The sequence below is a fragment of the Streptomyces sp. NPDC045678 genome (assembly GCF_056432085.1).
In genome coordinates this window covers 191,894-421,300 of sequence record NZ_JBWKJS010000009.1, presented here as the reverse complement: position 1 = coordinate 421,300, position 229,407 = coordinate 191,894, and the positions used below count along the sequence as shown (strand labels likewise).

At 71.8% G+C, this 229,407-nt stretch carries 191 protein-coding genes, 1 tRNA gene and 4 pseudogenes (2 of these 196 only partly in view); 90 read left to right on the top strand and 106 right to left on the bottom strand.

All coding sequences use genetic code 11. The features are described 5' to 3' along the window. The 5 genes from AC07DO_RS30790 to AC07DO_RS30770 all read right to left on the bottom strand — a co-directional run. Positions 1–1,111, bottom strand: partial view of an ABC-F family ATP-binding cassette domain-containing protein gene (locus AC07DO_RS30790; protein ID WP_479064060.1) — the 5' portion only. Its footprint begins 542 nt before the window's first position; 1,111 of the gene's 1,653 nt are visible here — the first part of the coding sequence; the start codon lies at positions 1,109–1,111; its stop codon lies off the left edge, out of view. Continuing rightward, positions 1,111–2,145, bottom strand: a complete 1,035-nt coding sequence (locus AC07DO_RS30785) for an oxidoreductase (protein ID WP_479064059.1) — start codon at positions 2,143–2,145, stop codon at positions 1,111–1,113. Before AC07DO_RS30785 ends, AC07DO_RS30790 begins: the two co-directional genes overlap by 1 nt. Before the next feature lie 241 nt (positions 2,146–2,386). Further along, the gene (locus AC07DO_RS30780) at positions 2,387–4,066 is read right to left on the bottom strand and encodes a BCCT family transporter (protein WP_479064058.1); all 1,680 of its coding nucleotides are present in this window, start codon (positions 4,064–4,066) and stop codon (positions 2,387–2,389) included. A gap of 136 nt (positions 4,067–4,202) precedes the next feature. Then, positions 4,203–5,483 carry a M14 family metallopeptidase gene (locus tag AC07DO_RS30775; protein ID WP_479064056.1) on the bottom strand — a complete coding sequence of 427 codons (1,281 nt, stop codon included), beginning with the start codon at positions 5,481–5,483 and terminating at the stop codon, positions 4,203–4,205. Continuing rightward, positions 5,480–7,450 (bottom strand): Xaa-Pro dipeptidyl-peptidase, encoded by a 1,971-nt coding sequence (locus tag AC07DO_RS30770; protein WP_479064054.1) that lies wholly within the window; start codon positions 7,448–7,450, stop codon positions 5,480–5,482. Before AC07DO_RS30770 ends, AC07DO_RS30775 begins: the two co-directional genes overlap by 4 nt. A 202-nt stretch (positions 7,451–7,652) precedes the next feature. On the opposite strand from AC07DO_RS30770, the gene AC07DO_RS30765 reads away from it, so the two are divergent. Continuing rightward, complete coding sequence (locus tag AC07DO_RS30765; protein WP_479064052.1) at positions 7,653–9,155, top strand: M1 family metallopeptidase; 1,503 nt, start codon at positions 7,653–7,655, stop codon at positions 9,153–9,155. Here AC07DO_RS30765 and AC07DO_RS30760 read toward each other — a convergent pair. The 6 genes from AC07DO_RS30760 to AC07DO_RS30735 all read right to left on the bottom strand — a co-directional run bounded on the left by AC07DO_RS30760 (position 9,149) and on the right by AC07DO_RS30735 (position 15,475). Continuing rightward, the gene (locus AC07DO_RS30760) at positions 9,149–10,093 is read right to left on the bottom strand and encodes an oxygenase MpaB family protein (RefSeq protein WP_479064050.1); all 945 of its coding nucleotides are present in this window, start codon (positions 10,091–10,093) and stop codon (positions 9,149–9,151) included. The genes AC07DO_RS30765 and AC07DO_RS30760 overlap by 7 nt on opposite strands. A 67-nt stretch (positions 10,094–10,160) precedes the next feature. Then, complete coding sequence (locus AC07DO_RS30755; protein WP_479064048.1) at positions 10,161–10,955, bottom strand: alpha/beta fold hydrolase; 795 nt, start codon at positions 10,953–10,955, stop codon at positions 10,161–10,163. A 71-nt stretch (positions 10,956–11,026) separates the two neighbouring features. Then, positions 11,027–11,431 carry a hypothetical protein gene (locus AC07DO_RS30750; protein WP_479064046.1) on the bottom strand — a complete coding sequence of 135 codons (405 nt, stop codon included), beginning with the start codon at positions 11,429–11,431 and terminating at the stop codon, positions 11,027–11,029. Between the two features lie 82 nt (positions 11,432–11,513). Beyond that, complete coding sequence (locus AC07DO_RS30745; protein ID WP_479064044.1) at positions 11,514–11,993, bottom strand: macro domain-containing protein; 480 nt, start codon at positions 11,991–11,993, stop codon at positions 11,514–11,516. Positions 11,994–12,033: 40 nt separating this feature from the next. Beyond that, a complete protein-coding gene (locus AC07DO_RS30740) occupies positions 12,034–13,503 on the bottom strand; it encodes an amino acid permease (protein WP_479064042.1) in 1,470 nt (489 codons plus the stop codon). A gap of 160 nt (positions 13,504–13,663) precedes the next feature. Continuing rightward, positions 13,664–15,475 carry an AMP-dependent synthetase/ligase gene (locus tag AC07DO_RS30735; RefSeq protein ID WP_479064040.1) on the bottom strand — a complete coding sequence of 604 codons (1,812 nt, stop codon included), beginning with the start codon at positions 15,473–15,475 and terminating at the stop codon, positions 13,664–13,666. A gap of 178 nt (positions 15,476–15,653) precedes the next feature. Between AC07DO_RS30735 and AC07DO_RS30730 the strand changes: the two genes are divergently transcribed. Beyond that, positions 15,654–16,412 (top strand): MerR family transcriptional regulator, encoded by a 759-nt coding sequence (locus tag AC07DO_RS30730; RefSeq protein WP_479064038.1) that lies wholly within the window; start codon positions 15,654–15,656, stop codon positions 16,410–16,412. A gap of 43 nt (positions 16,413–16,455) precedes the next feature. Here the strand turns inward: AC07DO_RS30730 and AC07DO_RS30725 are convergent, their stop codons facing one another. The 6 genes from AC07DO_RS30725 to AC07DO_RS30700 all read right to left on the bottom strand — a co-directional run bounded on the left by AC07DO_RS30725 (position 16,456) and on the right by AC07DO_RS30700 (position 24,425). Beyond that, positions 16,456–17,175: a hypothetical protein gene (locus AC07DO_RS30725; protein ID WP_479064036.1), complete on the bottom strand. Its 720-nt coding sequence runs from the start codon at positions 17,173–17,175 to the stop codon at positions 16,456–16,458. A 112-nt stretch (positions 17,176–17,287) separates the two neighbouring features. After that, positions 17,288–19,471, bottom strand: a complete 2,184-nt coding sequence (locus AC07DO_RS30720; protein ID WP_479064034.1) for a 3-hydroxyacyl-CoA dehydrogenase NAD-binding domain-containing protein — start codon at positions 19,469–19,471, stop codon at positions 17,288–17,290. Between the two features lie 254 nt (positions 19,472–19,725). After that, the gene (locus tag AC07DO_RS30715; RefSeq protein WP_479064032.1) at positions 19,726–20,940 is read right to left on the bottom strand and encodes an acetyl-CoA C-acetyltransferase; all 1,215 of its coding nucleotides are present in this window, start codon (positions 20,938–20,940) and stop codon (positions 19,726–19,728) included. Between the two features lie 85 nt (positions 20,941–21,025). Beyond that, entirely contained in the window at positions 21,026–22,168 is a 1,143-nt protein-coding gene (locus AC07DO_RS30710) for an acyl-CoA dehydrogenase family protein (RefSeq protein WP_479064030.1), read from the bottom strand. Between the two features lie 44 nt (positions 22,169–22,212). Continuing rightward, positions 22,213–23,238 (bottom strand): LLM class F420-dependent oxidoreductase, encoded by a 1,026-nt coding sequence (locus AC07DO_RS30705; RefSeq protein WP_479064029.1) that lies wholly within the window; start codon positions 23,236–23,238, stop codon positions 22,213–22,215. Beyond that, entirely contained in the window at positions 23,238–24,425 is a 1,188-nt protein-coding gene (locus tag AC07DO_RS30700; RefSeq protein ID WP_479064219.1) for a CaiB/BaiF CoA transferase family protein, read from the bottom strand. Before AC07DO_RS30700 ends, AC07DO_RS30705 begins: the two co-directional genes overlap by 1 nt. Before the next feature lie 179 nt (positions 24,426–24,604). On the opposite strand from AC07DO_RS30700, the gene AC07DO_RS30695 reads away from it, so the two are divergent. Further along, positions 24,605–25,825, top strand: coding sequence for a saccharopine dehydrogenase family protein (locus AC07DO_RS30695; protein ID WP_479064027.1), 1,221 nt, complete (start codon positions 24,605–24,607; stop codon positions 25,823–25,825). Positions 25,826–25,904: 79 nt separating this feature from the next. On the opposite strand, the gene AC07DO_RS30690 is transcribed toward AC07DO_RS30695, so the two are convergent. Both AC07DO_RS30690 and AC07DO_RS30685 read right to left on the bottom strand, forming a co-directional pair. Next, positions 25,905–27,350: a glyceraldehyde-3-phosphate dehydrogenase gene (locus tag AC07DO_RS30690; protein ID WP_479064025.1), complete on the bottom strand. Its 1,446-nt coding sequence runs from the start codon at positions 27,348–27,350 to the stop codon at positions 25,905–25,907. Positions 27,351–27,408: 58 nt separating this feature from the next. After that, a complete protein-coding gene (locus tag AC07DO_RS30685) occupies positions 27,409–28,098 on the bottom strand; it encodes an endonuclease V (protein WP_479064023.1) in 690 nt (229 codons plus the stop codon). A gap of 178 nt (positions 28,099–28,276) precedes the next feature. Between AC07DO_RS30685 and AC07DO_RS30680 the strand changes: the two genes are divergently transcribed. From AC07DO_RS30680 to AC07DO_RS30670, 3 genes are all read left to right on the top strand, one after another. Further along, entirely contained in the window at positions 28,277–28,792 is a 516-nt protein-coding gene (locus tag AC07DO_RS30680; RefSeq protein WP_479064021.1) for a hypothetical protein, read from the top strand. A gap of 124 nt (positions 28,793–28,916) precedes the next feature. Continuing rightward, complete coding sequence (locus AC07DO_RS30675; protein ID WP_479064019.1) at positions 28,917–30,362, top strand: flotillin family protein; 1,446 nt, start codon at positions 28,917–28,919, stop codon at positions 30,360–30,362. A gap of 92 nt (positions 30,363–30,454) precedes the next feature. After that, positions 30,455–30,754 (top strand): YciI family protein, encoded by a 300-nt coding sequence (locus AC07DO_RS30670; protein WP_479064018.1) that lies wholly within the window; start codon positions 30,455–30,457, stop codon positions 30,752–30,754. A gap of 20 nt (positions 30,755–30,774) precedes the next feature. Here AC07DO_RS30670 and AC07DO_RS30665 read toward each other — a convergent pair whose 3' ends face one another. Next, a complete protein-coding gene (locus AC07DO_RS30665) occupies positions 30,775–31,878 on the bottom strand; it encodes a WD40/YVTN/BNR-like repeat-containing protein (RefSeq protein WP_479064016.1) in 1,104 nt (367 codons plus the stop codon). A 222-nt stretch (positions 31,879–32,100) separates the two neighbouring features. On the opposite strand from AC07DO_RS30665, the gene ssgD reads away from it, so the two are divergent. Further along, positions 32,101–32,517: a spore wall synthesis regulator SsgD gene (ssgD, locus tag AC07DO_RS30660; RefSeq protein ID WP_479064014.1), complete on the top strand. Its 417-nt coding sequence runs from the start codon at positions 32,101–32,103 to the stop codon at positions 32,515–32,517. An 88-nt stretch (positions 32,518–32,605) separates the two neighbouring features. On the opposite strand, the gene AC07DO_RS30655 is transcribed toward ssgD, so the two are convergent. Beyond that, positions 32,606–33,316: a GOLPH3/VPS74 family protein gene (locus tag AC07DO_RS30655; RefSeq protein ID WP_479064012.1), complete on the bottom strand. Its 711-nt coding sequence runs from the start codon at positions 33,314–33,316 to the stop codon at positions 32,606–32,608. Positions 33,317–33,604: 288 nt separating this feature from the next. Here AC07DO_RS30655 and AC07DO_RS30650 point away from each other — a divergent pair, with 288 nt between their 5' ends. The 4 genes from AC07DO_RS30650 to AC07DO_RS30635 all read left to right on the top strand — a co-directional run bounded on the left by AC07DO_RS30650 (position 33,605) and on the right by AC07DO_RS30635 (position 39,536). Beyond that, positions 33,605–35,248, top strand: a complete 1,644-nt coding sequence (locus AC07DO_RS30650) for an ABC-F family ATP-binding cassette domain-containing protein (RefSeq protein ID WP_479064009.1) — start codon at positions 33,605–33,607, stop codon at positions 35,246–35,248. Between the two features lie 10 nt (positions 35,249–35,258). Then, positions 35,259–37,574, top strand: coding sequence for an ATP-binding cassette domain-containing protein (locus AC07DO_RS30645; RefSeq protein ID WP_479064007.1), 2,316 nt, complete (start codon positions 35,259–35,261; stop codon positions 37,572–37,574). Between the two features lie 40 nt (positions 37,575–37,614). Continuing rightward, positions 37,615–38,391: a dimethylargininase gene (gene ddaH, locus AC07DO_RS30640; protein ID WP_479064005.1), complete on the top strand. Its 777-nt coding sequence runs from the start codon at positions 37,615–37,617 to the stop codon at positions 38,389–38,391. Positions 38,392–38,564: 173 nt separating this feature from the next. Then, entirely contained in the window at positions 38,565–39,536 is a 972-nt protein-coding gene (locus AC07DO_RS30635; protein WP_479064004.1) for an acyl-ACP desaturase, read from the top strand. Between the two features lie 2 nt (positions 39,537–39,538). On the opposite strand, the gene AC07DO_RS30630 is transcribed toward AC07DO_RS30635, so the two are convergent. After that, complete coding sequence (locus AC07DO_RS30630) at positions 39,539–42,568, bottom strand: AAA family ATPase (protein ID WP_479064002.1); 3,030 nt, start codon at positions 42,566–42,568, stop codon at positions 39,539–39,541. A 114-nt stretch (positions 42,569–42,682) separates the two neighbouring features. Between AC07DO_RS30630 and AC07DO_RS30625 the strand changes: the two genes are divergently transcribed. From AC07DO_RS30625 to AC07DO_RS30615, 3 genes are all read left to right on the top strand, one after another. Continuing rightward, on the top strand, positions 42,683–43,597 hold the full coding sequence (locus tag AC07DO_RS30625) for an MBL fold metallo-hydrolase (protein ID WP_479064000.1): 915 nt from the start codon (positions 42,683–42,685) through the stop codon (positions 43,595–43,597). 84 nt (positions 43,598–43,681) lie between these two features. Next, positions 43,682–45,169, top strand: coding sequence for a carboxylesterase/lipase family protein (locus AC07DO_RS30620; RefSeq protein WP_479063998.1), 1,488 nt, complete (start codon positions 43,682–43,684; stop codon positions 45,167–45,169). 112 nt (positions 45,170–45,281) lie between these two features. Continuing rightward, a complete protein-coding gene (locus AC07DO_RS30615; protein WP_479063996.1) occupies positions 45,282–47,762 on the top strand; it encodes a prenyltransferase/squalene oxidase repeat-containing protein in 2,481 nt (826 codons plus the stop codon). A gap of 82 nt (positions 47,763–47,844) precedes the next feature. On the opposite strand, the gene AC07DO_RS30610 is transcribed toward AC07DO_RS30615, so the two are convergent. Both AC07DO_RS30610 and AC07DO_RS30605 read right to left on the bottom strand, forming a co-directional pair. Next, a complete protein-coding gene (locus tag AC07DO_RS30610; RefSeq protein ID WP_479063995.1) occupies positions 47,845–48,093 on the bottom strand; it encodes a WhiB family transcriptional regulator in 249 nt (82 codons plus the stop codon). Positions 48,094–48,293: 200 nt separating this feature from the next. Next, on the bottom strand, positions 48,294–49,088 hold the full coding sequence (locus AC07DO_RS30605) for a VOC family protein (protein WP_479063993.1): 795 nt from the start codon (positions 49,086–49,088) through the stop codon (positions 48,294–48,296). A gap of 212 nt (positions 49,089–49,300) precedes the next feature. Between AC07DO_RS30605 and AC07DO_RS30600 the strand changes: the two genes are divergently transcribed. Next, positions 49,301–50,539 (top strand): glycoside hydrolase family 64 protein, encoded by a 1,239-nt coding sequence (locus AC07DO_RS30600; RefSeq protein WP_479063991.1) that lies wholly within the window; start codon positions 49,301–49,303, stop codon positions 50,537–50,539. Between the two features lie 42 nt (positions 50,540–50,581). On the opposite strand, the gene AC07DO_RS30595 is transcribed toward AC07DO_RS30600, so the two are convergent. Then, positions 50,582–51,646 carry a LacI family DNA-binding transcriptional regulator gene (locus AC07DO_RS30595; protein ID WP_479063989.1) on the bottom strand — a complete coding sequence of 355 codons (1,065 nt, stop codon included), beginning with the start codon at positions 51,644–51,646 and terminating at the stop codon, positions 50,582–50,584. Positions 51,647–51,803: 157 nt separating this feature from the next. Between AC07DO_RS30595 and AC07DO_RS30590 the strand changes: the two genes are divergently transcribed. Both AC07DO_RS30590 and AC07DO_RS30585 read left to right on the top strand, forming a co-directional pair. Continuing rightward, the gene (locus AC07DO_RS30590; protein ID WP_479063987.1) at positions 51,804–52,652 is read left to right on the top strand and encodes a polysaccharide deacetylase family protein; all 849 of its coding nucleotides are present in this window, start codon (positions 51,804–51,806) and stop codon (positions 52,650–52,652) included. Between the two features lie 19 nt (positions 52,653–52,671). After that, positions 52,672–54,153 carry a HEAT repeat domain-containing protein gene (locus AC07DO_RS30585; protein ID WP_479063985.1) on the top strand — a complete coding sequence of 494 codons (1,482 nt, stop codon included), beginning with the start codon at positions 52,672–52,674 and terminating at the stop codon, positions 54,151–54,153. Here the strand turns inward: AC07DO_RS30585 and AC07DO_RS30580 are convergent. Continuing rightward, positions 54,150–55,196 carry a multicopper oxidase domain-containing protein gene (locus tag AC07DO_RS30580; RefSeq protein WP_479064217.1) on the bottom strand — a complete coding sequence of 349 codons (1,047 nt, stop codon included), beginning with the start codon at positions 55,194–55,196 and terminating at the stop codon, positions 54,150–54,152. The genes AC07DO_RS30585 and AC07DO_RS30580 overlap by 4 nt on opposite strands. A 223-nt stretch (positions 55,197–55,419) precedes the next feature. On the opposite strand from AC07DO_RS30580, the gene AC07DO_RS30575 reads away from it, so the two are divergent. Together AC07DO_RS30575 and AC07DO_RS30570 are read left to right on the top strand one after the other, a co-directional pair. Then, entirely contained in the window at positions 55,420–57,945 is a 2,526-nt protein-coding gene (locus AC07DO_RS30575; RefSeq protein ID WP_479063983.1) for a ThuA domain-containing protein, read from the top strand. Then, a complete protein-coding gene (locus AC07DO_RS30570; RefSeq protein ID WP_479064215.1) occupies positions 57,945–60,173 on the top strand; it encodes an OmpL47-type beta-barrel domain-containing protein in 2,229 nt (742 codons plus the stop codon). The genes AC07DO_RS30575 and AC07DO_RS30570 overlap by 1 nt, the downstream gene beginning before the upstream one ends. Positions 60,174–60,245: 72 nt before the next feature. Here the strand turns inward: AC07DO_RS30570 and ligD are convergent, their stop codons facing one another. Continuing rightward, entirely contained in the window at positions 60,246–61,277 is a 1,032-nt protein-coding gene (ligD, locus tag AC07DO_RS30565) for a non-homologous end-joining DNA ligase (protein ID WP_479063981.1), read from the bottom strand. A 136-nt stretch (positions 61,278–61,413) separates the two neighbouring features. Here ligD and AC07DO_RS30560 point away from each other — a divergent pair, with 136 nt between their 5' ends. The 4 genes from AC07DO_RS30560 to AC07DO_RS30545 all read left to right on the top strand — a co-directional run bounded on the left by AC07DO_RS30560 (position 61,414) and on the right by AC07DO_RS30545 (position 66,077). Further along, entirely contained in the window at positions 61,414–61,947 is a 534-nt protein-coding gene (locus AC07DO_RS30560) for a GNAT family N-acetyltransferase (protein WP_479063979.1), read from the top strand. Positions 61,948–62,035: 88 nt separating this feature from the next. Continuing rightward, on the top strand, positions 62,036–63,106 hold the full coding sequence (locus AC07DO_RS30555; protein WP_479063977.1) for an ATP-dependent DNA ligase: 1,071 nt from the start codon (positions 62,036–62,038) through the stop codon (positions 63,104–63,106). Positions 63,107–63,268: 162 nt separating this feature from the next. Beyond that, complete coding sequence (locus AC07DO_RS30550) at positions 63,269–65,095, top strand: hydroxysqualene dehydroxylase (protein ID WP_479063975.1); 1,827 nt, start codon at positions 63,269–63,271, stop codon at positions 65,093–65,095. A 40-nt stretch (positions 65,096–65,135) separates the two neighbouring features. Then, positions 65,136–66,077 carry a DUF3048 domain-containing protein gene (locus AC07DO_RS30545; protein WP_479063973.1) on the top strand — a complete coding sequence of 314 codons (942 nt, stop codon included), beginning with the start codon at positions 65,136–65,138 and terminating at the stop codon, positions 66,075–66,077. A 4-nt stretch (positions 66,078–66,081) separates the two neighbouring features. Here AC07DO_RS30545 and AC07DO_RS30540 read toward each other — a convergent pair whose 3' ends face one another. Then, positions 66,082–66,525 carry a MarR family winged helix-turn-helix transcriptional regulator gene (locus AC07DO_RS30540; RefSeq protein WP_479063971.1) on the bottom strand — a complete coding sequence of 148 codons (444 nt, stop codon included), beginning with the start codon at positions 66,523–66,525 and terminating at the stop codon, positions 66,082–66,084. 109 nt (positions 66,526–66,634) lie between these two features. Between AC07DO_RS30540 and AC07DO_RS30535 the strand changes: the two genes are divergently transcribed. From AC07DO_RS30535 to pcaD, 6 genes and pseudogenes are all read left to right on the top strand, one after another. Next, positions 66,635–67,390, top strand: a complete 756-nt coding sequence (locus AC07DO_RS30535) for a CoA transferase subunit A (protein ID WP_479063969.1) — start codon at positions 66,635–66,637, stop codon at positions 67,388–67,390. After that, positions 67,390–68,073 (top strand): CoA transferase subunit B, encoded by a 684-nt coding sequence (locus tag AC07DO_RS30530; RefSeq protein WP_479063968.1) that lies wholly within the window; start codon positions 67,390–67,392, stop codon positions 68,071–68,073. Before AC07DO_RS30535 ends, AC07DO_RS30530 begins: the two co-directional genes overlap by 1 nt. Then, positions 68,070–68,783 carry a protocatechuate 3,4-dioxygenase subunit beta gene (gene pcaH / locus AC07DO_RS30525; RefSeq protein WP_479063966.1) on the top strand — a complete coding sequence of 238 codons (714 nt, stop codon included), beginning with the start codon at positions 68,070–68,072 and terminating at the stop codon, positions 68,781–68,783. The genes AC07DO_RS30530 and pcaH overlap by 4 nt, the downstream gene beginning before the upstream one ends. Continuing rightward, entirely contained in the window at positions 68,783–69,349 is a 567-nt protein-coding gene (gene pcaG / locus AC07DO_RS30520) for a protocatechuate 3,4-dioxygenase subunit alpha (protein WP_479063965.1), read from the top strand. Before pcaH ends, pcaG begins: the two co-directional genes overlap by 1 nt. Next, positions 69,346–70,668: a 3-carboxy-cis,cis-muconate cycloisomerase gene (gene pcaB, locus AC07DO_RS30515; RefSeq protein ID WP_479063963.1), complete on the top strand. Its 1,323-nt coding sequence runs from the start codon at positions 69,346–69,348 to the stop codon at positions 70,666–70,668. The genes pcaG and pcaB overlap by 4 nt, the downstream gene beginning before the upstream one ends. A gap of 208 nt (positions 70,669–70,876) precedes the next feature. After that, a pseudogene (gene pcaD, locus AC07DO_RS30510) lies at positions 70,877–71,656 on the top strand (3-oxoadipate enol-lactonase); the annotation flags it as partial. A 14-nt stretch (positions 71,657–71,670) separates the two neighbouring features. On the opposite strand, the gene AC07DO_RS30505 reads toward pcaD, so the two are convergent. The 3 genes from AC07DO_RS30505 to AC07DO_RS30495 form a co-directional block, all read right to left on the bottom strand. After that, positions 71,671–72,423, bottom strand: a complete 753-nt coding sequence (locus tag AC07DO_RS30505) for a type 1 glutamine amidotransferase (RefSeq protein WP_479063960.1) — start codon at positions 72,421–72,423, stop codon at positions 71,671–71,673. A gap of 479 nt (positions 72,424–72,902) precedes the next feature. After that, on the bottom strand, positions 72,903–73,853 hold the full coding sequence (locus AC07DO_RS30500; protein WP_479063955.1) for an SDR family oxidoreductase: 951 nt from the start codon (positions 73,851–73,853) through the stop codon (positions 72,903–72,905). 43 nt (positions 73,854–73,896) lie between these two features. Continuing rightward, a complete protein-coding gene (locus AC07DO_RS30495; protein ID WP_479063953.1) occupies positions 73,897–74,661 on the bottom strand; it encodes an SDR family oxidoreductase in 765 nt (254 codons plus the stop codon). A gap of 68 nt (positions 74,662–74,729) precedes the next feature. Here AC07DO_RS30495 and AC07DO_RS30490 point away from each other — a divergent pair, with 68 nt between their 5' ends. Genes AC07DO_RS30490 through AC07DO_RS30475 form a run of 4 tightly spaced genes read left to right on the top strand, consistent with a single transcriptional unit; the run spans position 74,730 to position 78,305 of the window. Beyond that, entirely contained in the window at positions 74,730–75,500 is a 771-nt protein-coding gene (locus tag AC07DO_RS30490) for an enoyl-CoA hydratase family protein (RefSeq protein WP_479063951.1), read from the top strand. Between the two features lie 11 nt (positions 75,501–75,511). Further along, entirely contained in the window at positions 75,512–76,366 is an 855-nt protein-coding gene (locus AC07DO_RS30485) for a CoA transferase subunit A (protein ID WP_479064213.1), read from the top strand. Next, positions 76,363–77,136: a CoA-transferase subunit beta gene (locus AC07DO_RS30480; RefSeq protein WP_479063949.1), complete on the top strand. Its 774-nt coding sequence runs from the start codon at positions 76,363–76,365 to the stop codon at positions 77,134–77,136. The genes AC07DO_RS30485 and AC07DO_RS30480 overlap by 4 nt, the downstream gene beginning before the upstream one ends. Positions 77,137–77,144: 8 nt before the next feature. Continuing rightward, positions 77,145–78,305, top strand: coding sequence for an NAD(P)H-dependent flavin oxidoreductase (locus AC07DO_RS30475; RefSeq protein WP_479064211.1), 1,161 nt, complete (start codon positions 77,145–77,147; stop codon positions 78,303–78,305). Positions 78,306–78,380: 75 nt separating this feature from the next. Here the strand turns inward: AC07DO_RS30475 and AC07DO_RS30470 are convergent, their stop codons facing one another. The 4 genes from AC07DO_RS30470 to AC07DO_RS30455 form a co-directional block, all read right to left on the bottom strand. Then, a complete protein-coding gene (locus AC07DO_RS30470; protein ID WP_479063947.1) occupies positions 78,381–81,029 on the bottom strand; it encodes an ATP-binding protein in 2,649 nt (882 codons plus the stop codon). A gap of 149 nt (positions 81,030–81,178) precedes the next feature. Next, entirely contained in the window at positions 81,179–82,336 is a 1,158-nt protein-coding gene (locus AC07DO_RS30465) for an acetyl-CoA C-acetyltransferase (RefSeq protein WP_479063945.1), read from the bottom strand. 49 nt (positions 82,337–82,385) lie between these two features. Next, a complete protein-coding gene (locus tag AC07DO_RS30460; RefSeq protein ID WP_479063943.1) occupies positions 82,386–83,030 on the bottom strand; it encodes a TetR/AcrR family transcriptional regulator in 645 nt (214 codons plus the stop codon). A 15-nt stretch (positions 83,031–83,045) separates the two neighbouring features. Continuing rightward, positions 83,046–83,840, bottom strand: coding sequence for an SDR family oxidoreductase (locus AC07DO_RS30455; protein WP_479063941.1), 795 nt, complete (start codon positions 83,838–83,840; stop codon positions 83,046–83,048). Between the two features lie 98 nt (positions 83,841–83,938). Between AC07DO_RS30455 and AC07DO_RS30450 the strand changes: the two genes are divergently transcribed. The 4 genes from AC07DO_RS30450 (at position 83,939) to AC07DO_RS30435 (ending at position 88,940) form a co-directional block, all read left to right on the top strand. Next, on the top strand, positions 83,939–85,201 hold the full coding sequence (locus AC07DO_RS30450) for an acyl-CoA dehydrogenase family protein (protein ID WP_479063939.1): 1,263 nt from the start codon (positions 83,939–83,941) through the stop codon (positions 85,199–85,201). Then, positions 85,201–86,187 (top strand): acyl-CoA dehydrogenase family protein, encoded by a 987-nt coding sequence (locus AC07DO_RS30445; protein ID WP_479063937.1) that lies wholly within the window; start codon positions 85,201–85,203, stop codon positions 86,185–86,187. The genes AC07DO_RS30450 and AC07DO_RS30445 overlap by 1 nt, the downstream gene beginning before the upstream one ends. Before the next feature lie 490 nt (positions 86,188–86,677). Further along, positions 86,678–87,862, top strand: a complete 1,185-nt coding sequence (locus AC07DO_RS30440) for an anhydro-N-acetylmuramic acid kinase (protein WP_479063936.1) — start codon at positions 86,678–86,680, stop codon at positions 87,860–87,862. 76 nt (positions 87,863–87,938) lie between these two features. After that, complete coding sequence (locus tag AC07DO_RS30435) at positions 87,939–88,940, top strand: DUF2510 domain-containing protein (RefSeq protein ID WP_479063935.1); 1,002 nt, start codon at positions 87,939–87,941, stop codon at positions 88,938–88,940. A 150-nt stretch (positions 88,941–89,090) separates the two neighbouring features. On the opposite strand, the gene AC07DO_RS30430 is transcribed toward AC07DO_RS30435, so the two are convergent. Continuing rightward, complete coding sequence (locus tag AC07DO_RS30430; protein WP_479063934.1) at positions 89,091–89,675, bottom strand: TetR/AcrR family transcriptional regulator; 585 nt, start codon at positions 89,673–89,675, stop codon at positions 89,091–89,093. A 160-nt stretch (positions 89,676–89,835) separates the two neighbouring features. On the opposite strand from AC07DO_RS30430, the gene AC07DO_RS30425 reads away from it, so the two are divergent. After that, positions 89,836–90,633 (top strand): phosphatase PAP2 family protein, encoded by a 798-nt coding sequence (locus AC07DO_RS30425; RefSeq protein ID WP_479063932.1) that lies wholly within the window; start codon positions 89,836–89,838, stop codon positions 90,631–90,633. Beyond that, entirely contained in the window at positions 90,630–91,541 is a 912-nt protein-coding gene (locus AC07DO_RS30420) for a DMT family transporter (protein ID WP_479063930.1), read from the top strand. Before AC07DO_RS30425 ends, AC07DO_RS30420 begins: the two co-directional genes overlap by 4 nt. Before the next feature lie 184 nt (positions 91,542–91,725). Here AC07DO_RS30420 and AC07DO_RS30415 read toward each other — a convergent pair whose 3' ends face one another. From AC07DO_RS30415 to AC07DO_RS30405, 3 genes are all read right to left on the bottom strand, one after another. Beyond that, positions 91,726–92,658: an LURP-one-related family protein gene (locus AC07DO_RS30415; RefSeq protein ID WP_479063928.1), complete on the bottom strand. Its 933-nt coding sequence runs from the start codon at positions 92,656–92,658 to the stop codon at positions 91,726–91,728. 86 nt (positions 92,659–92,744) lie between these two features. Next, entirely contained in the window at positions 92,745–95,294 is a 2,550-nt protein-coding gene (gene valS, locus AC07DO_RS30410; RefSeq protein ID WP_479063926.1) for a valine--tRNA ligase, read from the bottom strand. Between the two features lie 77 nt (positions 95,295–95,371). After that, positions 95,372–97,429: a phosphocholine-specific phospholipase C gene (locus tag AC07DO_RS30405; RefSeq protein WP_479063924.1), complete on the bottom strand. Its 2,058-nt coding sequence runs from the start codon at positions 97,427–97,429 to the stop codon at positions 95,372–95,374. Positions 97,430–97,995: 566 nt separating this feature from the next. On the opposite strand from AC07DO_RS30405, the gene mgtA reads away from it, so the two are divergent. The 3 genes from mgtA to AC07DO_RS30390 all read left to right on the top strand — a co-directional run bounded on the left by mgtA (position 97,996) and on the right by AC07DO_RS30390 (position 102,569). Next, a complete protein-coding gene (gene mgtA / locus AC07DO_RS30400; protein WP_479063922.1) occupies positions 97,996–100,725 on the top strand; it encodes a magnesium-translocating P-type ATPase in 2,730 nt (909 codons plus the stop codon). Between the two features lie 61 nt (positions 100,726–100,786). Beyond that, positions 100,787–102,013, top strand: coding sequence for a serine hydrolase domain-containing protein (locus AC07DO_RS30395; protein ID WP_479063919.1), 1,227 nt, complete (start codon positions 100,787–100,789; stop codon positions 102,011–102,013). A gap of 7 nt (positions 102,014–102,020) precedes the next feature. Continuing rightward, positions 102,021–102,569: a DinB family protein gene (locus tag AC07DO_RS30390; RefSeq protein ID WP_479063917.1), complete on the top strand. Its 549-nt coding sequence runs from the start codon at positions 102,021–102,023 to the stop codon at positions 102,567–102,569. A 25-nt stretch (positions 102,570–102,594) separates the two neighbouring features. Here the strand turns inward: AC07DO_RS30390 and ppk2 are convergent, their stop codons facing one another. Beyond that, a complete protein-coding gene (ppk2, locus tag AC07DO_RS30385; RefSeq protein ID WP_479064209.1) occupies positions 102,595–103,554 on the bottom strand; it encodes a polyphosphate kinase 2 in 960 nt (319 codons plus the stop codon). A gap of 177 nt (positions 103,555–103,731) precedes the next feature. On the opposite strand from ppk2, the gene AC07DO_RS30380 reads away from it, so the two are divergent. From AC07DO_RS30380 to AC07DO_RS30370, 3 genes are read left to right on the top strand one after another with little or no spacing between them, the layout of a single operon-like run. Then, complete coding sequence (locus AC07DO_RS30380) at positions 103,732–104,655, top strand: NADP-dependent oxidoreductase (RefSeq protein ID WP_479063916.1); 924 nt, start codon at positions 103,732–103,734, stop codon at positions 104,653–104,655. After that, positions 104,652–105,440, top strand: a complete 789-nt coding sequence (locus tag AC07DO_RS30375; RefSeq protein ID WP_479063915.1) for a GNAT family N-acetyltransferase — start codon at positions 104,652–104,654, stop codon at positions 105,438–105,440. The genes AC07DO_RS30380 and AC07DO_RS30375 overlap by 4 nt, the downstream gene beginning before the upstream one ends. Positions 105,441–105,477: 37 nt before the next feature. Beyond that, complete coding sequence (locus tag AC07DO_RS30370; protein ID WP_479063914.1) at positions 105,478–105,978, top strand: FBP domain-containing protein; 501 nt, start codon at positions 105,478–105,480, stop codon at positions 105,976–105,978. A gap of 20 nt (positions 105,979–105,998) precedes the next feature. Here AC07DO_RS30370 and AC07DO_RS30365 read toward each other — a convergent pair whose 3' ends face one another. Continuing rightward, entirely contained in the window at positions 105,999–106,388 is a 390-nt protein-coding gene (locus tag AC07DO_RS30365; RefSeq protein WP_479063913.1) for a (2Fe-2S) ferredoxin domain-containing protein, read from the bottom strand. A 49-nt stretch (positions 106,389–106,437) separates the two neighbouring features. Further along, positions 106,438–107,778: a 6-phospho-beta-glucosidase gene (locus AC07DO_RS30360; RefSeq protein WP_479063912.1), complete on the bottom strand. Its 1,341-nt coding sequence runs from the start codon at positions 107,776–107,778 to the stop codon at positions 106,438–106,440. A 118-nt stretch (positions 107,779–107,896) separates the two neighbouring features. Between AC07DO_RS30360 and AC07DO_RS30355 the strand changes: the two genes are divergently transcribed. Together AC07DO_RS30355 and AC07DO_RS30350 are read left to right on the top strand one after the other, a co-directional pair. Then, positions 107,897–108,757, top strand: coding sequence for a hypothetical protein (locus AC07DO_RS30355; protein ID WP_479063911.1), 861 nt, complete (start codon positions 107,897–107,899; stop codon positions 108,755–108,757). A gap of 91 nt (positions 108,758–108,848) precedes the next feature. Continuing rightward, positions 108,849–110,144 carry an MFS transporter gene (locus AC07DO_RS30350; protein ID WP_479063910.1) on the top strand — a complete coding sequence of 432 codons (1,296 nt, stop codon included), beginning with the start codon at positions 108,849–108,851 and terminating at the stop codon, positions 110,142–110,144. A 50-nt stretch (positions 110,145–110,194) separates the two neighbouring features. On the opposite strand, the gene AC07DO_RS30345 is transcribed toward AC07DO_RS30350, so the two are convergent. The 4 genes from AC07DO_RS30345 to AC07DO_RS30330 are packed head-to-tail and all read right to left on the bottom strand — an operon-like array spanning position 110,195 to position 113,503. Next, on the bottom strand, positions 110,195–110,686 hold the full coding sequence (locus tag AC07DO_RS30345; protein WP_479063909.1) for a thioesterase family protein: 492 nt from the start codon (positions 110,684–110,686) through the stop codon (positions 110,195–110,197). Next, positions 110,683–111,642, bottom strand: a complete 960-nt coding sequence (locus tag AC07DO_RS30340; RefSeq protein WP_479063908.1) for a 3-hydroxyacyl-CoA dehydrogenase NAD-binding domain-containing protein — start codon at positions 111,640–111,642, stop codon at positions 110,683–110,685. Before AC07DO_RS30340 ends, AC07DO_RS30345 begins: the two co-directional genes overlap by 4 nt. Before the next feature lie 46 nt (positions 111,643–111,688). Beyond that, positions 111,689–112,585 (bottom strand): beta-keto acid cleavage family enzyme, encoded by an 897-nt coding sequence (locus AC07DO_RS30335; RefSeq protein WP_479063907.1) that lies wholly within the window; start codon positions 112,583–112,585, stop codon positions 111,689–111,691. Positions 112,586–112,642: 57 nt separating this feature from the next. After that, complete coding sequence (locus AC07DO_RS30330; protein ID WP_479063906.1) at positions 112,643–113,503, bottom strand: TetR/AcrR family transcriptional regulator; 861 nt, start codon at positions 113,501–113,503, stop codon at positions 112,643–112,645. A gap of 307 nt (positions 113,504–113,810) precedes the next feature. Between AC07DO_RS30330 and AC07DO_RS30325 the strand changes: the two genes are divergently transcribed. Further along, positions 113,811–115,709 (top strand): potassium channel family protein, encoded by a 1,899-nt coding sequence (locus AC07DO_RS30325; RefSeq protein WP_479064207.1) that lies wholly within the window; start codon positions 113,811–113,813, stop codon positions 115,707–115,709. Between the two features lie 17 nt (positions 115,710–115,726). On the opposite strand, the gene AC07DO_RS30320 is transcribed toward AC07DO_RS30325, so the two are convergent. The 4 genes from AC07DO_RS30320 to AC07DO_RS30305 form a co-directional block, all read right to left on the bottom strand. Further along, on the bottom strand, positions 115,727–116,581 hold the full coding sequence (locus tag AC07DO_RS30320) for a metallophosphoesterase family protein (protein WP_479064205.1): 855 nt from the start codon (positions 116,579–116,581) through the stop codon (positions 115,727–115,729). Between the two features lie 48 nt (positions 116,582–116,629). Continuing rightward, entirely contained in the window at positions 116,630–118,276 is a 1,647-nt protein-coding gene (qcrB, locus tag AC07DO_RS30315; RefSeq protein ID WP_479063905.1) for a cytochrome bc1 complex cytochrome b subunit, read from the bottom strand. Positions 118,277–118,347: 71 nt separating this feature from the next. Next, positions 118,348–120,252, bottom strand: a complete 1,905-nt coding sequence (locus AC07DO_RS30310; RefSeq protein ID WP_479063904.1) for a helix-turn-helix domain-containing protein — start codon at positions 120,250–120,252, stop codon at positions 118,348–118,350. 87 nt (positions 120,253–120,339) lie between these two features. Beyond that, on the bottom strand, positions 120,340–121,734 hold the full coding sequence (locus AC07DO_RS30305; RefSeq protein WP_479063903.1) for an MFS transporter: 1,395 nt from the start codon (positions 121,732–121,734) through the stop codon (positions 120,340–120,342). Positions 121,735–121,962: 228 nt separating this feature from the next. Here AC07DO_RS30305 and AC07DO_RS30300 point away from each other — a divergent pair, with 228 nt between their 5' ends. Beyond that, a complete protein-coding gene (locus AC07DO_RS30300) occupies positions 121,963–123,612 on the top strand; it encodes a GMC oxidoreductase (protein WP_479063902.1) in 1,650 nt (549 codons plus the stop codon). Between the two features lie 45 nt (positions 123,613–123,657). On the opposite strand, the gene AC07DO_RS30295 is transcribed toward AC07DO_RS30300, so the two are convergent. Together AC07DO_RS30295 and AC07DO_RS30290 are read right to left on the bottom strand one after the other, a co-directional pair. Beyond that, positions 123,658–124,149, bottom strand: a complete 492-nt coding sequence (locus AC07DO_RS30295) for a carboxymuconolactone decarboxylase family protein (protein ID WP_479063901.1) — start codon at positions 124,147–124,149, stop codon at positions 123,658–123,660. Positions 124,150–124,152: 3 nt separating this feature from the next. Beyond that, positions 124,153–125,229 carry an NAD(P)H-dependent amine dehydrogenase family protein gene (locus AC07DO_RS30290; protein ID WP_479063900.1) on the bottom strand — a complete coding sequence of 359 codons (1,077 nt, stop codon included), beginning with the start codon at positions 125,227–125,229 and terminating at the stop codon, positions 124,153–124,155. A gap of 112 nt (positions 125,230–125,341) precedes the next feature. On the opposite strand from AC07DO_RS30290, the gene AC07DO_RS30285 reads away from it, so the two are divergent. After that, entirely contained in the window at positions 125,342–128,164 is a 2,823-nt protein-coding gene (locus tag AC07DO_RS30285) for a helix-turn-helix transcriptional regulator (protein ID WP_479063899.1), read from the top strand. A 183-nt stretch (positions 128,165–128,347) separates the two neighbouring features. Then, positions 128,348–130,057, top strand: coding sequence for an insecticidal delta-endotoxin Cry8Ea1 family protein (locus tag AC07DO_RS30280; protein ID WP_479063898.1), 1,710 nt, complete (start codon positions 128,348–128,350; stop codon positions 130,055–130,057). Between the two features lie 22 nt (positions 130,058–130,079). On the opposite strand, the gene AC07DO_RS30275 is transcribed toward AC07DO_RS30280, so the two are convergent. Then, entirely contained in the window at positions 130,080–131,081 is a 1,002-nt protein-coding gene (locus tag AC07DO_RS30275; RefSeq protein WP_479063897.1) for an ornithine carbamoyltransferase, read from the bottom strand. A 741-nt stretch (positions 131,082–131,822) separates the two neighbouring features. Then, positions 131,823–132,575 (bottom strand): 3-hydroxybutyrate dehydrogenase, encoded by a 753-nt coding sequence (locus tag AC07DO_RS30270; RefSeq protein ID WP_479063896.1) that lies wholly within the window; start codon positions 132,573–132,575, stop codon positions 131,823–131,825. A gap of 307 nt (positions 132,576–132,882) precedes the next feature. Between AC07DO_RS30270 and AC07DO_RS30265 the strand changes: the two genes are divergently transcribed. The 7 genes and pseudogenes from AC07DO_RS30265 to AC07DO_RS30235 all read left to right on the top strand — a co-directional run bounded on the left by AC07DO_RS30265 (position 132,883) and on the right by AC07DO_RS30235 (position 140,394). Then, positions 132,883–133,236: a hypothetical protein gene (locus AC07DO_RS30265; protein WP_479063895.1), complete on the top strand. Its 354-nt coding sequence runs from the start codon at positions 132,883–132,885 to the stop codon at positions 133,234–133,236. 134 nt (positions 133,237–133,370) lie between these two features. After that, a pseudogene (locus tag AC07DO_RS30260) lies at positions 133,371–133,478 on the top strand (Clp protease N-terminal domain-containing protein); the annotation flags it as partial. A 325-nt stretch (positions 133,479–133,803) separates the two neighbouring features. Then, positions 133,804–135,009 carry a radical SAM protein gene (locus AC07DO_RS30255; protein WP_479063894.1) on the top strand — a complete coding sequence of 402 codons (1,206 nt, stop codon included), beginning with the start codon at positions 133,804–133,806 and terminating at the stop codon, positions 135,007–135,009. 7 nt (positions 135,010–135,016) lie between these two features. Continuing rightward, positions 135,017–137,170, top strand: coding sequence for a DegT/DnrJ/EryC1/StrS family aminotransferase (locus AC07DO_RS30250; RefSeq protein WP_479063893.1), 2,154 nt, complete (start codon positions 135,017–135,019; stop codon positions 137,168–137,170). Further along, positions 137,167–138,357: a hypothetical protein gene (locus AC07DO_RS30245; RefSeq protein WP_479063892.1), complete on the top strand. Its 1,191-nt coding sequence runs from the start codon at positions 137,167–137,169 to the stop codon at positions 138,355–138,357. Before AC07DO_RS30250 ends, AC07DO_RS30245 begins: the two co-directional genes overlap by 4 nt. Positions 138,358–138,365: 8 nt before the next feature. Continuing rightward, positions 138,366–139,484 carry a hypothetical protein gene (locus AC07DO_RS30240; protein ID WP_479063891.1) on the top strand — a complete coding sequence of 373 codons (1,119 nt, stop codon included), beginning with the start codon at positions 138,366–138,368 and terminating at the stop codon, positions 139,482–139,484. Between the two features lie 49 nt (positions 139,485–139,533). Beyond that, the gene (locus AC07DO_RS30235; RefSeq protein WP_479063890.1) at positions 139,534–140,394 is read left to right on the top strand and encodes a phytanoyl-CoA dioxygenase family protein; all 861 of its coding nucleotides are present in this window, start codon (positions 139,534–139,536) and stop codon (positions 140,392–140,394) included. 21 nt (positions 140,395–140,415) lie between these two features. Here AC07DO_RS30235 and AC07DO_RS30230 read toward each other — a convergent pair whose 3' ends face one another. Next, positions 140,416–141,366: a Gfo/Idh/MocA family protein gene (locus tag AC07DO_RS30230; protein ID WP_479063889.1), complete on the bottom strand. Its 951-nt coding sequence runs from the start codon at positions 141,364–141,366 to the stop codon at positions 140,416–140,418. Between the two features lie 15 nt (positions 141,367–141,381). Beyond that, the gene (locus AC07DO_RS30225) at positions 141,382–142,383 is read right to left on the bottom strand and encodes a zinc-dependent alcohol dehydrogenase (protein WP_479063888.1); all 1,002 of its coding nucleotides are present in this window, start codon (positions 142,381–142,383) and stop codon (positions 141,382–141,384) included. 247 nt (positions 142,384–142,630) lie between these two features. Here AC07DO_RS30225 and AC07DO_RS30220 point away from each other — a divergent pair, with 247 nt between their 5' ends. Continuing rightward, positions 142,631–144,175, top strand: a complete 1,545-nt coding sequence (locus AC07DO_RS30220) for a glycoside hydrolase family 3 protein (RefSeq protein WP_479063887.1) — start codon at positions 142,631–142,633, stop codon at positions 144,173–144,175. Here AC07DO_RS30220 and AC07DO_RS30215 read toward each other — a convergent pair. Both AC07DO_RS30215 and AC07DO_RS30210 read right to left on the bottom strand, forming a co-directional pair. After that, positions 144,147–146,474 (bottom strand): collagenase, encoded by a 2,328-nt coding sequence (locus tag AC07DO_RS30215; RefSeq protein WP_479064204.1) that lies wholly within the window; start codon positions 146,472–146,474, stop codon positions 144,147–144,149. The two genes, AC07DO_RS30220 and AC07DO_RS30215, sit on opposite strands and share 29 nt — an antisense overlap. Before the next feature lie 198 nt (positions 146,475–146,672). Further along, the gene (locus tag AC07DO_RS30210; protein ID WP_479064202.1) at positions 146,673–147,824 is read right to left on the bottom strand and encodes an MFS transporter; all 1,152 of its coding nucleotides are present in this window, start codon (positions 147,822–147,824) and stop codon (positions 146,673–146,675) included. Positions 147,825–147,944: 120 nt separating this feature from the next. Between AC07DO_RS30210 and AC07DO_RS30205 the strand changes: the two genes are divergently transcribed. The 7 genes from AC07DO_RS30205 to AC07DO_RS30175 all read left to right on the top strand — a co-directional run bounded on the left by AC07DO_RS30205 (position 147,945) and on the right by AC07DO_RS30175 (position 154,900). Then, the gene (locus AC07DO_RS30205) at positions 147,945–148,691 is read left to right on the top strand and encodes an AraC family transcriptional regulator (protein ID WP_479063886.1); all 747 of its coding nucleotides are present in this window, start codon (positions 147,945–147,947) and stop codon (positions 148,689–148,691) included. 76 nt (positions 148,692–148,767) lie between these two features. Beyond that, positions 148,768–149,976 (top strand): NAD(P)/FAD-dependent oxidoreductase, encoded by a 1,209-nt coding sequence (locus tag AC07DO_RS30200; protein WP_479063885.1) that lies wholly within the window; start codon positions 148,768–148,770, stop codon positions 149,974–149,976. Then, positions 149,973–150,290, top strand: coding sequence for a (2Fe-2S)-binding protein (locus AC07DO_RS30195; RefSeq protein WP_479063884.1), 318 nt, complete (start codon positions 149,973–149,975; stop codon positions 150,288–150,290). Before AC07DO_RS30200 ends, AC07DO_RS30195 begins: the two co-directional genes overlap by 4 nt. A gap of 160 nt (positions 150,291–150,450) precedes the next feature. After that, the gene (locus tag AC07DO_RS30190; RefSeq protein WP_479063883.1) at positions 150,451–152,061 is read left to right on the top strand and encodes an FAD/NAD(P)-dependent oxidoreductase; all 1,611 of its coding nucleotides are present in this window, start codon (positions 150,451–150,453) and stop codon (positions 152,059–152,061) included. Continuing rightward, a complete protein-coding gene (locus tag AC07DO_RS30185) occupies positions 152,058–152,966 on the top strand; it encodes a dihydrodipicolinate synthase family protein (protein WP_479063882.1) in 909 nt (302 codons plus the stop codon). Before AC07DO_RS30190 ends, AC07DO_RS30185 begins: the two co-directional genes overlap by 4 nt. 150 nt (positions 152,967–153,116) lie before the next feature. After that, a complete protein-coding gene (locus AC07DO_RS30180) occupies positions 153,117–154,121 on the top strand; it encodes a proline racemase family protein (RefSeq protein WP_479063881.1) in 1,005 nt (334 codons plus the stop codon). A gap of 116 nt (positions 154,122–154,237) precedes the next feature. Further along, positions 154,238–154,900, top strand: a complete 663-nt coding sequence (locus AC07DO_RS30175; protein WP_479063880.1) for a GntR family transcriptional regulator — start codon at positions 154,238–154,240, stop codon at positions 154,898–154,900. Positions 154,901–155,243: 343 nt separating this feature from the next. Here the strand turns inward: AC07DO_RS30175 and AC07DO_RS30170 are convergent, their stop codons facing one another. Genes AC07DO_RS30170 through AC07DO_RS30160 form a run of 3 tightly spaced genes read right to left on the bottom strand, consistent with a single transcriptional unit; the run spans position 155,244 to position 156,848 of the window. Continuing rightward, positions 155,244–156,092: a helix-turn-helix domain-containing protein gene (locus tag AC07DO_RS30170; protein ID WP_479063879.1), complete on the bottom strand. Its 849-nt coding sequence runs from the start codon at positions 156,090–156,092 to the stop codon at positions 155,244–155,246. Between the two features lie 14 nt (positions 156,093–156,106). After that, positions 156,107–156,622, bottom strand: a complete 516-nt coding sequence (locus AC07DO_RS30165; protein ID WP_479063878.1) for a DUF6879 family protein — start codon at positions 156,620–156,622, stop codon at positions 156,107–156,109. Further along, the gene (locus tag AC07DO_RS30160; RefSeq protein ID WP_479063877.1) at positions 156,594–156,848 is read right to left on the bottom strand and encodes a hypothetical protein; all 255 of its coding nucleotides are present in this window, start codon (positions 156,846–156,848) and stop codon (positions 156,594–156,596) included. Before AC07DO_RS30160 ends, AC07DO_RS30165 begins: the two co-directional genes overlap by 29 nt. Positions 156,849–157,352: 504 nt before the next feature. Between AC07DO_RS30160 and AC07DO_RS30155 the strand changes: the two genes are divergently transcribed. From AC07DO_RS30155 to AC07DO_RS30145, 3 genes are all read left to right on the top strand, one after another. Then, positions 157,353–157,589 (top strand): DUF397 domain-containing protein, encoded by a 237-nt coding sequence (locus AC07DO_RS30155; protein ID WP_447041411.1) that lies wholly within the window; start codon positions 157,353–157,355, stop codon positions 157,587–157,589. 92 nt (positions 157,590–157,681) lie between these two features. Continuing rightward, a complete protein-coding gene (locus AC07DO_RS30150) occupies positions 157,682–158,155 on the top strand; it encodes a hypothetical protein (protein WP_479063876.1) in 474 nt (157 codons plus the stop codon). A gap of 18 nt (positions 158,156–158,173) precedes the next feature. Then, positions 158,174–158,311: a DUF7848 domain-containing protein gene (locus AC07DO_RS30145; RefSeq protein WP_479063875.1), complete on the top strand. Its 138-nt coding sequence runs from the start codon at positions 158,174–158,176 to the stop codon at positions 158,309–158,311. Positions 158,312–158,732: 421 nt separating this feature from the next. Here the strand turns inward: AC07DO_RS30145 and AC07DO_RS30140 are convergent. Further along, positions 158,733–158,820: transfer RNA gene (locus AC07DO_RS30140), tRNA-Leu, on the bottom strand. A gap of 142 nt (positions 158,821–158,962) precedes the next feature. Between AC07DO_RS30140 and AC07DO_RS30135 the strand changes: the two genes are divergently transcribed. Further along, on the top strand, positions 158,963–160,306 hold the full coding sequence (locus AC07DO_RS30135; RefSeq protein ID WP_479063874.1) for a DUF2254 domain-containing protein: 1,344 nt from the start codon (positions 158,963–158,965) through the stop codon (positions 160,304–160,306). A gap of 106 nt (positions 160,307–160,412) precedes the next feature. Next, positions 160,413–160,718: a hypothetical protein gene (locus tag AC07DO_RS30130; protein ID WP_479063873.1), complete on the top strand. Its 306-nt coding sequence runs from the start codon at positions 160,413–160,415 to the stop codon at positions 160,716–160,718. A gap of 86 nt (positions 160,719–160,804) precedes the next feature. Here AC07DO_RS30130 and AC07DO_RS30125 read toward each other — a convergent pair whose 3' ends face one another. The 19 genes from AC07DO_RS30125 to AC07DO_RS30035 all read right to left on the bottom strand — a co-directional run bounded on the left by AC07DO_RS30125 (position 160,805) and on the right by AC07DO_RS30035 (position 184,125). Beyond that, complete coding sequence (locus AC07DO_RS30125) at positions 160,805–161,863, bottom strand: sugar phosphate isomerase/epimerase family protein (protein WP_479063872.1); 1,059 nt, start codon at positions 161,861–161,863, stop codon at positions 160,805–160,807. Positions 161,864–162,011: 148 nt separating this feature from the next. After that, on the bottom strand, positions 162,012–163,388 hold the full coding sequence (locus tag AC07DO_RS30120; protein ID WP_479063871.1) for an alkaline phosphatase family protein: 1,377 nt from the start codon (positions 163,386–163,388) through the stop codon (positions 162,012–162,014). Then, positions 163,385–164,554 (bottom strand): metabolite traffic protein EboE, encoded by a 1,170-nt coding sequence (eboE, locus tag AC07DO_RS30115; RefSeq protein ID WP_479063870.1) that lies wholly within the window; start codon positions 164,552–164,554, stop codon positions 163,385–163,387. Before eboE ends, AC07DO_RS30120 begins: the two co-directional genes overlap by 4 nt. A gap of 3 nt (positions 164,555–164,557) precedes the next feature. Continuing rightward, positions 164,558–165,409 (bottom strand): TatD family hydrolase, encoded by an 852-nt coding sequence (locus tag AC07DO_RS30110; RefSeq protein ID WP_479063869.1) that lies wholly within the window; start codon positions 165,407–165,409, stop codon positions 164,558–164,560. Next, entirely contained in the window at positions 165,409–166,083 is a 675-nt protein-coding gene (locus AC07DO_RS30105) for an EboA domain-containing protein (RefSeq protein WP_479063868.1), read from the bottom strand. Before AC07DO_RS30105 ends, AC07DO_RS30110 begins: the two co-directional genes overlap by 1 nt. Beyond that, a complete protein-coding gene (locus tag AC07DO_RS30100; protein ID WP_479064200.1) occupies positions 166,080–167,006 on the bottom strand; it encodes a sugar phosphate isomerase/epimerase family protein in 927 nt (308 codons plus the stop codon). Before AC07DO_RS30100 ends, AC07DO_RS30105 begins: the two co-directional genes overlap by 4 nt. A 503-nt stretch (positions 167,007–167,509) precedes the next feature. Further along, on the bottom strand, positions 167,510–168,508 hold the full coding sequence (locus AC07DO_RS30095; protein WP_479063867.1) for an SCO3242 family prenyltransferase: 999 nt from the start codon (positions 168,506–168,508) through the stop codon (positions 167,510–167,512). Beyond that, positions 168,505–169,908, bottom strand: coding sequence for an inositol-3-phosphate synthase (locus tag AC07DO_RS30090; RefSeq protein WP_479063866.1), 1,404 nt, complete (start codon positions 169,906–169,908; stop codon positions 168,505–168,507). The genes AC07DO_RS30095 and AC07DO_RS30090 overlap by 4 nt, the downstream gene beginning before the upstream one ends. A gap of 109 nt (positions 169,909–170,017) precedes the next feature. Beyond that, positions 170,018–171,529 (bottom strand): ThuA domain-containing protein, encoded by a 1,512-nt coding sequence (locus AC07DO_RS30085; RefSeq protein ID WP_479063865.1) that lies wholly within the window; start codon positions 171,527–171,529, stop codon positions 170,018–170,020. A 13-nt stretch (positions 171,530–171,542) separates the two neighbouring features. After that, positions 171,543–174,014 carry a PQQ-dependent sugar dehydrogenase gene (locus tag AC07DO_RS30080; protein WP_479063864.1) on the bottom strand — a complete coding sequence of 824 codons (2,472 nt, stop codon included), beginning with the start codon at positions 174,012–174,014 and terminating at the stop codon, positions 171,543–171,545. A 206-nt stretch (positions 174,015–174,220) separates the two neighbouring features. Continuing rightward, a complete protein-coding gene (locus tag AC07DO_RS30075; RefSeq protein ID WP_479063863.1) occupies positions 174,221–175,234 on the bottom strand; it encodes a sugar phosphate isomerase/epimerase family protein in 1,014 nt (337 codons plus the stop codon). A 59-nt stretch (positions 175,235–175,293) separates the two neighbouring features. Further along, positions 175,294–176,511: a Gfo/Idh/MocA family protein gene (locus AC07DO_RS30070; RefSeq protein ID WP_479063862.1), complete on the bottom strand. Its 1,218-nt coding sequence runs from the start codon at positions 176,509–176,511 to the stop codon at positions 175,294–175,296. A 48-nt stretch (positions 176,512–176,559) separates the two neighbouring features. Further along, the gene (locus AC07DO_RS30065) at positions 176,560–177,600 is read right to left on the bottom strand and encodes a substrate-binding domain-containing protein (protein ID WP_479063861.1); all 1,041 of its coding nucleotides are present in this window, start codon (positions 177,598–177,600) and stop codon (positions 176,560–176,562) included. Between the two features lie 16 nt (positions 177,601–177,616). Next, a complete protein-coding gene (locus AC07DO_RS30060) occupies positions 177,617–178,636 on the bottom strand; it encodes an ABC transporter permease (RefSeq protein ID WP_479063860.1) in 1,020 nt (339 codons plus the stop codon). Continuing rightward, positions 178,633–180,150 (bottom strand): sugar ABC transporter ATP-binding protein, encoded by a 1,518-nt coding sequence (locus AC07DO_RS30055; protein ID WP_479063859.1) that lies wholly within the window; start codon positions 180,148–180,150, stop codon positions 178,633–178,635. Before AC07DO_RS30055 ends, AC07DO_RS30060 begins: the two co-directional genes overlap by 4 nt. A gap of 183 nt (positions 180,151–180,333) precedes the next feature. Next, a complete protein-coding gene (locus AC07DO_RS30050) occupies positions 180,334–181,515 on the bottom strand; it encodes an ROK family transcriptional regulator (RefSeq protein ID WP_479063858.1) in 1,182 nt (393 codons plus the stop codon). A gap of 164 nt (positions 181,516–181,679) precedes the next feature. Continuing rightward, positions 181,680–182,285 carry a GNAT family N-acetyltransferase gene (locus tag AC07DO_RS30045; protein ID WP_479063857.1) on the bottom strand — a complete coding sequence of 202 codons (606 nt, stop codon included), beginning with the start codon at positions 182,283–182,285 and terminating at the stop codon, positions 181,680–181,682. Between the two features lie 177 nt (positions 182,286–182,462). Further along, positions 182,463–183,149 carry a GntR family transcriptional regulator gene (locus tag AC07DO_RS30040; RefSeq protein ID WP_479063856.1) on the bottom strand — a complete coding sequence of 229 codons (687 nt, stop codon included), beginning with the start codon at positions 183,147–183,149 and terminating at the stop codon, positions 182,463–182,465. A gap of 28 nt (positions 183,150–183,177) precedes the next feature. Next, complete coding sequence (locus AC07DO_RS30035; protein WP_479063855.1) at positions 183,178–184,125, bottom strand: beta-ketoacyl-ACP synthase III; 948 nt, start codon at positions 184,123–184,125, stop codon at positions 183,178–183,180. 327 nt (positions 184,126–184,452) lie between these two features. On the opposite strand from AC07DO_RS30035, the gene fdhD reads away from it, so the two are divergent. Continuing rightward, positions 184,453–185,301: a formate dehydrogenase accessory sulfurtransferase FdhD gene (fdhD, locus tag AC07DO_RS30030; protein ID WP_479063854.1), complete on the top strand. Its 849-nt coding sequence runs from the start codon at positions 184,453–184,455 to the stop codon at positions 185,299–185,301. A 45-nt stretch (positions 185,302–185,346) separates the two neighbouring features. On the opposite strand, the gene AC07DO_RS30025 is transcribed toward fdhD, so the two are convergent. Continuing rightward, on the bottom strand, positions 185,347–185,850 hold the full coding sequence (locus tag AC07DO_RS30025; protein ID WP_479063853.1) for a MarR family winged helix-turn-helix transcriptional regulator: 504 nt from the start codon (positions 185,848–185,850) through the stop codon (positions 185,347–185,349). Between the two features lie 105 nt (positions 185,851–185,955). Here AC07DO_RS30025 and AC07DO_RS30020 point away from each other — a divergent pair, with 105 nt between their 5' ends. The 3 genes from AC07DO_RS30020 (at position 185,956) to AC07DO_RS30010 (ending at position 190,265) form a co-directional block, all read left to right on the top strand. Continuing rightward, on the top strand, positions 185,956–186,879 hold the full coding sequence (locus AC07DO_RS30020; protein ID WP_479063852.1) for a quinone oxidoreductase family protein: 924 nt from the start codon (positions 185,956–185,958) through the stop codon (positions 186,877–186,879). Between the two features lie 214 nt (positions 186,880–187,093). Continuing rightward, on the top strand, positions 187,094–188,989 hold the full coding sequence (locus AC07DO_RS30015) for an exo-alpha-sialidase (RefSeq protein WP_479063851.1): 1,896 nt from the start codon (positions 187,094–187,096) through the stop codon (positions 188,987–188,989). Between the two features lie 10 nt (positions 188,990–188,999). Next, positions 189,000–190,265, top strand: coding sequence for a hypothetical protein (locus tag AC07DO_RS30010; RefSeq protein ID WP_479063850.1), 1,266 nt, complete (start codon positions 189,000–189,002; stop codon positions 190,263–190,265). On the opposite strand, the gene AC07DO_RS30005 is transcribed toward AC07DO_RS30010, so the two are convergent. Next, the gene (locus AC07DO_RS30005; RefSeq protein WP_479064198.1) at positions 190,201–191,214 is read right to left on the bottom strand and encodes a bile acid:sodium symporter family protein; all 1,014 of its coding nucleotides are present in this window, start codon (positions 191,212–191,214) and stop codon (positions 190,201–190,203) included. The genes AC07DO_RS30010 and AC07DO_RS30005 overlap by 65 nt on opposite strands. A 195-nt stretch (positions 191,215–191,409) precedes the next feature. Between AC07DO_RS30005 and AC07DO_RS30000 the strand changes: the two genes are divergently transcribed. Next, positions 191,410–192,279: a LysR substrate-binding domain-containing protein gene (locus AC07DO_RS30000; RefSeq protein ID WP_479063849.1), complete on the top strand. Its 870-nt coding sequence runs from the start codon at positions 191,410–191,412 to the stop codon at positions 192,277–192,279. A 9-nt stretch (positions 192,280–192,288) separates the two neighbouring features. Here AC07DO_RS30000 and AC07DO_RS29995 read toward each other — a convergent pair whose 3' ends face one another. The 11 genes from AC07DO_RS29995 to AC07DO_RS29945 form a co-directional block, all read right to left on the bottom strand. Further along, positions 192,289–192,966, bottom strand: a complete 678-nt coding sequence (locus AC07DO_RS29995; RefSeq protein WP_479063848.1) for a class I SAM-dependent DNA methyltransferase — start codon at positions 192,964–192,966, stop codon at positions 192,289–192,291. A 1-nt stretch (position 192,967) separates the two neighbouring features. Next, positions 192,968–194,302 carry a hypothetical protein gene (locus AC07DO_RS29990; protein ID WP_479063847.1) on the bottom strand — a complete coding sequence of 445 codons (1,335 nt, stop codon included), beginning with the start codon at positions 194,300–194,302 and terminating at the stop codon, positions 192,968–192,970. A 29-nt stretch (positions 194,303–194,331) separates the two neighbouring features. Further along, complete coding sequence (locus AC07DO_RS29985) at positions 194,332–194,802, bottom strand: hypothetical protein (protein WP_479063846.1); 471 nt, start codon at positions 194,800–194,802, stop codon at positions 194,332–194,334. After that, entirely contained in the window at positions 194,799–195,413 is a 615-nt protein-coding gene (locus AC07DO_RS29980; protein ID WP_479063845.1) for a hypothetical protein, read from the bottom strand. Before AC07DO_RS29980 ends, AC07DO_RS29985 begins: the two co-directional genes overlap by 4 nt. Positions 195,414–195,426: 13 nt before the next feature. Continuing rightward, complete coding sequence (locus tag AC07DO_RS29975) at positions 195,427–196,110, bottom strand: hypothetical protein (RefSeq protein ID WP_479063844.1); 684 nt, start codon at positions 196,108–196,110, stop codon at positions 195,427–195,429. A 13-nt stretch (positions 196,111–196,123) separates the two neighbouring features. Then, on the bottom strand, positions 196,124–196,699 hold the full coding sequence (locus AC07DO_RS29970) for a hypothetical protein (protein ID WP_479063843.1): 576 nt from the start codon (positions 196,697–196,699) through the stop codon (positions 196,124–196,126). 29 nt (positions 196,700–196,728) lie between these two features. After that, a complete protein-coding gene (locus AC07DO_RS29965) occupies positions 196,729–197,793 on the bottom strand; it encodes a transglutaminase domain-containing protein (protein ID WP_479063842.1) in 1,065 nt (354 codons plus the stop codon). Continuing rightward, positions 197,790–198,122 carry a hypothetical protein gene (locus AC07DO_RS29960; protein WP_479063841.1) on the bottom strand — a complete coding sequence of 111 codons (333 nt, stop codon included), beginning with the start codon at positions 198,120–198,122 and terminating at the stop codon, positions 197,790–197,792. The genes AC07DO_RS29965 and AC07DO_RS29960 overlap by 4 nt, the downstream gene beginning before the upstream one ends. 129 nt (positions 198,123–198,251) lie before the next feature. Continuing rightward, the gene (locus tag AC07DO_RS29955) at positions 198,252–198,887 is read right to left on the bottom strand and encodes a response regulator transcription factor (protein WP_479063840.1); all 636 of its coding nucleotides are present in this window, start codon (positions 198,885–198,887) and stop codon (positions 198,252–198,254) included. A 144-nt stretch (positions 198,888–199,031) separates the two neighbouring features. Further along, the gene (locus AC07DO_RS29950; protein WP_479063839.1) at positions 199,032–199,631 is read right to left on the bottom strand and encodes a response regulator transcription factor; all 600 of its coding nucleotides are present in this window, start codon (positions 199,629–199,631) and stop codon (positions 199,032–199,034) included. Positions 199,632–199,718: 87 nt separating this feature from the next. Then, positions 199,719–200,723, bottom strand: a complete 1,005-nt coding sequence (locus AC07DO_RS29945; RefSeq protein ID WP_479063838.1) for an Lrp/AsnC family transcriptional regulator — start codon at positions 200,721–200,723, stop codon at positions 199,719–199,721. Positions 200,724–200,847: 124 nt separating this feature from the next. Here AC07DO_RS29945 and AC07DO_RS29940 point away from each other — a divergent pair, with 124 nt between their 5' ends. The 7 genes from AC07DO_RS29940 to AC07DO_RS29910 all read left to right on the top strand — a co-directional run bounded on the left by AC07DO_RS29940 (position 200,848) and on the right by AC07DO_RS29910 (position 209,441). Next, positions 200,848–202,395, top strand: a complete 1,548-nt coding sequence (locus AC07DO_RS29940) for an MFS transporter (protein ID WP_479063837.1) — start codon at positions 200,848–200,850, stop codon at positions 202,393–202,395. Between the two features lie 221 nt (positions 202,396–202,616). Continuing rightward, a complete protein-coding gene (locus AC07DO_RS29935) occupies positions 202,617–203,384 on the top strand; it encodes a GntR family transcriptional regulator (RefSeq protein WP_479063836.1) in 768 nt (255 codons plus the stop codon). Positions 203,385–203,446: 62 nt separating this feature from the next. Then, a complete protein-coding gene (locus tag AC07DO_RS29930; RefSeq protein WP_055563275.1) occupies positions 203,447–203,674 on the top strand; it encodes a 4Fe-4S dicluster domain-containing protein in 228 nt (75 codons plus the stop codon). A gap of 14 nt (positions 203,675–203,688) precedes the next feature. After that, positions 203,689–205,035, top strand: coding sequence for an ABC transporter substrate-binding protein (locus AC07DO_RS29925; protein ID WP_479063835.1), 1,347 nt, complete (start codon positions 203,689–203,691; stop codon positions 205,033–205,035). After that, a complete protein-coding gene (locus AC07DO_RS29920; RefSeq protein WP_479063834.1) occupies positions 205,032–205,901 on the top strand; it encodes an ABC transporter permease in 870 nt (289 codons plus the stop codon). The genes AC07DO_RS29925 and AC07DO_RS29920 overlap by 4 nt, the downstream gene beginning before the upstream one ends. Then, entirely contained in the window at positions 205,898–206,653 is a 756-nt protein-coding gene (locus AC07DO_RS29915; protein WP_479063833.1) for an ABC transporter ATP-binding protein, read from the top strand. Before AC07DO_RS29920 ends, AC07DO_RS29915 begins: the two co-directional genes overlap by 4 nt. A gap of 46 nt (positions 206,654–206,699) precedes the next feature. Continuing rightward, entirely contained in the window at positions 206,700–209,441 is a 2,742-nt protein-coding gene (locus AC07DO_RS29910) for a fumarate reductase/succinate dehydrogenase flavoprotein subunit (protein WP_479063832.1), read from the top strand. 360 nt (positions 209,442–209,801) lie between these two features. Here the strand turns inward: AC07DO_RS29910 and AC07DO_RS29905 are convergent, their stop codons facing one another. Beyond that, the gene (locus AC07DO_RS29905; protein ID WP_479063831.1) at positions 209,802–210,491 is read right to left on the bottom strand and encodes an alpha/beta hydrolase; all 690 of its coding nucleotides are present in this window, start codon (positions 210,489–210,491) and stop codon (positions 209,802–209,804) included. Positions 210,492–210,980: 489 nt separating this feature from the next. On the opposite strand from AC07DO_RS29905, the gene AC07DO_RS29900 reads away from it, so the two are divergent. The 4 genes from AC07DO_RS29900 to AC07DO_RS29885 all read left to right on the top strand — a co-directional run bounded on the left by AC07DO_RS29900 (position 210,981) and on the right by AC07DO_RS29885 (position 217,700). Beyond that, positions 210,981–212,780, top strand: a complete 1,800-nt coding sequence (locus AC07DO_RS29900; RefSeq protein WP_479064197.1) for an AMP-dependent synthetase/ligase — start codon at positions 210,981–210,983, stop codon at positions 212,778–212,780. A gap of 112 nt (positions 212,781–212,892) precedes the next feature. Then, complete coding sequence (locus AC07DO_RS29895) at positions 212,893–214,152, top strand: ABC transporter substrate-binding protein (protein ID WP_479063830.1); 1,260 nt, start codon at positions 212,893–212,895, stop codon at positions 214,150–214,152. 12 nt (positions 214,153–214,164) lie between these two features. Further along, entirely contained in the window at positions 214,165–216,909 is a 2,745-nt protein-coding gene (locus AC07DO_RS29890; protein ID WP_479063829.1) for an ABC transporter permease subunit, read from the top strand. Continuing rightward, the gene (locus tag AC07DO_RS29885; RefSeq protein ID WP_479063828.1) at positions 216,906–217,700 is read left to right on the top strand and encodes an ABC transporter ATP-binding protein; all 795 of its coding nucleotides are present in this window, start codon (positions 216,906–216,908) and stop codon (positions 217,698–217,700) included. The genes AC07DO_RS29890 and AC07DO_RS29885 overlap by 4 nt, the downstream gene beginning before the upstream one ends. A 14-nt stretch (positions 217,701–217,714) precedes the next feature. Here AC07DO_RS29885 and AC07DO_RS29880 read toward each other — a convergent pair whose 3' ends face one another. The 6 genes and pseudogenes from AC07DO_RS29880 to pqqA form a co-directional block, all read right to left on the bottom strand. Further along, entirely contained in the window at positions 217,715–218,761 is a 1,047-nt protein-coding gene (locus AC07DO_RS29880) for a chitinase (protein WP_479063827.1), read from the bottom strand. A 146-nt stretch (positions 218,762–218,907) separates the two neighbouring features. Beyond that, positions 218,908–220,062, bottom strand: a complete 1,155-nt coding sequence (gene pqqE, locus AC07DO_RS29875; RefSeq protein WP_479063826.1) for a pyrroloquinoline quinone biosynthesis protein PqqE — start codon at positions 220,060–220,062, stop codon at positions 218,908–218,910. A 32-nt stretch (positions 220,063–220,094) separates the two neighbouring features. Then, a pseudogene (pqqD, locus tag AC07DO_RS29870) lies at positions 220,095–220,325 on the bottom strand (pyrroloquinoline quinone biosynthesis peptide chaperone PqqD); the annotation flags it as partial. A gap of 32 nt (positions 220,326–220,357) precedes the next feature. Continuing rightward, entirely contained in the window at positions 220,358–221,086 is a 729-nt protein-coding gene (gene pqqC, locus AC07DO_RS29865) for a pyrroloquinoline-quinone synthase PqqC (protein WP_479063825.1), read from the bottom strand. After that, complete coding sequence (pqqB, locus tag AC07DO_RS29860) at positions 221,083–221,997, bottom strand: pyrroloquinoline quinone biosynthesis protein PqqB (RefSeq protein ID WP_479063824.1); 915 nt, start codon at positions 221,995–221,997, stop codon at positions 221,083–221,085. Before pqqB ends, pqqC begins: the two co-directional genes overlap by 4 nt. Before the next feature lie 10 nt (positions 221,998–222,007). Then, a pseudogene (gene pqqA / locus AC07DO_RS29855) lies at positions 222,008–222,085 on the bottom strand (pyrroloquinoline quinone precursor peptide PqqA); the annotation flags it as partial. Positions 222,086–222,517: 432 nt separating this feature from the next. Here pqqA and AC07DO_RS29850 point away from each other — a divergent pair. Further along, positions 222,518–223,309: an aldo/keto reductase gene (locus AC07DO_RS29850; RefSeq protein WP_479064195.1), complete on the top strand. Its 792-nt coding sequence runs from the start codon at positions 222,518–222,520 to the stop codon at positions 223,307–223,309. A 75-nt stretch (positions 223,310–223,384) separates the two neighbouring features. On the opposite strand, the gene AC07DO_RS29845 is transcribed toward AC07DO_RS29850, so the two are convergent. The 4 genes from AC07DO_RS29845 to AC07DO_RS29830 form a co-directional block, all read right to left on the bottom strand. Beyond that, positions 223,385–223,726 (bottom strand): CU044_2847 family protein, encoded by a 342-nt coding sequence (locus AC07DO_RS29845; RefSeq protein ID WP_479063823.1) that lies wholly within the window; start codon positions 223,724–223,726, stop codon positions 223,385–223,387. Positions 223,727–223,847: 121 nt separating this feature from the next. Beyond that, positions 223,848–224,777: a class I SAM-dependent methyltransferase gene (locus tag AC07DO_RS29840; protein ID WP_479063822.1), complete on the bottom strand. Its 930-nt coding sequence runs from the start codon at positions 224,775–224,777 to the stop codon at positions 223,848–223,850. A gap of 87 nt (positions 224,778–224,864) precedes the next feature. Then, entirely contained in the window at positions 224,865–225,617 is a 753-nt protein-coding gene (locus tag AC07DO_RS29835) for a class I SAM-dependent methyltransferase (protein ID WP_479063821.1), read from the bottom strand. A gap of 6 nt (positions 225,618–225,623) precedes the next feature. After that, entirely contained in the window at positions 225,624–225,935 is a 312-nt protein-coding gene (locus AC07DO_RS29830) for a 4a-hydroxytetrahydrobiopterin dehydratase (protein WP_479063820.1), read from the bottom strand. Positions 225,936–226,006: 71 nt separating this feature from the next. On the opposite strand from AC07DO_RS29830, the gene AC07DO_RS29825 reads away from it, so the two are divergent. After that, on the top strand, positions 226,007–226,867 hold the full coding sequence (locus AC07DO_RS29825) for a helix-turn-helix domain-containing protein (protein WP_479063819.1): 861 nt from the start codon (positions 226,007–226,009) through the stop codon (positions 226,865–226,867). Positions 226,868–226,885: 18 nt separating this feature from the next. Here the strand turns inward: AC07DO_RS29825 and AC07DO_RS29820 are convergent, their stop codons facing one another. After that, a complete protein-coding gene (locus AC07DO_RS29820; protein WP_479063818.1) occupies positions 226,886–227,314 on the bottom strand; it encodes a hypothetical protein in 429 nt (142 codons plus the stop codon). 281 nt (positions 227,315–227,595) lie between these two features. Here AC07DO_RS29820 and AC07DO_RS29815 point away from each other — a divergent pair, with 281 nt between their 5' ends. Then, positions 227,596–229,407, top strand: the start of a protein-coding gene (locus AC07DO_RS29815; protein ID WP_479063817.1) for a nitrate reductase subunit alpha. 1,917 nt of this gene lie beyond the right edge of the window; the window shows 1,812 of its 3,729 coding nt (coding positions 1–1,812); its start codon is at positions 227,596–227,598; its stop codon lies off the right edge, out of view.

Here is a 229,407-nt window from a genome sequence, read left to right as displayed (position 1 = left end):
CCGGGCCGAGCGTGAAGGCGTCCCGGTGGACCTCCGCGTCGCGCAGGCTCGCGACGACCGCGCCCGAGCGGGGTGCGGCGGCGATCTCCATCCGGAGCTCCCACTCCTTGCGGGGCTCCTCGACGACGTCCAGGCGCTCGATCATGCGCTGCGTCTGGCGGGCCTTCGCCGCCTGCTTCTCGCTGGCGTCGGCGCGGAAGTTCCGGCCGAGCTTGTCGTTGTCGCCGCCCGCCTTGGCCTTGCGGCGGGCGTTCTTGACGCCCTTGTCGGCCCAGGAGCGCTGCATCTGGGCGCGGCTCTGCAGCGCGGCCTTCTTGTCGGCGTACTCCTCGAACTCCTCGCGGGCGTGCCTGCGGGAGGTGTCGCGCTCTTCCAGGTACGCGTCGTAGCCGCCGCCGTAGAGGTTGATCTGCTGCTGGGCCAGGTCGAGTTCGAGGACCTTGGTGACGGTGCGGGTCAGGAACTCGCGATCGTGGCTGACGACGACCGTGCCGGCGCGCAGGCCCCGCACGAAGGCCTCCAGGCGCTCCAGGCCCGCGAGGTCGAGGTCGTTGGTCGGCTCGTCCAGGAGGAACACGTCGTAGCGGGAGAGGAGCAGGGAGGCGAGTCCGGCGCGGGCCGCCTGGCCTCCCGAGAGCGAGGTCATCGGCTGGTCCAGGCTCACGGCGAGCCCGAGCGAGTCGGCGGTGTCCTCGGCGCGCTCGTCGAGGTCCGCTCCGCCGAGCGCGAGCCAGCGCTCCAGGCTGGCCGCGTACGCGTCGTCCGCGCCCGGGGCGCCGTCGACGAGGGCCTGGGTGTCCCGGTCCATGGCCCGCTGCGCCTCGGCCACGCCGGTGCGGCGGGCCAGGAAGGCGCGGATGGTCTCGCCCGGGCGGCGGTCCGGCTCCTGTGGAAGGTGCCCCACCGAGGCGGAGGCCGGCGAGAGCCTCAGCTCACCTTCTTCGGGGGCGTCGAGACCCGCGAGCAGCCTCAGCAAGGTGGACTTGCCCGCTCCGTTGGCCCCGACGAGCCCGATGACGTCCCCGGGGGCGACGACGAGGTCGAGCCCGGCGAACAGGGTGCGGTCGCCGTGGCCGGCGGCGAGATCTTTGGCGACGAGGGTTGCGGTCATCAGGGGGCAATTGTAGGGGTGACCAGGACATGCGTTGAGGTTCGGGCCACCACGTACGACGTGCCCTTCGTGGTTCTGGGGGCCAGGGGGACTCTGTGGTGGCCCGGCTCCAGGACGTCGTCGAAGACTTCGTGGACGTGGGTGCGGGACAGCCGGTCCATGCGGTACGCCGTGAGTTGGACCCGGCACGTCGAGGTGACTTCGAGCTCCGCCGAGCGGGGCCCCGCGGCGAGGCGGGTGAGGCGGCGCTGTTCCTGGGGGCTGCGGTCCAGCGCGTCCTCGATCTGGGCGACCAGGAGCGGGACGATCGGGGCGAGGCCGTCCACGTAGGCGACCGGGACGTCCGCGGCGTCGAAGGCGGAGCGGACGGACTGCCGGGTGGCCTCGGGCACCGTGGGACCGAAGGCCACGGCGCCGTACGTGCGGAGTTCGTCGGCCGGCACCCCGGCCGCGTCCGCCGCGATCTCCGTGCCGACCCCGATCGTCCGCAGCGCGGCGGCGAGCTTCGCGAGGGTCGCCACCCGCGCGCCGATGAGGAGGACCCGGCGCCGGTTCTGCGCGTCGCCCTCGGCGAGCAACTGCCCGAGTGCCGCCCGGTATTCGTCGCCGCGGAAGCGGAACGGCCCTATGCCGTGGTACCCGTTGAGCTCGAGGTCGGCTCGTTCCGTCGTCTGCCAGGCGAAGTCGCGCCAGACGAAGTCGTCGCTGCCGTCGGCGCACTTCTCGATCACCGCCGTGACCGCGCCGCACTCCAGGCCCTCGCACTCGGGGCAGCCGTATATGACGTAGCGCCCCTCCTCCAGCGGCGCCTGTGCCTCAAGGAGCAGTCGGCGTACGTGCGTGGTGAAGATGGCCGGCGGGATGTCGGAGGCGAGCGGCGACACCGCGTCGAGGTCGGAGAGCCGGAAGAGGAGGGGGCGGCCGTCGACGATGAAGTCGACGAAATCGCGGTGCACTTGGTAGTCACCGTTGGCGAGAACCCCACCGGCGCGGATGGCCGGTGCCAGACCGAAGGTCGCGTACTCGGCAGACATGCTGTGAGTATCCCCACCCGAGGTGTGATGTGAGCACGGCATCGCACATTCCGATGGGTGGTGGGCCACCGGGCCGCCGGGCGTATCACCGCCGTGCACGTGGGTCTCGCGGCGCGGGCGTACTCGTCGGCGTACGCATGGTCGAGGGCGTACATGCCGAGACTTGTCTGGACGGCAGCGTCGCGCGGTGTGACCTCAGGAGGCGGCGCGCTCTGGGGGCGCCGCCTCCTGAGGCCGCCGGTCAGCGGGGAGCCACCGGGTCGTTGTCGCGTTCCGGACCGTCGCCGTTGTCGTCGGTGGCGGGGCCGATCTGGAGCTCGAAGTCACCGTCGTGGTGCTCGTGGCCGGCGATGACGGCCTTCTCCAGGACCTCCGTGCCGTGCTCGCCGCGCACGATCAGCGGGTCGTGGCGCAGGTCCCGCATGAGGGCCACGCACATGCCGATCATCACGATGGTGAAGGGCGCGGCGACCAGGATCGTGAGGTTGCGCAGACCCGTGAGCGCGTCGTCGTTGCCGTCGCCGATGAGCAGCATGACCGCGCCGACGGCACCGGTCACGATGCCCCAGAAGATCACGACGAAGCGGCCCGGTTCGAGGGCGCCCTTCTGGGAGAGCGTGCCCATGACGATGGACGCGGCGTCGGCTCCCGAGACGAAGAAGATGCCGACGAGGATCATGACCAGCAGGCTGGTCACGGTGGCGATCGGGTACTCGTTCAGGAGGCCGAAGAGCTGGGCCTCCTGGGTCGTGTCGCCCTTGAGCCCGCCGCGGTCGGCGACCGTCATGGCGCTGCCGCCGAAGACCGCGAACCAGATGAGGCTGACGGTGCTGGGCACGAGGATGACGCCGCCGACGAACTGACGGATCGTACGGCCGCGGCTGATGCGCGCGATGAACATGCCGACGAAGGGCGTCCAGGAGATCCACCAGGCCCAGTAGAAGACCGTCCAGCTGCTCAGCCAGTCGGCGACGCCCTCGCCGCTGGACGCCTCGGTGCGGCCGATGAGCTGGGGCAGGTCGTCGAGGTACGCGCCGATGGAGGTGGGCACCATGTCGAGGATGATGACGGTCGGGCCCGCGATGAAGACGAAGACGACCAGGAGCCCCGCAAGCACCATGTTGATGTTGGAGAGCCACTGCACGCCCTTCTCCACACCGGAGATGGCGGACGCCACGAAGGCCAGCGTCAGGACGGCGATGATCGCGACGAGCAGACCGGTGCCCGCCTTGTCCATCCAGTCGACCTCCTCCATGCCGCTGCCGATCTGCAGGGCGCCGAGGCCCAGCGAGGCGGCCGAGCCGAAGAGCGTGGCGAAGATGGCGAGGATGTCGATGACGCGGCCCCAGGCGCCGCGGGCGTGCTTCTCCCCGATGAGGGGCTCGAAGACGGCGCTGATGGTCTGCCGGCGGTTGCGGCGGAAGGTGCTGTACGCGATGGCGAGGCCCACGACCGCGTAGATCGCCCACGGGTGGAGCGTCCAGTGGAAGAGGGTGGTGGCCATCGCGGTCTCCATGGCCGCGGGCGCGTCCGACGGGTCGGTGCCCGGCGGATGGTCCTTGAAGTGCGCGAGGGGCTCGCTCACTCCGTAGAACATCAGGCCGATGCCCATACCGGCGCTGAACATCATGGCGACCCAGGAGACGGTGCGGAACTCCGGGTCCTCGCCCTCCTTGCCGAGGGTGATCTTTCCGTACCGGCTCACGGCCAGCCACAGCGCGAAGACGACGAACCCCGTGGCGGTCAGCATGAAGAACCAACCGCCGTTGTGCATCAGACCGTTGAGCATGTCCGTGGAGACATTCTCGAGCGAGTCCGTCGACACCGCGCCCCAGACCACGAACGCGAGGGTGAGCACGGCGGTGACGCCGAACACCACCCGGTCCGTCTGCGGGGATCGGCCGCCGTGGGCGGGCGCCATGATCTCTGACGCCCCTCCCCCGTCGTCCGCTTTATGCTGATCCTGCGTCACAAGTGACACCTTTCAGGGGGTCGGTATTGAGTCGAGAGTTTGTTCTTCGTTACCCCCTACCACATGTGACGTACCTCTCACCTTTTCAACAGGCCATGTCGGGCCGACCTGTGACCATGTGATACGGCGCACGCTCGTCGAGCAGGAGCGGCACGAGGGCCCGGGCGGACTGCCGCAGGGGAACATATGCGCCAGTTCTCGTCCGCTTCACGGTGACTCCGTGCAGGGCCAGTTCGTCCTTGATGTCGCCGTACTGTGCCGCGTCGAGGCGGTAACCGCAGGGCGGGTCCTGGATGATCTCGGCCGACTCGGCCGGGTCGTTGTCGGCGCCGCCCACGTAGACCGGGCCGCGGTCGAGGAAGCCCTTCGCGCGGGCCGCGCCGGTGGCCGCCTCCAGCTTTCCGCGGCGTTCGTCGGTGAAGTCGAGCAGGCCGCCGAGCGCGGAGCGCTGGGAGGCGACGCGGCGCCGGTTGTTGAGCGCCTCGTCCTTCTTCTCGGCTTCCGTGAGGGGGTCGACGCGGCTCTCTATCAGCAGACCTGCGGCGTGCTTGATGCCGGACATGTTGCGCAGGATGCGCTCCTGCCCGTCGCCCGCGGTCTGCTTGACGGGGTCGCCGGTGACGGGGTCGGTCCAGATGCCGTAGGTGCCCGTGGTGTACCCGTCGTGCTGAGCGGCCGGCCGCACGTACGCCTTGGACAGCGTCTGCGCCTCCGCGTGCACGGCGTCGTCGGTGTTGAGGTTGCGCGGCCAGAGGTCGAACAGGTCCTTGTCGTAGTACTTGGGTGTGGCGCCGTACTCGTGCAGGTCGTAGATGACGTCGGGACTGCGGTCCCGGATCACCGTGGCCATGGCGCGGGCCTCGGCGGTCTTGAGGGAGAGGTGGTCGCGGTTGATGTCGACGCCGTCGGAGTTGCCGCGGGTGTCGGCGGCGCGTCCGTCGGGGTTGGCGGTCGGCACGACGAGGAGCGTGGTGCGGCTGAGGAACCGTTTGGTCTTCTTGTCCTTCGCGTACGCCAGGTCACGGATCGTGGACAGACAGGCCTCGCGGCCCGAGGGTTCGTCACCGTGCTGGCTGCAGATCAGCAGCACGGTGTTCTTGGTGGGGCGTTCGCCGATGCGGACCAGTTGCACCGGGCGGTCCTGCTCGGTGGTACCGATGCGGTCGACCGAGACCCTCTTGGTGGCCCTGTCCACGGTGGCGAGGAGCTCCTGTTCCTCGGGCCGGCTCGTCCAGCGCGCTCCGTTCGTCTCCTCGAATCCGGTACGGGGCGGGGTCGACGTCGCCTGTGCGGGCACCGTCAGGAGCGGCGCGGCGAGCGCGGCGGTGGCGCAGACGAGCGCGAGGGAGCGGATGCGCGGTGTCATGAAGTGCTGCCTCCCGGGACGGGGTTGATGCGGCGCGGCGGGGCCACGCCGTCGAGTCGGGCTTCACGGGGAGTGAGGGATGCGGTGGTGGCGAACGCTCCGGCGCCGCCCACCAGGGGCAGATTCGCCGAGGTGCGGGTCAGGTCGAGGGTCAGCGTCGGGGTGTCGGCGGGAGGTTCGATCAGGTTGCGGTCGGTGCCCGCCACGATCAGTGCGAGCCGGTGGCCCTTGGGTACGACGTGGTCGGTGGCGGCGAGGTCGAGGGTGATGGTGTGCGGCTTGCCCGGGGCGAGGGGGCGGCCGTGGCGGGCGTCGGCCCAGTTGCCGAGGTCGGCCCAGCCCCGGCTGAAGATCGTGTAGTCGACGTCGGCGGACTTCGCGCGCGTCTCCTTGAAGCAGGAGCCGTCACCCGTGGTGCTCGCTCCCCAGCACGTGCGTTCCGGAAGCGTGGTGATGCCCTCGCCGGCGGCGGCGTAGTCGCGGATGGTGTCAGGGCCGAGGTCGACGAGGACCGCGGAGAGGTGTGCGGTGCGGGTCGTCGGGGTGGCGGTGACGGTGACCTTGGAGGAGCCGGAGAGCCGCAGGTCACGGGTGAGCGGCTTGCTGGTGAAGCCCGCCTTGTCCGGTGTCGACATGTCGATCCGCTCGGCCCAGGCCGTCTCGCTCAGGCGCGGGTCGTCGGTGAACGTCTCGGTGCCCTTGCCGCGCCGGGTACCGAGGGTGCCGACGCCGGGCTCCGTGCCCTTGGCGGGGTGGAGCTCGACGGCGCGGGTGCCGCGCGGGGGCCAGACGCGGTCGGTGGTCCAGCGGTTCGGTGCGCGTTCGATGTCGGCCATCGGCTCGCGGTCGACTCCGTTGTCGTAGCCGAGGAGTTCGTGGTCGAACCAGCGGTGCAGGGTGCGGACCCAGTCGGCGCGGCGGAAGTCGAACGGGTCGACGTGTCCGGTCTGGCTGAGCCAGATCTTGCGGTCCACGCCGTTCTCGGCGAGCGCGTCCCACCACTGGCCGAAGTGCTTGGTGCGGACGTTGAGGTCCTGCATGCCGTGGACGACGAAGACGCTGGCGCGCACCCGGTCGGCGTCCGGGACGTGGTCGCGCTCGCTCCACAGGCGGGTCCAGTCGCCGGTGCGCGGCGCCCCCTCGACGAGGCGCTGCTTCACGGCGCCGCAGCGGGCGCGGGCCTCGGGGCTCTCGACGGCGCCCGCGAGACGGTCGGGGCCGCTGCCGTACAGCGGGGCGCCCTTGGCGAAGTAGTAGTCGTACCAGGAGGAGATCGCGCCGATCGGCACGACGGTCTTGAGGCCCGGGACTCCGGTGGCGGCGACGCCCTGCGCGACGGTCCCGTCGTAGCTCTTGCCGATCATTCCGGTGGCGCCGTTGGTCCAGGTCGCCTTCGTCCGCTCGGTACCCGTGCGGCTGGTGTAGCCGCGGGCGCGGCCGTTCAGCCAGTCGACGACGGCCTTCGCGGACTGGACGTCGGAGCGGCCGCCGACGTCGACGCAGCCGTCGGAGCGGTTGGTGCCCGCGAGGTCCACGGCGACGTAGCCGTAGCCGCGGGGCACGAAGTAGTTGTCGTAGTACAGCGGCAGCTGGACGGGGTTCCCGTTCGCGTCGTACGTCTTCTTCTGGCTCTCGTTGCCGCGTCCGCAGCAGGAGTAGTACGGGCTCGCGTCCATGATCACGGGTATGCGGCGGCCCCGGCGGTCGAGTTCACGGGGTCGGACTATGTCGACGGCGACGCGGTCGGTCTTCCCGTCCGCGTCGCCGTCGATCCTGGTGTCGACCCATACGGATTCGCGTATCGCGTCCTCGTACGAGTACACGGGTCTGCTCTCGCGCGGCGTGCGCGAGGCCTCGGCGGCGCCCTGCGCCGCGCCCGGGGACATGAGGCCGGCGATCAGGGCGGCAAGGGCCGCCGTCAGGAGCGTTCTCCACAGGATGCGGGTGCGTCGCGCACGTATCGGCATGGCGCGGAAGGTACACCGGTGAACTCCCGTGCGACAGAGGGCCGCACACAGCGGCGACAGGTGCATGGGACATTGAGGCACATGTCGGCCGAATGGCAATCGTGTGACAGGTGGGGCCATGGACATGACGTGTACGCACGGGGCTGAATAGGCTCGACGACATAGACGAACACTTGTTGTGCCCCTACGACTTGGAGCTCTTGTGCACCGCAGACTCATCGCCCCGGGCGCTCTGGCGGCCTCCCTCCTGCTGGCGATCCCGGCATCGGCCGCCGACTTCTCTCCCGGGGCCCCGGGCATCGGCGATCCCTATTACCCGGCGAGCGGCAACGGCGGATACGACGTCTCGCACTACGACCTGCGGCTGAAGTACCAGCCCAAGACGGACCTGCTCGAAGGCACGGCGACGCTCAACGCCCGCACCACGCAGGACCTCTCGCGCTTCAACCTCGACTTCGGGCTTCAGGTCTCCGAGGTGCGGGTCAACGGCAAGAAGGCGAAGTTCAAGAAGACCGGCGACCAGGAGCTGGAGATCACGCCGTCGGCCGGGCTGCCCAAGGGCACGGCGGTCACGGTCGTCGTGCGGTACGCGGGCAAGCCGTCCGAGCTGAAGATCAACGGGTACACGGCGTGGCACCGGACGCCGGACGGCGGTGTCGCGGCGCAGGAGCCCGAGGCAGCCGTGTGGTGGTTCCCGTCCAACGACCACCCGCTCGACAAGGCGACGTACGACGTGTCCGTCTCGGTGCCCGACGGCACCCAGGCGATCTCCAACGGCGTGCTGCAGGCGCAGAGTTCCAAGCTCGGCTGGACCCGCTACAGCTGGCGCTCGAACAAGCCGCAGGCCAGCTACCTCGCGACGCTCGCGGTCGGCAAGTTCGACATCACGACCGACAAGACGGAGGGCGGCCTGCCCGTCCTCAACGCGTACAGCAAGGACCTGGGCGACAACGCGGGCGCGGCGCGGGCCAGCATCGAGCGGACCACCGAGGTCGCCGAATGGCTGGAGACGCTCTACGGCAAGTACCCCTTCAACGCGCTCGGCGGCTACGTCCCGAACGTGAAGAGCAGCTACGCCCTGGAGACCCAGACCCGGCCCTTCTACAGCCCCTCCGCGTTCGCGAACGGCTCCAACGCCTCCATCGTCGTGCACGAGCTGGCCCACCAGTGGTACGGCGACAGCGTCTCCGTGGACGGCTGGAAGGACATCTGGGTCAACGAGGGCTTCGCCCGCTACAGCCAGTGGCTGTGGTCGGAGAAGGAGGGCGAGGGCACGGCGCAGGAGCTGGCGGACTACGTGTACGCCCAGCACCCCGCCGACGACCCGTTCTGGAAGGTCAAGCCGGGCGACCCGGGCCCGGACAACCAGTTCCACGGCGCGGTGTACGACCGGGGCGCGCTCGCCCTTCAGGCCCTGCGCAACGAGGTCGGGGACGACACCTTCTTCGAGATCCTGAAGGGCTGGCCGCAGAAGCACGCGTACGGCAACGCCAAGGTGAGCGACTTCGTGAAGTACGCGGAGAAGGTCTCCGGCAAGCCGCTCGCCGAGCTCTTCGACACGTGGCTCTACCAGCCGTCGCGGCCCGAGGCGCCCGCGGTGCGCGAGGCCGGCATCGCCCGCACGGCGGCCGCCCCGGCCAAGCCGAAGTCGTGGAAGCAGATCGCGGCGACGAACGGCGTGCACGACCACGGGCACGATCACTGACGATCCGGTGCGCGCCGCGCCGCCGGGAGCCGGTTCCCGGCGGCGCGGTGGCGTGCGCGGGCCCTGCGGGCCGCCGGGAGGTAGCGCAGACGCTCGGGCAGGAGCGGGACGACCGTGCGGACCGCGCGGCCGAGGCGGCGCAGCCTGCGCTCCTGTGCCCCGGTCCAGGGCAGGCCGATGGCCTCGCGGGCGTCCGGGGGCATCAGGCCGATCGTGACGAAGCGGCGGAAGCGGGCCAGCGGAGGCAGCAGTACGGGCCACAAGGCCCCTATCAGCAGCCGTACGGGGGCCGGACCGCGGTCCGGCGGCGGGACGGTCTTGTCGGTGGCGGTCAGTTCGGCGGCGACCGCGGTGAGTTCGATCTCCTCGGCGAGGACCTTGCGGTAGTGCGGCCAGAACTCTTCCAGGGTCTGCGGCATGTCCCGGTCGTGGATGCCGAGGATGCGGCCGACCCGGAGCCACTCGGCGTACAGCTGCCGCTCCTGCGCCTCGGTGAAGGGGCGGCCCAGGTACTTCTGCGCGTGCCGGTAGACGGGGAAGCCGGTGGTGTGCACCCAGGCGTAGTTCGCGGGCGTCAGCGCGTGGTAGCGGCGGCCGCGGGTGTCCGTGCCCTGGATGGTGCGGTGCAGCTGGCGCAGCCTGCGGCCCTCGGCGGCGGCCTCGTCCCCGCCGTACACCCACAGCAGGACCGATCGGATCGAGCGCTCGCCCCTCCCCCAGGGGTCGGTGCGGAACACGGAGTGCTCGTCGACGCCCGCGCCGACCGCAGGGTGCGCCACCTGCAGGGTGAGCGCGGGCGGCAGCATCAGGAGCATGCGGATGTCCCCGGCGATGTTCCAGAGGATGCCGCCGGGGGGAGGCGGGGGCGGGGACGTGTCGGCGGAGTCGCTCTTGTCGTGGGCCGCGCGCTTCTCGCGTGCGTCGGCCGGGTGGTTCATTCGACGTGCTCCTCGGACGTGCCCGGTTGGTGCACGTCCAAGTATGCGACCGCGAACGCACCTCTCTTCAGCGTGCCTCGGCGTACGCCTCCAGGATGACGTCGAGGACCGCGTCCGGTTCCCGCACCGTCGGGAAGTGGTCGCTGTGCGCGAGCCGCACCACGCGACAGCCCGGAATGCGCCGCGCCATGGTCTCGTTCAGCTGGACCACCTCGGGCTGGTCGTGCTCACCGATGGCCAGGGTGCAGGGGACGTCGAGCTCGCCGAGCCGGTCGAAGGCGGGCGGGTCCGGCACGTGGTGCGGATGCACGGCGAACCACGCAGGGACGACGGCCTTGAGCAGCGCTGTCACTTCGAGGTCGGCGCCGGTGCCCGCCGCGGCGGAGACGCGCCGCATCATCGTCACGATGCCGTCGATGTCGCCCGCCTGGGCGCGTCGGCCGACCTCGGCCATGAACTCGGGCGGGAGGAGGTCGTCGGCGCCGGTGATGCCGGGGACGATCAGGGCGAGGCTCGCCACGCGCGCGGGGTCGCGGAGCGCCAGGCTGATCGCTGTCGCGCCGCCCATGCTGGACGCCGCCAGGACGGCCCGGCCCACGCCGTAGTGGTCCAGGACCGCGATCAAGTCCTCGACCAGCGAGAACGGGGCGGTCGGTGCGGGTGACCTGCCGTACCCGCGCGCGTCGTAGCGGATCACCCGGTGCCGCTCCGTGAGGCGCGGCAGGATGCCGTCCCAGACGCGGGAGTCGCCCACACCCGGGTGCAGGAGGACCAGGGGGAGGCTTCCGCCGCCCGTGCCGCTCGGTTCACCCGAGTCGTGCGACCACAGTTCGCCGTCCTTGACCGAGACCATGACGTCCATGCCTGCGAGTCTCGGGGCGCGGCCCCGGGGCCGCCAGTGGTGGCGGGGGACGAGGGCGTGAATCCGTACGCCTAGCGGCCAAAACCCGATGGATCGGTGCCGGGCTCCGCGGACCGATCGGTTCCGGGCGTCGTCCCCGGCCCCGTCGGAGGTCCGGCGGGCGGGTCGGCCACGGCACGTCCCGCCACCTCGGAGGCCCACTCGGAGATCTGGCGGCGCAGTTCGGCCTCGGCCTCGGCGCGCTCCGCCTCCCCGCGGGCCTGACCGGTGGCCGGAAGGCCTTCGCCCTCGCGCAGCGCGTCGGCGTGCGCCTCCGAGAACAGCAGCGGCACCGTTCGTCGCCGACCGCCGGGCGGAGCCGACTCCTCTGCGAGGGCGGGGCCGGTGACGGCGACCGGCACGACGGCGGGGGCGGGCATGAGGACGCGCTCCACACGGAGCAGGAGACGTGCGACGAGGACACGGATGAACTGCATGACGGGGCTCTACCCGCTCATCCGTGCACAACAACGCACACATGCAGGGCAGTTGCGGGCAGACAGCCCGGCGCGGTCCGCGTCAGTCCCCGAAGTCGTACACCGTCACCGCGATCCCCCGCGCCCCCAGGCGCCCGGCTATGAGCGGCTCGACGCGGGACCACTTGCCGCCCGCGAGTCCGCAGCCGACGCGCGGCATGTGCACGGAGGCGCCGAGCTCCTCGGCCTTGTCGGCGAGGGCGGCCAGGGCGGTGTCGATCGCTTCGTACCGAACCGGGGCGCCCTTGCTGCCCGTGCGCATCCCCCGCTGGCCCACCATGTTGGCGACCCACAGGCCGCGGCCGACCTCGACGAACTGGACGGCGCCGAGGCCGAAGTCGTTCTTGGCACGCTGCCGGTGCCAGGCGCGATACGCCTTCTCCGGCTCGGGCCAGCGGCGCGACAGCGCGAGCACGAAGCCCTTGCCCCAGCCCCCGAGGTCGTTGCAGACATGGGCGATCAGCTTGGGGCCCTTGCCGAACGGCGCGGTGGCGTCACCTCGGACATACGTGATCTCCGACATGACGCCACCGTACGGGCTGCCACTGACAGTGGCGGCAGGGCTACCGGTCCTGCGGTCCGGTGAGGCTCTCGGGCTGACGGCCCGCCCGGCGCCGTACGCCGAACCAGCCCGCGACCAGGGCGAGGCCCACGACCGGGATGAGGAAGAGCGTCTTGCGGCCGACCTCGGCGTCCTTCCACATCAGGCAGAGGACGGCGAGCAGGAACGCGATGGTCACGTACTCGGTGACACCGCTGAACGGGAGCTGGAACTTCGGCCGGGTGATCTCGCCGCGCTTCGCGCTGCGCACGAAGGCGAGGTGGCAGACCATGATCGTGATCCAGGTGCCGATGATGCCGAGCGAGGCCACGTTCAGGACGATCTCGAAGGCCTTGCCCGGGACCACCCGGTTGAGGCCGACGCCGACGACGCCGAGGGACGCGGTGAGCAGGATGCCGCCGTAGGGCACCTGGTTGCGGTTCATCTTGGCGGTGAACTTGGGGGCGGAGCCCGACATCGCCATGGAGCGCAGGATGCGGCCGGTGGAGTACAGGCCGGAGTTGAGCGAGGACATGGCGGCGGTGAGGACCACGAAGTTCATGACGTCGCCCGCGGCCGGCACGCCGATCTTGGAGAGGACCGTGACGAACGGGCTCTGGTCGGCCGAGTACATGGTGCCGGGCAGCAGCAGCGCGAGCAGCACCACGGAGCCGACGTAGAAGAGGCCTACGCGCCACATGATCGAGTTCACCGCGCGCGGGACGATCTTCTGCGGGTCCTTGGTCTCGCCCGCCGCGACGCCGACCAGCTCCAGCGAGGCGTACGCGAAGACGACGCCCTGCATCACGATCACGACCGGCATCAGACCGTTCGGCATGAGGCCGCCGTGGTCGGTGATCATGTTGAGGCCGGGCGTCTCGCCGCCCACCTTGTGCTGACTGGCCAGCAGCCAGATACCGATGATCATGAAGGCGCTCAGTGCGGCCACCTTGATGATCGAGAACCAGAACTCCATCTCGCCGAAGTACTTCACCGAGACGAGGTTCACCGCGAGCACGACCGCGAGGGCGATCAGCGCCAGCACCCACTGGGGTATGTCGGTGAAGAAGCTCCAGTAGTGCGTGTAGAGCGCGATCGCCGTGATGTCGGCGATACAGGTGGTCGACCAGTTGAGGAAGTACATCCAACCGGCGAAGAACGCGCCCTTCTCGCCGAGGAACTCACGCGCGTACGAGACGAACGAACCCGACGACGGCCGGTAGAGGACCATCTCGCCGAGCGCCCTGACGACGAAGAACGCGAAGATGCCGCACACGAGGTAGGCAAGGGCGAGCGCGGGGCCCGCCGAGTGGAGACGGCCGCCCGCCCCCAGGAAGAGGCCGGTGCCGATCGCGCCACCGATCGCGATCATGTTGACGTGACGGGCCTTGAGGTCCTTGCTGTATCCGGCGTCGCCCGCGTCCGCGGGGGCCTGGGTCGCATCCGTGCGGGGTGCGTCCAGGATGGCCGAATCTACGGCTTCCTTGCTCACGTGGTGGATCTACTCTCTGGTGCCCGGAAGAGAACTCCGGGGTCCGGATGTGCCCCGGCCCGCGCACCCCTGACGCGCGCGAACCGACGGGACACCTTCCCCCAGAGATCGCCCTCCACGCGGTGGCGCACGTCACATAGCGGAACTTCTCACATGCTGGTCATGGGGTGTACATATCGTCGATGACCTGCATGTACTTGTCACGGATAACCCGTCGGCGCAGCTTCAGGGACGGCGTCAGTTCGCCCGTCTCGGGTCCCCATTCCTCGGTGAGGAGCCGGTAGCGCTTGATCTGCTCGGTGCGGTTCAGGCGCGCGTTGGCGGCCTCGACCGCGCGCGCCACCTCCGCCCGCACGGCCTCGTGCGTGGCCGGATCCCCCTCTATGGCGAGCCCCCGCGCGGCGGCCCAGGCGGGCGTCATCTCCCGGTCCAGGACGAGCAGCGCCACGAGGTAGGAACGGCCGTCCCCGTGGACGAGGGCCTGCCCTACAAGAGGGTGCTCCTTGAGCGTGTTCTCGACGAGGGCGGGCGAGACGTTCTTGCCCGTCGACGTCACGATCATTTCCTTCTTGCGGTCGGTGAGCCAAAGGTAGCCGTCCTCGTCGAGCCGCCCGATGTCGCCGGTGGCGAACCAGCCGTCCGCGTCCCGTGCGTCGTCGAGGCCCCCGTCGGGCCGCAGATACCCGTCGAAGACGGTGGCGCCGCGCACGAGGATCTCGCCGTCCTCCGCGATGCGTACGTCGAGCCCCTCCAGGGGGCGGCCCACCGAGCCGAGGCGGAAGCCGTCGGGGGCATTCGTGGTGACCACGCCGGAGGTCTCGGTGAGTCCCCACGCGTCCATGATCACAAGTCCGAACCCGGCCCAGAAGCGGGAGACGTCCAGCGGCATCGGCGCGGAGGCGCTCGCCGTCCACACGAGCCGGTCGAACCCGGCCGACGCTAACAGCGGGTCGAGGACGTCCCGCTTGGCCTGCTCGTACGCGGACCGCAGCGCTTCGGAGGGCTCCTCGCCCCGCTCCCGGCAGGCCACGTGCGCGCGTGCCGTCTCGTTGGCGGCCTCGATGGCGCGGCGCCGCTCCTCGGGCAGCCCGGCGAGCGCCGCCCGTACGGAGGCGGCGAGCTTCTCCCACACGCGCGGGACGCCGAAGAACTGGAAGGGGTGCAGTTCGCGCGCGGTGGCGGCCACGTGGGCGGGGTCGGCACAGAGGTAGACGTGGGCGGCGCGCAGCACCGGCAGATAGATGCCGAGCAGGCGCTCCGCGATGTGCGCGAAGGGGAGGTAGCAGATGTGGCCCACGTGGTCGGGGAACTCGACGACGCCGTCTAGGGCGATGCCGCCGACGAGGACGTTGCGGTGGGTGAGGCGGACGCCTTTGGGGTCGCCCGTGGTGCCGGAGGTGTAGACGACGGTGAGGGCGTCGGCGGGGCGGTTCTCGCGCCACCCCTTCTCGAAGGCGTCGGGGTTGAAGAGGCGGCTGCCGGTGAGGTGCAGGGAGCCGTACGTGCGGTGCTCACCCGCTTCGGCGGCCTCCACGACGACCAGGCGCTCCAGCGGGGCGGTGTCGTCCGCCAGGAGGGGTTCCCAGCGCGGCAGTTCGCGGGCGCCCTCGACGACGGCGAAGCGAGCCCCGCTGTGCCGGACGATGTGTGCGACCTGTTCGGGCGCCGCGGTGGCGTACACGGTGACGGGGACGGCGCCGAGGTGCACGAGGGCGAGGTCGCTCAGCCAGTGCTCGGGGCGGTTGCCCATCATCATCAGGACGTGTTCGCCGCGCTCCACGCCGAGCGCGGCGTAACCGGCGGCCAGGACGGCGACCTTGCGCCGCGCCTCGCGCCAGGTGAGCGTCGACCACTCCTCCCCGACGCGCCAGGAGAGCGCTGGAAGATCTCCGTGGTCCTCGGCATTGCGGAGCAGCAGGGCGGGGAGCGTGATGTCGGCAGGATCTCCGGGGAGTCGCAGGATCGTGGTCATGACCGCCTCCTGGTGCCATCGATTGGGCCGGAGGGTTTCACAACACTGGTGTGCCAGCAATACTGTTGCACCGGATTGACGCACGAAGCACTGACGCACGAAGCACTGCCACATGAAGCGGGGACGCACCAAGCGGGGAGACGTCCCTCCGAGCCGACCGGGGAGGGATGGCGCCGCCATGACGACCGACACCGAGGGCGTCGCGACCGAGGCCGATGAGCCGACGCTCACGGTCGACGAACTCGCCGCGCGCGCGGGGGTCACGGTCCGCACGATCCGCTTCTACAGCACCAAGGGCCTGCTGCCGCCGCCGGTGATCGGCCCGCGCCGCGTCGGCCACTACGGCCAGAAGCACCTGTCCAGGCTCGCGCTCATCGAGGAGTTGCAGCACCAGGGCATGACGCTCGCCGCGATCGAACGCTATCTGGAGCAGCTGCCGGCCGACCTGAGCGCGCACGATCTGGCCATTCACCGCGCCCTGGTGGCCTCTTGGGCGCCCGACTCGGCGGAGGACGTCCCGCGCGCCGAGCTGGAGCGCAGGGCGGGCCGCGCGCTCGACGACGAGGACCTGGACCGGCTCGCGGCGATGGGCGTGGTCGCCGGGACCCGGACCCCGGGGACGTACCGCGTGGATCTGGGCCTGCTGCGCCTGGGCGTGCAGCTCCTGGACGTGCCCATCGCGCACGAGACGATCCTGGCCGCGCGCACGGTCCTGCTGGAGCACACGCGCTCGGCGGCCGGCGAGCTGTCCCGGCTCTTCCGCGACGAGGTGTGGGGGCCCTACCGCGAGCGTGAGTCGGACGCCGAGGACGCCGAGCAGGTGGCGGCGATGCGCTCGCTGTCGGCGCACATGCAGCCGATGGTGGTGCAGGCGCTGGTGACGGCGTTCCAGCGCTCCCTCAAGGAGGAGCTGAGGGAGTGGCTCAAGGAGGGCTGAGCCGCGGGGCCGAGCACTCGGCCACTCCCCCATCGCCCCTCGCTCAGACCGTGACGTGGGCGGCCGTCGCGCTCGGCGTCTCGTTCCGCGTGGCCTGCGAGATCCGTTCGGCGTAGACCTCGGACAGAGTTGCCAGGTCCTGCCGTCCGGCCGCGCGGCCGGAGGTGTCCCGCAGGTCGAGCGTGCCGATGTACTCGTTCTGGCGGATCACCATCGTCACGGTGTTCTTCTTCGCGGGCGACTTGTACGCGTAGATGGTGCTCTCGTCGCCCTGCGGGGCACCGTCGAGGACCGTGATCCCGCGCCGGTTGTTGTGCACGTAGGTTTCCCAGGCCGCGAAGGCACGCTCGGCGGCACGCGTGTTCCGGTACTCGATCAGCTCGTAGTTCGCGCCCTCGGCCTTGTCGCCGGTGAGGTACCCCACCCGGCCGTTGGCGACGGCTCCCTTGCACGTGCCTCCGGGGTCCTTGCACACGGCGGGGGCCTTCGCGCGGCTGCGCAGTTCCGTGCCGACGTGGCGCAGGGCGGCCGGCATCGTCTCGAGGGGCGGCAGGATCGCCTCGGTCCGGCGCGCGGCGCCGAGCGATCCGCTGCCGGTGCCCTTGCCGCCCGTGCCGCCGCCCACAGTGCGGCCGTGCGAGGTGGAGGAGCCCCGCTTGTGCTTCTTCTTGTCCTTCTTGCCTCCGCAGCCGGTCAGGGCCAGCGAGAGGACCAGCACTCCGACGCCGAGCGCCCGCGTCGTTCCCCCGGTCGTGAACCGCACAGCGGCCACCCTTCAGTTGTCGTGATCATGCTCTTCGGCAGGATACGACGTGGGGGCGGCGGCTCCGGTTCCCGCCCCTGACCAGGCGGGAACCGGAGCCACCGAGGGGGCGTCAGCTGTCGCTGAACTTCCCGCCGTTCTCCGCCTTCTCGACCAGCAGTGCGGGCGGCGCGAACCGCTCCCCGTAGGTCTCGGCGAGTTCACGCGCGCGTGCTACGAAGCCGGGCAGACCGCCTTCGTAGCCGTTGATGTACTGCAGGACGCCGCCCGTCCAGCCCGGGAAGCCGATGCCGAGGATGGAGCCGATGTTGGCGTCGGCGACGGAGGTCAGGACGCCCTCCTCCAGCAGGCGTACGGTGTCGAGCGCTTCGGAGAAGAGCATCCGCTCCTGCATGTCCTTGAACGGGATCTCGTGCCCCGGCTTGGTGAAGTGCTCGCGCAGGCCCGGCCAGAGACGGTCGCGCTTGCCGTCCACGTACTCGTAGAAGCCCGCTCCCCCGCTCCTGCCGGGGCGCCCGAACTCGTCCACCATGCGGTCGATGACGCTGTCGGAGGGGTGGCCCGCCCAGGTGCCGCCCGCCTCCTCGACGGCCCGCCTGGTCTCGTTGCGGATCTTGCGAGGCAGTGTGAGGGTCAGCTCGTCCATGAGGGAGAGGACCTTCGCCGGGTAGCCGGCCTGGGCCGCGGCCTGCTCGACGGAGGCGGGCTCGATGCCCTCGCCGACCATCGCGACGCCCTCGTTGATGAAGTGCCCGATGACGCGCGAGGTGAAGAAGCCGCGCGAGTCGTTCACGACGATCGGCGTCTTGTTGATCTGGCGCACCAGGTCGAAGGCGCGGGCCAGCGCCTCGTCACCGGTGCGCTCGCCCTTGATGATCTCGACGAGCGGCATCTTGTCGACGGGCGAGAAGAAGTGCAGGCCGATGAAGTCGACGGGACGCGAGACGCCCTCGGCCAGCGTGGTGATCGGCAGGGTGGAGGTGTTGGAGCAGAGCAGCGCGTCCGGCTCGACGACGTCCTGGATCTCCTGGAACACCTTGTGCTTCAGCGAGGTGTCCTCGAACACCGCCTCGATCACCGCGTCGCAGCCTGCGAGGGCCCGCGGGTCCGCGGTCGGCGTGATGCGGGCGAGCAGCGCGTCCGCCTTCTCCTGGGTCGTACGGCCCCGCTGGACGGCCTTGGCGCACAGCTTCTCGGAGTACCCCTTGCCCTTCTGCGCGGCCTCCGCGGAGACGTCCTTGAGGACGACCTCGATGCCCGCGCGGGCGCACGAGTACGCGATCCCGGCGCCCATCATGCCCGCGCCGAGCACGGCGACCTTGCGGACCTGGCGCGGCTCGATGTCCTTGGGACGGTTGGCGCCGGAGTTGACGGCCTGGAGGTCGAAGAAGAACGCCTGGATCATGTTCTTCGCGACCTGGCCGGTGACCAGCTCGGTGAAGTACCGGGCCTCGATGGTCAGCGCGGTCTCGAAGTCTACCTGCGAGCCCTCGACGGCCGCGGCGAGGATGTTGCGCGGTGCCGGGTAGTTGGCGCCCGCCGTCTGCTTCTTCAGGTTGGCGGGGAAGGCGGGCAGGTTCGCCGCGAACTTCGGATTGGCCGGGGTGCCGCCCGGGATGCGGTAGCCGGGCTTGTCCCAGGGCTGCTGCGACTCGGGGTTGGCGTCGATGAAGGCGTGCGCCTTCTCCAGCATCTCCTCGCGCGTGGCGGCCAGTTCGTGGACGAGGCCGTTCTCCAGAGCGCGCTGCGGGTTGTACTGGGTGCCCTGGAGCAGCACCTTCAGGAGGGCGTCGGCGATGCCCATGAGGCGCACGGTGCGGGTGACGCCGCCCCCCGCGGGGAGCAGGCCGAGGGTGACCTCGGGCAGGCCGATCTTGGAGCCGGACACGTCGAGGGCGACGCGGTGGTGCGAGGCGAGGGCGATCTCGTAACCGCCGCCGAGGGCGGCGCCGTTGATCGCGGCGACGACGGGCTTGCCAAGGGTCTCGATGCGGCGCAGCGAGTTCTTGATGGCGGTGCCCGCGTCGAACGCCTCCTGGGCGTTCTCCGGACCGACCTTGATCATGTCCTTGAGGTCGCCGCCCGCGAAGAACGTCTTCTTGGCGGAGGTGTAGATGAACCCGCGAATGGCGTCCTTGTCGGCCTGGACGGCGGCCTCGGCGCGGTCGGCGATCGCCGCGATGGACTCCTTGAACGCCTGGTTCATGGTGTTCGCGGACTGGTTGGGGTCGTCGAGGACGAGGGTGACGACACCGGTGTCGTCCTGTTCCCAGCGGATGGTGGTGCTTACGGTCATGTCTTTTTCTCCGTGAAGTCTGTGGCGGGCGGATTCTGGGGAGGGCGGCTGGGGTTCGTGTCCGGCCGACCGCCGGTCGGGCTGGTCGCACAGTTCCCCCGCGCCCCTGACAGGCGCACTCCGTGCGCCGTCTCAAGGGCCGCCGTCGGGGAAGGCGCGGCGGAGCCGCATGCCTTCAGGGGCGCGGGGAACTGCGAGCAACCGCCGCGCACCCGTGGTGGGCAGCGCGCCCCGAGCGCCTGCGGCGCGCAGCCCTACAGCCGTTCCACGATCGTGGCGATGCCCATGCCTCCGCCCACGCACAACGTGGCCAACCCGTACCGGAGGTCCCTCCGCTCCAGCTCGTCCACGAGCGTCCCGAGGATCATCGCCCCGGTCGCCCCGAGCGGGTGACCGAGCGCGATCGCACCTCCGTTGACGTTCACCTTGTCCAGGGACAGCCCCATGTCCTTGACGAAGCGCAGCACGACCGCGGCGAACGCCTCGTTGATCTCGACGAGGTCGATGTCGTCGATGGTGAGCCCCGCCTTGGCGAGCGCCTTGCGCGTCGCGGGCGCGGGCCCGGTGAGCATGATGAGCGGGTCGGAACCCGAGACGGCCGCGGAGACGATCCGCGCGCGCGGGGTGAGGCCGTAGCGCTCGCCGACCTCCTTCGTGCCGACGGCGACCAGCGAAGCGCCGTCGACGATGCCGGAGGAGTTGCCCGCGTGGTGGACGTGGTCGATCTGCTCGATCCAGTGGTACTTCTGCAGCGCGACCGCGTCGAAGCCGCCCAGGTCGCCGATGTCCTTGAAGGACGGCTTCAGCTTGGCGAGGGAGTCGGCGGTGGTGCCGGGGCGCAGGTGCTCGTCGTGGTCGAGGACGACGAGGCCGTTGCGGTCCCTGACGGGCACGACGGACCGGGCGAAGCGGCCGTCCTTCCAGGCCGCGGCGGCCCGCTCCTGGGAGAGCGCCGCGTACTCGTCGACGTCGCGCCGCGTGAAGCCCTCGACCGTGGCGATGAGGTCCGCGCCGATGCCCTGCGGGGCGAAGTCGGTCTCGAAGTTGGTCATGGGGTCGGCGAACCAGGCACCGCCGTCGGAGGCCATGGGGACGCGCGACATCGACTCGACGCCGCCCGCGAGCACCAGGTCCTCCCAGCCCGAGCGGACCTTCATCGCGGCGAGGTTGACCGCTTCGAGGCCGGAGGCACAGAAGCGGTTCTCCTGGACGCCGGCGACCGTGTCGGGCAGGCCCGCGGCGATGGCCGCGATGCGCGCGATGTCGGAGCCCTGGTCGCCGACGGGGCCCACCACGCCGAGGACGATGTCGTCGATGGCGGCCGGGTCGAGGTCGGGGAAGCGGGCCTGGATCTCGTGGATCAGGCCGACGACGAGGTCGATGGGCTTGGTCCCGTGCAGGGCGCCGTTGGCCTTGCCGCGTCCGCGCGGGGTGCGGATCGCGTCGTATACGTACGCTTCGGTGGTCACGCGTGTGCCTTTCGAGGGTGTCCGGGAGAGGGTGGCCGGAGCTGTCCGGGAGACGGGTGGCCGGAGCTGTCCGGGAGGGTGCGGGTCAGCCGAGGAGGGAACGGCCGATGATCTCCTTCATGATCTCTGTCGTGCCGCCGTAGATGGTCTGGATGCGTCCGTCGGTGAAGGCCTTGGCGACGCGGTACTCCGCCATGTAGCCATAGCCGCCGTGCAGTTGCAGACACCGGTCGGCGACGCGTTTCTGCAGCTCGGTGGCCCACCATTTCGCCATCGACGCGTGCACGGCGTCGAGTTCCCCGTTCGAGTGATCGACGATGCACCGGTCGAGGAACGTGCGGGTGACGGCGCACTCGGTCGCCATCTCCGCGATCTCGAAGCGGATGTGCTGCAACTTGGCGAGCGGGCGCCCGAACGCCTCGCGCTCCTTCACGTACGTCGTGGTGATGTCCAGGAGGTGCTCGGCGGCGGCGATCCCCGCGACGGCGATGCCCATGCGTTCCTGCGCGAGGTTCGTCATCAGGTGGACGAAGGCGCCGTTCAGCTCACCGAGGAGGTTCTCCTTGGGGACGCGTACGTCGTTGAAGAACAGCTCGGCGGTGTCCTGGGACTTCTGGCCGATCTTGTCGAGGTTGCGGCCCCGCTCGAAGCCTTCCGCGCCGCGCTCGACGACGAGGAGGGACAGGCCGTGGGCGCCCCCTTCGGGGGACGTCTTGGCGACGACGATGACGAGGTCGGCGAGGATGCCGTTCGAGATGAACGTCTTGGAGCCGTTGAGCACCCAGTGGTCGCCGCGGTCCTCGGCGCCGGTGCGGATGCCCTGGAGGTCCGAGCCCGCGCCGGGCTCGGTCATCGCGATGGCCGTGATGGTCTCGCCGCTGCAGAAGCCGGGGAGCCAGCGACGCTTCTGCTCGTCGGTGGCGAGGGAGGTGAGGTAGGGGCCGATGATGTCGTTGTGCAGGCCGATGGCGAGCCCCGCGGCGCCCGCGCGGGTGAACTCCTCGGCGAGGACCGCGGAGTAGCGGAAGTCGTCGTTGCCGCCGCCTCCGTACTCCTCGGGGACGGCGAGACCGAGCAGCCCCTGCTTGCCTGCGGCGAGCCAGGCCTCGCGGGAGACGATGCCGTCCTGCTCCCACTGTTCGTAGTGGGGCAGCACTTCCTTGGCTAGGAAGGTGCGGACGGTCTCGCGGAACGCGTCGTGCTCGGCGGAGAAGATCTGCCGCTTCATGTGTACGTGGCCTCCTGGAGCCCTGTGTGAGCCGGCGGGCCCTGTCAGAGCCAGCCCTTGACGGTTTCGATCAACTTGGCCGGCTCGGGGCCGACGGGAATGACGTTGAGCATGGTGACGCCGGCCGCGCGGAAGGCCTCGACGCGTTCGCGTACGTAGCCCGCGGGCCCGCACAGCGACATGAGCTCGCAGAACTCGTCCGGGACGGCGGCTTCGGCTTCCTTCTTCCTGCCCGCCAGGTAGAGCTCCTGAATACGTGCGGCCTCTTTCCCGTAGCCGTACGCGACCGCGAGGTCGTTGTAGAAGTTCTTCCCCTTGGCGCCCATGCCGCCTACGTAGAGGGCGATTTGCGGGCGCGCGAGGTCCCGTACGGCCGCCGCGTCGTCCCCGATGGCGAGCAGTCCCCCGGCGACGGTCTCCAGCGGTCCGAGGGCCGGATCGCGCTTCTCCTTGCCCTCGGCGAGCGGGGCGCCCCACACCTGGTGGGCCTTCTCCGGCAGGAAGAGGGTGGGCAGCCAGCCGTCGGCGATCTCGGCGGTCATGCGGACGTTGGCGGGCCCCAAGGAGGCGACGTACAGCGGGACGTCGGGCCGTACCGGTCTGGTGAGGATCTTCAGGGGCTTGCCGAGCCTGCCGCCCTTCTCCGGAGGCAGCGGCATGTCCGTGATGCCGTGGTGGTCGATGACCTCGCGGCGCAGGATGCGGCGGGTCAGCTCGACGGCCTCACGGGTGCGGCCGAGCGGTTTGTCGTACGTCTTGCCGTGCCAGCCCTCGACGACCTGCGGGCCCGAGGCGCCGAGCCCGATGATCGCGCGGCCCCCGGAGATCGCGTCGAGTCCCGCCGCGGTCTGGGCGATGAGGGCCGGGGTGCGGGAGTAGACGTTGAGGATGGCGGCGCCGATCTTCATGCGCTCCGTGCGCGCCGCGAGGTAGCCCATGATCGTGGGCGAGTCGAAGCCGTATGCCTCCGCGACCCACACGGCGTCCAGGCCCGCGGACTCCAGGGCGGCGGCGCTGTCGGCGGCCTCGCGCGGGTCGCCCGCGTAGGCGAGCGGTGCGGAGATCTGCATCAGTGGTCTTCCTCGGGGGTGGTGGGGTGCGCGCGTCCGCTCGTGGGGTGCGCGCGTTCACTCGTGGGGTGCGCGAGGGCGGGTACGTCCCAGTCGCGGGCCACGTCGGCGGTGTCGGCGCCGGGCTGTGCGGGGCCGCTGCGGACCCGTGCCGGGGTCGCGGAGAAGCGGGGCGCGGGGGCGGGCTGGGTGATGCCGCCGTGGTCGGTGAAGGTGCCGCGGGCCGCGAGGTGCGGGTGGGCGGGCGCCTCACGCAGGGAGAGCACGGGCGCCACGCACGCGTCGGAGTCCTGGAAGACGGCCGTCCACTCGTCGCGCGTACGTTCCTTGAAGCGGGCGGCGACGGCTTCGCGCAGCTCGGCCCAGCGGGCCAGGTCCTTGCGGGCGGGCGCGGTGTCGGCGAGGCCGAGCAGGGCGGTGAACTCGTCGTAGAACGGCTGCTCCAGGGCGCCCACGGCCATGTAGCCGCCGTCCGCGGTCTCGTACGTGCCGTAGAACGGGCAGCCGCCGTCGAGGAGGTTGGCGCCGCGCCGGTCCTGCCAGCCGCCGGCCGCGAGCATGCCGTGGATCATCGAGGAGAGGTGGGCCGCGCCGTCGACGATGGCGGCGTCCACCACCTGTCCGGCGCCGTGTTCGCGCGCGTGGTGCAGCGCGGCGAGGATGCCGACGACGAGATAGAGCGAGCCGCCCGCGTAGTCGCCCACGAGGTTCGCGGGGACGGCGGGCGGCTCGTCGGGGTTGCCGATCATGCCGAGGGTGCCGGTGATGGCGATGTACGCGATGTCGTGGCCCGCGCGCGGGGCGAGCGGTCCTTCCTGGCCCCAGCCGGTCATCCGGCCGTAGACCAGCCTCGGGTTGCGGGCGTGACAGGCGTCGGGTCCGACGCCGAGGCGCTCGGCGACGCCGGGCCGGTAGCCCTCGATGAGGACGTCGGCGCGTTCGACCAGGTCGAGGACGCGGGCCGGTCCTTCGTCGGCCTTGAGGTCGACGATGACGGAGCGTTTGTTGCGGTTGGTCACGTCGTACTCGGGGTTGATCGCGAGGCCGCCGCCGCCCGGCCGGTCGACGCGCACGACGTCGGCGCCGAGATCGGCGAGCAGCATGGCAGCGAACGGGCCGGGCCCGATGCCTGCCAGCTCCACCACACGCACTCCGGCGAGCGGTCCGTGAACGCCCTTGCCCGGCATCGTCATTGAGCCCCCAGCACTGTGACACAACTGATGTAACACCAGTGATGCTAAGAACGTGTTCCACCGCGCACAAGCCCCTGGCGAGCAAGCGCTTAGACAATTCTGGCCGCGCCGCCGTGCCGCGCGCTAGCCTCGGCCACCGACAACTGCGCGGGGGCCCACGGCGGAGAGGTGCCATGACCAGTCGTAACAGCGACAACAGCAACGTCAGCGAGCGCGCGTACGACATCGTGCTCTTCGGAGCGACGGGTTTCGTGGGGATGCTCACCGCGGAGCATCTCGCCGCCCACGCCCCCGAAGAGGTGCGGTGGGCCATCGCCGGGCGCGACACCGGCAAGCTCGAAGGGCTGCGGGAGCGGCTCTCCGCGATCAACCCGAAATGCGCGGAACTCCCCCTGGTCCGCGCCGACGTGGCGGATCCCGCGTCGCTGCGGGAGATGGCCTCCCACGCGCGCGTGGTCGCCTCCACCGTCGGGCCGTACCTGACGTACGGGCAGGACCTGGTCGGGGCGTGCGCGGAGGCGGGTACGGACTATGTGGACCTGACCGGTGAGCCGGAGTTCGTCGACCTCATGTACGTGAAGCACGACGCCCGCGCGCGGGAGACCGGTGCGCGGCTCGTGCACTGCTGCGGCTTCGACTCGGTCCCGCACGACCTGGGGGCGTACTTCACGGTGCGGCGGCTGCCCGAGGACGTGCCGTTGCGCGTGGACGGGTTCGTCCGGGTGGGCGCGCGGTTCTCCGGCGGCACCTTCGCCTCCGCGCTCAACCAGTTCGGCCGGGGCCCCCAGATGCTCGCCGCGGCGAAGGACCGCCGTCGGCATGAACCGCGGGCGGTGGGACGCAAGGCGTACGCCCCGCCCGGCGCGCCCCGGTACGCGAGCGAGGTCGGCGCGTGGGCGCTTCCGCTGCCGACGATCGACCCGCAGGTGGTGCAGCGTTCGGCGCGCGCCCTGGAGCGGTACGGGCCGGACTTCCGCTACCGGCACTACGCCGCCGTGAAGTCGCTGCCGGTCGCTCTGGGCGCTCCCGTGGCCCTCGGCGGGCTCCTCGCGGTCGCGCAGCTGCCGCCCGCGCGCCGGTGGCTGTCCGCGCGCCTGAAGCCCGGGGACGGCCCTGACGAGGCACGCCGTGCGTCGTCGTGGTTCTCGGTCCGGTTCGTCGGCGAGGGCGGCGGGAAGCGGGTGTTCACCGAGGTCTCGGGCGGCGACCCCGGTTACGGCGAGACGGCGCGGATGCTGGGCGAGTCGGCGCTGTGCCTGGCCCTGGACTCCTTGCCGCCGACGGCCGGGCAGGTCACGACGGCCGTGGCGATGGGCGACACGCTGATCGAGCGGCTGCGGGCGGTGGGGCTCTCGTTCCGGGTCGTCGCGGAGCGCGAGGTAGCGCACGTCTAGGGAGACGGTCCGGATCCACAGAAATGCCCCGCACGCGCGCGTGCGGGGCATTTTCTACGTGGTCCTGCGATCCGGTGGATCAGGCGACCGGCGCCGGGTAGGTCGGGTACTCGACCCCGGAGACGTACTGGACGACCCGGATGACCTGGCACGAGTAGCCGAACTCGTTGTCGTACCAGAGGTAGAGGATCGCGTTGTCGCCGTCGACCTTGGTGGCGCCGGCGTCGACGATCGACGCGTGGCGCGAACCGACGAAGTCCATCGACACCGCGTCGGGCGCCGTCGTGAAGTCGATCTGCCGCTTCAGCGGCGAGTGCAGCGACACGTCGCGCAGGTGGTCGAGGACCTCGTCGCGCGTGGTCTCGCGGCCCAGGCGCAGGCTGAGGATGGCGATCGAGACGTCCGGCACGGGCACGCGGATCGAGCTGCCGGTGATCGGCGCCTTGAGGTCGGGCAGCGCCTTCGCGACGGCGGAGGCGGCGCCGGTCTCGGTGATGACCATGTTGAGCGGCGCGGAGCGGCCCCGGCGGTCGGCCTTGTGGTAGTTGTCCAGCAGGTTCTGGTCGTTGGTGAACGAGTGGACGGTCTCCACGTGGCCGCGCAGCACGCCGTACTCGTCCGCCATCGCCTTCAGCGGCGGGACGATCGCGTTGGTGGTGCAGGAGGCGCAGGACAGGATCTGCTCGTCCGGCTTGATCGTGTCGTGGTTGACGCCGTGCACGATGTTCGGGACGTCGCCCTTGCCGGGGGCGGTCAGGACGACCTTGTCGATGCCCGGGCGCAGGTGCTGGGAGAGGCCCTCGCGGTCGCGCCACTTGCCGGTGTTGTCGACGAGGATCGCGTCCTTGATGCCGTACGCCGTGTAGTCGACCTCGGACGGGTCGTTGGCGTAGATCACCTTGATCTCGTTGCCGTTGGCGACGATCGTGCTGTTCGCCTCGTCGACGGTGATCGTGCCCTGGAACTGGCCGTGGATGGAGTCGCGGCGCAGCAACGAGGCGCGCTTCACGAGGTCCTGGTCGCCGCCTCCGCGCACGACGATGGCGCGGAGCCGCAGGCCGTTGCCCGAGCCGGACTTCTCGATGAGGAGACGGGCGACGAGGCGGCCGATGCGACCGAAGCCGTACAGGACGACGTCGCGGCCCTCGCTGCGCTCGGCCTTGTTGGCGCCGATGGCACCTGCGACCGCTCCGGCGGTGAACTGCTCGACGGTCAGTCCGCGGTCGTCGGCCTTGTAGGCCTCCGCGAGCAGGGCCAGGTCGATCTGCGAGGGGCCGAGGTCGAGCGTGGTGAGAGCCTGCAGGAACGGCAGCGTCTCGGTGACCGAGAGCTCCTGACCGGCTATCTGCCGGGCGAATCGGTGCGTCTTCAGGATGCTGACCACCGACTTGTTCACCAAGGAGCGGCTGTGCAGCAGGACCGTCACGTCCCGCTCGCGGTGCAGCTTCCCGATGATCGGGATCATCGACTCCGCGATCTCCTCGCGGTGCTTCCAATTGGTGAACGAGTCGTCATTGACAGTCACAGGAGTATCTTTCGAGCTAGGCGGCGCTCATATGCTAACCCGCTCGTGTTTCCGACTCTCAACCGGCCACTTCTCGCAGTGCGGAGCGGCACAGCGCGTCCGCGCGGCGGGTGGATTCGGGCAGCCGGTAGCGGGGCGTGAGGCACAGGGTGTGCGCGCAGGCCCGGTCCAGGGAGACCCGGTGTCCGGCCGACACGAAGACCGGCTTCACGCCCTCGCGGGTGCGTAGCGCACGGCCGACCTCTTCGACCCCGTCCAGCAGCGGCGACGCGCTTCCCCGCCCGGCGGCCGGGTCCTCGTGGGCGAAGGTGAAGGGGTTCTTGGCGACGCCGATGGTCGGCAGCCCCGTCAGGACACCGAGGTGGCTCGCCAGGCCGAAGCGGCGCGGGTGGGCCACTCCGTAGCCGTCGCAGACGACAAGACCGGGGTCCGACCGCAGCTCACCCAGCGCGGCCAGGACCGTGGGGATCTCGCGGAACGCGAGCAGACCGGGCACGTAGGGGAACGCGACCTTTCCGACGGCTGTCGCCTCCTCGACCACGTCGAGCGTCGCGGCGTCGAGGACGACGACGGCCGCGGCCACGATGTCCCGCTCGTCGTCGTAGGCGACGTCCACGCCGGTCACACGGCCCGTGCCGGGCGGCGGGCCCGTCTCGTCGAGGACGACGCGGGTGCGCAGTTCGTCCTGGACGGCGCGTGCCGTCCGCTCGTCGGTGGGCCAGTCGGAGGGCATCGCGTAGCTGCTCATAGTGCCGGGAAGCCTAGTTGGCGCGAAAAGGCGCTTCCCGCGACCGCGGCGCATGGGCGAACATGTCCGGCATTAAAGAAGCGTAAAGATTGCCGGGTTCAGGCAATGAACGGCACCGGTCCGCTATGTCACCATTCCCCCGTACCGAGGTGAACGGCGCGACGGGGGAAGTGATCCGATGACGGTGTTTCTTGGTCTCGGCATCGCGGGGATCGTGCTGCTGGTGCTCTCGCTCCTCCTCGACGGGGTCCTGGAAGGGCTCTTCGGAGGAGCGGGGGCGCTGGACGGGCTCTTCGACGGGCTCCTGTCCCTGCCGGTCATCGCCGGATTCGTCTCCATGCTCGGCTTCGGCGGAGCACTCGTGCTCGGCACGACCGGCCTCGGTGCCGGTCCCGCCACCGTCGCGGGAGCCTGCGCCGGAACCGGGGCGGGCTGGGTGACGTGGAAGCTCACCCGCGCCCTGATGCGCGACCAGACCGCCCCCACGCCGCGCGGCGACGACCTCGTGGGTACCGCGGGGTCCGTCGTCACCGCGATTCCGGCCGACGGCTACGGCGAGGTGCTGCTGCACCTCGCGGGCCAGCGCGTGAAGTACGCGGCCCGCAGCTCCGCCGCGGTGGCACGGGGCACCGAGGTCTGGGTCGACGCGGCGCTGTCGCCGACGTCGGTGGCGGTCCGTCCCGTCGAACGCTGAGCGCGCCACCGCCCACCGATTCACCGAACCACCGATCCGCCGGCTCACCACTTCAGCACTTCAACACTTCACCAGCCTTCGCAACCGATCTGCCGTCCCCGGGTGGCAAGGGGAGGAATGCACCATGAGTCCAGTCCTGATCTCGGTCGTCGGAGTCGTCGTACTCCTCGTCCTGCTGGCGCTCGTCGTCATCACGCGCTACAAGGTCGCCGGGCCCAGCGAGGCCTTCATCGTGACCGGCCGGCGCGGCAAGAAGTCCACGGATCCGGACACCGGCCGCGTCATGACCGACAACAGCGGCCAGAAGGTCGTCGTCGGCGGTGGCGTCTTCGTCGTGCCGTTCGTGCAGCAGAAGTTCACCCTCGACCTGTCCTCGCGGCACATCCCGATCGCCGTCCGCGGCGCGGTCACGCTGCGCGGCGTCAAGGCGAACCTCGAGGGCGTCGCCATCGTGAAGGTCGGCGGCACCGAGGACTCGATACGAGCCGCCGCCCAGCGCTTCCTCGTGCAGCAGGACGGCATCGTCGGCTTCACCCAGGAAGTGCTCTCAGGCGCGTTGCGCTCCATCGTGGGACGCATGTCGGTCGAGGACATCATCCGGGACCGTGCCGCGTTCGCCGGGCAGGTCGCCGAGGAGGCCGAGGCCAGCCTGTCCGGGCAGGGCCTGGTCCTCGACGCCTTCCAGATCCAGGACATCACCACCGAGGGCTCCTACCTGGAGGACCTCGGCCGTCCGGAGGCCGCCCGCGCCAAGCAGGAGGCGGACATCGCCGAGGCCGTGGCGCGCCGCGCCGCCGAGCAGGCACGGCTGAAGGCGGAGGAGGAGATCGCCGTCGCGCAGCGGACCTTCTACCTCAAGCAGGCCGAGATCAAGGCCGAGACGGACGAGGCGGCGGCGCGCGCGAGCGCCGCGGGGCCGCTCGCGGAGGCCGCCAGGCAGCAGGACGTGCTCACCGAGCAGGAGAAGGTCGCCAAGCGCCAGGCGGCGCTCACCGACAGCGAGTTGGACACCCAGGTCCGCAAGCCCGCGGACGCGGCGCGCTACCAGGCCGAGCAGGAGGCGGAGGCCCGCAGGATCGGCCTGGTCAAGCAGGCCGAGGCCGACGCGGAGCGGGCCCGTCTGACCGGTGAGGGCGAGAAGGCCCACCGTGCCGCGCTGGCCGACGCCGTACGCCTGGAGGGTGAGGCCGACGCCGCCTCGATCGGCGCGCGGGGCGCCGCGGAGGCGGAGGCGATGCGCAAGAAGGCCGACGCGTTCGCGCAGTACGGTGACGCGGCCGTCCTGCAGATGCTCGTCGAGGTCCTGCCGAGCGTGGTCGCCAAGGCGTCCGAGCCGCTCGCCGCGGTGGACAAGATGACGGTGATCTCGACGGACGGGGCCGGGCAGCTGTCCCGTACGGTCGCCGACAACGTCGCCCAGGGCGTCGAGCTCCTCAGCTCCACCACCGGGGTCGACCTCGCCGAGCTCCTGAAGAACATCACGGGCGGCAGGTCCACGAGCCCCACCGCCCCGGTCTCCTCTGCCCCCTCGGCCCCCTCGGCCAACGGAAAGATCGAAGTCACCGACTAGGCACGGCAGTACGAGCGGCACGGGGTTCGCGGTCGAGGCCGGGGACCCCGTCGCCGTCTTCGCGGTCCGGGCCGCCCGGTAGCCTCGCGATCATGTTCATTCTCGAATTGACCTACACCGCGCCGGTCTCCGCCGTCGACGAGCAGCTGGAGGCCCACGTCGCGTGGCTCGACCAGCAGTACGAGGCCGGCGTCTTCATCGCGTCGGGCCGCAAGAACCCGCGCGACGGCGGCGTGATCATCGCCGTCGCGCGGGACCGCGCGGAGATCGAGAAGACCGTCGCCGAGGACCCGTTCACCGTGGCCGAGGTGTGCACGTACCGGATCACCGAGTTCTACGCGACGAAGACGGCCCCGCCCCTCGCCGCGTACCGCGAGCAGCTCCCCGCCTGAGGCCTGCGTCGGAAGCCCGCCTACCGCCGTCCTTCCAGCCGGGCGATCCGCCCCTTCTCCCCCGCGGCCCAGCAGCCCCCGTCGGGCGTGCAGTCCACGGTGTCGTACGACCCGGAGTCGACCGTCCGCCAGCTCCGGCCGCCGTCCGTCGTGACGTCCGTGCCCGTCGGGCCGACCGCGAGCGCCGTGGAGCGGCTGTGCGGGAGCCACGCCACGCCCGAGCGGTAGGCGGGCAGCGGCTTTCCCGCCGGCTCCCAGCGGCGGCCGCCGTCCCGGGTGACCGCGGCCGCCCGCGGGGAGGGCTGGTCGGCGCGGTAGTCGCCGCCCACGGCGATGCCGTGCGCACGGTCGCGGAAGGCGAGCCCGAAGACACCGCGGGCCGGATCACCGGCGGGGATCGGCGCGTCGGTGGCCTTCCAGGTCAGTCCGCGGTCGGCGGAGTGCAGGACACGCGCGCGTGCCGCGCCGCCCGTGGCCAGCCACACGTCCCGGGGCCCGCCGCTCACCAGGCACTGGCCGCTCGCCGCGAAGCCCGCCTCGCCCTCCTGCGCCGCGGGCATGCCGGTGTGCGGCAGGACCTTCCAGGACCGGCCCCCGTCGGCGGTGGACAGGATGCGGAACTTCCCGTCGACGGGATCGCTCATCGCCAGGCCGTGGCGCCGGTCGAGGAACGTCATGCAGTCGTAGAACGCCTTGGCGTCGGTGTTGCGGAACGACTCCGTCCAGGTGGCCCCGCCGTCCTCGGTGCGCAGCACCCGCGACGCCTCGCCCTCGCCGATGGCGAGGACCACCGCGCGGCGGCCGTCGAAGGCCTCGATGTCGCGGAACTCCAGACCGGCGGCGCCGGGCGGGGAGACTTCGCGCCACGTCCTGCCGCCGTCCGCGGTGCGCAGCACGGTCCCCTTCGTACCGGCCGCCCACGCCGTGTCACGGCTGACCGCGGCGAGACCGCGGAAGCGGGCGTCGGTGCCGCTGTCCTTGAGCTGCCAGCGCGGTTTCCGGTCCGGGTGGTGCGCGTCGCCGTCCGCCCGCGCGGCGCCCGGCGCCGCGAGGACGGTTCCGGCGAGCATCGCGCCGCACAGTCCCGTCAGTACCGTCCGTCTCGTCGACTTCGTCTTCCCCATGCCCCTCATGGCGGGCGAAGCTAGCCGACGCGCGGGACCTCGTCCAGATGGCCTGAAGGCGTCCCCCATGAGGTGGTCGCCGGGAACCGCGGGCCCTGCCAGGGTGTCGCGGTGACAGAGGTCACTCGCTCCGAACCGCTCTCCGTGTGCACGGATCCGGTCTTTCCGTCGTCTATTCAAGTGCCGACCCCAGTCGTCCAGCAGTCAGTGAGGGAGCAGGCGTTGTCCACCGTCATCGAGCAAGCCGTAGAGGCCCGCCTGGTCGCCGCCGAGCCGCGGATGCCGACCATTCCCGCAACGCTCCACTACGACCGGCGGGATCCGTTCGCCGTGCGCATGAGCTTCCCCGCTCCCGCGACCCTGGAAGGCATCGAGGTCTACTGGACCTTCGCCCGTGAGCTCCTCGTCCACGGCGTGGAGCGTGCGGTGGGCGACGGCGACGTGCGCGTGCGTCCGTACGGGTTCGACCGGACCGTCGTGGAGTTCCACGCCCCCGAGGGCACCGCGATCGTCCACATCCGCACCGGCGACCTTCGCGGCTTCCTGCACCGCACGATGGTGCTGGTGCCGACCGGCCAGGAGAGCCGGCACGTGGATCTGGACCAGGACCTGGCCGAGCTGATGCGGGACGCGTGCTGAGCGACGGAGCCGGCTTTCCGTAGACGTCGGCAGGGGCCGGCAGGGGTCGGCTCCGAGCCTGCGCCTGCCGCGAAGACCGCGCCCGCGCTCAGCCCCCGCCTCCCCCGCTCGACGAGCGCGCCGTCTCCGCGGCCTCGATCGCCGAGGCCAGCGCCTTGCGCAGGGCGCGCATCTGCTGGGTGACCTCGAGCGACGCGCCGCCGCCGCGGTCCGTGAGCTCCGTGAGGCGGTCCTTGTACCGCCTGCGGTCCTTGCCGGTGACGAACGGACGCACCTTGCCGGTGGCCGCGCACATCACGAGGGCCGCCTCGCTCTCGGACACCTCCGTGATCGACCGGGGACCGCGCAGCACCATGCCCGCCTCGGCCTGCAGCGCCTCCGCGTATCCGGCGCGCTCCAGCTCCCAGTGCCGGACGGGGAAGACGCCGAGGACGCGCCGGCGTCCCAGGCGCAGATAGCCGTGGGCGGTGAGCTGGTCGCGCACTTCGTCCAGGGTGCCGCGGGAGCGGTGTGTCATCCACCCGCGCCACTTGCGTGGCCGGGACTCCTCGATGAGCTCGGTGAGTGCGTCGAGCACCGTGTCGCCCGTGCGCGCGCCGGTCACCGGGGTGACGATGCCGCCCCGCTCGACGATCACACCGCGCTGGGCGAGCTCGGCCAGCGCGCCGGCGCGGATGACGAGGTGCAGGTCGGGGCCGCCGGTGAACTTTCCCCTCTCCCCGTTCCATGACAGGAGCAGGAGCCTGGCTGGCAGGGACAGCGTGCCGTAGTGCACGGCGCCTCCTCGGTCGGCGTCCACGGAGCCGGGTGTGGGCTCACGATAAAACGTTGACACACCCAGAAGTGCGTCCTACGGTGTACAGCGGTTCTGTTGCCGTCGATAGGAGAAGGACGTTGCTCGTCTGAGGTCATGAGACACCGCGTCACGCAGCCTTCGCTGCCGTGCACGCCGTGTGCGACCTCGGCATCACGAGCCGTCCCGTCCCCCGGCACAGGCCTTTTCTCGTTCTCCGGCCTTTTCTCCGCCGCGGTGTCTCGAACGCGTTGCCCCTGACCGCGCTTCACACCACGCAACCGCGAGGCCTGTATGTCTACCCACCCCACCTCCATCAGCTGTACGTCGCTCTCCTTCGGCTGGCCCGACGGCACCGGCGTCTTCGACGGCCTCCAGGCCTCCTTCGGGCCCGGCAGGACCGGGCTCATCGGCGTCAACGGGTCAGGAAAGTCAACCCTGTTGAAGCTCGTCGCGGGCGAGCTGACGCCCACCGACGGCGCGGTGCGCGTCGCCGGGGACGTCGGGTACCTGCCGCAGAACGTCACCCTCGACACCGGCCTGCGCGTCGACGAGGTGCTCGGCATCGCCGCGACCCGCGCCGCGCTGCACGCCATCGAGGCGGGTGACGTGCGCGAGGAGCACTTCACCGCGGTCGGCGACGACTGGGACGTCGAGGAGCGCGCCGTCGCCACCCTCGACCAGCTCGGGCTCGGCCACATCGGCCTGGACCGCACCACGGGCGAGGTGTCGGGCGGCGAGTCGGTGCTGCTGCGCCTGGCGGCGCTGCTGCTGCGCCGTCCCGACGTACTCCTCCTCGACGAACCGACCAACAACCTGGATCTGTACGCCCGTCGGCGGCTGTACGCGGCCGTCGAGGCATGGTCCGGCGTCCTGGTCGTCGTCAGCCACGACCGCGAACTCCTGGATCTGGTCGACCAGATCGCCGATCTCCGGGACGGGGAGGTGAGTTGGTACGGGGGCAACTTCAGCGCGTACGAGGAGGCCCTCGCCGTGGAGCAGGAGGCGGCCGAGCGCATGGTGCGCGTCGCCGAGACCGACCTGCGCAAGCAGAAGCGCGATCTGGCCGACGCCCAGGTCAAGCTGGCCCGCCGCAAGCGGTACGGCCAGAAGATCCAGGACAGCAGGAGCCAGCCGAAGATCCTGATGGGCGCCCGCAAACGCGCCGCACAGGAGTCGGCGGGCAAGCACCGCATCATGCACGAGGAGAAGCTCGCCGAGGCGAAGGAGCGTCTTGACGACGCCGTCGAGGCGGTACGGGAGGACGACGAGATCCGCGTCGACCTGCCGCACACCCTGGTCCACCCGGGGCGCACCGTGCTCACCCTGAGTGACCTCGAGCTGTGCTACGGCGCCCGCGTGCAGGGCGAGTTCGAGCTGCGCGGGCCCGAGCGGATCGCGCTCATCGGCCGCAACGGCGCGGGCAAGACCACGCTCCTGCGTACCATCGCCAAGCAGCTGGAGCCGGTCTCCGGCGAGGCACTGGCCCATGTGCCGATGCGCTTCCTGCCGCAGCGCCTCGACGTGCTCGACGGCGAGCTGACCGTCGCCGAGAACGTGGCGGCGTACGCTCCCGACGCGACCAACAACCGCATCAGGGCGCGTCTGGCCCGCTTCCTGTTCAAGGGGGCCAAGGCCGACCAGCGGGCGGCGACCCTGTCGGGCGGCGAGCGGTTCCGCGCGGCGCTGGCGGCGCTGCTGCTCGCGGAGCCCGCGCCGCAGCTGCTGATGCTCGACGAGCCGACGAACAATCTCGACATGGCGAGCGTGAAGCAGCTGTCGACGGCCCTGGAGTCGTACGAGGGCGCGCTGATCGTGGCCAGCCACGACCTGCCGTTCCTGGAGTCCATCGGCATCACGCGGTGGCTGCTCCTCGACGGAGAACTCAAGGAGATCACTCAGGAAAAGAAGACAGAAGCTGTCGGGTATTCCGCCTAGCTTCGGGTGCATGGACCAGAAGCACCGGGACACGCACCAGTACATCGCCATCGACGGAGCCCGTGAGAACAATCTGAAGGAGGTGAGCCTGCGCATCCCCAAGGGCAGGCTCACCGTTTTCACGGGCGTGTCGGGGTCCGGGAAGTCGTCGGTCGTCTTCGACACGATCGCGGTGGAGTCGCAGCGCCAGCTGAACGAGACGTTCACCTGGTTCGTCCGCAACCGGCTGCCGAAGTACGAGCGGCCGCACGCGGACGCCATCGAGGAGCTCTCCCCCGCGATCGTCGTCGACCAGAAACCGGTCGGCGGCCACTCCCGCTCCACCGTGGGCACGATGACGGACATCTACTCCGTGATCCGCGTGCTGTTCTCCCGGCACGGCACGCCGAGCGCGGGCCCGGCGACGGCGTACTCGTTCAACGACCCGTCGGGCATGTGCACGGAGTGTGACGGCCTCGGCCGCACGGTACGGGCCGACTACGACCGCATCATCGACCCCGCCACCTCCCTGGCGGACGGCGCGATCCTCTTCCCGCCGTTCGCCGCGGGCACCTGGCAGGGCCAGACGTACACGAACACACCCGACCTGGACACGCACAAGCCGGTCGGCGAATTCACCGCCGAGGAACGGCGGTTCCTGCTGCGCGGCGGCGGGCGCACGGGGAAGAAAGTGAACGTCAACAACACGGGCGGCGCGCGGGACATCGACTACGAAGGTCTCGCCGACCGCTTCGAGCGGCTGTACCTCAACCGCGACCTGTCCGCGCTCTCCCAGAAGACCCGCGACATGGTGCAGGGCTTCCTGAACGAGGGCCCCTGCCCGGCCTGTCACGGGGCCCGCCTCAACGCGGCGGCGCTCGCCAGCCGCATCAACGGCCTGGGCATCGCCGACTGCACCCGGATGGAGGTCACCGACCTGATCGGTGAGTTGGGACGCGTCGACGACCCGGTGGCCGGTCCGATCGCGGCGGCCGCCGTGGCGGCGCTCGAACGGATCGAGGCGATCGGCCTCGGCTATCTCAGCCTGGACCGCGAGACGTCCACGCTCTCCGGAGGAGAGGGCCAGCGCCTCAAGATGGTGCGTCACCTGGGGTCGAGCCTCACCGGGATGACGTACATCTTCGACGAGCCGAGCGTCGGGCTGCACCCGCGCGACGTGGGGCGGCTGGGCGACCTTCTGCTCCGGCTGCGCGACAAGGGCAACACCGTCCTGGTCGTCGAGCACGACCCCGACGTGATCGCGATCGCCGACCAGGTCGTCGACATGGGCCCGGCGGCCGGCACCGACGGCGGCCTGGTCGTCTTCGAGGGCACTCCGGAGGAGCTGCGCCGGGCCGACACCCTCACCGGCCGCCACCTGCGGCGGGCCACTGGCATCAAGGAGCACCCGCGCGTGGCCGCCGGTGGCCACTGGGTCAGGGGCGCCGATCTGCACAACCTCAAGAACGTGAGCGTGCGGGTGCCCACCGGGGTCCTCACGGCGGTCACCGGCGTCGCAGGTTCCGGCAAGAGCACCCTGGTCTCGAAGGCGTACACCGACGCGTACCCGGACGCCGTCGTCGTGGACCAGTCGTCCATCGGCATCTCGGGCCGCTCCACCCCGGCGACGTACCTCGGGATCATGGACACGGTACGCAAACTGTTCGCGCGCGAGACCGGCGCGAAGGCGAGCCTGTTCAGCTTCAACTCGCACGGTGCGTGCGAGCGTTGCCAGGGGCGCGGGGTCATCTACAGCGATCTGGCGTTCATGGACCCGGTGACCACGACGTGCGAGGCCTGCGAGGGGCGCCGCTTCAAGGAGGAGGTGCTGCGGCTCACCGTCGGCGGCCGGTCCGTCGTGGACGTACTGGAGATGACCGCCGAGCAGGCCCTGGACTTCTTCGCGCGCCTCGACGACACGTCGGTGCGCCGCCGGCTGCGGGCCCTGCGGGACGTGGGCCTCACCTACCTCACGCTCGGGCAGCCGCTGAGCACTCTGTCCGGCGGCGAGCGCCAACGCATCAAGCTGGCGACCCAGTTGCACCGCACGGGCACGACGTACGTCCTCGACGAGCCGACCACCGGGCTGCACATGGCGGACGTCGACGGCCTGCTCGCCCTGCTCGACCGGCTCGTCGACGCCGGCAACACGGTGATCGTCGTCGAGCACAACCTCGACGTCGTCAAACACGCGGACTGGGTGATCGACCTCGGTCCCGACGGCGGCAAGCACGGCGGGCGGATCGTCTTCGAGGGGACACCGGCGCAGCTCCTGCGGGCCGAGGGCTCGTTCACGGCGGATCACCTGCGAGGCACTCTGGGCGGGGGCGGGCGACGCGCTGCATGATGTTGCGGCACCCGCCCCGTCCGCGTGAGGAGAGCCGTCCGTGCCCAGCAAGAAGGCCCTGATACGCCGCCCGAGCCCGCGCCTCGCGGAGGGCCTGGTCACCCACCTGGAACGCGCCCCCGTCGACGTGCGCCTCGCGATGCGGCAGTGGGAGGCGTACGTGGAGGCGCTGAACGCCCACGGCTGGGAGACCTTCGAGGTGGAGCCGGCGGACGCCTGCCCCGACTCGGTCTTCGTGGAGGACGCGGTCGTCGTCTTCCGGAACGTGGCCCTGATCGCCCGGTCCGGCGCTCGCTCGCGGCAGGGCGAGACGACCGGCGTCGAGGAGGCGGTGGGCAGGCTCGGGTGCTCGGTCAACTGGGTGTGGGAGCCGGGCGCGCTGGAGGGCGGCGACGTGCTCAAGATCGGCGACACCCTCTACGTCGGGCGGGGCGGCAGGACGAACGCCGAGGGGGTGCGGCAGCTGCGGGCCGTCTTCGAGCCTCTCGGAGCGCGGGTCGTCTCCGTGCCCGTGGCCAAGGCCCTGCATCTGAAGTCCGCCGTGACGGCGCTGCCCGACGGGACCGTCGTCGGGTACGGGCCGCTCGTGGACAGCCCCTCGCTCTTCCCCCGCTTCCTTCCCGTACCGGAGGAGGCGGGCGCGCACGTGGTGCTGCTCGGCGGCTCGAAACTGCTCATGGCGGCGAGCGCGCCCCGCAGCGCGGAGCTCTTCGCCGATCTCGGATTCGACCCCGTTCCGGTGGATATCAGCGAGTTCGAGAAGCTCGAAGGATGTGTGACGTGCCTCTCAGTCCGGCTCCGTGAACTGTACGCCTGACCAGTAGTGGGGCCGCTGGGGCACCAGATACGGGTGCGGGCCGGGCTCACAGCCTCTTTACGGAGGGTTTAACCTACGGCAACGTAACCTACGACACCGTAGGTAGTGCTTGGGTGGTGCACCGCTCGCACTGCTCATGGAAATCTCTGTACTCCCGTCCCCCTGGAGCCCCCGTGACGATCACCTCTCCCCACCTCGGCAGCGCGGACAGCTGGACCGACGCCCGTCTGCTCTACGCGCTGGAGGAAGTGGTCGAGCAGGAACTCAATCGCCACCTCAAGGTGGCCAAGGACTGGATGCCCCACGAGTACGTCCCGTTCTCGGACGCCCGGAACTTCCCCGGCTTCTTCGAGGACGGCGAGGCGTGGGAGAAGGGCCAGTCCCCGGTCACCGACATCGGCCGCATCGCCCTGGTGGTCAACCTGCTCACCGAGGACAACCTGCCCAGCTACCACCACGAGATCGCCTCCCTCTTCGGCCGCGACGGCGCCTGGGGCACCTGGGTGCACCGCTGGACCGCCGAAGAGGGCAGGCACGGCATCGTGATGCGCGACTACCTCCTCGCCTCGCGCGCCGTCGACCCGGACCAGCTCGAGCAGTTCCGGATGGCGCACATGAGCGAGGGCTTCGAGTCGGACAACCGCCACTCGATGCTGCACTCGGTCGCGTACGTCGCCTTCCAGGAGCTCGCGACCCGCATCTCGCACCGCAACACCGGCCACCAGTCGGGCGACCCGGTCTGCGACCGCATGCTGGCGCGCATCGCCACCGACGAGAACCTCCACATGGTCTTCTACCGCAACCTCCTGAAGGCCGCCTTCGAACTCGCGCCGGACCTGACCATGCAGGCCGTGCGGGACGTCGTGGTCAACTTCCGCATGCCGGGCCACGGCCTGCCGGGCTTCGAGCGCGCCGCCGCGCAGATGGCCATCGGCGAGGTCTACAACCTGCGGATCCACCACGACGACGTGCTGCAGCCCGTGCTGCGCCACCTGAAGGTCCTGGAGATCGACGGCCTCGGCCCCGAGGGCCTCAAGGCGCAGGAGGAGCTGGGCTTCTTCATGGGCGGGCTGGACTCGGAGGCGTCGAAGTTCGACGAGAGGCTCGCCGCCCGCAAGGCGCGGATGGCGGCGCGGGGCGCCTGACCCTACCCACCCTCACCAGTGCGTTCGGCAGCTGCTTCGACCGTGCCCCCGACGAGGTCGCGGAGCTGGGCGCGTGCCGTGATCCCCAGTTTGGGAAAGCTGCGGTAGAGGTGGGAGCCCACCGTGCGCGGGGAGAGAAAGAGCCTCTCCCCGATCGCCCGGTTGGTCAGCCCCCGCGCCGCGAGCCCGACGATCTGCCGCTGCTGCGGGGAGAGTCCGGCGAGCGCGTCGGGGGCCACCACGTCGGGGACCGTGTGCGGGACACCGAGGCCCGCGGCGCGCGCTTCGTTGCGGGCGCGCTCGGTCCACGGGCGCGCCCCGAGCCGCCGGAACGTCTCCAGGGCTTCGGTGAGCAGCGGTCGCGCCTCGGCGATGCGCCGACGGCGGCGCAGCCACTCGGCGAAGTCCAGCTGGGCCTGGGCATGTTCGAAGGGCCAGTACGTACGGTCCGGGCCCGCCAGGGCCGCCCGGAAGTGCGGCTCGGCATCTTCGGTGGCCGCCAGCAGGCCCCGCGCCCGGCTCATCAGCGCCCGCAGGCGGGGTGAGGCGTTCTCCCCCAGCGCCCGCGCGGCGCGCTCGACGATCGCCGCGGCCTCCTCGCGCCGACCGCTGCGCACGGCGACGGCGGCGAGATCCGCGAGAGCCGGATGGGAGGCGTGGTAATGGACGGGCGTGCCGTCCTCGGTGAAGACGGCACGCAGCTGGTCGTAGGCGGCCTCGTACGCGCCGTCCGCGGCAGCCGCGGCACCGAGCGCCCGCCGGGCGTACACGGCGACGGAACGGCTCTCCAGCGGATCGATCAGGTCGAGGGCGTCCCGGGCGCGCGCACGGGCCGCCGCGGTGTCCCCCTGGAAGGCCAGCACTGCGGCATCCACCGCCGCCGCGCAGGCCACGGCGTGGTCGAGCCCCGCCGCCGACCCGACCGCGGCGATCCGGGCGACGGCCTCACGCGCCCGCCCCCACCGGCCGCGCTCCACATACGCCCAGGCGATGGCGCCGCCGAGCCCCTCCGGCAGCGACCCCTGCGCCGCCCAGCGGTCGAGGGCCTCGTCGAAGACGCGGACGGCCCGCGGTGTCTCGTCGAGGAGCCACGACATGATCCCGAGAGCGACGAGCCGTTCCGGGTGTCCGTGCGTCCCGGACTCCAACGTGGCCAGTACGTCGATGAGTTCGTCCCGGTCCTCGAGGGGGTCCGTGACCGTCCGTACCCAGACACGGGACCAGATGTCGACGTCGCGGGCAGGGAGGCGGCGCAGGAGCTGCTGGACGCGGACGCGGTGGGCGTCCTCTCCCGAGTAGAAACGGACGACGGCCGCACTGCCGAGCAGGTCGAGCGCGGCCCCGGGGTGACGTCCCGTCAACTCGGCTGCGGTGTCCGACAGTCGGGGCAGGACCACGGAGTGGCGTGCGGTCAGGACCGCGAGGCGCCCGGCGCTCACGGCCGCGGAGGACAGCAGCGCCTCGTCGTCCGTCCGTGCGCGGACCCCGGCGGTCAGCTCCTCGATCCAGGGGAGGTCACCGGTGAGCACGGCCGTGGCGGCGGCCTCGACCAGCAACCGGGCGCCGTCCTCGCGGTCCGGTGCCAGCTGCGCGGCGCGCTCGAGGGCGGTCGCCGCCGCCGCATGGCCGCCCCGTCGGCGCGCCCGGTCGGCGGTCAGTTCGAGCTCCGCCGACACGACGGCGTCCGGACCCGTGCAGGCGGCGGCCAGGTGCCAGCTCCTTCGGTCGGGTTCGTGCCGCAGCGCGTCGGCCAGCGTGCGGTGTGCGGCTCGCCGGGCGTCGGAGGTGGCGGCGTGGTACACGCCGGACCGGGCCGTCGGGTGACGGAACCGGACCCGTGGGCCCGCCCGCAGGACAAGACCGGCCTGCTCGGCGGGCAGCCAGATGTCGTCCTCGGCGTCCGGCAGTGCGCCGGGGGCGGTGATCGGGGCGTCGACGCCGTCCATGGCGGCCAGGAGGAGCAGCGCCCGTCCGGTGGCGGCGGGAAGCCCGTGCAGCCGGGCCGCGAAGACCTGCTCCAGGCGATCGCCGGGCGGGAGGGGAAGGGGGCCTGCGGGCGGGACGGTGCCGGTGGCGTCGCGCACGGTGGTGACGGATCGTGTCAGTTCGGCCAGCGCCAGCGGGTTGCCGGCGGCCTCTTCGAGGATGCGCGCCCTGGTCCGGCCGGTGGGCGGCATCGGCTGCAGTTCCAGGAGCCGGTGGGCGGAGGTGGCGTCGAGCGGGGCCAGGGTGAGGGTGGGGGTGTGGCGGCCGAAGCCCGGGAGACGGGCGCCGTCGCCGCGGGCGCTGTCGCCGCGGGTGTCTGAGGTGCCGGGGCCGCTCGAAGTGCCGGGGCCGTTCGAAGTGCCAGGGCCGTTCGAAGTGCCGGGGCCGCTCAAAGTGCCGGGGCCGCTCGAAGTGCCAGGGCCGCTCAAAGTGGCGGGGCCGCTCGAAGCGCCGGGGCCGCTCAAAGTGCCAGGGTCGTTCGAAGTGCCGAGGCCGCTCAAAGTGCCGGGGCCGTTCGAGGTGCCGGGGCCGTTCGAGGTGCCGAGCAGCATCGTCACCGGTTCGCCCGCCAGCCGTGCGGCGGCAAAGGCGAGCGCGTCGAGCGACGAGCGATCGAACCAGTGGGCGTCGTCGAGGATCACGACGACGGGGTTCCGTTCGCCCAGCGTCGACAGCAGGGTCAGGACGGCGAGCCCGACCAGCATGAGGTCGGGCGGTCCCTCTCCCGCCCCCGCGCCGAACGCTTCCCGCAGGGCCGCGCGCTGCCGCTCCGGGAGCTCCTCCGCCTCCGCCGACACCGGCCGCAGCAGCCGGTGCAGGGCGGCGAACGCCAGACGCGCCTCCGATGCGCTTCCCTCGGCGCGCAGGACCCGTGCGCCGTCGGCCGCGGCCCGGCGCGCCAGCCGGTCGAGGAGCGCACTCTTCCCCAGGCCCGCCTCGCCCACCAGCAGCAGAGCGCGGTCGGCCGACTCCGGGTCGACCGCACGGAGGAGGCGCGCCCACTCCTCGTCCCTGCCGACGAGGAGGTCGTCTGCGTGCTGGTCCACGGATGCTCCAGGAGTCGTACGGCGTGTGCGCGGGTGCAGTCACATGACGGATACCGGGGCCGCCGCGGCCGACCGTACGGTCTCGGAAAAGCCGCCGCGATCAAGGACAGCCCCGTGGAACAGATACAACTCGGCGATGTCACCGTCACCCGGATCCGGGAATACTACGGATCCGTCGAGATGACCCCGGAGACCTTCTTTCCGGAAAGCCCGAAGGAGGTGTGGGAGGACGCCGCTTCCTGGCTGAGCCCGCATTTCCTGAACTCCGGGACCAATACCGTGCATTCCGCCATCCAGACCTGGCTGGTGCGGAGCGAGGGCCGGAACATACTGGTCGACACCGGTGTCGGCAATCACAAGGAGCGCCCGTACGCCCCGGTCTGGCGGCATCTGGAAACCGACTTCCTCGCCGAACTCGCCAGGGTCGGTGTCGCGCCGGAGGACGTGGACGTCGTCATCAATACGCATCTCCACGTCGATCACGTCGGCTGGAACACGTATCTGGACGGGCGGGACTGGGTGCCCACGTTCCCCAACGCCACATATCTGATGCCGAAGGCCGACTTCGACTTCTGGAATCCCGCGTCCGGTCACACGCCGCGGCTCGGCCGGGGCAACCAGAACGTCTTCGAGGACAGCGTGGCCCCGGTGCACGAGGCGGGCCTCACGGAGCTGTGGGAGACCGGCCACCGCATCGACGCCAACCTCCGCCTGGAGTCGGCCCCCGGGCACACGCCCGGTTCCAGCGTGCTGACCCTGGCCTCGGGGACGGATCGCGCGGTGTTCGTCGGCGACATGCTGCACAGCCCCGTGCAGATCCTCGAACCGGACACCAACAGCTGTTTCTGCGAGGACCCCGCGGGCGCCCGCGCCACCCGGCGCAAGATCCTCGGCCGGGCGGCCGACACCAACGCGCTCGTGATCCCCGCGCACCTGGGCGGCCACGGCGCCGCGGAAGTCGTGCGCGACGGCACGAAGTTCGCCATCAAGGGCTGGGCGCCCTTCACCCCGTACTCCGAGCAGGACTGAGAGCACCGGCACTTCAAGCAGGACCGGGAGCACCGGCACTCCGAGCACCACCAAGAGCACCGGCCGAAAGGCAGAGGCACCACCATGAACCACCACCCCGTCGTGATCACCGCGCAGGGCGCCGTCCGCGGCCTGCGCCGCAACGGCGTCGCCACGTTCCTCGGCATCCCGTACGCCGCCCCTCCGAGCGGAGCCGGACGGTTCGGCGCACCCGAGCCGCACGCGCCCTGGGGAGGCGTGCGGGACGCCACCGCGCCGGGCCCCACCGCGCCCCAGCCCGAACGCAGGCTCGGCGGCATCGACATGTCCCCGTACTTCGGCACCGGTTGGAGCCACGGCGCCGACTACCTCACCGTCGACGTCCGGGCACCCGCAGCCGCCGGCAGCGGCGGTCTGCCCGTCATGGTCTTCGTCCACGGCGGCGGATTCGTCGCCGGATCGACCCGGTCCGCGCTGTACGACGGATCCGCCTTCGCCCGCGACGGCGTCGTCCTCGTCTCCCTCAACTACCGGCTCGGCATCGCCGGTTTCCTCGACCTTCCCGGAGCGCCCGCCAACCGCGGCCTGCTCGACGTCGTCGCCGCGCTGCGCTGGGTGCGCGAGAACATCGCGGCCTTCGGCGGTGATCCGCGGAACGTCACCCTCTTCGGCCAGTCCGCCGGGGCGACCATCGTCGGCGGTGTCCTCGCCGAGCCCCGGGCGGCGGGCCTCGTCCGCAGGGCGATCGTGCAGAGCGGCAGCGGTCTGGGGGCGTTCACCCCCGAGCAGGCCGTTCGGGTCACGGCCGCGGCGGCCGCCGCGCTGGGCGTCGAACCCCGTGCCGAGGCCTTCGCCGACCTCCCCGACGACCGTCTCGTCGCGGCCTCCTCCCGACTCGCGGGCATCGACCTGCGGACGGCGACGCACCACGACCCGCTGCTCGGGCTCAGCCCTTTCGGTCTGGTCCTCGGCACCCAGCCGGCCGCGTCCGTCGCCGAGGGTCTCGGCTCGGACGTCGACCTGGTCGTCGGAACCAACACCGAGGAGGGGAACCTCTATCTGGTTCCCCTGGACCGGTACTCCACCTCGACCCTCGATGACGTACGCGCCGCGGCGGCGAGCGCGCATCCGGACCCGGCGCGGCTGATCGAGACGTACCGCAGGACGCGGCCCGAGGCGTCCTTCGGGGAGCTGCGGTCCGCCGTCATGGGTGATGCGCTGTTCGGCGCGGGCAGCCGGGCCCTCGCGGACGCGCATGCGGCGCACTCCGCGTCCTCGACCCACCGGTACGAGTTCGCGTGGCGCTCGCACGCGCTGGGGGGCGAGCTCGGCGCCGCCCACGCGATGGAGCTGCCCTTCGTCTTCGACCTCGCGCACCTTCCCCGACTGCACGGCCCGGAGGCCCTGCTCGGCCCCGATGCGCCACCCGCGGATCTCGCCGCCCGTATGCACGCGGCCTGGGTGCGTTTCGCCGCGACCGGCGACCCCGGCTGGGCTCCCTACGACGTCACGCGGCGGACCACGATGCGTGTCGGCGCCGAGTGGACGCAGGTCGACGACCCGCGTGGCGAGGAGCTGGGGGCCTGGGCCTGACTCGCGCCCGACTCGTTCCGCACGGTCGGGTCATGGATACCGGCCGCGCGGCCCTGTCGCATCGATTTACGACCGCCCTCCGCGGTGCGACTGTGGGCGAGGGGGTGAACCCATGGCGCAGATGGCGCAGACCCACGAGTGGATGTTCTACGAGGTCATGTGGCGCAGCTGGGCGGGCCGGGCGCACGTGCCCTATCCCGTGCCGTGGTGGGCGCAGCAGGCCTTCCGGCGCTGGAGCGACGACTTCGACTCGGGAACGTACGAGTCGAAGGAAGCCGCCCTGGCCTCCAATGCCCTGTACCGCTACTGGCACATGGTGGGCGTGAAGGACCACCGTCAGGAGTCACTGATCGGGCAGGCCGGTGAGATCGAGCCGGTCTACGACAAGTACTGCTTGTTCTTCTTCCTCCACGATCCGGCGACGGGTGCCCTGCACCTGCCGCAGCTGCCCGGCGACGGCACGGTGTCGCAGCGCATGGAGGCGCCGCACCTGCCGGTCGTCCTCACGGACTTCCGCGGCCCGGACGGCGTCGAGTTCGTGCAGCGCACCTTCGCCACGACCGTCGGCGCACGGCAGCGCGATCTCGTGGTGACCCGGGTGACGGTGGGCACCGCGACCGGTCAGCCGCGCGAGGGCCTGCTGTGCGCGGCGGTGATGCCCGCGGGCCCGAGCGGCTTCCAGCGGCACGACCGCAACGGCCGGCAGATCACCGACCGGAGGCTGACGTTCCTGCGGCACCTGCCGGCGGAGAACCGGGTGGAGACGAACAGCGGCTGGGGGCCGGTGTTCGACACCGTGCCCGAGCAGTACGGCGTGTACGGCAACCCGGACTTCAGTCACGACCCGGCCTCCTATCTGGCGCACAGTCCGTTCCACGACCTCGTCAACGGCGGCAAGCTGAACGGCGCCGGGCAGGCGCAGGACCAGGTCGCGGGGTTGTGCAGCGCGGCGTTCGCGTGGCCGTTCCGGGTCACCGACGACGAGGTGTTCGAGCTGGACGTGCGGCTGCCCGTCGATCTGTACAGCGGGGCCGGTGACCTCGCGGAGATCAGGTCCGTACCGGCCGGCGAGCTGGAGGAGGCCAACCGGGCGTTCTGGACGTCGAAGCTCCTCGGGCAGGGGATGCAGCCCGAACTTCCGCGGCCCGTGGCGCACTTGACGGACCTGTTCCGCGAGTCGCGGTCGCAGCTGCTGATCCTCTCCGACCACGGAGAGATCCACCCCGGCCCGACGGTGTACGACTCGTTCTGGATCCGCGACTCGTCGGTCGAGGCCACGGCCTGCTCGTTGGTGGGCGACGACGCGCTCGCCGAGCACCAGCTGGGCACGCACTATCCGTTGAAGTTCAACCGCGGCACGGGACGGATCGGCCCCTGTGCCGAGTACGGCTTCTACGGAGGCCCGCACGAGCGGGACGACCGTGAGTGGGACAGCAACGGGCAGGCGCTCTGGGCGATCGGCCGCTTCGACCGCACGAAGGGCCGCGCCGCCGCGTTCGGCGCGAAGTTGTACACGCCGTACGTGATCGACGGGGCCCGCTGGCTGCGGGACAACCGTGACCAGTACGGGCTGCTGCACAGCGGCTGGAGCGCCGAGCATCTGGGCGAGCGCGACAAACCGCACTACTGGGACGACCTGTGGGCGCTCGCCGGTCTGTACGAGGCGGCGCGGCTCGCGGAGCGCATCGGTGCGCCGGACGTGCCCGAACTGTGGGCGGCTTTCGACGACGTGAAGCGTGCCACGGCGGCCTCGGTGCGCTGGGTCCTCGCGGAGCAGCGCGGGCGCGGCGCCTGGGAGACGTACATCCCGACCGGCCCCGGCGATGTCGGCCGGCTCGACTCGACGATGATCGGCACCGCGGCGTTCTTCCACCCGCTGCGGCTGCACATGGGCAGCAAGCTCGGCACCGACATCGACACGGCGGCACGCTGCACGCTCGACACCATGTACGCCCACTTCGTGCGGGGCGGCTACCGGCACGAGGCGGCCTGGAACGCCTACGGCCCGTACCTGACCACGCAGTTGGCGCACGCGTATCTGCTGGCGGGCGACCCGGCGCGGGCGGACGCGTTGCTCGGCTGGATCGTCGGGGCCGCCTTCCCGCGGACCGAGGAGCGGGCGGTGGCGCTCGGCGCCTGGAACGAGCAGCACGCCTTCACCATCGCCTCGGACTTCCACGAAGTACCGTCCAGGCACTGGTACATGGGAGACATTCCGCACGGCTGGGCCGCCGCGGAGTATCTGCTCCTGATCCGCGACATCCTGCTGTTCGAGGCGGACGAGGACCGCGATCCGCATGTCTACATCGCGCCGGGCGTACGTCCGCACTGGGTGCCGGACGGGGAGACGGTGGCCGTCGAATCCGCGCCGACGCTGTTCGGCAGGCCCTTCGGCTACCGGCTCACGCACGACGCGGGCGACCGGACGGTGACGGTGGAGGTGACCGAGGCTCCGGAGCGGGTGCGGTACGTCTATCCGTGCCGGTTCGGGCGGGTGCGGTCGGTGTCGGCGGACGGGCGGCAGCTGCCTGTCTCCGGTGACGACGTACAGGTCCCCGCGGGGACGCGGCGGTTCGTGGTGACGTACGCCTGACACCGCCGAGAACCCGCGGGCCCCATGATCAGCAGGGGCCCGCGGGTTCGAGTCAGTCGGGGTGGTCGGCGATATCGGCGGTTCAGGCGCGGGGTTCGCGTCTGAGGGCGTACCGCTCCTTCTCGGAGAGTCCGCCCCAGACGCCGAACCGCTCGTCGTTGTTCAGTGCGTACTCCAGGCAGGCCGTGCGCATCTCGCACATCTGGCAGATGTCCTTCGCCTCACGCACCGAGCTACCGGGCTCGGGGAAGAAGAATTCGGCTCCGGTCTGGGCGCACAGAGCCTGCTCCTGCCAGGCGAGTTCGGGCTCGGCTGTCATCTCGATCTGCATGGAACCGATGCTGTCCCACCGCGCGAAACAACCGATCAACGAACGATCAACGACCGTTTGGCCGAGCTCCGGGCGGCTGTGCCCGGAGGCCGCCCCGCTGAGGGCTGCCCAACCGCGGCCCCCGCGAAACAGCGCTTCGGCACCCGGTCCAGGACTGCGAGCCCGGGCACCGAAGGCTACGCCCCCGAACTCCGGCCGGCCTACTGGCCCTGCTCACCGGACGGCGACGGCTGCAGCACCGCGAACTTCGCCCCCGCCGGGTCCGCGAGCTTCGCGAAGCGCCCCACGCCCTCCATCGAGACGGGCTCCATGCGCACGGTGCCGCCGCTCCGCCGTGCCGTGGCGGCCGTGGCGTCGCAGTCGTCCACCTGGAAGTACGGCAGCCAATACGCCGCGTCCTCGGCGGGGTCGCTCGCCAGTGGCACGATGCCGCCGAACATGTCGTCCGCACTGCCGTCCGCCGGGTGCACCATCGTGTACGACCCGCCGGGGAAGGCCGCCTCGGTCGTCTGCCAGCCGAACACGGTGCCGTAGAACGCGGTGGCCGCTGAGACGTCCGGGGTGTAGAGCTCGGTCCAGACCAGGCCGCCCGGTTCGTTCAGGACATCGAGGCCTTTGAGCCCACCCTGCTGCCACACGGAGAACGGGACGCCCGCGTCGTCGACGAGGCCGGCCATGCGGCCGAGGTCGAGGATGTCCACGGCCTCGAAGAGGGTGCTGCCACCTGCCTGTTCGACCGCTTTCACCGTGGCGTCCACCTCCGGCGTGCGGAGATAGAGCGTCCAGGCCGGTGCGGCCTCGTCACCCGAGATGGCCATCGCGCCGGCGGCGGTGCGGCCCGCGAGCTGGTACTGGCTGTAGCCGCCGACGTCCGCGGCGCCCCGCTGGAGCTCCCAGCCGAACAGCTCGCGGTAGAACCCGCTGACGTCGGCGAGGTCAGGAGCGCACATGTCCACCCAGACGGGTGCACCTGTCACGAAACGGTTATTGAGCATGATCGACTCCTTTGTCGGATCTCTCTTCCGCACTTAGGAGTCTGGCACCCCCCACTGACAATCGGCCCGCCCGGCCCTCACCACGTCATTTGATGAAGGGAAAACATTTCTGAGAGCGCTCTCAGTCACAACTCTTGACGCCGCGATCACCCGTCGAGACAGTGGTGCCCCCCACACGACAACCCCCCACGCAACCGCGCAGGAGACCTTCCGTGATATCGCGTCGAACGTTCCTGACCACCGCAGCCGGCGCCGCGGGCGCCCTCACCTACCCCGTCTGGGGCAGCGCTCTGAGCCCCGGCGCCCAGGCGGGCGGCAGGGCCGCGCCCGCCACGTGCGAGCTGGCCCTCGCGAACAAGTCGCTCCCCGGCCAGGTGCGCGCCTACGTCACGGGCCACGAGCAGGGCACCGGCCGCTGGGTGCTGCTCAAGCCGGACGGCGGCGTGTACCGACCCGAGTCGCCGTCGGCCCCGCAGACCCCACTGCCGGTCGACTGCGCCATCCCGCTCGGCGCCGCGGGCTCCGCCCCCAAGGTCCTGACCCTGCCTCAGATGTACGGCGCGCGCGTCTACTTCGTGCGCGACGACAAGCTGGACTTCTTCCTCAACCCCGGCCCCGCCCTCGTCGAGCCCGCCTTCGCGACCCGCGCGGACCCCAACTACGGCCGCACGTGGTCGTTCTGCGAGTTCACCTTCAACCCCCAGCAGCTGTACGCCAACATCAGCTACGTCGACCTGGTGACCGCGCTGCCCATCGGCCTGACCCTGGAGGGTGACGGCAGGCACACCGTCGCCCCGCTGCCCGACGGCGCCGTGGGCAGGATCGCGGCGGATCTGACGGCCCAGGCGGGGAAGGACGGACAGCCCTGGGACAAGCTGGTCATCCGCGGTGACGACGGCGGCGTACTGCGCGTCATCTCGCCGCAGAACCTCATGGCGCCGTACTTCGACCGACCGGACCAGATGCCGTTCCGGGACGTCTGGAACAGCTACATCGACAAGGTGTGGGACAAATACCGCGGCACGGACCTCAAGATCGATCTGCAGGGCGGCCGCGGCGTGTTCACCGGACGGGTCAACGGCGACGTCCTGACCTTCAACGGCGGCCACTCCTTCCGCAAGCCGACCTCGAAGGACATCTTCACCTGCAACCACGGCCCGTTCGCCAACAACCCGAACGACCCCGACGACAAGAAGGGCCTCCTTGCCCGGCTCGCGGCGGGCTTCAACCGCAGCATCATGCTCACCCACCCCGCGCAGCCGAACGGCACGAGCACGGCGGACTACTACCGCGACCCGGTGACCAACCACTGGTCGCGCGTCGTGCACGCCAACTCCCCCATCGGGTACGCCTTCCCGTACGACGACGTACGTCCCGACGGGCAGCCGGACGTGTCGGGCGCGGCGCACGACGGCAATCCGCGGCGGTTCACGGTGAGCGTGGGTTCGTAGCCCGGACGGCGACCGGCGAGGCCGGGGTCACGACACAGGCTCTTACGCGGAGGCGCGGCGCACGAGGGCTGTCGGCAGGACCACACCGGCAGACCCGGCGCCACCCTCCGCCTCCCCCTCCGCACCGGCCGACCCGCGCTCCGCTCCTCCCCGTCCGCGGAGCAGCATCCCGGCCATCAACCGCCCCATTCCCTCGATGTCCTGACGGACCGTCGTGAGCGGCGGGTCGGTCTGCTCGGCGACCGCGAGCATGTCGTCGAAGCCGACCACCGCCACGTCGTCCGGCACCCTGCGGCCCCGCTCGCGCAGCACCCGCAGGGCGCCGGACGCGGTCAGGTCGTTGGCCGCGAAGACGGCATCCAACTCAGGTTCGCGGTCGAGGAGTTCCCGCATCGCGCGCTCCCCGCCGGCCGGGGTGAAGTCGCCCTCCGCGATCAGTGCGGGGTCGACGTCGGACAGCGCGTCGCGGTACCCGTCGAGCCGGTCGACCGCGGACGTCTGGTCGAGGGCGCCGGTGATGTGCGCGATACGGCGTCGCCCGAGACCGACCAGATGCGCCACCGCTTCCCGCGCGCCGCCCCGGTTGTCGCAGTCGACATAGGGCGCGTCCGGCCCGCCGCCCTCCGCCTGGGGCCAGCCGGGGCGCCCGCCGAATACGGTGGGGACGGCGGCGCGGCGGATGATGCCGGGCAGCGGGTCGTCCAGGTGCAGCGAGAAGACGAGCGCGCCGTCGACGTGCCCGCCCGCGAGGTACCGCCCGACCCGCTCGTGATCGTCCCGTCCCTCGGTGAGGAGCAGCACGAGCTGAATGTCGTGCGCTGTCAACTCCTTGCTGATGCCGCGCAGTTGCAGCGCGAAGAACGGGTCGGCGAAGACCCGGGTCTCCGGTTCCGCGATGACCACGGCGACCGCGTCGTGGCGCCGTGTGACGAGGCTGCGGGCGGCACGGTTGGGCACGTATCCGAGCTCGTCGACGGCCCGCCGCACCTTTTCGGCCAGCACCTCCCGCACCCCCGGGTCCCCGTTGACGACGCGCGAGACGGTGGCCCTGGAAACCCCGGCACGCGCGGCCACGGCCTCCAGAGTGGGACGCGGTTCCTCGGTCACCTTCGGTCACTCCTCCCTGACGGTGTCAGGAGGCATCTTTCCGCATGGGTGGCGGGAGGTATGCGTGAAGGGTTCGGGGAGGATTCGAGGTCGAGGCGCTCCTCGGCCGTCGCGGCGCCTCCTCAAGGCGGGTGATCGGCCGGCCGATCACCAGGGCATGAAAACTTCTGCCGCCGTCACCACGAACCGTGCCGTCTCCCGCCGCGCACTCGGCGTCGCCGCCGGACTGCTCGCCGTCGGATGGCCGGCCTCGGGGCTCACGACCGCATCGGCCCATGCCGTCGCGCCCCGGCCGGTGACACCCGTGGACGAGAGGGGGCTGCGGGCCCTGTTCGGATCGGAGAACCGGGTCATGGCCACGCGCGAACGGGTGGTCGCGGTGACGTTCAACGCCGCCTGGAACGAGGCGGGCCTTGATCAGATCCTCGCCGGACTCGGCCAGCGGCGCGCGCCCGCCACCTTCTTCCTGACCGGCGACTTCGCCCACCGGCACCCCAAGGTGGTGAAGAGGATCGCGGCCGCGGGACACGGCCTGGGCAACCACTCCTACAGCCACCCCTACTTCAAGGACCTGACCGCCGCCGGGCGGCGGCGCGAGGTGCGGGCCGCGGACCGTGCCCTGCGCACGGCCGGTGCGGGGGCCGCCCTGACCCCGTTCTTCCGTTTCCCCTACAGCGAGACCGCCCCCGCCCACATCAGGGAGGTCAACGGGCTGGGCTTCGCGGACATCGAGTTCACCGCCGACACCAACGGGTGGAAGGGAACCGAGGGCGGTATGACGGTGGACCGTGCGGTGCGCAGGGCCGTGGACGCCCTGCGCCCCGGGGCGATCCTGCAGATGCACGTGGGTGCCTCCGAGGGGCGTACGGACGTGCTGGACGCCCGGGCCCTGCCGCGCGTTCTCGATGCGGTCACCGAGCGCGGGTACCGCGTCGTCGACCTGCGCGCTCTCCTCACGTCTCCCGCGCCGCGGCGGCCGCGGACCGTGCTGCCGGAGGGTGCCTGACCTGCGTACCCTGCCCCCTATGTTCAAGAAGCGGAGAGAGCGCAAGCTGGCCGAGCTGCACCAGGAGCTGGGGGTCGCTCTGCGGGATCCGGACGCGGCGGTTCGCGCCAAAGCCGCGGTCGGTGCCGCCGAGGGCGCCGACCTGGAGTGGGCGCTTCGGGAACTGGCCGAGGCCGTGGCGCGCGAGCCGTGGACGGACGACTTCCACGAGACCGTGGTCGACGGCTTCAGTGCCGCGCTGCGTCGCGACGCCGGGGTGCGGCAGCGTGTGGAGGGGATCGTCGCAGGGCACCTGGACGACCCTGAAGGCTTCCTGCGGGCGTGGGCCCGTTTCGTCGAGGAGCTCGGCGGGCCCCCGGCCCTGCGGGAGGCCGGCGAGGACATCCAGGACGACATGCGGGAACGCCTCACGTACCTGCGCGGGCAGGGCTGGACCCCGCAGGGGCTCGACGGGGTCGGACGGCCCGGTGACTTCCAGCGTGACCTGGCCTTCGACTTCGCCGTCATCCTGACGTCGCTCGTGGTGCGCAGGAACGAGCCACTGAGCGAGGAGGACGCGGAACGGCTGCGGGGGCGAGCACGGGCCCGGCTCGCGGAGGCGCTGCCCCTCGCGCCGGGTTCCAAGGAGCGCACCGACCTCCTGGTCGACCTCGCGCAGGCCGCCGACGACGACTCCTGGACGGAACGCGCCCAGGTCGGACTTCTGATCGACGAGGCACTCGGCCTCTGCGCCGACGAGGACCCGGACCGTGGCACCCTCGGCGTCGAGTTGCTCTCGGACCTGCTGCTGTTCAACGACACACTGCGGTACGGCCCCGTCCGCCGGACCCTGGACCGGCTGGCCGCGGCGGACCCCGGTCCCCGCGTGCTGGCCGAGGTGCTGCGCTGCTACGACGAGCTCCAGACGCACAGGCCCCTGGACGAGCCGCCGTACTCGCTGTTCCTCGAGGCCCTGCGGCACCCCGACGCCGACGTGCGCCAGGCCGCCGCCAACGGCCTCGACCCGTTGGCCGAGGGCTCCCCCGTGGAGCGCGAGGCCGTGGAGGGGCTCGTCGCGCTCCTCGACCACGACGGGGAGACCGCCGTCCGCGTCGCCGCCGCGAGGACACTGGCGAGCCTGGACTGCGCCGATGAACGCAACGACGGAGCCGCCACCGACGCGTTGCAGCACCACGCCGACTCGCCGGTCCCCGCCCTGCGCGCGGTCAGCTTCGGCGACGCACTCGCACGGAACATTCCGGACACGTACGACCGGCTGCTGCACGAGCTCGAATCCCCAGACGTCCACTGGGGTTTCGTGGTGGCCTGCCTGTCCGCCGCGTCGGACGACGGGTTCCGGCTGCCCGACGACATCCGCCCCCGGGTCCTCGAACGCCTGGAGCGCCTGCGGGCCTCAGGCTGGACCGACCGCTGCGCCGAACCGGACGGCTACCCGGACCCGGACGACCTCGCCGAGATGATCGCCACTTTGACGGAACGGCTGCGCGCCGGCGCGAACTAGCCGTGGTGGTGCCCTCCGGAGGCCTCGGCCGAAGCCTCCGGAGAGGACTTCGCGGGCGGGGACCCGGGCGACGACTTCAACGCCCCCGCATGATGCGGCTCATAGTCCGGAATCGTCCCGTCCGCCTTCTTCACCAGGAACAGCCCCGCCATCCCCATGTCCGAGTGGCTCTGGACGTGACAGTGGTACATCCACGCCCCGGCCCCCACCCCCTCACCCGCGACGACCTGGAAGCCGAAGGAGTCGCCGGGGCCGGTGATCTTGTCGTCGATGATCCGGCTCGGGTCGTCGGGGCCGGTCAGCAGGCCCGTGCGGTTGTCCGCCCAGTGATGACCGTGCACGTGGAACGTGTGGTAGTACTCGCCGTGGGTGATCGAGACGAACTCGACGCGGTCGCCCACGGTCGCCTCGAACGCGGGGGCGTCGTGACCCGCCTTGTTGTTGATCGTCATGTCGTTGAAGACGACGGTGAACGTCTTGTCGGGCAGCAGGTCGCCCTTGCGCCGCACGATCAGACCGCCGTAGAGCCCCTTGCGCACGCCCGTGGTGCCGTGATCCGTGCCGACCACGTGGTCGTGGTAGTGCCAGTAGCCCGCCGTGCCGGGGCGCCACGTGCCGTCCTTGCGGCGGCCCGGCGCGTGCGTGCGCCACGTGTACGTGCGCCTGCCGCCCGGCTCCACATGGCTCCTGGTGTGTCGCGTGCCGTCGCTCGAGATCTCGTAGTCCATGCCGTGCACATGCAGGCTCGCGTCGACGTCCATCGTGTTCTCGAACTCGATGTGCAGCGTGTCGCCCTCGGTCAGCTCGATGAGCGGGCCGGGTACGGACGCCTTGCCCTTCTCCAGGCCGTACCCCATCTGCCCGTCGGGGAGCTTCTCCGCGTACATCTTGATGCGCTTCACCTCGCCGCCCGCGGGCGCCGTCCTCGGCGGCGCCTCCGCCGTCCTCGCATCGGGCGCACCCGCCACCGACAACGATGTCACCCCCGCCGCCGCTGCCGCGCCGCCGACGAGCATCCGGCGGTTGAAGCTGCGCCTGTCCAGATCCCGTCGGTCCGATCGGTCCATGACGAACTCCCCACTGCGCTAAGGAGACTGGCGGGACACAGGAGGCCCCGGAGACGGCCACACGGTATCGGCCACATCTTTGTTTATCCACACGCAGGACAAAGTTGGCGCTATCGCGGTGATACCTATTGGCGAGTCGCGAAAAGAGGTCTAGCTTCGTCGGCGCTGTTGCTGTGACCGACGAGGGGTGGGTGTACTCATGCGGCGCACACCGCATCAAGGGCCGTTGCACGTACGAGGGTTGAGCAGAAATCGACGCAGACCGATCCGCGGGCGCCGGGCCTGGGCGGCCGCGCTGCTGTCCGGCGCGATGGTCACCGGGGCGCTCTCCGCGCAGGCCGCGTCCGCGCGGCCGTACCCGGAACCGTCGTTGACAACGATGTCCCTTCCCTCGCCGCCCGGCGGGGCCGACGTCAAGGTCCTGGTCTTCCACGGCTCGGCCGCGGGCGGCGACGAGTCGCCCGTCGTCAACGCCGGGATCGAGGCCATCGAGAAGATCGGGCAGACGGGCCCCGCGGCCCAGCGGTTCAAGATCGTGGCGACGGACGACGCGTCCGTCTTCACCGACGAGAGGAAGCTCGGAAAGTTCAACGCCGTCGCCTTCCTCACCGGCGGCGGCGACGTCCTCGACGCCGAGCAGGAGGCGGGCCTCGAGGCCTACATGGAGGCCGGAGGCGGCTTCCTCGGCATCCACGACGCGGCCCGCGCCGAGCCCTACTCGACCTGGTTCACGGGCCTGATCGGCGCCCGCCCCGCCGACGCGAGCCCGGCCGGCGTCCAGCGCGCCACCGTCGAGGTCGGCGACCGCGAGCACCCGGCGACCAAGGACCTGCCGCTCCAGTGGAAGCGCCCCGACCGATGGCTGAACTGGGCGAAGAACCCCTCCGGCGACGTCCACACGGTCGCCCGCGTCCGCGAGTCGACCTACCAGCCCGGCGCGGGCAAGAACGGCTGGGACCACCCGGTGTCCTGGTGCCGCGACTACGACGGCGGACGCTCCTTCTACACGGGCATGGGCGGCACGGCGGCCTCGTACGACGAAGTGGACTTCCGCGGCCATCTGCGGGGCGCCCTGCTGTGGACCACCCGCATCGCGCGCGCCGACTGCCGGGCGACGATCAACGCCAACTACAAGGCGGAGCGCCTCACCCAGGCCAACCAGCCGGGCAAGAACGACCAGATCGGCGAGCCGCACGGCCTGGTCACCGCGCCCGACGGCAAGGTGTTCCACATCGGCCGCGGCGGCGCCGACTCCTCGCAGCCCGTCGTCACCGACTGGAACGACCCGGACATCGGCAAGGGCACGGGCGAGATCCACGTCTACGACCCGAAGACCAAGAAGTCGACGCTCGCGGGCGCGCTGACCGTCTTCGGCAACAAGGGCGGCGGCGACGAGCTGGTCAAGGTCGAGGAGGGCCTCCTCGGCATCGAGCTCGACCCGAAGTTCGAGCGGAACGGGTGGGTGTACCTGCACTACACGCCCCACTCCAGGATCAACCGCGAGACGCACATGGGAGAGCGGTACGTCTCCCGGTTCACCTACGACCAGGGCACGGGCAAGCTCGACATGGGCAGCGAGAAGGTGCTGCTGAAGTGGCCGGTGCAGATCCACAGCTGCTGCCACGCGGGCGGCGGGATGGCCTGGGACTCCAAGAACAACCTCTACATCGCGACGGGTGACAACAACTCGTCCGGCTTCTCCGACGGCTACTCGGGCAACAATCCGCAGCCGAACTTCAAGGGCGTCTCGTTCGCCGACGCGCGCCGCACGGCCGGCAACACCAACAACCTCAACGGCAAGATCCTGCGCATCCACCCGGAGGCCGACGGGACGTACACGCTCCCGGAGGGCAACCTCTTCACCGGCAAGGAGCCGGACGAGGGCGGCGGCAAGACGCGCGGCGAGATCTACGTGATGGGCGTCAGGAACCCGGCGCGCATCAGCATCGACAAGAAGACGGACACGCTGTACGCGGGCTGGGTCGGCCCGGACGCGGGCGCGCCGTCGACGACGTGGGGGCCCGCCAAGTACGACACGTTCGCGGCGATCACCCACGCCTCCAACCGCGGCTGGCCGTACTGCATGGGCAACAACCAGCCCTACCGCGACCGCAATCTGCCGGACCCGACGAAGCCACTGGGCTGGTACGACTGCAAGAACCTCAAGAACGAGTCGCCGAACAACGACGGCCTGGTGAACATCCCGCCGGCCGAGCCGAACAACATCTGGTACTCGCCGCAGGGCGGCGGCGTCGACTATCCGCGGGACGCGAAGGGCGTGCCGAGCTACAAGACGGAGGAGCAGAAGATTCTCCTGCCGTGGCTCAAGGGCGGCGGCCAGGCCACGATGAACGGCCCCGTCTACCGCCTCGACGCGGCGAACGCGAGCGCCGACAAATGGCCCGCCTACTGGGACGGCAAGTGGTTCGTCGGTGACTTCTACGACTCCGACCAGCCACGGCACGCGGTGGTGACGGACCCGAAGACGGTCGGCAAGGGCGGCCTGCCCGTCCACGCCGAATCACTGAAGAAGATCATTCCGATCGGCAACGACGGCATCAAGAACCTCATGGACTGGAAGTTCGCGCCGGACGGCTCGCTGTACGTCCTCGACTACGGACGCGGCTTCTTCACCTCGGACTCCAAGTCGGCGCTGTGGCGCGTGACGTACAAGGGCGGGGCGCCGACGCCGGCCGCCGGTGACCTGGCCAGGAAGGCGGGATGATGCGATCTCCGACGCCGCAGGCCGCACGGTCCGCACAGCGGCGAAGGCTGTACACAGCGCTGTTCGCCGCGCTCCTGATGGTGCTCGGCCTGACGTCGACGGCGGCGGTGGCACGCCCCGACAACGGGGGCCTGTCCGCGCGGGCGCAGACGCTCACCTGGACCGCCGACAACGACATCGCCAAGTACAAGTCGGCGCCGACCACGGCGGTGGCGGGCCCGACGACGATCGTGTTCGAGAACAGCGAGGCGACCGGCAACACGACCGGCATGCCGCACACGCTGACGTTCGACACCTCCGACCCGGAGTACAACACCGACGTCACGCTCAACCTCCTCGCCAACCCCAACGACGACATGGGCGGCAGGCACACCGCCGAGGTGACGCTCACTCCGGGCCGCTACCGCTACCACTGCACCATCCCCGGCCACGGTTCGATGCAGGGCGTCCTGGTCGTGACCGACGGCGGCGGCGAGGACACCACGGCGCCGGAGGCCACGGCGAAGGTCGAGGGGACCACCAACGCCGACGGCGCGTACGTGGGTTCGGCGACGGTGGCCGTGACGGCGACGGACGAGGGTTCGGGCGTCGACAAGGTCGAGTACGCGGTGGGGGCGGACGGCGCCTGGCAGCCGTACACCGCGCCCGTGGTCGTCGACCGGGTCGGCACCCACACGATCCGCTACCGGGCCACCGACAAGGCGGGCAACGTGTCCGCGGAGAAGGCGGCCGAGTTCAAGGTCGTCGCGCCGCCGACGGACGACAAGACGCCTCCGGAGACGTCGGCCACGGTGGGCGGCGAGAAGAACGACCAGGGGCAGTACGTCGGGATGGCGACGGTCACGGTGACCGCGTCCGACACCGGCTCCGGCGTCAACAAGATCGAGTACGCGATCGGTGACGGCGCCTGGACCGCGTACACCGCGCCGGTCATGGTGCACGAGGCGGGCGCCCACAAGGTCCGCTACCGCGCCTTTGACAAGGCGGGCAACCAGGCGGCGGAGAAGGCCGTCGAGTTCACCGTCGTCGCGCCGCCGGTGGAGGACAGGACGCCGCCGGAGACGTCGGCGAAGGTCGAGGGCAGCAAGGACTCGGACGGCGCCTACCTCGGGAGGGCGAAGGTGACGGTCACCGCCACGGACGCCGGCTCGGGGGTCGACAGGGTCGAGTACTCCCTGGACGGCGGTCCCTACCTCGCGTACGGGGCACCGGTCGTCGTCGACCGCGTGGGGCGCCACACCGTGGCGTACCGGGCGAACGACAAGGCGGGCAACGCGTCGGAGGCGAAGACCGCCTCCTTCACGGTGGCCGAGGGCGGTGGCGTGCCGGCTCCCGACTGCCCGGAGTACGACGAGCGGTTGACGGTGTTCGTGGGCACGGTCGACACGGGCATCCCGAACCGGGTCACGAACAACCGCTGCCGCGTGGGCGAGCTGATCGAGGACGAGAAGGAGTGGACGTCGCACGCGCTCTTCCTGAAGCACGTCAAGAGCGTGACGGACAAGCTCCTGAAGGCGGGTGAGATCGACCAGCGCGAGTACAGCAAGATCAATCGCGCCGCCAAGCAGTCCGGCATCGGCAAGCCCGGTCAGACGGAGGGCTACCGCAAGCTCTTCGACGGCACGCAGAAGTCCCTGGACCGGTGGGAGCAGGTGGGCGGCGGCAGGTTCGGCCTGAACGGCGACGGCTCGATCACCAGCTCCACGTCGGTGGAGGGCATGGGGATGCTGTGGTTCCCGGAGCGGAAGTACGGCGACTTCTCGCTGAAGCTCCAGTGGCGGGACGACGTAGCGGGCAACGGGAACACCAACGCCGGTGTCTTCGTGCGCTTCCCGCAGGTCCACGACCACCCGGAGGAGTCGCGTCCGGAGTGGGTCGCCATCAAGTACGGGCACGAGGTGCAGATCCACGACCGCCCGGACGGCGACATGTACAAGACCGGGTCGATCTACGGCTTCGACCGGGTGGGCCTGGCCGGTGCCGGTGTCACCCCGAAGGGCACGTGGAACGACTACGAGATCCGGGTGGTGGACCAGCACTATTCGATCTACCGCAACGGTGTCCTTATCAACGAGTTCGACAACACCGGCGGCCAGGAGTTCACGCCGCCGCGCGGTGACGACCCGGGCACCGACGGCCGCAGGTACGCGTCCGGCCATGTCGGGCTCCAGGTCCACGGTGTGACGGACGTGGTGTCGTACCGCGACATCCGGATCAAGGAGCTGTAGACGGCGCTCCCGCCGTGCCGCTCCTCGGTGCCCCTGCCCCCGTCCGGGGCGGGGGCACCGCTGTCGTGCGGGCTACTCCTCGTGCCGGGCCCTGCTCGGCTGCACCCGCTTCGGCTCGCCCGGCATCTTCGGGTACTCGGGCGGATACGGCAGGTCGCCGAGGCCGTGGTCGCGCTCGTCCTGGTCGGCGAGGGCGAGGAGCGCCTCCAGCGAGTGCCGGTGCTCGTCCATGCCCGCGTGGACGTCGCCGACGTCGGCGAAGCGTCCCGGCATGGTGGCGAGGTCGAAGTCCTCGGGACGGGCGTCCTCGACCTCGTCCCACCGCAGCGGCGCGGACACGGGGGCGTGCGGGCGGGCGCGGAGCGAGTAGGCGGAGGCGATCGTGCGGTCCCTCGCCGTCTGGTTGTAGTCCACGAAGATCCGCTCCCCGCGCTCCTCCTTCCACCACGCCGTCGTGACGGCGGCCGGCATCCGCCGTTCCAGCTCCCGCCCGACGGCGATGGCCGCCCTGCGCACCTGCGTGAAGGTCCAGCGCGGCTCGATGGGCACGAAGACGTGCAGCCCGCGCCCGCCGGACGTCTTTGGCCAGCCTTCGAGTCCGCCGAACTCGTCCAGCAGCGAGCGGAGTTCGTGGGCGGCGCGGACCGCGTCCGCGTAGTCGGTGCCGGGCTGCGGGTCCAGGTCGATGCGGAGTTCGTCGGGGTGGTCGAGGTCGTCGCCGCGCACGGGCCAGGGGTGGAAGGTGAGGGTGTTGTACTGGGCCGCCCAGATGACGGCGGCCACCTCCGTGGGGCACATCTCGTCGGCGGTGCGGCCGCTGGGGAAGGCGATGGTGGCCGTGGGGATCCAGTCGGGATGGTTCTTCGGGGCGCGCTTCTGGTAGAAGAACTCGCCGGCCGCCCCTTCCGGGTAGCGCTGGAGGGTGGTGGGGCGGTCGCGGAGGGCGCGGAGGATGCCGGGGCCGACGGCCACGAAGTACTGGGCGACGTCGAGCTTGGTGAAGCCGCGCTCGGGGAAGACCACCCGGTCCGGACTGGAGAGACGTACCGTCCGCTCCCCCGTGTCGATGTCCACGGCCGCGCTCTTGCCCTTGGCTGCACCCATGCGAGCCACGCTAAGCGTCTCGGACATTCGCCGCACATCGGACGATAAGCCCCGTTCTGGCGCCGCGGCCGCGCGGTTGCCCGCCCGGGTGGGGGCCGATTTCGCCGGTGGTCCCGCCTTCGGCAGGATGGGGGTCATGACCGAGATCCGCACCCCCCGCCTCATCCTGCGTCGCTGGCACGACGACGACCTCGCACCCATGGCGGACATCAATGCGGACCCGCGGGTCATGCGCTGGGTCGAGGGCGGCCCCGTGCACGACCTGGACAGGACCGCGGAGGACATCGAGCGCTGGGAGGAGGAGTGGGACGACGAGGGCTTCGGGCTCTTCGCCGTCGAGCTCCTCGCCTCCGGCGAGCTCGCCGGCTTCACGGGCCTCTCCGTCCCCGAGTTCCTGCCCGAGGTCCTGCCCGCCGTCGCGATCAGCTGGCGGCTCGGCTCCCAGTTCTGGGGCCAGGGCTACGCCTCCGAAGCCGCACAGGCCACCCTGGAGTTCGCCCTCCAGGACCGCGGCCTCGACCGCGTGATCAGCATCGACCGGATCGGCAACGAGGCCTCCGCCAACGTCGTCCGGAAGCTCGGCATGGCCCTGGACCGCGAGACCACCCACCCGGTGACCGGCGACCCGCTGCACGTCCACTCCATCGACCTCACCGAGTACGAGGGCTGACGGGGAGCACGCGAGCGGCTGGACCTCCTCCCCCCGTTCCAGCCCCGCTGAACAGGCGGTCAGCGGGGGTGCCGCCTAGATTTGAATCATGGATCTGCCGGTCATGCCGCCCGTGAAGCCCATGCTCGCCAAGCCCGTGAAGAAGATCCCGCCGGGCATGCAGTACGAGGCCAAGTGGGACGGGTTCCGCGCGATCGTCTTCCGTGACGGGGACGAGCTCGAGCTCGGCAGCCGCACCGGCAAGCCCCTGACGCGCTACTTCCCCGAGCTGGTGGCCGCGCTGCGCGAGCGGCTGCCGGGGCGGTGCGTGCTGGACGGCGAGATCGTGATCGCCAAGGAGGGACGCCTCGACTTCGACGCGCTCACGGAGCGCATCCACCCCGCCGCGTCCCGCGTGGCCACGCTGGCCGAGCGCACCCCCGCCTCCTTCGTGGCGTTCGACCTCCTCGCCCTGGCGGACGAGGCACTGCTCGACGTACCCCTGTCCGACCGGCGCGCCCTGCTGGTGAAGGCCCTGTCCGGCGTCACGGCGCCCGTGCACGTGGCACCGGCGACCACGGACCCCGACGTGGCACAGGTCTGGTTCGAGCGGTTCGAGGGCGCGGGGCTCGACGGCGTCATCGCCAAGCCCCTGGACCTGCGCTACCGCCAGAACGAACGCCTCATGTTCAAGATCAAGCACGAGCGCACGGCGGACTGCGTGGTCGCGGGCTACCGGTTCCACAAGAGCGGGCCCGTCGTCGGCTCGCTGCTGCTCGGGCTGTACGACGACGGGGGCGCCCTGCAGCACGTCGGCGTGTGCGCGGCGTTCTCGATGAAGCGCCGTGCCGAACTCATCGAGGAGCTGGAGCCGCTGCGCATGACGTCCGCGGCCGGCCACCCGTGGTCGTCCTGGACGGACGAGACGGCCCACGAGACGGCCCGCATGCCCGGCGCCCCGAGCCGCTGGACGGGCAAGAAGGACCTGTCCTGGGTGCCGCTGCGGCCGGAGCGGGTCTGCGAGGTGGCGTACGACCACATGGAGAACGGGCAGCGCTTCCGCCACACGGCCGCCTTCCGCAGATGGCGCCCGGACCGCACCCCGGAGAGCTGCACGTACGCCCAGCTGGAGCAGCCGGTGCGGCACGCTCTCGACGACGTGCTGGGCGCGGCGGACTGAGTGCGGGGCGCACGCCCGGCACCGTGCACCCGTCCCGATCACGCCAACGACTCCGATCACGCCAATGTTCTGTTCAGCTCCCCCGCATCTTCCGCCCCTTCGGCCGTGACCGTAGGCTCCTGCGCCTGACACGTCAGTTACCGACGGTAAGGGGGGCGGGGCATGGGGCACAGTCGTGCCGAGGCGAGCGCGGTGGGGACCACGGCGGGGAGCACGCGGCGGGGGTTCGTCGCGGGGGCCGCGGCGGTCGGCGGGACGGCCGCGCTGGGAGTCGGAGCGGGGGCGCTGCCCGCGGCGGCGGCCGCGCCGGGCGCCGCGGACGCGCCGCGGGTGAAGCAGACCGTGGCGGTCCTCGGCGGCGGCGTCGCCGGACTCACCGCGGCCCACGAACTGGCGGAGCGCGGCTTCGCGGTCACCGTCTACGAGCGCAGGGCGCTCGGCGGGAAGGCCCGCAGCATGGACGTACCGGACAGCGCGAAGGGCAACCGCAAGCCGCTGCCCGGCGAGCACGGCTTCCGCTTCATCCCCGGCATCTACCACAACCTGCCGGACACGATGCGCCGCATCCCGTTCCCCGGGAACGCGAACGGCGTGTGGGACAACCTGGTCGCGCCCCGCGAGATGTCGTTCGCGCGCACCGGCCGCGAGGACATCAGGATGCCGATCCCCTGGCCGGGTCACGAGCCGGAGAAGCTCACCCTGGACGACATCCGGCGGGCGCTGACCGCGCTGCTCGACACCGCGTTCAACCTGCCGGCCCACGAGGCCGCGTACTTCGTGAACCGCGCCCTCGTCTTCTTCACCAGCTGCGACGAACGCCGGGACGACGACTGGGAGTCGACGCCCTGGTGGGAGTTCACCTGCGCCGAACGGATGTCCAAGGACTACCAGCGCATCCTCGTGATCGGCGTGACCCGCAACATCGTGGCGACCAAGGCCGAGGAGGCCAGCACCCGCACCGTCGGCACGCTCGGCGAGGCGTTCGTCCTCAACGCGCTCGGGCAGGGTGCGGACGGCCCGCCCGACCGCATCCTGAACGCGCCGACCAACGAGGCGTGGATCGACCCGTGGGTGGCCCACCTCACCTCGCTCGGCGTGGAGTTCCGCATCGGCTGGACCGTGCGCGAGCTGGGCTTCGGCGACGGCCGCATCACGAAGACCGTCGTCGAGGACCCCGACGGCGTACGACGCGACATCACCGCCGACCACTACGTCCAGGCCATGCCGGTCGAGCACGCGCGCCGCACGTGGAGCGCCGCGCTCAAGGCGGCCGACCCGCAGCTGGCGCGCTGCGACAAGCTGGAGACGGACTGGATGACGGGCATCCAGTTCTACCTGACGGAGCGTCCGCCCGTAGTGAAGGGCCACTTCAACCTCATCGACTCCCCGTGGTCCCTGACCGGCATCGCCCAGGCGGGGCACTGGCCCGAGCGGGACTTCCCCGCCGACTACGGCGACGGCGTCGCGGTCGAGTGCCTGTCGGTCGACATCTCCGAGTGGGACAGGCCGGGGATCCTGTACGGCAAGACGGCCAAGCAGTGCACCCGCGAGCAGGTCGCGAAGGAGGTGTGGGCGCAGCTCAAGGCCGCCCTCAACGACACCGGCAGGACGGTCCTCAGCGACAGCAAGCTGCACTCGTGGTTCCTCGACCCGGGCGTGGACAGCCTCGGCACGCCGAACCCCACCAACGAGGACCAGCTCCTGATCCACCCCGTGGGCACGTTCCACAACCGCCCGTCGGCCGCCACGAAGATCCCGAACCTCTTCCTCTCGGGTGACTACGTCTCCGTGGACATCGACCTCGCGACGATGGAGGGCGCCAACGCGTCGGCCCGCCAGGCCGTCAACGCCCTGCTGGAGCAGGTGGGTTCGGAGCACGAGCCGTGCACGGTGGCGCCGCTGTACCGCGTCCCGGCGATCGAGGCCCTCAAGCGCGTCGACCGCACCCGCTACCGGCTCGGGCTGCGCAACGCCCTCGATCTGGGCTGAGGGGCTGCGATTCCGGGCGCGTTCGGGGTAGGACTTCCGCATGAGACGGCGGACGCGCACAAGGGCCGGGACCGGAGCCGGGGCGGCGGTGGCGCTCGTCCTCGCCACCCTGGTCTCCGGCTGCACCATCGAGCCCGCCGACGGAAAGCATCCATCGGCGGGGAAGGGCGGCGACGTACTCGCCGTGAAGATCGACAACGTCACCCCGGCGCGCCCGCAGACCGGCCTGGACGCCGCGGACGTCGTCTACGTGGAACAGGTGGAGGCGGGACTCAGCCGCCTCATGGCGGTCTACGCCACCCATCTGCCGCCCGTCGTCGGCCCCGTGCGCAGCGCGCGCGAGACGGACCTCGAACTCCTGCGGCAGTACGACCGGCCCGCGCTCGCGTTCTCCGGGGCGCAGTCCAAACTTCTGCCCCTGATCGCCGGCGCGCCCGTACGCGCCCTGCCGCCGGGCAAGGCACCCGGCAAGGCGTACTACCGGGGCGGCGGAAAGCCCGCGCCGCACAATCTCTTCGTACGCCCGGACGCCCTCGAGGTGGACCCGCGGGAGGGCGCTCTGGCCGACGCGGGGTTCCGGTTCGGGCCGCGCCCGAAGGGCGGCACACCGCAGACGCGGCGGACGGTCCGTTTCCCCGCGGCGCGCTTCACCTTCGACTGGGTGGAGTACGAGGGGCGCTGGCGCGTCGCGATGGACGGCGCACGGGCGCGGACGTCCGGCGGCAAGGAGCTCGGCCCGTCGACGGTCGTGGTGCAGTACGTGAAGGTGCGGTCGTCGCGCTTCCACGACCGTGCGGGCAGCGTCTCCCCGTTCACCGAGACGGTAGGCGAGGGCTCGGCGAGCGTGCTGCGGGACGGGCGCGCCTACGAGGCGCGGTGGAAGCGTCCGACGGCCGAGTCCGGTACGGAGTTCACGACGGCCGACGGGCGGCAACTGCCGTTCGCGAAGGGGCAGGTGTGGGTCGTGTACGCGAAGGCCTGACCGCTCAGGCGGGGTTGCGCAGGTCCTCCGCCGCGTCCGCGACCCGCTGGATCAGGTCGAGGAAGACGGACTGCTCCTCGCTGGTGAGCGGGGCGAGGAGGACCTGGTTCATCCGGGCGGTCCGCACGGTCAGCGCGCGGTGCGTGCGCCGGCCCTCCTCGGTGACGCGCAGCAGGCAGCGCCGGCCGTCCCGCGGATCGCGCTCCTTGACGAGCAGCTCCCGGCGGATCAGCCGGGCGACGACCTCGGCGATGGTCGACCGGTCGAGGCCCACCCGCTCCCCCACCGTGCGCTGATCGAGGCCGGGTTCGGCGACGAGCGCGTTGAGGACGGCGTACTGCGGCGAAGTGATCTCCTCGGACACCATCGTGTTCCACATGAGGTGGTGCGCCTGTTGCAGCCGCCGGGCCAGGTGCCCGGGGTGGGTGGCGAGGTCCACGGCCTCCACTCCGGCTCCCTCCGCTTCAACTGGCGACCTCTTGCACGGTAGTTCGGCCCACCCTATCCTCGCCGAGATAGTCAGTGCCCTGAGCATTCTGGAGACGGAGGCCGTGCGGGTGGACAAAGTAGTGGCCACGGCCGCCGAGGCGGTGGCCGACGTGCGCGACGGCGTCTCGGTCGCGGTCGGCGGTTTCGGGCTGAGCGGTGTGCCGAACGAGCTGATCCGCGCGCTGCACGCCTCCGGCGTCTCCGGTCTGCACGTCGTGTCCAACAACTGCGGCGCGCTGGACTCGGGCCTCTCCGTGCTGCTCGCGGCGGGCCGGATCGCTCGCGTGACCGGCTCCTACATCGGCGCCAACAAGGAGTTCGCGCGGCAGTACCTCGGCGGCGAGCTGGAGGTCGAGCTGATTCCGCAGGGCACGCTCGCCGAGCGGCTGCGTGCGGGCGGCGCGGGCATCCCCGCATTCTACACGCCGGCCGGGGTGGGCACCCAGGTCGCCGAGGGCGGCCTCCCGCTGCGTCACGACGGGCACGGCGGGGTCGCGCTCGCGTCCCCGGCGAAGGAGGTCCGGGAGTTCGACGGCACGCCGTACGTCCTGGAGCGCGCGATCCGCACCGACTTCGCGCTGGTCCGCGCGGCGCGGGGCGACCGGCACGGCAACCTCGTCTTCAGCAGGTCCGCCCGTAACTTCAACCCCCTGGCCGCGATGGCGGGACGCGTGACGGTCGCGGAGGTCGAGGAGCTGGTGGAGCCGGGCGGCATCGACCCGGACGCGGTGCACCTGCCCGGGATCTTCGTGCGCCGGGTGGTGCCACTCGCCCCCGAGCAAGCTGCCGACAAACGGATCGAGAAGCGGACGGTGCGGGGCTGATGGCGTGGACCCGCGAGGAGATGGCCGCACGCGCCGCGCGCGAACTCCGCGACGGCCAGTACGTGAACCTCGGCATCGGCCTGCCCACGCTGATCCCCGGCCATCTGCCGCCGGGCGTGGAAGTCGTCCTGGAGTCGGAGAACGGCATCCTCGGCGTGGGCCCCTACCCCACCGAGGCGGAGGTCGACCCCGATCTGATCAACGCGGGCAAGGAGACCGTGACCGTGCTGCCCGGCGCCTCCTTCTTCGACTCGGCGCTCTCCTTCGGGATGATCCGCGGCGGGCACATCGACGTCGCCGTCCTGGGCGCGATGCAGGTCTCCGCGCGCGGGGACCTCGCCAACTGGGCGGTGCCCGGCAAGCTGGTCACCGGGATCGGCGGGGCGATGGACCTCGTGCACGGCGCCCGCACGGTCATCGCCCTCATGACGCACACGGCCAAGGACGGCTCACCGAAGATCCTCGGGGAGTGCACGCTGCCGCTCACCGGCAAGGCCTGCGTCGACCGGATCGTCACCGACCTCGGCGTCCTCGAGGTGACGGAGCGCGGCCTCGAGCTGGTCGAGACGGCACCCGGAGTCACCGCCGGGGAGATCGCGTCGAAGACCGGGGCGGAGGTCCACGCAGCGCTGCGCCGACCCGTCGGAGAACGTCACTTCGTCGTACGGAGCCACAAGAAATGACCACCCTCACCACCACCGGGGCGGAGTCCGGACACCACCCGCCCCGCGACTACCCGCCGTACCGCAGCAGCCGACTCCGCCACCCGAAGCGGCCGTTGATCCCGGTGCGCGACCCGGAGGCCGTGGAGCTGAGCGGTCCGGCCTTCGGAGTCACCGACGTCGCCGCCCTCGACAGCGACCTGACGCGGCAGCATCCGGGCGAGCCGCTGGGCGAGCGCATCACCGTGAGCGGCCGGGTCCTCGACCGCCGAGGGCGCCCCGTGCGCGGCCAGCTCGTCGAACTGTGGCAGGCCAACGCCTCGGGCCGGTACGCGCACCAACTGGACCGGCATCCGGCGCCCCTCGACCCGAACTTCACGGGTTTCGGCCGCTGTCTGACCGATGACGACGGCACGTACTCCTTCACGACCGTCAAGCCGGGCGCCTACCCCTGGCGCAACCACGCCAACGCGTGGCGTCCGGCCCACATCCACTTCTCGCTCTTCGGCACGGCGTTCGCTCAGCGCCTGGTGACGCAGATGTACTTCCCCGGCGACCCGCTCTTCCCCTACGACCCGATCCTGCGCTCGGTGGGCGACGAGTCGGCGCGGCAGCGCCTCGTCTGCGCGTACGACCACGATCTGTCCGTCCCCGAGTGGTCGCTCGGCCACCGTTGGGACATCGTCCTGGACGGACCGTCCGCGACGTTCTTCGAGGAGGGCGACGACTAGTGGCCCCCTACCCCACGCCCTCCCAGACCGTCGGCCCCTTCTACGGCTACGCGCTGCCTTTCCCGCGTGGTGGCGACGTGGCGCCCGACGGGGACCCCGAGACGATCACGCTGCACGGATACGTGCTCGACGGCGAGGGGCAGCCCGTGCCCGACGCCCTGATCGAGACCTGGCAGCCGGGCCCCGACGGCTCACGCGCGGGCGCCCCCGGTTCGCTGCGGCACGACCCCGTGACGGGGCGGTCCGTCGGGCGGGACGGGGTCGCGTTCACCGGGTTCGGCCGGGTACCGACCGACGCGGACGGACACTGGGCCGTGCGGACGCTGCCGCCGGGCGGCGTCTCGTACATCTCGCTCGCCGTCTTCGCGCGCGGTCTGCTGCACCACCTCTATACGCGGGCGTACGTGGTGGACGAGCCCGGCGACGCGCTGCTCGGCTCGCTCCCGCCGGAGCGGCGGGCCACCCTGGTCGCCCGGAGCGAGGCGCCCCGGACGTACCGGTTCGACATCCGTCTCCAGGGAGAGGACGAGACGGTGTTCCTGGAGTTCCCGCCCGGGCCCGCATGAGCGGCCTGTTCTCTCCGGGCTCCGTCGGTTCACCCGTGGTCGACGCCACATCCGACCGGGCCTTCCTCGCAGCGCTGCTGGCCGCCGAGTCCGCGTTGGTGCGCGCGCGGGCCGCGGTGGGTCTCGCGCCGCCGGGCGTGGCGGCGGCCGTGACGGACGTGGCGGCGGACGTCGGCCTGTTCGACGTGGAAGACATCGCCTCACGCGCGCGGGAGGGCGGAAATCCGGTGATTCCGCTGGTGGCGGCGTTGCGGGCGGCGGTGCCCGCCGACGCCGCCGCCCACGTGCACCGGGGGGCGACCAGCCAGGACATCCTGGACTCGGCGTTGATGGTGCTGTCCGCACGGGCGCTGGACCTGATCCTGACGGATCTCGCCCGCACGGAGCGTGCGCTGGCCCGCCTCGCCTCCGACCACCGGGACACGGTCATGCCGGGCCGCACGCTCACGCAGCACGCCGTCCCGACGACGTTCGGCCTCAAGGCGGCCGGCTGGCGCTCGCTGCTCCTGGACGCACGGGACCGCCTGATCGACGTGCGCGCGAGCCTGCCGGCCCAGTTGGGCGGCGCGGCGGGCACGTTGGCGTCGTTCCGAACGGAGGGGGAGGTCGGGCGCGGAGGGGAAGCGCTCGTCTCCGCCTTCGCGAGTGAACTGGCGCTGTGCGCACCGGTGCTCCCGTGGCACGCACTCCGCACCCCCGTCGCCGATCTCGCCTCCGCGCTTGCGCTCACCGCGGGAGCGCACGGCAAGCCGGCGGCCGACGTGCTCACCCTCTCCCGCACGGAGATCGCCGAACTCTCCGAGGGCGAGGGCGGAGGCTCCTCCGCGATGCCGCACAAGGCGAATCCCGTGCGCGCCACGCTCATCGCGGCCGCCGCGCGCCGCGCTCCCGGCCTCGCGGCCACGCTCCACGCCTCGCTCGTCGCCGAGGACGAACGCGCCCCGGGCGCCTGGCACGCCGAGTGGGAACCGCTGCGGGACCTGCTGCGACTGACGGGCGGCGCGGCGAGGAACGGCGCGGAGCTGGCCGAGGGGCTGCGCGTGCACACGGACGCGATGCGCGAGAACCTGGCCCTCACGGGCGGGTTGATCACCTCGGAGCGGGTGGCGGCGCACCTCACGCCTGTACTCGGCAGCGCCGCCGCGAAGGAACTGCTGACCACCTCCGCGAGCCGGGCCCACGCCGAGGGCCGCACCCTGGCGTCCGTCCTCGCCGAGGAGCCCGCCCTCCGGGACTTCGACCTCACCGCGCTCACGGACCCGGCGCACTACACCGGCTACGCGGGCGAACTCACGGACCGGGCGCTGGAGCGGCGTTGACGGCGCCGAGCGGCCGTCCGCCGATGAGGGCGGCGGGGCGCACGCATGCGAACGCCCGCACCGAGGAACCCAGCCCGCGGAACCCGCTCGCGGAACCCGGCTTGCGGAACCCCACCCTCCTCGCCCACGCCCGCCGACGTCCACGCCGAGGGCCCGCCTTGCAAGACATCCAGTTCACCGCACGCACCGACCCAGCTCCGGAGCACCGTTGACCACCGAACCCAGCAGCAAACTGCCGCACCACACCGTCGAGGGCGTCGACACCGCCACCCCGCTCGTCCTCGGCCCCGCCCTCGGGACCTCCACCGCCCTGTGGGACGCCGTCGCCCCCGGGCTCGCCACGGCCCACCGGGTCGTGCGATGGGACCTGCCCGGCCACGGCCGGTCGCCCGGGCGTCTGATCGGACCCGGCGCGACGGTCGGCGACCTCGCCGGCCTCGTCCTCGCGCTCGCCGACTCGCTCGGCGTCGACCGCTTCGCGTACGCCGGTGTCTCGCTCGGCGGCGCCGTCGGACTGCACCTCGCGGCACGGCACCCCGAACGGGTGGCGCGGCTCGCCGTGGTCTGTTCCTCGGCGCACTTCGGCGGGGAGGCTCCGTGGCGGGAACGGGCCGCGCTGGCACGCCGCGAGGGGCTGGCCGGGCTTGCGGACTCCGCGCCCGGCCGCTGGTTCACGCCCGGGTTCACCGCGCCCCGCCTCGTGGCGGACCTCCGGTCGGCCGACCCCGCCGCCTACGCCGCGTGCTGCGAGGCCCTGGCGGGGTACGACATGCGGGGGTCGCTGGCGGCCGTCCGCGCGCCGACGCTGGTCGTCGCCGGGCACGAGGATCCGGCGACGCCGCCCGCCCACGCGCGGGAGATCGCCGAAGGCGTGCCGAACGCCACCCTGGTGGAGCTCGCGGACGCCTCGCACCTGGCACCCGCGGAGCGACCGGAAGCGGTCACGGAAGCGCTGCTCGCGCACTTCACGGGTGGCCCCGGTACGGGGGCGCCTGAGGCTGCCTAGAGCCCGGCGCGGGCCAGGAAGAGGCTCCTGAGGTGGGCCAGGCTCCGGTCCGCCGAGGGGCGCAGGGCCGGGGCGGCGGCGCGGGCGTCGGAGCGCAGCCGCTCCACCGCGTCGGGGCCGAGTGCCTCCGTCGCCTCGGTGACGAAGGACGGCTCGGCGAGCCAGTCGTCGAGGAGGTCGGGCGTGACCTCCAGGTGGAACTGGAGCCCCCAGGCCGCGGGGCCGGCCCGGAACGCCTGGCACTCGGTGGTGTCGGTGCGGGCGAGCACCTGCGCCCCGGGGCCGGGCACGATGCGGTCGCCGTGCCAGTGGAGTACGGCGGGCGCGTCGGCCAGCGGGCCGATGACGGGGTCGTCGCGGTCGACGTCGCGCAGCGGGGACCAGCCGATCTCGCTGCCGTGCCCGAGCTCGGCGCCGGTCCTGACGACCAGGCCCAGGGCGCGGGCGAGGAGCTGGGCCCCCAAGCACACGCCCAGCGTCGGAACCCCGGCCCGTACCGCGTCGACCAGCAGGTCCCGCTCCAGTTTCAGCGCCGGGTGGCCCGCCAGATCGTCGGCGTTCATCGGGCCGCCCATGACGACGAGGCCCGCCAGATCGTCGACGTCCGGCAGATCGCCCGCCGAAGCCCCGGGGACGTCCAACAGCATGCGTACGTCGACGTCGAGACCGCTGCCGTCCAGCGCGTCCAGGATGAGGCCGGGCTTCTCCACCTCGATGTGCTGGAGGATGAGGACGGTGCGGGCGGGCATGGGGCGGTCTCCTGAGGCGGGCGCGTACACGTAGGGGGGACGGCCTCGCGATCAGCTCGCTGGAAGCCCATGACAGCCTAACGCGCCTGGTCAGCCACCCTGCAAAGTGTTCCGCACGACCCCGTCAGCCCCTTCGGTCCCCGCGACGTGATGACGCCGTCGTCGCCCGCCGCGAGGATCTCGTCCTACCGAGGGCACGCAACGGGGCCGTTCGCAGGCGTTGTTCGCGGGCCTGTCGTCCACCCGGGAACCCGTCGGGGCACGCGGGACGCAGGCTCGTCCGGGCCGCCCGGCTCGTGGAGGGGCCGGCGGTCCCCGGACGGAGCGTGCGCTTCAGCGAGACGCTTCTGACCGTCGGGCACCGCCGCGAAGAACGGCGAGGCGAGCCCGGACAGGGCGTCGATCAGCTGTGCCGCCTCGTTCACCGCAGCTCCTGTCCGCGTCATCGTCAGCGGGCGAGCCCCGGCTCCCGCACCCCCTTAACGCGCCCCGTACACCGCCCCCGGTGCCTCCGCCTCAGCGAGGAGTTTCAGCGTCGCGTCGCCCGCCTGTGCCGGGGTCCAGCGGGCCCCCTTGTCCGCGGTCGGGCCCGGGCGCCAGCCCTCCATGACCGTGATGCGGCCCGCCTCGGCCTCGAAGACGCGGCCGGTGACTCCCGCGGAGGCGGTGGAGCCGAGCCAGACGACGAGGGGGGACACGTTCTCCGGAGCCATCGCGTCGAAAGCGCCGTCCTCCTCCGGGGCGGCCATCGTGGCGGCGAAGGTCTGCTCCGTCATGCGGGTGCGGGCGGCGGGCGCGATGGCGTTGACGCGCACTCCGTAGGCACCGAGTTCGGCGGCGGCCACCAGGGTCAGGCCCAGGATTCCGGCCTTCGCCGCGCTGTAGTTGCCCTGCCCGACGCTGCCCAGAAGGCCCGCTCCGGAGCTGGTGTTGACCACGCACGCGTGCGGGGTGCGTCCCGCCTTCGCCTCGGCGCGCCAGTGTGCCCCCGCGTGCTTGAGGGGCAGGAAGTGCCCCTTGAGGTGGACGCGCATCACCGCGTCCCAGGCGTCCTCGTCGAGGTTGACCAGCATCCGGTCACGGAGGAAGCCCGCGTTGTTGACGAGGGTGTCGAGGCGGCCGTATGTGTCGAGTGCGGTCCGTATCAGTGAGGCGGCGCCTTCGGAGGTCGCGATGTCGCCGCCGTGCGCGACGGCGTCGCCGCCCGCCGCCCGTATCTCCTCGACGACCTCGTGGGCGGGGCCGTCCGCGTCCCCGGCTGCTGCCGCCGACCCGTCCGCCGCCACGCCGAGGTCGTTGACGACGACCCGGGCGCCCTCGGCCGCGTACGCGCGCGCGTGCGCCCGGCCCAGCCCGCGTCCGGCGCCCGTGACGATGACGACGCGGCCTTCGCAGAGCCCGGATCGGCCGACCGATGTGGCTGCTGTCATGACATGACTCCCTGGAGTGCGTGGATACGGGTGACTCGGGCGCTCAGTGGTTGACCGACGCCGCCGCCAGGAACGCGGGACGTTCGCCGCCGCCGTGCAGGCGGAGCGCCGCACCGCTGATGTACCGGGCGCGGTCGGAGGCGAGGAAGACGCAGGCGTCGCCGACGTCGGAGGGGTCGGCGAGGCGGCCCAGCGGGACGGTGCGGGCGACCTCGGCGATGCCCTTTTCGTCGCCGTAATGGAGCGCCGCGCTCTCCGTGCGGGCGAGGCCGAGGACCACCGTGTTGACGCGCACGGCCGGCCCCCATTCGACCGCCATGGTCCCCGCGAGGTTCTCCAGTCCCGCCTTGGCCGCGCCGTAGGCGGCGCTGCCGGGCGAGGGGCGCGTCCCGCTGACGCTGCCGATCATGGTGATGCTGCCCCCGGTCTCCTGATGGCGCATCACTTCGTAGGCTGACAGCGAGGCGTGGAGCGGAGCGAGCAGGTTCAGTTCGATGATCTTCGCCTGGCGAGCCGGGGAGCATGCGGCGAGCAGGCCGTACGGCGTGCCGCCCGCGTTGTTCACCAGGCCGTCCACCCTCCCGTACGCCGCCGCCACTTCGGCGAAGAAGACGCCGGCCGCCGCCGCGTCACGCAGGTCGAGCGGCCTGAACTCGGCGGTCTCGCCCGCCTCTTCGACGGGTGTGTCCGGCGGCCTGCGGGCGCAGATCACGACGCGCGCCCCGGCGGCGAGGAAGCTCCGGGCGATTCCGGCACCGACGCCGCGGGTGCCGCCGGTCACGACGACCACCTGTCGTGTGTCAGTCATCGCTGCTACCTTTCCAACTAACAAATGTTTGGTTGAAGGCGTGCGATTGAAAGGTAGCGGATCGTCCGATGTCTGTCTCCACCTCCGCCCCGGACAAGGGCACCGCCGTCGTCACTGTCGACTATCCGCCCGTGAACGCCCTGCCGGTGCGGGGTTGGTACGACCTGGCGGACGCGGTCCGCGCCGCGGGCCGCGACCCCCGGACCCGCTGCGTCGTGCTCACCGCCGAGGGCCGGGGATTCAACGCGGGCGTGGACATCAAGGAGATACAGCGCGACACCGGACACACCGCGCTGATCGGCGCCAACCGGGGGTGCTACGAAGCGTTTTCGGCGGTGTACGAGTGCGAGGTGCCCGTCGTGGCGGCGGTGCACGGCTTCTGCCTGGGCGGCGGGATAGGCCTCGTGGGGAACGCGGACGCGATCGTGGCGAGCGAGGACGCCATCTTCGGCCTGCCCGAGCTGGACCGGGGCGCGCTCGGCGCGGCCACGCACCTGGCCCGCCTCGTCCCGCAGCACCTGATGCGTGCCCTGTACTACACCTCGCGGACCGCGACCGCCGCCGACTTGCACGCACACGGCTCCGTGTGGCGGGTCGTCCCCCGCGCCGAACTGCGGGACGCCGCGCTGGAACTGGCGCGCGAGATCGCCCGCAAGGACGGCACGCTGCTGCGCTTCGCGAAGGCCGCGATCAACGGCATCGACCCCGTCGACGTGCACCGCAGCTACCGCTTCGAGCAGGGCTTCACCTTCGAGGCGAACCTCAGCGGCCTCGCCGACCGCATCCGCGACGACTTCGGGCAGCAGGATTCCGGGCAGCAGAGGGAGGGCAGGGCGTGACCGACAAGACAATGACTCCCGACGACATCGTGGGGCGCCTGGACAGCGGCATGACACTCGGCATCGGAGGCTGGGGCTCGCGCCGCAAACCGATGGCGCTGGTGCGCGCGCTGCTGCGGTCCGACGTCACGGACCTGACCGTCGTCTCGTACGGCGGCCCGGACATCGGCCTGCTCGCCGCGGTCGGCCGGATCCGCACCCTGGTCACCGCCTTCACGACCCTCGACTCGATCCCCCTGGAGCCGCATTTCCGGGCGGCACGCGAGCGTGGCGCCTTCGAACTCGTCGAGCTCGACGAGGCGATGTTCATGCAGGGCCTCACCGCGGGCGTCCAGCGGCTGCCGTTCCTGCCGATCCGCGCGGGACTCGGCTCCGACGTCCCGCGCGTCAACCGGCACCTGCGCACCGTCACTTCGCCGTACGAGGACGGGGAGGAGCTCGTCGCCGTGCCCGCCCTGCGCATGGACGCGGCCCTGGTCCACCTGAACCGCGCGGACCGCTTCGGCAACGGACAGTACCTGGGCCCCGACCCCTACTTCGACGACCTGTTCTGCGAGGCCGCCGACACCGCGTACGTCTCCTGCGAGCGCATCGTCGACTCCACCGAGCTCACCGCCCACGCGGCACCCCAGACGATGCTGGTGTCCCGGCACGCGGTGACGGGTGTGACCGAGACGCCGGGCGGCGCGCACTTCACGTCCTGCGTGCCGGACTACGGCCGCGACGAGCCGTTCCAGAAGGCCTACGCGACGGCGGCGGCCGACCCGGACGCCTGGGACGCCTTCCGAGCCCGCTTCCTCCCCCGGACCGGAACCGAACGGGACTACCGACTGGCCGTCCGGGCCTGGCACAAGGAGCAGCGATGACACGGCCCGCCCCCGATCCCGTCACCCGTGCCGAGTACTGCGTGATCGCCTGCGCCGAGGCCTGGCGTGGCGACGGCGAGATCCTCGCCTCCCCCATGGGCACGGTCCCGTCGGTCGCGGCCCGACTCGCCAAGCTGACCTTCTCCCCGGACCTGCTGCTCACGGACGGCGAGGCCCTGCTCATCGGCGACGTCCCCGCGGTCGGCGGGGCGTCGGCGGTGACCGAGGGATGGCTGCCGTACCGCAAGCACCTGACGATGGTCATGGGCGGCAAGCGGCACGTGATGATGGGCGCGAGCCAGATCGACCGCTTCGGCAACCAGAACATCTCGTGCATCGGCGACTGGTCCCGGCCCAGGCGCCAGCTGCTCGGCGTGCGCGGCGCCCCGGTCAACACGCTCAACAATCCCGTGAGTTACTGGGTCCCCAGGCACTCCACGCGCGTGTTCGTCGAGAAGGTCGACATGATCAGCGGCGTCGGATACGACAGCGCGGCCGCCGCCGGGCCCTCCGCGACCCGCTTCCACGACCTTCGCCGTGTCGTCTCCGACCTCGGCGTCTTCGACTTCGGGGCGCCCGGCCACGCGATGCGCCTGGTGTCCCTGCACCCGGGCGTGACCCTCGACCAGGTGCGCGAGGCCACCGGGTTCGCCCTGTCCGTGCCGGACGCCGGCGTCCCGGCCACCCGTGAGCCGACCGCCGAGGAGCTGCGGCTGATCCGTGACGTCGTGGACCCGCGGGGTCTGCGCGACCGCGAGGTGCTCGCGTGACACCCACCCTGAGGACCGCGCTGACGGACCTGGTCGGCGTACGGCACCCGATCGTCCAGACCGGCATGGGCTGGGTGGCGGGCCCCCGTCTGGTCTCCGCGACCGCGAACGCCGGGGCGCTCGGCATCCTGGCCTCCGCGACCATGACGGTCGACCAGCTGCGGGCGGCCGTCCGCGAGGTCAAGTCCCGCACCCAAGCGCCCTTCGGGGTCAATCTGCGGGCCGACGCGGGCGACGCGCGGGACCGTGTCCGGGTCATCGTCGACGAGGGGGTCCGGGTCGCGTCGTTCGCCCTCGCACCCTCCAGGGAGCTCATCGCCGAGCTCAAGGACGCGGGCGTGGTGGTCGTCCCGTCGATCGGCGCGCGACGGCACGCCGAGAAGGTCGCCGCGTGGGGCGCGGACGCGGTCGTCGTGCAGGGCGGCGAGGGCGGCGGTCACACGGGCGAGGTCGCCACCACGGTGCTGCTTCCGCAGGTCGTCGACGCGGTGGACATCCCGGTGATCGCGGCGGGTGGTTTCTACGACGGACGCGGTCTGGTCGCCGCCCTCGCCTACGGAGCGGCGGGCGTGGCCATGGGCACGCGTTTCCTGCTCACGTCGGACTCGACGGTGCCGGACACCGTCAAGGCCCGCTACCTCGCGGCCTCCGTCAAGGACGTCACCGTCACGACGCGCGTGGACGGCCTCCCTCACCGGATGCTGCGCACGGAGCTGGTGGCGGGCCTGGAGAAGTCGGGCAGGGTCGCGTCGCTGACGCGTGCGGTGCGGCACGCGGCGGCGTTCCGGAGGATGTCCGGCATGAGCTGGCGCCGGATGGCGCGCGACGGCCTCGCGATGCGGCACGGCAAGGACCTGACGTGGAGCCAGGTGCTCCTGGCGGCGAACACGCCCATGATGCTCAGGTCGGCGATGGTGGACGGACGCCCCGAGGCGGGCGTGATGGCCTCCGGCCAGGTAACGGGCTTGATAGACGACCTGCCGTCGTGCGCGGAGCTGGTGGACCGGGTCATGCGGGAGGCGGACGACGTCCTTGCCCGCCTGCCGAGTCCGTCCCGGAACCGTCGGGGGACAGGCCTCGGCCCGCCCGACGATCGAGGACCGGAACCCGAATTCAGACCGCCCGACGATCGAGGACCGCAGCCCGAGTTCAGCCTGTCCGGCGATTGAGGACCGGGGTCCGGGGCAGCGCCCCGAGGCGGCGCCCCCGGCCCCCCGCACAGGATGAACCGCTCAGCACCACGCTCACCTCCGCACCAGCCCCAAATGATCCAGCGCCCGGTCCACGAGACCATCCGCCCCGCACGTCCGTGCGAGAGTCAGGCCGCGCTCCAGCTCCTGCACGGAATCCGCCGCGATGCCGTACTCGACACGGGCGACCGCATGTTCGTACGCGCAGGGTGAGGCTTCCAGGTACGAGGCCGCCTGGCGGTACAGGGCGACCGAGCGCGGTCCCGTCTCCAGAGCCGCCGCGCACCGCAGCGCCTCCCCGATCGCGGTGTCCGTGCCGAACCGCTCGGCCTGCCTGCGCGCGTCCGCGACGAGGTGCGCCGCGCGCTCGGGGTCCTCGTGGGCCAGCGCACGGGCGAGGTCGTACGCCCACGGAGCGAGGACGGTGTTGTACTGGCCGCGCGCGGTCAACGCCTTTGCCGTGGCCTCGAGTTCGTCGAGGCCGTCCTTCGTGCGCCCGAGGGCGAGCAGGAGGCGGCCGCGCACGGACGGCGCGTCGGGCACGTAGATCGTGGAGGCGGAGGGCGGCGCGAAGCCGTACTGGTCGGCGACGGCGCCCGCCTCCGTGACGTGGCCGCGCGCCAGCAGCGTGTCGATGAGCATGCTGGCGGCCTCCCAGTGCATGGGCAGGCCCTGGCCGACGCGGTCGGCCAGGCGCAGGCTCTCGCGCAGCGACCGTTCGGCGTCCGTCAGACGGCCGCGCCTGCGGTACACGTAGCCGAGGAAGGCGTGCGACAGGGCGAGGTGTCCGCCGCTCCACCCGGCGGTCTCGTAGGCCCTGACGGCCTCGGTGAAGAGGCTCTCCGCGCGGTCGAGGCGGTCCGAGAAGGCGTACGACCCGCCGAGCATCAGGCGGAGCTCGAAGCTCCACTCCGGGTCGGTCCAGCCGAGGCCGGGCGCGAGGCGGCCGTTGACGAGGGCACGGTCGCAGAGCTCGACGACCAGTTCGGCGCTCTCACCGCGGGTCATGGCGTCGAAGGCGCGCAGGATCAGCAGGGCGCGTTCGGCGTTGTCGCGGCCCGCGAGAGGACCTGCGAGCCTGGCGAGCCGCTTGGAGCGTGCGGGCGAGTCCTCCTCGCCCGCGTGGATGCCCTCCCACATGTAGTGCACCGCTTGCAGGCGCAGCCGCGCGGGACCCTGTTCGAGCCGGCTCGCCTCGTCGGCGATGGCGCGCAGGCCCTCTTCCAGCTGGTCGTTGTGGACGAACGCCTGGGACAGGCGGCAGACGGCGTCGACGCGCAGGTCCTGGTCGAGGCCGGGCATGGTGAGGGCCTCGCGCAGGTGCCTGATGGTGGTGGCGGGCGAGGTCAGCATGGTGGCGCAGCCGAGTTCGTAGAGCACGCGCGCGTGGATGTCGGGCAGCGGCGGCTCGCGCAGGGCCCGTTCCAGGCAGCGGCGTGCCGCGTCGGGTGCGCCGACGGCGAGGTGTTCGGCGGCGGCCTCGCGCAGCTGCTCGACGAGGTCGGGGTCGTCGTCCGGGTGGACTTCGAGGAGGTGCGGGGAGGCGGCCGCGGCGCCCCTGCCGTCGTGGGTGATGACCGCGGCGGCCACGCCGTGCATCGCGGTGCGGGTGGCTGCCGGGATGGAGCGGTAGACGGTGCCGGCGATCAGCGGGTGGACGAACTCCAGGCCTTCGTCGCCGCTGACCAGGATGCGTGCCGTGCAGAGGCGCTCGGCGCAGCGTTCGGCGCTGTCGTGCGTCATGCCGGCGAGTGAGGCGGCCAGGTCGAGGGAGATGGCGCTGCCGAGGATGGCGGCGGCCCAGGCGAAGCGGGTGGCGTCGGTGCCGAGCCCTTCGAGGCGGGCGACGAGGCCGCGGCCGCGGGCCGTACGGTTGAGGGCGCGCAGTTCGTCGGCGGAGCCCTCGACGGGTTCGAGTTCGCTGTCCTGCACCTTGGCGAGGAGCTCGACGGATTCGTACGGGTTGCCGCCGGTGACGGCCCAGACCTCGCGGCAGAAGGGTGCGTCGGCATGCTCGCCGAGCGTGGCGCGGGTCAGGCCCGCGGCGGCCTCCGGGGTGAGGGCGCGCAGCGTGGTGAAGGAGCGGGCCTCGGTGGCGACCGTCGCGAGGTGGCGTGCGCTGTCGCCCTCGGCCTCGCCGGGCCTGCGGGCGACCACGACGAGCACGGGCAGTTCGTCCAGGCGCTGGGCGAACGTGGCCAGCCAGTGCAGGGTTTCCTGGTCGGCCCAGTGGGCGTCGTCGATGAGGAGGACGAGGGGCCAGTGGAGCCGCGAGAGCCGGGAGACCGCTTCGACGAGGCCGTCGCAGACGCCCTGCGGGTCGGCCTGGCGCCCGCCGGGCTCGGCTATGCCGAGTGCGGGGCCCGCGATGTCGTAGCAGTCGCCGAAGTACTCGCGTGCCTCGTCGGGGCCGAGTTGGACGAGTGCGGGCTGCAGCAGTTGCCGTACGACGTTGAAGGGGACGGAGGTGACCGTCTCGCCGCCGCGCGCCGACCAGACCGTGGCACGGTCCCCGACCATGCGGCGCACTTCGGCGAGGAGCGCCGTCTTGCCGATGCCGGCTTCGCCGCAGAAGGCGAGCAGGCCGCCCGCGGCCGTGGATTCCGCACAGAGATCGTCGACGGCCCGGGCCACGGCGGCGAGTTCGACGTCGCGCTCCCACAGCGGGGCCCAGGCGGCTCCTCCGGGCCGTCCCTGCGTCATCGCGCTACCTCCCGGGGTCGCTCAATCGACGTACAGAAGTCGAGACTAGCCGGGTCGGGGCCGTGTTGGAGAGCGGTCCGGGCAGGTACTCCCGCAAGGAGTGAGGAAGAAGCCGCTCCGGGGACGGCCCGTGGGCGCCTTCGGGGTCTTCACAGGCGTTCGACGATGGTCACGTTGGCCTGCCCGCCGCCTTCGCACATGGTCTGGAGGCCGAACCGCCCTCCGGTGCGCTCCAGTTCGTGCAGGAGGGTCGTCATCAATTTGACGCCGGTGGCACCGAGGGGGTGGCCGAGGGCGATCGCGCCGCCGTTGACGTTGACCTTCTGCGGGTCGGCGCCGGTCTCCCGGAGCCAGGCGAGGGCGACGGGCGCGAACGCCTCGTTGATCTCCACGAGGTCGATGTCGGCGATGGTCATGCCGGTCTTCTTCAGGGCGTGCGCGGTGGCGGGGATGGGCGCGGAGAGCATGCGGATGGGGTCCTCGCCGCGCACGGAGAGGTGGTGGACGCGGGCGCGGGGCGTCAATCCGTGTTCCCTCACGCCCCGTTCGCTCGCGATGAGCATCGCCGCGGCGCCGTCGGAGACCTGCGAGGAGCAGGCAGCGGTGATCGTGCCGCCGTCGAGGACGGGCTCGAGACCCGCCATCTTCTCCAGGCTCGTGTCGCGCCGCGGGCCCTCGTCGGTGGTGACGGTTCCGTAGGGGACGATTTCGCGGTCGAAGCGGCCCTCGTCGATGGCGCGGACGGCGCGCCGGTGCGAGCGGAGCGCGAACTCCTCCATGTCGCGGCGGGATATCCCCCATTTCTCGGCGATCAGCTGGGCGCCGTGGAACTGGTTCACGGGCCGGTCGCCGTAGCGGGCGCGCCAGCCCTCACTGCCCGCGAAGGGCCCTTGGGTCAGGCCGAGGGGCTCGGCGGCCTGCCGGGAGGCGAAGGCGATCGGGATCATCGACATGTTCTGGGTGCCGCCCGCGACGACGAGGTCCTGGGTACCGGACAGGACGCCCTGCGCGGCGAAGTGCACGGCCTGCTGGGACGATCCGCACTGCCGGTCGACAGTGACGCCGGGCACCTCTTCGGGGAGTCCGGCCGCCAGCCAGCTGGTGCGGGCGATGTCTCCGGCCTGCGGTCCTACCGTGTCGAGGCAGCCGAAGACGACGTCCTCGACGGCGGCGGGGTCGACGCCGGTGCGCTCGACGACCGCGCGCAGGACGTGGGCTCCGAGGTCGGCGGGGTGGACCTCGGAAAGCCCGCCCTTGCGCCTGCCGACGGGCGTGCGGACCGCTTCGACGATGTAGGCCTCGGCCATGACTGCGTACTCCTCGGTCGTGGGCGCCGTGCGAGCGACGACTCGTTTGCTACGTACGTACGGAGATGCCGTCCAGGACCATCGACAGGTACTGGCGGGCGATCTCCTCGGGGCTGTGACCTCCGCCGGGGCGGTACCAGGACGCGGCGACCCAGACGGTGTCGCGCACGAACCGGTAGGCGAGGCGGACGTCCAGGTCGTCGCGGAAGACGCCTTCCGCGACCCCGCGCTCCAGCGTCGTCAGCCAGGCCTTCTCGAAGCGCTGCTGCGAGTCCGACAGGTACTGGAAGCGCTGCTGGGCGACGAGGTGCCTGGACTCCTTCTGGTAGATCGCGACGGCGGCGCGGTGCCGGTCGATCTCGCGGAAGGACTCGGTGACGAGGGCTTCGAGCGTGGCGCGGGGGTCGAGCTGGGCCTGGAGCACGGTGTCGTACCCGTCCCACAGCTCGGTGAGGAAGGTGCGGAGGATCTCCTCGAGCATCGACTCCTTGGAGTCGAAGTGGTAGTAGAGGCTGCCGGCGAGCATGCCGGCGGCGTCCGCGATCTTGCGGACCGTGGTCGCGTTGTAGCCCTGCTCGGCGAAGACGTCGGCGGCGATGGCGAGCAGTTCGCGGCGCCGCTCGGGCGAGGGGCTCACCTGGGGCTTCTTCTTGGTCGCGGGTTTTTCACCGGCGCTGTTCTTCGGATTCGGCACACGCTCATTCTCCGCCTAGGCGTGCTGGCTGCTGACCGAGACCGTCTCCCCCGTCATGTACGAGGAGTAGCCACTGGCCAAAAAGACGATGACGTTGGCTATCTCCCAGGGCTCGGCGTACCGCCCGAACGCCTCCCGCGCGGTGAGCTCTTCCAGGAGTTCGGGCGAGGTGACCTTCGCGAGGTGGGGGTGCATGGCGAGGCTCGGCGAGACCGCGTTGACCCGGATGCCGTGGGGGGCCGCTTCGAGGGCGGCGCACCGGGTGAGGGCCATGACGCCGGCCTTCGCCGCGGCGTAGTGCGCCTGGCCCGCCTGGGCGCGCCAGCCGAGCACCGACGCGTTGTTCACGATGACACCACCCCGCTCACCTCCCCGCGCGGTGCCTCTCATACGGCGCAAGGCCTCGCGGGTGGAGCGGAAGGTGCCGTTCAGCGTGACGTCGACGACCTTGTCCCACTGCTCGTCGGTCATCTCGGTGAGCTCGGCGGTTCCGCCGAGCCCCGCGTTGTTCACCACGATGTCCAGGGGCCCGTGGCGCCGCTCGGCGAGGTCGAACAGGGCCTCGATCCGGGCCGCGTCGGTGACGTCGCACGGGATGCCGTCGATCCGGTCGGCGCCGAACTCCTCGGCGAGCGCCGCCACCGACTGCTTCGTCCGGACCGCGTGGGCGTCGCCGATGACGACGCGCGCGCCCTCCTCCAGGAAGCGGCGCGCGGTGGCGCCGCCGATGCCCGCCCCGGCGGCTGCCGTGATCACGGCGGTGCGGTCCGCGAGGAGGTCGTGCGCGGGAACGTACGCGGGCGCGTCCATGGGCTCTCCGATTCCGGCTCTCGACTCCTCGACACCCTTCAAGGTAATCTACCAAACACTTGTTAGGGAAGACCGAGGAGCCGAAGGGGTGGCCGCCGATGGACCTGGACTTCACCGCCGGGGAGAGGGAGTTCAGGCAGCGGGCGCGCGCGTGGCTCGCCGCGCACGTGCCCGCCGCGCCACTGCCCTCGCTGGAGACAAGGGAAGGTTTCGCGGCCCACCGGGAGTGGGAGCGCACGCTCGCGGCCGACCGCTGGTCGGTGGTGTCGTGGCCGGAGGAGTACGGCGGGCAGGGCGTCGACATCGTCAAGTGGCTGGTGTTCGAGGAGGAGTACTACGCGGCGGGCGCGCCAGGACGGGTCTCCCAGAACGGCATCAACCTCCTCGCGCCCACCCTCTTCGACTTCGGCACCGAGGAGCAGCGCGCCCGGGTGCTGCCCGCCATGGCGACGGGTGAGGTGATCTGGGCGCAGGCGTGGTCGGAGCCGGAATCGGGCTCCGACCTCGCGTCCCTGCGCTCCACGGCCCGGAGCACGGACGGTGGTTGGCTGATCAGCGGCCAGAAGACGTGGTCGTCGCGGGCCGCGTTCGCCGACCGCGCGTTCGGCCTGTTCCGCAGCGAACCGTCCGAGGCCGGCCGGGACACGGCGCACCAGGACACGGCGCACCAGGACACGGGATCCCAGGACTCGGCACGCCGGGACACGTCACCCCAGGACTCGGCACGCCGGGGCAAGCCGCACCGGGGCCTGACCTACCTGATGTTCCCGCTCGACGCGGACGGCGTGACGGTCCGCCCCGTCGGCCGCCTGGACGGCAAGCCCGCGTTCGCCGAGCTCTTCCTGGACGACGTCTTCGTGCCGGACGAGGACGTGATCGGCGAGCCGGGGCAGGGCTGGCGGATCGCCATGTCGGCCACGGGCAACGAACGGGGCCTGACGCTGCGCTCCCCCGGCCGCTTCCTCGCCGCCGCGGACCGGCTGGCCCGGCAGTGGCGGACGCGGGCCGACCCGGCCGACACGGCGCTGCGCGACCGGGTCGCCGACGCCGTCATAGGGGCGCGTGCCTACGAGTTGTTCACCTGGGCGAACACCTCACGGTTCGCGGCGGGCGAGACGATCGGCGCCGAGTCCAGCCTCAACAAGGTCTTCTGGTCGGAGTACGACATCGCGCTGCACGAGACGGCGCTCGATCTGCACGGGCCCGACGGCGAGTTGCTGGACGGCTCACCCGCGGAGGGCGCCGACTGGGCGGAGGGGTACGTGTTCTCGCTCGCCGGCCCCATCTACGCGGGCACGAACGAGATCCAGCGGGACATCATCGCCGAGCGGCTGCTCGGCCTGCCGAAGGGACGCCGCTGATGAGGTTCCTCCTCGACGACGAGCAGCGGGAGTTCGCGCGCTCCCTGGCCGCGATGCTGACGGCGGCCGACACGGTGGCGGCCACGCGCGCGTGGGGTGTCGGCGAGCACGCGCCGGGGCGGGCCGTGTGGGGGCGGCTCGCGGAAGCGGGCGTCTTCGCGCTGCCCGTTCCCCGGGAGTACGAAGGACTGGGTCCGCTCTCCGTGGAGACGGCCGTCGCCTTCCTGGAGGTGGGGCGGCACGCCGTGCCGGGGCCGGTCGTCGAGACGGTGACGGCGGCCGCGCTCCTCGCCCGTCTCGCCGATGAGGGCGAACGGGAACCGGCCAAGCGCCTCCTGCCCGCCCTGGCCTCGGGCGCGTCGACCGCGACGCTGACGCTGCCGCAGGGCGGGCCACTCGCTCTGGACGCGGACGCGGCCGACCTGATCCTGACCGCGGCCGACGGGGAGCTGCGGCTCGCCCCCGGGCACGCGCGCGTGCGCCGCTCCCTGGACCCCGCCCGGCGCCTCGCCGCGCCGTTGCCGGGCGGCGAACTGCTCGCCTCGGGTCCCGCCGTCACCGCGGCGGCGCGGCACGCGACGGCCTGGGCGGCGCTCGCCACGGCCGCCCAGTCGCTGGGCGTCGGCCTCGCCCTGCTCGAGCGGACCGTCGCGTACGCCAAGCAGCGGGCCCAGTTCGGGTCCCCGATAGGGGCGTTCCAGGCCGTCAAGCACCGGCTCGCGGATGTGCTGGTGCGCCTGGAGTTCGCGCGTCCGCTGGTGTTCGGCGCCGCGACGACGATGGCGCCGTGCGACGTCGCCGCGGCCAAGGTGACGGCGGCGGAGTCCGCGTACGGAGCGGCACGCGCCGCGCTCCAGCTGCACGGCGCGATCGGGTACACGGCGGAGTTCGACCTCTCCCTGTGGCTCACGAAAGCGCGGGCGCTCCGGGGCGCCTGGGGGGACCCGGGGGTGTGGAGGGGGCGGGTGCTCGCGGCGCGCGAGTGACACATCCCCGCGGAAGGGGCGCCCGAAGGGGATCCGGAGGTGCGGAAGGGGCAGGCGCCCACCGCCCGCGAGCGACGCACCCCCGCGGAAGGGGCGCCCGAAAGGGATCCGAAGGTGCGGAAGGAACAGGTGCCCACCGCCCGCGAGCGACGCACCCCCGCGGAAGGGGCGCCCGAAAGGGATCCGAAGGTGCGGAAGGGGCAGGCGCCCACCGCCCGCGAGCGACGCACCCCCGCGGAAGGGGCGCCCGAAAGGGATCCGGAGGTACGGAAGGGGCAGGCGCCCACCGCCCGCGAGCGACGCACCCCCGCAGGAGGCGCGCCCGAAAGGGATCCGGAGGTACGGAAGGGGCAGGCGCCCACCGCGCGCCTGGAACGTGTTGCCGCGCACCCCCGCAGCTGTGCCTCGTTTCCGGGAACACGAGTCGCCCGCGGCCCGCGGGATGCGATGATCAAGCGCATTGGTGAGCCGACCGAGAAGGAGGCCCCACGTGCGCGTGATCGGGCTCATGTCAGGGACCTCGTACGACGCGATCGACGCGGCAGCCGCCGATCTGACGCTCGACGGCGACCGTCTGGTGCTGACCCCCCTCGGGCTGATCACCCGGGGCTACGACGAAGGGCTGCGCGCCGCGCTCGGCGCCGCGCTGCCGCCCGCCGCGACCACCCTCGCCGATGTCTGCCGCCTGGACACGGACATCGGGCGGGCGTTCGCCGCCGCCGCGGTCGAGGCGGACCGCGAACTGTGCGACGGACGGGCCGAGCTGGTCGCCTCGCACGGGCAGACCGTCTTCCACTGGGTGGAGGGCGGTCAGGTGCACGGCACGCTGCAGATCGGTCAGCCCGCGTGGATCGCCGAGGCGACCGGCCTGCCGGTGGTCTCCGACTTCCGCCCCCGCGACATCGCGGCGGGCGGTCAGGGAGCACCCCTGGTCAGCCTGGTGGACCGGATGTGGCTGCGCGGCAGGCCCGGCACCCCCGCCGCGCTGAACCTCGGCGGCATCGCTAACATCACCGCCGCCGACGGCACCGCCTTCGACACCGGCCCCGCCAACGCCCTGGTGGACGCGGCCGTGCACGAGGCGACGGGCGGCCGCCTCGCCTACGACCTGGACGGCGAGCTCGCCGCGCAGGGCACGGTCGACGAGGGCCTCCTCGTCCGGCTCCTGGACGAGCCCTACTACACGCTGCCCGCACCGAAGACGACGGGCAAGGAACTCTTCCACCTGCCGTACCTGCGTTCGGCGTTGAAGGGGTACGAGGCGCTGCCCACCGAGGACGTCGTCGCCACGCTCACCCGCCTCACCGCCCGCACGGTCGCCGACGCCGTCCGCTCGGTGGGGGCGTCCGAAGTCATCGCCTCCGGGGGCGGGACCCTGAACCCGGTGCTGATGAAGTTCCTGCGGGCGGAGTTGGGCGAGGGGCTGCCGCTGCGCACGTCCGGCGAGCTCGGGCTGCCGTCCGCCGCGAAGGAGGCGTACGCCTTCGCCGTACTCGGCTTCCTGACCCTGCACGGCCTGCCGGGCACCGTCCCGGCGAGCACGGGCGCCCGGCACGCGAGCGTGCTCGGTTCGATCACTCCGGGGCGGCGCGGGACGCGGTGGCCGCGGGTGGCGGAGGGGGCTCAGGGGCCGGTGCGGCTCGTCGTCAACGGGCATGAGGACGCGGGCCGGTAGCGAACAACGGCAGAGCGGGCCGAATTGTGCGGCCCCTCTCATCCGCCTTTCACGCGGGGCTCATACGCTGACCGGCATGACCCAGATGACTCCCCCGGGCTGGTACCCCGACCCCGGCCGGACCGCCGACGGTCCTCCCACCGAGCGCTGGTGGGACGGGACCGTGTGGACGGACCAGGTGCGCGCCGCCGCCGGCACCGCGGCCGATCCCACACAGACGGCCTTCCCGGCGTATCCCGGACAAGCCCCGGCGTACCCCGGACAAGCCCCGGCGTACCCCGGCCAGGCCCCGTCGCCCGCCCCGCGCCGCAAGCTGCGCGTGGCGATAGCCGCGGGCGTCGTGCTCGTCGTCCTCGCCGGCATAGGCGGGGGCGTGTACGCCCTCACCTCCGACGACGACAGTGACGGCGGTGGCTCGACGGTGAAGGAACCGTCGGCCGGCGCCCCGCAGGAACCTCAGGACCCGCAGAACCCGGACTCCCCGGAGGCCCCCCGTTCCCCGGGCGCACCCGACCCGCAGGACCCGGAGCAGGACCCGGGCTTCGCCAGTGACGTGGTGAACGGCATCAAGATCCCCGTGCCGGACGGCTGGAAGGGCGGCAGCACGCAGTACGGCGCCGGGGTGCAGACGGACCCGATCCCCTGCCCCGGCAACACCAGTGAGCAGTGCACCCGCGGCAGCGCCTTCTCGCAGTCGGCCGAGCAGCTGAAGATCGACGAGGAGACGCCGGAGGCGGCGGCCAAGGCCGACATCAAGAAGAACGCCGCTCAGGGCTACGGCGGCAAGACGTACGGCAAGATCACCTCGCACAAGGTGCTGGCCTCCGAGTCCATCACCGTGGCGGGCCAGAAGGGCTACTACGTCCGCTGGAAGGCCGTCACGGAGAAGAGCGACGACGGCTACGTCGAATCGCTCGCCTTCCCCTCCCCCGCCGACAAGTCGAAGATCGTCATCGTCCGCATGGGCATCGACGTCAACGACAAGGCCCCGTCGCAGTCCTCCATGGACGAGATCGCGAAGGGCATCAAGGCAGGACCGGCCGGCGAGAGCGGCGGCGGCAACGGCCAGGACGTATAAGTCCGGGTCACACCGCACACAGCAGGGCCGGGCGGGTTCCTCGCCGCTCAGGAGGAACACCGCCCGGCCCGGGGGTGCGCGCCGCCCCCGTCCCCACGGTGCGGCGCGGGCGGGCCCGGTTCCCGTCATCCAACGGATCCGGGCCCACGATCAGGTGAGGCCGAGTGCGGGGAGCACACAGGCCTCCACGAAACGGGTCACGTACTCCTCGTCGGCGTACGCCCCCTCCAGAATGGGGCGGGCCCGCAGCACGCCGAACAGCTGCACCGTGAGGAATTCCACCGCCGGGTGCCCCTCGGCGATCTCGCCACGCTCCACCCCGCGCCGGATGATCGCGGCCATGGCCCGCAGCTCCGGCTCGACCAGCGTCTCGCGCAGCACCCGCTGAAGATCCTCGTCCTGAAGGACCGCGTGGCTGAGCGCCTGGACCAGCATCGTGTCGCGGCCCGACTGCTCGCCGGCCGCGCGTGCCGCCTCCCGCAGGTCCCCGGCGAGGCTGCCGGTGTCGATGCCCGCGAACCGCACACAGCGGTTGGCGCGCAGTGCGGCGGCGACGAACTGGGGCTTGGTCTTCCACTGGCGGTAGAGCGTGGACTTGCTGCACCGGGTGCGGGCGGCCACGCCTTCCATGGTCAGCGCCTCGTACCCGCACTGGCGGAGCTGGTCGAGGACGGCGTCGTAGAACTCCTGCTCACGCTCCGGCGTGATCTTCGAGCGGTTCGACGTCGACGTCATGACTCTTCTCCCGAGTACGGCGGCCGGGCCGTGCGGCCGGCACCTTTCGATACGCCAGTGTACCGGTACGCCTCCGTATCGGTACACTGGCGTATCGATGAGTGGGGCGATCCCTCGCTCAGCACCGCACTACCCAGTCGTCACGCAAAGGGGCCGGGGGATGGAATCCCGAACCGAGCCTGCCGAACGGGAGCCGGACATACAGGTCCGACCGCCCCTCGTCCGCGAGCTCCTCCTCGTCGTAGGACTCTTCCTCGTCTACAAATTCGGCAGGCAGCTCGCCAACGGGCACACCGGCGAGGCCTTCCACAACGCGCACCGCGTGTGGGACGCCGAGCGCACGCTGCGCCTACCCGGCGAGGGCGCCGTGCAGGACGCCCTGCTCAGCAGCGACACGCTGATCCACGTCGCGAACACGTACTACGCGACCGTGCACTTCCCCGCGACCCTGCTGTTCCTGGTCTGGCTGTACCTGCGCCGGCCGCGGCACTACGTGTGGACGCGACGCGTGCTCGCCGCGCTCACCGCGGCCGCGCTCGTCCTGCACCTCGGCTTCCCGCTGGCTCCCCCGCGCATGCTGGACGCCGCGCACCTCGTGGACACGGCGCAGGTGTACGGACCCTCGGTGTACGCCGCCAAGCCCGCGACCGACACGATGGCGAACCAGTTCGCCGCCATGCCGTCCCTGCACTTCGGCTGGGCCCTGATGCTCGCCGTCGGCATGATCGTCGCCACGTCGTCGCGGTGGCGGTGGCTGTGGCCGCTGCACCCCCTGCTGACCCTGCTCGTGGTGGTGGGCACCGCCAATCACTACTGGCTCGACGCGATCGCGGCGACCGCGCTCCTCGGCATCGCGCTCGCGGTGATCCGGCTGCCCCGCCCCGGCCGCTCGCTGGTCGTGCGCCGTTCGGTGCCCGCGCCGTCGCACGGGCTGATCTCCTCGGGGGCCGGCCGATGAGCGCCACACTGCTCGCCGTCGCCCTCTCGCTCGTCTCCGCGGTCGCGTACGCCGCCGCGGCGGTGGCACAGGAGCGGCTCGCCTCGCGCGTCCACGACGGCGAGAGCGGGGTCCTGCGGATGCTCGGCAGCGGCGTCTGGTGGTCCTCCGTCGGGCTCAACGCCTCCGCGGCGCTGCTGCACGTGGCGGCGCTCAAGTACGGTCCGCTCACCCTGGTCCAGCCGCTCGGCGCCCTCACCCTGGTCGCCGCGGTGCCGCTCGGCGCGCGGCTGGCGGGCCGCCGGGTCACGCGTCTTGAGTGGCGCGGGACGGGGCTCACGCTCATCGGCCTCGGCGCACTGCTCCTGACCGCCTCGGGACCGGCGCCGGACGACACGCTGACGGTGCCGGAGGCCCTGGTCGTGGCCGCCGCGACGATGGCGGTCATCGGGGTGCTCTCCCGGCCAGGCACACGGCCCGGACTGCGGCACGCGACAGCGTCCGGCTTCGCCTCCGGGGTCGCGTCGGCGCTCACGCAGACGGTGACGGTCGCCGTCACGGACCGGTCGGGACCGGTCTTCAGCCCGCAGGTGGTGATCGTGGCGGTGCTGGTCGCGGCGCTCGCCGCGGGAGGCCTGCTGCTCTCGCAGACCGCCTACCGCGGCGGCCTCGGCGCGCCGCTCGCCGTGGTCACGCTCGCCAACCCCATGGCGGCCTCCGTCATCGGTGTGGCGCTGCTCGGCGAGCGGCTCCAGGGCGGGTTCGGCGGCATCCTCCTCGCGGTGGCGGGCGCGGCGGTGGCGGCGTACGGCGTCTTGGTGCTGACGCGGTCGCCGCGTGCGCCGGCGCCCGAGCCCGCGGCGGAGTTCCTGCCGACGGTCCCCGGCCAGCCGATGGAGCCCGCGAGGCTTCGGCTCTCGCGGTCCTGAGCCCTGCTCCCGCTCCTGTACGACGACGGCGTCGGCGTCACCTTGCCCCTGCGGGGCGGGACAGCCGACGCCGTTCGGGTTCTGCGGGCCGGATGTGGCTGTTCGCGCGGTTTCCCGCGCCCCTGGGTCGCGGGCGCTCGGTAGCCGCCACGCGCCCCCGAGGCCCCGGGGCTCCGTCGTTCGGCTATCCGAAGCCGCGCGCGTCCTGCTTCAGGGCCGTGTCGACCGTGAGCGCCGTCGCCACGACGAGGCTCAGGAGCGGCTCGGGCAGCTGGTAGTGGATCTGCAGGACGTAGTTGTCCGCGGTGGTGAACATCGTCTTGGCGAGGCCTTCCCAGGTCTTCGTGATCCGGGCGACCTCGTTGTCCGCGTGGTCGACGATCGAGAAGTTCCAGGCGCGCCAGTTCTCCGCCTTGATCGCGCCGACCTGCTGGCCGTTCACCATCATCGCGAAGTTGATCTTGCCGATCATGTTCTGCTGGACGATCTCGCCGACCGGCTGGCCGTCCGCGCGCTCGACGATGACCCGCGACTTCATGAACTTGCGGGGGCGGGTCAGCATCATCTGCGGCTGGCCGTACGCGTCACGGATCTCGAGCTTGTGCGTCATGAACTGGTCGATGCTGGAGACGAAGCGCGCGACCTTCTTCAGCGTGCTCTGGCCGACCTGGACGACCGAGCCGAGCGTGTTGCCCGACTGGTCCATCACGCTGTACTCGTTCGTCAGCTCGATGAGCTTGGCCTTCTGGTTCACGACCAGGACCGGCTCCGTGAACAGCGTGCCGCCGCCCTGGGCGGACGGCGCGACGCCGGCCTGCTGCTGCACCTGGCGCTGCACCTTGGCCGGGTCGGCCATGGCCGGGGCCTGCGGGGCCGCCTGCGGCTGGCCGAACTGCCCCTGGAGCGCGGCGGTCTGCGGCTGGCCGAACTGACCCTGCGGGGCCTGCGCGGGCTGCGCCTGCTGCGGGACCTGCTGGGCCGGAGCCTGCTGCTGGCCGCCCTGGGGGGCCGGATTGGTGTGGTCCGTCCACTGGGAGCCGTCCCACCAGCGCAGCAGCTGGGGCGCGCCGTGCGGGTCCGGGTACCAGCCTGCAGGAGTGTTCGAATGCGTTGTCACCCGGGTGACCCTACCCCGCACAGCTGGGCGCCCCGCCAGTCCCTTGCGCCGTTGTGACCTCTGACTCACCTTCAGCGGCGCCCCACTCAGAACGCGACCTCCACCTCCAGGGCACCCGCCCCTTCCCGCAGCTCCACCGCGCCGATCCGCCCCGCCGCCCGCACGTCGCCCTCGGCCGACGCGAAGTGGTCCAGCATGGCGCGCGGGGCCGTCACCGTCGCCCCCGCGACCTCCGTGCGCATCGAGAGCCGCGCCTGCGACTTGGCCCTGCGGACCGCGGCGATGGCCTCCGACGCCGCGGTGAGGACCGCCGCGTCGCCCGCCTGCTCCCGGAGCTCCGCCCCGCCCGGCCACGGCGCGCGGTGGACCGATCCGTCCCTCCACCACGACCAGACCTCCTCCGTGACGAACGGCAGGACCGGCGCGAAGAGGCGGAGGAGGACGTCGAGCGCCGTACGCAGCGCGGCCCGTGCGGACTCCGTGGCGGCCGCGTCGCCGTGGTCGCCGTACGCGCGGGCCTTGACCAGTTCGACGTAGTCGTCGCAGAAGTGCCAGAAGAGCCGCTCCGTGCGCTCCAGAGCCCGGGCGTAGTCGAACGCCTCGAAGGCCGCGGTGGCCTCGTCGACGCTCGACGCGAGCGCGGCGACGAGCGCCCGGTCCAACGGCTGCGTGACGGCGGACTGCGGGCCCGCGTCGCCGAGGCTCAGGACGAACCTGCCGACGTTCAGGAGCTTCATGGCGAGGCGGCGGCCGATCTGCATCTGGCCGGTGTCGAACGCCGTGTCCGTGCCGGGGCGGCCGCTCGCCGCCCAGTAGCGGACCGCGTCCGAGCCGTACTGCTCCAGGAGATGGCCCGGAGTGACCACGTTGCCCTTGGTCTTCGACATCTTTTTGCGGTCGGGGTCCAGGATCCAGCCGGAGATCGCCGCGTGCTTCCAGGGCAGCGCGTCGTGCCCGGTGTGGGCGCGCAGGACCGTGGCGAACAGCCAGGTGCGGATGATCTCGTGGGACTGGGGGCGCAGGTCCATGGGGAAGACCCGCGCGAACAGGTCGGGGTCGGAGCGCCACTTCCCGGCGATCTGCGGGGTGAGGGACGACGTGGCCCAGGTGTCCATGACGTCCGGGTCGCCGGTGAAGCCGTGCGGGACGTCGCGCTGTGCCGCTTCGTGGCCGGGCGGGGTGTCGGTGCTCGGGTCGACGGGCAGGGCGGACCTGTCGGGGACGAGGGGGCGGGTGTGGTCGGGCTGCCCGGACGCGTCCAGCGGGTACCAGACGGGGATCGGGACGCCGAAGAACCGCTGGCGGCTGATCAGCCAGTCACCGTTGAGGCCGCCGACCCAGTTCTCGTAACGGACCCGCATGTGCGGCGGGTGCCAGGTGAGTTCGGCGCCGCGGGCCAGGAGCCGGTCGCGCAGGGCGGCGTCCCTGCCGCCGTTGCGGACGTACCACTGGCGGGTCGTGACGATCTCCAGGGGCTTGTCGCCCTTCTCGTAGAACTTGACGGCGTGGGTGACGGGGCGCGGTTCGCCCAGGAGGTCACCGCTCTCGCGCAGCATCGCGACGACGCGCTCCCGGGCGGTGTGGGCGGTGGCGCCGGCCAGCCGCGCGTACGCGGCGACGGCGGCCGGGGACTCGACGCCGGCCGGCGGGTCGGCGAGGAAGCGGCCGTCCCAGCCGATGACCGGCCGGGTGGCGAGCCGCAGTTCGCGCCACCAGGTCACGTCGGTCGTGTCGCCGAACGTGCAGACCATCGCGAGGCCCGTGCCCTTGCCCGGCATCGCGAGGGGGTGGGAGAGGACGGGGACCTCGACGCCGAAGAGCGGGGTGCGAACCGTTGTCCCGAACAGGTCCTGGTAGCGCTCGTCCTCCGGGTGGGCGACCAACGCGACGCAGGCGGGCAGGAGTTCGGGTCGGGTGGTCTCGATGAGGACGGCGCGGTCGCTCGCGGCCCGGAAGCGGAGCTTGTGGTACGCGGCGGTCCGCTCCCTGTCCTCCAGCTCGGCCTGCGCGACGGCGGTGCGGAAGGTGACGTCCCACAGGGTGGGCGCCTGCGCGATGTAGGCGTCACCGCGCTCCAGGCTCTCCAGGAACGCGTGCTGCGAGGCCGCGCGGGCGTGCGCGTCGATGGTCCGGTAGCTGTGCGACCAGTCGACGGAGAGGCCGAGGCGCCGCCACAGCTCCTCGAAGACCTTCTCGTCCTCGTCGGTGAGCAGCTCGCACAGCTCGATGAAGTTGCGGCGGGAGACGGGCAGTTGTCGTTTGCCGGGTTTCTCGGGCGGGGTGAAGTCCGGGTCGTACGGCAGGGCCGGATCGCAGCGGACGCCGAAGTGGTTCTGGACGCGGCGTTCCGTCGGCAGTCCGTTGTCGTCCCATCCCATGGGATAGAAGACTTCCTTGCCGCGCATGCGCCGGTAGCGGGCGATCGTGTCGGTGTGCGTGTACGAGAAGACGTGGCCGACGTGGAGCGAGCCGCTGACGGTGGGCGGTGGCGTGTCGATGGAGAAGATCTCGTCCCGGATCTTCGAGCGGTCGAAGGCGAATACGCCCGACTCGTCCCATCGCCGAGACCATTTCTCTTCGAGCCCGTCGAGGACGGGCTTCTCGGGGACGCCTGCACGGCGATGGGTGTCTGCCATGCCTCTGGATGCTATCCGCGCACGCCAACCGCAGGCGCCCCCTTTTCCTTCCGGCCGGCGGCTGCGCCGGCGCCCCGTCAGACCGTGCGGATCGCCGGGTCGCTGACGCCCGCCGCGCCGGTCTCCACGTGACCGGCCAGACGCCGCAGGAACCCGGCGTCCGCGTCGGACTTCACCGTCAGGTCGTACCAGCGCTTGGTCGCCCGCAGGTCGACGGTGTGCTCCACGGAGGATCCGGCCCTGACCTTGAAGGTCTGGGCCGCGCCGCCGTAGGCGTTGGTCACCGTGAGGTTCACATCGGCGCTGCCCGCGTTCTTCAGGGTCAGCCTGATGTTGCCCGTGGTGCCGTCGTGGCGTGCGGTCACCTCGGGGCCCGCCTTCTTGCCGGGGCCCTTGAAGGTGCGCAGGAAACCGTTGGGGCCGAAGACGGAGAGGTCGTAGGCGTCCTTGGAGTACTTCGAGTTCCAGGTGTCGGAGAGGGACTTGCCCGCCTCCGTGGTGTACGTCCAGGGGCCGTCGGTGCGGTTGGCGGAGCGCACGTGGAAGCAGACGCCGGCCTTGGCGCCGCCGCTGAACGTGAGGGTGAACTTCCCGGCGGCGGGGTCCGCGGTGCCGTCCACCAGCGGGGCGTACGGCAGCGCGCGGGCGGGCCGGGAGCCTCGCTCCTGCTTGGGCAGCGCCGGGTTCGCGGGCGCCTTGGGCACGTAGTCGTCGTGGCGCTGCTTGTCCGGCGGCTCGTAGGCGGCCGTGTCGGGGAGCTTCGCCGGGTCGAGGTCCTTGCCGCTGAAGTCGAAGGCGGACGTCAGGTCGCCGCAGATCGCGCGGCGCCACGGCGAGATGTTGGGCTCCTTGACGCCGAAGCGCGTCTCCATGAACCGGATGATCGACGTGTGGTCGAAGACCTCGGAGTTCACGAAGCCGCCGGTGCTCCACGGCGATACGACGATCATCGGGACGCGCTGGCCGAGGCCGTAGTGTCCGGCCGCGTAACCGGCGCTGCCGGGGTGGTAGTCGAGCGTCGTGTCGACGGTGGACCTGCCCTGGTTGGCGTCCTTGGGGACGTACGGCGGGACGATGTGGTCGAAGTAGCCGTCGTTCTCGTCGTAGGTGATGAACAGGGCCGTCTTCGCCCACACCTCGGGGTTGGAGGTGAGCGCGTCCAGGACCTGCGCGATGTACCAGGCGCCGTAGTTCACGGGCCAGTTGGGGTGCTCGCAGAACGCCTCGGGTGCGGCGATGTAGGAGACCTGCGGGAGCTTGTCGGCCTTCACGTCGGCCTTGAGGAGGTCGAAGTAGCCGTCGCCCGCCTTGGCGTTGGTACCGGTGCGGGCCTTGTCGTGGAGCGGGTCGCCGGGCTTGGCGTTGCGGTACTTGTTGAAGTAGAGGAGCGAGTTGTCGCCGTAGTTGCCGCGGTAGGCGTCGTTGATCCAGCCCCAGTGCCCGGCCGCGTCCAGGCCGTCGCCGATGTCCTGGTAGACCTTCCAGCTGACCCCGGCCTGCTCCAGGCGCTCGGCGTATGTCGTCCAGTCGTACCCCGCCTCCTGGTTGCCGAGGACCGGGCCGCCGCCCTTGCCGTCGTTGCCGACGTGCCCGGTGAGCATGTAGTAGCGGTTGGGGTCGGTCGCGCCCATGAACGAACAGTGGTAGTCGTCGCAGACCGTGAAGGCGTCGGCGAGCGCGTAGTGGAACGGGATGTCGTTCCGCTCCAGATACGCCATCGTGCGCTCGGACTTGGCGGGGATCCACTGGTCGTACGCGCCGTTGTTGAACGCCTTGTGGCCGCCGGCCCAGTCGTGGTCGAGGCCCGCGATGAACTGCATGCCGAGGTTGTCGGCGTCCGGGTGGAACGGGAGCACTTCCTTGCCGCCGTTCGGCTGGTGCCAGACCGGCTTGCCGTTAGGCAGTGTCACCGGGCGCGGGTCGCCGAAGCCGCGGACACCCTTCAGCTTGCCGAAGTAGTGGTCGAAGGAGCGGTTCTCCTGCATGAGCACCACGACGTGCTCGACGTCCTTGATGGTGCCGGAGGCGCGCCTGGCGGGGAGGGACGCGGCGCGGGCGATGCTCTGGTTGAGCATGGCGAACGTCGCGGTGCCGCCGGCCAGCTGCATGAAGCGGCGCCGATTGAGTTCAGGCATGACTATTCCGACCTCGTGTTTTGTGGGGGACGCGAGCGGGGTGAAGTGTGCCAAGGGGAGCAAGCGATACGGAAGGGGCTGTGACGGGCGTGTGAAGAGAAGTCCAACCTCTGGTGGGCAGGACACAATTCCCGGTCATTCAGGGCAAAGGTCCCATATTTGACATAGGGGAATGCACGTGACTCACTTGGTCGTGCACCGTTCGGTGGTGCGTTCTGCTCCGTCCCGCGATCGCAAGGAGGTGTTCGGGATGAGTCCCGAAGGAAGTCCTTGCGTCAGCGGTGATCTTCTCTGAGGCTGCGTTCCGCAGCAGACAGCCGCCCTTCCGTGGCCGCTGGTCCTTTTCCGTAGGTTTCGGCCGCTCCGCGCCGCCGCCTCCGAGACGCTCCCGCCGCCGTTACTCGTGCGTTTCTCCAGCTCTGCCGTGTCGCAGCCACGACGGCGACACCCCCTGTCGGCGTCGATGCGCTCCCGGCACCTCGGAGATTTCTTCACCCCGCATTCACACATCCACGTCCTCGTGCCCGGGTCTGCCTCGTCATGCCCCGCACGGAGGGAGGTCTGCCATGAACAAGCTGATTCCCCAGGTACGCCTGGCCCCGCCAGGCGAGAACCCCCGCCCCGCCCCCCGTACCCGCAAAGCCGCCGAACTGGACGCCCGTACCCGTGAGGTCGGCGCCCGGCTCGCCGAACTCAGCGCGCTCCCCGCCCGCGACGTCCTGCACGAGCTCAACACCACCACGCGCGGCCTGCGTCAGGACCAGGTCCTGGAGCGCGTCGAGCGGTACGGCGCGAACACCGTCGCCCACGAGCGCGCACCGCACTGGACCGTGCAGCTGGCCAAGTCCTTCTGGAACCCGTTCATCGGGGTGCTCGTCGTACTCGCGGCCGTCATGTACTGGCAGGACCCGGCCGACCCCGGCGTCTACATCCTCACCTCGATGGTGCTGATCAGCGCGCTGCTCCGGTTCTGGCAGGAGTTCCGCTCCTCCCGGTCGGCCGAGGCGCTCAAGAAGCTGGTCACCACGTCCTGCGCGGTGCAGCGGCGCTGGAGCGAGACCGCCGGGACCGAAGAGATCCCGATGGAGCAGGTCGTCCCCGGCGACCTCGTCCGGCTCGCCGCCGGTGACCTGGTCCCCGCCGACCTGCGGCTGCTCACCGCCAAGGACCTGATGGTGAGCCAGGCCGCGCTGTCCGGCGAGTCGCTGCCCGTCGCCAAGGCCGACACGCGCGCCCACGACCTGGGGCAGCGGACCACCACGGACCCCGTGGACGCCGACAACCTGTGCCTGATGGGCACGTCGGTGACGTCCGGCACGGCGACCGGCGTGGTCGTGGCGACCGGCGCGCACACCTACTTCGGGTCCATGGCGAGCGCGCTGACCGGCGACCGCCCGCAGACCGCGTTCGACGTCGGCGTGCGCCGGGTCAGCTTCCTGCTGATCCGCTTCATGCTGGTGATGGTCCCGGTCGTCTTCGCGATCAACGGCTTCACCAAGGGCGACTGGGACCAGGCGCTGCTGTTCTCGGTCTCCGTGGCGGTCGGCCTCACCCCCGAGATGCTGCCGATGGTCGTCTCGGCGAACCTGGCGCGCGGGGCCGTCGCGCTGTCGAAGCGCCAGGTCGTCGTCAAGCAGCTCAACGCGATCCAGAACCTCGGCGCGATGGACGTCCTGTGCACGGACAAGACGGGCACGCTCACCGAGGACCGCGTCGTCCTGGACCGCTACCTCGGCACGCGCGGCGAGGAGGACCGCGAGGTGCTCGAGTACGCGTACCTGAACTCCCACTTCCAGACGGGGCTGCGCAACCTCATGGACCAGGCGGTCATCGACCGGGTCGACGAGGCCGAGGAGGTTGTCGTCGACCGTCTCTTCACGATGATCGACGAGATCCCCTTCGACTTCGCACGGCGCCGCATGTCCGTCGTCCTGCGCCGCGACGAACTCTCCGGACCCGTCCTCGAGCACACGCTCATCACCAAGGGCGCGGTCGAGGAAGTCCTGGACCGGTGCGGCCACATGATGGACGGCGGCGAGCGCGTGGAGCTCACCCCGCAGCTGCGCGCCCACGTCACGCACCTCACCGACCGCCACAACCGGGAGGGCCTGCGGGTCCTGGCGGTCGCCACCCGCACCTTCCCCGTCGACCCCGACACCGCCGAGCGCGAGACCTACTCGGTGGCCGACGAGACGGAGCTGACGCTCGTCGGGTTCCTCGCCTTCCTCGACCCGCCGAAGAAGGACGCGGCGGCCGCCCTGCGCGCCCTCGTCGAGAACGGTGTCGCGGTCAAGGTCGTCACCGGCGACAACGAACTGGTCGCCGCGCGCGTCTGCGCCGACGTCGGCCTGGACGCCGACGAGCTGATCACCGGCGCGACGGTCGACCTGGTCGATGACGTCGAGCTGATCGAACTGGCCCGTACGACCACGGTGTTCGCGAAGGTCAACCCGGTTCAGAAAGCACGGATCGTGCGCGCCCTGAAGGCCGACGGGCACACGGTCGGCTTCCTCGGGGACGGCATCAACGACGCGGCGGCGCTGCGCGAGGCGGACGTGGGCGTCTCCGTCGACACGGCGGTGGACATCGCGAAGGAGTCCGCGGACATCATCCTCCTGAAGAAGGACCTGATGGTCCTGGAACAGGGCGTGTTGATGGGCCGTCAGACGTTCGGCAACACCATCAAGTACATCAAGATGACGGCGTCGTCGAACTTCGGGAACGTCTTCTCGGTCCTGGTCGCCTCGGCCTTCATCCCCTTCCAGCCGATGCTGGCCATCCACCTCCTGGTGCAGAACCTCTGCTACGACGTCAGCCAGCTCGCGATCCCGTGGGACCGCATGGACAAGGAGTACCTGAAGAAGCCGCGGGCCTGGGACGCGCGGGGCATCGGCCGGTTCATGGTCCGGATCGGCCCGATCAGCTCGGTCTTCGACATCACGACCTTCCTGGTCCTGTGGCACGTCTTCGGGGCCGACTCCCCCGCTCGGCAGACCCTGTTCCAGACGGGCTGGTTCGTGGAGGGCCTGCTGTCCCAGACCCTCATCGTGCACATGATCCGCACGCGGAGGATCCCGTTCGTCCAGTCCCGCGCCTCGCTGCCGGTCCTGGTGATGACCGGCGCGGTGATGCTCCTCGGCCTCTGGCTGCCGTTCTCGCCGCTGGCCGGGGCGTTGTCGATGGAGCCGCTGCCGATGAGCTACTTCCCGTGGCTGATCGGGACGCTGCTGGCGTACTGCGCGCTGACGCAGGCGGTGAAGGGCCGGTACATCCGGCGGTACCACGACTGGCTGTAGCAAGGACCCGGACACCTCCGGCACCTTGAAAAGTTAGGTGCCGTGGGCAACCATGCACGGCATGACTGTGCGCGTCCACGGCACCTGCGCCCCCGGCTTCGAGGGCGTGCGAGCGGAGTTCGAGCGGAGCTTCGCCGAGCGCGACGAGCTCGGGGCGGCCGTCGCGGCCACCGTCGGCGGTGAGCTCGTCGTCGACCTGTGGGGCGGCGACGCCGACCGGACCGGCACCCGCCCCTGGCAGCGGGACACCCTGGTCAACGTCTACTCCACGACCAAGGGCATGACGGCGCTCTGCGCCCATCTCCTCGTGGATCGCGGCGAGTTGGACCTGGACGCGCCGGTCGCGCGCTACTGGCCCGAGTTCGCCGGGGCCGGGAAGGCCGACATCCCGGTGCGCTGGCTGCTCAGCCACCGTGCCGGGCTCATCGCGCCGGGCGAGCCGATGGCGCCGGGCGCGGTGTACGACTGGGAGAAGGTGACCGAGGCGCTGGCGGCGACGCGGCCGTGGTGGCGTCCCGGCACCGCCCAGGGCTACCACGCGGTGACGTTCGGGTTCCTGGTCGGCGAGGTCGTACGGCGGATCACGGGGGTCTCCCTCGGCACGTTCCTGCGCACGGAGGTGACCGGGCCGCTCGGCGCCGATGTGCACGTCGGCACGCCGGAGAGCGAGCACGGGCGGTGCGCGGACATGGCGCCGCCCGTCTCCCGTGCGGCGCCGCCGCCCCCTTCGTCCTCGTCCTCGCGCACCGTGTTCGGCGAGGTGCCGAAACCCCCGGTCGCCGGCCTGTCGGAGCACCCGATGGCACCGGCCACGCTGGCACTCCAGTACCTGCCGCTCGGCGACGTGAACGCGGCGGCCTACCGCCGCGCGGAGATCCCCGCCGCCAACGGCCACGCCACCGCGCGCGGCATCGCCGCCGTGTACGCGGAGTTGGCGTGCGGACGGCTCCTCTCGCCCGGGGCCGTGGAGCGGCTGCGCACCTGCCAGAGCGACGGCGACGAGCCGGACCTCGTCCTGCGGGTGGGCACCCCGCTCGCCGAGACCTGGCCGTGGGGCCTCGGCTACATGCTCAACCAGTACGGACAGGCGGGCCCCAACCCGCGGGCGTTCGGGCACGGCGGCGCGGGCGGGTCGTACGCCTTCGCCGACCCCGAGAACGGCGTCTCGTACGCGTACACGATGAACCGCATGGGCGCCGGCACCTCGGGCGAGGACCTGCGCAGCGTCCACCTGGTCGGCGCGCTGTACGAGGGGCTGCGTGAACGCGGTCCCGTGCAAGGCCGATGATGGGGGCATGACTTCACGCAGAAGAGCCGTCTTCTTCACGGGCGAAACGCCGGACCCCCGCTTCGGCTCGGTCACCACCGGGGACGAACGGGCCATGCTCATCTACTTCGTGCGGTCCCAGCGCGAGACCCTGGAGCTCAAGTGCCGCGGCCTGGAGGCCGGGTTGGCCGACCGGGCCGTCGCGCCCTCCGCACTGTCGCTGCTCGGCCTGGTCCGGCACCTCACCGATGTGGAGCGCCGCTGGTTCCGGATGGCCCTCGCCGGTCAGGACGTCGCGCCCCTCTACCCCACGCCCGAGAACGCCGACGAGGACTTCGACGGAGCGGTGGCGGAGCCGGGCGCGATCGCGGCGGCCTGGGAGGCGTGGCGGACCGAGGTGGAGTTCGCCGAGAAGTTCGTGGCACAGGCGCCCGATCTCGACGTCGAGGGGCAGAGCCCACTGTTCGGCACGGTGTCGCTGCGCTGGGTGCTGCTGCACCTGGTCCAGGAGTACGCCCGTCACAACGGCCACGCCGATCTGCTGCGGGAGCGGATCGACGGGGCGGTGGGGCTCTAAGAGCCTGGGGCCGCCCCGCCGCGAGTCACGTACCGGGGTGCTGGCCGGGCCCCCGCTCCTGGTCCGCGAGCTTGCTCGGCGACAGGTCCGTGGGGTCCTCGCCCGGTTCGAGGAGTGTGTTGGCGGGGCCGATGATCAGGGGGTCGGCCTTGCCGACGGCCTCCATGTCCTTCGCCTCATAGTCGAGCTGCAGCAGGAGATGGCGCATGGCTTCGAGGCGGCCGCGCCGCTTGTCGTTGGTCTTCACGACGGTCCACGGGGCGTGCGGGGCGTCCGTGGCCCGGAACATCTGGACCTTCGCGTAGGTGTAGGCGTCCCACAGGTCCAGGGAGGCGATGTCGGTGGGGGACAGTTTCCACTGGCGCACCGGGTCGACCTGCCGGATCGCGAACCGCGTGCGCTGCTCCGCCCGGGAGACGGAGAACCAGAACTTGATGAGGATGATGCCGTCCTCGGTGATCATCTTCTCGAACTGCGGAGCCTGCTCCAGGAAGTGCTGGTGCTCCTTGGGGGTGCAGAAGCCCATCACCGGCTCGACGCCGGCGCGGTTGTACCAGGACCGGTCGAAGAAGACGATCTCGCCGGCCGACGGCAGCTGGGCGACGTACCGCTGGAAGTACCACTGGCCCGCCTCGTGCTCGGTCGGCTTGTCCAGCGCCACCGTCCGGGCACCGCGCGGGTTGAGCCGCTCGGTGAACCGTTTGATCGTGCCGCCCTTGCCCGCCGCGTCACGCCCCTCGCACAGCACCGCGACGCGCAGCCCCTGGTCACGCACCGTCTTCTGCAGCTTGAGCAGCTCGATCTGCAGGATCCGTTTGCGCCGTTCGTACGCGCTGCGGCCCAGCTTCTTCGTGTACGGGTAGTTCTCCCGCCATGTTTTCAGGGGCTGCCCCTGCTCGTCGAGGAGTACGGGGCGCTCCGGGCGCGCCTCGTCCACGGACAGCCCTTCGAGCAGATCGTCCTCGTTCCGACCGGTCGGCTCCACCGCGCAGCCCTCTCCCTTGGCCTGTCCCTCGATGCCCTCACCGGACAGCCTGCCCCCGAGATCGCGTCTCAGCACTCGCAATCGCGTCGTGGACGCCTCTCGGGAATAGCGGGGCGATCTTGTTGGTCATCCTCGGTGGCATATCGATGAGCGGAATGCGGGATGTGAGGGGACCAGATGCCCAAGGTGTACGCGTTCACCCGGCACGGGGGGCCGGAGGTGGAGACCTTCCTCGACGTTCCGGTACCGGAGCCGGGACCCGGGCAGCTGCTCGTCGCGGTGCGCGCGGCCGGTGTCAATCCGGTCGACTGGAAGCTGTGGGCGGGCAAGCGGCGCCCGGGGCAGGCGCCGCTCGCCGGTCACGAGGTGCTGGGCAGCGAGGTCGCCGGTGTCGTACGGGCGGTCGGGCCCGGTGTCGAGGGCTTCGCGGTCGGCGACCCGGTCTTCGGCAACCCGGTCACCGGCGGGTACGCGGAGTTCACGCTGGTTCCCGCCGACATCGCCGCCCACAAGCCGGACGCGCTGTCGTTCGCCGAGGCGGCCGTGCTTCCGGTGGCCGCGGCGACCGCGTACGACGGACTGCGCCAGCTGGACCTGCCCGCGGGCGCGACCCTGCTGATCACGGGTGCCGGTGGCGGGGTGGGAGTGGCCGCGACCCAGATCGCCGTCCACTTCGGACTGCGGGTCGTGGGCACGGCGAGCGCGGGCAAGAAGGAGTTCGTCGAGTCCTTCGGCGCCGTCCACGTGGCGCCGGGCCCCCGGCTGGCGGAGCGCATACGTGAGGCCGCCCCGGACGGCCGCGTCGACGCCGTCTTCGACCTGGTGGGCGGCGCGGACCTGGCCGAGGCCGCGCAGCTGCTCTCCGACCGCCGGAAGCTGATCACGGCGGCGGCCAAGGAGACGGTGACCGAACTGGGCGGCGCGCCGGTGGCGCGGGCCCGCACGTCAGCGGTCCTGGACGCGATCGCGCTCCTCGCCGTGGCTGGCGTGCTGCGTCCGCAGGTGACGGCGACGTATCCCCTGGCCCGGGCGGGCGACGCGCTGCGCGCGGTGGAGGACGGCCATGCGCGGGGCAAGACCGTGATCGAGGTGACGTCGTGACGACGCTGGTGGAAGAGGGAGGCACGACGGAGTCGCCGGAGCCGACGCAGACCTCCACCAAAGCCGTAGCGAGCGGCTCGCGCGCCGCTCACCCCCTCGACAATCCCGCCCTCGCCTCCCTCAGCGGGCCGCACGCGCGCTTCGCCGAGGGGCGGGGGCGGGTGGTGCGGTATCCGGTCGGCGTGTCGCCGTTTCTCGCGCTGCCCGACGACGTGACGGACGCGGACTGGGCCGATCTGGCCGCGCTCGCCGGGCCCGGCGCCGAGGTGCCGCTTCTCGCGACGACGGTGCGGGTTCCGGAGGGGTGGCGGACGACGTTCGACGTGTCGGGCGTACAGCTCGTGGACGACGGGGTCGCCGCCGCGCCGGACGCCGAGGCCGTGCGCCTCGGTCCTGACGACGTGCCCGAGATGCTCGACCTGGTCGGCCGCACGGAGCCGGGGCCCTTCGCGCCCCGCACCGTCGAGCTCGGCACGTATCTCGGCATACGCCGCGGGGGCGCCCTCGTCGCGATGGCCGGGGAGCGTCTGCACCCGCCGGGCTGGACGGAGATCAGCGCGGTCTGCACCGACCCCGCGCACCGCGGCCAGGGCCTCGGTACCCGCCTCGTCCTCGCCGTCGCGCACGGCATCAGGGCCCGCGGCGAGAAGCCGTTCCTGCACACGTCGGCCGAGAACACGAACGCCATCCGCCTCTATGAGTCACTCGGCTTCCGGCTCCGGCGGACGACGGCGTTCCGTGGTGTGCTCGTGCCCGGGCGGGCGGCGGCGGCCGACGGAGAATGAGCGGACTGTTCCGCTTGTCGTTGATAGCTTCCGGATCATGCAGCCCGTCAGTGAGAACGAGATCCGCGCGTCCTTTGTGAACTGTTCGAGGGGCGAGGCCCGCCGACTCACCCTCCCCGCGGGCTTCGCCGAGACCCCCTGGTCCGACCTGGACTTCCTCGGGTGGCGCGACCCCAAGGCACCCGACCGCGGCTACGTGGTCACGTGGCGGGACGGCGACCCGGTGGGCTTCGCCCTGCGCGCCTCCACGGGCGCACGCAGGAGCCTGCTCAAGTCCAGCATCTGCTCGGTCTGCGTGACACCGCAGTCCGGCTCCGGCATCGCGCTGCTCGTCGCCCCGAAGGCGGGCGCGGCGGGCCGCCAGGGCAACTCGGTCGGCCTGTACCTCTGCGCGGACCTGGCCTGCTCCCTCTACGTACGCGGGAAGAAGAGCACGGTGCTCACCCGCCGCATGGAGGAAAGCCTCACGCTGGAGGAGCAGAACGCCCGCACCCTGCGGAACCTCGACGGGTTCCTGGACCAGATCATCGGCGCGTAGCGCCCGGCGCGTGCCGGGGCCTAGACCGCGCGCGGATCCACCATCTGCAGCGCGAGCGTCGCCGACGGCTGCGCCAGCCCCGGGCCGCCCGCCTCCGCCCAGGCGAGTATCCCGTCGAGCGACTCGTCGTCCGTGACGAAGCCGACCCAGGCCGCACGCCCGCCGCGCCTGCGCCCCTCGGAGGACGGCTGGACCACGACCAGGTTGGCCTGGCCGCACGGACCGAGGCAGTCGCTCGTGCGCACCGTGAACCGGCCCCGCGAGGCCGCCGCCGCGGAGCGCAGCCGCTCCAGCTGCCAGTCGTGGTCGATGCCGGGGTTCTTGCGCGCGTCGCCGCAGCAGCAGCCCCGGCACACGACGAGCGTGCAGGGGCGGCGGGCTGCGGCACCGATGGAGACGACGGGACTCATGCCGTGATCATCTCAGCACGCGAAAGGCGCGATCATCGCAGGTACGTGATCAGCCCAGGTACGCGAGGCCGGGGTGCACCGCCCGGTAGCCGTCCACCAGGCGTCGTGCCACGGTCACCGAGTCGACCAGCGGGTGCAGGGCGAACGCCTTGACGGCGGTGGCCGACGAACCGCTGTCCGCCGCCGCGAGCACCTCGCGTTCCACCGCCTTGACCGCGCACACCAGACCCGTGGCGTGCCCGGGGAGCGGCGAGACCGACATGGGGTGGGCGCCGTTGGCGTCGACGGAACACGGCACCTCGATGACGGCGTCCGCGTCGAGCGCGGAGAGGGTCGTGCCGTTGCGGACGTTGAGGATCAGGGTCGCCCGTTCGTCGCGCGCGATGGCCCGCATCAGGGCGAGGGCGACCTTCTCGTACCCACCGGATTCCAGGTCCTCCTCGGCCCGCTCCCCCACGCCCGCCGCTTCCCTGTTCTCCGCCATGTACGCCGCCTCGCGCTCGGCGAGTGTCGTGTTCCAGGTCTTGAGGGCGGGGGTGTCGGCGCTGCGCATCTCGTCGTAGAAGCGGGCCTGTTGGTCGTGGAGGAAGGCGCCGCGGGTCCGTGCGGCCTGCTGGTAGGCGCGCACGGTGTCGCGGTTGAAGTAGTAGTAGTGCAGGTATTCGTTGGGGATCATGCCGAGCGTCTGCAACCATTCGGCACCGAACAGCCTGCCCTGCTCGAAGGAGCCGAGGAGGCCGGGATCGGCGAGCAGCCGCGGCAGTTCGTCGCGGCCCGCGATGTGCAGCCCGCGCAGCCAGCCGAGGTGGTTGAGGCCCACGTAGTCGATGAAGGCTTCGTCGGGGTTGCCGCCGAGCACCTGCGCCACCCGGCGGCCGAGGCCCACCGGTGAGTCGCAGATGCCGACGACGCGGTCGCCCAGGTGGCGTGCCATGGCCTCGGTGACCAGGCCCGCGGGGTTGGTGAAGTTGATGACCCAGGCGTCGGGGGCGAGCCGGGCGACGCGGCGGGCGATGTCGACGGCGACGGGCACGGTGCGCAGGCCGTACGCGATGCCGCCCGCGCCGACCGTCTCCTGTCCGAGGACGCCCTCGGCGAGGGCGACGCGCTCGTCGGCGGCGCGCCCCTCCAGGCCTCCGACGCGGATCGCGGAGAACACGAAGTCGGCGCCGCGCAGCGCCTCGTCGAGGTCGGTGGTGGCGGTGACGGTGGGCGCGTCCGGGATGCCGACGGCCTGATCGGCGAGTACGCGGGTGACGGTGCCGAGCCGTGCCGCGTCCAGGTCGTGCAGGACGACGTCGGTGACGCGGCCCTCCGCGCGATCGCCGAGGAGGGCCCTGTACACGAGCGGCACGCGGAACCCGCCACCTCCCAGAATTGTCAGCTGCATCTCCGAACCGCCTTCCGTTGAACCGTTATCACCGGGGCTCACGTTACGTACGATGACGCCGCAGCGACTCGACCCCACGTCCGACCCGTACGTCCGACCCCCACGGAGGTAGCGCCAGATGACCGTCTGGAAGGCATCAACCGCCCTGTTCGGCGCCGTCGCACTGGCGGTGATGACGGGCGGCGGCGCCTCGGCCGCGCCCGCGACGCCCGGTGGCTGGCAGGAGTCCGGCACCTCGCGGGTCAACTCCCTGACCGGCAGTCAGGGCCTCGCCAGCCGCGCCGACGGCAGCCTCCTCCACCGAGGTCTCGGCTCGATACCCCTCGACCTGCGCATCAAGGGCTGGGGGCACATAGGTGACCCCGACATCGCGAAGGGTCACACCTTCGACGCCTACCAGGGCGGCGACAGCGCGCGGTCGAAGATGTTCGCCGTGACCACCCCGGACGGCAAGCGGCACCTCTACGAGCACAAGCTCGACGCGGGCGAGAAGCTCAACAACTCCTTCGCGGCCGTCTCCCCCGACAACCAGTGGCTGGTGTCCGGCGAGTGGGGCGACCAGAGCCGCCTCCAGGTGTTCCCCGCGCCCCTCCTCAACTCCTCGACCCCGCCCGCCGGCGGCACGCTCCCGCAGGCCGGGCAGATCACGCTCGACAAGCCGGTGCGCGACATCCAGGGCTGCGACTTCGTCTCCGACACACGTCTGGTGTGCGCCTCCAACGACGCGTCGAAGGAGCTGTGGCCCGAGGACAGGCCGGTGCTCCAGGTCGACCTGGAGCGGCCGCTCGACGGGAAGCCGGTGACCGGCCGCGTCGCGAGTCTCTTCGCCGCTCCGCAGCGCAGCATCTGCTCCGGCTCGTTCGAGACCGAGGGCATCGACTACGACTCCGCGCGCCGCACCCTGCGCGTCGAGGTCGTGCCGCCCGCGCCGTGTCTCGTGACGACGACGGTGTACGCGTACAAGCCGACGACCGGCTGAGAGCCCGTCTTCGGGCGCACGCCCCGTCCGTCCGTGTCCGTCTTCCGGACCGTACGTGTGGGGCGCCGCGCGGCAGGGGAAGGTCGTGATCATGACACAGCACGACCAGGTGACCGCGGCCGTCCCCGCCCATGAACGGCGCCCGATACGACAGCTTCTCGCGGCGTCGGTCGGCAACGCCGTCGAGTGGTACGACTGGTACGCGTACACGTTCCTCGCCACGTACATCGCCGACCAGGTCTTCCCGAAGAGCTCCGGCAACTCGCTCGTCCCGCTGCTCTCCACCTTCGCCGTCTTCGCGGTCGGGTTCTTCATGCGGCCCGTCGGCGGTCTGCTCATGGGCGCGGTCGCCGACCGGCGTGGTCGGCGGGCCGCGCTGACCGTGACGATCCTGCTGATGGGCGGCAGCAGCCTGCTGGTCGGCCTGACCCCGACGTACGCCTCCGTGGGCGTGCTCGCGCCGGTCGTCCTCGTGCTCGCCCGGCTGCTCCAGGGACTCTCCGTGGGCGGCGAGTTCGCCGCGTCGACGACGTTCCTCGTCGAGTCCGCGGGACCCGGGAGGCGCGGCCTCTTCTCCAGTTTCCAGTACGTCTCCACGAGCGCGGGCCAGCTCGCCGCGTCCGGGGTCGCCGCGCTCCTCGTCGCCCTGCTCTCCGACGGGCAGATGGACGGCTGGGGCTGGCGGCTGCCCTTCATCGTCGGGGCCGCGCTGAGCCTGGTGGGGTTCTGGATCAGGCAGGGCGCGCACGAAACGCACCGGGCGCCCGCCGAGGACGGTGACCGGCCCGGGCTCTTCGACGCGCTGCGGCACCATCCGCGCCAGTCCCTGCTGATCTGCGGCATCACGGCGGGCGGCACCCTCGCCTATTACACCTGGACGTCGTACCTGCCGACGTACGCCGAGCTGAACACCGACATCAGCAAGAGCCAGGCGCTCGTCGCGGGCACGGTCGCGCTCGCGTTCTTCGCGGTGCTCCAGCCGGTCGGCGGCCTGCTGTCCGACCGGGTCGGGCGCAGGCCGCTGCTGCTCTTCTTCGGCATCGGCTTCGCTGCCCTGAGCGTGCCGCTGCTCAAGTCCCTCACGGGCTCCTTCATTTCGCTGCTGCTCGTGCAGTGCGCGGGCATGGTGCTGCTCACCGGGTTCACCTCGATCTCGGCCGCGGTGAACGCGGAGGTGTTCCCGGCGAGGGTGCGGGCGGCCGGGATCGGCTTCCCCTACTCGCTCACCGTGGCCCTGTTCGGCGGCACGGCCCCGTACATGGGAACGCTGTTCAAGGAGATCGGGTCTCCGGGGCTGTTTCCCGTGTACGTGGCCGTGCTCTGTGTCGTCTCTTCGGCCGTTTATCTGCGGCTTCCGGAGACCGCGCACCGGCCGCTGGAGCGGTGAGTTCTTCGTCTGCCGGTCCGTCGTGGCTGATCGCGCGGTTCCCCGCGCCCCTAGCTGGTCCGGGGTACCTCGGCGATCGCACGGCCTGCCCAAGCGGGGGCCGGTTCCGTCAGAGACTCGAGGCGGTCGCGGATCTCTCCCGGGAAGGGGGTCGCGCGGCCCGCGTTCCGGTCGACGTGGAGCGCGAGCAGTTCGGTGGTGGCCACGGGGGCCGCGTCCGGGGCCGGTTCGTCGTCCTCGTCCTCCACGACGTACATCTCGTGCGTGAAGCGCGCCTTCTTGGCGTCCGCGCCCAGCAGGCGGGTGCGGACGGCGAGATGGGCGCCTTCGGAGACGTCGTCGAGGTACCGCACGTGCGCCTCGACCGTGTAGAGGGAGCAGCCGGTGGACTCGCGGTAGCCGGCGTGCAGGCCCGTCTCGATCATCATGGCGTCCGTGGCGTAGCCGAAGACGAGGACGTAGAAGGCCTCGCTCATGTGGCCGTTGTAGTCGATCCACTCGGGACGGACGCGGTGCCGGGCCAGCGGCAGCGACTCGCTCACTTCCGGCCTCCGTTCAGACGGCCCGTGGCGCGCAGGACGTCGATGACGCCCTGGTCGCGTTCGGCGACGAGGTCCGCGATGGTGCGGCCGTCCGCCGCGTCGTCGCATCCGGCGACCACGGCGTCGTACAGCTTCTTGTCGAGCTCGGGCGCTTCGAGCCGCGTCCAGGGTGATTTCAGGGACGGGCCGAAGTGGTCGAGCATGTGGGCCATGCCGCCCTCGCCGCCCGCGAGCGCGAAGGTCAGCATCGGGCCCATGAACGCCCAGCGCAGGCCGGGGCCTTCGGTAATGGAGTCGTCGATCTCGCGCACGGTGGCCTCGCCGTTGGCGACCATGTGCAGGGCCTCGCGCCACAGGGCTTCCTGGAGGCGGTTGGCGATGAAGCCGGGGACTTCGCTCTTCATGGTGATCACGGACTTGCCCGCGACCTCGTAGAAGCGGGACGCCCACGCCACGGCTTCGGCGTCGGTCCGCTCGCCGCCGACGACCTCGACGAGGGGTATGAGGTACGGCGGGTTGAAGGGGTGCCCGACGACGAGGCGGCCCGGGGTCGCGGCCCCGGTCTGCATGTCGGTCATCGGGTAGCCGGACGTGGAGGAGGCGATGACGATGCCGGCGGGGGCGGCGGCGTCCAGGCGCGCGAGCAGGTCGCGCTTGAGCTCCAGCTTCTCGGGCGCGCTCTCCTGCACGAACTGGGCGTCGGCGACGGCCTCTTCGAGGGTCGCGGTGACGGTGAGGCGGTCCTGCGATGCGCCTTCGGCGAGCCCGAGCTGGGTGAGGGCGGGCCAGGCGGCCTCGACGAGGCGGCGCAGCTTCCGCTCGGCGTCGGGGGCGGGGTCCCAGGCGGTGACGTCGTAGCCGCGGGCCAGGAAGTGGGCGACCCAGCCGCCGCCGATGACACCGGCGCCGACGCAGGCGACGCGGCGTACGTCTTCAGGGGTGGTGGTGCTGCTCATGGTGATGTCCTCAGTGGGGGGCAGGCGTAGGGGCGTCGGTGTGGCGTCAGGAGCGGGGCTTCAGGCCGAGCTTCTGGCGGGCCTCGTCCGGGGTCGCGACGCGCGAGCCGAGGTTCTCCGTGATCTGCACGGCGCGCTCGACGAGCTGGGCGTTGGTCACCTTGTTGCCCTTGCCGAGGTACAGGTTGTCCTCGAGGCCGACGCGGACCTGGCCGCCGAGCAGGATGGACTGGGCGACCCACGGCATCTGCATGCGGCCGAGCGCGAAGCTCGCCCACTGGGCGCCTTCGGGAAGCATGTTGACCATGGCCTGGAGGACGCCCGGGTCGGCGGGGGCGCCCCACGGGATGCCCATGCAGAGCTGGAAGACGGTGGGGTGGTCGAGCAGTCCCTCGGCGAGGAGCTGCTTGGCGAACCACAGCTGGCCGGTGTCGAAGATCTCCAGCTCGGGGCGGACGCCGAGCTCCTGGATGCGCTTGGCGCCCTGGCGGAGCATTTCGGGCGTGGAGATGTAGAGGTTGTCGCCGAAGTTGAGGGAGCCGCAGTCCAGGGTGCAGATGTCCGGCAGCAGGTCCTCGACGTGCGGGAGCCGGTCCAGGCTGCCGACGAGGTCGGTGCCGGGCAGCTCACCGAGGTCCTGCAGCGGCAGGATGGGGTCGATGACGAGGTCGCCGCCCATGCCTGCGGTGAGGTTGATGACGACGTCGGTGCCGGTCTCCTTGATGCGCTCGACGACCTCGCGGTACAGGCGCGGGTCGCGGGAGGGATCGCCGGTCTCGGGGTTGCGTACGTGGATGTGGACGACGGCGGCGCCCGCGTCGGCGGCCTCGACCGCCGAGGTGGCTATCTGCTCGGGCGTGACAGGCACGTGCGGGCTCTTGCGGACGGTGTCGCCCGCGCCGGTCAGGGCCGCGGTGATGATGACGTTGTCGTTCACGGGCATGCGGAACTCTCCCTCGGGGGTGGGGGGTTGCGTACGGGGGAAGTGTTCGTACGGGGGTCAGTGCGCGGTCAGCGTGGCGTCGACGTAGGCGATGAGGGACTCGTGCATGTCGTCGGGGCCCGCGCCGGGAGCGTCGGGCGCCGAGGCGAGGACCTGCGTGGCGAGGCCGTCGATCAGAGCGGTCAGGCGCAGCGCCGCCGCCTCCGGGTCGGCGAGCCGGAAGACGCCTTCGGCGATCCCGCGGCGGATGACGTCGGCGACGGTGGTGCGCCACTGCCGGTAGTAGTCGGCGTGCAGCCGTCCCATGGCGGTGGAGCGGGCGGCCTCCGCCCACAGGTCGAGCCAGACGCTCCACTGCCAGCGCTGCTGCGGAGTGCGGGGGATCTGGAGCTCGATGAGCTGGCGCAGTTCGTCGGCGGTGTCGGCGGCGTCCGCCACCCGGGCCGCGCGGCGCGCCGTGTCCTCGTCCATGCACCAGCGCACCGCGGCTTCGAGGAGGTCGTCGCGGCCCGGGAAGTGGTAGTGGATGGCGGCGGTGCTGGTGTCGCAGGCCGCGGCGATGTCCTGGACGCGGACGGCGTGGAAGCCGCGCTCCGCGATGAGGCGGACGGTCTCGCGGACGATCTGCAGGGGGCGGCCGCCCTCGGGCGCCACGGCACGTTCGCGTCGCGCGGCGGGCTCCGAAGGCCGCCCCGCGGACTCGGGGGGCCGGGCGGCGCCGAGCAGCCAGCCCGCGTCGACCCCGCCGGTGTCCGCGATGCGGGCGAGCTCCGCCGCCGTGAAGCGCCGGGTGCCGCCCAGCGACCGGGACAGCTTGGAGGGGTCCATGACGATGCGGCGGGCGAATTCGCGCTGGGTCACTCCGGCATCGGCGATCACCTTGCGGACGCGGTCCGCCACCTCGGGGTCGTACTCCATGGTCGGCGACCCTACCCGCACGTTGCGACAAACACAACGCACGGGCCCACACCCCCAGGGGCGGCCCTGCATATCTCGAGGCTCTGCGCAGAAATTGCGGTTCTGACTGATGGATCAGTCAGAACGGTGCGCCACGCCACAGCCCGGTCGTCCAGTCGTCTTCCTCCGCCTCTCTCCCTCCTTCTCTGTACGACACGCGACGCGACCAGGCGTGGGGAACCGTACGGCCCCATGAGGCACTCTTCCTCCTGTGTCGCACGCATCTTCGCTTCCCTCGCAGCGCCCGCCGCTGCCCGCCCCCGGACACATGGTCGTGTGCGGCGGTGACAACGTCCTGGCCCACCGGCTCGCCGCCGAACTCCGCGGTGTCTACGGCGAACAGGTCGTCCTCGTCCTGCCGTCCGGGGGCGGCGAGCCGAGCCGGCTGACGGGGCGGGCCCGGACGACCGCACTGATCGGACGTATCACCGCCGCGGTGTCACGGACCACCGGCAACGGCAACGGGTCCGCGCACGGCAACGGAAACGGGCACGGCACCGGTGAGGGCGGCGGCGCGGCCGACCTGCCGCGAACCCTGGAGGCCCCCGAGCTCACCGACGACGTCCTCGTCGACGCGGGCGTCCCGCAGGCCGCGGCGCTCGCGCTCATGCATGACGACGACGAGACCAACATCCGTGCGGCGCTCGCCGCGCGGCGGCTCAACCCCCGCCTCCGTCTGGTGATCCGGCTCTACAACCGCAAGCTCGGCCAGCACGTGGAGGAACTGCTCGACCAGGCCGCGGCCGTGGCGGGGCTTGCGACGACGGATGCCAGCGTCACCGTCCTGTCCGACGCCGACACCGCGGCGCCTGCCCTGGCGGCCACCGCGGTCGCCGGCACCAGCAAGGTCGTGCACGCCGACGGGCTGTTGCTGCGCGCCGTGGAGCGCACTCCCCCGGCGCCCGGCCAGGTGGCGCCCCGCGGTCTCGCCACCCTCGCACTGCTCTCGTCCACCGCCAACGACCCGGCGGGCGCCGAGGGTTCGGACGACGCGGGCGCCGGCGCGGGGCCCCGGCTGCTGCCGGACGACGCCGCCGTCGCCGCCGCCCCCGGCCGGGGCGCGCTGGTCCTGGAGACCGTCTCGTACTCGGGGACCGCCCCGCCACCCGGGTTCCTCGCGGGGCGCGGCGTGCCGCTGCGCGAGCTGTTCTCGCGTCGGCTGCGCTGGTCGGTGGCGGGGTTCGCGGCGGCCGTCGTCGGCATGGCCATCGCGTCGATCGTCACCACCGAGGACACCACACCGCTGCACGCCACGTACCTGACGCTCCTCGACCTCTTCTCGATAAACGATCCGGCGACCGACGGACCGATGAGCCGCCAGGTCCTCCAGCTCCTCGCCGGTCTCGTCGGACTGCTGCTCCTGCCCATCCTGTTCGCCGCCGTCCTGGAGGCCCTCGGCACCTTCCGTACCGCGTCCTCGCTGCGCCGCCCGCCGCGCGGCCTCTCGGGCCACGTCGTCCTGCTCGGCCTCGGCAAGATCGGCACGCGGGTCCTCGCCCGGCTGCGCGAGCTGGACATCCCCGTGGTGTGCGTGGAGGCCGACCCCGAGGCGCGCGGCATCTCCCTCGCGCGGCGCCTGCGCGTGCCCACCGTGATCGGTGACGTGACGGAGGAGGGCGTCCTGGAGGCGGCGAAGGTGCACCGCGCGCACGCGCTGCTCGCGCTGACCAGCGCGGACACCATAAACCTCGAAGCGGCCCTGTACGCGCGGTCGGTGAAGCCCGACCTGCGGGTGGCGCTGCGGCTGTACGACGACGAGTTCGCGACCGCCGTCTACCGCACCCTGCGCGCCGCGCACCCCGGCGCCCTCACCCGCAGCCGCAGCGTGTCGGCGCTGGCCGCGCCCGCCTTCGCCGGGGCGATGATGGGCCGGCAGATCCTGGGCGCACTGCCCGTCGAGCGCTCGGTGCTGCTCTTCGCGGCCCTCGACGTCTCGCTCCAGCCGCAGCTGACGGGCCGCAGGATCGCCGAGGTGTTCCGGCCCGGGGCGTGGCGCGTCGTCGCCCTGGAACGCGCGTCGGACCAGGAGGCGGGCCTCTCCTCCGGCCTGGAGTGGGAGCTCGACCCGGAGTACGAACTGCGCCCCGAGGACCGCGTCGTCCTGGCGGCCACCCGCCAGGGCCTGGCCGAACTCCTCGCGCGCAGACCACTGCCCGCGCAGCCCTGACGGGTTCGAGGACGAGCTCAGTCCGTGGCGGGCGGTACCGGCAGGACCTGCCGCAGATGCGGGTCGGGGTGGAAGTCCCTGCGCCACTCGCGCGGGTAGCCGACGGAGGCCTCGATGTGCGGCACGCCGTCGTGCACGGTGGTGCGCGGGATGTGCAGATGGCCGTAGACGACCGCCGCCGCCTCGTACTTCACGTGCCAGTCGGCGGAGCGTTCGGTGCCGCACCACAGGGCGAACTCGGGGTAGCGCAGGACGCGGGTGGGCTCGCGCAGCAGCGGCCAGTGGTTGATCAGGACGGTCGGCAGGCCCGCGGGGCGCGCGGCGAGGAGTTCCTCGGTGTGCTTCACGCGGGCGCGGGACCAGTCGTCGCGGGTCGCGTACGGGTCGGGGTGCAGGAAGTACTCGTCCGTGCAGACGACGCCCGCGTCGTGGGCGACCTCCAGTGCCCGCTCCTTCGTGTGCGTGCCCTCGGGGCGGAAGGTGTAGTCGTAGAGGAGGAAGAGGGGGGCGACCACGACGGGGCCGCCGGGGCCGTCCCACACGGGGTAGGGGTCCTCGGGCGTCGCGATGCCCAACTCCCGGCAGAACGCGACGATGTGCTGGTACCGCTCCTCGCCGCGCAGCTGGACCGGATCGTCCTTCGGCGTCCACAGTTCATGGTTGCCCGGCGACCACACCACCTTGACGAAGCGCCCGGCGAGCGTGCGCAACGCCCACTCGATGTCGGCCATGCGCTCGGCGACGTCGCCGGCGACTATCAGCCAGTCCCCGTCCGATTGGGGCCGGATCGTTTCGACGTACGTCCTGTTCTCCGCGTACGCCACATGCAGGTCGCTGATCGCGAGCAGCTTCGGAGTGTTCTCGGATGCCATCACGCTGCGAGGCTAACCGAGGCGGCCCGGCGGTGCGGCCGGCCGTCGTCAGTGGTGATCCCCTTCACCCCGCTGGATCGCCAGGTACTCCTCCGGTGTCGCCTTCGGCACCTGTGCCTTGGGGCCGTACATGGCACGGGCGAGTCGGGCCCGGAGACGTTCGGAGGGGCGGACCTTGCGGGTGACGCCGTTGGCGTCGACGACGGGGCCGATCTCGTAGGGGCGGGGCTGCTCGTGGGCGGTGAGGCGGTACAGCTCGGCCTGCGGCAGCCGTTCGTGGATCTCGACGTACTCGCCGTGCGGGAGGCGCCGAATGGTGCCGGTCTCCCTGCCGTGCAGCACCTTCTCGTGGTCCCTGTGCTGCAGGCCGAGACAGATCCGGTGCGTGACGAGGAAGGCGAGGGCGGGCACGACGAAGGCGCCGACGCGCACGAACAGCGTGATGTTGTTGATGGAGAGGTGGAAGTGGGTCACCCACAGGTCGTTGCCGCCGCCGACCATCAGCACGCCGAACAGCGCGAGCCAGGCGACGCCGAGCCCGGTGCGCACCGGCGCGTTGCGCGGCCGGTCCGCGATGTGGTGCTCCCGTTGATCGCCCTTGATCCAGGACTCGATGAACGGGTAGACGCCGATGGCGACGAGGATCAGCGGGAAGAGCGCGAAGGGGATGAAGACGCCCAGGTTGAGCGTGTGGCCCCAGGCACTGATCTCCCACCCCGGCATCACCCGGATGAGCCCCTCGGAGAAGCCCAGGTACCAGTCGGGCTGGGCCCCGGTGGAGACCAGGTCGGGGCGGTAGGGGCCCATCAGCCAGACCGGGTTGATGGTGGCCACCGCGCCCATGATCGCGAGGACGCCGAAGACGAGGAAGAAGAAGCCGCCCGCCTTGGCGACGTAGACGGGCAGGAACGGCGCCCCGACCACGTTCTTCTCGGTCTTGCCCGGCCCGGCGAACTGGGTGTGCTTGTGGTAGAAGACCAGGATCAGGTGGACGACGACGAGTCCCAGCATGATGCCCGGCAGCAGCAGGATGTGGATCGGGTAGAGCCGCGGAATGATGTCGTCCCCCGGGAACTCTCCTCCGAAGAGGAAGAAGGAGAGGTACGTCCCGACGACGGGGGTGGCGAGGATGGCGCCCTGCATGAAGCGGATGCCGGTGCCGGAGAGCATGTCGTCGGGGAGCGAGTAGCCGGTCAGACCGGTGACGATGCCGAGGAACAGCAGCGTCCAGCCGAACACCCAGTTGAGTTCGCGCGGCTTGCGGAACGCGCCGGTGAAGAACACCCGCATCATGTGCACGAGCATCCCGGCGACGAAGACGAGCGCGGCCCAGTGGTGGATCTGCCGGATGAGGAGGCCGCCGCGCACCTCCATGCTGATGTCCACCGTGGATTCGTACGCCCGGGTCATCTGGATGCCCTTGAGCGGCACGAACGTCCCGTCGTACGTCACTTCGGACATGCTCGGGTCGAAGAAGAGGGTCAGGTAGGTGCCGGTCAGGATGAGGATGATGAAGCTGTAGAGGCAGATCTCCCCGAACATGAACGACCAGTGGTCGGGGAAGATCTTGCGCATCTGGCTCTTGGCCAGGGTGTTGATGCCGAGTCTTCCGTCCGCCCAGTCGGCGATCCGCTCTCCTTTGCCCAGCCGTACAGGTCGTGCAGTCGTCCCGGTGCGCTCAATGCGTCCGCTCATGCGACTCCCTTTCAGGCGGTACCAGGGTAGGTCGCATGGGTGACGGATCCAACAGCCGGGAATGTGACAACTCAGTCCGGTGGTGTCAACCGGTGCAGTCGCAGGGCGAGTTGGATCTCCAGGGAGCGGGCGGGGGCGTTCCAGTCGTCGCCGAGGAGGCGCGCCACGCGTTCCAGGCGCTGCACCACCGTGTTCACGTGGACGTGCAGCGCCGTCTTGGCCTTGGTGAGGCTGCGGTCCTGGCCGAAGTACGCCTCCAGGGTGCGCACCAGCTCCGTGCCGCGTTCGGCGTCGTAGTCGAGGAGGGGGCCGAGTGTCGCTCCGACGTAGCCGCCGAGGTCGGCCTGTTCACCGATGAGCAGTCCGACGAAGCCGAGGTCGGCGAGGGCCGCGCCGTGCCCGGTGTGGCCGAGGGCGCGCAGCGCGGAGAGGCAGCGCAGGGCCTCGGCGTGCGCGGCGGGCAGTCCGGCGGGTCCGGTGGCCGGGCCCGCGGCGCCGACGGTGACCGGGGTGCCCACGGTCTGGCCGAGCGCCGCGGCGAGCGTGGCGGCGTCGATGCCGGGAGTGAGGGCGGGGGTCACGATGACCACGTTGTCGTGGTGGAGTCCTGCGAGGCCGCTGTGGGTGCGGGCGGTGCGGTGTGCGGCGGCGAGCAGTCTCGGCCGGGGCGCGCTCTCGCCGTGGGCGACGAACACGCCGTGCGGCCGGTCGAGCCGGACGCCGAGGCGGCGGGCGCGGCCGGTCAGCGCCGCGGGGTCACCGGAGGGGGCGAGCAGGTCGCCGAGGAGTTCGCCGCGTACGCGGTCCTCGGTCTCGGCGACGGACCGGCGAAGCAGCAGGAGGAGCGCGGTGACGATGCTCGCCCGCTCGAACAGCCGCCGGTCGGTGTCGGCGAGTTCGGGGCGTCCGGTGAGGGCGATGCTGCCGAGGAGTTCGGGACCGGCGAGGACCGCGCACACCCAGGTGCCGTCCTGCGGTACGGCGCGGCCGCTGGCGCGCGAGGCGGCGACGGCGGGGGCGGGCGGCGGCAGGGGGCCGGTGTTGGTGCGGGCCAGTTCGACGCCGTCCGCGTCGTGGATGAGGGCGCCGCCGTCGAGGAGTGCGGCGATGCCGTCGGCGACCTCGTCGGCGCCGCCGCCGCGCAGCACGAGGTCGGTGAGCTGGTCGTGGGCCTGTTCGGCGCGGCGCATGGCTCTGCTGTGCGCGCGGATGGTCTCGGTGGCGGCGTTGAGGTCGACGAGTGCGGCGCGGGTCTCCTCCAGGAGGCGGGCGCCGTCGATGGCGATGGCGGCGTGGTCGGCGAGGGAGGAGAGCAGCACGATCTCCTCCGTCGCGAAGTCGCGGGCGGCGCGGTCGGCGGCGTACAGCACGCCGATGACGCGCGACCCGAGGCGCAGCGGCACTCCCAGGATGGCCCGCAGTCCTTCCTGGAGGACGGCGCTGTCGATGGCGTCGGTGTGGTGGAAGCGGGGGTCCTGCTGGTAGTCGTGGGTGACGTAGGGGCGGGCGGTCTGCGCGACGAGCCCGCCGAGCCCCTCTCCCATGCCGAGCCGCAGCTGCTGGAAGGCGGCCGCGACGCTGCCGTCGGTCACCCGCATGTAGGTGTCGCCCGCGTTCTCGTCGTTGAGCGAGAGGTACGTGACGTCGGTGCCGAGGAGCAGTTTGGCGCGGCGCACGATGGCGCGGAGGACGGCGTCCGGGTCGCGGAGCGCGGCGAGGTCGCTCGCGGTGTCGAACAGCGCGGTGAGCTCGGCCTCGCGGCGGCGGTGCGCACCGAGGGTTCGGTGGACGCGCAGCGCGACGTCGGTGGCCTCGTCGAGGGCGGCGAGGTCCTCGGCGGCGGCGCCGGCCTCGCGGGCGCGCGCGACGGGGCGCGCGAAGTCCTCGGCGGGCGCGCCCCGGTCGAGCAGGTCGAGCAGCCTGCGCAGACCGGCCTGAGGTTCGGCGTGGTCCGCGCCCTGGGTGGTGGGGAGCATGGGGCGATGGTCTCCCGACGGGGCGGGTACGGTCGATGGCCTGCCCGGGATCGAGGACGGGCCGGCCGGGTGCATGGGGTGGTGGGCCTAGCCGTTGAGGGGGAGGACGGGGCCCTCACGTTTAGGTGCCGGGTCGGGTGCGGGCGCGGGCTCCGTGGTTTCGTCCGCTGCCAGGTCGCGTCCCCTCGTTTCCCTGGCGAAGTACACGGTGATGGCGGTGACGACGGCCGCGGCGCTCACGTAGAGGGCTACGGGGAGCGCGGAGTCGTAGTCCTTGAGGAGCTCCACGGCGATGATCGGGGCGAGCGCGCCGCCGATGATCGAGGCGAGCTGGGACCCCATCGACGCGCCCGAGTAGCGGACCTTCGTGTCGAAGAGCTCGGAGATGAACGCGGCCTGCGGCCCGTACATCGCGCCGTGGAAGAGCAGCCCGACGGTGACGGCGAGCGCGATGACGGGGAACGAGCGCGAGTCGATCAGCGCGAAGAACGCGAAGGCCCAGCCCGCCGTGCCGAGCGCGCCGATGAGGGTCACCGGTCGGCGCCCGACGCGGTCGGAGAGCGCGCCCCACAGCGGGATGGTGACGAAGTGGCACGCGGACCCGATGAGCACCGCGTTCAGCGCGTCGCTCTTCGGCAGGTCGAGGTGGACGGTGACGTAGACGAGGACGAAGGCCGTGAGGACGTAGTACGAGATGTTCTCGCCGAACCGGGTGCCGATCGCGGTGAGCACTTCGCGCCGGCTCGTGCGGAACACCTCGACAACGGGCGGCGTCTCCCGCGCTCCCGCGGCCGCTGCCGCCTCGGCCTTGCGCTGTGCCTCCAGGAAGACCGGCGACTCGGTGACGGAGATCCGTATCCACAGACCGATCATCACCAGCACCCCGGAGAGCAGGAACGGCACGCGCCAGCCCCAGGCGAGGAAGGCCTCCTCGGACTGGACGGCGGCGAGGAGTGCGAGGACGCCGGTGGCGAGGAGGTTGCCGCCGGGTGCGCCCGCCTGGGGCCAGGAGGCCCAGAAGCCGCGGCTCCTGTCGCCGCCGTGCTCGGACACGAGGAGAACGGCGCCGCCCCATTCGCCGCCGAGGGCGAAGCCCTGGACGAGGCGCAGCACGGTGAGCAGGACGGGCGCGCCGACGCCGATGGTCGCGTGGGTGGGGAGGAGGCCCATCGCGAACGTGGCGCCGCCCATCATCAGCAGGCTGATGACGAGGAGTTTCTTGCGGCCCATCCGGTCGCCGTAGTGCCCGAAGACGACGCCGCCCAGGGGCCGCGCCGCGAAGCCCACCGCGTAGGTGAGGAAGGAGAGCAGCGTGCCGACCAGAGGGTCGCTCGAGGGGAAGAAGAGGCTGTTGAAGACCAGCGCGGCCGCCGAGCCGTAGAGGAAGAAGTCGTACCACTCGATGGTGGTGCCGACGAGGCTCGCGGCCACGATGCGGACGATGCCGACGCGGGCGGGCGGAGCGGTTCCTTGCGAGGCCATGTGCACCACTTCCAGGAGTTCTGCGGGGACGCTTCCGTACCGGCACAAGGTAGGAAACCGCAGATCAGTGGCGTATATGGCGGAGCACCATGGTTGTGCGCCCGGTGATGTGACCGGACACCACGAGGGGGGCAAGATCGGACAGAAGTTACTTTTTGGTATGGCGTGACTTCCTTCGCGGCCAGCAGTAGAACTCGTTTCGATTCAGCCAAGAGTGAGGAAGGTCACATGAGTGCTACACCCAAGCGTAGCCCCGCTTCTGATGGGCTGTCACGCCGAAGATTCGTAGCAGGAACGAGTTCTATTCTTGGGGCTGCCGCGTTGGCGGGACACGGCACCGCGGCCCACGCCAGGACCGCCGCGCCCGCCGCGGCCGCCCCCATCGCCGACGGCGCCGCCGTCCCCGCCCTCGTGATCGGCTCCGGATACGGCGGCTCCGTCGCGGCCCTGCGGCTCGCCGAGGCCGGCGTCGACGTCCATATGATCGAGATGGGCAAGGCCTGGGACACCCCCGGCTCCGACGGCAAGATCTTCGCCAACACCACGAGCCCCGACATCCGTTCCTACTGGCTCCGCACCAAAACAAAGCAGCCCATCAGCAACTTCCTGGGCTTCCCGCTCGACAAGAACGTCCCGCGCCACACCGGCATCCTGGACGCCGAGGAGTTCGGCGGCATCATCGTCTACCAGGGCCGCGGCGTCGGCGGCGGCTCACTCGTCAACGGCGGCATGGCGGTCACGCCGAGACGCGAGAACTTCGGCGCGGTGCTGCCCACGGTCGACGCGGGCGAGATGTACGGCACCTACTACCCGCGCGCCAACGCGGGCCTCGGCGTGGCCACCATCGACCCCGACTGGTTCGAGACCGCCGAGTGCTACCAGTACGCGCGCGTCGGCCGCAAACACGCCCAGCGCTCCGGCTTCGGGTTCGTCTTCGTGCCCGATGTCTACGACTGGGACTACATGGAGAAGGAGCAGGCCGGCACCGTCCCCAAGTCCGCACTCGCGGGGGAGATCCTCTACGGCAACAACCACGGCAAGAAGTCCCTGCAACAGACCTACCTCGCGCGCGCCGGGGCGACCGGCCGGGTCACCGTCTCACCGCTGCACAGGGTCACTTCGGTCACCCCCGCGGCCGGCGGCGGCTACACGGTCACCATGGACCAGATCGACACGACCGGCACCACCACCGCCACCAAGTCCGTGACGGCCGACAAGGTCTTCTTCGCCGCGGGCAGCGTCGGCACCAGCAAGCTCCTGGTCAAGCTGAAGGCCACCGGCGCGCTCCCCCGCCTCAACGGCGAGACGGGCAAGGGCTGGGGCGACAACGGCAACGTCATGTGCGGCCGCGCGAACCACATGTGGGACGCGACCGGCAAGCTCCAGTCGTCCATCCCCACGGCCGGGATCGACAACTGGGCGGCGGGCGGCGCCTTCGCCGAGGTCGCGCCCCTGCCCACCGGGATCGAGACGTACGCCTCGTTCTACCTGTCGATCACCAAGAACCCGCACCGCGCCGAGTTCACGTGGAACGCCGCGGCGCAGCGGGCCGAACTGAACTGGCAGACCGCCTGGAAGCAGCCGTCGATCGACGCCGCGAAGACGATCTTCGACAAGATCAACGCGAAGGAGGGCACGATCTACCGGACCGACCTCTTCGGCACGTACAAGATCTGGGGCGACCACCTCACGTACCACCCGCTGGGCGGCGCGGTGCTCGGCAGGGCGACCGACAACTACGGGCGGCTGCCCGGCTATCCGGGGCTGTACGTCATCGACGGCGCCCTGATCCCCGGCAACACGAGCGTCAATCCGTTCGTCACGATCACGGCGCTCGCGGAACGCAACATCGAGCAGGTCATCGCGACCGACCTGTGAACGTGAACACGCTCCCGCATCTCATGAGCGCCGTTCCGCACGCGGTCAGGGTTTGGGCAGCACGCACACCGTGTCGAGGCCGAGCACGTGATTGAGCCGGCCGAAGGCGAGCCACGACCCGATGCTCATGCTCAGTTCGACGATCTCGGCCTGGCTGTAGTGCGCGGTCATCCGCGCCCAGAACGCGTCGTCCAGGTTGTGATGGTCCAGGGCGTACCGCTCGGCGTACTCCACGGCCAGCCTCGTGCGGTCATCGAAGGAGTCGGTGGTGCGCCACTGGGTCACCGCGTCCTCGAACCCCTCCTCGACCTTCTCGCCGTCCCGCTCGGTGCGCCAGTCCAGGCAGAACACACAGCCGTTGATCTGGGCGACACGCAGCCGCGCGGCCTCGAACTCGCGCAGGCCCAGGGTCGTGTGGGCGTACACCGCGAGCGAGAAGCTGGACGCCGCCGCGCCGATCCCGGGGACCATGTCGCCCCACACGTAAGGGATGGCGTCCTCGCCCTCGGGGATGTCGATGCGCAGGGGACCACTCATGGGTCACTTCCTTCCCAGTCGGCCGGCTGCCGGGCGCAGCGGGACGTCCAGCGCGTCGTAGAGGCCCGGTTCGGCGTCCACGAGCCAGTCGACGGCGTTCACCAGGCGGCCCACGGCCGTGGCGTTGCCGCCCGCGGAACGGTTCTCGTCCTCGTCGGTGGCCTCGACGGTGACCTCGATGCGCGGCCGGCCCTCGACGATCACCCGGTGGGCGCCGTCGCCGCCGCCGGGCGGGGCCGGCCAGTCCGGGGCGCAGGACGGGTGGATACGGGTGACGTGCTCGACGACGATGCGCGGCTCGCCCCCGACGATGCCCCGCACCTCGAAGCGCACCGCGCCCTGCGTGCCCGCGGCGAACTCCCCCATCGTCCGCGTCCGCACCGTGGCGTCCAGGGCCCGTCGGTCCAACGTCTCGCGTATGTCGTCGAGTCGTACGTCGAGTGCCCGCGCCATCAGCCGGATCTGCCCGCCCCACACCATCGTCGGAACGGAGGGGGCGAGCATCGGCGGCTCGTACTCCATGGGGTGCCCCATGCCGATCAGATGGCGGACCGAGTCCTCCTGGTCGTACGTCGAGTAGTCGAAGATCTCCTGGCAGCGGATCGCGTCGACGGTGGAACCGAGGCCGCTGACCAGCAGCGGCAGCACGTCGTTGCCCCACCCCGGGTCCACGCCGGAGACGAACAGCGAGCCCCCTCCGTCGGCGACGGCCGCGAGCACGGGGTCCCTGAACTCCGGGGGCGCGCCGCGCCGGTCGTAGAGCGGGTACAGCGCGGGTGTGACGACGACGGCGCCCGACCGCACCGCCCTGACGACGTCGGCGAGCGCCTCGTCGGGGCGCAGATCGCCGGAGGCCGCGTACACCACGGCCCGCGGCCGGGCGGCGAGGACCGCCTCGACGTCATTGGTCGCGGCCACGCCCAACGCCCTTCCCAGACCGGCCAGTTCACCGGCGTCACGGCCCACCTTCCGCGGGCTGTGCACCAGTACGGCCGCGAGTGACAGTGCGGGATGGGCCTCGACGGCACGCACGGCCGCGCGGCCGACGTTGCCGGTGCCCCAGACCACCGTGGGAATCATGCGCGGAGGGTAGCGAGGGGCGTCGACGGTTGACAGAGGCGCGGCCCGACAACAAAAGATACGTTCCCTTCCGCACCGCTCCGAAGTCGCGTACCGCCGGTACGCTTTGTGCATGCTCCTGGGGCGTTCCGCGGAATGTGCTCGTCTTCTCGCCCTCATCGACAAGGCACGCGGGGGCGAGAGCGGCGCCCTGCTCATCCGCGGGGAAGCCGGGATCGGCAAGACCAGCCTCGTCGGTTACATCGCCGAGCAGGCCGACGACCTGCTGCGGCTCGGCACGCGCGGCGTCGAGGTCGAGTCCGATCTGCCGTACGTGGGCCTCGCCGATCTGCTCCGCCCCGTCCTGCACTTCCTCGACCGCATACCGGAGCGGCAGGGCGCCGCGCTGACCGGCGCGCTCGCGCTCGGGCCCGCCGTCGCCCAGGACCGCTTCGCGGTGGCCGCGGGCACGCTCAGCCTGCTCGGCGCGCTCGCCGAGGAGGGCCCGGTCCTGGTCACCGTCGACGACGCGCAGTGGCTCGACCCCTACTCCCTGGACGCGCTCGCCTTCGCCACCCGCAGGCTGAGCCGCGAGGGCGTCGTCGTCCTGTTCACCGCCCGCGACGAGCAGGAGGAGACGGCGTCGCGGCTCGCCTCCGTCGAGACGTTCACGCTCACCGGACTCGACCCGGAGTCCGCGCACCGGCTGATCGCCGAGAAGGGCACCGCCGAGCTCACGGCGCAGGAGGCGGCCCGACTGTTCGCCGAGGCCCGCGGCAATCCCCTCGCGCTCATCGAACTCCCCGCGCTCCTCGCGGGCAGCGGCGCGGGCGACGACGCGGCGGGCGGTTCCGGTGCGCCCCTGCCCATCGGCGAGATGCTGGCCCACACCTTCGGCAGCGCCGTGGCCCGGCTGCCCGCCGAGGCGCAGGACGCGATGCTGCTCCTCGCCGTCCTCGGCACGCGGCCGCTGGCGGGCACGGAGGCGGCGCTGCGGGCGCACGGCCTCAGTTACGAGTCGCTGGAGGCCGCGGAGGACGCGGGCCTGGTCGTCGAGGAGCGTGACGGGTACGCCTTCCGGCACCCGCTCGTGCGCTCGGCGGTCTACCACGGCGCGACGCCCGTGCGCAGGCGCCGGGCCCACCACGCCATCGCCCGCTCCCTGCAAGGTGCGACCGCGCCCGCCCTGGAGCAGTACGCCTGGCACCTGGCCGCCTCGGGCGCCGAGCCGGACGAGCATGTGGCGTCCCTGCTGGAGAACGCCGCGTCCGGCGCCCCCGAGACCCTCGCCTATCCACTGGCGTCCCGGCTGTACGAGCGGGCGGCGCGTTTCACCCCGGAGGGGCAGCGCAAGGCGGAGCGGCTGCTGCGCGCGGCCCGTGCCTCGCAGGCCGCGGGCTCGCTGAACGAGGCGGCCGCGATCCTCGACCGCGCCCTGGAGCACGCGGAGCAGCTCGGCACGCAGCTCGACATCCGTCAGCTCCGCTGCTATCTGGACGTGCAGCGGGGCCGTCCGACGCGCTCGCGCGAGCTGCTCAGGTCGGCCGTCGACGAGGCGGAGAAGGTCGACCCGGCGCTCGCCGCGGTCATGCTCGGCGGCATCGCGCTCACCGAACTGGCCGTCGGCGACCTCACCGCCGCCCGCGGCACCTCCGCCGCGGCGATGGAGCTCGCCGACTCGGCTCACGAGACGCTGCTGCCCGTACGTCTCCTGCGCACCCTGGTCCTGCTGCTCGGCGGCGACGCCGAGGCGGGCCGCGCGCTCCTGCGCGAACTGGCGGAACCCCTGGCCTCCCCCGACCCCGCCTTCCCCTACCCGCTCGCCGGAGTGGGCGGCCTGTGCCACCTCGCCGCCGAGGAACTCGACGAGGCCCACAGCATGCTGGACCGGGCCGCGTACACGGCGCGCGGCTCCAGCGCGGTGGGGCTCCTCTCGCATCTGCTGTGCACGCTGTCCGTCGTCGAGTTCTGGCGGGGCCGCTGGACGCCGTCACTCGCCCACGCCGACGAGGCGGTGCGGCTCGCGGAGGCCAGCGGGCAGCTGATCGAGGTGTCGCGCGGGCTCGCCGCCCTGGTCAAGACGGAGGCCGCGCTCAACCGCGAGGAGGACTGCCGGCGGCACGCCGCGAAGGCGATGGAGTGGGCGGGCTCCGCGGAGCTGCCGATGGACGCGGCGCGGGCCCTCGGCGGCCTCGGCCTCCTCGAGCTCGGGCTCGGCCGTTTCGAGGAGGCGGTGCACCACTTGGAGGAGGTACGCGCGTTCTCGCAGCGGCACGGGCGTGGCGACGGCCTGTATCTGACGTGGGCGGCCGACCTCGCGGACGCGTACGTCCATCTGCGCAGGACCGACGACGCGCGCGAGGTCCTCGACGTCCTGGAGTACGAGGCGGGCCGCGGCCACCGACCCGTCACCGCGGGGGCGGCGGCGCGCTGCCGCGGCCTCCTGGAACCCGGTGACCCGGAGGCGGCGTCGCGGCACATGCGGCGCTCCCTCGCGCTGCTTTCCGAGCGTCCTGTGCCGTTCGAGCGGGGACGGACCGAGTTCGCGTGGGGCGAGCAGCTGCGCAGGCAGGGCAGGCGCAGCGAGGCGCGGCGCCTCCTGGAGCGGGCCCTCGCCACCTTCGAGCGGCTCGGGGCGGCGGGCTGGGCGGCGCGGGTGGCGGCCGAGCTGCACGCGGCGGGCGGCACCGAAGTGCGCCCCGAGCGAGCGCCCCTGGAACGGCTCACCCCGCAGGAACTGCAGGTCGCTCTGGTGGTCGGCCGGGGCCTGACCAACCACGAGGTGGCGGAACGCCTCTTCCTGAGCGTCAAGACCGTCGAGTTCCACCTGAGCAACATCTACCGCAAGCTCGACGGGGTCCACCGCAGGGCGCAGCTGGTCCGCCTGCTCGCTCAGGCGTCGGAAGCGCCCGAGACGGCCGGGGTATCCGGAGGCGCGGTCACCCCCGACGCCTGACGAGACATCGCATGGCGTGCGCCGGTGGACTCGTCATCCGAGCGCGCTCCGCTCGTGCGGCGCTGTGCGCTGTACGGAAGGCGTGTGCGCCCCGCAATCCGTGGGGTTTGCCGGAGTCACGGTTTGTGCGCATATGCCACTGGCCACTCCTTGAGAAGCGACCCGGCTTCGAAGGAGGGAAACATGGCGAAGGAAAGCCAGCAGAGCAGCGCGGAGATCGACCCCGCGGGCATTGCCGTGACGTCGGAATCGGTGGAACACAGTCCACTCGGCTTCACGAATCCGACCACGGAGGATCAGGAGATCCTCAAGCAGTTCATCTGTTGGGCCGCCGGACAGGTGCCCGGAGTGGGTACCTATCTGGGCCTGATGGCATCGATCGTCCTGCGGAAGATCTGGCCCACCGGCGGCAACACCAGCAAGCCCCTGGACGAGCTGCTGGCGAAACTCAGAGCCATCGTCAGGGAGGAGATCGACAACCTGTGGCGCCGCATCGTCAGCAACGAACTCGACGAGGTGAGGCGTGCCGTCGACGCGTACAAGCAGTGGGCGGTGCGGGCCAATGAGGGCGAGCACGCGAAGAAGGAGGCGCGGGACAAGTACAAATTCGCCATGAACCTCATCAACACCAAGGAAGGCTGGTTCACGAAGGCGGAGAACGAGCCCTGGAAAACCCTTCCCCTCCTCGCCCAGTACGCGAACATGCACATCCTGCTGATGCGGGACATGATCCACCATGCGCAGATCCTGGGCTTCGACGACGACGAGGTGAAGGACGCCAAGGCGACTCTCAAGAAGTACGCGGCGGAGGCGACCATCCCGTCCGGAGGGCCGAACTCCAAGGGTGGGGTGTACGCGGCGCACGTGTACAACGTGTACTGGACCGGTGCGACGAAGATGGCGGAGAGGTCGTGGTGGGACGCCCTCGAATACCAGCGCACGATGTACCTGGCGGCGGTCGACTACGCGACGGTGTGGCCGGCCCTCAGCGACCCGGACAACAAGGTCGAGAAGGTGGAGCGGAAACGCTGCCTCTATCTGGGACCGATCGGCTCCGACGGCGAGATCTCGTGGTGGTTCACCGGCAAGAGATTCCCGATGGCGCTCGACGAAGGGGACCCGTACAAGCTGGACCACATCAAGCTCAACGTCGGGAACGACAGCCACCGCTTCGTCTACGGCATCTACGTGTCGCACAACGGACAAGAGAAGAAGGTGGCCGGTTCGTCGGACCCCTCGGGGCGGTTCTTCCACACCAGTCCCGAGAACCAGGACATCACCCACGTGTCGGTCTACGGGCTCGGGGGCTACAACCTCGGCGGCCTCGGGTACACGCTCCGCGGGCAGAACCGGGAAACGTCGTTCGGACTGAGGAACGTACACATCGACAGGTTCAACATCGCGGGACACCACCTGCGGGACCTCGTGGGCTCGCCGAGGAACATGTACTGCGGAAGGACCATCTTCACCTTCAAGCCGGACTCCGACTACATCAACCCCGAAAAGCCGAAGCCGGCCCGCGGAGAGTTCTACGAGATCCACTCACTGAGGACAGGAAAGGTCCTTCGGCAGGACGACCACCACGGCGGCTCCCCGCCTCGGATCGCCCTGCGGGACGCCACCGGCGGCCCTGCCCAGCACTGGGAATTCGTCGCCGCCGACGAGGAGCCGGGCTGGTACATCCTCAACCGCGCGACAGGCGACGCGCTGTGCGCTCGCGAGGGGGGCGTCTCCCCGGAACGTACCGAGCCCGGCGCCCTCCCGACCCGGTGGGCCCTGAAGGACCACGACGACGGCGCCCAGGCCCTGGTGGCGACGGGGGCCGACCTCGCCTCCGCCCTCGGGGAGGACCGCTGGCTCATCCTCCCCGTCGGCCCACCGCCCTCCACCTGACACCCCGGCCCCCCGCACTTCTTCACGCGGGGGGCCGCACTTCGTGCGGGAGGCCGCAGGTCCACTCCAGGACGGCCATGGCGCCGCTGAGCATCATGGCGGACTGGGTCCAGGCCACCGACCTCGGGCCGTCGAGGACCGCGCCGGAGACCTCGTCGCCGCGGCGTGCGGGCAGGTCGTGCAGGAACAGGGCGCCGGGGCGGCGCGTCATGAACTCCTCGTCGACGTGGAACGGCCGGAACCGCTCACGCCAGGCGGCGTCGGGCCCGCCGGTGCCGGTGGCCCTGCGGCGGGACGTGTAGACGACGTCGACGCCGGCCGGCAGGGAACGGGCCGAGTCGCGGCAGGTGAAGGTGGCCCCGACCCGCGCGGCACGCTTCCTCGCGGCCATCAGGAACCCGGCGGGCAGGCCGTGGCCGGGCGGACAGGCGAACGTGGCCTCGCAGCCGGGAACGCCGGACAGGGCGAGCGCGAGCGCCGTCGCGGTGCCGTTGCCCTCCCCCACGTACAGCAGCCGCAGTCCGTCGAGACTCCCCAGCGTCAGCCGCAACGTGGCCAGGTCGCAGATTCCCCGGGCGGGGTGTTCCTCCGGTGTCATGGCGTTGACGACGGGCAGGTGCCCGTGGCGGGAGAGGCGGCGCAGGTCCTCCAGCGACCCGGCGGGCCGGGCGACCAGCCCGTCCAGCATGCTGCCGAGGGACCGGCCCGTGTCCTCGACGGTCTCACCGGCTTCTCCGGCCGACAGGTGGAGGTCGCCGGGACCGTAGACGACGGGGGTGGCGCCGAGGCGGACGGCGGCCACGGTGAAGGCGGTCCGGGTCCGGGTGGACGGCTGGGCGAACAGGATGCCGAGCGCGGCGCCGGCCAAGGGGTGCGCGTGGGCGGCTCGGTCGTGGTGCAACTCCACTGACCGCTCCGCGAGTTGGGCGACGGCCTCGACGGTCAGGTCGGCGAGGGAGAACAGGCCGGTCTCGAGGGCGGGAGGTGGGGCGCCGCGCGAGGGGGCTGCGGTGGGGGGTGTCATGAGATGTCCTGCGTGGTGGGTGGGACGCGTTCCGGTGCGTCGGCGAGCAGAGTCGTGGCGGCGGACCTGAGCGCTGGGGCTCGCGGGTGCGCGGTGACCACGCGGGCGGGCCGCGGTTCGCGACAAGGGCGTGGGCGGTTCGGTCCTCGACCGAACCGCCGGGATCGACCCGCCCGCAACGCGGGCTCACTTCACGCCGTCGTCCGGCGACCCACAGCCTCGACGACAGCAGTGGAGCTCGCCCGGCAACGGAGACGTTCCGCACCCGAGCGGGGGTGCCGTCGGGCACCCCCGTCCCCCGCCCTCGCGACGGTCGCTCCCCCGATCCTGAGCGGACCACCCGTTCGTACACCCCCGTAGTACGTCCGGTCACCGGTTCTCTTTCCCCCAACGGTGTTTTCAGGTCCGCCACGGTTCCGCGGCCGTGGGTACACCTTGGCCCCGCGCGCGGGAGAGGGCGACCGTGAAAACCCTGGAGTCCGGGACCGCGGGCCGGGGCGGGCGACCGAGCGGCGGGACGGGCGGGGCGGGTGGGACGTACGCCCGCCTGTCCGGCCGCTTCGCGGCGGCGGCGAGCCGGTGGTTCTGCCGTTCAACCACTTGCCCCTGGGGGCGAACCCAGGGTTTTCCTCGGGGAGGCGGCGATGATCGAAGTCCGGCGTGTGCCTGAGCTCGGCTGCGTGTGGCTGAACTCGGCTGCGTGTGCCTGAGGCCGGCTGCGTGTGCGCTGAGCCCGGCTCGTCAGCTAGCCCCCCAGCCGCCGTCCACGGACAGCGAGGCTCCCGTGACGTACCCCGTGTGCGGCCCGCACAGCCAGAGCGCGACCTCCGCCACCTCCGCGGGTTCGATCAGCCGCTTGATCGCGGAACGGTCGAGCAGCACGTCCGAGACGACGTCCCGCGGCGCGACGCCGTGCACGGCGGCCTGGTCCGCGATCTGGCCCTCGACCAACGGCGTGCGGACGTAACCGGGATTGACGCAGTTGCTGGTCACCCCGTGCGGGGCGCCCTCCAGCGCGGCGACCTTGCTGAGCCCCTCCAGGCCGTGCTTCGCGGCGACGTACGCCGATTTGAAGGGGCTCGCCCGCAGGCCGTGCACGCTGGAGATGTTCACGACCCGGCCCCAGCCCCGCCCGTACATGTGCGGCAGACAGTGCTTGAGCAGCAGGAAGGGCGCGGTGACCATGAGCCGCTGGAGCTGCTCGAACCGGCCGGGGTCGAACTCCTCGATGGGGGCCACGTGTTGTGTGCCGGCGCTGTTGACCAGGATGTCGACCGCCGTCGGCAGAGCGGCGATCGCGGCCGCGTCGGTGAGGTCCACGGCGTGCGGCACCCCGCCGACCGCGTCGGCCACCGCCTTGGCCGACTCCGCGTCCACGTCGACGACATGGACCAGTGCGCCACCGGCGGCGAACGCCTCGGCGCAGGCCCGCCCGATGCCGCTCCCGCCGCCGGTCACCAGGACGGACCGGCCGGTGAAGTGTTCGCTCGTCATGCCCGGAACGCTAAGGAAGGCGGGGCGGGTCCTCCCATGGTCGTGGGCACCACAGTGCGGGGGCGCGGGGTGTGGGCGGGCGCCGTACGGGACGTACGCCGTCCGCCCCTGGAGAGCGGCACACCACCACGTACGGGCCGCGCACCACCACGTACGGCCGTGCACAGCCGCGTACAGCCGCGTACAGCCGCGTACAGCCGCGTACAGCCGCGTACAGCCGCGTACAGCCGCGTACAGCCGCGTACAGCGGAAGTTTGCCCGTCGCCGCGACTACCGCGGCCGGTGGAGCGGGAGGTCACCTCACGGGTTGACGAGGACGAGGCCGCCCGAGAAGTACGTTGGCCCTCCTCGCTCTCGGCGTCGTGGCCCTCTCGCCGCCGGGAGCCTGGCGGGCGCCACCGCGGGCTTCGCGGCGGAGGGCCGGGAGGCGACACCCGCCGCGACGAGCGCCGACGTCGGTGTCCCGGCCCCGCCGAACAACCTCGGCCTCACCACCGCGGAGGCCAAGAAGGTGCAGGTCTGGCTCGCGGCACACGGGCAGTACACGGGCCCCGTCAACGGGTCGCTCGGCGCCAGCAGTTGGGCGGCCTTCCAGCGCCACCTCAGGGCGGACTGGAACTGCACCGGGCGAGCAACGGAGACCTCGACATCGCCACATTGAAATCGCCGCACAAGATGCTGCGGACGAACTGGGGACTCACCGGCCCGTTCGACGGGACGGTCGGCCCCACGTTCCAGGCCGCGTCCAAGCGGTTCGCGGGCGGCATCTGACCCACGCCGGGCGCGCCCCACCGCACTGACGTGGGCGTGGCCCGGCAAGCTGCCCAGAAGCGGTTCGTCCCGAAGATGCGGGGCGAGCCGTCGGCCCTGGACCCGCGTTCCGAACGCGCGCGGCGCACGCCTGCGCATACCCGCAGGCCCCACAGGCCCCCGTGCTTCACTCCATGTCGTACTTGACGAAATTCCGTCTCTTGACACCCGATGGGCGGCGGCGCCGCGGGCGTTCGCCGCCCCTTCCGTGGACGCCGTCCACGGCCGAAGCACCCTGGCCGACGTGCGGGAGACCGTCGAGTACCACGTCGGACGGCCCTTCCAACAGACCGGCATCCCTGATTCCGCCAACAAATGCCGGGTTGTCTAGACCCATTGACAGCCTTTGTGGCACTCCCTAATGTCCCGAGAACCGCCAGAAGAACGACACCGCACATCGATCTTGCGTGGGGGGTTCGTGAACAGCACACCCGGTTCCGGCGACATCAAAATGGCAGCCCCCCAAAATCGTGAAGGTCTGCCCATCGTCAGTCTCGATCAGGCCCACTCGCCGCAGAAGGTCCTGGCTCACGGCGAATTGCTGCGGCGTTTCGTGGCGGGTCAAGAGATCAAACCCGTCCACATGCGGATCGGGATCATGGGCGCCTGCAATATGCGGTGCAATTTCTGCAACTTCCACTCGCCCAACGAGGAGCAGTTCTACGACCTGTTCTCGTTCAAGGACTCGATCGCCACCGACAAGGCGGTCACGCTGCTCCGCGAGTTCGCCGCGAACGACGGCCGTGCCGTGACGTTCTGCGGCAGCGGCGAATGCACCATCCACCCCGGCTACGCGGACATCTGCCGGGCGGGCCACACCGCGGGGCTGCGGATCGGGCTCATCACCAATGGGTCGCGCCTCGGCCGCCCCAAGGTCGCCGACTGCGTCGCCGAGACGCACACCTGGGTCCGCATCGGCCTGAACGCCGGCACGGAAGCCACCTTCGACGACATCACGCGGGACCGCGAGCAGACGTTCTCGAAGTTCATCGGCTCGGTCGGCAAGCTCCGCGACAACGCCGTCGACCCGGACTTCCGCATCGGTTTCAACTACGTGATCACCCTGCAGAACTACCGGGAGATCGCGGAGGCGGCCCATATCGCCCACGAGTCGGGCGCGCATTACGTGCGTTTCGAACCCGAGTTCTACAGCGCTCTCGGCCACGAAACCATCGAATCCGTGATGCCTGAGATCTCCGAATCCCTCACCCGCGCCGCCGCCCTCTCCACGGACGCCTTCGAGGTGTCGGTCCCGAAACTGGACCGCGGCCCCATGGACCAGGTGGAAGAGGTCGAGGGCGACTTCGAGCACTGCCATTACAGCCGATTCGTGACGGCCGTCGGCGCCGACGGAAATCTCTATCCGTGCCCGCAGGTCCACCTCAACAGCCGTTACCTCATCGGCAATGTCGTCGAGCAGGGATATGCGGACGTTCTGGAAGGCGGGCCGCGCGCCGAATGGGAGGCGTCCAACCCGCGCAGGACCGACCTGTGCAAGTCGTGCTTCTACCGCCCCCAGAACGAGCTCCTGGAGCTCCTCAAACGCGGTCAGATCAAACTCGACGAGGCCCTGGACGCGTACGCGCTGGAAGTGCCGAGCACCCTGCACGGCGACTTCGTCTGAGCCGCACATGCAACTACGCCACCTACGCCGGCTCCTCGCCACCGAGCCGACCCTGCGGCACGCCAAGAGCGACAAGAGCTCCAAGAGCGACAGGAGCGCCGGGGAGCACGCCGTCCGCGCACGCCGGGTGCGCGCCGTCGTCGAGCGGCTGGCCCGTGTCGAACGGGCCCCGCTCACCATCGCCGAGAGCACCGCCTCGGTGCGCGACGGCCTGCACCACGAGCGGCTGGTGTTCCACTCCCCCGTACGCGGCTCCTTCCACGGCACGCTCCTCGCCCCGCCCGACGCGGCGCCCGGAGCCGCCGTCCTCGTCCTCGGCGGCAAGAACGCCCGCCTGGACCAGCTCACCGGTGACGTGCCGCCGGACCACTCCGACCGCAACGTCGCCGAGCAGCTGGCGCGGGCCGGCTTCGTCACGCTCTCCTTCGACCACGGCATCGGCGGCGGCCTGGACGCCGGGCGCAGGGCGGGCCGGGACGAGGGGACGCTGCTGGCCCACGCGTTCGCGCTCACCGGCCGCTCCCTGCTCGGCGCCCTCACCGGCGACGCCCTGGGCGCCCTCGACACCCTCGCCGCCCACCCGCGCGTCGACCCACTCCGCGTCGGCCTCTTCGGCCACAGTCTCGGCGCGGCGGTCGCCCTGCACACGGCGCTGCTCAGCGGACGCCGGCACCTCCCGCTCTGCACGGCGAGCCACCTCGGCACGTACCAGGCCCTGTTCGAGCGGCTGCTGACCGGCCACGAGGGGGCGGTGCTCCCCGGCATCCTCGAGTACGCCGACCTGCCCGACCTGTACGGCGCCCTCGCCCCGGCCCCGCTCCAGCTCCAGTACGGCACGGCCGACTCCTATCTGGACCCCGACGACGCGCGGGCCGCGGCCGACGCGGTCCGCACAACGTACGCGAGTGTCGGAGCCGAGGCCGAGGTCCACGAACTCGACATGGGACACGGCACCCACGTGGGCCACGCGGCGGACTTCTTCACCCGCACGCTCACCGGAACCCGGCCCCGGACACACGGCGCACCCGAAGTGCCCGCCCAGCGCATCCACTTCGAGGTCGACGAACGGCGCACCGTGCTCGACCGCGTCGACGCCGCACTCTCCTCCGGCGTCCTCACGCAGGGCCCGCAAGTGGCCCGCTTCGAGGAGCTCGCCCGCCCCTGGACCGGCACGGACACCGCCGCGGTCGCGTCAGGCTCGGCGGCGCTGGAGATCGCCCTGCGCATCATCGGCGTGGCGGGCCGCACGGTGCTCGTGCCCGTCAACACGTTCTTCGCGACGGCGGCCGCCGCCGTGCGCGCCGGGGCGGCCGTGCGCTTCGTCGACATCGAGCTCGCCGGTCTCGGCATGGACCCGGACGCCCTGCTCGCCGCCCTGGACCGGCACCCCGACACCGCCGCCGTGCTGCCCGTCCACATCGGCGGCATCGTCTCGCCCGCCCTCGACACGGCGCTCGCCCACTGCCGGCAGCGCGGCATCCCCGTCGTGGAGGACGCGGCGCACGCCTTCGGAGCCACGCTCGACGGACGTCCCGCGGGGAGCTTCGGGCGGTTCGGCGCGTTCTCATTCTTCCCCACCAAGGTCGCGGTGAGCGGCGAGGGCGGCCTGCTGTCCGCCGCGACGGCGGACGACCTGGAGCAGGTGCGGCGCTGGCGCGACCACGGCAAGAGCGCCCAGGGCTCCACGCTGCACGACCGGCCCGGCGGCAACTGGCGGCTGAGCGAGCTGCACGCCGCTGTCGGCACGGTAGATCTGGAGCGCTTTTCCGGCACGCTGGCCGCGCGCCGGGCGCTCGCCGCCCGGTACGACGTGCTGCTCGCGGACGTCCCGGGCATCCGCCCGCACCCCATCCCCACGACGGCGGGGAGCAACTACTACAAGTACCTCGCCTATCTGGATCCCGACGGCCCGCTGGACCGGCCGCTTCTGAAGAAGCTCTTGCGGGAACGGCACGGTGTGGCACTGGCGGGCGAGGTCTACGACCACTTGTTGTGCGACCACCCGCAGTTCGCACGTCAGCGGCAACTGGACACGGAGGGCGGCGCTTTCGAGCGGGCCCGCTGGTTCGCGCGGCACCACGTCGCGCTGCCGCTGTACCCGTCCCTCACGGAGGCCGAGCAGATCCGGGTGGTCGCCGCACTCCGCAGCGAGCTGCCGTGACCACGACGATCTCCGCCTTCCGCAGAGGGGAGTGGCGCGCTTCCCTCGACCGGGCGCCCCTGCCGGGTCCCGCGGGACGGGAGCTCGCGCTGGTGCCCGAGATCGTCGCCGACGCGGACCGGCGGTGGTGGGACGGCGCCCTGCCCGGCCTGCCCCTGCTGACCGGCCGCCGTGAACTCCTGCTTACGGCACTTGAGTTGTTCGACAGCGGCACCCTCACCGTCGGGGGCGTCGGCGAGCAGAGCGGCGGGGCGTTCCGCGCGGCGCTGTGGGAGAGCGCGGGTCTGCCGGGTGCGTTGGTGGACCGGTGGTGCGCGATGCTGCGGGACGGCGTACTGAAGAGGGAGGACGCCCCCGAGCCCGACGGTGCGTTGGCGCTGGTCGCGCTGCCGGGCAACACCTTCACCTGCCTGGACGCGGTATGCGACCAGGCCGAGCGTTCGGCGGGAGTGTGGCTGCGTCCGAGCCGGCGCGAACCGGTCTCCGCGGCCCGCCTCGTCGCCGCTCTCCTCGCGGCGGGCTGGCCCCGGGCCCGCCTCGGCTTCTACCCCGGCGAACAGCGCTCCCTGCACGGCCTGTTGCGGCTGACCGACCGGCACGTCGTCTACGGCGGCTCCGGGCTCGCCGGCTCCGTCCGCTCCTCCCCCGCGCTCACCCTGCACGGCCCCGGCCGCGGCTGCGCGCTCGTGCCGCCCGACATGCCGACGGACGACGCCGCGGCCTGGCTGCTGCCGCTGATCGCGGCGGACTCGGGGCGCTTCTGCAGCAACGTACGGACCGTCGTGTGCGAGAAGCCCGACGCCGCCGCACCGCTGGCCCTGAGCCTCGCCGCCGCGCTCGACGCGCTGTCCCCGGACGGGGCGTGGCCGCTGACGGCCTTCCGCGAGCCGGGCGCGGTGGAGAGCGCGACGCGCGGCATCCGCGACCGTCTCCGCCCCGGCGACCGCATCCTGACCCGCAGACCGCCGGTCCTGCACAGCACAACCGACGACGTGTACGCACTGCCCCACGTAGTCCTGCTGGACGGGTACTTGACGTCGTTCGCGCGAGGCGCGGACGACGCAGCGTCCCATCCGCTGATCGGCCACGAGGTCCCCTTCCCCTTCGCCGCCGTCCTGAGCGCCTCACCGCGGGCCGCGGACGCCATCACCGCCGACTCCCTGTTCGTGTACCGCCCAGCGAAGTGAGGCCCCGCATGACCACCGCCTTCGGCACGCTGCCCGACAGGCTGCGCGAGCGCGTTCCGGAGCTCGGTATCGGCCTCGACACGTGGACGCGCCGCATGATGCGCTGGCACTTCGACCCGGAGACCGGCAGTCCTTTCTGGGTCGCGCGGCGCGGGAAGCTCGGCTTCGACCCGGTCGAGGACATCGGCGGCTTCGCCGACCTGGACCGCTTCGGCCTCTTCGACAAGGCCGAGCTGCGCGCCGCGAACGCCCGCGACCTGCGCCCGCGCGGCTACCGCGACCGGCCCTTCCGGGTCTTCGAGACGGGCGGCACCACGGGCCCGCCCTGCCGGATCGTCAACGTCACGCGCCTCGCGTACGACGTGGAGATCTACCGCACCGTGCTGGAGGCGCGCGGCGTCGCGGGCGGCGACATCCTCGCGATGACGCCGAGCGGGCCGCACGCCTACGGGCACTTCGTGGAGGGCCTCGCGGACAGCTGGTGCGGCGCCGTGCACGCCATCGACTTCGACCCGCGGTGGGTGAAGGTCGCGCTGCGCTCGGGCGGCGAGGCCGACGCCTACACGGCCCACCTGGTCGACCAGACCCTCGCGCTGCTGGCCGCCGAGCGCCCGTCGCTGCTCTTCACGACCTCCCGGCTGCTCGTCGAGCTCGCGATGCGGCTGCCCCGGCCCCTGCACTCGTACGGCATCCGCGCGGTCTGCACCGGCGGCACCTCGTGCAGCGCCGCCGAGGCCGAGTTCCTGCGCGAGGAGCACCTGGTGGGCGTGCAATGGATCGACACGTACGGAAACACGCTGGTCGGCCATGCCCTCCAGGCCGACGCCGTGCCGGGCGCGTCCGCCGTGCCCGGCGGCACCGGGCACTCCTACCACCTGCCGCCGCCCTTCGCGGTCCTGAAGGTCGTCGACGACTCCGACCCCTGGCGCGAGGTGGAGGTCGGCCGGCGGGGCCGGGTGCGCGCCACGACGCTCCTGGAGGACCTGTTCCTGCCGAACCTCCTGGAGCGGGACAGCGCGGTCAGGACCGGGCCGCATCCGTGGTTCCCCTGGGACGGAGTGGCCGCCGTGCGGCCCTTCGTGGAGCCCGGGGCCGCCGCCGAGGAGGCGGTGGAAGGCGTCTACTGACCGGTCCGCAGGCCGGTCCACCGACCCGAAGGATCGAGGGACACGCATCGTGAACCTGTCGTCGAACGGCGTACCGATACCCTTCACGCCGGAACTCTTCGGCCCGCTGCGCCCGAGCGCGGACCTGCTGGAGACGGAGGACGCCGGCGCGCTGCGGGAGCGGCTGCACGCGGACGGCTACCTGTATCTGCCGGGGCTGCTCGACCGCGCGGAGGTGCTGCGGCTCCGCGGCCGGTACTTCTCGCTCTTCCCGCCGGGTCTCCTCGCACCGGGCAGCGCGCCCGAGGACGGCGTCTTCTCCGGCCACCTGCCAGAGAGCGTCCCGGAGTACGGAGTGGCGGGGCACCCGGCCTACGCGTTCGTACGCTCGGAGCCCTTCGACCAGTTCGTGGCGAACCCGGCTCTGTCCGAGCTCGCCGGTCAACTCCTCGACGCCAAGGCGGAGATGCTGCCGCGCCGGATCCTGCGTCACTTTCACCGCGGCACCCGGCGCGCCTCCCGCGCCCACGTCGACTTCGACTACATGGACGAGGGGTCGCCGCGCGTCGTCACCTTCTGGATCCCGGTCGGCGACTGCCCGCCGCCCACCGGCGCCCTGGTCTACCTGGAGGGCTCCCACCGGCTGCCGCCGGACGCGTACGCCCCGCTGCGCGACGTCACCGACCGGCCCGGCGACCGGCGGCAGATCTGCCACGACCTGGAGCTGACCGCCCGCACGCTCGGCCGCCGCTGGCTGTACGCGGACTTCGCGGCGGGCGACGTGATGGTGCACCTGCCCCGCATCATCCACGCGTCCCTGGACACGACGACGGACGCGATGCGCCTCTCCGTGGACGCCCGTTTCGTACGCTCCGACGACAGACCGGACCCGCGCTGGCTCCGCCCGTGGTCGGCGGACGACGGGGCGTGATCCATCGCGCCCCGTATGCCTTCACCCCCACATCCGCACCGGGCGTCCGCCCGCCGCGTCCGACCGCTCCGCCGCCGCGATGACGTCGTCGACGAGGCGGGCCTCCGCCAGCGGGCACACCGGCTCCCTCCCCGTCGCCACGGCGGCCGCGAAGTCGGCGAGCAGCGACTGGTGGGGGTTTGCGGGCGGCGGGAGCAGCAGCGGAGGGCCCGGGGGTGCGTCGATGCGCCCTCCGTCCAGTGGCGCGAGCGTCAGCGTGCGGTCCCCGTCCGTCAGCCGGAAGCGGTCCACGGGCGGTCCCTCGCCCCACTCCACGAGGCAGTGCGCCCGCGGCCCGGCCGGCCAGTCCAGGGTGAGTTCGGCGCGTCGTTCCGCGCCGCGCGGGAAGCGGTCGCCGAGCCGGGCCGTCACCTCGTAGGGCCGCCCGAACAGATGGAGCAGCAGGTCGATCCGGTGGCTTCCGGCGTCCGCGAGGACCCCGCCGCCGGACAGGGCGGGGTCGGTGCGCCAGCGCATCGGGTCGTCGGGGCGCGGCGTGAAGGCACACCGGAAGTGCACCTCGACCCGGTCGGGCGTCCACCCGTCGAGCTCCTCGCGCAGCCGTCGTACGGCGGGCGCGAGCCTGCGGTAGTAGGCGACCCCCGCGCACCGCCCCGCCGTGTCGAGCGTGCCCCCGGTGCCGAGGCCGCCGGCGAGCGGCTTCTCGATCAGGACGGGCAGGCCCGCTGCCAGGACGGCACGGGCGAGCGGCACATGGCGGACGACGGGTGTGGCGACGTACACGGCGTCGACGCCGGACAGCAGTACGTCGACGTCGCTGCCGGACCTGGCGATGCCGTGGCGCCCGGCGGTGCGCGCGGCGCGGTGCGGGTCGCGGCCCCAGAGGGCCACGGGTTCCTCGCCGAGGGCGTGCAGGGCGGGCAGGGCGCGGCGGGTCACGATGTCGCCGTATCCGGCGATGCCCCACTTCATGACGGCTGCCCCCGCTCAGGGCACGATCGCCACCTTCAGGGTCTCGGGCGGCGGGCCGTCGTAGGGGGCGTGCTCGGCGTCGGGGTAGAGGGCGCGGCTCGCGGAGAGCTGCTCCATGGCCTTGGGGAGTTCGTCGAGGGGGTACGTGTGCGTGTGGAGGTCGGGCAGGCGCAGGGCGTCGGTGCGGCGGTGGGCGAGGCGTTCGGCGACGGCGAGGGCTTCGGCGCGCGCGGTGTCGAGGGGTTCCGCGGAGCTGTGCACCCGCAGGCCCTTGCGTTCCCAGGTGACCAGGTCGACGGTGACGTGCGTGTCGACGTGGTGCGTGCCGAGGAGGACGACGAGGCCGTTCTGTCGTACGAGTCCCACGCAGGCGTTGAGTGTCGTGGGGGTGCCGACGGCGTCGACGGCGACGTCGAAGTCCGCGCCGACAGCGGCGAGTTGTCCGGGGCTTCCGTCCACGCGCCGCACCGCGTCCGCGCCCGCCGCGAAGGACCGTTCGAGCCGCCAGTCGTCGAGGTCGACGGCGACGACCTCGGCCGCGCCGCGCGCCACCGCGACCCGCAGCGCCATCTGCCCGACGGGCCCCTGTCCCACGATCGCGACGCGGTCGCCGAGCCGGACGCCGCGCGTCGCGTGCACCGCGAGCGGGAGCAGTTGCAGGAGTGCGCCCTGCTCGAAGGGCACGGCGTCGGGCAGGGCGCCCACGGCGACCTCGCGGGCCAGGGCGAACTCGGCGTACCCGGTGGTGAGCGGGGTGCGCACGAACACGCGCTGCCCGGGCACCACACGCTGCACTCCCGCCCCGGTCGCCTCGACCACCCCGGCGATCTCATGGCCGAAACAGCCCTGGGAGCAGTGCTCGCGCAGTCCGTAATAGTGGAAGTAGGCGAGATCGCTGCGGTTGCAGACCGTGCAGGCCCGTACGCGGACGAGGACCTCCAAAGGCCCCGGCTCCGGCACCGCCACGTCGGTGACCAGCCGGATGTCGCGCCTGCCGACGAGTTCGTACCTGCGCATGACTCTCTCCCCTCAGCGGATGCGACCTGCGGAAGTCTCAAGGATTCCCCAACTCGCGCCCCATCATGGTGGATTCGCCCGGCTCGACCGGTTCCGACTCCTTGACAGCCCGGTTTGGTACGAGCCAATATCCACTATCCGATTGGCCTGGACCAATCAGCAGGAGCCCCGCCGTACTCTCTGTGCACCCGCACACCACGTGCACCGCACGTCCCACGCATGTACCCGCAACTTCGGAGGTCGCGCCATGGCACCGAGCAGTGACCCGACTCTGGAGCACCTCGCCCACTCCGTGCTGCAGCCCGGCTTCGAGGGCACCACGGCCCCCGCCTGGCTGCGCCGCAGGATCGCCGAGGGTCTGGGCTCCGTCGTCCTGTTCGCACGGAACATCGAGACGCCCGAGCAGGTCGCCCGGCTCACCACGGACCTGCGCGCGGAGAACCCGGACCTGATCGTCGCCATCGACGAGGAGGCGGGCGACGTGACGCGTCTGGAGGCGTGGACGGGCTCGTCCCGCCCCGGCAACCTCGCCCTCGGCGCCGTCGACGACATCGATCTGACCGAGCGGGTGGCCCACGACATCGGGCGCGATCTGCACGCCGCGGGTGTCTCCCTCAACTTCGCGCCGAGCGCCGACGTGAACTCGAACCCGCTCAACCCGGTGATCGGCGTACGCTCCTTCGGCTCCCGCACCGACGTCGTGTCCCGGCACACGGCCGCCTGGGTCCGCGGCCTCCAGGACGCCGGCGTCGCCGCCTGCGCCAAGCACTTTCCCGGCCACGGCGACACGGTCGTCGACTCGCACTACGGCCTGCCCCAGGTGAAGGGCTCCGCCGAGGAGATCGCGCTGACCGCGCTCCCGCCGTTCATCGCGGCGATGGAGGCGGGCGTACGCGCCGTGATGACCGCGCACCTCCTCGCCCCCGCCTACGACCCGGACCTGCCCGCGACCCTCAGCCACCGCATCCTGGTGGAACTGCTGCGCGGGGAGCTGAACTTCGACGGTCTTCTGGTCACCGACGGCATCGAAATGGGCGCGGTCACCGACCGCTACGGCATCGACGGCGCGACGGTCAAGGCCGTGGCCGGCGGTGTGGACGCGGTGTGCGTGGGCGGCGAGAGTGCCGACGAGGCCACGTTCGACCTGCTCTCCACGGCTCTGGTGAAGGCGGTCATCGACGGTACGCTGCCCGAGGCCAGGCTCGTCGAAGCGAGCACGCGCGTACGGGAGTTCGCCGCCTGGTCCGGCGAGCGGTCCCGCGCCGTCGCCCGCGCGGCGGGCCCCACCGACATCGGCCTGGTCGCCGCCCGCCGCGCCGTGCGCGTGCACCACCGCTCCGGCACGGCGAACGCGTCGCTCCCCGTCGTGGGCGTACCGCACGTCGTGGAGCTGTCCCCCCCGATGAACCTGGCCATCGACGGCCACACCCCGTGGGGAGTCGCCGAACCGCTGCGGGACCTGCGCCCCGGCACCACGTCCGTGCGTCTCACCGAGCCCGACCTCGCCCACGCCGGCGACCTCCTGGACCGCGAGGTGCTGACCCCGGCGACGGGCCGCGCCCTGGTGGTCGTGGTCCGTGACGCGGCCAGGCACCGCTGGATGACCGACACCCTCAACCGCATCCTGCGGTGCCGCCCCGACGCCCTGGTCGTGGAGATGGGTGTCCCGGGAGGCGACGCGCTCGGCGCCACCCGTCTGATCACCCACGGCGCGACCCGTGTCTCGGGCATCGCGGCGGCGGAACTGCTCGCGGGCGGGGGTCTCACCCCTTCAGCGGCCCCTCGCAGCTGAAGTCCGCGCTGCCCGCGCGGCCGTCGGACCAGATGTCGACCTTGCCGAACGAGCAGTTCATGTCGGCCAGGTTGTTGTCACCCGCCGTGGACCGTTCGAGGAGGAAGTAGTCCACGGTCTCCGACATGTCCTTGAACACGGCGTCGGGGTCGCCGGACGCGCCGAGGTTGGCGGTGATGCGGCCCGTGCAGGTGTACCGCGGCCGCTCCGGCGCACCGTTCGAGCGGCAGTCGGGCGTGATGCCCGTCGTCGCCGCGACGGAGGCGCGGACCTGATCGGCGGTGGTGTCGCGGAGCTCGGCGACCGGCACGTACGCGGTGTCGGGCACGAAGAGGTCGTCGACGTGCGCGATCTGCTTGTCGAGGAAGGCGTCGTACTGGCTCTGCAGGCCGCCGTCCTTGCCGAGCCGGTCGCGCCAGGCGTCGAAGCGCGCCGGGTCGTCGGCCCGCAGGTACCCGTACATCTCCTTGAGCAGGGCGGGGCGTTCGGTCCACAGGAACTCGAAGAACGTTCCGGCGTAGTCGTAGAAGCGGAAGCCGTCGCCGTCGTACGTGGCGTGCAGGAGCCGGTCGACGGTCATGCGCGGGCCGCCGTTGGCCGTGTCGTCGATGATGCCCCGGACCAGTGACTTGCGGACCTTGATGCCGTCGTCGCGGGTGGCGCCGTCGAAGAACTCGGCGGTGCCCTCGTCCATCGCGGTGGTCCGGTCACCCTGGTACCAGGGCCCCTCGCCGAAGAACCCCGGGACGGCCCAGCGGCCGTTGAGGTAGTGCGTGTACTCGTGGCGGAAGAGCTCCTCCAGCGTCAGCGTGGAGTCCTGCGGGACGCGCCGCTGGTAGGTGTAGAAGGTCGCGCCGCGTTCGATGTAGACGCCGCCGTTGTTCGTGTCCATGCCCGTGAGGAGCGGATGGTAGTTCTCGTAGTCCGCGCGCGAGGCGTAAAGGACCGTCGTAAGCGTGGTGTTGGGGTCGCCCGCGAGCGGCTCCTGGGTGCCGAGGACCCGGTGAAACTGCGCCTTGACCTGCTTGCTCGCGTAGTAGAGCTGGTCGACGGTGCCCCGGTCGAGCGCCGTGCGGACCTTCATGCCGCCCTTGTCGTACGTGTAGGTCTGCGGGAACAGACGGCGCTCGATGTCGGCCTTGCACACCTTGTACGGCGCGCAGGCGTCGAACTCGTTCAGCCACGTGGCGACCTTCGCCCAAGGGGCGCTGCCCTCGCCGAAGTTGCGGACGGTGACGTCCACGAGACCGCCGAGGCCGGAGACGATCTCGCCGGTGAGCCCGTCGATCTGCCCGAACCTGCCGTATTCGCTCAGTGCGTCGCGCACCACCCAGGCGTTGGCGGTGCCCTTGAGATGGGTGTACCCGCCGAAGGCCTTGAAGGCGGCGCGGTAGGACGGGTCGGCCTTCACCGCGGCATGGAAGGCGGCGTCCCGGTTGCCGGGGTACACGCCGAGATAGCTCAGGGAGAGCGCGGCGAGCGCGGAGCCTGCCCACGCGGTGTCCTTCGCCGTACCGGGGTGCTTGGCGTCCATGGTGGCCAGCACCCGTTTGATCAGCGGGAGTTGGTGCTGCCGCAGGCCCGGCGCGCTCGCCGCGTAGAGCGCCTCGCGCAGCGACTCGGCGTTGCTGCGGGTCACGTCGAAGGTGCGGGGCGCGGAGCCGAAGGCGTCGACGGCGCGCCGCATGGCGTCCACGGTGGGCGCGTCGGTGACGTCGATCTCGTCGTGCGAGAAGTCCTGGTAGGCGACGGCGTGGAGATACGTGAGCATCTCCAGGAGGTTGCTGCCGTTCTTGCCGTCGTGGGCGGCCGCCAGCCCGGCGGCGCGGCGGGAGACCGCCTGGACGTGCGCGTCCGACATGACGGGGGCGAGCCGCGCGTCCCACGTCCAGATCAGGGTGCGGAGACAGCCGTCCGCGGTGACGGCGGGGTCGGCGAGGAAGTCGGCGAACCGGTCGGGCGAGAGTCCGGTGACGCCGTCGAGGGTGCAGGGCGCGGCCTTGGCGGAGACCGCCTTCGGCTTCGCATTCGGCTTGGGCGTGCGGGCGCCGGGAGTGCGGCCGTCCGTGAGCCCGCCGGGCGCCGGGATCTCGTAGGCGCCCGGCTTCGGGGCCTTTGCCCGGCGGTCGACCACGTCCTGGGGGTTGGGGGCGGTCGGCGCCGCGGCGGCGCGGGGTTTCCCCGGGGAGGGGGAGGGCTCGGCCGCGTGTCCGAGCTGGACGGCCGAGGCGCAGAGGGTCGCCGCTATCGCGCCGGCGAGCACGGATCTGCGCAGGGTGCGTAGACGTATCCGGGACATCTGGGACACCGATGACTCCTGTGTGGGAGGTGGGGGCTGAGGTGCGGTGCACGTGACGCGTGACGCCAACTGACGTACACGCGTCGACCTTTGAGGCGTTTCCTCATGGCCGCCGCTGCGTCATGTGATGCGTAACGTAGTAATGTGATATTGCACTGACAACCCCTCAGGACACCTTGGACGCCTCGGATTTCGCCCTCAGCGGCCGTCGGCGTCTTTCGCGCCCGGTTCGCGCAGCGTGCGCAGGAGGAGCCAGCCGAGCGCGGGCAGCACGATCAGCGGCGCGAGCGCCACCCGTAGGGAAGCGGCGTCCGCGACCGCCCCGATCGCCGGGCTCGCCAGGCCTCCGATGCTCACGGTCAGCCCCAGGGTGACGCCGCTCGCGGTGCCCATGCGCCGCGGCAGGTAGTCCTGCCCGAGGGTGATGTGCAGGGAGAACGGCACGTAGAGGGCGGCCGAGGTGAGCGCCACGAAGACGTAGAGCAGTGGTCCGGGGACGAGGACGACTCCCGCCACCGCGAGGACCGCCAGGGCGTACGACCACCGGACGACGGGGAGGCGCCCGTACCGTGCGGCGAGCCGTCCGCCCGTGACGGTCCCGACCGCGCCGCCGACGTAGAGCACGAACAGGGCCACGGTGCCCGCGACTTCGCCCCCGCCGGTGCGCTCGCGGACGTACAGCGCGACGAACGTAGCCAGTCCGGTGAAGACGATCGAGCGGCAGACGACGGCACCGGACAGCCTGAGGAAGGACGGCCAGTCGTCCTCGGCGGCCACCGGACCTCCGCTGTGGACCGCCGTCTTCGGGTCCGCCGCGTCCCGCGCCCTGAGGCCCCGCAGCGCCGCCGCGCAGAGCACCGCTCCCGCGAGGGAGGGCACGACCAGGAGCGGGGACGCGCGCAGGCCGCCCGTGGCGACGACAGCGGAGACCAGCAGGGGGGCGGTCGCGAAGCCGAGGTTGCCGCCGAGCGAGAACCAGCTCATCGCCGTGTGGCTCCCCCGGCTCGCCTGCCGGGCCACGCGTGCGGCCTCCGGATGGTACGCGGCGACGCCGATGCCGGACACGGCGACGACCAGCAGCGTCACCGGATAGCTCCCTCCGACCCCCGCGAGCGCGACCCCGGCACCGCCCACCAGGGTGCTCCCCGGCAGCAGCCACGGCATGGCCCACTTGTCGGTGAGCGCCCCGAACAGGGGCTGGACGACGGAGGAGAGCAGGGAGGCGGCGAGCACGATGCCGGACGCGGCGGCGTAGGTATAGGCGCGCTCGGCGACGAAGAACGGCACGAGGGCGGCGACGGCACCCTGATAGACGTCCACGCAGGCGTGGCCGAGGGCAAGAAGGGCGATGGGGCGGCGGAGGGACGGGGTAGGAGGTGCGGTGGCGGCTGCGGGGACTTTCGTTCGGTTCGACACCGCCTCATCGTCGCCACGCGCCACCCTGGCCCGCTTCCGATAAAATGCCATCCTGTGCCGAAAATCCGCCACACCCCCGAGGCGCCGACCGCCATCCGGGAACTGTCCCCCGGCGAGCGCATCGACGCACACCGCCACGACGACCACCAGATCGTCTACGCGGGCTCCGGCGTCGTGGCCGTCACCACCGACGCGGGCACCTGGTTCGCGCCCGGCACCCGGGCCATCTGGGTCCCCGCCGGCTGCGTCCACGCCCACCGCGCCCACGGCCACCTGGCCCTGCACCTGGTCGGCCTGCCCGCCGGCACGAACCCCCTCGGCCTCGACGCCCCGACCGTGCTCTCCGTCGGCCCGCTCCTGCGTGAACTGATCCTCGCCTGCACCCGCGACCCGGAGGACGCCTCCCCGGAACGCCGACGTCTGCGCGCCGTGCTCCTCGACCAGCTGCGCGCGTCGCCGCAGCAGCCCGTACAGCTGCCCACGCCCTCGGACCCCCGCCTCGCCGCCGTCTGCGACCGGCTCCACGACGACCCCGCGGACCCGCGCGGCCTGGCCGAACTGGCCGCCGCGGCGGGAGCGGGCGAACGCACCCTGAGCCGGCTCTTCCGCCGCGAGCTGGGCATGACGTTCCCGCAGTGGCGCACCCAGCTGCGCCTCTACCACGCGCTGCGCATGCTGGCCGACGGCACGCCGGTCACGGCCGTCGCACACCGCTGCGGATGGTCGTCGACCAGCGCGTTCATCGATGTGTTCCGCAGGGCGTACGGGTACACGCCCGGGACGCATCAGCGCCGCGACTGAGACCTCCACGCGTCCGGCAACTTCCTTACGCGTACGGCCTCTTGGCACCGCCAGTGCCATGTGAAATATTACTGCCGTGCTCACGAGACACTCGTCCGAACGGTCACACCTCTCCCACCCCGCCCGCGCCTCGGACCTCATAGTGGTCGGGGCGGGAGTGGTCGGCGCCGCGTGCGCCTACTACGCCGCCCGCGCCGGCCTCCACGTCACCGTCATCGACCGCGGCCCGGTCGCCGGCGGCACCACCGGTGCGGGTGAGGGAAACCTCCTCGTCTCCGACAAGGAGCCGGGCCCGGAGCTGGAACTCGCGCTCCACTCCAGCCGGTTGTGGCGCGAGCTCGCCACCGAGCTCTCCTCCCGCATCGAGTACGAGACGAAGGGCGGCGTGGTCGTCGCCTCGACCGAACCCGAACTCGCGGCCCTGCGCCGTCTCGCCGCGCGGCAGCGGCAAGCGGGCGTCGTGGCCACGGAGGTCCCGGCCGACCGCATCGCCGACCTCGAACCCCATCTCGCGCCGGGCCTTGCGGGCGGCGTCCACTATCCGCAGGACGCCCAGGTGCAGCCCGCCCTCGCCGCCGCACACCTGCTGCGGGCGGCCGCCGACGCCGGGCGCCTCACGCTCCGGCTCGGCGAGGAGGTCACCGCGATCCTCACCGGCAGGCGGGGCGAGGTGCGGGGCGTCCGGACGACGCGGCACGTCGAGGTGCACGCGCCGCACGTACTCAACGCCGCCGGTACGTGGGGCGGTCAACTCGCCCGTCTCGCGGGCCTGGAGCTCCCGGTGCTCCCCCGCCGCGGATTCGTCCTCGTCACCGAACCGCTGCCGCGCGTGGTGCGCCACAAGGTGTACTCCGCCGAGTACGTCGCCGACGTCGCGAGCGGCTCGGCGGCGCTGCAGACCTCCGCCGTGGTGGAGGGCACGCCCGCGGGCCCGGTGCTGATCGGGGCGAGCCGGGAGCGGGTGGGATTCGACCGGACGCTGTCGGTGGAGGCCCTGCGCCGCCTCGCGGGCCAGGCGGTACGCCTGTTCCCGTCCCTGGCACGGGTGCGGGCGATCCGCACATACGCCGGGTTCCGCCCGTACCTGCCGGACCACCTCCCGGCGATCGGCCCCGACCCGCGCCTCCCCGGGATGCTGCACGCCTGCGGCCACGAGGGCGCGGGCATCGGCCTCGCCCCGGCGACGGGGGCGCTGATCACCGCGTTCCTGACGGGCGACGAACTCCCCTTAAATGCAGCCCCGTTCGCACCGGAGCGCTTCGCACGTGAGGAGGCAGTGCGTTGAATCCGACCGAGCTCGTGGGTGCCTCCCCCGGGCCGACCTTCACGATCACCTTCGACGGGCGTCAACTCGACGTGCTGCCGGGCCAGTCCATCGCGGCCGCGCTCTGGGCGGCGGGCATCCTCTCGTGGCGGACCACGAGGGGTGGCGGGCGGCCGCGCGGGGCGTTCTGCGGCATCGGCCAGTGCTACGACTGCCTCGCCACCGTCAACGGCCGCCCGAACAGGCGCGCCTGCTTGGTCACGGCCGGCCCCGGCGACACGGTCACGACGCAGGAGGGGAACGGCCATGACGGGCATGTCGGGTTCGAGGACTGACGCGGCTCATCCGGACGATGCGGCCGGGGGTGCTGCGGGTGCAGGGGGTGCTGCGGGTGCCGGGGGCGCCCGGGGCGCTACGGGTACTGCGGGCGCCGGGGGCGCTGAGGGTGCCGGGGGCGCTGGGGCGTTGTCCGAGCACGAGCCGTACGATCTCGTGGTGATCGGTGCCGGTCCCGCGGGCCTCGCGGGCGCCGTCACGGCCGCCGAACTCGGTTTGACCGTCGCCATGTTGGACTCGGCGCAGCAAGCGGGCGGCCAGTTCTACCGCCACCCCGCACCGGCCGCACGCGCCACCCGCCCCGAAGCCTTGCACCACGACTGGCCGGCCTTCACCGACCTGCGCGACCGGCTGCGAACCGGCGGCGTCATCTGCCTCTTCGACCACCACGTCTGGACGGTGGCGCGAGAGGCCGAGGACGACTGGACCGTCCACGCTCTGACCGGCGACCCCGGCGACCCCGTCCATTCCGACGGCCCCGGTGGGCCTCGTGAGCGCGGTGACGGGCAGCGCTCGGTGCGACTGCGGGCGCGCGCGATCCTCCTCGCGACCGGCTCGTACGAGAGGCAACTCCCCTTCCCCGGCTGGACGCTGCCCGGTGTCGTCGGCGCGGGCGGCGCCCAGGCCATGCTGAAGTCCGGCCTCGTCCTGCCCGGCAACCGCGTGGTTGTCGCCGGCAGCGGCCCGCTCCTGCTCGCCGTGGCAGGCTCACTCGTCACGGCCGGGGCCGAGGTGCCCGAACTGATCGAGGCGGCCTCGTATTTCGGGTACGCACGCCACCCACGCGCCCTCGCCGCCCAGCCCCACAAGCTGGCGGAGGGCGCACACCATGCCAAGGCCCTGCTGCGCCACCGGGTCCGGCCCCGCACGCATCATGCGGTCACCGAGGCGCACGGCACGGACCGCGTGGAAGCGGTGACGGTCTCCCGCCTCGACCCCGAGTGGCGTCCGATACCGGGTACGGAACGGCGTGTCGACTGCGACGCCCTGGCCGTCGGCCACGGCCTGATCCCGCAGATCGACCTGGCGACCGGCCTTGGCTGCGCGACGCGCCGCACCGCCGACGGTACGTACGCCCTGGCTCTGAGCCCGCTGCAGGAGACGTCGCTGCGCGGCCTGTGGTCGGCGGGCGAGACGTCAGGCGTGGGCGGCGCGCAACAGGCACTGTTGGAAGGCCAGTTGGCGGCACTGGCCGTGGCGTCCCGACTGACCGGCCGACTGACCGGCCGACTGACCGGCCGACTGACCGGCCGACTGACTGGTAGACCCCCCGCCCCTCTCTCGCGCCTGCGTTCCCTGCGGCACCGCCGCGACCGCGCGAACGCCTTCGCCGACGCGATGGCCGTCACACACGCGCCGGGTCGGGGCTGGTCGCGATGGCTCTCCGACGACACCGTCGTCTGCCGCTGCGAGGAGGTCACGGCGGGCCGCATCCGGGAGGCCGTCACGGAGTACGGCGCCCAGGACGCACGCTCCGTGAAGCTGCTCACCCGGGCGGGCATGGGCTGGTGCCAGGGCCGGGTGTGCGGATGGGCCGTGTCCTGCCTGGCGTCATCCCCTGGCGCGGCCACCACGGAAGACTCCGCAGAGGCTCCCTCGCAACGGCCGCCGGGCTCCGGCCCCGACCGACGCCCGCTGGCCACGCCGATCCCCTTGGGCGTCCTGGCCGACCTGACCACCCCGGAACAACAACCTCCCTCCCCTCTCGTCCCTGATCTCCTCGCCCCTGATCTCCCGCCCCACCACCCGACCGAAGGGCAGCCGTCATGACCGCCGGAAACTGGACCACCGACCGCCCCTGGCGCGGCATCATGGTCGCCACCGCGCTCCCCCTGCGCGAAGACCTCTCCATCGACTACGACGCGTACGCGGAGCACGTCGGCCACCTCATCGGCAACGGCTGTGACGGCGTCGTACCCAACGGCTCCCTCGGCGAGTACCAGACCCTCACCGACGACGAGCGCGCCCGCGTCGTCCGTACCGCCGTCGAGGCCGCGGGCGACGGCGCCCGCGTGATGCCCGGCGTCGCCGCGTACGGCAGCGCGGAGTCCCGCCGCTGGGCCGAGCACGCCGCGGACGCGGGCTGCGGCTCCGTACTCCTCCTGCCGCCGAACACCTACCGCGCCGACGAGGAGGCCGTACGTTCCCACTACGCCGAGGTCGCCAAGGCCGGCCTGCCGGTGGTCGCGTACAACAACCCCCTCGACACCCGCGTCGACCTGACCCCCGACCTGCTGGCGCGGCTGCACGGAGACGGCACCGTCGTGGCGGTGAAGGAGTTCTCCGGCGATGTCCGCAGGGCGTACGAGATCGCCGAACTCGTACCGGACCTCGATCTGTTGATCGGCGCGGACGACGTCCTGCTCGAACTCGCCCTCGCGGGCGCCGTCGGCTGGATCGCCGGATACCCGAACGCCTTCCCCGCCACCTGCGCGGAGCTCTACGACGCCGCCCGCGCCCACGACCTGGCGACGGCGCTCCCCCTCTACCGCTCGCTGCACCCGCTCCTGCGTCAGGACTCCAAGACGGAGTTCGTGCAGTCCATCAAGTTGTCGATGGACATCGTGGGCCGGCGCGGCGGCCCGACGCGCCCGCCGCGCTCCCCGCTGTCCGGCGCCACGGAGGCGCTGGTGCGGTCGGCCACGGAGAAGGCGATGGCGGCGGGCCACCGCTGACCGCCGAGGGCCCCCGTACGACCGCCGAGGCCCCCGTACGACCACCGAAAGCCCCCCTATAACTCACGTACGACCACCGAAAGCCCCCTACAACTCACGTACGCCCGCCAAGAGTCCACGCACGCCAGACAACCGGAGGGAGAGACGCCCATGCGCACCCGTCACGTGTTCCACGCCGTCGACTCGCACACCGAGGGCATGCCCACCCGTGTGATCACCGGCGGCGTCGGGGTGATCCCGGGCGCCACCATGGCCGACCGCAGACTGCACTTCATCGAGCACATGGACCACCTGCGCACGCTCCTGATGTACGAGCCGCGCGGCCACTCCGCGATGAGCGGAGCCGTCCTCCAGCCACCGACCCGTCCCGACGCCGACTACGGAGTCCTCTACATCGAGGTGTCCGGGCTCCTCCCGATGTGCGGCCACGGCACGATCGGCGTGGCGACCGTCCTCGTCGAGACCGGCATGGTGCGGGTCACCGAGCCGGTCACGACCGTACGCCTGGACACGCCGGCGGGCCTGGTCGCCGTCGACGTACGGGTGACGGACGGCGCGGCCACCTCGGCCACGCTCACCAACGTTCCCGCGTTCTGCGTCGCCCTGGACCGCAAGGTCGAGGTGCCGGGGCACGGCACGGTGACGTACGACATGGCGTACGGCGGCAACTTCTACGCCTTCGTGCAGCTCGACGCGCTGGGGCTGCCGTTCGACCGCTCCCGCAAGGACGACCTGCTCGCGGCGGGGCTCGCCATCATGGACGCGATCAACGCGTCGCCGGACCGCCCGACGCACCCCGAACAGCCGGACATCGGCGGGGTCAAGCACGTCTACCTGGCCGCACCCGGCTCGGACGCCCGCCGCTCCCGGCACGCGATGGCGATCCATCCGGGCTGGTTCGACCGCTCGCCGTGCGGGACGGGCACCTCCGCACGCATGGCGCAGCTGCACGCCCGGGGCGAACTCCCGCTGGACCGCGACTTCGTCAACGAGTCGTTCATCGGCACGGAGTTCACGGGCCGCCTGGTGGCGGAGACGGAGGTGGCGGGTCTGCCCGCGGTCGTGCCACGGATCACCGGCCGGGCCTGGATCACCGGCACGGCCCAGTACTTCCTGGCCCCCGACGACCCGTTCCCCGCGGGCTTCACGCTCTGACCTACGTGTCCCCCACAGCCTCCGTAGTCCCCCGGCGCCCCCGGGCCCCCCAACTGGCAACGTGACATTGTACTTTGGTGATCCGCGCGGGCGCGGGTACCACCGGAGGGGACACCATGGGGCACCTGAAGCAGAAGAACCTCATCACCACCAGGGAGCGGCTGCGCGACCAGGTCGGCCACGCACTGCGGGCCGCCCTGATCTCGGGCGAGCTGCGCCCCGGCGAGATCTACTCCGCGCCCGGCCTCGCCGAGGACTTCGGCATCTCGGCGACGCCGGTGCGCGAGGCGATGCTCGACCTGGCCCGCGAGGGACTGGTCGAGCCGGTCCGCAACAAGGGCTTCCGGGTCACCGAGGTGAACGAACGCGACCTCGACCAGTACACGGAGATCCGTGCCCTGATCGAGATCCCCATGATCGGCAGGATCACACGCACCGCCGCGAAGGAGGACCTGGAGGTCCTGCGCCCCATCGCGGAGGAGATCGTGCGCGCTGCCCGCGACCACGACCTCATCGCCTACCTGGAGGCCGACCGGCGCTTCCACCTCTCGCTCCTCGCCCTCTCGGGCAACGACCGCCTGGTCGAAACGGTCGGCGACCTCCGCAAGCGCTCCCGCCTCTACGGCCTGACGGCGCTGGACGAGCGCGACCAGCTGACCCCGTCGGCCGAGGAGCACATCGAGCTCCTCGACCTGATGCTGGCGGGCGACGCCAAGGGAGCGGAGAAGTGCATGGCGCGACACCTGGGGCACGTACGTTCACTGTGGGCCACGACCTGAAGGCCCTCGGACCGCACGCACCCGCAGTTCGCACGGATCCCAGAGAACGGAAATGGTGCCGCCCGAATCCCGGTCGGCACCATTCGGCGTCCTGCTCCACTGCCCTGTGTCCGAGGGGGGACTTGAACTCTCCACTCGGACACCAGCACTTTGCTCGGTGGACCTGCTGATATGCCCAACCCGCCGCAGAGTTGCCGGCTGGCATTGGTCATGCGTTCCCCCTGTTTCAGACCGTTTCGGACCGCTGTTGGTCATGCGTCGGTCACGTGACCAACCAGGGCAGGGCGGGGCCCCTTGGCCCATCCACCCACGATCGTCTGTGGCATGGTGTCGCAATCTCTGGTCAGCCCAGGGCTGCCACCGCACCCGCAATGAGGGAGCGGGCCGCCGCTCCCCGTGCGGCCTGCTGTGAGAGGCGTTCAAATGCGCGGGCGTACAGCTCGACCTGACTCGGCTGTGTGAGGGTGGAGGCGGCATCCAGCGTGTCAGCGTGCACCCTCTGGTCGTCGAAGATCGTGAAGGTCGGCATGGGCCAGATGGCCCGCTGTTCCGAGAACGGGACGATGCCCACTGCGACGTTCTGAAGTTCCATGACCCCGAGTAGGTGGCCAAGCTGCGCCGCCATGGTGTCGGCGCCGCACAGCCGGTATCGCAACACCGACTCCTCCAGCACGAAGGAGAACCGGCGTCCGCCCTTGCTCAGCACCTCGTTACGCCGTATCCGAGCTGTCACGGCGTCGCTCACGTCATCCGGTGTCCCACGGAAATCCGCAATGGAGGAGAGCAACGCGGAGGCGTACCCCGGAGTCTGAAGGAATCCGGGAATCACGTCGGATACGTAGACGCGGAAGGCTTTAGTTTGTTGGTACAGGTCGCCGGTGCTCTCTTGGAGTCTCCGGAGACCTGTTCGCTGGAGCCGCTTCCACTCCACATGTGCTTCAGCAGACTGCCTGTTGGCCGCGATCAGATCGGGGGACTGTTCCTCGGCGGCGCAGGCCCGGCACCACGCTCGGATGTCGGCATCAGACGGAGGCGTCTTGGCGTTCTCGATCCGGGACGACTTCGATTCCGACCAGCCGCACCTGACAGCCAGCTCCCGCCCGCTGATTCCCGCGTCTTTCCGGATCTCACTCAGGCGGCTCGAAAGATTCTCTCGGGCCTTCTGGACACGTGAAGAGGGGTGCGGGGTCATGAAGCTGGCTCTCGTCAGATCTTGTACTGGTGATGCGGGATCGCTCGCTCCCAGACCGCTTCGAACGCGGCGGAGCACAGTTTCACGGCTTCCGGATCGGCCGTGATCTCGTCCTCCACCACCGCGCCATCACCCGAGAAGTGGTGCACCCGGAGCAGCGTGTCATCGAACAGCCAGAAGTCGTTCCCCGGCAGGGGGACAGTTGTGGCCCGCCGTCGTGGCAGCCAGCGGACTCGCTCACCTGCCGTGACGTTGGCGTGGGTGACGTAGTGCTCCCAGCGGATGTACTCCGATACCGGCTCGGAGACCACCCGCGCCCTTCGGATCACCACGCCTCTGGCCACTGTGTCAGCGATCATTTGGTCATAAGGGTGCCACCAGGACTCGCGATCCTCCCAATTGATCCGCTCGCCACGCTTCCACGCCTCAAACCGGTCCGTTGTGGCATACGAGTCGCGCAGCTCCAGGTGGACAGCGAATCGCTCGCACTGGCCAAGCAGCTCAGCGAAGCTGGGCACGCTCGACGGCATTACACGCCTCCCTGATCATCGGAATCATCCGGGCCGGAATCCTGACGATGGCCTCGCTGTCGGGCACCGGGCCATTCGCGGGACTGGTGCCCTCGCATTCCGCCTGCGTCTCTGGGGTCGGCTTCCACCCCTGCAACAAGATCTCCTGCGCTCCCTCGTCCGCCCACACGGTGGGGCAGTGGTCCCGGTCAGTGTCAGGGTCGATGCCGACGAACTTCGCAGCCATGGCTGGCTCCCTGGTCTAGGCACTTGCTCCGACTTGCACGAGCATCGCCGACCAGTAGAGACACCGTCAATACAGCCACCGGCCACGCTAATTGCTGTGCAAGCTCGTGCAAGTTCGTGGATCGGGGGCATCGCTCGCGAGAACGATGCGTACATGCCGACCGACAAAGGGCCAAGCCATCAAACAGCCCCCAGCGGTTGGCGGATGGACCCAATCCCCAGTCGCCCGGCGTATCAGCACGGGGACGGGAACGTTCGCGTGCCTATGAGGCTGACGAAGAACGGGCGGCACGTGGCGGACACCGAAATGGTTCTACTCCCGTCCGAGGCCGCCCTACTGCTCGACAGCCTGACCAACGCCATGGAGGACAACTCCAGGTCGATGCTGCACGAGCTCTTTCGGGAGTCTGCGACGGCCGTTGGCCCGGGTGTCTTGTACGTGCCGAAAACGGATCAGTACCGGCTCTAAATCCGCCCTAGCACTGACCACACAGGAAGGCACACCATGCCCGAAACCGGAACCGACCTGTACAGCCTGCCCATCGACGGCGCCACGTTCCTCAAGGCGTGCGGGGGCAACACACACCCCGACGGCGAGTCCTGCGCCACGCTGGCGAAGATCGGCCCCAACGCGTGGGCGTTGGGCGACAGCAAGCGGCCCGGTGCGGAGCCGCTGCGCTTCACCACCGAGGAACTGAACGCGGCCGGTATCGACCCGGCCCGCTTCGGCCTGTCTGCCTGACGGCCATCCCTGGCGCCCCCGGCCCTGACTCACCCCCGAGAGACAGGGCCGGTCGGGCACCCCTCTTCTTCCTGCACTGAACAGGACGACAGTTGCACCACCACGGCTACCTATGGACCGGCTCCAAGCAACGGTTCGATGACGAGGCACTGCGACGGCCCCCGCATCCTGACCCTCCTCCGGCCGATAAGCCGGAGCTGATCCAGCGGTACAGGGAAGTGAAGGCGGAGTTCCCGACCGTGGACCTGCCACCGCTGGAAACGGCCCACTGGCTGATCAAGCCCGCGAAGCTGGTGTGCGGCACCTGGGAGGAGCCGAAGGAGGCGGCGGAATGGCTCGGGCAACGACTGGCCGAGTACGCGCCCCGGTTCGCCTCCGAGTCCGACCGCGACAGCACGCGGCTGGCACTACTGGTCCACTCCGCTGCCGAACGGCTGAGCTGGGGTGGAGACGTGTCCCACGGCTTCTACCTGGATAGGCCCGCATTTCTGTCCGTAGCTCTGGTGACGTGCTCCCCGAACCGTGCCGCACCGGACCTTGCCTGCCCGACTGCTGTCCACGCCTGATGAGGGGAGCACACCACCATGCCCCGTTCGATCCTGCGGTGTACGAAACACCGGATCACTCAGCAACCGGACACAGAGGTGACGTTCGAGGCGAAATGCCTGACCTGTGGCTGGGAGGCCAAGCCTGCGTCGGACGGCGCGACCGCCGATGTGTAGGGGCGGTAGACACCCATCCGCACGACCGTGGCGTGGCCCTCCTCCCGTTCCGAGCCGGCCTGCATGGTCTCGCGAGAATGGGAGACCGCTTCCGGGGCGTGAGGGGAACTGTCACCGCGGATCATGAAAGCCGATCACGAAAACGATGGCCAGGCGCCCGGTCTTCCCGGACCGATCCACAGTCACCACGATTCCCGGCAGTGCCTTGACCTCTACGGCCGTGGCCCCGACATACGGCGGGATCTGAACGGAGCCCGGAAGCTCGCCGCCTCCAGAGCCAACGGGCTCGGCCTGCCATCCCTGGCCTGACCAGGCAACTCTCTGGGCTGTTGGTCACGCGGTTGGTGGGCTGATTGGTCACGCGGTTGGTCACGCCACGCCCCAGAAAAGCAGAAAACCCCTGATCAACAGGGGTCTCAGCTGGTGTCCGAGGGGGGACTTGAACCCCCACGCCCGATAAAGGGCACTAGCACCTCAAGCTAGCGCGTCTGCCATTCCGCCACCCGGACTAGGTGTCTGCCGCCGTGCGGGGTGTTCCCTCGCGGCGACATGGACAACAATACCAAGGTTTCGGGGTGCCTTTCACCTGCGTATCCACCCGCCGACGCCGGGATGCGCGGCCGAGCCCGCCGCCCCGCCTACAGTCTCACCATGAGTGACGAGTCGATTACCGGTGCGGGTGGGAGGCTCGGCGATGTGAAGGTGCGCCGCCCCCGGATGCTGTCCCCTCTCCGCGAGCACTTGCGGGACACCATGTGGTTCGCGCCGACCGCCGGACTCCTGGGGTCCGTGCTCCTGTGGTGGGGCGCGGCGGAGCTGGACGCGGGGATCGTCACGGCGCTGCGGGACGCCGGGGACTACGACGGGATCAAGGACCTGATGGGCATCGCCGAGGACGCGAAGGCGGTGATCAGCACCATCGGCAGCGCCATGATGACCTTCATCGGTGTCGTCTTCAGCATCTCCCTCGTGGCCGTGCAGATGGCGAGCGGACAGTTCAGCCCGCGTGTGGTGCGGCTCTACGTACGGTCCCGCATCACCAAGATCACGCTCACGGTCTTCATGGCGACGTTCCTCTTCTCCCTGCTGACGCTGACCTCGTTCGACAGCGAGCGGGACCCCCGGCTCCTGACGAGCGTGCCGCTGGTCGAGGCGGTGATCGCGATGGTGATGGTGCTGCTGAGCCTCCTGCTGTTCGTGGCGTACGTGAACGGGACGGTCCGGATGATGCGGATCGGCTTCGTGATCGACAGGATCGCCCGCGAGTCGTTCCGGGTGGCCGTGAAGCAGCCCATGGAGCTCCCGGTGGACACGGCGCGGCTCGGTCCGGAGACCGCGCGGGTCACGCACACCGGCCGGGCGGGTGTGCTGCGGGACGTGAACATCGCGCGTGCCGTGCGGGCGGCTCGGCGGCAGGGGGTCGTCCTTCGCCTGATCCCCCGGATCGGGGATTTCGTGGTGCCGGGGACGCCCGTGTTCACGGTGCACGGCGGGGCGGCGCCCTCACGGCGCGCACTCGGCTACACCGTGTCCGTCGGCGTCGAGCGCACCTTCCACCAAGATCTCGCGTTCGGCCTGCGGCAGCTCTCCGACATCGCTCTGCGGGCCCTGTCCCCCGCGGTCAATGATCCGACGACCGCCGTGCAGGCCCTGGATCGCATCGTCCAGTTCCTGGCGTCGATCGCCCCCTACCCCTTGGGCGCGCTCGGGCACCGGGACCGGCGCGGGGCGCTGCGGCTCGTCCAGTCGGTGCCGGACTGGACGGCCCTGGTCGATCTCGGGTTCACCGAGATCAGAGGAACCGCGATCGGCAACCCCCAGGTGACCAGGCGCATGCTCGCCGGCCTCGACGACCTGCTCCTCCTCACCCCCGAGGAACGGCGCGAGCCACTCCTGCGACACCGGACACTCTTGGCCCAGGCCGTGGAACGCTTGGTCCCGGAGTCGGCGGACCGCGCGTTCGCCCTGCGCCCGGACCGCCAGGGAATCGGCTGAGCCGACCGTGCGGGGCAGTCCTGTGATGCCCGATCGTGATCCAGGGTGCACAACCCCGTATGGACCCCGGCTGTGGCACGCCGTCGAAACGGACGACTGCCACGAGGTGAGCTCGGGCGTCTGCGTCTGCGTCTGCGTCTGCGACTTCGACGAGACGACGTACTTCGACCCCAGTGTGTGGGACATGCGCAACAGCGAGGCCGGGGCCTGGAAGGTGGCGGCCGAGGTGTCCTTCAAGGGCGGCGGCGACACGGACGACAAGGGCCTGACCGCCTACGTCAAGCGCAGCTCCCGCCTGAGCGTGAACACCGCGCCCGAGCCGGCGGCCAAGGGCAAGACCGTCACCGTGACCGGCAAGGTGACCGGCCGCGGACAACGTCGCAATGCGGGGAGAACCCGCCCTACTTTCTGAGACGGGCCTGAGGCGCCCCGGGCGCGGCATCCGTGGGGGGGCGTCCTTCCGCCGTCGGCAGGAGGGCGCCCCTCCACGTCGTCCGGTCAGTCGCCGCAGCGGCCGCGCAGCGAGTGCAGGTGCTCGCTGGACTTGCGGGCGAAGGCGTAGGACTCGACCGGGTTGTCGTGCTCGGTCTGCCAGTGGTGGTAGCGCTTGCCGTGGTGGGTGCGTGCCGTCACCGTCGACAGGAACTTCTTGTAGTCGATGTCGCCGTCGCCGACGTCCGTCATGCGGTAGCCGTCACGCGTGGTCTCGTCACGGATGCCGTCCTTGACGTGGAACAGGGGATAACGGTGGGGCTGCTTCAGCACGTAGTCGAGCGGGTGGAAGGGGGCCGGACTGCCGTCGACGCGCTTGCCGAAGCGGAACCGGGCGCTGAACGCCCAGTAGATGTCCATCTCCAGATACACGAAGTCGGGGTCGGTCTCCGCGAGGAGCACGTCGTAGAGCCGGACCTTCGGTTTGTCGGTGGCGAAGGAGAACTCCTCGGCGTGGTTGTGCTGGTAGAACTTCATGCCGCGCTTGCGGGCCGCTTCGCCGTACGTGTTGAAGTCCTCCGCCGCACGCTTCCAGGCGTCGACGGTGGTGCCGTAGCGGAAGGGGCCCGAGGCGGTGCCTATGTGCTTGAGGCCGAGGGCCTCGGCGTCGTCGAGGACCTTGGTGAGGTTCTGCGCGAACGTGTACGCGTGGGGGTTGTTGTCGTCGTAATAGCCGACGTGGGAGCCGATGGGGTTCAGGCCGTGGTCGCGGGCCAGCCTCTTGAGCTGGGCCAGGGTGATGGCGCCCGCGGAGCCCTGGGTGTATCCGGCGAATTCGATCTCGTCGTATCCGTACTTCTCCAACTCCGCGAACACGGGCGCGAATCCGACGGAGGAGACCTTGTCGCGCAGGCTGTAGAGCTGAATGCCGAGCCGGCCGGGCGGCAGGACGGGACGCCCGCGGCCCTTGCCCGCGGCCGCGGAGTCGGTGGGGGTTGCCGAGGCGGTCGGGGCGGCCGCTCCGACGAGCGCCGCGGCGGTGGCTCCGGCGGCCACACCGAGCATGCCGCGTCGGCTGAGTCTGTGCGCGAGTTCGGGGTCGGTGGTGGTCGGCTTGCGGCTCATGCGGTTCTCCTCGGTGGACTCAGGGGCGCGTCAGGGATCGGTTCGAAGGACGGATCAGGGATCACTGAGGGCCGGGCCCTGATGGCAGGGTCCGAGCTGTCTGGTTCAGTGGAGATCAAGCAGGTTCAGCGACGCGGGTCGGTGGGCATCACCGCAGACCCGCGAGGTCGAGCAGGAGCGATTTCACATCGGTGGCCGCGACGCGGCCGCTGACGGCGCGGGGGGTGGAGCACAGAATGAGCGGACTTTCGTCCTCGCTCGTGGGGAGGCGGCCATGGCTGCCGCGAATAGGTGACGGGTCCAGGGGCACGACCGCCATGCGGTAGCGCATGCCGAGCTTCTTGCGGGCTACCGCGCTCGCGGCCTTGACCCGGACGTACGGGTCCTGGGGGTCCATGAAGAGCTCGACGGGGTCGTAGCCGGGTTTGCGGTGGATCTCGACGAGCTGCGCGAAGTCGGGCGCGCGGGCATCGTCGAGCCAGTAGTAGTACGTGAACCAGGCGTCCGGCTCCGCGACGGCGACGAGTTCGCCGGAGCGCGGATGATCCAGCTGGTGGTCCTTCTTGCCCTCGTCGTCGAGGAGTTGCTCGATGCCGGGGACGCCTTCGAGGGCGGCTCGGGTGACGTCGAGGTCTTCCGGGCGGCGGACGTAGACGTGGGCGATCTGGTGGTCGGTGACGGCGAAGGCCCGGGAGGCCATCGGGTCGAGGTACTCCATGCCGTCCTGGGTGTGCACTTCGAGCAGACCCGCACGGCGCAGGACGCGGTTGATGTCGACGGGCCGGTTCACCCGTGTGATGCCGTACTCGGACAGCGCGACGACGGTCCTGCCCTCCGCCTTCGCGTCGTCCAGGAGCGGCGCCACGGTCGCGTCGAGTTCGGCGGCGGCGCGGAAGGAGCGCGGGTCGTCGGGGCCGAAGCGCTGCAGGTCGTAGTCGAGGTGAGGGAGGTAGCACAGGGCGAGGTCGGGGTGGCGGGTGTCGATGATGTGCCGGGTGGCGTCCACGATCCAGCGGCTGGACACGATGTCGGCGCCGGGTCCCCAGAAGTGAAAGAGGGGGAACGTGCCGAGTTTGTCGGTGAGTTCGTCGTGGAGGGCCGGGGGCCGGGTGTAGCAGTCGGGTTCTTTGCGGCCGTCGGCGTAGTAGACGGGGCGGGGGGTGATGGTGAAGTCGGTGTCTGCGCCCATGGCGTACCACCAGCAGATGTTGGCGACGGTGTAGTCGGGGTGCGCGCGGCGGGCGGCGTCCCACAGCTTGTCGCCGGCGACGAGGCCGTTGTGCTGGCGCCACAGGAGTACGTCGCCGAGCTCGCGGAAGTACCAGCCGTTGCCGACGATGCCGTGCTCGGCGGGGGTGGTGCCGGTGAGGAAGGTGGACTGGGCGGCGCAGGTGACGGCGGGCAGGACGGTGCCGAGCGGTGCTCTGGACCCGGACTGGCCAAGCGATTTGAGGCGCGGCATGTGGTCGAGGAGGCGCGGGGTGAGGCCGACGACGTCAAGAACCAGCAAGGGGGTCGGGGTCATGGGAGTTCCTTGAGGCCGAGGTCGGTCAGGAGGTCGCGGGCGAGGGAGAGCTCTGCGGCGATGCCCTCGGCGAGCTGGGGGCGGCCGCGGGGGCGCAGGGCGGGCGGGAGGGCCTGCCAGGTGTAGGTCTCGACCTCGAGGTGGCGGGTGAGGGGGACGGGCCCGCCCACGAGCCGGGTCAGGACGTCCTGGAGGACGGGGAGCGTGGAGGTGAGGGGCGCGGCGGGAGCCGCGTGGAGGGGGACGTGGAAGTGGGCGCGCCAGGGTGCGGTATCGGGCAGCACGTCGGTGGCGAGTGCTTCGCCGAGGTCGTCGGTGCCGCGCAGGCCGTCGCCGGTCAGGGTCCGGGTCTGGTGGAGGAAGCGGGGTTCGTCGAAGGCCGCGAGGGCTTCGCGTACGCCGGGGAGGTGAGGGTGTTCGGCGTGCAGTGCGGCGGACAGCTGCGATTTGACGACAGGGATGCCCGCGGCGGTGAGGGCGTCGAGGGCCGTCCGCGGATCTTCGAAGGAGGTGGCGAGGTGACAGGTGTCGACACAGACACCGATGCGGTCGTGGCCGACCGCGGTGAGCGGGGCGATGGCGTCGGCGGTCGTCTCGACGGTGCAGCCGGGCTCCGGTTCGAGACCGATGCGGATGGAGCGGCCGGTCAGCTCGGTGAGGGCGTCGAGGCGCTGGGCCAGCACGGTGAGAGCCGTGCGGGCGGCCTCGGCGCGCGGGGTGTCGAAGGGTGTGCGCCAGGCGAGCGGAAGGGTGGAGATGGTGCCTTCGGTGACGTCGTCGGGGAGGAGCGCGGCGAGCAGCCTGGCAAGTTCGGTGGTGTGGCCGAGGCGGTCCGGGTCGGTCCAGTCCGGCTTGTACACGCGGTATTTGACCTGTTCCGCGCCGAAGCCTTCGTAGGGGAAGCCGTTGAGGGTGACGACTTCGAGTCCGCGCCGGTCGAGTTCGGTGCGCAGACCTCGCAGTGCCGCGGGGTCGGTGCCGAGGGCGTGGGCGGCGTCCTTGGCGAGCCACAGGCCGATGCCGATGCGGTCCCTGCCGAGCTTCTTGCGCACGGGCTCGCAGTGGTCGCGGAGTTGGGCGAGCACACCGTCCAGGGTTTCGGCCGGGTGGACGTTGGTGCAGTAGGCGAGGTGGACGGTGGAGCCGTCGGGGTGCCGGAAGCGCATGGGTCACGCCCCGCCGCGCAGGATGGAGTTGCCTTCGTGGGTGGCGGTGTCGGGTTCGCGCACGTCGAGCTGGAGCCTGCCGCTGAGCCCGTAGAACTCCACGGGGTTGCGCCACAGCACGAGGTCGACGTCGTCCTCGTCGTACCCGGTGGCCAGCATGGCGTCGGCGACCTTGCGGGTCTTGAGGGGGTCGCTCTTTCCCCAGTCGGCGGCGGAGTTGATGAGCACTCGGTCGGGTCCGAAGTCGCGCAGGATCGCGACCATCCGTTCCTCGTCCATCTTGGTGTCGGGATAGACGGAGAAACCCAGCCAGCAGCCGCTGTCCTTGGCCTCCTTGACGGTGGTCTCGTTGAGGTGGTCGATCAGGACGCGGTCGAGGGGCAGGGCGGACTCGCCGATCACGTCGATGGTGCGGCGCAGGCCCGCGAGCTTGTCCCGGTGCGGGGTGTGCACGAGCGCGGGCAGTTCGTGGTCGGCGGCGAGCTGCAGCTGGGTGGCGAGCGCGGCGTCCTCGGCGGGAGTCATGGAGTCGTAGCCGATCTCTCCGACGGCGACGACGTTGTCCTTGACGAGGTAGCGGGGCAGTTCGTCGAGGACGGGGGTGCAGCGGGGGTCGTTCGCCTCCTTCGGGTTGAGGGCGATCGTGCAGTGGTGGGCGATGCCGTACTGGGCCGCGCGGAAGGGTTCCCAGCCGAGGAGGGAGTCGAAGTAGTCGAAGAAGGAGGTCGGCGACGTACGTGGCTGGCCGAGCCAGAAGGCGGGTTCCACGACGGCGCGGACGCCTGCGGCATACATCGCCTGGTAGTCGTCGGTGGTGCGGGACGTCATGTGGATGTGGGGGTCGAAGATGCGCATCAGGACTCCTGCTCCTCGCCGGTGAGGGGGCCCTTGGGGGCCGAGGGGGACTCGAAGGCGGTCAGCTCCATGGCTCGGTGCAGGTCGCCGGGGACGGGCCGGCCGGCCGCGGACCGCTCCGTCGCGTAGTCGCCGAGCATCCGGGCGAGTTCTGTGTCTCCGCGGGCACGCCTGGGCAGATCGGCGACGGCGTCCAGCGGGACACCGGTGAACAGGCACTTGAGGACGGCGTGGCGCCAGTCGTGCGGAGGGAGGTGCGCGGCGGCGTAGGGGCCGACGGCCGCGGCGACGAGGCTCGTGTCGTTGGTGCGCAGGGCGTCCTCGACCAGGGGCAGTGCGTCGGGCCCCGGGACCAGGTGGGGCAGTGCCAGCAGGACGGCCCGGCGTTCGGCTGCGGTGCCCTGGGCGTAGACGCGGGCGAGAGTGAGCGGGGTCGCGTTCGCGGCGTGCAGGAGAAGGACGCGGGCGGCGTCGGCGTGGTGGGCGCCGCAACGGCGTCCGGCCTCGGCGAACCGCAGCTCCCACGTGGGGGTGGGCCCCGGTCCCTCCCGTTCGGGGTGCTCACCGTGGGCGGCGGCTTCGGCGGTGGCCTGGTCGAGCCAGGCGCGGGCGGCTCCGCCGAGGTCGTTCTCGAGATGGGTGCGGAGGGCGGCTATCTCGGAGGTGTCGGTCACGGGGTACCTCCTTCGGCGGGGGTGGCGGCCAGGGCGGGGGTCGGGGCGAGGGCCGGGACTGCGGCTTCCGCTCGGCGCAGGAAGTCGATGGAGCGGGCGGCGAGGTCAGGGCCCGCGTGGGAGTGGCGGGGCAGTTCGACGACGGTCAGCCCTCGGTAGCCGACGGTGGCCAGCGCTTCGAGTACGGGCGGGAAGTCGATCTCTCCGTCTCCGAAGGGCAGGTGCTCGTGGACTCCGCGGCGCATGTCCTCGATCTGGACGTGCCGCAGCCAGGGGGCGGTGGCGCGCACGCAGTCCGCCGGAGGAAGGGGTTCAAGGCACTGGCAGTGGCCGATGTCGAGGGTGAGGCCGAGAAATTCCGGCTCCGGGTCACCGAGTTGTCGGCGCAGGTGATGGAAGTCGGCGAGCGACGAGAGGAGGTGGCCGGGTTCGGGCTCGACGGCGAGTGGGACACCGGCGCCCGAGGCGGCATCGAGGACGGGTCCGAGCGCGTCGGTGAGACGTCGCCACGCGATGTCGTCCGAGGTGTCCGCCGGGGTGATGCCGCTGAAGCAGTGCACCGCGTGGGCGCCCAGGTCGGCGGCGACCTGGACGGCGCGGACCAGTAGACGACCGCGTTCGGCGCGTTGTTCCGGGTCGGGATCGAGGAGGGAGGGACCGTGCTTGCGCCGCGGGTCGAGAACGTAGCGGGCCCCGGTCTCGACGGTGACGCCCAGACCGAGACGGTCCAGACGGCGGGCCACGTGGCGGGTGCGGGCGACGAGATCGGGGGCGAGGGGGTCAAGGTGCATGTGATCGAGAGTCAGACCAACACCCGCATAGCCGAGGTCGGCGAGGAGACCGAGGGCGTCGTCGAGCCGAAGATCGGTGAGCCCGTTGGTCCCGTAGCCGTAACGGAGCGGGGTGCCGTGGCTGCCGTGCATCGCGTCGCGGGGTTGGGGGCGGAGGCTCTGCGGATCCGGTCCACGCATGCGACGCGCGGCTTCCAGCCGGCTCGGGGAGTGCCGTGGAGCACGCTGCTCGACGAGGCCGTCACCCTGCCCGGCGTGACACGGATCTTCCGGCCCACTCGGGTGACGCGCGTCGTCCGACCCGACCACATGGCGCGCGGCTTCCGGCGGACTCGGGTGACGCACGTCGTCCGACCCGACCATGTGGCGCACGACGCCCGCCCCTTCCGCATGACGCGCGGCTTCCGGCCGACTCGGGTGACGCGCGTCTTCCGACCCGACCACATGACGCGCGGCTTCCGGCCAACTCGGGTGGCGCACGTCGTCCGACCCGACCATCTGGCGCGCATCCCTTGGCCCGTCCAGGTGACGCCTCCCATCCGTTCCCTCCGTGCGGGACGCGCCCTCCGCTCCGTCCGCGTGGCGCGCCCCTTCCGTTTCCGAGCCACCCGTGCGGCCCGCGCTCTCCGTTGCGTTCATGTGACGCTCACCTTTCGTGCGAACCGGCGGGCGGCGGGGGCGAGGGCGGCGGTCAGGAGGGCTGTGACGGGGGCGCCGGTGCGGGCGGCCAGGGCGGCCTGGAGCGGGATCATGGCGCGGATTCCGCCGCCGACGGCGCGCTGGGTGAGGGGAGGTGACGGGTTGAGGGCGGCGTGGAAGAGGGGCCTGGCGGCGGTTCCGGCGTAGGCGAGTGCGAGGGCACCGGGGAGAGTGCGGCGGCCGGTGGCGACAGCGGTTCGGAGGTCCGGCCCGCCCTCGGGGCGGGGCTGTGCTCGCGGGGCACCCCGCTTCCGCCGCAGTCCGCCCGCGGCCCCGCCCTCGCCCACCGATGCGCGGCGTGTGGTGCCGATCAGGCGGGTCAGGGTCGCCGTCGTCGCCAGCGCGGCCAGTGGTGCGGTCGAGGAGCCGCCCTGCGCCTCGCGGCGGGAGACGACGGTGACGGCCAGGGTGTGGGCGGCGAGGGCCGTAGCCGAGGGGGCGGCCGCGGTGACGTGGGCGCGCGGGTCGCGGTCGGGACCCGCCGTGGCGGTCGCACCGAGGAGCAGGTCGAGGCCTCGCGCGGTGGCCATGGCTGCCGGGCCGACGGGGGTGTGCTTCAGGGCGAGGTCGTACGCCCACACCGTCCCGGCCAGCGCGCCCGCCACGGCGAGCGACGGGCGGCCCGCGCGGGAGGCGAGGGCGAGGCCCGCGGCGGTGAGGGCGGTGGCCGCGGTGAGGGCCGCGGGTGGGGCGACGCGGCCGGAGGGCAGCGGCCGCTCGGGGCGTTCGACGGCGTCTTCGGCGCGGTCGGCCCAGTCGTTGAGGGCCATGCCGGCCTCGTACAGGCAGAGGGAGGAACCGATGGCGAGGAGAGTGCGATGGTTGGGACGCAGGCTGGTCGCCGCCGCTCCGGCGAGGGCGTCGCCGGGGACGGTGAACAGGGCGGGGAAGCGGAGGAGTTCGGCCCAGGCGCGCCGGGTGGCCAGGGCGTTCATGAGGACTCACCGGACGGCGAACCGTCGGCGGGGCCCCGGCCGGCCCGTCCGCGGGCGCGACCGCCACCCCCGGCATAGTCTCCCCGTCCGGCAGGGCGAGCGCCTCCCCCGGCAAGGTCTCCCCCTCCGGGAGCACGACCGCCTCCCCCCGCGAGGTCTCCCCCTCTGGCAGCACGACCGCCTCCCCCCGCGAGGTCTCCCCCGCCGGGAGCGCGACCATCTCCTCCGACGGGGTGGTCTCCTCCCAGCTGCTCCGCGAAGTCCACCAGTGCGGCGTACTGCTCGCCCAGGGCCGCGGGGGCGCCGTCGTCCGGGTCCTTGAAGTAGAAGGCGAGGGCGGGCAGGGGGCCGGAGAGGCCGCGTTCATGGGCGCGGGACGTCAGCCGGGCGAGGTCCAGGACCAGGGGGGCGGCGAGCGCCGAGTCGCAGCCCTGCCAGGTGGTCTGCAGGACCATGCGCGTGCCGAGGAAGCCGTCGAAGGCGATGTGGTCCCAGGCCGTCTTCCAGTCGCCGAGGGAGGGGACGTCGTCGATGTGGACCTCGCCCTCGGGGGCGGAGCCCAGCGTGTCGGCGAGGACGCGTTCCTTGCCCGCGTTCTTCGCCGCGGCGGCCGCGGGGTCGGCCAGGGCGGCGCCGTCACCGCCGCCGAGGAGGTTCGTGCCGGACCAGGCGCGTACGGAGAGGGCACGTTGCGCGAACATCGGGCCGAGTACGGAGCGCAGCAGGGTCTGGCCGGTCTTGCCGTCGCGGCCCGCGAAGGGAAGGCCGGAGGTGCGTGCCGCGTCGGTGAGGCGCGGGTGACGCAGGCCCGTGGAGGGGGTGAAGTTCACGTAGGGGCAGCCGGCGCGCAGGGCGGCGGCCGCGTAGAGGGAGCTGGCGGGGAGCCGTTCGGCGCCGTCCGTGGGGAGCGGTTCGGTCGAGGCGACGTTCACCACCACGGCGCGGGCCAGCCCCCGGCGACGTACGAAATCGCGGATGTCGGAGGTGAAGGAGTCGATCAGTTCCTCGTCGGTGCGGGTGTCGCCCGGTTGCGGGCCGCCGGGGCGTATCTCGGCGTCCGCCGCGGCGAGTTCGGCGCGCACCGCCGAGGGGAGGCCGTGGGGCAGGACGCCGCCCGCGGCGAGTTCCTCGGCGCGTTTGGGCAGGGGGCAGCCGGCGGTGTCGTGGCCGCCGAAAACGAGCGACGACAACGTTGGCAGTCCGCGGTCCGTGAAGGGTGCGGTCTCGGTCACCATGCCGGTGGGAGCGTGGAGGCCGGCGGTCATCGCCGCGCAGCCCGCGACGGCCGTGGTCGCGACCGAGCCGCGTGCCCCGATCAGCCACACGCCGACGGGACCGACGGGCGGCGTCCCGAGGGGAGGGGTCGAGGGCGTGGATGGTGAGGTCGCGGATGGGGACACGGCTGCCTCCTGCATGACTCAGAGCTCGGTACACGACTCGGGAGCTCGCGGAACGTGAGTGCGGTGCAAGACGGCGGGCGGAGGTCCGGCGTCCTCCGCCCGCCGCCGTCTAGCGACCCGCGCCCGAACCGGTCGTCGGGGCGGGTGGGTCGGAGTGGTGTGCCGTCGCATCACTCATCGGCACAGCTTTCCCCGGGCGGACCTTCCCCGGGCCGTCCTGCCCCGAACGTGCCTTGCCCGGGCCATCCTTGCCTGGGCCGTCCTTGCCCGGGCGGCCCTTCGCGGGCAGGTCCTTCAGTCGGATGTTCCGGAAGGTGACCTCGTCGGCGTCGCCGTGGTTCTGGATGCCGATGTGGCCTTGGCGCAGGCTGCGGGCCGGGTCGGTGTTGGTGAAGTCGTTGATCTTGACTCCGTTGAGGTAGACGCGAAGGCGTTCGCCCTCGACGCGAATCTCGTACGTGTTCCACTCCCCCGGCGGGTTCAGCGCCTGGTCACGCTTCTTCAGGTCGGCGGAGCGGAAGCCGTAGACGGAGCCCGTGGTCTTCTCGGGGACGTCCGTGGCGTCGATCTGGATCTCGTAGCCGTTGTTCACGGCCGACCAGGGGTCGTCGGAGGGCGGGAAGCCCACGAAGATCCCCGAGTTGTCGTCGCCCCGCATCCGCCAGTCGAGCTTGAGGGAGTAGGAGCCGAGTTCGCGCCGGTCGTACCAGAGCATGCCCATGCCGCCGACGGTCTTGAGCGTGCCGTCGCCCTCGTTGAGCCGGAGGGAGCCGGGGCCTGCCTGTTTCCAGCCCTGGAGCGAGGAGGCGGTGCCGTCGAAGATCGGGGTGTAGCCCTTCTCCGGCCGGCAGTCGGCCTGGGCCGCGCCGACGGCCCAGCGGATGCCGCCGAGGAGGTGCCGGCGGAAGGCCGGTTCGGCGAAGGACTCCTTGGTGTGGCCGCCGCCCGTGTAGAAGGAGCGGCCGCCCTCGTAGCTCTGACACCAGGCGATGGGGCGGTCGCCGGACATCGTGCCGCCCGTGTACGACGATTCGTCGAGGGTGGCGAGCACGCGGGCCCGGTCGCGGGGGTTGGCGCGGTAGTTGTACCACTCGTCGGTGCGGTCCCAGCTGCCCGTGCCGAGGTGGGCGGTGGCCGGGTGCGCGTGGTCCTCGACGTGGACCTTCGCGGGCTGGATCGCGGGGTGCGACTGGAAGTAGGCACCCGCGAGCCCGCCGTAGAAGGGCCAGTCGTACTCGGTGTCGGCCGCGGCGTGCACGCCGACGTAGGCGCCGCCGTCGCGGATGTACCGCTCGAACGCCGTCTGCTGGTCGGCGTTCAGGACGTCACCGGTCGTCGAGAGCCACACCACGGCGTCGTACCGGGCCAGGTTCGCGGCCGTGAAGGCGCCGGCGTCCTCGGTCGCGTCGACGGTGAAGCCGTTCGCGGCGCCGAGTTCCTTGACGGTGGCGATGCCGGTGGGGATCGAGTCGTGGCGGAAGCCGGCGGTCCTGGAGAAGACGAGCACCTTCTCCCCCGCCTTCTTCGGCGGCTCGGGCTTGGAGGCCGCGGGGCCCGACACACAGCCGATGAGCAGGGCGGCTGCGGCGGTCGCGGTGGCCAGCCGTACGGATGCGCGCATGTGCTGACCCCTCTCAGCTCGTCGTGAAGGTGAAGTCGTCCACGTCGTACAGCGCCCCCGAGCCCCTGCCCTTGAAGACCAGGAAGAGCGTCGTGGTCTTGGTGGGCGGCTTGCTGATCGCCGTGCTGACGTCGGCATACGTCTCCCAGCCACCGGTCGGCGTGACCTTCGCGGTGCCGAGCAGTCTGCCGTCGGCGGATCCGCTGCGTACCTCCAGCGTGCCCCCGGATCCGGCCGACGCGACGCGTGCGGTCAGCTTGGTGGCGTTGCCGAGGATGTACGGCTCGAAGGAGACCCAGTCGCCGTTGTGGATGTCGCCGACGGTCTTGCCGCCGTGCGCCGGGGTGTGGTTGACGACGGAGACGCCCTTGGAGTCGTTGTAGTGCTCGCCCTGGCGGTGCTTGGGCTGGACGACGTTCTGGTCGTGGGTGGTCAGCGCGGGCTGGCCGTTCGCGCCCTTGTCGGTGTACTCGGCGTCGAACACCCCGAAGATGTTGGCGTTCGGGTCGTGCTCGCCGTCGGCGGAGGTCTGGATGGTGCCCTCGCAGCCGTTGGCCGAGGTGACGGGGTGGCCGTGGCTGTCGTGGCCGAGAATGTGCGTGACCTTGACCTTGGTGCAGTCGATCGGCCCGTCCTCCGGGTCGGTCACCTTCACCTGGAAGGGCACCTTGTCGCCGAAGGTGAACAGCTGGCCGTCACCGGGCAGTTGCAGGGTCACCTTGGGGGCGGTGTTGCCGACGGTGATGTGGGCGCTTGCCGAGCCGGTGCGTCCGGTGGAGTCCTTCACGGTCACGGTGGCCGTGTAGACGCCGTTCTTCTTGTACGTGTACGTGGGGTTCTGCTGCGTGGACTTGCCGCCGTCGCCGAAGTCCCAGGCGTAGGTGAGCGTCCCGCCGTCGGCGTCCGTGGCCTTGGCGGTGAACTTGGTGCGCAGCGGCGCCTGCCCGCTCGTCTTCGAGGCGGTGGCCTCGGCGACCGGGGAGTGGCCGTCGGTGGCGTTCTCGATGCGGTAGAGGCCCGAGTTCTCGTCGCCGCCGAACCAGGCCGTGCCGTAGTCGAGGACGTAGAGGGCGCCGTCGGGGCCGAACTCCATGTCCATGACCTGCGTGCCGGTCCACGGGAACGGGTTGATCTTCGAGACCGTGCCGTCCGTGCCCTGCTCGATGCGCTTGATCCAGCGGCGGCCGAACTCGCCGGCGAAGAAGTCGCCGTCGTACGCCTCGGGGAACTTCACCGGGGAGGTGTTGGCCGCGTCGTAGCGGTAGACGGGGCCGCCCATCGGGGACTCGGAGCCGCTGCCGAACTCGGGCACGGAGCCACCGTCGTACGGAATCCAGGCTTCCTGCGCGGGCGGCAGGTCGGTCAGGCCGGTGTTGTGCGGCGACTCGTTCTTCGGGGCCTTGCAGTCGAAGGCGGAGCCGGAGGTGCCGGTCGCGAAGTCGTAGTCGACGTAGGCGTCGTTCTTGCCCGTGCAGAACGGCCAGCCGAAGTTGCCGGGCTTGGTGACCCGGGCGAACTCGACCTGTCCCGCGGGGCCGCGCTTCGGGTCGGCCGCGCCGGCGTCGGGTCCGTAGTCACCGACGTAGACGATGCCCGTCGGCTTGTCGACGCTCATGCGGAAGGGGTTGCGGAAGCCCATCGCGTAGATCTCGGGGCGGGTCTTCGCGGTGCCCCTGGCGAAGAGGTTGCCGTTCGGGACCGTGTACGAGCCGTCGTCGGCGACCTTGACGCGGAGGATCTTACCGCGCAGGTCATTGGTGTTGCCGGCGCTGCGCCGCGCGTCGAAGGCGGGGTTGCGGTTCGCGCGCTCGTCGATGGGCGTGAAGCCGTCCGAGGCGAAGGGGTTGGAGTCGTCGCCGGTCGACAGGTAGAGGTTGCCGTCCTTGTCGAAGTCGATGTCACCACCGACGTGGCAGCAGGTGCCGCGGCTCGCGGGGACGTCGAGGACCTTCTTCTCGCTGGCGTTGTCGAGGGTGCCGTCGGCCTTGAGGACGAAGCGGGAGAGGCGGTTCACGCCGTCGAACTTCTTGAAGTCCTCGGCCGTGCCGTTCTCCGGGGCGTCTCCCGCGGGGGTGTCGAGCGGCGGCGCGTAGTAGAGGTAGATCGCCCGGTTGTCCTTGAACTTCGGGTCGATGCCGACGCCCTGGAGGCCCTCTTCGTCGTGCGTGTAGACCGGTATCTTCCCGGCGATCCTGGTGTTGCCCGCCGCGTCCGTGAGGCGGAGTGTCCCGTCGCGCGAGGTGTGCAGGACCGAGCGGTCGGGGAGCACGGCCAGCGTCATCGGCTCGCCCGTCTCCGCCGCGCCCTTGGCGAGGGTGACCTGCTGGAAGTCCTCGGCGACGGGCGCTGCGGAGGCGGCCTTCGCGGGCGGATCGGCGGGGACGGCACCGGCGTGCGGCACGGCGAGGGTCAGGGTGGCACCGGTGAGTACGGTGCCGGTGAGCAGGGCAAGGCTTCTGCGGAGTCTCGGGCGTTTCCTGTGCACGGGGTTCCTCCGGATGGGGGGACGGTCGTACGGGGTGTGTGCGCCGTGCGCCGGGGTGCGCCGTCACCCCGGACGAATCATGTCCTGAACACCTCAAGGACGGTAGCCACGTTTGTCCCGGGCGGAAAGCCCTTGTGCGCGACGGAAGTTGAACTTTTTCCTGTCAATGGACAAACGTGGCACGGGACCAACTGGATCCGTCCCGGTCAGTCGGTCCGGTCGGAGCCGCCGAACGCCGCGTCGAAGGACGCGCTCGGGGCCTCGAAATCGAACGCCTTCAGGCGCGTCAGCGCCTCCGGTGCGCCCTGCAGCCGGTCCATGCCCGCGTCCTCCCACTCGACGGAGACGGGCCCGTCGTACGCGATGGAACGCAGCATCCGGAAGACGTCCTCCCACGGAACGTCCCCGTGGCCCGCCGACACGAAGTCCCAGCCGCGCCGCGGGTCGCCCCACGGGAGGTGCGAGCCGAGGCGGCCGTTGCGGCCGTCAAGGCGGCGCCGGGCCTCCTTGCAGTCGACGTGGTAGATGCGGTCGCGGAAGTCGTAGAGGAATCCGACCGGGTCGAGGTCCTGCCACACGAAATGCGACGGGTCGAAGTTCAGCCCGAAGGCGGGGCGGTGGCCGACGGCCTCCAGGGCCTTGTGCGTGGTCCAGTAGTCGTACGCGATCTCCGAGGGGTGCACCTCGTGGGCGAACCGCACGCCCTCCGCGTCAAAGACGTCGAGGATCGGGTTCCAGCGCTCGGCGAAGTCCTCGTAACCGCGCTCGATCATCGACTCGGGAGCCGGCGGGAACATCGCGACCAGGTGCCAGATCGAGGAGCCCGTGAAGCCGACGACCGTATCGACGCCGAAGGCCGCCGCCGCCCGCGCGGTGTCCTTGATCTCGGCGGCCGCCCGCTGCCGCACCCCCTCGCCCTCGCCGTCGCCCCAGATGCGGGCGGGCAGGATCGCCCGGTGCCGCTCGTCGATGATCGCGTCGCAGACGGCCTGGCCGACGAGGTGGTTGGAGATCGCCCAGCACTTGAGCCCGTACTTGTCGAGCAGCGCGTGCCGCCCGTCCAGGTACGTGGGGTCGGCGAGCGCCTTGTCGACCTCGAAGTGGTCGCCCCAGCAGGCGAGTTCGAGGCCGTCGTAGCCGAAGTCGCGGGCGAGGGAGCAGACCTCTTCGAGCGGAAGGTCGGCCCACTGGCCGGTGAAGAGCGTGAACTGCCGTGGCATGACCAGGCCTCCTCGGAGCGGGAACGGGGCGAACAGCGGAAGCGGATTCCGCACGGACATCAGGCGAGGACGGGCGTGTACACGGAGTTCTTCGCCGCGCTCTCCTCCACCGCGGCGAGCACCCGCTGCACGGAGAGGCCGTCGGCGAAGGACGGTTCGGGCCGCGCCCCGGTGGCGATGGCGTGCAGCAGGTCGCGGGCCTGGTGCACGAAGGTGTGCTCGTAGCCGAGGCCGTGGCCCGGCGGCCACCAGGCGTCCACGTACGGGTGATCGGGCTCGGTCACCAGGATGCGGCGGAACCCGGACGACGCGGCGGGCTCGGTGTGGTCGTGGAAGGAGAGCTCGTTCAGACGCTCCAGGTCGAAGGCCAAGGAGCCTTCGGACCCGTTGAGTTCGAGCCGCAGCGCGTTCTTGCGGCCGGCCGCGAAGCGGGTCGCCTCGAAGGAGGCGAGGGCGCCGGACGGGAAGCGTGCCGTGAAGACGGCGGCGTCGTCGACGGTGACCGTCCCGAGCCGGCTGCCGCCCTCCGCGGTGAGACCGCTGGACGCCCCTTCGAGCAGCGGCCGTTCACGTACGAACGTCTCGGTGAGTGCCGACACTCCGGCCACCGGCTCCCCCACCAGGTACTGCGCGAGGTCGACGATGTGCGCGCCCAGGTCGCCGAGCGCCCCGGACCCCGCGCGGTCCTTGCGCAGCCGCCAGGTGAGCGGGAACGACGCGTCGACCAGCCAGTCCTGAAGGTACGTCAGGCGTACGTGGCGCAGCGCCCCGAGCCGCCCCTCGGCGACCATCCGTCGGGCGAGCGCGAGGGCGGGCACCCGGCGGTAGTTGAAGCCGACCATGGCCACCTGACCGCGGGCGCGGGCCCGTTCGGCGGCCTCGGCCATGGCCTCGGCCTCCTCGACGGTGTTGGCGAGGGGCTTCTCGCACAGCACGTGCTTGCCCGCCGCCAAGGCGGCGAGGGCGATCTCCGCATGACTGTCGCCGGGCGTGCAGATGTCGACGAGGTCGACGTCGTCCCGGGCGATCAGGGCGCGCCAGTCGGTCTCGGCGGCGGCCCAGCCGAGCCGGTCGGCGGCGGCGCGCACGGCGCCGCCGTCGCGGCCGCAGACGGCCGAGAGCACCGGCCGCACCGGCAGGTCGAAGACGCGCCCCACGGTGCGCCAGCCCTGTGAGTGGGCGGCGCCCATGAAGGCGTAGCCGACCATGCCCACGCCCAGGGGGCGCTTTCCGGTGGACCCGGAATCGGCACCGGCCTCGGGTTCCGTCTCACGCATGCGGTAATCCTCCTCGTCGACGCTCGGTGGGGGGTGCGGGCGTGCGCATCACTTGAAGCCGGTGGACATGTACTGGCCGACGTTCTCCTTGTCGACGACGGCCGAGTAGCAGGTGACGAAGGAGGGGATCTCGAACTCCGCCATGCCGTTGATTCCCTTGCCCTGGCCGAGGGCGCGCGCGAGGTCGATCGCGGACGCGGCCATGGTCGGCGGGTAGAGGACGGTGGCCTTCAGGACGCTGTCGTCCGCCTCGATGGCCTGCATGGCGGAGAGCGCGCCCGCGCCACCGACCATCAGGAAGTCGTCGCGGCCGGCCTGCTTGATGGCGCGCAGGGCGCCCACGCCCTGGTCGTCGTCGTGGTTCCACAGGGCATCGAAGTTCTTCTGCGCCTGGAGGAGTTGGGACATCTTCGACTGTCCGGACTCGACGGTGAAGTCGGCTGCCTGCCGGGCGACCTTCTTGATGTTCGGGTAGTTCTTCAGGGCGTCGTCGAAGCCCTTGGAGCGCTGCTTCGTGAGCTCCAGGTTGTCGAGCCCCGCCAGCTCCACGACGCGGGCGTTCTTCGTGCCCTTGAGCTTCTCGCCGATGTAGTGCCCGGCGCTCAGGCCCATGCCGTAGTTGTCGCCGCCGATCCAGCAGCGGTAGGCCTGCGGTGAGGCGAAGACGCGGTCGAGGTTGACGACGGGGATGCCCGCCTTCATGGCCTTCAGGCCGACCTGGGTGAGCGCCTTGCCGTCGGCGGGCAGGACGACGAGGACGTCGACCTTCTTGTTGATCAGCGTCTCGACCTGGCCGATCTGGGCGGCGGTGTCGTTGGAGCCCTCGGTGGCCTCCAGGGTGACGTCCGCGTACTTCTCGGCGCGCTTCTTGGCGTTGTCGTTGATGGCGTTGAGCCAGCCGTGGTCGGCCTGGGGGCCCGCGAAGCCGATGGTGACCTTCTTGCCCGGCTTGTCGTCGGCGACCTGCTGCGACGTGGCGTCGGAGTCGTCGTCCTTGGACTCGTTGCTGGTGCAGCCCGTGACGAGGGCTCCGGTGGACAGCGCGGCGGCTCCGAAGAGGAGTCCTCTGCGGCTCGTGTGGGATGGCATGGGTGAACCCCTCGGGTCAGGAAGTGGTGGCCGAACGTCGTTGGACGAGCACCGCGGCGACGATGATCGCGCCCTTGGCGATCTGCTGGGTCGCGGTCTCCAGGTTGTTGAGGGCGAAGATGTTCTGGATCGTGGTGAAGATCAGCACGCCGAGCACGGAGCCGGTGATGGTGCCGCGGCCGCCGCTGAGCAGGGTGCCGCCGATGATCACTGCCGCGATCGCGTCGAGTTCGTACAGGTTGCCGTTGGTGTTCTGGCCGGAGCCGGAGAGGATGATCAGCAGGAAGGCCGCGATGCCGCAGCACAGGCCGGAGAGCAGGTACAGGTAGAGCCGCTGCCTGCGGACGTCGATGCCGGCGAGCCGGGCCGCTTCCGCGTTGCCGCCGACGGCGACCGAGCGGCGGCCGAAGGTGGTGCGGTTCAGGAGCAGCCAGCCGATGACGGTGACGGCGGCGAAGACCAGGACCAGCGGCGGGATGCCGAGGATGTACGAGTCGCGCTCACCGAGCCTCAACACCCCGTCGACGGTGACCATCTGCGTCTTGCCGTCGGTGATCTGCAGGGCGAGGCCGCGGCCCGCCGCCAGCATGGCGAGGGTGGCGATGAACGGCACGATCGCGCCGTACGCGATGAGCAGGCCGTTCACCAGGCCGCACCCCATGCCGACGATGACGGCGGTGAAGAGGATGCCGGCGAAGCCGTACTCCTGGGTGGCGACCGTCGTGGCCCACACGGAGGCGAGGGCGACGATCGCGCCGACCGACAGGTCGATGCCGCCGGAGATGATCACGAAGGTCATGCCGACGGTGACCACGCCGATGACGGAGGCCTGGGTGAGGATCAGCTGGACGTTGTCGGAGTCGAGGAACGAGTCGGGCTGGGTGATGCCGCCGATCACGATCAGCGCGGCCAGCACGCCGAGCAGGGAGAGCGTCCGCACGTCGGCGCGGGCCGCGGCGGTGCGCCACGGGCTGCCGCCGTCCGCGGGGGTGCTCTTGTGGGTGGCGGCCTCGGCCGCCGGGGCTGGCTGGGTCATGCCGCCGGGCTCCCTTCGAGGACGAGGTCGAGTACGCGGTGTTCATCGAGTTCACGTGCGGGCGCGGCATGGACGACGCGGCCTTCGCGGAGCACCAGGACGCGGTCGGCGAGGCCGAGCACTTCGGGTACTTCGCTGGAGACGAGGAGTACGGCGAGGCCTTCGTCGGCGAGGCGGCGGATCACCGCGTACAGCTCGGCGCGGGCGCCGACGTCGACGCCGCGGGTCGGCTCGTCGAGCAGCAGGACGCGGCAGCCGCGCAGCAGCCAGCGGGCCAGGACGGCCTTCTGCTGGTTGCCGCCGGAGAGGGTGCGCACGGGGGCCGAGGGTTCGTCGGGGCGCAGCGAGAGTTCGCGGGTCGCCGCGCGTGCGGCTTCGCGTTCGGCGCGCCGGTCGATCCACCCTCCGCGTGAGAAGCGGGACATGGAGGTGACGGATACGTTGCGGGTGACGGACTCCAGCATGAGGAGGGCCTGCGCCTTGCGTTCCTCGGGGGCGAGCCCGAGCCCCGCACGGACGGCGGCACGGACGCTGCCGGAGCGCAACGGCTGTCCGTTGACGACCACGTGACCGGTGCTGGGCCTGCGGGCGCCGTAGATCGTCTCCAGGATCTCGGAGCGTCCCGAGCCGACGAGTCCGGCGAGGCCCACGATCTCGCCCGGGCGCAGATCGAGGTCGAAGGGTGCGAACTCGCCGTGCCGGGAGAGGCCGCGGATCCGCAACACCGGGTCCGCGGTGGGCGGTTCGACGGGCCGGTCCGGAAAGACGTACTCGACGTTGCGGCCGGTCATCAGCGCCACGACGTCCTTGGTCGGCGTGGACTCCGCGGGCAGTCCGCCCGCGACGGCCCGCCCGTCCTTGAGGACGGTGACGCGGTCGCCGATGCGGCGGATCTCCTCGAGCCGGTGGGAGATGTAGACGACGGCGACGCCGTCCGCCGTCAGGTCGCCGACGATGCGGAAGAGGTTGTCGACCTCGTCGGGGTCGAGGGCGGCGGACGGCTCGTCCATGACGATGAGGCGCACCTCGTGCGAGAGCGCGCGGGCCATCGACACGATCTGCTGCTGGGCGGCGGAGAGGTCACCGACGAGCCGCCCCGGATCGATCTCGCCATGCCCAAGTCGCTTGAGCAGCGCGGCGGTTGACGCCCTCGCCTCCCGGCCGCGCACCACGAATCCGGCGGCGGTCGGCTCGTGCCCGAGGTGGACGTTCTCGGCCACGGACAGCCCTTCCACCAGGTCGAGTTCCTGGTAGATGGTGGCGATGCCGAGCCGCATGGCGGCGATCGGGGAGCGGAGCGTGGTGCGCTCGCCGCGCCAGGTGATCTCCCCGCCGTCGGGCTGGTGGGCGCCGGCGAGGACCTTGATGAGGGTGGACTTCCCGGCGCCGTTCTGGCCGAGGAGGCAGTGCACTTCCCCGGCCTGTACCTGGAGGTCGACGCCGTCGAGGGCGCGGACTCCGGGGAACGACTTGGTGATGCCGGACATGGTGAGCAGCGGTGGTTCTTGTGCCATGACGGTTCCCCTCGGCGGCGGTCGCAGCAGGGCAGGGCGGATTCGGGGCAGGGCGGAGTCGCCCGGGTGGCGGCACCGGCGCAGGGCGGAGCGGGGTGCTGTGCCGGGTGAGGTGACGCTGTGTTCCGTACGTGCCGGCCGGGCCGATCGGCGCGGTTGCTGTGCTCGGTCTTGGGCCGACTGTCAGGCCGGGGAGAAGAGGTGGTCGCTGATGAGGCGGGCGCCGCCGATGACTCCGGCGGTGGGGCCCAACTCACCGAGGACGATGGGGAGGTTGCCGGTCGCCAGGGGCAGCGACTGGCGGTAGACCTGGGTGCGGATCGCGGCGAGCAGCGTATGACCGAGACCGGTCACGCCGCCGCCGATCACCACGAGTCCGGGGTTGAAGAAGCTGACGAGGCCCGCGATGACCTGGCCGGTGCGGTTGCCGCCCTCGCGGATGAGGTCGAGTGCGGTGGCGTCGCCCGCGGCGGCGGCCGCCGCGACGTCGACGGCGCTGAGCCGTCCCGCCTCGTCGAGCCGCGTGGCGAGATCCGCGGAACGTCCCTCCCTGGCCGCCTCCTCGGCGTCGCGGGCGAGCGCCGCGCCGCTGAAATAGGCTTCCAGGCAGCCCTTGTTGCCGCAGGCGCAGGGGCGTCCGTCCGGTTCGGACTGGATGTGGCCGATGTCGCCGGCGCTGCCCGTCGTACCGCGGTAGACCTCACCGCCGACGACGATGCCGCAGCCGATGCCCGTGCCGATCTTGACGCAGAGGAAGTCGGCCACGGAGCGTGCGACGCCCGCGTGCTGCTCCCCCATCGCCATGAGGTTGACGTCGTTGTCGACCATGACGGGGCAGCCCAGATCCTGGCTGAGGGCCTCCCTGACGGGGAAGCCGTCCCACCCCGGCATGATCGGCGGGGCGACCGGCACGCCCTCGGGGAAGCGGACAGGGCCCGGGACGCCGATGCCGGCGCCGTCGAACCCTTCGGCGAGCCCGGAGGCCTTGAGCTTGGCCGCCATGGCGAGGACCTGTTCGAAGACCGCGACCGGGCCCTCGCGCACGTCCATGGGCTGGTTGATGTGGCCGAGGACCTCCAGCTCGGCGTTGGTCACCGCGACGTCGACCGAGGTCGCGCCGATGTCCACGCCGAGGAAGCGGAGGGCGGGGGCCAGGCGGATGTTGTGGGAGCGGCGGCCACCGCGCGAGGCGGCGAGCCCGTCGGCGACCACGAGTCCGGTCTCCAAAAGCCGGTCGACCTCCACGGCGAGCTTGGACCGCGAGAGGTCGACCTGATCGCCCAGCTGGGCGCGGGAGTTGGGTCCTCCGTCACGCAGCAGGCGCAGCAGCCGTGCCTGGTGCGTGTTGGCGGGTCGAGCCGTCATGCGTCTCACGCGCCCCTCCCCGCCTCATCGGGCTTCCCGGTTCGAGCTTTCGAGGGGAACGTAGCAGTGCCTGCCGGGGCTGGGAAGAAGTTGAGCGCGAATTGCCCATGACTTTCTCCAGTCACAGGACAAAGGGGGGTGAGGGGGCGGGGTGGAGTGTGTGGCTACGCGGGCTGCCTGAGCATGCACCACGTGTGCGGGCCGTTGTCCGGAAGCGGGACGTCCGCCGTGACGGTGAAGCCGAGCCGCTCGTAGAACGCCACGTTCTGCTCCGTCGAGGTCTCGAGGAAGCAGGGGAATCCGGCCCGGTCGGCGGCTTCGAGGCCGGGTCCGATCACCGCGCCGCCGAGCCCCTTCCCCTGCTCGTCCGGGTCGACCCCGACCGTGGCGAGGAACCAGGCGGGGAACCGCGGCCGGTGCGGCCGCAGCGCGTGGTCCGCCGACTCGAACCAGGGCGCCCGGTCACCCGCGAGCTCTTCGATGAGCGGGCCGATCGCGGCGAAGCCGGGCCCCGGGTCCCGGTCCGGTGTGGTCCATACGGCGACGGCGCGGCCGGCGCCCGCGACCCAGACCCGTCCGTAGACCATGCCGATCCGCGTCAGGAAGAGTTCCTGGAACCGGCGCACCCGCTGGTGGTGATTGTCGGCGGCGACGACGTGGCGGGTGAAGGGATAGTCGGCGAAGGCTCTGGCGAGGGTGTTCACCGCCACCGGGACGTCTTCGTCGATCACTGGGCGTATGCGGTGCGGGGTGCGGGGGGACGTACTCAAGGGGATTCTCCCGGTCTTCGCGTCTCACGCTTGCGGGCGTCTTACGGTTGCGGGCGTCTTACGGTTGCGGACGTCTTACGGCTGCGGACGTCTTACGGCTGCGGGCATCTCACGATTGTGGACCGTCTTACGGTTGCGGACGTCTCACAATTGCGGACGTCCCGGTCGCGGCGGTGCTCAGTCCCGGTCGCGCTGTCGGTACGTCCGCCGGAACGTCTGCCTGATGTGTTCCGTGTGGGCGCGCATGATGTCCGCCGCGCGCCGTTCGTCGCGCTCGGCGATCGCCGCGATCAGCTCGCGGTGCTCCACCCAGGACTGCCTGCCGCGCTGCCCGGCCACCGGCGCGTGATACCAGCGGGCCCTGCGGTCCACCTGGCCGGCGAGCTCGGCGAGGACCACGTTGTCCGCGAGTGCCATCACCTTGGCGTGGAAGGCGGCGTCCAGGGCGACCGCCTGGTCCACGTCGCCGTCGGACACGGCCTGTTCGCCGCGAGTGCACAGCTCGTCGAGCTCCGTGATGCCCGCGAGTCCGGTGTTCACGGCGGCAAGCCGGGCGGCTTCGGCCTCCAAGAGGGTGCGGACGGTGAGGAGTTGGTCCGCCTCCTCCTCGGTCGGCTCGTGCACGAACGCGCCCTGGGCGGGCCGCAGGTCCACCCATCCCTCGGTGGCGAGCCGCTGCAGCGCTTCGCGCACCGGCTGCCGCGAGACGCCCAGGTGCCCGGCCAGTTCGCTCTCGACGAGGTGCTGTCCGGGGTGCAGCGAACGGGTCGTGATCAGTTCGAGCAGTGCTTCGTAGACCCGCTCCCTGAGGGGTCCCGGCCGTTCGAGCTTGGGCAGCGCCCCCGTCGGCAGTCCTGTGGACAACGTCGCGGTCCCCTCCTCGAGGATTGGTTCACGGGCAGCGCACGACCTGCCCCGCGTACGAGAGGTTGCCGCCGAAGCCGAACAGCAGGACCGGGTCCCCTGAGCGAAGCTCCCCGCGCTCGACCAGCTTGGACAGGGCCATCGGGATGCTGCCCGCCGAGGTGTTGCCGGAGTCGACGACATCGCGCGCGACGACGGCGTTCACCGCGCCGATGCGCTCGGCGAGCGGCTCGATGATGCGGAGGTTGGCCTGGTGCAGGACGACTCCGGCGAGGTCGGCGGGGGTGACCCCGGCGCGCTCGCAGGCCGCGCGGGCGAGCGGGGGCAGCTGGGTCGTCGCCCACCGGTAGACGCTCTGGCCCTCCTGCGCGAAGCGGGGCGGTGTGCCCTCGATGCGTACGGCGTTGCCCATCTCGGGCACCGAGCCCCAGAGCACGGGGCCGACGCCGGGCTCCTCGCCGGGCCCGCAGGCCTCCAGGACGACCGCGCCCGCACCGTCGCCGGTCAGAACACAGGTGGTGCGGTCCGTCCAGTCGGTGACCTCGGACATCTTGTCGGCGCCGATGACCAGGGCGCGGGTCGCGGCACCGGCCCGCAGGGTGTGGTCGGCGGTGGCGAGAGCGTGGGTGAAGCCCGCGCAGACGACGTTGAGGTCCAGGGCGGCCGGGCCGGGGATGCCGAGGCGCGCGGCGACCCGCGCGGCCATGTTCGGCGAGCGGTCGATGGCCGTGGACGTGGCGACCAGGACGAGGTCGATCGCCTCGGGGATGAGGCCCGCGGCGGCGAGGGCCTTGCCGCCCGCGTGCGCGGCCAGCTCGTCGACCGGCTCCTCCGGGCCCGCGATGTGGCGGGTGCGGATGCCCACCCGGGACCGGATCCACTCGTCGCTGGTGTCGACCTTGGCCGCCAGGTCCGCGTTGGTGAGGATCCTGGCGGGCTGGTAATGGCCGACGGCGGCGATGCGCGAGCCGTGCATGTACGGGTCCCCCTTGGGCCGAAGATACGGGACCCTCCAGTCTGGTCAGCGACTGATGAGTAACGGTGCACGTGATGCGACAGGAAAGGAGCGCGGGGTTTGGACGTTTCTCATGATCTGGTCACCCTCTGAAGAACTGTGTGACCTTGTGTACGAGTTGGCCGGGGGTCGGGAAGCGGGCGGCGGACCGGAACGACGGTCGTGTGCGCGTACTGCGGAGTCGGCCGCGAGCCGACGCCGCACGTGCAGGACAATGAGGTACGCATCAAGGGGCCGCTTCGGCCACCAGCACGTACAGACACGTACAGAACCGGGACTGATCAAGACATGGGACGAGTCACGGAGCGACGCAAGGTGATCCGGGTCAGGGACGGGCACGTCTCGGAGCGGCCCGACACCCTCGTCGCCGAGGAACCCCTGGAGATCCGGCTGAACAGCAAGCCGCTCGCCATCACCATGCGCACGCCCGGCGACGACTTCGCGCTGGCAGCCGGTTTCCTGGTGAGCGAGGGCGTGCTCGGTGCGGCGGACGAGCTGCGGTCGATCGTGTACTGCGCGGGCGCGACGGCCGACGGTGCGAACACCTACAACGTCGTCGACGTGCGGACCGCCCCCGGTGTCGTGCTCCCCGACATCACCCTCGAACGCAACGTCTACACCACGTCGTCCTGCGGCCTGTGCGGCAAGGCGAGCCTGGACGCCGTCCGCACGACGGCCCGCTTCCCGATCGCCGACACCCCGCCGGTCCGGATCGGGACCGACCTCCTCGCGAGCCTCCCCGACCGGCTCCGCACCGCGCAGCGGGTCTTCGACAGGACCGGCGGTCTGCACGGGGCGGCGCTCTTCTCCGAGGAGGGCGATCTGCTCGACATACGGGAGGACGTGGGGCGGCACAACGCCGTCGACAAACTGATCGGACGCGCCCTGCAGAACGGGGACCTGCCGCTGTCCCGCGCGATCCTGCTCGTCTCGGGCCGTGCCTCCTTCGAGCTGGCCCAGAAGGCGGTGATGGCGGGCATTCCGGTGCTCGCGGCGGTCTCCGCGCCGTCCTCGCTCGCCGTCGACCTGGCCGCCGAGACGGGCCTCACGCTGATCGGTTTCCTGCGGGGCTCCTCCATGAACGTGTACGCGGGCGAGCACCGCGTCGCCCTGCGGGCCGCTGCCCCCCAGGGCTGACCCGCCCCCCTGCGCCGCACCTGCCCCGGTCCGGGTGCCGGGCCGTCAGGCCGACTCCTCGACACCCGAGGCCGCCGAGACCCCCGAGGCATCCGAGAGCCCCGAGGCATCCGAGACCCCCGAGATCCGGCCCAGCATCTCCAGGAACCGCTTTCGCTCGTCGGGCGAAAGCGGCGCGAGCAGTTCCGCGTTGGCGTGTTCGGCCGCTTCCGCGCAGCGTGCGACCGTGCGCTTGCCGCGTGCCGTGATGGTGACGGCGTTCTTGCGCCGGTCGCGGGGGTCGGGGGCGCGTTCGACGAGGCCTTCGGCCTGTAGGTCGTTGATGACGCCGACCATGTCCTTCGGGTCGAGCGAGACGCTGCGGCCCAGCTCCGCCTGGGCGACGGGGCCCAGATCCGCGACGGCGGAGAGCACCACGTGATGCCACATCTTGAGCCCCTCGCGGGCCAGCGCGTCGGCGACCAGAGCGCGACCGCGGGCCGCCGCGCGGCCGAGCAGCCAGCTGGGGAGGGTGCGGATGGTGCTGGGGGCGGGGGGTGTCGTAGCCATGGGGGAAGCGTACCGAAGAATCATTGGACTCCCCAACGGTATTGGCCTTACGGTGTTCCTGGTCGTTGGATGTCCCAACGGTTTTTGCCCGTGGAGGTGGTGCGGATGCGTCGTGTCCGGTACGAGCGCAACGGCGGTCCCGAAGTTCTGTTCCTGGAGGAGGCGCCCGTCCCCGAGCCCGGCCCGGGCGAGCTCCTGGTGCGGGTCGAGGCGGTCGGCGTGACCCTGCCCGTCGTGCGCAAGGTGCGCGAGCCGTGCGATCCGATCGCGCTCGGTGGCGAGGTCGCCGGCGCGGTGGCCGCGCTCGGCGAGGGCGTGACGGGGTTCGCGCCCGGCGACCGCGTCACCGGTCTGGTCTTCGGGCACGGCTACGCCGACTACGCCCTGCTCCACACCGCGCTGGCCTCCCCCGTCCCGGACGGGGCGGGCGCCGTCGACGCGGTCGCGCTGGTCCGCTCCGGACTCGTCGCGTACGGGGCGCTCGAAGCCGCCCGGCCCGCGCCCGGTGAGGCCGCGCTCGTCACGGCGGCGGCGAGCGGCGTCGGCCATCTCGCCGTGCAACTGGCCCGGCTGAAGGGCGCTTCACGCGTGGTGGCCGCCGTCTCCGATCCCGGGAAGGCGGACTTCGTGCGCGGGCTCGGCGCCGATGACGTCGTCACGTACGGCCAGGAGGGGTGGGGCGAACCGGTCGACTACGTCCTGGACGCGGTCGGCGGTGACCTCCTGACGCCCGCCGTCAGGGCTCTGGCCCCGCACGGCCGGCTGGTGGCCTACAGCTCGGGCGGCGGCACGGTGGCGGCGTACGACCTGCTCGTCGGCGCCAAGTCCGTCATCGGCTTCCAGATGGCGCTGATCGCACGCGGGCGGCCGGAGCTGTACGAGGCGTGGCGGCGGGAGCTGTGGGAGCTGCACGCGACCGGCGGTCTGCGCGTGGCGGTGCACGACGAGTTCCCGCTGGAGGACGCGGCGAAGGCGCACGCGGTGATCGAGGGACGCGGCAACCGGGGCAAGGTCGTTCTGATTCCGTGAAGGCGCGCTCCTTGTGGGGTGCGGGTGACCCCCAGTAGCGTCTGCGTCGAAACGTGGACATGGGATGTCAGGATGTCAGGACCCTGCTATCAGGACCTCCTGTCAGAACCCCACGTCAAGATGCTCCGACCAGGAACCCAGCCCTCCCCCGGGACTCCGGGGCCTGGCCAGGACGCGCCATGAGTCGCCGTCGCCACGAAAGGCGGACCGCACCATGCCATCGACCCTTCGCGCACGTCTCAGATCACTCCGCACCGCGACCGCCGCCCTGACCGTCGCCACCGTCGGCGCCCTGCTGCCCGCGCCCGCGGCGCAGGCCGTGCGGGCGGCGCCGGAGCCGACCGCGCCGTTCGAGCAGCAGGTGCTGTTCAAGGCCGACCGGGACCCCGGCTACGCCTGCTACCGCATCCCTGCCGTGGTGCGGACGACGAAGGGCACGCTGCTCGCCTTCGCGGAGGGCAGGGTCAACGACTGCAGCGACGCCGGCGACATAGACCTGGTGCTCAAGCGGTCGCACGACGGAGGCCGCACCTGGGGCCCGCTCCAGGTGATCAACGAGGGCGACGGCGACACCCACGGCAACCCGGCGCCCGTCGTGGACCGCGAGAGCGGCCGCGTCCTGCTCGCGGAGACGTACAACACGGGACGCACGGACGGCAAGAACTGCGACATACCGTGCGACAGGACCCCGCACCTGCAGTACAGCGACGACGACGGCGTCAGCTGGTCGGCGCCGCGCGACCTGAGCAAGGAGATCCTGCCGCCGCACTGGAACTCCTGGTACGCGACCGGCCCCGTGCACGGCATCCAGCTGACCCACGGCCGGCACAAGGGACGTCTCGTCCTCACGGCCAACACCGAGACGTGGAACGGCAGTCGGGTCACCGCCAACCACGCCGCGCTGATCGTCAGCGACGACGGCGGCGACCACTGGAAGATCGGCGCGACGGACTCGTACCCGATACCGGCGGACGGTACGTTCCGTCAGAAACCGTCCGAGATGACCATCACCGAGCGGCCCGACGGGGCGGTCTACGTCAGCGGCCGTGAACAGGACGGCACGGACCTGGGCCACCGCACGCACACCGTCAGCCGGGACGGCGGCACCACGTACGCCGCGCCCTTCCGCGCGATCCCCGACCTCTACACGCCCCAAGTGCAGGGCTCCACCCTGCAATTCGGCAAGCGGATGCTGCTGGCCTGCCCGGCCGACCCGGACCGCCGCCGCACGATGCAGATCCGCTCGTCCTACGACGGCGGGCGCACCTGGGACAGCGTCGACCGGGGCACCACGGTGACCACGGACTGGTCCGGCTACTCGGACCTGGTGCGGGCCGACCGCACACACGTGGGGCTGCTGTACGAGGGCGGCGCCGTCGACGCGCGCGACGAGATCCGCTTCGCCCGCTTCACCGAGGACTGGCTGAAGCCGCGCCGGGGCCCCGACCCCACCACGAGCGACCGCGCACCGGGGGCGCGTCCCGCCGCGGTGCTCGGCGGGGCGCGTGTGACCCCGGGCCGCTTCGGGGGCGCGCTCGCCTTCGACGGCACGGACGACGCGGTGCGGCTCCCGTTCGACCGCCGACTCCCGCTGGGAACCAAGGACTTCACGGCCTCCCTGTGGTTCCGCTACGACGGGACGACCGGCGAGCAGCCGCTGCTGTGGATGGGCGGCATCGGCACCAACCAGCCGCAGGTGTGGCTGCGCGGCGAGCCGGCGAGCAACCGCGTCACCGGCCTCATCACCACCCGGGACGGCGCGGCGCCGCCGAAGTCCGCCTCGGTGCGCACGACGGGCGCGTACAACGACGGGGCATGGCATCACCTCGCGCTGCGCCGCGGCGACGGCCGTCTGACACTGTTCCTCGACGGTACGCAGGTCTCCGCCGCCGACGTGCCGGGCACGGTCAGCCGCAACTCGCCGTTCGGCGTCCACGTCGGGCAACGGCTCGACAGCCGCGCCCACTTCACCGGAGCGATCGACGAAGTGCGCGTGTACGACCGGGCTATGGACGACGCCGAGGTGGGAGGCCTGCGTACGGGTGATGCTCCTGTGACACGGGACACCGTCGTCCGGCTCCCCATGGACCACGTGCGCGGCAGCAACTAACGTCCCCGGCGTGTCCGCCCGCGAACGTGCCGCGTCGGGGCCGCGCAGGATCTGGCCGGTCCTGCTGCTGGTCCTGGCCTGCGCGGCCGTCCTGCTCATCGCCCTCCCGGAAGACGACCGGGAGGGCGGTGCGGCGTGCCGGCCCCGCACCGTCGCCTCCTCGGCCGCCGAGGACGGGCCAACCGGCGAGTTCGCGCGCTACGGCGACGACATGACGCGCACGGACGACTGGACCGGCGGCGACGGCACCCACTCCGTGCGCCTGCCGGACGGGCGCGTGCTGTGGCTGTTCTCCGACACCTTCCTCGGCCAGGTCCACGCGCCCCCGAACCCGGCGGGCCAGCCGCACACCTGGCGCGACACGAACACGCCCATGGTCCGCAACTCGGCCGTGGTGATGTCCCGTTCGGGCACCTTGCAGCGCACCCTCGCCGCGCCGCTCTTCCCCGAGCCCGCGCCCCAGCAGTGGCGGTGGCCGGTCGCGGCGCGCGTGGAGCCCCGCACCCCGGGCGGCGACGAGCGGGTCGTGCGCGTCCTGCTGTGGAACCGCATGGCCAGCCAGGGCCCGTGGATCTACGGCGTCCCCGTCGCCACCGAGGTCGCCACGCTCTCGCTGCCCGACCTGCGGGTCGAGGGCATCACGAAGGTCTCCGACCAGCTCTCGGTCGGCGACCCCGAGAAGCGCGTCCTGTACGGCACGACGACGGCCGACGACGAGGACTGGACGTACGTCTTCGGCGGCACGGACGCCCAGGCGACCTCGCGGCCCTCCTCGGACGCGTACGTCGCACGGGTGCCGCACGGCAGCCTCGGCGACGGCTCGGCGTGGGAGTACTGGGACGGCGACGAGTGGGGGCACGACGTCACGCCACGGGCCGTGCTCGGGGACGGCAGGCGCAAGGGGGTGGGCAGCGCGTTCACCGTGGTGCGGGACGACGGGACGTACGTGCTGTTCACGATGGCGGCCGGCACCGAGGGGCTGACCACCGTCACCTCGTACTGGTCCTGCTCCCCCACCGGCCCCTGGCACGGCCCCGCCAAGGCCTTCGAGGCCGCCCTGCCCAAGGACAGCGCGCCCCGCCAGGACACCGCCGCCTACAACCCGCAGGCCCACCCGGCGCTCGTCGGGGACGGGGCCGGGGACGGCCGTGTCGTGCTGAGCTACGACGTGAACTGGCTGGACGCGACGCCCGCCACCGCGCAGGCGAACGTCACCCGGAACGTGTCCCTGTACCGACCGCGGTTCGTGTCGCTGCGGCTCGCGGCGGCCCGCTGACGGACTCCTCCGGATCCCGCGAGCGGCGCTTGGCGATGACCGCGCAGACCATCAGCTGCATCTGGTGGAAGAGCATCAGCGGAAGCACCGCCAGCGAGGCGTCCGCGCCGAACAGGACGCTCGCCATGGGCAGCCCGGAGGCCAGGGACTTCTTCGACCCGGCGAACTGGATCGCGATCCGGTCGGCGCGGCCGAAGCCGAGCCGCTTCGCGCCGTACCAGGTCAGGGCCAGCATGACCGCGAGCAGCACCGCCTCGACGCCGAGCAGCGCGAGCAGCCGCAGCGGGTGCACCCGGCCCCAGATGCCCTGCACCATGCCCTCGCTGAACGCGGTGTAGACGACGAGCAGGATCGAGCCGCGGTCCACGTAGCCGAGGACCTTCTTGTGGCGCGTTATGAAGCCGCCCACCCACCGGCGCAGGAGCTGTCCGGCGAGGAACGGCACAAGCAGCTGCAGCACGATCTTGAGGAGCGAGTCGGCGGAGAACCCGCCACCGCTGTCGCCGAGCAGGGCGGCCGCGAGCAGCGGCGTCAGCACGATGCCGGCCAGCGAGGAGAAGGAGCCCGCGCAGATCGCCGCGGGCACGTTGCCGCGGGCCATCGACGTGAAGGCGATGGACGACTGGATCGTCGAGGGCACGAGGGTGAGGAAGAGGAAGCCGCTGAAGAGCGCGGGCGTCAGGACGTACGGGACAAGGCCCTTCGCGGCGAGCCCGAGCAGCGGGAACACGACGAACGTGCAGGCCAGGACCGTGACGTGGAGCCGCCAGTGCTTGAGCCCGTCGAGTGCCTCACGGGTGGAGAGCCGGGAGCCGTAGAGGAAGAAGAGCAGCGAGACGGCGGCGGTGGAGGCACCGGAGGCGACATCGGCGGACGTGCCGCGGGCGGGCAGCAGGGCCGCGAGGCCCAGGGTCGCGAGCAACGCCACGATGTACGGGTCGACCGGCATCCAGGACGGCCACTTCAGGCGTTTCACGGTGCTCCATGCTCTCGGTGCGGGTGGTCCCGCCGTGTGGTGCGGGGTGCTCCCGCGGTGGTGCGGGACCGCTCTCTCCATGATCCTCCTGCTGTGGGTGATCGGGAATCCCGTACACCGCTCTGACTGTCATCATGTTCCGCGATGACCGGCGCTAGGCTGATGCGCGTGTACGACCCTTCGCAGCTCCGTACGTTCCTCGCGGTCGCCCAGACGCTGAGCTTCACCCTGGCCGCCCGTCGGCTCGGCCTGCGCCAGTCGACCGTCAGCCAGCACGTGCGCCGTCTGGAGGACGCCACCGGGCGGCAGCTGTTCACGCGCGACACGCACAGCGTCGAGCTGACCGAGGACGGCGAGGCCATGCTCGGCTTCGCCCGCAGGATCCTGGCGGCGCACGAACAGGCCGCTGCGTTCTTCGCCGGGAAGCGGCTCGGCGGGCGGCTGCGGTTCGGGGCGTCGGAGGACTTCGTCCTCACCCGGCTCACCGACATCCTGGAGTCGTTCCGGCACGACCACCCCGACGTCGACCTGGAGCTGACCGTCGAACTCTCCGGCACGCTGCACCGACAGCTGGACGCGGGCAAACTCGACCTCGTGCTCGCCAAGCGGCGCCCGGAGGACCCGCGCGGCGAACTGGTGTGGCAGGACGACCTGGTCTGGATCGGCGCCGAACGGCTGCGGCTCGACCCCGAACGGCCGGTGCCGCTGATCGTCTATCCCCCGCCCGGCATCACCCGCGCCCTCGCCTTCGAGGCCCTGGAGCGCCGGGGCCGCTCCTGGCGCGTGGCCTGCACCAGCGGCAGCCTCAACGGCCTGGTGGCGGCGGCCCGCGCGGGCCTCGGCGTGATGGCTCACTCGCGGGGTCTGATCCCGCCCGGCCTGGTCCGCGTCCCGGACCGGGCGGGCCTCCCCGAGCTGGGTCCGGTCGACTTCGTCCTGCTCCAGGGCGAACGGCGCGCGTCGGCCCAGGAGGCGGCGGACGCGCTGGCCGCGGCGATCCTGGCGGGCGGGGACCGGCTGCACCGGGGCGGCCGCTGACCCGTCCCCTCAGAGCCCGCCTTCGAGCTCCCTCCGCGCCACGAAATTGAGGCGGGCGGTCCCGCGCTCGGGGCGCGGCTCGGGCACGCGGTGCACGCCGCGCAGCCGCAGGCCGCTCCCGGCGAGCGCGGCGCGGATCTCGTCGAGGGTGTACGCGCGCTGCTCGTGGATCTCGTACGGCGGACCGGCGCGCGCCATGAGCACGCGCTGTACGCGCCCGCCGTCTCGGCCGTACGGGCCGTACGGGCCGTTCCCGACGATCATGTCGAAGACCGCGTGGCCGCCCGGCCGCAGGGCGTGCGCGAACGCGCGCACGGCGGTGCGCAGGTGGGACGGTGCGAGCAGGTAGTTCAGGGTGTCGAACTGGCAGGTGAGCAGGTCGACGGGGTGCGGGAGCCGCAGGGCGCGCAGGTCCTGGAGGAGGAAGCGGGCGCCGTTCCCGCGGTTCTTGGCGAGCGCCTCGGCGAGCATGTGCGGCGAGCGGTCCACGCCCCACACCGGACGCACCCCGCGCGAGCGCAGGTGGGCGACGAAGGTTCCGGTGCCGCAGCCCACGTCGGCGGCGGAGCGGAACGTGAGGCCGTAGCGGCGTTCGATCCGCTCGAAGGAACGCCGGAGCCTGGCGAAGGCACGGTCGCCGAGCAGGGCGTCGTACTCGGCGGCGAGGATCTCGTAGGGAACGGCCATCTCACGGCAGCGGGAGGACGAGGTCGAGGTTGGCGGGGGTGACGATCGTGACCGGAGTGCCCGCGGGGATCTGCTGACCGGCGCGGTAGGGGCCGCGGTCGCTGACGATCAGCCCGCCGTGCGCCGTCAGCCTCGGGTACTCGAAGATCTGGGCGCGCCGGAGCCCGCCGCCCGACTTGGCTTCGAAGAGCCTGAGGCCACGGTTGCTCCAGCGGGAGCCGACGCAGTCGATGATCACCCGGTTTCCCAGGGTGCGGCGGAGTCCGGGCCGGGGCGGGGACGGGGACGCATAGGCACGCACATGGACCTCGCGGGCCGAGAAGGGGAAGACGCGCCGGACGCGGTCGCACACCACGTCCGCGAAGGGCGCCCCCGGCGGGCTGTCGCCCGGCTGCCGCTTCTGCCAGCGCCCCCGCGGGTCGCGGGCCTGCTCACGCAGCGCGTTCTCCTGCGCGACCAACTCCTGCAGCTGCCGCTCCAGTTGGACCCACTCCGGACGCCGCAACGCCGTCGCCCGCGCCCTGAGCACCAGATAGTGCGGGTCCGTGCCCCGCGGGAACGGCGCCATCGACAGCGCGCCCGCCGCCGGGTCGAAGACCAGCGCGGTGCCGATCCCGGACCCGCCGATCAGCCCCGCCAGCTTGCCCGCCCCGGCCAGGGCCGCCGCGAGCCCGGCGACGGCCGCTCCGGTCGCCCCTGCCGCGACGGCCAGGTCGAGTACCTGCCGCGCCCGCCGCAGCAGATCCGTCACCGAGACCCCGGGCCCGGTGTCGCGCGGCATGTCGAAGACGTCCCGGGGCGGTCCGCACCACATGCCGGGCGGGCAGGGCGTGGGCGTCACCGGCGGCCGCCCGCCGGGCGGGAAGGGCCACAGGGGCGGGGTCCGGGCGGGCACCCCCGGTATCCAGGGCCCCGGTCCCGGCGGCGGGGCGGTCGGCATCGCCGGGACGGCCGGCGTCACCGGGAGGGGCCGCGGCACGGACGAGGGCGCGGGCGGGCGGACCAGCCGGGCCCGCAGCTCCGCCCTGAGCGGCGTCGACAGTTCGCAGTCGAAGAACCGCGCCAGGGGATCGGCCCGGTCGTCGAGGCGCGCGGCGAGGCGCCGGGCCGTCGGGCCGTCGAGCCCGTCGAAGAGGCGGCGCAGCGCGTCCGCGCGCCGGGCCTGGAGAACCGTCTGCGCGGCGGTGACAGGCAGGCGCAGCTGCGCGATCAGCTCCGTCGACGCGGCGTCGTGCGGCCTGCTGTCCCGCCGGTACGCCGCGCAGGCGTCCCGTCGCGGCGTGACCGGCCCCTGCCCCAGTTCACCGGGCCCGTCGGGCGTTCGTACGTACACCATCGCGTCCCGCTCCTCGTGTCCGTGGTCGCTCACAGAAGGCCCGGCGCGCCGCCGAACCGGGTGTCGTACCAGTGCCGCCCCAGGAGCCGCCCGCCCACTTCGGTCAGTTCGTCCGCGCGTGAGGCGCCCGTGTTGCGGACGGTGAACTCGATGACGGCGCCCTCGGCGAGGCGGATGTCGACGGGGAACCCCGAAAGACCCCACGGATTGATGACGTGGCCGAAGGAGAGGTACGGGTCGAGGGGCTGCACGTCGCTGCGGATCTGCCACCGGTAACCCGGCGTCGCCGCACGCCCCGGGTCACGCGCGAAGCGGTCGGTGAACTGCGCGAAGTACCGCAGGACACCGCAGTGCGTCGGTGGCAGCGCGAACCGCGCGAGCACGGCCTCCTCCCCCGGGCCCGGCGCGGCCACGATGCTGGAGTCGTCGAAGACGCGAGCGTCCAGGGGACGCCCGCAGACCTCGCACTGGCCCACGCCGGTCCTGCCGCAGACCGTCACGGCAGGTACCCGAGCATCTTGTAGCCGTGCAGTACCAGGTATAACTGCGCGTTCTCGTAGAGGGGCCCTTCGGACACCTCGTCGACGACGACGCGAATGGTGGAGCGGGGCAGGAAGAGCATCGGCTTCGCCATGGGCCTGAACGGCCGGACCCCGTCGGAGCTGCCGAGCCCCGCGATGTTGTGGATCGCCCGGTTCTGCAGCTCGCGCCCGGTGCCGCTGTCGATGATGCTGTACGTGAAGTCGATGCCGCAGAAGCGCGCGAACAGACAACGGGCCGCGTCGGCCGGGTCGTTGAAGGCGGCCGCCACCAAAGCGTCGAACGGTGGCGGCAGGGTGATGGCCTGGCCGTTGATCACGCCGCCCGTCGGGGGCGCGGGGATGAAGCTGTAGCCGATCGACGTGGCGACGAAGGCGCCGTCGACGCTGATGCTGATGGTGTCCTCGACCCGGTTGCCCGCCCGGCCGCGCAGCCTCAGGACCGCCACGTGGTCGTAGGGGATCTCCTTGACCGAAGGGCGGGCCCGGGGCCCGTGGCCGTTGCCGGGGTCGGGCGGCCTGTGCACCGGCATCTGCTCGTACTGCGGCCCGTACTGCTGCTCGTACTGCATCGTGACCTCCGGATCACCAGATGGGCCGCCAGAGCTCCGGGGCCTGCGCCGGTCGGCGGAACTCCCTTGACGTGGCGCGGCGTTCACGGACGTAGCCCTCCATGCCGACGCCGGGCTCGTCGTCGGCGGCGAGCGGTTCGTCGCCCTCGCCGTAGCCGCGCAGCTCTTCGTCCTCCTCGGCCGGCGGCGGCTGCGGTGGCTGCGGCGCCTGCACGGCATAGGGCACCGGGACCGGTACGGCACGCGGCAGCGCCCGCCGACGGCCCTGGGCGACGCGCATCACCTGGGGCAGATAGCGTGCCGCCAGCGGCAGCACCGTCTTGGCGATGGCGGGCAGCAGGGACCAGAACCCCACGGGGGAGCCGAGCCCGTCGTACCCCTCCACCCACTGGTAGAGGCGCCCGTCGCCGCCTTGGCGCACCTCGCCCGGTACGCACCGGGCGGTGCGGGGGGCGTGCGGCCGGTAGGCGTGGCCGAGGTCTTCGTACTGGGCGATGTCCTCGTACTGGGCCAGATCGTCGTACTGGCCCATGTCGTCGCAGGCGCCGTACCCCGCGTACCCGTCGTACCCCGCGTACCCGTCGAGGCCCTGTACGGTCATCAACTCCTCGTCACCGAGGCCGTCGTAGCCGTCCATCCCCTCGTGGCCCTCGTAGCCGTCGTACTCGTCGAAGCCCTCGTATCCGTCGTACAACATGTGTGATGCCTCCCTACTGGACGTCGCGCTCCAGGTAGCCGTCGAGGACCACCCAGAGGTGCCGGGGGCCCGTCGCGTCGGCGACGGACGCGGGCAGGCCGCGCGGGAAGAGCATCTCCACGCGGAAGTTCTGCTGCGGTTCGATGAACACCGGCTCGGCGAAACGGAAGGTGGCCATCGGGTCGGGCACCCCGTGGCCGAGCGGGGCGGAGCCGTTGCCCGAGACCACACCGGCGCCGGAGGGGAACATGTACGTCGGCGCCGTGATCGCCTCCTTCTCGCCGACCAGCAGCGTCACCACGGAGCTGAACACCAGATCCGGGATGAAGGCGTCCGGATGCTCGTGGGAGGGCGCCGTGTCACTGATCACCACGCGCATCGCCCGCGCCTCGAAGGTGTTGAGACTGGGCAGCACGCCGGCCGCCTGCATGTTCGTCTCCAGACGTGTCTTGTCCTGCACGTCGACGAAGAAGCGGATGACACGCGGGTCGGTCATCCTGTCCTCGAATCGGTCCTGTGCGTCACGCAGGAAGAAGGCGTCGTACAGGGGACTGTGCAGCTTCTCCTTGACGCCGGTCACCCGAGCCATCGCGGCGTTCTCCTCTCAGCTCTCAGTTCTCAGCGGTACCGAAGGGGGCGCGTGGCGCGCGGGTACGCGTACGAGGTGGGCGGCCGGTGGACGGGAGGCCACGGGCCCTGCCCGTACGGCGGCCGGGGTCGGGGGCGCCACGGACGCTGCCCGTACGCCGGGCGGTACCCGTACGGATGGCGGGGGCCGACGAACGTGGTGCTCCAGGGGCCGGGGTACGCCTCGGAGTACGCCTGCGGCGCGGCGGCAGGCGCCTCCGCGTACCGCAGCGCGGCCTCCAGCCGGGCCGCCGTGCGCGGCCGGTGGGCCGGCGGGAGCCCCGTCTGCCAGATCCTGCGGAGCACCTGCCGCACCCACGGGTCCCTGCCGAGCAGACCCTGGGCCCGCAGTCCGGCCCAGACTGCCCGTACGCGCGGATCGCGTGCGGGCAGCCCTTCGCGGCGTACGGCCGCGACCAGTTCCGCCGCCGGTCCTGCGGGCAGCTGCCCGAGGGTGCCGTCCAACGCCGCTGGTTCCATGGCACGTTCCCTTCTCTCGCTCGTCGGGGCCACCGCTCCCACCGGTGCGCTCCTGCGCGGGCGGAGCGGAACGACCTTTTTCACCGGGCTGTCGGGCGCCCAGCCCATGGGGTGCGGCATCGTGGCGTCCAGCGCGATCCAGCGGCCCCGGTGCTCGACCTCGGGGTACACGTGCGTGAACAGGCCGGGACGAGCGGGGTCGGGGCCGACGAGGACGATGCGGACCTGGTGTCCGACGGACTGCAGCAGCGCGCCGAGCAGGATGGTCATGTCGTCGCAGTCGCCCGCCCGCAGCTGGAGCATCCGGCGTGCGGAGTGCAGCAGTTCCACCCGGTACGGGTCGCGGGTGTAGCGGATCGTCCGCCGCACCCCTTCGAACAGCGCCGCGATCTCTCCGAGGTAGTCCTTGGGACGCACGCCCCGCGCCTTGAGCAGCCGCACCGCGCTACGGCGTACGACCATGTCCTTGCCGCCGCGGAGGATCAGCGACCTCATGTGCTCCACCGTCCGCGCGGTGCCCGCGGGCCCGGACGGGACGCGGTACGTGGTGATCCGCATGGTCACCGGCGCGCTCACGCCGTCCCCCGCACGCTGTCGATGAGGGACCACGTGCTCAGCGGCCGTGTGAAGCAGCCGCCCGACGCCGGGTACACGCGCAGGTCGGTGCGGTGGGCCGAGCAGAGCACCACGGTCGTCCCCGGTGTCCGGGCCGCGAGCCGCGCGGCGAGCGCGCCGCCGCCCCGCGGCCCCGACTCCAGGACCAGCACGTCGGGTCGGATCCCGGCCACCGCCGCGGTCACGGCGTCGGTCCCGCACTCGGCGACCAGGATTCCGGGGTCGCGCAGGATGGACCTGATCCCCCGTCCCGCGATGTCGCCGAAGCCGACCAGCAGTACCCGCAGCACATGTCGCCTCCCCTGAAGAGCCGTTCACCGTTCTGCCGTGCCTCGACGCTAGGCCGCCGGGGGGCCCGGGACGAGATGCGTCCGGGCAGTCAACGGTGCGGCCGGAAGGGCGGCCGGAGGGGCAGCCGGTCAGAGGGCGCCCTGGCGCACCACGATCGCCACCGCGTGGGCGCGGGTGCGGCAGTTCAGCTTGGCGAGGGTGTCGTGCACGATGTTCTTCACGGTGCGCTCCGAGTAGCAGAGCGCGTCGGCGATCTCCCGGGTGCTGCCGCCCTCCGCGAGCAGTCTCAGGACGTCGAGTTCGCGCCGTGCGAGCAACTTGGCGGCCGCCGCCCGCAGCCCCGTGTGGTCGCCGCCGGTGCCGGCGAGGAGTCCGGTGAGGACGGCGGGCGGCAGCGACCCCGCACCCGACGCGACGGCGTCGACCGCGGCGACCAGTGATGCGGGCGTCATCTCCGCGCGGACGAGCAGCCCCGTGAAGCCGTGTTCCAGCGCGGAACGGACCAGTTCGGGGCAGGCCGAGTCGAGCACGCCGAGCAGCGGGACGGGCCACGCCGCGACGAGACGGCCGACACCGGCGAGTCCCTCCCCCGCGCCGTCCACGCCGGTCAACAGCAGTGCGGCCGCGCCGTGTTCCGGCAGCGGACGCAGCCGCGCGCTCTCCCCCACGATCGTGAAGCCTGCCCCGGTGAGACAGTCGGCCATGCCCCGCCGGAAGATGACGTTCGACTCGTCCAGCCACAGCGGGACGTCTGCGCGCTTCATCCAGCAAGCAGAGCAGCACCGCACGTCCGGGAGAAGCGGCTGCACGGGCCGACCTCGGGGTACGGCCCGGTCCCGCGCTGCCCCAAAGGGCAGTTCGTCTCCCTTTCGGGCGGCGGAAGAGTGATGAGCGGTGGCGTGGGCGTCTCAGATGAGCCCGCGCCGGATGCCCTCGGCGACCGCGTGGGCGCGGGTGCGGGCACCGAGCCGGCACTGTGTCTGCCGCACCACGCTCTTGACGGTGCGTTCCGAGTATCCGATCCGTTCGGCGATCTCCCGCGTCGCGCAGCCGTCGGCGAGGAGGCGGAGCACGTTCCGCATGCGTTCGGGCAGTGCGGCGACGCTTCCCTGGTCCGCGGTCCGCGCCGCTGCCGGCCCCGGCACCGTCCCCACCAGCAGCCCGCACGCGGCGGCGCGGACGGCGGCGAGCACCTGTTCCTCGGTCAGGCCGGTGCGCGACAGCACCGTGTCGGCAGGTCCGTGGAGCGGGCGCCCTTCGGAACGTCCGGGCTCGCCGCAGATCAGCTTCGGCGGGCCGGGGCCCGCGAGGCCCAGGGCGGCGCGCGCCGACGCCAGTACGACGTCGACCGTCTCCGGTACGGGCCCGTCCCGTGCGTCGCACACGACGAGGAACGTCTCGTCGGTCTCCAGGCAGGCCACGAGCCCGCGGCGGAATATGTCGTTCTCGTCCACCACCGCGACCCGGATCACCTTGCGATGTCCGTTCCCGGCCGTGTTCCGCGTCACCACCACCCGACCACCCCCCCGAGGGCGACAGAGCCGCTGTGCTCCGCATGTTCGCGCATCGGCACCGGCGGCACCAGTCCCGGAGGGCTAACGCAGCGGCCGCGGGTAGGTGAGCTCCTTGAATCGACGCACGTAGGGCGCCGATTCGACGTGCCGCACCCCCTCCAGGGCGCCGAGTCTGCCGCTCACGTAGGCGTAGAGCTCCGCGGTGTCGCGGGTCAGGACACTCGCCATCAGGTTGGCGGAGCCGGTGATCGCGGAGACGTGCGCGATCTCCGGGTGCTCGGCCATCGCCCGGCCCACCGCGTCCAGCGCCCCCGGGGCCACGGTCACCCAGAGCATCGCGGCGGTGGTGAAGCCGAAGCGGGCGGTGTCGTACTCGGTGTCGATGTAGAGCGCGCCCGAGCCGAGCAGCGCGGCGACGCGGCGCTTGACCGACGACTCGGAGCGACCGGTCAGCCGTTGCAGTTCGGGGTAGGTGGCGCGGCCGTCGGCCTTGAGGGCGGCGACCAGGGGCTCGTCCTCGGGGGCGATGCGGGTGGGGCCGCCGCGGGACCGGTCGGCGCTGCCGGGATCTTCGACGGGCGCCTCGGCGGGGACGAGCGCGGCCGCCTGCGCGTCGGAGAGCGGGCGGTGCTTGCCGATCCACCCGGTGCGGCCGCCGTAGAAGCGGTGCATCAGCTGGTGGGCGGTGATGTCCACGAGCTTGCGGGTGCGCAGGAGCTTGCCGAAGAGCAGGTCGTCGTAGTCGTCCTGCGTCCGGGGCACCGTCATGCAGACCACCTCCGTGCCCGCCGACGTGAGGTGGACCCACGCGGTGTCGGGGCGGCGGGCCAGGGCGGTCGCGATGGCCTCGGCGCCGTCGGGCGCGCAGCGCAGCCGCAGCATCCACTCGTCCTGTCCGAGTCTGCGGGTGTCGCGCACGCCGACGACGCGCAGGCCCGCCTCGGCCCGCAGCCGGCGGAAGCGGCGGGCGACGGTCTGGTCGGAGACGCCGAGGACGCCCGCGATGCGGCTGAAGGACGCCCTGCCGTCGATCTCCAGGGCGTGCAGCAGCTTGAGGTCCAGCTCGTCGAAGATGTCGACATCCATCACTGACGGGTCTCCTGTGTCGGATTCGTGTGCTCCATGGGCACCTGGCACCGGCTTCGTCCGCCGCCGACTCATCGTACGAGGACGCCTACGGGCATCGGACGGGGATTCGGAGGAACAGGAAATGCGTACATGGGGGCCGCTTGCGGCGGTGTCTCTGGGGACGTTCATGCTGCTGCTGGACGTGACGATCGTGATCGTGGCGCTGCCCGACATGGCGGCGGCGCTGAACGCGTCACTGAGCGACTTGCAGTGGGTCATCGACGGCTACGCGCTCGCGCTGGCCGCGCTGCTGCTCGGCGTCGGCGCCGCGGCCGACGTGTTCGGCAGGCGGCGGCTCAACGTCATGGGCACCGCGCTGTTCGCGGTCGCCTCGCTGGGCTGCGGACTCGCGTCGGACGCGAACGTGCTGGTGGCGGCGCGCGCCGTGCAGGGTCTTGGCGCGGCGGCGATGCTCGCGACGACGCTGCCGCTGCTCGGCGCCGCCTACCAGGGGCGCGACCGGTCGGCCGCGCTCGGCGTGTGGGGTGCGGTGAGCGGGGCGTCGGCGGCGCTCGGGCCCATCGTGGGCGGGCTGCTCACGGAGGGGCCGGGCTGGCGCTGGATCTTCTTCGTGAACCTGCCGGTGAGCGTCGCGTCGATCTGGCTGACGCTGCGTCTGGTGCCGGAGTCGCGCGGGCCCGCCGGGCGCCGGGTCGACTGGGCGGGCACGGCGGCGTTCGCGTGCTTCGCGGGCGCGGGGACGTACGGGGTGCTGCGGGGCGGGGCGGACGGCTGGGCTTCGGCGGCCGCCGGCACGTCGTTCGCGGTGTCGGCGCTCGCGCTGCTCTGCTTCGTCCTGGTCGAGCGGCGCGTGGCGCAGCCGCTCCTCGACCTGCGGCTGCTGCGCAAGCCCGCCTTCACCGGGGTGCTGATCGGCGCGGTCGGCTACAACGGGGCCGCGTTCGGTGTCGTCCCGTACCTCTCCATCTGGCTGCAGACCGTGCTGGGGATGAGTCCGGTGCGCGGCAGTCTGGTGCTGCTGCCGCTCGCCGCGACGTCGTTCGTGGTGGCGCTGCTCGCCGGGCGGCTGCTGCACGGGGTGGCGCCGCGTCTGGTCATCGGTGTCGGGCTGCTCCTGATCGGGGCGGGCGGGCTGTGCATGGCGGTGCTCGACGCGGGGTCGTCCTGGGGGACGCTCGCGCCGGGGCTCACGCTCACGGGTGTCGGCGCCGGTCTGGTCGCGCCGGGTCTCGCGGGGGCGGCGCTCGCCTCGGTGCCGCCCGCGAACGCCGGGATGGCGGGCGGCGCGGTCAACACCTTCCGCCAGCTCGGGTACGCGATCGGGGTCGCCCTGTTCGGGACGGTGCTGACCGCGCGCATGCAGGACTCGCTCGGTCACGACGCGGCGCACACCGCCGCGGGCGGTGGCGCCGCGGCCCTGCACGGCACGGTGCCGGAGCACGCGGTCCGCGCCGCGTTCGCGTCGGGGCTCAACGGGGCGTCGCTGGCCGCGGGCGTGGCGGGTCTGGTCGCGGGCGTCCTGGTGCTGCTGATGGTGCGGGCGCCGGGGAAACGGGGGGCCGCCGGTCCGGGGGACGGCGGGAGCGCGGGCGACTCCGGCACGCCGTCGGCGGACGGGTCCGCGGGAACTCCGCGCCGACCGCGGCACGTTGAGGAAGCGAGGCGGTGAAGGCGCCGTGCTGACGGTACGCGGCCGCTAGTGGTACGTCGCCGCTGACGGTACGCCGTCTCGGTTCCGCCACCGAAGCTGTCCACGAAGTGGGCACTCCGGTGGCGGATCTTGCACATCATCCCGCGTCGCGGCAGGTCAGGGCGGTGTGACCGGGGGCGTCAGGTGGCGCAATGCTGCCGCAACACCACCACGCCCACCGCGCCGGTACGTTCCCTGCCATGCCAGCCGAACACAGCCCCGCCTCGCTTCCGGTCGCCGCCGCGCGGCGCCGGCGGCTGCGTGCGGACCAGGCACGGCAACTCGCCGATCTGCTGCGCCACCAGATCCTCACGGGCGGCTTCCCGCGCGGCGTGCTGCCGTTGGAGGACGTCATCGCCGCCGACTACCGTGCCAGCCGCAACACCGTCCGGCAGGCCCTCGACCTGCTGCGCGGCGAGCAGCTCGTGGACCGGAGGTCCGGCGTCGGCACCGTCGTCGTGTGCGAGAAGTACCCGCACGCCCTCGACCGACTCCAGGGCCTCGCCGAGACCCTGCACGAACACGGCAGGGTCACCAACGAGGTCCGCACCGTCGGCCCGGTCGGCGCGCCGGGACCGGTGGCGCGCCGGCTCGGGCTGCCCGACCACACCGACGTGCTCTGTATCGAGCGGCTGCGCCGCCTGAACGGACTGCCGCTCTCGCTGGACCTGTCGTACCTGCCCATGGACGTGGGCGGCGAACTGCTCGGCTGCGACCTGGAGAACACGGACGTGTTCCGGCTCCTGGAGACGGTGACCGGCGGCTCGCTGGGGCACGCCGACATGACGCTGGAGGCCGTGAACGCCGACGCGCACTCCGCCGCGGTCCTCGAGGCGCCGCGCGGGAGTGCCGTCCTGATGCTGGAGCGGCTCACCCATCTGCCGGACGGGCGGCCCGTGGACCTGGAGTTCATCCGCTTCCGCGGCGACCGCATCACGATGAGCGGCGTCCTGCGCCGATCCGTCTGACCCCACCCTCCCCCCTTTCCCGGGTCCTTCCTCGACCCCTTCCCCGAGTCCTGGAGACAGCCATGCCTGTTGTCCCGCAGCGCGCCGACGTGCCCGTGACCATCGACGAGTCCCGCTGTATCGACGGCTGCACCCTCTGCGTCGACATGTGCCCGCTCGACTCGCTCGCGATCCGCGAGGACAACGGCAAGGCGTACATGCACGTCGACGAGTGCTGGTACTGCGGTCCGTGCGCGGCCCGGTGCCCCACCGGCGCGGTCACCGTCAACATGCCCTACCTGCTCAGGTGAAAGGCGCGACTTCCATGACTCGCACGACAGGCAGACTCTCCCTCGCCGTGGCCCTCCTGGTGCCCCTGGCCACGGCGTGCGGCGGCGCGGCCGGGGCCGAGGACTCCGACACCGTGACGGTGACCGTCGGATACCAGTCGAAGACCATCAACACCGTCACCGCGGGCACGCTGCTCCGCTCCCTCGGCTACTTCGAGGAGGAGCTCGCCGCCCGCGGCAAGAAGGACGGCAAGACCTACAAGGTGAAGTGGCAGGACTACGCCACGGGTGCCCCGATCACCGCCCAGATGACCACGGGAAAGATCGACATCGGGTCGATGGGCGACTTCCCGCTGCTGATCAACGCGGCGCGCGGCAAGCAGCTGCGGCAGCCGACGCGACTCGTCTCGGTGACCGGCTACAACCTGCGCGGCGGCCTCAACACCGTGGTCACCAAACCCGGTTCGGGCCTGAGATCGCTGGCCGACCTGCGGGGCAAGAAGGTGTCCACCAGCATCGGTTCGGCCGCCGACGGCACTCTGATCCGCGCTCTGGAGAAGGCGGGCATCGACCCGGAGAAGGGCGTGCGCAAGCTCAACCAGCAGCCCAGTGTGGGGGCGTCCGCCCTGGCCGGCGGCAGCGTCGACGCGCTGTCGCAATTCGTCGCCTGGCCGGGCCAGTTGGCGTACGAGGGAAAGGCGAAGGCGCTTTACGACGGGGCCGACCTGAGCCTCCCGACCTTCCACGGCGTCACCGTCCGGGAGGAGTTCGCCGACGAACACGCCGGTGTTCTCGACGACTTCCTCGCGGCGCAGCGCCGGGCCACCGACTACGTGCGCGAGCGGCCGGTCGCCGCCGCCGAGTCGGTGGCGAAGGAGGCCGGGCTGCCCGCCGAGGCGGTCTACCTCTACAACGGTGCCCACGGCATCGCCACCTTCGACCCGGCGCTGCGCCCGGAGTTGATCGCCGCGCTCAAGAAGGACGTGCCGATCCTGGAGAAGGCCGGGCTCGTGCGTGACGTCGACGTGGACGCCTTCGTCGACCCGGAGCCGCTGAAGCGGGCCGCGCGGGCTCCCGCCTACCCCGAGGCGGGCGACGCCAAGTCCGAGCTGTGGCTGAGGGGCCGCGGCAGCACCCGGACGTACGGCACTCCGAAGAAGCTCCTCGCGGCCGTCGCGGCGGCGAAGAAGTCCGAGGTCCGCGCCGCGTACGTGCCGGACGCGCTGACCGGCACCCGCTGGTTCGCCGACCGGGCGGTGTGGGTGGCCGACGGCTCCGACCTGCGTGCCTTCGTCACGCCCGGCCATGCGAAGACGTACGTCGGACAGCACGCGGGCGCCCGGGTCGTCGACTACGCGGACGCCTTGGAGCTCGCGTCATGAGCGTCACGCGCCGGCTGGTCCGGGTGGCGTCGCTCGCCGCGACCCTCGGCCTCTGGCAGCTTCTGACCACCTGGGACGTCGAACTGTGGCTGCGCTTCGGCCAGTTCCCCACGGTCGTCGAGGTGGCGGACGCCTTCGGTGACCGGCTCGGCACCGCGCCCTACTGGCAGGACCTCGTCCACAGCCTGCGCCGCATCGTGATCGGCTTCCTGCTCGCCGCGGTCCTCGGGGTGGCGGCGGGCACGGCGGTCGCCCGGTCGCGGTGGGCCGCGGACCTGCTCGGCCCGCTGGTGGAGGTGGCGAGGCCGGTCCCGGCGATCGCGCTGGTCCCGGTCGCGATCCTGCTCCTGCCCACCAATGAGCAGGGCATCGTCTTCATCACGTTCACCGCGGCGTTCTTCCCGGTCCTGGTGTCGGCCCGGCACGCGGTGCGCGCGCTCGCCCCGGTGTGGGAGGAGGCCGTTCTCACCATGGGCGGCGGCCGGCTGCGGGTGCTGTTCTCGGTGGTGCTGCCCGGCGCGCTGCCCGGCATCTTCGGCGGCCTTTCCGTGGGCATCGGCGTGGGGTGGATCTGCGTGATCTCCGCGGAGATGATCTCCGGCGAGTACGGGGTGGGCTACCGCACCTGGCAGGACTACACGGTCGTCGACTACCCGGGTGTCTTCGTCGGCATGGCCACCATCGGCGCGCTCGGCCGGCTCACCTCCACGGCGGTGGAGTCCCTCGGCCGCCGCGCCACCGCCTGGCTGCCCCGCCCGCCCGAGCGGCTCCCGGCACGTGCGGCACGCCGCGCCCTCCGTGCCGCTCCCCCGGCCGCCGCGCCACCCGCGCCCGCCCCGGTTCTCGACAAGGAGCCCGTCGCATGAGCCCCGCACACCCCGTGGACACCCGCACCCCGCAGGGCGCCGAACTCGTCCTGGACGACGTGCGGCTCGGGCACCGTGAAGGGCAGGCGCTGCCCGGCACCGTCCGGCTGCGGGTCGCGCCGGGCGAACTGGTCGCCGTGCTCGGCCCGTCCGGCTGCGGCAAGTCCACGCTCCTGCGGACCCTCGCCGGGCTGCTGCCGCCGCTGGGCGGGCGCGTCACCCAGGACGGAGCGCCCGTCGTCGGGCCCGCCGCGGACCGGGCGCTGGTCTTCCAGGAGGACGCCCTGCTGCCGTGGCGCAGCGTCCGCGCCAACGTCGAACTCCCCCTCGCCATCCGGCGGGTGGCGCGCGCCGAGCGGCGGCGTACCGCCGACGACTGGCTGGAGCGGGTGGGTCTCGCCGGGCACGCCCGCAAGCTGCCGCGTCAGCTCTCCGGAGGGCAGCGTCAGCGCGTGCAGCTGGCCCGCGCCCTGGCCGCGCGGCCCCGCGCCGTCCTCATGGACGAGCCGTTCGGCGCGCTCGACCCGCACACCCGCGCCGGAATGCAGGACCTGCTCGTGGAGATCCTCAGCGGCACCGGCGCGACCGTCGTCTTCGTCACCCACGACGTGGACGAGGCGCTCCACCTGGGCGACCGGATCGCCCTGCTCTCCTCCGGCGAGGTCCTGGACGTGCCGCACCCCCGGCAGCGGGACGCACGCAACGCGCCCGGCACCGCGGAGCTCCGCCGCCGCGTCCTGACGTCCCTGTGACCCCCTCTCCCCCCCTTCCCCACCCACTCCCGTGAAAGGCGCGCCCGTGGACACCCCCCTGGCCATCCCCGCCCTCGCCGACGCGACCGAACTCTCCTGCGACGTCCTCGTCATCGGCGGTGGCACCGCCGGCACCATGGCGGCGCTGACCGCCGCCGAACGCGGCGCGGACGTACTGCTTCTGGAGAAGGCGCACGTACGGCACTCCGGCGCACTCGCGATGGGCATGGACGGCGTCAACAACGCGGTCATCCCGGGCCGTGCCGAGCCGGACGACTACGTCGCGGAGATCACCCGCGCCAACGACGGCATCGTCGACCAGTCCACCGTCCGCCAGACCGCCACCCGCGGCTTCGCCATGGTGCAGCGCCTGGAGTCGTACGGGGTGAAGTTCGAGAAGGACGAGCACGGCGAGTACGCGGTCCGGCAGGTGCACCGCTCCGGCTCGTACGTACTGCCGATGCCGGAGGGCAAGGACGTCAAGAAGGTCCTCTACCGGCAGCTGCGGCGCCGCGAGATGAGGGAGCGGATCCGCATCGAGAACCGGGTGATGCCGGTGCGGGTGCTCACGGTGGAGGGCCGGGCGGTGGGTGCGGCGGGGTTCAACACCCGCACCGGCGAGTTCGTCACCGTACGGGCGGGAGCGGTCGTCCTCGCCACCGGGGCCTGCGGGCGTCTCGGTCTGCCCGCGTCCGGTTACCTGTACGGGACGTACGAGAACCCGACGAACGCGGGCGACGGCTACGCGATGGCGTACCACGCGGGGGCCGCGCTCACCGGCATCGAGTGCTTCCAGGTCAACCCGCTCATCAAGGACTACAACGGCCCCGCGTGCGCGTACGTCGCCAACCCCTTCGGCGGCTACCAGGTGAACCGGCACGGCGAGCGCTTCGTCGAGTCGGACTACTGGTCGGGGCAGATGATGGCCGAGTTCGCGGCCGAACTCGCTTCCGACCGGGCGCCGGTGTACCTGAAGCTCAGCCATCTGCCGGAGGAGACCATCAGCACGGTCGAGTCGATCCTGCACACGACGGAACGGCCCACGCGCGCCACGTTCCACGAGGGCCGCGGCCACGACTACCGCACGCACGACGTGGAGATGCACATCTCGGAGATCGGACTGTGCGGCGGGCACTCGGCGTCGGGCGTGCGGGTCGACGCGCAGGCGCGCACGACCGTGCCGCGCCTGTACGCGGCCGGCGACCTGGCCTGCGTCCCGCACAACTACATGATCGGCGCGTTCGTCTTCGGCGACCTCGCCGGGGAGGACGCCTCGCAGTACCGGGCGTACGAGGGCGAGTTGCCCGGCGACCAGCTGTCCGCCGCGCACGAGCTCGTGTACCGGCCGCTGCGTCACCCGGACGGACCGCCGCAGCCGCAGGTCGAGTACAAGCTGCGCCGGTTCGTGAACGACTATGTGGCGCCGCCGAAGACCGGGGCGAAACTGTCCCTGGCCGTCGAGGCGTTCGAGCGGATGACGGGGGAGATCGCGGGGATGGGGGCGCGCACCGCCCACGAGCTGATGCGGTGCGCGGAGGTGTCGTTCATCCGGGACTGCGCGGAGATGGCCGCGCGCTCCTCGCTGGCGAGGACGGAGTCCCGCTGGGGCCTGTACCACGAGCGCCTCGACCATCCGGAGCGGGACGACGCGGGCTGGCTGCACCACCTGGACGTGTACAAGTCCCCTTCGGGAGCGATGGAGTTCAGGGCGCGTGCGGTGGAGCCGTACGTGGTGCCGGTGCCGGAGTTCGAGCCGGTGGCGGGGGCGGAGCGGGCGCTGGGCGAGGTGGCGCTGGTGCCGGTGGCGACGGCGGGCCCGCGGAACGCGGCGCCGGCGGCCCGCCCGGCGACACCCGTGCCGCCCGCACCCGACACCGCGCCTCCCACCACGTCCATCGGAGGGAGCCGGGCGGCGAGCCCCACGCTCCTGCGCCTCCTCGCCCTCGCCGAGGAAGCCCCCGACCTGGACACCCTCTCCCCCTACCTCACGGACACCGAACCGGCGGTGCGGGCCGCGGCCGTCGCCGTCCTCGCGGAGACGGTTCCGGCGGGCACGGGTCCGGCGCTCGCCGCGGCGCTGCGCGATCCGGACGGTCAGGTCAGGGAGGCGTCAGCGGGCGCCTTGCGCGAGCTGACCGAAGTCCTGCCCGCCGAACCCGAGTTGGGGTCAGGCCTGCGGACGGCGCTCGAAGTCGCGGACCCGACGGTTCGGGGTGCCGCGCTGGACGTCCTGCGGGGCCTGCGGCTCGGGGACGCGCCGCTGTACGCCGCCGCGCTGGCCGACACCGACATCGACGTCCGCATCCACGCCGTGCGGGCGCTGGTGTCGGTGGACGCGAAGGCCGACCTCGCGGGCGCCGCGGACGACCCGGCCCGCGAGGTCAGGGTCGCGGTGGCCCGCGGTCTCGCGGCGGTACGGGATCCGTCGCCGTCCCCGCTCGCGCCGCTCCTCGACGACCCCGACGCGCTGGTCCGGGCGGCCGCCCTGACAGCGCTCGCGGTCACGGGCTGCCCGCTCCCGTACGCCGAACAGGCGGCGACCGCGCTCGGCGACCCCGCCTGGCAGGTCAGGGCGGGCGCGGCGACCGCCCTGCGCGCGGCCCCGCCGGAGCAGGCGATCCCCGCCCTGATCAAGGCGTCGGCCGATCCCGAGGCGGACGTCCGCAAGGCCGCCGTCCTCTCCCTCCTCGCCCACCCCACCACCCCCGAGTCCCGAGCAGCCCTCACCACCGCGACCACGGACCCCGACGCGGACATCCGCGCCTACGCGACCCGCTCCACCACCTGACCGCCCCGCCGCGCCGCCCCGCCGCGCCCGCCCCGCGGCGAGTCGCCCCACCGACCTCGACCCCACACCCCGCACCACCCGCCGGCCACGGGCCGAGAAGCCGCACGCCCGTCCCACCCGCCGGCCCTCCCGGCCACGGGCCGAGCGCCGAGCAGCCCTCACCACCCACGACCACCGGCCCGCACATACACCCCAGCAGCCACCGGCCACGGGCCAAGGGAGCCGCACGCCCACCCCACCCGCCGACCCTCCCGGCCACGGGCCGAGCCCCGAGCAGCCCTCACCACCCACGACCACCGGCCCGCACATACACCCCAGCAGCCACCCGGACCCGACCGGCCCCACCCAGCCACCACCGCATCACCCCACCCGCCGCACCCGCCGCGCCCGCACCACCTCGTCCGGCAGCGGGCCGAGCCCCAGCAGGCTGCCGACCGTTGCCGTCGTGAGTGCGTGCCAGGTCGAGGCGTGGCGCAGCATCGCGTGGTCGCTGCCGTCGATCGTCACCAGGCTCGTGTCCGCACCCGCGGCCGCCGCCCGTGCCACGTAGCCCTCGGACTCCGCCGGGTCGGTCGTGCCGTCGCGGTCGCCGTGCAGGAGCACCACCCCGCGGTCCCTCAGGTGGGCGACCGGCTCCCCCGGCGGGCACCAGGGGGCCAGGCCCACCACGGCCCTGACCGACGGGTGGCCTGCGGCGCGCAGGGCCGCGCGGGCGCCCATGGAGTGGCCGACCAGGACGACGGGCGCGTCCCCGATGCGGGGTGCGAGGTCGGCGAGCGCGCGGCTCGCGTCGCGGGCGGCGTCCTGCCGGTCGCCGTTCCAGCCCCGGCAGCGGTAGCGGACCTGCCCCACCGCGACGCCGCGCGCCCCGTAGGCCTTCCTGAGGGCGCGGGCGAAGGGCCACATGCGCAGACCCGGCAGGTTCAGTGCGGGGGGCGTCGACGTGCCGTGCTCCCGACCGCCGTGCAGGAGGAGGACAGCCGCACGCGGGGGCGCGGCGGTGCCGGGGAAGACCAGGGGCGAACGGGCCGGGGCGGCGGATATGGACACGGAGGCTCCTTCGGCGTCGCGGCGGTTCGTTCCGCGTCGTGTTCAGCGTCGGTGCGGGTTCGTTCAGCGTCGTGGCGCGATGGCGGCGAAATCCCCGCGAACGTCCCCGGACCGGTCCCACATACGGGATTGCGAAGCACAACGTCGGAAGACCTGTACAAGTTCCTCACCGGCCCCACCCAAGGGAGTCCCCAGGGGTGACGCGATGCCCCGCCACGAGACGCGAGCAACCGGACGCGGCCACGCGACGACGACACACCGCACACCGCGTACAGATTCCGTGGAGATTACGCCACCGAAACTTACTCCAGCGTAAGTAAGTTGTCCGGCCCTTCCCCTTGTGGCCGTATTTTGACCGGCTGACCAGTGCCGATGTTCCGTGTCCGCCGCCCCTGGACCCCCTCCCGCACGCACGCGCCGTGGGGTACGGTCACGGCGCTGTGCGGAGCGCCACAAGGAGCATCATTGCGCGAGTTCACGAATCCTCCGATGGCGTCGGTGCCGCTGGTGGGCGGCCTTGCCGACGCCGTGTTCGACCATGCCCTGGAGGACCCGCTCCGCATCGCGTTCGGCCGCAAGACGGACGGGCGGTGGCACGACGTCACCTCGGGCGAGTTCCGTGACGAGGTGCTGGCCCTGGCCAAAGGCCTGATCGCCCAGGGCGTCCGCTTCGGCGACCGCGTCGCCATCATGTCCCGCACCCGCTACGAGTGGACGCTCTTCGACTTCGCCCTGTGGGCCATCGGCGCCCAGGTCGTACCGATCTATCCCACCTCCTCCGCCGACCAGGTCCTGTGGATGCTGCACGACGCACAGGTGTCGGCCGCGATGGTCGAGCACGAGGACCACGCGATGACGATCGGCTCCGTCGTCGACCGGCTGCCGCAGCTGCGCAGGCTCTGGCAGCTGGACGCCGACGCCGTGGGCGAGCTGACCGAGGCGGGGCGTGACATCGACGACGACGTGGTGCACCGCCACCGCCGCGCCGTCACCCCCGACTCCATCGCCACGATCATCTACACCTCGGGCACCACCGGCCGCCCCAAGGGCTGCCTCATCTCCCACGCGAACTTCATGTTCGAGTCGGACGTGATGGTCGGTCGCTGGGAGCCGGTGTTCCACTCCAAGCGGGGCGACGAGGCGACCACGCTGCTCTTCCTGCCGCTCGCCCACGTCTTCGGCCGCATGGTGCAGATCGCCGCCGTGCGCGGCCGGGTCAAGATGGGCCATCAGCCGAACCTCAACGCGGCGGCGCTCCTGCCCGACCTCGCGGCGTTCCGGCCCACGTTCATCCTGGCCGTGCCGTACATCTTCGAGAAGGTCTTCAACGCGGCGCGGCGCAAGGCGGAACGGGACGGCAAGGCGGGCGCGTTCGACAAGGCCGTGGAGTGCGCGGTGCGGTACGCCGAGGCGATGGAGGCCAGAGCCTTCGACACAGGGCCGGGCCCCTCGGCCGGACTGCGCATGCAGCACCAGCTCTTCGACAAGCTCGTCTTCTCGAAGGTGCGGGAGGCGATGGGCGGCCGGGTGCGGCACGCGATGTCGGGCGGCTCGGGCATGGACCGGCGGCTCGGCCTGTTCTTCGCGGGCGCCGGCGTGACGATCTACGAGGGGTACGGACTCACCGAGTCGACGGCGGCGGCGACCGCCAACCCGCCCGAGCGCACCCGCTACGGCACGGTCGGCCAGGCCATCCCCGGCACCACCGTGCACATCGCGGAGGACGGCGAGATCTGGCTGAACGGCGGCAACGTCTTCCAGGGCTATCTGAACAACCCGAAGGCCACCAACGCGACCCTGCACGACGGCTGGCTCGCCACCGGCGACATCGGCGCGCTCGACGAGGACGGCTATCTGACGATCACCGGGCGCAAGAAGGAGATCCTGGTGACGTCGGGCGGCAAGAGCGTGTCGCCGGCCCAGCTGGAGGAGCGGGTCCGCGACCACCCGCTCGTCGCCCAGTGCATCCTCGTCGGCAACGACCGCCCGTACATCGCCGCGCTCGTCACCCTGGACGCGGAGGCCGTGGAGCACTGGCTGACGATGCGCCGCAAGCCGATGCTGCCGCCCGGCGAGCTGGTGCGCGATCCGGACCTGGAGACCGAGGTGCGGCGCGCCGTGGTCGCCGCCAACACGCTCGTCTCGCAGGCCGAATCGATCCGTACGTTCCGCATACTGGCGCACCAGTTCACCGAGGAGCACGGCCTCCTGACGCCGTCCCTGAAGCTGAAGCGGAAGGCGATCGAGACGGTGTACTCGGCGGAGGTCGAGGCGCTGTACACCAGCTAGCCGGGGCACCAGAACCTTCCTGACGGCTCATCAAATACCGTCGCACCGCTTATTGACGGTTCATCAGGTCCGCCACAGAATCAGCCCCACTTCGACTTCAGGGGGCTCGACCGTGTCGCGATCGATCCGCACCATCACCGCCGCCGCCGCGGCCCTGCTGCTCGCCACCGCCTGCAACTCCGCCTCCACCGGCGGCGCATCCGACGGCGACAAGAGCGGCGGCTCCGTGCGCGGGGTGACCGACGACTCCGTCAAGGTCGGCGGCATCGTCTCCATGACGACCGCGAGCGGATACAGCAAGGAGGACACCGACCTGGGCGCGAGGGCCCGCTTCGAGCGCGCGAACGCGGAGGGCGGTGTGCACGGCCGGAAGATCGACTACCTGGGTGCGGAGGACGATGGGCAGGACCCGGGGAAGAACCTCGCGGCGGCGCGCAAGCTCGTCCAACGGGAGAAGGTGTTCGCGATCTCCCCGATGAGCTCGGTCACGTTCTCCGGAGCGGACTTCCTGCAGAAACAGAAGGTGCCCACGTTCGGCTGGGGCACCATCCCGCCCTTCTGCGGCCCGACCTACATGTACGGCTTCGGCGGCTGCATGGTACCGATGCCCGGTGGCACCATCACGCAGAGCTGGCCCGAGGGCCTCAAGAAGGTGACGGGCGGCGCGAAGGGCAGGTCGGTCGCGATCCTCGCCAACGACAACGACGCGGGCACGTTCGCCATCCGCACCTACAAGCAGTCCTTCGCGGCCGCCGGTTACGAGGTGACGTACGCCAAGTCGACCGTCCCCGCCACCTCCGTGCCGAGCGACTGGTCGGCGTACACGAAGGAGATCCTGCGCTCCGACGGCGGCAAGGCACCGGACGCCGTGGTCTCCGTCATGCAGACCCCGTACAACATCGGTCTGTTCACGGCGGTCAAGCGCGCGGGCTTCGAGGGCGTCATCACCGACCCCACCGACTACGACCCCGGCCTGCTCGCCAAGAGCGCCACGAAGAAGGCGCTGGACGGCGTGCACGTGCTCCTGTCCTTCCAGCCGTTCGAACAGGACACCGCGGACATGCGGCAGTTCAAGAAGGACATCAGGAAGGCGGCGGGCAAAGAGGTCCCGCTCAACATGCACATGATGACCGGCTACATGTCGGCCGACCTGTTCCTCGCCATCGCCGAGAAGGCGGGCAAGGCCCTCACCGTCGACTCCTTCCAGAACGCGGCCGACGGCTACTCCGACACCGGCACCATGGTCGGCGACCGCAGGTTGCCCGAAGGGCGGAAGGAGTCGTTCGGCTGCGGCGCGCTCGTCCGGCTCGAGGACGGGAAGTACACGGTGTCGTCGCCCTTCAAGTGCTACGAACCGAGCCCCTTCAAGTAGGGGCGGGCCGCCATGTCGGACCTCCTCGGATTCGTGCTGAGCGGTCTCGTCTCGGGCGCCCTGTACGCGCTGCTCGCCACCGGTCTCGTCCTGTCGTACTCCGCCTCGGGACTCTTCAACTTCGCTCACGGCGCGACCGCCTACCTCTGCGCCCTCGCCTTCCACGAACTGCACTCCGGCTTCGGCTGGCCCGCCGTCCCGACGGCGCTGCTCCTCGTCCTGGTGGTGGCGCCGGCGCTCGGCCGGAGCCTTGACCGGCTGATGTTCCGCAAGCTGGCGCGGGTCGGTGAGACCGCGCAGATCGTCGCGACGATCGGCCTGCTCGTCGCGCTGCCCGCGCTCGGTCTGTGGATCGTGGAGCTCCTGGAGGACGCGGGGGCGCCGGTGAAACCCGCGGAGAACCAGTTCGGGCTGCCGGGCGTCGGGCCGAGCCCGGCCCGCGACTGGCAGCTGACGGACGGCGTCGGCATCGACTCCGACCAGCTGATCACCTGGGTGACGACGGCCGTGGTGGCCGTCGGCCTGTGGATCCTGATGCGCCACACGCCGCTCGGACTCAGGTTGCGGGCGGCGGTCGACAACCGGTCGCTCGTGGAGCTGCGCGGCATGAGCGCGGACCGGCTCTCGTCGGTGGCGTGGATGCTGTCGTCCGGCCTCGCGGGCCTCGCGGGCGTCCTCGCCACCCCCCTCCTCGGGCTCTCCTCGCACGACTTCACGCTGTTCCTCTTCGTCTCCGCGACGGCCGCCGTGCTCGGCCGCTTCCTGTCGATCCCGCTGGCGTTCGCGGGCGGACTCGGACTCGGCGTCCTCCAGAACCTCGTCGCGGGCTACGCCGACTTCGCCGAGAGGATCACCGGCTTCCGCACGGCCGTGCCCTTCCTGATCCTGTTCGCCGGGCTGCTCCTGCTCACGCGGCGGCAGCGGACCGCGGGCACGGCGGCGGTGGACGCGCCGCCCGTGGACTACCTGGCGGGGCGGTCGTGGCTGCGCCGCTGGGGCCCGTGGGCGGTGGCCGCGCTCGCCCTCGCCCTCTCCTTCTACACGATCACCACGCCCTTCTGGAGCGGCCTCCTCGCGCAGGGGCTCGCGATCTCGCTGGTCTTCATCTCCTTCACCGTGGTGACGGGGCTCGGCGCGATGGTGTCCCTCGCGCAGGCCACCTTCGTGACGGGCGCGGCGCTCGTGGCCGGGCTCCTGATGAGTCACGGGTGGCCGTTCGCCGGGGCGGCGCTGGTCGGTACGTGCGCGGCGGCGGCACTCGGCGCGCTCGTGGCGCTGCCCGCGCTGCGGCTCGGCGGCCGCTCCCTGGCCCTCGCGACCCTGGCGCTCGCCTTCCTCGCCGACCAAGTGCTCTTCCAGATGGGGTGGTTGCGCAACGGCGACACGGGCTGGGAGATCCCCCGCCCGGTCTTCGGCCCCGTCGACCTCTCGGACGACCGCGCCATGGGCGTCGCGATGGCCGTCCTCGTCACAGCGGCCGTGGCGTCGCTCGGCGCGCTGCGGAACTCCCCTTCGGGGCGGGCCATGCTGGCGGTACGGTCCGCCCCCGCGGCGGCCATGGCGTCCGGCGTCTCCGTCGTCCGCACGAAACTCCTGCTGTTCACGCTCTCGGCGGGGCTCGCGGGGTTCGGCGGCGTGATGTACGCGTCCTACAACACCCGTATCACCGCGACCGACTTCACCGCGACGACAGGACTGGTCTGGCTGGCGGTCGTGGTCGCGGCGGGCGTACGGAGACCGCAGTTCGCGGTGGTGGCGGGTCTGGTCTTCGCCGTCGCCCCGCACCTCCTCGCGGACTACGTCACGGAGTCCGTACACCTCCCGGTGATCCTCTTCGGCCTGGCGGGCCTGGCCCTGGCGAACGACCCCGACGGGTATTGCGCGGCGGTGTCGGTGCGGTTGCACCGGAGGCGGGGAAGGGCACGGGTGACGGCGCAGGGGGCGGCGCCTTCGACAGGCGGAAGCGACACCGCGCCGTCGTCCCCGTCGGTACCGCACAGCCGCACCCCTGCCCCGGGTGCGTCGCTCGCCCTCTCCCTCGACGGACTCCACGCCGGCTACGACGGCTCCCCCGTGCTCCACGGCGTGGACCTCGCCGTGCACGCCGGGGAGATCGTCGCCCTGCTCGGCCCCAACGGTGCGGGGAAGTCGACCCTCTGCCTCACCGCGGCGGGCCTCCTGTCACCCACGCAGGGCCGTGTGTACGTCGCCGGACGCGACGTCACCCGCGAAGGTGCCGCCCGGCGCTCCCGCGGGGGTGCCGTCCTCGCCCCCGAGGGGCGCGGGATCTTCCCCTCGCTCACCGTCGACGAGAACCTCGCCCTGTACCTGCGGGGGCGGGACGAACGCGACGCCGTGTACGAACGGTTCGCGGGGCTCGCGGCGCGGCGCAGGGTTCCCGCGGGCTCCCTCTCCGGCGGCGAGCAGCAACTGCTGGCCCTCGCACCGCTGTTGGAGCGCCCGCCGAAGGTCCTGATCGCGGACGAGCCGTCACTCGGTCTCGCACCGCGCGTCGTCGACGACGTGTTCCGGCTGCTGGTCGAACTCCGGGACGCGGGCGCCGGTTTGCTGCTCGTCGAGGAGAAGGCCGCCGAGATCCTCGGGGTCGCGGACACGGTGGCGTACCTCGCGCAGGGCCGCGTCTCCTGGTGCGGTCCGCGCTCCGAGGTGCGGGCGGACCGGCTCACGGAGGCGTACCTGGGCATGGCAGCGGCGAGCGGCGGACGGCAGACGACGAAGGACGTGACGCGGCCATGAGGGAACGGAAGCACGTCCTGGAGGCCGAGGACATCGGCGTACGCTTCGGCGGCATCCGGGCCCTCGACGGGGTGGGGCTCGGCGTGCGGCGGGGCGAGGTCTGCGGGCTCATCGGCCCCAACGGCGCGGGCAAGACGACACTGTTCGACGTGCTGTCCGGCATCCGCGGCCCCGACCGGGGCCGGGTGCTGCTCGACGGGCGGGACATCACGCGCCGCTCCCCCGTGTGGCGTGCCCGGCACGGGATGCGGCGCACGTTCCAGCGGCAGCAGCTCTTCGGCCGGCTCACCGTCGCCGACAACCTCGTCGTCGCCCAGGAGTGGCGGGGCGGTGGCGGCGGCTTCGCCGCGGACCTGCTCGCCGCGCCGACCCGGCGCGCGCACGAGGCCGGACGGCGCGCACGGGCCGCGGCGGTGCTGCGCTCGTGCGGCCTCGACGCGCTGTCCGGGCAGTACGCGGGCGCGCTGCCGGTCGGACAGGCCCGCATGGTGGAGCTGGCCCGCGCCGTCGCGGACCCGCCCGCGGTACTGCTCCTCGACGAGCCCGCGTCCGGAATGACGGCCGACGAACGACAGCAGCTGTCGGCCGTCGTCCGTCACCTCGCGGACGACGAGGGCTGCGCGGTGCTCCTCGTCGAGCACAACGTCGCCTTCGTGATGGAGCTCTGCGCCCGCGTCGTCGTCCTCGACCTCGGCCGGGTCCTGGCCCACGGGACACCGGCCGAGGTGCGCGCGGATCCGAAGGTGCGGGACGCCTACCTGGGGACCCCGCCCGAGAACGACGCGCGCTGAACCGCCCCGGCCCCTCAACCCCCGTACTGGGCGACAATCTTGGTGAAAGCGTATGGGGCCTGCCCGATGCCGCTGCAGGAGTCACCGGCGTTGCCGCCGGAGCCGCAGTCACGGTCGCGGTTGACGGCCCAGAAGGCGAAGCGCGCGATGTGCCGCTGTTTGGCGTACGCGAGGATCTTCTGGAAGTCGGCGGTGGTCACCGTCTCGTCCGGGACATCGGTCTTGCCGTTCATGGAGGAGATCCCGGTGTGCTTGTACGCGTCGGCGTCGCTGTAGCCGTACGCGCTCTTGACCGCGTTCTTGAGGCCCTCCATGGCGCTGACGGAGGCGTCACCCATGGTGCCGCTGTGTCCGCCGAAGTCGAACGGCATGATCACCCAGGCGTCGTTGGCGAGCCCGGCGGCGGCGCCGCGCTTGATGAGGTCCTTGCCGGTCGCGTCGGGGCCGCTCGGGGTGGTGCCCAAGGTCACGTACGTGACGATGCCCGGGTTCTTCGCCTTGACGATCTTCAGCGCGTCCACCACGCGCTGGCGCACCGTCGGGTTGTTGAACTCGGTGTTCTCGATGTCGATGTCGAAGGCCTTCAACTTGTACGCGTCGATGACCTTTTGGTACGCGCCGGCGAGCGCGGTGGCACTCTGGCACTTCTCGCCCAGCTTGGCGCCGCTCCAGCCGCCGACGGACACGACGATGTCGCCGCCGGCGCCGCGTATGGACCTGATGGCGCTGTCGTCGGAGCCGCCCTTCAGCGGCCGGTTGCCGTCCCAGGCCGGGTTGCAGCCGCCGTCGGACAGGATGAAGGCGAGCGTGAACCACTTGACGCCGGTCGCGGCCATCACGTCGGTGGGCTTCTGCGGGTTGCCCCAGCCGAGGTACTCGTAGGGCGCCGCGTGGATCGTGCCGGAGGCCTGCGCGGCGGGAGCCTGCTCGGCGGGGGTCGGTGCGGCCTGCGCTGCGGGCTCGGCGGCCAGGGTCAGCGCGACGGCGCCGGTGAGCGCGCAGGCAGCCGTGAGGGCGAGGGCGCTTCTGTGGCGGGAGGGGGATGACGTTGCCTTGAACATCGGGGGGTCCTCTCTGCGATGCGTTGCGGGAGTTCTGCGGTGCGTTGCGGGAGTTCTGCGGTGCGTTGCGGGAGTGCGTTGTGTCAGGAAAGTTTCCTGACAGTCGAGGGGCACAAAGGACTCAAGGCCCTTGCGTGATCAGCGGATCAGTGAGGGCGAGCGGGGGCCGCCGGAGCCCGGGACGCGGCGTCGGCGGTGTGCGTGCGATACGCGTAGTCGGGCGAGGCCTTCGCCGCGTGGCCCGCCCCGTCGACCAGGGCGCGGACCGCCGCATGATCGGGCGAGCGGTGACAGGCGGGGTCGGTGCGGGCGGCGTCGCCGGTCAGGGCGTACGCCTGACAGCGGCAGCCCCCGAAGTCGAGGGCGCGCAACTCACAGCTACGGCAGGGATCACTCATCCACCCCTCGCCGCGGTAGCGGCCGAACGCCTCCGACTCCCGCCAGATCCAGCCCAGTTCACGATCCCTGACGTTGGGCGCGGCCGGTCCGAGCAGTTCGGCCGATGCCGGGCAGGGCAGCACCGTGCCGTCGGGCGCGACGGTCAGCGAGAGAGCGCCCCAGCCGCCCATGCAGGGCTTCGCGGTGCCGTCGACGTAGTCGGGCGCGACCCACACCAGCTCCATGCGCCCGGCGAGCCGCTCCCGCCACACCTCGACGCGCTCGCGGGCCCGCGCCACCTGCGCGCGGGACGGGAGCAGGGCGTCGCGGTTGCGCAGCGCCCACCCGTAGAACTGGGTGTTGGCCAGCTCGACGCGGTCGGCGCCCCAGGCCAGGCCGAGCTCCACGAGGGAGTCGAGCGCGTCGAGGCTGGCGCGGTGGAGGACGGCGTTGAGGCCGAGCGGCAGCCCGGTCCGCCGGACGAGGCGCGCCGCGCGTTCCTTGGCCGCGAAGGCACGTGCGCCCGCGATGAGTCGGGCGGCCGCGGGCTCCGCGTGCTGCACGGACAGCTGGACGCTGCGCAGGCCCGCGTCCACGAGCCGGTCGAGGCGCTCGCGGTGCAGGCCGACGCCGCTGGTCACGAGCTGCGTGTGGAGGCCGGCCGCGTCGGCGGACGCCACGATCTCGGCAAGGTCGCGGCGCAGGAGGGGTTCACCACCGGACAGGTGGGTCTGAACGACGCCGAGGTCGGCGGCCTGCCGCAGAACGCTCCCCCAGTCACCTGCACTCAACTCGTCGCGTCGCGTGACGAGTTCGACGGGGTTGGAACAGTAGGCGCAGCGCAGGGGGCACCCGTGGGTGAGCTCGGCGAGGAGCGCCCAGGGAGGGTCGGGCGCGCCTGGTGATCCTTCTGGACCTGACACGCCTGGAACACCTGGAACCCCCGGAACGCCTGTCAACGAAGCCACCCCTCCGCCCGCAACTGCGCGAGGAAACCGGGCACTTCCTCGGCGACGGGGGCGTCCGGGTGCCGTGCCGACAGCTCCGCGACGATGTCCGCGACGTCGCGCACGCCGTCGCACAGGCCCACGATGCTCCCCGCGGCTCCCCGCAGGACGACGACGCGTTCGGGCAGGACCAGCAGGTCGACGTCGCGCACCCGGTCGTGCCTGAGCAGCACGGAGCGGACGAGTGCGGGCCGCTATACGGCACAGGTGGTCATCGGGCACCTCCGGGCTCCCGGTCGACGGCGTCGAGCAGTGACCACAGGACGTCGCACTTGAACGCGAGCGCGGCGACGGCCCGCTCCTGCTCCTCGCGGGTGCGGGCCCACGTCAGGACGAGGTTCAGCGCTTCCCGGCCGTCCCGGCCGCCCTCCCCGACACGGGTACGGAAGTAGTCGAGCCCGGCGGTGTCGATCCACGGGTAGTGCTTCTCGAAGGCGGCGATCCTGGTCCGCATCAGGTCGGGCGCGGACAGTTCGGTGAGCGAGGCGGCGACGGCGTCGAGTGCGGGGCGGAGCCTGCAGAAGTTGACGTATCCGTCGACGGCGAGCCGCACGCCGGGCACCACCCGGGAGGAGTCGAGCAGGTGCTCTCTCGTCAGCCCGGCGGCCTCGCCGAGCCGCAGCCAGCGTTCGATGCCGCCTTCGCCGTCGCGTTCCCCGTCGTGGTCGCGGATCCTGCGCAGCCAGCCGCGCCGCAGCGCGGGATCGTCGAACTTGGCGAGGACCAGGGCGTCCTTGACGGGGATGTGCCGCTGGTAGTGGAACCGGTTGGCGATCCAGCGGCGCACCTCTTCGGGGGTGAGGTCGCCGTCGTGCATGCGTACGTTGAAGGGGTGCCGGTCGTGGTAGCGCGCGGCGGAGACGGCGCGCAGCCGGTCGGTGAGTTCGTCGGGGGTCCAGGGCCGCGCCGTGTCCGGAGCGCCGCACGTCGTGGCGGTCACAGCTCGATCACCATCCCGTCGGCGGCGGCCTCGATGCCCCACTCCGAGAGGAGTTTGTGCTGCTCGGCGTGGGGGTCGTTGAGGGGGTTGGTGTTGTTGAGGTGGGTGTAGAGGACGCGGCCAGGCAGGCGTGCCAGGCGGTGCGCGGTGCCGGCGGGGCCGGCGATCGGGCAGTGCCCCATGGCGGTGGCGGTCCGGTCGGAGAACCCGGCGCGCACGGGCTCGTCGTCGTCCCAGAACGTGCCGTCGACGATGACGCAGTCGGCGTCGCGGGCAGCCTCGTCGAAGGCGTCGCTCCAGACGGCGAGGGAGGGGGCGTAGAGGAGCGTACGACCGGTGGCGACGTCGGTGACCCGCAAGGCGACGGCCCAGTCACCGGCCCCCGTGCCGGAACCGAGTCCCCCGGCGTACCGCGGCCGCTTGTCCGAAACCGGGACGGCGCCGACCCGGACCTCGGATCCCTCCGCCATCGGCACACCGCGGCCGAGCGGTAGCTCGCGCCACCGCACCTGCGTGTAGGGCTCCAGTACGGAGTCGAGGCGCAGCCCTTCGCGTACCGCCTCACGTACGGGAGCGGTGGCCAGGACCTCCACGCCGTCAGGGGCCTCCCGGAGCCGGGCGAGGCCGAGGGTGTGGTCGAGCTCGGCGTCGGTGAGGACGATCCCGGCGACGGGGGTGTGCCGCGTGTCAGGTCCCGCGCCCGGGTGCAGTGCGGGGGTGGCCTCGATCTGGTCGCCGAGATCGGGCGTGGCGTTGACGACGTACCAGCGGCCCCGGCCCGCGTGGACGGCGAGCGCGGCGTGCCGTCGGCGGCGCTCCGGGTGGGCGCGGGCCCCGGCGCATCCGGGGCACGCGCAGTTCCACTGGGGCAGTCCGCCGCCCGCGGCGGTGCCGAGCACCTGCAGCAGCATGGCGGCGCGTCTACCGGTCGGCGAGACGGTAGGCGGTGACTTCGAGGGCGGTGTCGACGACCGTGTACGCGGGGGTCCGCCAGCCCGCGGCCTCTGCGTCGGCCCTGCGCGACGGCCCGCGGCCGGCCTTCGCGTACTCCTCCGCGTTCTCCTTCGCCTTTTCCTGATCAGTGCTGTGCACGTACAGACCAGTGCTGTCCACGTACATACGCATTCGCGTGGCGCCGCCTTTCCTGAAGAGGTGGGGTTTCAGGAACAAACCACAGGGACACCAGACAACCGATGCGCTTGTAGCGTTCATATAGATGTCCCGCGTTCAGTGGCGTGCAATAGAGTCCCTGCCTGACGGGACACCGTCAATGGTCCGGACCGATCCGGTGTCCACACGGCTTCGATATCCGGCCATTCAGGAATGCGGCACGGCCGCTGATCGTTGACCATGGGCATATACACCCGACGACTTAAGGATCGAGAGCTCGTGAGCAAGGTTCCCCCGATCACCCTCAACAACGGCGTCGAAATGCCCCAGCTGGGCTTCGGCGTCTGGCAGGTGCCGGACGACGAGGCCGAGAAGGCCGTCGCCACGGCGCTGGAGGCCGGGTACCGCAGCATCGACACCGCAGCCATCTACGGCAACGAAGAAGGCACGGGCAAGGCGGTCGCCGCTTCCGGCGTCGCCCGTGAGGACCTGTTCGTCACGACGAAGCTCTGGAACAGCGACCAGGGCTACGACGCGACCCTGCGCGCCTTCGACACCTCGCTGGAGAAGCTCGGCCTCGACTACGTGGACCTGTACCTCATCCACTGGCCGCTGCCCTCCAAGGACGCGTACGTCGACACGTACAAGGCCTTCGAGAAGATCCACGCCGACGGCCGCGCCAAGTCCATCGGCGTCTCGAACTTCCTCCCCGACCACCTGGAGCGCCTGCTCGGCGAGACGTCGATCATCCCGGCGGTCAACCAGATCGAGCTGCACCCCCACCTGCAGCAGCGCGCCTCGCGCGAGTTCCACGCGGAGCAGGGCATCGCCACGGAGGCGTGGTCGCCCCTCGGCTCGGGCAAGGGCCTCCTCGAGGTCCCGGCGATCATCGCCATCGCCCAGAAGCACGGGCGCACCCCCGCGCAGATCGTGCTGCGCTGGCACATCCAGCTGGGCAACGTCGTGATCCCGAAGTCCGTGACGCCGTCCCGGATCCAGGAGAACATCGACGTCTTCGGCTTTGAACTCGACCCCGAGGACATGGCGGCGATCTCGGCCCTCAACGAGGACCGCCGCCTCGGCCCGGACCCGGCGACGTTCGACGTCGCCTGACGCACACCGAGCCTCCTCCGCCGGCCGCTACGGGCCGGCGGAGGAGGCTCCGTCCGTCCTACGCACCCTGCCGTCCTACGTACCCGGACCCCGACTCTCCGGCCGCGACCACGTCAGCTTGACCGTCAGGTGCCCCTCCGTCGCCGTCTTGGCGATCACCGCGCCCGCCTCCGCGCTGAGCTTGACGCCGAACTCCAGCTCGATCGTGTCGGGGTCGAGTGCCCGGTCGCGGAAGGTCCGCAGCGCGGACATCGCGGCGCCGCGCACGTTGTTCAGGGCCGACTCGAAGCGGCCCTCGACCTCATGGATCCCGCCGGACTCGCCGCGCCGCGACACCGATCTGAACCCGGGGTCCCGGGAGTCCACCTCGACCACGACGGGCCCCTCGTCGGACTCCCACCGCACCAGTTCGTTCACAGGCGTCCCCTCGCTCGGCCGGGCGGCCGGACCTCACGGACCGGCACCGTCACGAACGTACGGCAACCCGCCTCACGCGGAGGCGGGTTGATGGAACGTCACCCCAGCACACGCGCCGCGCTCACGCGTCCTTCACCGCCACGTACACCGTCTGCGCCGTCAGTACGAACACGTCCGGGCGCCGGTGCAGGCTCTGCGGGTCCTCCGGGTCCAGGAGGCGGTCGAAGGTGGCGGCGTCGTCCGGGGCGAGGCGCTCGGACTGCATGTCGCGGCGGCGCGTGAACTCCGCGATCACATGGGCGCGGGCGTCCTCCGACAGCGGCGCCGGCAGGTCGAGCAGGAAGCTGCGGGTCGCCACGTGGCGCAGGCCCGCGGCGTTGAGGAGGGCCGGCCAGTCCTCCGTCGTGCCCTTCGAGCCGTCGAGCCCGTCGCGCATCCCGGCGAACCACTCCTCGTCCGCCGCCTCCAGGCGGGACAGCAGGGCGGGGCGGCCGAAACCGATGTCGCGGGGCAGGTAGCGGGCGGTCAGGCCGCCCTCCAGAAGGGCGACGGCGCCGCCGGGGGCCAGCCGGCCTGCGAGGGCGGAGAGGGCGGCGCCCTGGTCGCCGACGTGGTGCAGGGACCTGCACAGCCACAGGAGGTCCGCCTCGGGCACGTCGTCGATGGCGTCGGGCAACGCGGCGCGCACCGTGTCGAAGCGGTCGGTCAGGCCTTCGCGCGCCGCCCGGTCGCGGGCGCGCTCCAAGAGGGCCTCCTCGGGGTCCGCCGCGACGATCCGGGCCTTGGGGAACGACTCGGCCAGCGAGAACGAGACGGCGCCCGGGCCACTGCCGACGTCGACGACGACGCCGGGCTCCGGGACCCAGCGGCGGAGCCAGTCGGCCACCTCGCCGTACATCGGCGCGGCGACACGGGCGTACCGCTCCAGCATGGTGCCCATGGCGGCCCAGTCCATGTCTCCGTCGTGATGGTGCCCATGGCCGTGGCCGTGGCCGTCACTGTGGCCGTGCCCCTGCGCCTGCGCCTGTCCCTGCCCGTGGTGATGCCCCATAGCGCTGTGCCGCCTTCCGGTCCGCCGTCATGTGTGAACAGGGCCAGACTGCTCCCGTTTCCCGGTTTCCGGCGAATCGATTTGCCGCTACCGCAAAACCCGTCCCCGTTTGCGGTACGCGCGCAGGCCGAACTGCGGATCGGGGCGCGGCACGTCCTGGTCGGGGAGGACGGCGAGCCGCTCGGCGAACCGCTCGGCCAGCGGGCCGTCGGGCGGGATCCGGGTGAACCAGCCGCGTCGCAGGTCGTCGACCGTGGAGCGGGGCGAGCGGCCCTGGCCGTGGCCGCGGAACCGGGCCCGGCCCGTCGCCGTGAGCCCGTGTTCGGCGGCGTACGCGTCGACGGCCTCGACCCGGTCGACGGCGGGCCCTACCGGGCGCGGTGCGAGCACGGCGTCGATGTCGCTGCGTACGTCGTGCGAGGCGGCCTTGTCGACGGTGGTGACGTAGATACCGCCCGGCCTGAGAACCCGCGCGCACTCGGCGACGACCGACGAGGTCTCCTCGGGACCGGAGAGCAGATGCAGCAGCCAGACGGTGGTGACCGCGTCGAACGAGTCGTCGGGGAAGGGCAGTTGGCGGCTGTCACCGAGGACGACGGCGCCCGGCACCCGATGTGACGCGAGACGCGCCATGCGATACGCGGCGTCCACGCCGGTCACCCGCAGCCCTTCGCGCGCGGCGAGACACCGGGTGACCAGGCCGGTGCCGCAGGCGACGTCGAGGAGCGTGGCCGTGTCGGCCGGCAGCAGGCCGAGGACCGCGTCGGCGGCGGCAGCGGCGCGGGGCTCGCCGCCGCGCGAGGCGTCGTACCGGTCGGCTTCCTTGCCGTAGTCGAGCATCGACGGTCATTCCGCCCCGTGCGCGGGAGCCAACTGCTCCACCTTTGCCGCCAGTTCGAAGTCCAGGGCGGTGAGCGCGCCGCCCGCGCTGTGCGTGTTCACGGCGAGAGCGACGGTGTTGTAGGCGAGGGTCAGCTCGCTGTGGTGGCCGAGCTCCTCCTGCGTCCGCGCGATGTGGACGACCAGACCGGTCGCGGCGAAGTGCGAGCCGAGCCGGTAGGAGCGGGTGATCCGTTCGCCGTCCGGGGACAGGGACCATCCGGGCAGCTCGGCGAGACGTTCCTCGATCTCTTTCTGCGACAGCGGTTCGGGAGTCACGGGCCACGCTCCTTGGGAAGGGTCGGTCTTCGGCTCACCCTGCCACAAATTGTTTCGATTACGGTCTACGTATGACAACCGCCGTGCCCGCCAAGGGGAGCACAAGAGGCAAGGCCGACAAGGCCAAGGGGAAGACCAACGAGAACGCCACCGGAGTGGGGCCGTTGCTCCGGGGCTGGCGCGAGCGGCGCCGGGTGAGCCAGCTGGAGCTGGCCCTGCGCGCCGACTCCTCCGCGCGGCACATCAGCTTCGTCGAGACGGGCAGGTCACGGCCGAGCGAGGAGTTCCTGCTGCGCCTCGCCGACCACCTCGACGTACCGGTGAGGGAACGCAACTCCCTGCTCCTGGCGGCGGGTTACGCGCCACGCTTCCGCGAGACACCGCTGGACGACCCCACGATGGGCACGCTGCGCGAGGGCCTCGAACAGCTCCTCGCCGGGTACGAGCCGTACCCGGCGCTGGTCGTCGACGCGAAGTACGACGTCGTCGCGGCGAACCGTGGCATCGCGATGATCCTCGACGGCCTCCCCGAGCACCTCTTCGAGGGGTCCCTGAACGCGATGCGCGTCACCCTCCACCCGGAGGGCCTGGCCTCCCGGATCCGCAATCTCCGGGAGTGGCGCGGGCATCTGCTGCATCAGATGGAGCGGCAGATCGCGCTGCAGCGTTCGGACGCGCTGCGGGCGGTGTACGAGGAGGTGGCGGCGTACCCGGTGACGAACCCCGGGGAGGACGCCTTCGAACCGGGCACGGAGGTCCCCTACTTCGCCCTGCCGCTGCGGATCGAACACGACGGTCACGTCCTGTCCTTCATCTCGTCGATCTCGACGTTCAACACACCGATGGACGTGACGGTCGCCGAGCTGGCCATCGAGACGCTGCTCCCGGCCGACCCGGCGACCTCCAAGTACCTGCAGCAGCAGATGCCCTAGGGCCTGTGCCCGAAGTCCCTAGCGCCCCGCCCTCACCGCGCGCAGCGCCGCGTACTGCAGTGCCGCGAAGCCGCCCACCGTCGCGGCCTGGAGCGGGATCCACACCGCTCCGGCCGTGCTCGGCGAGAGCCGGACGACGAGCGCGACGACACTGAGCACCGCCCAGAGGGCGTTCACCTCGACGACCGCCTGCACCGCGATCGGCGGCGGACTCTTGCGGGCGGCGAGGAGCCCGACACCGATGCCGTACAGCACGAGTCCGACGCCGAGCCCGAGAAGCAGCGCCGAGTCGACCCCGAGGAAGTCCCCCAGGGGCCCCGAGGCGGCGGCATACGCGACACCGTTGCCGGCGGTCACGACCGCGTCCAGACCGAGGAAGCGACGCAGCATCGTCTTGGGGTCGGTGGTACGGGCCAGAGCGGTGAGCGGGTACGTGGACGTGGCCATGGCGATCTGCCTCCAAGCGGGTTCGGTGAGGTGGGGTGAGGGACGGAGAGGTGAGCGGTATCGGTATCGGTATCTGCACGGGTCCCGGAGCCGGTCCGGAGTGCGCCGGACCGGATCCGTTGACATCACTCTGTCGGGCCCGTGGCGAAGGGTCGATTACGTCCGGGGTAATGCCGGGGCCGCCCCTCGAACACCTCGCGCACCCGTACGGCCGAAGCCGAAAGGTGCCGCGCCGCCCCCGCCCCTAGGTTCGACAGGAGGCAGACCTAGGGAGCTTCACGGTGACAGAGACGACCGAGCCCGCCGCCGCCCTGCTGCGGGCGGGGAAGTTCTTCCGGCGCGGTGCCGCCGCGCCTGACCTGCACAGCGTCCGGCTCACCGGGGGGCGGGACGCCGACGCGTTCTACCGTGACCGCTGGAGCCACGACAAGGTCGTGCACTCCACGCACGGCGTGAACTGCACGGGATCCTGCCGCTGGAAGGTGTACGTCAAGGACGGCATCATCACCTGGGAGACGCAGGCGACGGACTATCCGAGCGTCGGCCCCGACCGCCCCGAGTACGAGCCGCGCGGCTGCCCCAGGGGCGCCGCGTTCTCCTGGTACACGTACTCCCCCACGCGCGTCCGCTACCCGTATCTGCGCGGTGTCCTCCTGGAGATGTACCGGGAGGCGAAGGGGCGGCTGAAGGACCCGGTCCTCGCCTGGGCCGACATCCAAGGTGATCCGGAGCGCCGGCGGACGTATCAGCAGGCGCGCGGCAAGGGCGGACTCGTGCGGGCCACCTGGGACGAGGCCGTCGAGATCATCGCGGCCGCGCACGTTCACACCATCAAGACCGTCGGGCCCGACCGTGTCGCGGGGTTCTCTCCCATCCCCGCCATGTCCATGGTGTCGCACGCCGCCGGTGCCCGCTTCATGAGCCTCATCGGCGCGCCGATGCTCTCCTTCTACGACTGGTACGCGGATCTGCCCGTCGCCTCGCCGCAGGTGTTCGGCGACCAGACCGACGTACCGGAGTCGGGTGACTGGTGGGACGCCGCGTATCTGATGATGTGGGGCTCCAACGTGCCGGTGACCAGGACGCCCGACGCGCACTGGATGGCCGAGGCACGCTACCGCGGGCAGAAGGTCGTGGTCGTGGCGCCCGACTACGCCGACAACGCCAAGTTCGCCGACGAGTGGCTGCACCCGCACCCGGGCACGGACGGCGCGCTGGCCCTCGCGATGGGGCACGTGATCCTCAAGGAGTTCTTCGTCGACCGGCAGACGGAGTTCTTCGACGACTACGTGCGCAGGTTCACCGATCTGCCCTTCCTCGTGACGCTCACCGAGCGGGACGGCGCGTACGTGCCCTCCAAGTTCCTGCGCGCCTCCGACCTCGGCGAGGGGACAGAGGGAGCACAGGGGCCACAGGGAGCAGAGGGAGGTGACGGCGGTGAAGGCGGTGAGTGGAAGACCGTTGTGCTCGATGAGAGCACCGGGCGCGCCGCCGTCCCGAACGGCTCCCTCGGGTTCCGGTGGAACGAGTCCGGCAAGGGCAAGTGGAATCTGGAGCTGGGTGACATCGAGCCACTCCTGACGCTGCACGGCGCGGGCGACGCGGCGGGCGTCGAGGTGCTGCTGCCCCGGTTCGACACCGAGGGCGGCACGCACGGCCAGGGACGCGGCGAGGTCGTGCGGCGCGGGGTGCCCGCGACCCGGCTCGGCGGGCAGGACGGGCCGCTGGTGACGACGGTCTTCGATCTGCTGCTCGCGCAGTACGGCGTGGGGCGCGAGGGGCTCCCTGGCGCGTGGCCCGCCTCGTACGACGACGCCGACGCGCCCGGCACGCCCGCCTGGCAGGAGGTCCACACCTCCGTGCCCGCCGCCAAGTGCGTGAAGATCGCAAGGGAGTTCGCCGCGACGGCCGAGAAGTCGCGGGGCCGCTGCATGATCCTGATGGGTGCGGGGACCAATCACTGGTTCCACTCGGAGACGATCTACCGGTCCTTCCTCGCGCTGCTCCAGCTCACCGGCTGCCAGGGCCGCAACGGCGGCGGCTGGGCGCACTACGTGGGCCAGGAGAAGTGCCGCCCGGTCACGGGCTGGGCG

What these genes read in the sequence shown, in the direction of transcription:
- AC07DO_RS30390 (WP_479063917.1), top strand. Translation starts at nt 102,021, where the DNA reads ATGACTTCACGCAGAAGAGCCGTCTTCTTCACGGGCGAAACGCCGGAC.
- AC07DO_RS30780 (WP_479064058.1), bottom strand. Translation starts at nt 4,066, where the DNA reads ATGGCGCCCGCCCACGGCGGCCGATCCCCGCAGACGGACCGGGTGGTG.
- AC07DO_RS29990 (WP_479063847.1), bottom strand. Translation starts at nt 194,302, where the DNA reads ATGGTGTACGTACGAACGCCCGACGGGCCCGGTGAACTGGGGCAGGGG.
- AC07DO_RS29890 (WP_479063829.1), top strand. Translation starts at nt 214,165, where the DNA reads ATGTCGGACCTCCTCGGATTCGTGCTGAGCGGTCTCGTCTCGGGCGCC.
- AC07DO_RS30240 (WP_479063891.1), top strand. Translation starts at nt 138,366, where the DNA reads ATGACCACCGCCTTCGGCACGCTGCCCGACAGGCTGCGCGAGCGCGTT.
- AC07DO_RS30185 (WP_479063882.1), top strand. Translation starts at nt 152,058, where the DNA reads ATGACCGCCGGAAACTGGACCACCGACCGCCCCTGGCGCGGCATCATG.
- AC07DO_RS30085 (WP_479063865.1), bottom strand. Translation starts at nt 171,529, where the DNA reads ATGCGCGCATCCGTACGGCTGGCCACCGCGACCGCCGCAGCCGCCCTG.
- pqqB (WP_479063824.1), bottom strand. Translation starts at nt 221,997, where the DNA reads ATGCTGCTGCAGGTGCTCGGCACCGCCGCGGGCGGCGGACTGCCCCAG.
- AC07DO_RS30285 (WP_479063899.1), top strand. Translation starts at nt 125,342, where the DNA reads ATGCTCCTGGGGCGTTCCGCGGAATGTGCTCGTCTTCTCGCCCTCATC.
- AC07DO_RS30330 (WP_479063906.1), bottom strand. Translation starts at nt 113,503, where the DNA reads ATGGAGTACGACCCCGAGGTGGCGGACCGCGTCCGCAAGGTGATCGCC.
- AC07DO_RS30215 (WP_479064204.1), bottom strand. Translation starts at nt 146,474, where the DNA reads ATGTCCCGGATACGTCTACGCACCCTGCGCAGATCCGTGCTCGCCGGC.
- AC07DO_RS29825 (WP_479063819.1), top strand. Translation starts at nt 226,007, where the DNA reads ATGACAACCGCCGTGCCCGCCAAGGGGAGCACAAGAGGCAAGGCCGAC.
- AC07DO_RS30785 (WP_479064059.1), bottom strand. Translation starts at nt 2,145, where the DNA reads ATGTCTGCCGAGTACGCGACCTTCGGTCTGGCACCGGCCATCCGCGCC.
- AC07DO_RS30755 (WP_479064048.1), bottom strand. Translation starts at nt 10,955, where the DNA reads ATGGACGTCATGGTCTCGGTCAAGGACGGCGAACTGTGGTCGCACGAC.
- AC07DO_RS30340 (WP_479063908.1), bottom strand. Translation starts at nt 111,642, where the DNA reads ATGAGCAGCACCACCACCCCTGAAGACGTACGCCGCGTCGCCTGCGTC.
- AC07DO_RS30445 (WP_479063937.1), top strand. Translation starts at nt 85,201, where the DNA reads ATGAGGTTCCTCCTCGACGACGAGCAGCGGGAGTTCGCGCGCTCCCTG.
- AC07DO_RS29980 (WP_479063845.1), bottom strand. Translation starts at nt 195,413, where the DNA reads ATGCAGTACGAGCAGCAGTACGGGCCGCAGTACGAGCAGATGCCGGTG.
- AC07DO_RS30735 (WP_479064040.1), bottom strand. Translation starts at nt 15,475, where the DNA reads ATGACCACGATCCTGCGACTCCCCGGAGATCCTGCCGACATCACGCTC.
- AC07DO_RS30300 (WP_479063902.1), top strand. Translation starts at nt 121,963, where the DNA reads ATGAGTGCTACACCCAAGCGTAGCCCCGCTTCTGATGGGCTGTCACGC.
- AC07DO_RS30100 (WP_479064200.1), bottom strand. Translation starts at nt 167,006, where the DNA reads ATGCACGGCAGCCACGGCACCCCGCTCCGTTACGGCTACGGGACCAAC.
- AC07DO_RS30095 (WP_479063867.1), bottom strand. Translation starts at nt 168,508, where the DNA reads ATGAACGCCCTGGCCACCCGGCGCGCCTGGGCCGAACTCCTCCGCTTC.
- AC07DO_RS30225 (WP_479063888.1), bottom strand. Translation starts at nt 142,383, where the DNA reads ATGCGCAGGTACGAACTCGTCGGCAGGCGCGACATCCGGCTGGTCACC.
- AC07DO_RS30295 (WP_479063901.1), bottom strand. Translation starts at nt 124,149, where the DNA reads ATGAGTGGTCCCCTGCGCATCGACATCCCCGAGGGCGAGGACGCCATC.
- AC07DO_RS30575 (WP_479063983.1), top strand. Translation starts at nt 55,420, where the DNA reads ATGCGGCGCACACCGCATCAAGGGCCGTTGCACGTACGAGGGTTGAGC.
- AC07DO_RS30220 (WP_479063887.1), top strand. Translation starts at nt 142,631, where the DNA reads ATGGCACCGAGCAGTGACCCGACTCTGGAGCACCTCGCCCACTCCGTG.
- AC07DO_RS29940 (WP_479063837.1), top strand. Translation starts at nt 200,848, where the DNA reads ATGCGTACATGGGGGCCGCTTGCGGCGGTGTCTCTGGGGACGTTCATG.
- AC07DO_RS30320 (WP_479064205.1), bottom strand. Translation starts at nt 116,581, where the DNA reads ATGGCATCCGAGAACACTCCGAAGCTGCTCGCGATCAGCGACCTGCAT.
- AC07DO_RS30775 (WP_479064056.1), bottom strand. Translation starts at nt 5,483, where the DNA reads ATGACACCGCGCATCCGCTCCCTCGCGCTCGTCTGCGCCACCGCCGCG.
- AC07DO_RS30470 (WP_479063947.1), bottom strand. Translation starts at nt 81,029, where the DNA reads ATGACGCAGGGACGGCCCGGAGGAGCCGCCTGGGCCCCGCTGTGGGAG.
- AC07DO_RS30465 (WP_479063945.1), bottom strand. Translation starts at nt 82,336, where the DNA reads ATGGCCGAGGCCTACATCGTCGAAGCGGTCCGCACGCCCGTCGGCAGG.
- AC07DO_RS29840 (WP_479063822.1), bottom strand. Translation starts at nt 224,777, where the DNA reads ATGGGGCATCACCACGGGCAGGGACAGGCGCAGGCGCAGGGGCACGGC.
- AC07DO_RS30335 (WP_479063907.1), bottom strand. Translation starts at nt 112,585, where the DNA reads ATGCCCGTGAACGACAACGTCATCATCACCGCGGCCCTGACCGGCGCG.
- AC07DO_RS30705 (WP_479064029.1), bottom strand. Translation starts at nt 23,238, where the DNA reads ATGCAGATCTCCGCACCGCTCGCCTACGCGGGCGACCCGCGCGAGGCC.
- AC07DO_RS30450 (WP_479063939.1), top strand. Translation starts at nt 83,939, where the DNA reads ATGGACCTGGACTTCACCGCCGGGGAGAGGGAGTTCAGGCAGCGGGCG.
- AC07DO_RS30695 (WP_479064027.1), top strand. Translation starts at nt 24,605, where the DNA reads ATGACCAGTCGTAACAGCGACAACAGCAACGTCAGCGAGCGCGCGTAC.
- AC07DO_RS30405 (WP_479063924.1), bottom strand. Translation starts at nt 97,429, where the DNA reads ATGCCTGAACTCAATCGGCGCCGCTTCATGCAGCTGGCCGGCGGCACC.
- AC07DO_RS30360 (WP_479063912.1), bottom strand. Translation starts at nt 107,778, where the DNA reads ATGCAGCTGACAATTCTGGGAGGTGGCGGGTTCCGCGTGCCGCTCGTG.
- AC07DO_RS30170 (WP_479063879.1), bottom strand. Translation starts at nt 156,092, where the DNA reads ATGACCCCGCACCCCTCTTCACGTGTCCAGAAGGCCCGAGAGAATCTT.
- AC07DO_RS30590 (WP_479063987.1), top strand. Translation starts at nt 51,804, where the DNA reads ATGAAAACTTCTGCCGCCGTCACCACGAACCGTGCCGTCTCCCGCCGC.
- AC07DO_RS30050 (WP_479063858.1), bottom strand. Translation starts at nt 181,515, where the DNA reads ATGACGGCTCGACCCGCCAACACGCACCAGGCACGGCTGCTGCGCCTG.
- AC07DO_RS30065 (WP_479063861.1), bottom strand. Translation starts at nt 177,600, where the DNA reads ATGCCATCCCACACGAGCCGCAGAGGACTCCTCTTCGGAGCCGCCGCG.
- AC07DO_RS30680 (WP_479064021.1), top strand. Translation starts at nt 28,277, where the DNA reads ATGACGGTGTTTCTTGGTCTCGGCATCGCGGGGATCGTGCTGCTGGTG.
- AC07DO_RS30230 (WP_479063889.1), bottom strand. Translation starts at nt 141,366, where the DNA reads ATGAAGTGGGGCATCGCCGGATACGGCGACATCGTGACCCGCCGCGCC.
- AC07DO_RS30425 (WP_479063932.1), top strand. Translation starts at nt 89,836, where the DNA reads ATGGAATCCCGAACCGAGCCTGCCGAACGGGAGCCGGACATACAGGTC.
- AC07DO_RS30160 (WP_479063877.1), bottom strand. Translation starts at nt 156,848, where the DNA reads ATGGCTGCGAAGTTCGTCGGCATCGACCCTGACACTGACCGGGACCAC.
- AC07DO_RS30035 (WP_479063855.1), bottom strand. Translation starts at nt 184,125, where the DNA reads ATGCACGGCTCGCGCATCGCCGCCGTCGGCCATTACCAGCCCGCCAGG.
- AC07DO_RS30710 (WP_479064030.1), bottom strand. Translation starts at nt 22,168, where the DNA reads ATGAAGCGGCAGATCTTCTCCGCCGAGCACGACGCGTTCCGCGAGACC.
- AC07DO_RS30350 (WP_479063910.1), top strand. Translation starts at nt 108,849, where the DNA reads ATGACACAGCACGACCAGGTGACCGCGGCCGTCCCCGCCCATGAACGG.
- AC07DO_RS30420 (WP_479063930.1), top strand. Translation starts at nt 90,630, where the DNA reads ATGAGCGCCACACTGCTCGCCGTCGCCCTCTCGCTCGTCTCCGCGGTC.
- AC07DO_RS29955 (WP_479063840.1), bottom strand. Translation starts at nt 198,887, where the DNA reads ATGAAGCGCGCAGACGTCCCGCTGTGGCTGGACGAGTCGAACGTCATC.
- AC07DO_RS30670 (WP_479064018.1), top strand. Translation starts at nt 30,455, where the DNA reads ATGTTCATTCTCGAATTGACCTACACCGCGCCGGTCTCCGCCGTCGAC.
- AC07DO_RS30250 (WP_479063893.1), top strand. Translation starts at nt 135,017, where the DNA reads ATGCAACTACGCCACCTACGCCGGCTCCTCGCCACCGAGCCGACCCTG.
- AC07DO_RS30275 (WP_479063897.1), bottom strand. Translation starts at nt 131,081, where the DNA reads ATGACACCCCCCACCGCAGCCCCCTCGCGCGGCGCCCCACCTCCCGCC.
- AC07DO_RS30645 (WP_479064007.1), top strand. Translation starts at nt 35,259, where the DNA reads ATGGACCAGAAGCACCGGGACACGCACCAGTACATCGCCATCGACGGA.
- AC07DO_RS30135 (WP_479063874.1), top strand. Translation starts at nt 158,963, where the DNA reads ATGAGTGACGAGTCGATTACCGGTGCGGGTGGGAGGCTCGGCGATGTG.
- AC07DO_RS30165 (WP_479063878.1), bottom strand. Translation starts at nt 156,622, where the DNA reads ATGCCGTCGAGCGTGCCCAGCTTCGCTGAGCTGCTTGGCCAGTGCGAG.
- AC07DO_RS30280 (WP_479063898.1), top strand. Translation starts at nt 128,348, where the DNA reads ATGGCGAAGGAAAGCCAGCAGAGCAGCGCGGAGATCGACCCCGCGGGC.
- AC07DO_RS30495 (WP_479063953.1), bottom strand. Translation starts at nt 74,661, where the DNA reads ATGACTGACACACGACAGGTGGTCGTCGTGACCGGCGGCACCCGCGGC.
- AC07DO_RS30325 (WP_479064207.1), top strand. Translation starts at nt 113,811, where the DNA reads ATGGTCGTGTGCGGCGGTGACAACGTCCTGGCCCACCGGCTCGCCGCC.
- AC07DO_RS29880 (WP_479063827.1), bottom strand. Translation starts at nt 218,761, where the DNA reads ATGTTCAAGGCAACGTCATCCCCCTCCCGCCACAGAAGCGCCCTCGCC.
- AC07DO_RS30545 (WP_479063973.1), top strand. Translation starts at nt 65,136, where the DNA reads ATGAGACGGCGGACGCGCACAAGGGCCGGGACCGGAGCCGGGGCGGCG.
- AC07DO_RS30370 (WP_479063914.1), top strand. Translation starts at nt 105,478, where the DNA reads ATGCAGCCCGTCAGTGAGAACGAGATCCGCGCGTCCTTTGTGAACTGT.
- AC07DO_RS30530 (WP_479063968.1), top strand. Translation starts at nt 67,390, where the DNA reads ATGGCGTGGACCCGCGAGGAGATGGCCGCACGCGCCGCGCGCGAACTC.
- AC07DO_RS29850 (WP_479064195.1), top strand. Translation starts at nt 222,518, where the DNA reads ATGCCCCAGCTGGGCTTCGGCGTCTGGCAGGTGCCGGACGACGAGGCC.
- AC07DO_RS30055 (WP_479063859.1), bottom strand. Translation starts at nt 180,150, where the DNA reads ATGGCACAAGAACCACCGCTGCTCACCATGTCCGGCATCACCAAGTCG.
- AC07DO_RS30020 (WP_479063852.1), top strand. Translation starts at nt 185,956, where the DNA reads ATGCGTCGTGTCCGGTACGAGCGCAACGGCGGTCCCGAAGTTCTGTTC.
- eboE (WP_479063870.1), bottom strand. Translation starts at nt 164,554, where the DNA reads ATGCGCTTCCGGCACCCCGACGGCTCCACCGTCCACCTCGCCTACTGC.
- AC07DO_RS30505 (WP_479063960.1), bottom strand. Translation starts at nt 72,423, where the DNA reads ATGCCCGCCCGCACCGTCCTCATCCTCCAGCACATCGAGGTGGAGAAG.
- AC07DO_RS30015 (WP_479063851.1), top strand. Translation starts at nt 187,094, where the DNA reads ATGCCATCGACCCTTCGCGCACGTCTCAGATCACTCCGCACCGCGACC.
- AC07DO_RS30435 (WP_479063935.1), top strand. Translation starts at nt 87,939, where the DNA reads ATGACCCAGATGACTCCCCCGGGCTGGTACCCCGACCCCGGCCGGACC.
- AC07DO_RS30570 (WP_479064215.1), top strand. Translation starts at nt 57,945, where the DNA reads ATGCGATCTCCGACGCCGCAGGCCGCACGGTCCGCACAGCGGCGAAGG.
- AC07DO_RS30125 (WP_479063872.1), bottom strand. Translation starts at nt 161,863, where the DNA reads ATGAGCCGCAAGCCGACCACCACCGACCCCGAACTCGCGCACAGACTC.
- AC07DO_RS29915 (WP_479063833.1), top strand. Translation starts at nt 205,898, where the DNA reads ATGAGCCCCGCACACCCCGTGGACACCCGCACCCCGCAGGGCGCCGAA.
- AC07DO_RS30430 (WP_479063934.1), bottom strand. Translation starts at nt 89,675, where the DNA reads ATGACGTCGACGTCGAACCGCTCGAAGATCACGCCGGAGCGTGAGCAG.
- AC07DO_RS30620 (WP_479063998.1), top strand. Translation starts at nt 43,682, where the DNA reads ATGAACCACCACCCCGTCGTGATCACCGCGCAGGGCGCCGTCCGCGGC.
- AC07DO_RS30270 (WP_479063896.1), bottom strand. Translation starts at nt 132,575, where the DNA reads ATGACGAGCGAACACTTCACCGGCCGGTCCGTCCTGGTGACCGGCGGC.
- AC07DO_RS30355 (WP_479063911.1), top strand. Translation starts at nt 107,897, where the DNA reads ATGACCGTCTGGAAGGCATCAACCGCCCTGTTCGGCGCCGTCGCACTG.
- AC07DO_RS30485 (WP_479064213.1), top strand. Translation starts at nt 75,512, where the DNA reads ATGACTCCCGACGACATCGTGGGGCGCCTGGACAGCGGCATGACACTC.
- AC07DO_RS30490 (WP_479063951.1), top strand. Translation starts at nt 74,730, where the DNA reads ATGTCTGTCTCCACCTCCGCCCCGGACAAGGGCACCGCCGTCGTCACT.
- ligD (WP_479063981.1), bottom strand. Translation starts at nt 61,277, where the DNA reads ATGGGTGCAGCCAAGGGCAAGAGCGCGGCCGTGGACATCGACACGGGG.
- AC07DO_RS29975 (WP_479063844.1), bottom strand. Translation starts at nt 196,110, where the DNA reads ATGTTGTACGACGGATACGAGGGCTTCGACGAGTACGACGGCTACGAG.
- AC07DO_RS30110 (WP_479063869.1), bottom strand. Translation starts at nt 165,409, where the DNA reads ATGCGCATCTTCGACCCCCACATCCACATGACGTCCCGCACCACCGAC.
- fdhD (WP_479063854.1), top strand. Translation starts at nt 184,453, where the DNA reads ATGGGACGAGTCACGGAGCGACGCAAGGTGATCCGGGTCAGGGACGGG.
- AC07DO_RS29935 (WP_479063836.1), top strand. Translation starts at nt 202,617, where the DNA reads ATGCCAGCCGAACACAGCCCCGCCTCGCTTCCGGTCGCCGCCGCGCGG.
- mgtA (WP_479063922.1), top strand. Translation starts at nt 97,996, where the DNA reads ATGAACAAGCTGATTCCCCAGGTACGCCTGGCCCCGCCAGGCGAGAAC.
- pcaH (WP_479063966.1), top strand. Translation starts at nt 68,070, where the DNA reads ATGACCACCCTCACCACCACCGGGGCGGAGTCCGGACACCACCCGCCC.
- AC07DO_RS30770 (WP_479064054.1), bottom strand. Translation starts at nt 7,450, where the DNA reads ATGCCGATACGTGCGCGACGCACCCGCATCCTGTGGAGAACGCTCCTG.
- AC07DO_RS29900 (WP_479064197.1), top strand. Translation starts at nt 210,981, where the DNA reads ATGGCGTCGGTGCCGCTGGTGGGCGGCCTTGCCGACGCCGTGTTCGAC.
- AC07DO_RS30075 (WP_479063863.1), bottom strand. Translation starts at nt 175,234, where the DNA reads ATGCCACGGCAGTTCACGCTCTTCACCGGCCAGTGGGCCGACCTTCCG.
- AC07DO_RS30550 (WP_479063975.1), top strand. Translation starts at nt 63,269, where the DNA reads ATGGGGCACAGTCGTGCCGAGGCGAGCGCGGTGGGGACCACGGCGGGG.
- AC07DO_RS30180 (WP_479063881.1), top strand. Translation starts at nt 153,117, where the DNA reads ATGCGCACCCGTCACGTGTTCCACGCCGTCGACTCGCACACCGAGGGC.
- AC07DO_RS30175 (WP_479063880.1), top strand. Translation starts at nt 154,238, where the DNA reads ATGGGGCACCTGAAGCAGAAGAACCTCATCACCACCAGGGAGCGGCTG.
- AC07DO_RS30750 (WP_479064046.1), bottom strand. Translation starts at nt 11,431, where the DNA reads ATGCAGTTCATCCGTGTCCTCGTCGCACGTCTCCTGCTCCGTGTGGAG.
- AC07DO_RS30700 (WP_479064219.1), bottom strand. Translation starts at nt 24,425, where the DNA reads ATGCCGGGCAAGGGCGTTCACGGACCGCTCGCCGGAGTGCGTGTGGTG.
- AC07DO_RS30555 (WP_479063977.1), top strand. Translation starts at nt 62,036, where the DNA reads ATGGATCTGCCGGTCATGCCGCCCGTGAAGCCCATGCTCGCCAAGCCC.
- AC07DO_RS30730 (WP_479064038.1), top strand. Translation starts at nt 15,654, where the DNA reads ATGACGACCGACACCGAGGGCGTCGCGACCGAGGCCGATGAGCCGACG.
- AC07DO_RS30665 (WP_479064016.1), bottom strand. Translation starts at nt 31,878, where the DNA reads ATGGGGAAGACGAAGTCGACGAGACGGACGGTACTGACGGGACTGTGC.
- AC07DO_RS30395 (WP_479063919.1), top strand. Translation starts at nt 100,787, where the DNA reads ATGACTGTGCGCGTCCACGGCACCTGCGCCCCCGGCTTCGAGGGCGTG.
- AC07DO_RS30120 (WP_479063871.1), bottom strand. Translation starts at nt 163,388, where the DNA reads ATGACCCCGACCCCCTTGCTGGTTCTTGACGTCGTCGGCCTCACCCCG.
- AC07DO_RS30305 (WP_479063903.1), bottom strand. Translation starts at nt 121,734, where the DNA reads ATGGCCTCGCAAGGAACCGCTCCGCCCGCCCGCGTCGGCATCGTCCGC.
- AC07DO_RS30005 (WP_479064198.1), bottom strand. Translation starts at nt 191,214, where the DNA reads ATGCCGGTCGACCCGTACATCGTGGCGTTGCTCGCGACCCTGGGCCTC.
- AC07DO_RS29835 (WP_479063821.1), bottom strand. Translation starts at nt 225,617, where the DNA reads ATGCTCGACTACGGCAAGGAAGCCGACCGGTACGACGCCTCGCGCGGC.
- AC07DO_RS30760 (WP_479064050.1), bottom strand. Translation starts at nt 10,093, where the DNA reads ATGAACCACCCGGCCGACGCACGCGAGAAGCGCGCGGCCCACGACAAG.
- AC07DO_RS30155 (WP_447041411.1), top strand. Translation starts at nt 157,353, where the DNA reads ATGCCCGAAACCGGAACCGACCTGTACAGCCTGCCCATCGACGGCGCC.
- AC07DO_RS29920 (WP_479063834.1), top strand. Translation starts at nt 205,032, where the DNA reads ATGAGCGTCACGCGCCGGCTGGTCCGGGTGGCGTCGCTCGCCGCGACC.
- AC07DO_RS30500 (WP_479063955.1), bottom strand. Translation starts at nt 73,853, where the DNA reads ATGACAGCAGCCACATCGGTCGGCCGATCCGGGCTCTGCGAAGGCCGC.
- AC07DO_RS30455 (WP_479063941.1), bottom strand. Translation starts at nt 83,840, where the DNA reads ATGGACGCGCCCGCGTACGTTCCCGCGCACGACCTCCTCGCGGACCGC.
- AC07DO_RS29820 (WP_479063818.1), bottom strand. Translation starts at nt 227,314, where the DNA reads ATGGCCACGTCCACGTACCCGCTCACCGCTCTGGCCCGTACCACCGAC.
- AC07DO_RS30585 (WP_479063985.1), top strand. Translation starts at nt 52,672, where the DNA reads ATGTTCAAGAAGCGGAGAGAGCGCAAGCTGGCCGAGCTGCACCAGGAG.
- AC07DO_RS30060 (WP_479063860.1), bottom strand. Translation starts at nt 178,636, where the DNA reads ATGACCCAGCCAGCCCCGGCGGCCGAGGCCGCCACCCACAAGAGCACC.
- qcrB (WP_479063905.1), bottom strand. Translation starts at nt 118,276, where the DNA reads ATGAGCGGACGCATTGAGCGCACCGGGACGACTGCACGACCTGTACGG.
- AC07DO_RS30365 (WP_479063913.1), bottom strand. Translation starts at nt 106,388, where the DNA reads ATGAGTCCCGTCGTCTCCATCGGTGCCGCAGCCCGCCGCCCCTGCACG.
- AC07DO_RS29930 (WP_055563275.1), top strand. Translation starts at nt 203,447, where the DNA reads ATGCCTGTTGTCCCGCAGCGCGCCGACGTGCCCGTGACCATCGACGAG.
- AC07DO_RS29925 (WP_479063835.1), top strand. Translation starts at nt 203,689, where the DNA reads ATGACTCGCACGACAGGCAGACTCTCCCTCGCCGTGGCCCTCCTGGTG.
- AC07DO_RS30025 (WP_479063853.1), bottom strand. Translation starts at nt 185,850, where the DNA reads ATGGCTACGACACCCCCCGCCCCCAGCACCATCCGCACCCTCCCCAGC.
- valS (WP_479063926.1), bottom strand. Translation starts at nt 95,294, where the DNA reads ATGGCAGACACCCATCGCCGTGCAGGCGTCCCCGAGAAGCCCGTCCTC.
- AC07DO_RS30720 (WP_479064034.1), bottom strand. Translation starts at nt 19,471, where the DNA reads ATGACCGTAAGCACCACCATCCGCTGGGAACAGGACGACACCGGTGTC.
- AC07DO_RS30310 (WP_479063904.1), bottom strand. Translation starts at nt 120,252, where the DNA reads ATGCTCCCCACCACCCAGGGCGCGGACCACGCCGAACCTCAGGCCGGT.
- AC07DO_RS30745 (WP_479064044.1), bottom strand. Translation starts at nt 11,993, where the DNA reads ATGTCGGAGATCACGTATGTCCGAGGTGACGCCACCGCGCCGTTCGGC.
- AC07DO_RS30675 (WP_479064019.1), top strand. Translation starts at nt 28,917, where the DNA reads ATGAGTCCAGTCCTGATCTCGGTCGTCGGAGTCGTCGTACTCCTCGTC.
- AC07DO_RS30650 (WP_479064009.1), top strand. Translation starts at nt 33,605, where the DNA reads ATGTCTACCCACCCCACCTCCATCAGCTGTACGTCGCTCTCCTTCGGC.
- AC07DO_RS30380 (WP_479063916.1), top strand. Translation starts at nt 103,732, where the DNA reads ATGCCCAAGGTGTACGCGTTCACCCGGCACGGGGGGCCGGAGGTGGAG.
- AC07DO_RS29945 (WP_479063838.1), bottom strand. Translation starts at nt 200,723, where the DNA reads ATGGATGTCGACATCTTCGACGAGCTGGACCTCAAGCTGCTGCACGCC.
- AC07DO_RS29970 (WP_479063843.1), bottom strand. Translation starts at nt 196,699, where the DNA reads ATGGCTCGGGTGACCGGCGTCAAGGAGAAGCTGCACAGTCCCCTGTAC.
- AC07DO_RS29885 (WP_479063828.1), top strand. Translation starts at nt 216,906, where the DNA reads ATGAGGGAACGGAAGCACGTCCTGGAGGCCGAGGACATCGGCGTACGC.
- AC07DO_RS30290 (WP_479063900.1), bottom strand. Translation starts at nt 125,229, where the DNA reads ATGATTCCCACGGTGGTCTGGGGCACCGGCAACGTCGGCCGCGCGGCC.
- AC07DO_RS30145 (WP_479063875.1), top strand. Translation starts at nt 158,174, where the DNA reads ATGCCCCGTTCGATCCTGCGGTGTACGAAACACCGGATCACTCAGCAA.
- AC07DO_RS30685 (WP_479064023.1), bottom strand. Translation starts at nt 28,098, where the DNA reads ATGAGCAGCTACGCGATGCCCTCCGACTGGCCCACCGACGAGCGGACG.
- AC07DO_RS30480 (WP_479063949.1), top strand. Translation starts at nt 76,363, where the DNA reads ATGACACGGCCCGCCCCCGATCCCGTCACCCGTGCCGAGTACTGCGTG.
- pcaB (WP_479063963.1), top strand. Translation starts at nt 69,346, where the DNA reads ATGAGCGGCCTGTTCTCTCCGGGCTCCGTCGGTTCACCCGTGGTCGAC.
- AC07DO_RS30615 (WP_479063996.1), top strand. Translation starts at nt 45,282, where the DNA reads ATGGCGCAGATGGCGCAGACCCACGAGTGGATGTTCTACGAGGTCATG.
- AC07DO_RS30605 (WP_479063993.1), bottom strand. Translation starts at nt 49,088, where the DNA reads ATGCTCAATAACCGTTTCGTGACAGGTGCACCCGTCTGGGTGGACATG.
- AC07DO_RS30560 (WP_479063979.1), top strand. Translation starts at nt 61,414, where the DNA reads ATGACCGAGATCCGCACCCCCCGCCTCATCCTGCGTCGCTGGCACGAC.
- AC07DO_RS29995 (WP_479063848.1), bottom strand. Translation starts at nt 192,966, where the DNA reads ATGGCCGTTCCCTACGAGATCCTCGCCGCCGAGTACGACGCCCTGCTC.
- AC07DO_RS30070 (WP_479063862.1), bottom strand. Translation starts at nt 176,511, where the DNA reads ATGCGTGAGACGGAACCCGAGGCCGGTGCCGATTCCGGGTCCACCGGA.
- AC07DO_RS30610 (WP_479063995.1), bottom strand. Translation starts at nt 48,093, where the DNA reads ATGCAGATCGAGATGACAGCCGAGCCCGAACTCGCCTGGCAGGAGCAG.